This is a genomic window from Serratia sp. JSRIV001, from assembly GCF_019968745.1.
Lineage (GTDB): Bacteria > Pseudomonadota > Gammaproteobacteria > Enterobacterales > Enterobacteriaceae > Chania > Chania fonticola_B.
In genome coordinates this window covers 2,073,878-2,304,563 of record NZ_CP074147.1, presented here as the reverse complement: position 1 = coordinate 2,304,563, position 230,686 = coordinate 2,073,878, and the positions used below count along the sequence as shown (strand labels likewise).

The window sequence follows — 230,686 nt, the reverse complement described above, 5'->3', positions numbered from 1 at the left end:
TGAATACCGGCGTCTGCATGCAGCATTGGCAGGGGGTCATCACTGCCCGGCGGAAAATATCATGGCAGGCAACGGGGCCACCGAGCTGATTTACGCCATCGTGAACCGGCTACGCCCCCGCACGGCGCTGCTCCTAACGCCTGGGTTTGCCGAATACCGCCGGGCATTGCAGCGGATTGACTGCCAGATCGAGGACTTCCCGCTGGATGAAGCCGGTGGATTTCAGCCCGATGAGCGGTTGCTACAGGTGCTGGCCGAGCGCCAACCGGACTGCCTGTTCCTGGCTACCCCCAACAATCCGACCGGGCTGATGCCAGACCCCGCGCTATTGCAGGCCATTGTCGCCTGTTGTCGCCAGCACAATATTGCGTTGATCGTTGATGAAGCCTTTATCGACTTTCTGCCAGATGCGCCGGGGCTGATCCCACAAATGGCGGACTATTCACGCCTCTACATTCTGCGTTCATTAACCAAATTCTTCGCCATTCCCGGGCTGCGGCTCGGCTATCTGGTCAGCAGCGATCGCGCTGGCCTGCAACAGATGAAACAGCAGCGCGAGCCCTGGACCATCAATGCCTATGCAGCACTGGCAGGCGAAGTGATCCTTGACGATCTCGATTACATCCAGCAAACCCACCAATGGCTGGCCGAGCAGCGTGCCTGGTTGTTTGACGCGCTGATAGCCTTGCCGCACTTGCGTATCTGGCCAGGGGCAGCGAACTATATTTTCCTACGCTGCCTGCGCCCCGGCTACGATCTCCAACAGGCGTTGTTGCAGCACCGCATCTTGATCCGCCACTGTGCCAACTACCCTGGCCTTTCCACCGACTATTATCGGGTGGCGATCAAGAGCGAAGCGGCCAACCGCAGGCTGATAGCCGCGCTGCAACAGGTACTGGAGGAAGGCTAAGGCGCAGGAGTTTTTAGGCATCAAACGTTAATCTTTGATTATCGGAACGGATGCAGTATGGCAATTACGGCGGAGTGGTTGTCTCATACACCAGGCCGTCGCTATTGCCCAACTTAGGGTAATCGAAATCATGGGCTGGAAAGCGGAACAGGCGGTTACGCCAGCGATCAAACTGCACGCGATAGTTATAGCTATCAGGCAGTTTTTTCATTCTGAACCAGTGCTGGCCGCCATCGGTAGAGACTGTCATATGCAGCGGGTCGTTGAACGCTTTCTCCATCATCAGCAGATCATTACCCGCATAAAGCGTGCCTAAGGCTTTTTTACCGGTTTCCAGCAGCGGTTGCAGCGCGCCATTCTCCCGCAACCGGTTCAGGCTATAAAGCCACCGTGGCCGCTGGCGTAAGACAAAATCAAAATCCCCTTGCGGGCTGATATCGGCCGCAACGATATCTCCGCCCACCCACTGGCTGGACTGGATTTGAGCTGATTTCAGATTGAAATCAAGCAGCAATGAAGCAGTTAACCGATCCTGTTCCCCGGTATTATGGGGCTGATTACTGACTATCACCCGATCGCCGCCGTTATAGTACCAACTGGCCGCATAGAGAGCAGGGTCGATCCCGCGTTCCGTTAACAACCTGACCAGATCGAATACCTGTTGCCAATGCTGGCCGAGATCGTCCGACCGGTAGAGTTTACCCTGTTGAACCAGCAGCACGCTCTGCGCTCCAGAGAGCCCCAAAAGCTGATAAGTCTGGTTACCACCGGGGGCTTGCCACTGGGGTAACCAACACCAGTTACGCCCACCATCGGCAGAATAAAATACGGCATCTTTACTATAAGAACGGGCGCCGAACACCACCAGGCAATGCCCCTGAGCATCACACTGTTGCTCAGCCACGTAGCCCAAAAAACGGGCGCTGACGCGCAGCTTGCCATTCTCTTCGATGATGAGTTGGCTGACCGGGATCGTGGCGCTGTCATCATAGCTCCGGTGCCGGATTGTTCCACGGCCAACCTTAGCCTCCAGCATCAAACGTAACATGGTGGTATCAGGGGATATCTGCAGGTTTAACAAAGGGGGAGCAATGTCTGCCAGCACATCGATCTGCACCGAATTTTCATAGTGATAGATCAGCGTATTCTGGTCACGCTCAATATTCGTGATCCGTGTATTTATTACATCGCTGATACCCGTCAACAGCATCCCTTGTTGAAAACTGCTCAGGCGTTCCCCACTCATAACTACCGCAGGACGTTCTGCCTGATAATTTCGCTGCCACTGCCAGTCGGGGGCAAACCCGGCAAAGCTGTCGATATAAAACAGCATCCAGGAAATGATAAGCCCCAGTGCCAGCAGGATGATGCGCGTTAGGCTATTGCTGAACATCAGGGGACTTCCTGAATATAGGCTTTGCCACCGTTGCGTTTTTTAAACAATACCAACAGTTGGCGGGCAAAGACAAAGCGCGCCGCACTGAGCGAGTTCCTGCGCGTTATCCAAGTGCAGACCTCCACCAACAGCATGAACACGCAGAAAATCATGATGCTCATCAGAGCAAAGTCATAAAACATGACTGCGGCGTCCAGCCAGTCCCACTTATCCGGCACACTGCCCTGCTCCCACCAATCATGCAGGGTGAAAAACACCAGCATCACCAGTAAAAAACAGCAGCAGCCAAACATCACTTTATACATCAGCTTGAGCTGGTGAAAAGAAACGGCAATCCCGCCGAGCTTGAGATAGGCGCTGCCATCCCTTTCATTACACAGGCCCAGCACCGCATTATCTTGCTGATTGACCACCAACATCAGCGGATCTTCGGCCGCCAGGAAGAACGGATGTTGCCGATAGAACAGCGGATTAAGGTCTTCCATCAGCGAGTTAATTCCGCTACGAAATGAGAACCGCTCTCCATTGCAGCTAAATTGGTACTCGATAAAATCCCGGCGGCTTTTGCCTCCGCCGGTAAAATCGCGGCGGGCGCTAACATCGGCAGCCTCTCCGCTCACGCTGGTCAAGGTGACTTTATCGGCCAATAGCAAATCATTCGGCAGCAGCGCATCCAGATCGTTAGCCAATTCTTTGCTGGCCTGTAGTGAAGGCGCACCGCCTCCCGGCTCGGTTAATGATTCGGTGGTGGTAATGCAAAGGGAAGTGTCGCCTTGTTTGACGCTCTCCAGCCCTTTTAACAACCTACGCGTGTGACGGCTGGTTCCCACCATCAGCGTATGAAACGAAGCCACGAACCACCAGCAACCAAAGATGAAAACAAAAAGCAGTAGCACCATCACCCAGATATTCAGCAACTGGAAATAACCCACTGCTGAGAGCGTCATCACTATGATCGCGCCCACCAGCTTCATCAACGCAGCCGGTTTGCTAAGGTCGGCCAGCTTCGGTTGTAGCTCCCCCTTTTCAGGCGAAACCAGCCAATGCAGCCAGTAGCTGCCATCAGCCAACTGATGGGCACCGATATACACACGATCCCCCGATACCAAACGGTATAACACTTTGGCATCAACAAACTGTTTGCTGTAGGTATAGAACACCTTGTCCCCGGCCAAAATGCGCCGTAGCTTACTTTCGCTGGGCGCGTTGAGATTGTGGCGGATAAAGGACAGCTCATAGAAGCAGATTTTTTTCATGGTTGCTAACGACCAGGCACGGATTAAAAACGATGTTCGAGCAACTTATCCTGCTCTACGGGATAGGCTTTACCATCGAACTTGAGCTCGACGCGAGTCTTGGCAACGATGCTGTTGCTTTCCACGCAGTCCTCCCCTTTTTTGCTGGCTTCCTTATGCGTCGCCATCGTCTGTAGTTGCAGATCCTGGAAGCCGTTGTGTGCGTTCTTGCCAAGCGCCAATGCGCGATGAGTCGTGGCAAAATCCCCGGCACACTGGCCATCCCACTCACCGCTATATTCATTCATGGTGAGATTGTTGAGCACCAGATTGACTTGCCGATCCTGCAGGGTATAGAGGTTAAGGCGTTCGATGCTAAGGGGATTGACCGAGGAGGAGCCCCGGTGGATAAAACGCACCCCGAAGGCGCGTATCGCCGGAGATAATTGATAGCGCGCGGTGTCGATGGTCACGCTACTGGTGTAGATGGCATCATCCATAATCGCCCTTGGATGATATTTGCTAGCCAGCACCTTGCCGGTCTGGCTATCAACCACCAAAACGGCGACGTCAAAGTCGGTAAAATCGAGTTGGGCCTCTTCCTTGGGTTCCAGCATCAGTACCGCAATGGTTTTATCCGGGGCATAGGGCCACACCTTACAGGTGGACAGCTCGGTATTCATGCTCACTTTGGCGGCGAAGGGTTTAGCCAGATCGGCTAGGAGGGGCTGGCAATCGGCCAGAGAAGAAAAAGAAACCAGGCATAACGCCAGTACGCCTATCACCCTGTTCATAGCAATATTCCCTGTAATTTTTTAATTAACTCATGTGGTTAAAAGTTGTGCGACAGCACAGTATCAAGCGCACATAGCTAGCAGGGAATCTAACGATAAAATTGGCACAAATCCAGCCGCTTGTTATTTTTTGAGATCAACAGGGGAGACTGCTGGCAGCTATCGCAAAGTCACTGCCAGCAAACTAGGGTTAATAGATTGATAGACTCAGATCACACCGCTGAGCAGGCCGAGCCCCAGCAGCGATGAGCCGCCGCCAATCACCCGCGCCCAGCCACTGTGCGTAGACGAAGATGCCATCAGATAGCCGATACCCAACCCCGCCACGTGCAGCAGCGCCGTTGCCATCACCATACCGGAAAGCGCCGCCACCGAATGGGAAAGCTCCGCACCGTGGGCCAGGCCGTGGAAAATGGCAAAAGCGCCAATAATCAACGCGCCCGTTATCGCCGACAGTTTCAGCTGTAAGGCAACCATCACACCTATGCCCAGCAGCGAGGCGGCAACGATAAATTCAGTGCCAGGTACGGTGACGCCCGCCATGCCAACCAACGCGCCGGTCAGCAGCAAACAAGCAAATGCCAGCGGCGCCAGCCACCACTGCTTGGTATTCATGGCGCTCCAGATACCCACCAGAACCATGGCGACCAGATGATCCATCCCGGTCAGCGGATGGATAAAGCCTTCGGTAAAGCTTAATACGTGATGCGCGCCGCCGTCATGGCCCACATGAGCAAAGGCCAGCATGGGGAACAGCGCCAGTAGGGATACAGCCACAGCTTTGACATTAATACGCATAATGAATACCTAAGTTTTCCTGTGAATGAAGGTGGTGGTTTTACTCATAAAAACAGTTAATTACGTTATAAATTCATCCTTATGCCTGCCTTGAAAGTCGGTTGGCGGCAATCAGCGCCTGCCCCAGAGCCAGACCGCCATCGCCAGCTGGTAAACGGGATGGCAGCAAGACTTGTAATCCGTCTAACTGCTGGATCAATAGTTGCCGCAGCAGCGCGTTATGCATCACTCCACCGGACAGCACGACGGTATTGATGCCGTATTGCTTTGTCGCGTGGCTAGCCAGTGCGGCAAAACCCTGGGCCAAGGCAACATGGAACGCATAAGCACGCTGCGCCGGGGGAGCTTCATAGGCCAGCCATTGCCGCCAGAAGGTGGCCAGATCCAGCTGATTGCCAAGCAGCGGCAGCGAAACCGGCGGCTGATGAGGCGGGCTTTGCCATGCCAAGGCCTCCAACTGGCAGGCAGCCTCCCCCTCCCAGGAAATTTGTGGCGGCACGATCTGCAATGCTGCTGCCACCGCATCAAACAAGCGCCCGGCGGAAGAGGCCAACGGCGAGTTGATTTGCCGTTCTACCGCCCGCAGTAAGATCGTCGCCTGCGGTTGAGGGATTGCGGCGGCCTCTGGCAACGTCTGCCAATCGGGGACAAAACGCTGTAACTGGGCCAACAGGTTGCGCCACGGCTGGCGAGCGGCCACATCGCCCCCGGGCAATGCCACTGCGGGCAACCCGCCTAAATACTCACAATGCTGATAATCCACCAGCAGGCATTCACCGCCCCACAGTTGCCCGCCAAGACCATATCCCAGCCCATCCAACGCCAGACCAATCACCTTACCGCCGTCGCGCGGCCAGCCATGTTCCACCAGGCAGGCAACCAGATGGGCATGATGATGCAGCGTGGTGACACAAGGGATCGCCCGCTCATTGGCCAACGCCTGGCCCTGCTGGTGGCTGAGATAGCCGGGGTGAGCATCGATGGCGATCGCCTGCGGCACCACACCGTAGATTTCGCCAAAAAGCGTCAGCAATCGTTGTTGCTGTTGCCGGGTGGTTTCATCTCCTAGCGAGCCTAGATGCTGGCTGACTACCGCCCGGTCATCCCACAGCAGGCAGAAGGTATTCTTGCTGTCGGCTCCCAGTGCCAGAATGGCCGGTTGGGTGGTAAAGCCAGGGGGTAAGGGCATCGCATCGGGAACATAGCCACGTGCCCGGCGCAACATCTCGCTCCCCTGCCCGGTCAAGCGAACTAGAGAGTCATCGGCTCGCTGGACGATCTCACGGTTATGCAGCAGCCAGACGTCGGCCACACCAGCGAGTTCTTCCAGTGCCTGTTGATTGCTCAGAGCTGGTGGTTTACCTGCCGGGTTGCCGGAGGTCATCACCAATGGCCGCGCTACCTGTTGCAATAGCAGATGTTGCAGTGGATTAGCCGGTAACATCACCCCTACCTCATTGAGCCCCGGCGCAATCTCCCCGCACAAGGGACTTTGCGGGTGAGCCATTACCAGCACTATCGGGGCTGGTGGGCTACGCAACAGCTTTAACAGTGCCGTCGGCTCCGCGACCTGAGCACATTGTTGCAGCCAGTGAGTATCCGGCATCATCACCGCCAGGGGCTTGGCAGGGCGATGTTTGCGCGCGCGCAGGCGCTGTACCGCAGCAGAATTGGTAGCATCACAGGCAAGATGAAAACCGCCGATCCCCTTCACCGCGACGATCTGCCCGGCAATCAGCGCCTCAGCGGCCAGTTGCAGCGCATCGTCGGCGCTGGCAGTAGTTTTGCCTGCGGCATCGCTGAGCCATAGCTGCGGGCCACACTCCGGGCAGGCGGTAGGTTGTGCATGAAAACGACGGTCGGCAGGATCCTGATACTCCGCCAGGCACTGCGGGCACAGCGGGAAAGGCTGCATCGAGGTATTGGGCCGATCGTAGGGCATCCGGCGAATGATGGTAAATCGCGGGCCGCAGTGGGTGCAGTTGATAAACGGATAGTGATAGCGCCGGTTATGCGGTGAGTTCAGCTCTGCCAGGCAGGCATCGCAGGTGGCCGCATCCGCCACGATATGGGTATCCACTTGCCCTGCACCGCTAGTGGCAATGATGAAACTCGCTGGCCGTTGCGGCCAGTTAAAAGGTGAAGAAATGACGCTATCGATCCGCGCCAGAGGCGGGCACTCTTGCGGCAGTACCCGCAAAAATTCCGTTATGGCGGGCGATTGCCATAGCTGGACGATCACCCCGGCGCCATCATTGCTGACCTCGCCGCACAGGTTAAAGCGCCGCGCCAGCAGCCAAACGTAGGGACGAAATCCGACCCCTTGCACCTTGCCCTTAATCCGCAGGCGAAGGCCGTTGCTGCTGGCGATATTCTCCGGCTCAAAATCTGCCATGTTGTCTCGACTCTCCTGTTAGTCCAGCGATCAATCTGTATCTCCCTCACCCCAACCCTCTCCCCAAGGAGAGGAAGCTGATTCGGTGCCGTGGTTGAGTACCGCGACCGACCTGTTGTCCTCAGCCATGATCAGGTGACTCTCTGCAACTGAAGCAAACTCGGTCGGTCCCCTCTCCCTGCGAGAGAGAGCTGATTCGGTGCCGTGGTTAAGTACCGCGACCGACCTGTTGTCCTCAGCCACGATCAGGTGACTCTCTGCAACTGAAGCAAACTCGGTCGGTCCCCTCTCCCTGTGGGAGAGGGTTAGGGTGAGGGGCAATCCCCACGGCCAAACACCTAACAGATCCGTGGCAAAGGCTCATCCAGCGGCAGATCCAGCCGGCGGGAAACCCCGAACAGCCCGGTGAGGCTCACCTGCTGGCGCTCGGTGGTATGGCCAATCACCGCCGCATCGCGCCCCAGCGGATGCCGATGCAGAGCAGCCAATACTTCCGCCTCAGCCTCGGGCGCCACCACCAACACCAGCTTGCCTTCGTTGGCAAAGTTGAGCGCATCCAGCCCCAGCAGTTCGCAAATTCCCCGCACCGCCGGTTTCAACGGCAGTGCCGCCTCGGAAATCGCCATGCCACAACCGCTAGCGGCGGCAAACTCATGCAGCACCGCCGTTACGCCGCCACGAGTCGCGTCACGTAAAGCTCGCACTCCGGCAATCGGTAACAAGGGAGCAATCAGCGGAGCCAGCAGCGCGCAATCGCTGCTTAATTCACTCTCCAGGCCCAGCCCTTCACGCAGGTTCAGGATGGTTGCGCCATGATCGCCCAAGGTGCCGCTGACAATAATGCTGTCCCCAAGGCGGATGTTCGCAGCCCCCCAATTGACGCCAGCCGGGATGGTTCCCAAACCGGTAGTATTAATAAAGATTTTGTCTGCCGCGCCACGGGGCACCACTTTGGTATCGCCGGTCACAATCTGGATCCCGGCCTGCTGCGCCGTGCTGGCCATCGACTGGACGATGCGTTCCAGCGTGGCATACGGCAACCCTTCCTCCAGGATCATGGCGCAGCTCAGATAACGCGGCTGGGCACCACTGACGGCCACGTCGTTAGCGGTGCCGCAGACCGCCAGTTTGCCGATATCACCACCGGGGAAGAAAATGGGGTCGATAACATAACTGTCGGTCGATACGGCCAGACGATCGCCCGAGGTGGCAAGCTCATCCAGTGAAATTCGGGCCTGATCTTCCCGAGCATTTAATGCCGGATTGGCAAAGGCGGGCAGCATGAGTTCTTCAATCAGGGATTGCATGGCGCGGCCACCGCTACCATGGGCAAGAGTAATTTCCCGCCCGTTGTTCTCTTCACGCATTATGCGGTCTCCCTGCGATACTGATAGTAAGCCGAGCAGGCCCCTTCCGAGGACACCATCAAGGCACCAAAGGCATTCTCTGGCGTACATTGCTTGCCAAACAGCGGGCAGGCATCCGGTTTGCAGCGCCCGGTCAACACTTCGCCACAACGTGAACTCGGATCGTCCGCTACCCGCTGCGCCTGCGGTTTAAACCGCAGCTCTGCATCAAAATCCGCATACTCAGGTTTGATTTGCACGCCAGAGTGGGCAATCTCACCCAGCCCGCGCCATTCGCTACTGTCTTTCAGGCCAAATACCTCTGCCATTGCCCGCTGGGCCAGAAGATTGCCCTGTTCCGGTACGATGCGCCGGTATTGGTTTTCTACCGCACGGCGGCCATCACGCAACTGTTCCAGCAACATCACCAAACCCTGCAGAATGTCTAACGGTTCAAAGCCGGTCACCACCAGCGGCTTATGATAATCCGCAGCAATGAACTGATAGGGCGCGTTGCCGATCACCATGCTGACGTGGCCCGGTGCCAGGAAGCCATCGATGCGCACATCGGGCTGCTGCAACAGGCTGCGTAAGGTGGGGATCAGAGTGATATGTTGGCAAAACAGGGTGAAATTGCGCAGCTGACGCTGGCTGGCTTGCTGCAAGGTCAAGGCGCTGGCGGGCATGGTGGTTTCAAAGCCCAGGCCAAAAAACACCACTTCGCGCTGTGGGTTATCCGCCGCCAGCTGTAGCGCATCCAGCGGCGAGTACACCACCCGGATATCGGCACCACGGCGGCGGGCATCCAGCAACGACCCATTGCGGCCAGGAACCCGCATCGCATCACCGTAGGTGCAAAAAATCACCTCCGGATGGGCGGCAATCTCCAGGCAGCTATCAATGCGCCCCATCGGTAATACGCAAACCGGGCAGCCGGGGCCGTGGACAAATTCCAGGCTGTCCGGCAACAGTTGGTCAAGACCGAACTTGAAGATCGCGTGGGTGTGACCGCCGCAGACTTCCATCACCTGTAGCGGCAGGCGCTGCGACTGGGGGATGGCTAACATCAGCGTTTCGATGCGCCGTAACAGCGCCTGGCATAACGCCGGATCGCGGAATTCATCAACGTAGCGCATTGGCATCCTCGTCATCCCGTGCCAGCCCGACGGCGCGCATATGCTGCAATGCTGCCAGCGTTTCCAGCGCTTCCTGTTCGTCTAGCAGGCTCATGGCAAAGCCGACGTGCACCAGCACCCACTGGCCGATCAGATCCTGCGGTGAGCCTTCACAGACCAGCGCGATATTGATCCTGACCGCCACGCCGCACACGTCGGCCCAGGCCAGTTGGTGGATATCCTCCCCCACTGCGGTCACCTTGCCGGGCACACCGAGGCACATTATTGTTCCCCCAGCCAGTTCAGCCAGAGATCCATCCCCTCGCCGCTGGTCGCCGACAGTGCGATCACCTGGATGGACGGATTAACCTGGCGGGCAAACTCGATGCATTTCTCTACAGAGAAATTAACGTAAGGCAGCAAATCGATCTTGTTGATAATCATCAGCGTTGCGGCAGCAAACATATGAGGATACTTCAGCGGCTTGTCTTCCCCTTCCGTCACCGACAGCACTGCGACCTTATGCCGTTCGCCCAGATCGAAGCTGGCCGGGCAGACCAGGTTGCCGACGTTCTCGATAAACAGCAGGCTGTGATCCTGCAAATCCAGGCGGTGTGCCGCGTCGTGTACCATTTGCGCGTCCAGATGACAGCCCTTGCCGGTATTAACCTGAATGGCCGGTACGCCCGTGGCGCGAATACGCTCGGCATCGTTACTGGTTTGCTGGTCGCCCTCAATCACCGCGCAGGGCAATTTGCCCGCCAAACGTTCCAGCGTGGCCGTCAGCAAGGTCGTTTTGCCCGACCCGGGGCTGGAAACCAGGTTCAGCACCAGAATATGCTGCGCGGAAAAGTGTTCGCGGTTGTGGGCCGCCAGATGGTTGTTCTTGCTCAGTACGTCCTGTTCAATCTGCACCAGACGGCGCTGCCCGATACCCGGTGCATGGCTGCCCGCCTCGCCGTGTCCATAGTGCAGGTCTTGCGAATGTGGTTGCACCTCTGGCGTAAAGCGTTCCGCCGCAGCGACACCTGCGTAATGGTGATGCACATCGCCCTGGTGGTAATAGTGATGGTGATGATGGATCACCACGCCTGCCGGTGCTTGATGTTCCCCGTCGTGGTGGTGATGGTGATGATGATCAGGATGATGGTGGTGAGCATCATGATGGTCGTGATGATGGTGGTCGTCATGGTGATGATGTTCATCACCTTCGATGGTTTTTTCGCCACTGGCGCAACCGCAAGTCGTACACATCGTTATTCACTCCTCAAAATTATTCCACTTCCAGCTGCTTTAACCGCAGGCTGTCACCGCTCTCAACGCGCAGTTGGTGGCCGCCGCACTGAGGGCAACCTTCATCATGTTGTTCAATCTGCACGCTCATGCTGCAACTCCAGCACCAGGCGCGGGCCGGCTGGTAGTCCAGCAATAGCTGGCACCCCTCTGCCAGCGTATGGCGGGATGCCGAGGCGAAACTGAAACGCAGAGCGTGCTCTTCAATACAGGAGAGCGCCCCAATTTCCAGCCACACCGCCGTCACCCGTTTAGCTCCGTGCTGCCGAGCCTGCTGCTCTATCAATTCCATCGTGCTCAGGCACAGGCTGATTTCATGCATCTACGCCGTTCTCTGTGACAGACCAAATAGCGCCCTGCGCCCAGGATTACTGGGGATGTTGCCATCCACCACCGGTAGCGAAAGCGCCATCCGCGCACTCTGTTGTGCCAACGCCAGCGCCTGCTCGGCCCCCAGATGGCGATCCAACGGAGACATCAGTGAACAGGCCAGGTATTGCCCGCAGCCCGCAATCTCACCGACGATAAACCTCACGCTGCCGCAAGGCAGATTCAGCGCCAGCTTGTCCCCTACCGCATAGGGTTGCCAAGCCTGCTCAGGGCCGGGCAACACCAGCAGGCTAAGCATCCACGGCGTGAGAATGGTGCCAACCCACTGCTGTTCAAACAGTTGAAAACCACAGGCACACACCGGGATTTGCGGTTGGAAAAACGGCAAATCCTGCATCTCACCGTCGGCGATCGCCTGAAAGGCGGTTTCCAACAGCGCGCTGGGGTTGAGCTGAAAACCGTTAGTCACAGTCTGCATTCGCCACCTCTTTTGGCTCCGCCACCACGCCGCTCTCTTGCAGCGCCAGCAACACCTGGGCCAACGCTGGCTCAATCGCCTGGCTGACCACGGCGCTCAGACCAATTCCGGGCTCCAGCGACTCTGGCACCACGCCCACCAGGGTGAGCCGACGCGGAAACTCATCCGTCAGCCGCAGCGCCATCAGCACGTCGGAAAGCCCCAGTTGATGGGGCGAAACCTTACAGGTAAACAGCGCCGGGATCTCTTCGTCATACAGCACCGCGACGCTGCCGGGTTTGGCACCGGTCAACACCGCATCCGCCACAATCAGATGATCGCGATCGGCCATCATTTCCATCAGTTCCATCCCCGAGGTGCCGCCGTCCAGCACTTCAACATGGGCAGGTAAGCGATAGCGCTGCTCAAGCGCTTCGACGATGCGCACGCCCACTGCTTCATCGCCCAACAACAAATTACCTATGCCTAATACCAAGATTCTCATTACAACACCTTGACCCTGGTCACTTCATTGCCGGTGGTGTCTACAATATGTACCGCACAGGACATGCACGGGTCGAACGAGTGGATAGTTCGCACCACCTCCAGCGGTTTGCTCGGATCGGCCACCGGCGTGCCAACCAGTGAACGTTCGTAAGGACCGGGCTCATCGTTAAAGTTGCGGGGTCCGGCGTTCCAGGTTGAGGGCACTACCGCCTGATAGTTGGCGATCTTGCCGTCCTTGATCACCACCCAGTGCGACAATGCACCGCGCGGAGCTTCGATAAAGCCCACGCCCCGGATCTCACCGGTCAATGGAATATTCGGTGGGATAAAGGTTTCATGGTCGCCACTGCCGATATTGCTCACCAATGCCTGCCACTGCTGACCCAGGGTTTCATGCAGCACGCAGGCATGCACCGTACGCCCTACAATGCGGCCCAGGGTCGACGGCAGTTGATCGGCGGTTAGCGCTTTGCCGGTCAGGGCCTGGTAGTGACTGTTGACCTTGGCAAAATATTTCTGGGTTGGTGGATGCTCGGCTTGCAGGGTACACATCAGCCACGCCAACGGCCCCATCTCTACCGCCTTGCCGTAGAAGGTTGGCGCTTTTACCCAGGAGTATTTGCCATCTTCCTGCCAGCCGGTGTAGTTAGGCCGGGTCAGCCCTTCCCACGGTGCCAGCGGTTCATCGTCCTGATACCAGGCGTGTTTACCGCTCTCCTGAATGCCCTTGATCAGATACTCATCGCGCTGGTTGGCGATCGGACGGAACTTGCCGTTCTCCAGATAGCCACCCGGCATCAGGAACTGGTCGCCTTTACGATCGATCGGCAGCTCCGGCACGCAGAGATAGCAGTCTGAGCCTTTGCCGAGGGTTAGCCACTCAGGGTAATGCGCCGCGATCACCGCGCTGTCCACCAGATAAACCTGCTCGATAAAGTCGCCCAGGCGATCGATAAAGGTTTTCAGGTACATCAGCCGCTCGAGGTTCAACACGCTAGGGGCATCGAGGTTGATCGGGTTAGCCACCCCGCCCACCGCCAGGTTCTGAATGTGCGGCGTTTTACCGCCCAGTATTGCTACCACGCGGTTGGCATCACGCTGGCATTCCAGCGCCTGCAAATAGTGGGCAACGGCGATCAGGTTAATCTCCGGCGGTAACGCCATGGCCGGGTGCCCCCAGTAGCCATTGGCAAAGATGCCAAGCTGGCCGCTGGCGACCAGATCCTTGATCTTCTGCTGCACCCGGGTGAACTCTGCAGCGCTGTTCAACGGCCAGCTGGACAGGCCACTGAGCAAATCGGCAGCCTTCTGCGGATCGGCCTTCAGCGCGGAGGTCACGTCCACCCAGTCCAGCGCCGAGAGCTGGTAGAAATGCACGATATGGTCGTGAATGCTGTGGGCGGCCGCAATGATATTGCGGATGTATTGGGCATTGACCGGGATCTCCATCCCCAGCGCATTTTCCACCGTCCGCACGGAGGCTAACGCGTGAATGGTGGTGCACACGCCGCAGATCCGTTGGACGATCATCCACGCGTCACGCGGGTCGTTACCTTGCAGGATCTCTTCCATTCCGCGCCACATGGTGCCTGAGGACCATGCTTTAACCACCTTGCCGTCTTCGATTTCACAGTCGATGCGCAGGTGGCCCTCAATACGGGTGACGGGATCAATGGTGATGCGTTGGCTCATGCTCTACCTCTAACTGGTTGTTTTCATTCTTGTGTTGATGCGCAGGCAGCACCGGTAACAACCGGATCAACAGGATGTACGCACAAACTTCAATTGCCACAAAGCCGATGGAGATCAGCAGTTCGCTGGCCGTCGGGAAATAGTGGTAGCCATTGCCAGGGTCGTAGGCCAGCAACGCGTAATTCAGTCGCCAGAACGACGCCCCGCAGACCATGCTCAGCGCGCCGAGAAACAGCAGGCGTGAGTTGCGGCGGTTACGTTTCCAGCGGAACATCACCAGTGGCACCAGCATCAACAGCGTTTCCACCCAGAACGAGATGGCAAAGCGATCGAGATGCCACAGATAGTCCGTTTTGCCGCGCCAGATCAGTTCCCCAAAGCGCAGCACAATAAACAGCAGTAAGAACCCATCGATGATGTAGGTCATGCGGGCAAACAGCGGCGTTTCCTCCGGCCCTTTCCCCCGCAGCCCGGCCTGCACCAGCGAGCCTTCAAATATCACTATCGAGAAGCCCAGGATCCCCGCCGTCAACAGCGAGAACAGCGGCAGCATTTCGTAGCTTTGCCACAGCGGGTGGATTTTGATCCCCGCTGCAATCATTAGCGATCCCATGGAGGACTGGTGCATGGTTGGCAACAATGCGCCAAGGGCGATCACCAGGAACATCACCTTGTTGAGCCGTTTGAGCGACACCTTCCAGCCCAACCGCTCCAGCAGCGCAGGGGCGAACTCCAGCGCGACAATACCCACGTAGATCGTCATACAGACTGCGGTTTCAAACAGCACCGACGAGGTGTTGAAATGGCCGGGAATATAAAAGTAAGGCAGGTTCCAGTAACGGCCCACATCGATGGTGATCGACAGCCCGCCCAGCGAATAGCCGAACAGGCTGGCTAACAGCGCAGGCCGCACCAGTGGGTGATATTCCCCCCGGTTGAACACATACACCGCCCAGGCCAACGCCCAGCCGCCGCAGGCCAAACCGGTGCCCACCAGCAGATCGAACGCGATCCAGATCCCCCAGGGATAGCCGCCGTTCAGATCGGAAACATCGCCCAACCCCAACACCAGACGTTTGAGGATCAGCAACAGGCACAGCACCACAAAGGGTGCCAGCATCATCACCGGCCAGCTCACCAGCCGCCCGCCGAGTGGCTGCGTTTTATGCGTCGTCATGTTTATCGTCCTTCTTGTCCTGACGCTCGTTTCGCTGGTTGCGCTGCACCAGGAAGGTGATCCCGGCCAGAGCGGCAAACGGCAACACCATGCCTTTGTACAGCGTGTGCTGGATATGCTCGGAACGCGCACCGGTTGACAACTCCTCTAGCGCTGGCAAACCGAGATCCTCGAAAGGCACACCGGTCAGCACCAGCACCTGCGTTCCGCCGCCCTCATGCTCGCCATACAGATGCGGTTGGTAATGCGGCAGCGGATGTTCGTAATGGTCGTTGCCCTGTAGGGTTTGGCGCGGGTAACGGTAATTCTCACCGGGCTTGCTGGCCAGACGCTGCTTGGCTTCGGCCATTAACTGCTCGCGGGTGCCAAAGATCACCGCCCCGGTTGGGCAAACCTCGACACAGCCTGGCAGCCCGCCCTGATCCAGCCGGGCCACGCCTTTCTGGTTACAGAGTTCGCATTTATGGATCTTGCCGAACGGGTTGTCGTAGTCGTATTTCGGCACGTTGAACGGGCAGCCCACCATGCAGTAGCGGCAGCCGGTACAGACATCCGGGTTGTAATGCACGATGCCGGTTTTGGCATCTTTATGCAGCGCCTGAACCGGGCAGACAGAAACGCAGTTGGGATCGACACAGTGCATGCACTGCTTTTTGATATAGGCGTAGCCGTTGTCCACCTGATCTTTGTGCTTGCCGTCTCCGCTGGTCCACACCTGAATAATGTTATTGGTGTAAGGGCTGAGCTTGTCGTTGTTCGACCAGGTCGCTTCGGTACCCGCGTAGGCATAGGTTTCGCCATGCGGTTCATCGGTATGGTTGATACGTTGGCATTTGCTGACACAGGCCTGGCAACCCACACACAAGGTCGAGTCATACAGCATGCCCAGCGAGTTGGGGATGGGCGGCTTGTTCTCCGGCCCGGCCTGCGCCGCAGGGGCAACCCCTGCCAGCATCGCGCCACCGCAGGTCAGTTTTAGAAAGTTACGTCGATTCACGGCTTACTCCTTGCTTGGCGGCTGCTCGTCGTCTTTACGCTGCGTTTTCTGCTGCCGCCCCAGCTCTTTCACCGCCATCAGGCTGACACCGGCAACCAGGCCGACCACGCCGCCAAGCAATCCCATCGCCGTTGGGCTGACGTGGCCCCCTTCCGGACTGAGCACCTCGGGTTTGGCGTTGCGGGGGGTAGGATTTTCGACGCTGGCCAACTGGGCGATCCCTTTGGTAAAACCGATCCCCTCCTCGTTACAGCCGTAGCATGGGTGGCCGATCCCGACCGGCCAGATGCCACCGCCCACGTCGCAGAACTCCAGCGTTGAGCAGTTACCGTAGGTTTCTGGCCCCTTGCAACCGAGGTGATACAGGCACCAGCCCTGCCGATGACCGTCATCACCAAACTGTTTGGCAAAACGCCCGGCGTCAAAGTGCGGACGACGCTCGCAGTTTTCATGGATCAGGCGGGCATAGGCGAACTCGGGGCGATTTTTCGCATCCAGCGCCGGTGGCCGTTGGTAGGTGATGATATGGGCCACCGTCGCCAGGAAGTTGTGCGGGTTGGGCGGGCAGCCGGGGATGTTGATCACGGTTTTGCCGGGTAAAATCTCCTGCAGGCTGACTGCGCCGGTCGGGTTAGGACCGCTGGCCGCGACGCCGCCCCAGGCGGCACAGGAGCCGATGGCGATCACCGCAGCGGCATGTTCTGCCGCATTACGGATATGCTCAACAATTGGCTTACCGGCCACCATGCAGTAGACGCCGCCATCCTTCATCGGAATTGAGCCGTCGACCACCAGCACGTATTTCCCTTTGTATTGCTCAATCGCGCGGTGCTTGTTTTCTTCCGCCTGTTCACCGAATGCAGCAGAGAGGACTTCGTGGTATTCCATGGAAACCACGTCAAGCAACAGGTTCTCGATCGTTGGGTGAGTGGCCCGTAACAAGGACTCCGTACAGCCGGTACATTCCTGAGCCCCGATCCAGATAACCGGTGGCCGCTGTGGCGAACCTACCGAGTCGGCTATTTCGGCGGCGGCTTTGGTACTGAGCCCCATGGTGGCGGCCAGTGCCGCACATAACTTCATAAAATCGCGGCGATTCACGCCATCCCGGAAAAATGTTTGATTTTCCCTTATCATTATTATCTATCCCCTGTTGATGACCGACATGCAAGCCCGTAAACACAGTATGCGGGTGGTTAATATATTGTTATTTTCTGGCTACCCTGAGTTGATCTTTATCAACCTTTGCTGAGGTAACAGTTAATATTTGCGTAACATGAGAAAAATCGCTTCAGCAAAAAATATTTTTCTTGCATATTTATCTGGCTGGATTTATTCGCGCACGTATTTAAATAACAATAACTCTCATTACCTTTTAAATTAAAAATCCTAACCCCGCTAAATAAGTCACCAAGCAAACAACAAGAATAATAATGTATTCACATGCGTCGTTTTGTAACAATTAATACCTCCCTGCTTCAGCATAAGTTTTACGACACAATCAAGCGTGATGAGTATAGGAAAGGCCGGAGCAGGAAAACACGTAATATGCCGTTTTACTTTATAATTTTATTGCAGAATCATCAGCGGGGCCTAGCTTGGTAACGGTGTTGCGGGATGTCGACCTTTTACCGGGTTTTTCCTACTACTGCGACGGCTGGCGGGGATTGGTCATCATGCAATCCATCGTGAATTAGTCAATGAATGACTTTGCTAATCCCTCTGACTCGCGCGTACAGGGGGGCTTATGTTGCACGAGGCCATAACAATATTGTATCGACGCTGGATTTAAATCACCAACCTCCCCTAATCCTGCCAACCAAATATGCTATAGATTGAGTCCTTGGACTGAACATAGCGCTTGCTGTTTTGAAAAAAAGCAACCCACCCGTTTTATTCGCTTGCGAAAAGCCAAAACTTGACCTCAAGCAAACTTCATCTGCCCCGCGCACGAGTATACTTATTAAGAGGTGATCTAATTATCAAGCTGAGAGATAACTTTGCATAGCTAATATTACCAATGCAACTTCATTAATGCAGACGGCTTTATTCGCTACAGGTTAGCACTTTTAATATATCACACCACGGTTGCCTGGCTTAAAACGTCTTGCCAAGAGACATCATGGGTTAATAGCAAACCAGACATCAGGCGTTATCGGCAGCGAAATAGGCCAGCACAGGGAGCACTATCATGAACGATAACCACAACCCGGACCTGCTTCATCACCCGTTCAGCCGTCGTAAGCTAATCAAAACCGGCTCGGCTACCGGCTGTTTACTGGCCGCCACTTCGGGGCTGGTGCTGCCCTTCCGTAAAACCGCTGCCGCCGAGCCGTTGCCAAATGCCCAACAGCCGGAAGACAAGGTGGTCTGGAGTTCTTGCACCGTAAACTGCGGCAGCCGCTGTGCGCTGCGCCTGCACGTGCGGGATGACGAAGTTTACTGGGTGGAAACCGACAACACCGGCAACGACCAATATGGCAACCATCAGGTGCGGGCCTGCCTGCGCGGGCGCTCTATCCGCCGCCGTATGAACCATCCGGACCGGCTGAAATACCCAATGAAACGCGTCGGTAAACGCGGTGAAGGCAAGTTCAAACGCATCAGTTGGGAAGAAGCGCTGGATACCATCAGCGGCCAGTTGAAGCACACCCTGGCGCAATACGGTAATGAAGCGGTGCACGTGCTGTACGGTACCGGGGTCGACGGCGGCAATATCACCAACTCCAACGTGCCTTATCGCCTGATGAACTCCTGTGGCGGCTTCCTCAGCCGCTATGGCAGCTACAGCACCGCGCAGATCACCGCCGCCATGCCCTATCTGTACGGTGCACAGCAGGGCAACAGCCCGGATGATATCGCCAACAGCAAGCTGGTGGTGCTGTTTGGCAATAACCCGGCGGAAACCCGCATGAGCGGTGGCGGTGTGACCTACTATCTGGAGCAAGCCAGAGCAATCTCTAACGCCAAGATGATTGTCATCGATCCGCGCTATACCGATACCGCCGGTGGCCGTGAAGATCAATGGGTGCCGATCCGCCCAGGCACCGATGCTGCGTTGGTTGCGGGCATCGCACACGTGTTGATCAGCGAAAACCTGGTGGACCAGCCGTTCCTGGATAAATACTGCGTAGGGTATGATGAAACCACCCTACCCAGCAGCGCGCCAAAAAACGGCCATTACAAAGCCTATATCCTCGGCCAGGGTGACGATGGTATCGCCAAAACGCCAGAGTGGGCGGCTCGTATCACCGGGATACCGGCCAACACCATTATCCAACTGGCGCGCGAAATCGGCATGACCAAACCGGCCTATATCTGCCAGGGCTGGGGGCCACAGCGTCACGCCAACGGTGAACAAACCGCCAGGGCCATTGCCATGTTACCGATCCTGACCGGTAACGTCGGTATCAACGGCGGTAATACCGGCTGCCGCGAAGGCAGCTTCGATCTGGGCGTCGAATGGTTCGACATGCTGACCAACCCGGTACAAACCAAGATTTCAGTGTTTACCTGGACCGACGCCATCCTGCGCGGCCCGGAAATGACCGCCAAGCGTGACGGCATCCGTGGCAAAGACAAGCTGGACGTGCCGATCAAGTTTATCTGGTGCTACGCCAGTAATACGCTGATCAACCAGCATGGCGATATCAGCCGTACCCACCAGATCCTGCAAGACGACAGCAAGTGTGAAATGATCGTCGGCATCGAACACTTTATGACGTCGTCGGCCAAATACTGCGACATCCTGCTGCCCGATCTGATGCCAACCGAGCAGGAAGACCTGATCTCTCATGAGTCCGCAGGCAATATGGGCTACGTGATCCTGGGCCAGCCCGCCACCACGCGCAAGTTTGAACGCCGCCCGATTTACGAGATCCTTTCCGAGGTGGCCAAACGGGTTGGGCCACAGGCCGAAGCGACCTTCACCGAAGGACGCAACCAACAGCAGTGGATTGAATACCTGTGCGAGAAAACCCGCGAACGCAACCCGGAGATGCCAAGCTATCAAGAGATGAAAAGCGCCGGTATTTATAAGCGCAAAAGCCCGGAAGAGCACGTGGTGGCCTTCAAGGAGTTCAGAGAAGATCCGCAGGCCAATCCACTGAAAACGCCATCGGGCAAAATTGAAATTTATTCCGAACGGCTGGCGGAGATCGCTGCTACCTGGGAGCTCGCACCAGAAGATGTGATCCACCCGTTACCTGTCTATGCCGCCGGGTTCGAAGGTTGGGAAGATCCGCTGAGCAGCCAATATCCGCTACAGCTGTTTGGTTACCACTACAAGGCCAGAACCCACTCCAGCTACGGTAACATTGACGTGTTGCAGCAGGCTTGCCCGCAGGAGGTGTGGATCAACACGCTGGATGCGCAGGCGCGCGGCATCAACAACGGCGATCGGGTGAAGGTCTTTAACGGCCGGGGCGAAACGCAGATCCAGGCGAAGGTAACGCCACGCATTATGCCCGGCGTCACGGCGATGGGCCAAGGTGCCTGGCTGGCGGCGGATATGTTTGGCGATAAGGTCGATCACGGCGGCAGCGTAAATATTTTGACCCATCATCGCCCTTCCCCGCTGGCTAAGGGCAACCCGCAACACACCAATCTGGTGCAGATTGTGAAGCTGTAGGTGGTTTGGGGCTGGCTGAACTCGGCCAACCCCTTCAATACCGTTGTGGCTACATAGCGATGCTGTGGCAAGGCTATGCATCGGTCAACCCGGCAGCGACCGATCTAAGTTATCTGACATTGCGCAGCCATCAGCCACAGGCGGCGCTTATTGACGTAGGAGATTTTGACGATCGGTAACCAATAACCGATATGCATGTCTGCCGGGACAACGGTGGTCTGCGTATTCAACTGCGGCGCGGAGAATTAATGCTGACGGTGGAGGTGAGCGACGGTAGCGACTCGCTACCGTACTGGCATACAACGCAAGGTGCGGTATGACTGCGATTTAACCATCAAAACCACGACAAGATTGGCCCCAAACTGATATAGCTTGTATCAACTTGATAATCTTATGCTTATCAATATGATAAATTATCGTCGCACAGCGTCTTTGCCATACCGACCTTGGTGCGGCCTCCCCCTCTTAGACCACCAAATACTCTCCCCTTACGCCATAAACCAGATTCACTTCACAAATCCCACATCCGGCTGATTTCTCAAGCCATTATGGCCTGTAAGTTGCTGCTGTTGGCTATCGCGACTTTTTCTCTCACCGAGGAGAGCAGGATGCCTGTAGGAACCTCGCCCGAACGCGTCGATGCGCAAGCCAAAGTCACCGGCCGGGCACGTTATACCGACGATATGACCATGCCGGGTATGCGTCATGCCAAATATGTTCGTAGCCCGATTGCCCATGGTCTGGTTACGCGTATCGACACCAGCAAAGCCCTGCAACTGCCAGGGGTGGAAGCCATATTCACTTATCAGGATGTGCCGCAGCATGGTTTTCCGACGGCAGGCCATGCGTGGTCATTGGATGCCAATAAGCGTGACGTAGCGGATAAACAGTTGCTGACCCAGCATGTACGTCATCACGGCGATGGAGTGGCGATCGTGGTCGCCTGCGACGCGTTAACGGCAGAGAAAGCCGCCATGCTGGTTGAAGTGGAATATCAGGCACTGCCAGTGATGACCACAGCAAAAACCGCGCTGGCAGCCGATGCGCCGCTGTTACACGGCGGTAAAAGCAATCTACTGAAACAGCACCAGCTCAACGGCGGCGATCCCGTGGCAGCATTGGCTGCGTCAGAGATCGTGATCGAAGGCAACTACAGCACGCAGGTAGTGCAACATTGTCATCTGGAAGGGGTGATTTCCTACGCTTACATGGACGAGATGGATCGCATCGTGATCGTCTCAAGCACCCAAATTCCCCATCTGGTACGCCGTGTGGTAGGCCAGGCGCTAGATCGGCCATGGTCATCCATCAGGGTGATCAAACCCTATATCGGCGGCGGGTTCGGCAATAAGCAGGACGTATTGGAAGAGCCGATGGCCGCATTCCTGACTTGGAAACTCGGCGGCGTGCCGGTCAAGGTTGAACTGAGCCGCGAAGAGTGCTTTTTGGCATCTCGTACCCGTCACTCGTTCTCCATCAGCGGTAAGATGGGCATTAACCGCGACGGCATCCTGCAAACCTATAGCCTGGATGTGCTCTCCAATACCGGGGGATATGCTTCTCACGGCCATTCGATTGCCTCCGCCGGGGCCAATAAAATCGCCTATTTGTATCCGCGTATCGCCTTCGGCTACCAAGCCACCACCTTTTACTCCAACCTGCCGAACGCCGGTGCCATGCGCGGCTACGGTGCACCTCAGGTGACCTTTGCCCTGGAATGCATGATTGACGAAGCCGCCGCCCAACTGGGGATGGATCCACTGGAAATGCGGCTCAAAAACGTCGCCCGCCTGGGGGATGTCAACCCGCTCAATCACAAGGAGATCAAGAGCGCCGGGATTATCGAGTGCCTGCAAAAAGGCCGGGAACTGTTTGAGTGGGATGCCCGTCGTGCCGCCTGCCTGAACCAAAGTGGCCCCATCCGCCGCGGCGTTGGCGTGGCCTGCCTGAGCTATGCGTCCAATACCTATCCAGTTGGCGTCGAGATTGCCAGCGCCCGGCTGTTACTGAACCAGGATGGCACCGTCCATCTGCAAGTCGGCGCGACGGAAATTGGCCAGGGATCGGATACCGTGTTTGCACAAATGGCGGCGCAAACCATCGGCGTGCCCTTCTCTTCCCTCTACGTTATCTCCACCCAAGACACCGATATTACCGCCTACGATCCCGGTGCCTTCGCCTCGCGGCAAAGCTATGTTGCAGCCCCTGCCATCCGCCAGGCCGCTACAGAGTTGCGCGCCAAGATCCTGACCCATGCAGCCTTTATGTGCAGCCAACCCGAATGGGCGTTGGATGTGATCAACGGCGAGGTGGTGCTGAAGGAGATGCCGGAAAAAGTGTTGTGCTCGGTGCAAGAAGTTTCCATGAGCGCCCATTACGATCAGGAGGTCGGTGGGCAGATTATGGCCGAGGTGTCCTGCAAAACCCGCAGCAATCCGCCCGCCTTTGGCTGTACCTTTGTTGACCTCACCGTCGATATTGAGCTGTGTAAGGTCACCATCAACAAGATCATTAACCTGCACGATTCCGGCCAGATCCTTAACCCACTGCTGGCCGAGGGCCAGGTGCATGGCGGCATGGGGATGGGCATCGGCTGGACGCTGTTCGAAGAGATGATCATCGACGAGCAAAGCGGCATCGTGCGCAATAACAATCTGCTGGATTACAAGTTCCCTACCATTCTCGATCTGCCAGAGTTGGACTGTGCGTTTGTCGAAACCTATGAGCCGCAATCTGCCTATGGGCACAAGGCGCTGGGTGAGCCGCCGCTGATCTCTCCCGCCCCGGCGATCCGCAACGCCATCTGGATGGCAACTGGCGTGAAGATAGATGAGTTACCACTAACGCCCAAAACGCTCTATCGCTATTTTTCGCAAGCGGGCCTGATCGAGTAACTGGAGAAAATTATGTACGATATTGCGCACTATTATCGGGCGACCTGCATAGACGATGCCGTGCGGCAATTAGCCGCCGATCCGCAGGCCCGGTTGATTGCTGGAGGTACCGACGTGCTGATCCAGCTCCATCATATGAACGGTAAATATCGCCATCTGGTGGATATCCATGGCCTGAACGAGCTGAACGGTATCGAGCTGCTGCCGGATGACACGCTGCGCATCGGCAGTGGCACCACCTTTAGCCAGATTATCGATTCACCGTTGGTGCAACGCCATATCCCGATCCTGGCAGAGGCAGCCGCGACGATCGCCGGGCCCCAGGTGCGGAATATGGCCACGCTGGGCGGGAATATCTGCAACGGTGCCACCAGTGCCGATTCCGCCTCACCCTGTGTGGTGATGGAAGCCGAGCTGGAAATCGCTACCCCCACAGGGCTACGCCGCACGCCGATCCAAGGTTTCCACACCGGTCCAGGCAAAGTCGCGTTAGGGCAAAATGAGGTCGCCGTAGCATTGCTGTTTAGGCCACAGCACTATCAGCACTTTGGTGCCAGCTATTACAAATACGCCATGCGTGGTGCGATGGATATTGCCACCATCGGCTGCGCGGCGGCCTGCAAAATTGAAAATGGCCACTTTAGCGCGGTGAAAATCGCCTTTGGCGTAGCGGCCCCAACACCGATCCGTGCCCCAAATGCCGAGGCCGCAGCTCTGGGTCAGCCATTCAATGCGCAAACGCTCGCCGCCGTGCGTGAGGCGGTCATACGTGACGTGCTGCCACGTTCATCCTGGCGTGCCAGTAAAGAGTTCCGTATGCAAATCATCCGTACGCTGGCAGAGCGCGTGCTGGCCCAGGCGGCCCAACGTGCTGGAGGAGAGTTATCATGTTGATCAATTGCACCATCAATGGCCGCCCCTATCAGTTCGAGGTCGATCCCCGCCTGTCGCTAATGGAGTTACTGCGCCAGCAAGGGCTTAACAGCGTCAAACAAGGGTGCAGCGTGGGCGAGTGTGGTGCCTGTACCGTACTGATCGACGATGTCGCTACGGACACCTGTATTTATCTGGCGCTCTGGGCCGATGGCAAAACCATCCGCACCACCGAGGGCGAGGTGAAACAGGGCAAACTGTCTGCCGTACAGCAGGCTTATGTGAATGTGGGGGCGGTGCAGTGTGGTTTTTGTACGCCGGGACTGGTGATGACCAGTACCTCGATGGTGGAACGTTTTCGCGGCCACCGCCTTACCGAGCAGGAGATCCGCCGCGGCCTGGCTGGGAATTTATGCCGCTGCACCGGCTATACCTCGATCGTCAAGGCAGTGGAGCAGGCGCAGCAGCTGGATGAGGAGATACCGCGTTGAGAAACGCGGGTAAACGCTAGTGGCGGATTTGCGCCAGCTCTTCTTCTGAAAGACCGGTCAGCTGTATGACCATAGCGTGATCGAAGCCCTTAGCCAGCATGGAGAGCGCTATCTTCAAGATGGCTTCTCGCCCTTCCTTTCGCCCTTCCTTTCGCCCTTCCTTTCGCCCTTCCTCAATACCTTTCTCTATACCTTTATCGAAACCTTTCTGCTCGAGATATTCTGCAATAGTCATCAATTCCTCCTCATGCTGCGGCGCGCGTCTGGCCAATTCACGGAGCAGTCTCTCCGGTTTGGTCGTACTCCCCATCTGCAGCATATAGTTAATCAACGATATCAGTTGTTCTTTAGTAGTGTATCCGGCCAACAATAATGTGACCAGTCGTTCCTGTAGTTCGAACAGATCGCGATGGCGCACATGTTTTTGTAACAGCTCCAGAATGGCCATACGGCGGTGTTGCATGATCTCATCGTCGGGAATGACGGTAACGTCAACTAAAGGAAAATGTCCCGCGTAAAGTTGCCTAGCCAATTCTGGGTCACTGAACTCCTCAAGCCAACTCATCGAATACGGGTAAGGTGTGGTCTGCCCGTGGTAAAAGAGCATCGGGATAACTAATGGTAGCCGATCGTGACCCGCCTGAAGATGGCGTTGCATTGCGGCAATGGCGTAACGTACCAAACGGAATGCCATATGCTTGTCGGGCGAACTTTGGTGCTCAATCAGAGCATAGACATAGCCGTCATCCTTACCGGTTTTCAGCGAGTAAAGCACATCGGAGTAATAAGCACGCAGGTCGCGCTCGATAAAACTACCTGGCTCTAGCTTTAACGTATTCAGATCGCAACTTTGCAGCAAATCTGGCGGCAAATGCATTTCCAGAAAGTCGCGGGCGGTGGCGGGATGGGTGAGGAACTGCTTAAAAACCGCATCATGTGGAGTGGGGGTAGGCTTTTTCATGTCGGTCATCCTGGACAAAACATGAGCAAAACCTACTACAAGCTGAACGTGGTTAAAATTACCTACGTGCAACCTCTGGAGTCAACTCGCAAAACGAGGTTGAACGCTGATAGTGGGCGCAGCATGCAGCGCCCCTACCTTTAGCATCGAGTGCAAGTTGGTCAGCAATCTGCTCGGTTACTTCATTAAATCGCCCAGCCACCGGCATAGAATACCACCAGCGCCACCGCGATAATCACCGTGCCAATATTCAGTTTGCGCCACTCGTTAGAAAACACGCGGCCAATCACCAGCGTGCTGAAGCCCAGCATAATGCCGGTGACAATGTTACAGGTCAGCACGATAAATACCGCGCACACCAGGCCAGACATGGCATCGACAAAGTCGTCAAAGTCCAGCTTGGCCACGTTGCTCAGCATCAGCAGGCCCACATACATCAGCGCCGGTGCCGTCGCATAGCCGGGGACCAGATAAGACAGCGGTGACAAGAACAGGATCAGCAAGAACAGTACGCCCACCACCGCCGCCGTCATGCCGGTTTTACCGCCAGCAGCCGTTCCCGCAGCAGACTCGATATACACCGCAGCCGGTGAGGCCCCAACCAACGCAGAGAACATGCTGCTCATGGAGTCGGCGGTTAATGCCCGGCCACCGTTGATAATCTGCCCATCCTTGTCCAGCAGGTTAGCCTGCCCGGCGACCGCCCGGATGGTGCCCGTGGCGTCAAAAACAGCAGTCATTACTAATGCCAATACGCTGGGCAGTATCGCCGGATTCAACGCCCCTTTGATATCCAGGCTGAAAATCAGCGAGCTACCGTCCGGCCCGGAGAGGCTGGGCAACGCAAACAGCCCCTGATATTTCACATTAGGATCAAAAATTAGACCGATAACGGAAATACCGATGATCACCAATAAGATCCCGCCCGGCACACGTAATTTCTCCAGCCCGAGGATCATCGCCAGGCCGAGCAGCGACATCATCACCGGGAAAGACACAAACGACCCCAGCGCCACTGGCAAGCCGTCCAGCGGGTTCTTGATCACCATGCCGACGCCGTTGGCAGCGATCAGCAGCAGGAACAGACCGATACCAATCCCGGTGCCATGCGCTATGCCCATCGGCAGGTTACGCAGGATCCATGAGCGCACCCCGGTTACCGAAATGGCGGTGAATATCAGCCCCATCAGGAAGATCGCCCCCAGGGCAACGGGGATGCTGATATGCTGGCCAAGCACCAGGCTGAAAGCGGTAAACGCCGTCAACGAGATGGCGCAGCCAATAGCCATCGGCAAGTTTGCCCACAGGCCCATCACCAGTGACCCCACACCGGCAACCAGGCAGGTAGCGACAAACACCGCCGCAGGAGGGAAGCCCGCCTTGCCCAACATGCCGGGCACCACGATCACCGAATAGACCATCGCCAAAAAGGTGGTCAACCCTGCCAATACTTCCTGCCGTACGCTGCTACCCCGCTCGCTAATCTTGAAATAGCTGTCTAGCGAGCTGGCCGCTTTTTCTGTCGTCGCCTGCGATAAATTATTAGACATATCAATGGCCTCTGAAAGTTTACACTCACCTACCCTGCGGGCTTGACGTTACGGCACTCGCTGGGGTAACACCAATCCTGGCAAATTGCAGTGCGGTGGTTTTAAGTACGTTCATACACCAGCCAGCCATCGACATAGGTGCGATAGATCGACCGGTCATCCCCTAGCGTCATCATGACAAACAGCTTATCCATCAAGGTTTTTGAGTTGTCGTAGCGCAGCTGTTGCAGCGGCGTGGCCGTCGGCTCCAGCACCACAAAGTCCGCCTCTTTCCCCAGGTTGAAGTTACCAATGGTGTCCGCCAGCCCCAGAGCATCGGCCCCGCCCAACGTCGCCAGATAAAACGCCTCATACGCTGAGAGCCGGTAGCCCTGCAGCTGCATGATTTTGTATGCCTCGTTCAACGTTTGCAGCATGTTGAAGGTGGTGCCCGCGCCGATGTCGGTGCCCATCCCCACCCGCACCTTTTTCCGCCAGGCGTTGGGCAAATTAAACAGGCCGCTGCCGAGATACAGGTTGGAGGTCGGGCAAAAGGCGATGGATGATTGGGTTTGGTGCAGACAATCCCACTCGGCGTCTTCCAGATGCACACAGTGGGCAAATACGCTTTTTCTGCCGGTCATGCCGTAGTGATGGTAAACATCGAGATAACTTTTACGCTCTGGGAACAAGGCTTTCACCCAAGCCACTTCATCCTTGTTTTCCGACAGGTGGGTATGCAGGTAAACATCCGGGTATTCCTGGCGCAAGCGTTTCACCATCTCCAGTTGTGCCGGTGAGGAGGTTGGCGCAAAACGCGGGGTGATGGCGTATAACAGGCGGCCATTGTTATGCCAGCGCTCAATCAGCGCCTTGGTTTGGCTATAGCTGCTTTCTGGGGTATCCAGCAGGTAATCGGGCGCGTTGCGATCCATCATCACCTTACCGGCGATCATCCGCATATTGATATGGCGCGCCGACTCAAACAGCGCCTCTACCGATTCGGGATGCACGGTGCCGAACACCAGCGCAGTGGTGGTGCCATTACGCAGCAGCTGCTTGATGAAAAACGCCGACATCTCGCGGGCGTATTCCAGATCGTTATAGCGCTTCTCCGCCGGGAAGGTGTGCTTGTTCAGCCAGTCCAGCAGTTGTTCGCCATAGGCTCCTACCATTTCACACTGCGGATAGTGAATATGGGTGTCGACAAACCCTGGCACGATCATTTTACCGCTGTAGTCGCGTACCCGGATGCTGTCGGGGATCTGGTGGTGCCCCTCTTCCCAGTCGCCAAACCACTCCACTCGCCCATCACGAATGATCAGTAGTCCGTCTTTAATAAAGCGCAGATGGCCCTCGATTTCTTCCGGATGCTGTACGGTGCGGGTGATATCGAGAAAACTGCCCCGCACGGCCTTGATTGATTGTTCACGCTCCATACTGAAATTCCTTGTCGCCATAAAACGGATGTTGCCAGGCGGGCGCCGCATACAGCGCCCCTAAGTAACCTTTGTCAGCAATCTCAATCGGTGTTTTTTTCCGCTGTAACCACCTCGAACTCGGCCTCCTCGGCGTCAGGTTTTTCACGCGGGTTCTGCGGTATCAGCAAATTGAGGAAAATGGCCGTGAGCCCACCGGCGCAGATCGGGTTTTCCACCAGCACATAAATCGACTCGGGCAAAATACGAAACACTTCCGGATCGTAAGAGACGCCAAGGCCCAGCCCCAGCGAGGTGGCAACGATGATGGTTTCGCGACGGTTTAAACCGTCAGAGATAATGATGCGTATCCCGGCGATGGCGATCATCGAGAACATCAGTGTCATGGCGCCCCCCAGCACTGGTGCGGGGATAGTGGTAAAGAAGCGGCCAATGACGGGAAACAGCCCCAGCACCACCAGGATCACGGCGATATATTTGCCGATATGGCGCGAGGCGACGCCGGTCATCTGGATCACGCCGTTATTCTGGGAAAATGTCGTCAGTGGCAACGAGCCCAGCATGGCGGCAATCACCGAGACCAGCCCATCGGCCAGCACTCCACCGCTCAGGCGTGCGGTATATTCATCCCCCTTGATGGGCTGCTCGGACACTATTGCGGTAGCGGTGATACTGCCGACCGCCTCCAACACGCTGAGCAGATAGATGATGCCAGCTACCAGGAAGGCATGCAGATCGAAAGAGAAACCGTATTTAAAGGGAACGGGAACGGTCATTACCGGCAGGTTTTGCATCACCGAGAAATCCACCATGCCCAGGCACAAGGCCACGACATACCCGACAATCAAGCCGATGGCGATGCCCCCCATGCGTAATAATGCGTTCTGGCAACAGTTAAACCCGATCACCACCAGCAACACCAACAGGCCGATACCGATATTTTCATAGTTGCCAAAAGTGCCGCTGCTTTTCGCTGAATAACCGCCGCCAAAATCGATAATGCCCACCTTGATCAGGCTCAAGCCAATCATCAGCACCACAATGCCGCTCACGGTGGGCGTGATCACCCGTTTCAGATAGGGCAAAATAAACGAGGAGCCCACCACCAGGAATGCACCAACAAAAGAGATGCCCAGCAGCGTGGACATGATCGCTTCCACATGCAGGCCATCGGCTTTCATTGTGCTACCCAAGGCGATCATTACCGTCACAAAGGAAAAGTTGACCGATTGAATGGACAATAAGCCGGAGCCTACGCGGCCATAGCGATTCACCTGCAACCAGGTGCCAATCCCTGAGGCTATCATTGCCATCGATACCAGATAGGCCGTGACGTCCGGCGGCAACCCCAGCGCGGTGCCGACGATCAGTGCAGGTGCCACCATCGGCACAAAAATAGCCAGTAAATGGGTGATTGCCCCCACGATGCATTGGTCGAAAGGTGGTTTATCTTCCACCCGATAAATAAGGTCGTTATTTGAAGTAGGCATATCAGACATCTCTTTACTCCATTCCAGTAAATTTGATCATCTGATTCAATAAGCTCCACGCCCTGCACTTTCGCCATGTTGATCCCACGGGCTAGCCTGAGCGATGAGCTCATATATGGCGGCAATAACAGATTAGCCTTTGGCTAATATATTGAATCGTTTATACCCGCCACCGGTTTAACTCGGCAGGTATAGCGGGATAATGACCGTAATTGGCCACTATCCCGGTACGACTTATTACAGAGTCTACGCTGACAGCTTATTTAACCCCCTCAAAATCTTCTCAGGGGTGAAATGCCATTCGCGCAGCCAAACGCCACAGGCATCGTGGATTGCCATAGCGATGGCCGGGGCCGCTCCGTTGACGCCAATCTCGGAGATCGACTTGGCCCCATATGGCCCCACCCGATCGTCGCTGGGCACCAGGAACGCCTGGAAATCCAACGGGATATCACCAATCTTCGGTGCGCCATAGCTTTGCAAATCACGAGTGATCGGCGAGCCTTGGCTGTCATAGATAATCTCTTCCGTCATGCTGTGGCCGATGGCGCGCATTGAAGCCCCGTAGATTTGCCCCAGCGCCAGCTCCGGGTTAACCGGGGTGCCGCAATCGAGCAAGGCATAAAACTTATCCAACCGGATCTCCCCGCTGCGCACGTTGACTGCCACCTCGGCAAAGTTGGCGCCAAACGGGAAGGCAAAGTTAGAAGAGATATAGCTGGCGGTGGCCACCAGGGTGCCAAAGCCGGTGCCCGTTTCTGCCTTATGGGCAATCTGGGCGAACGTCACTTCGCCCTGTTTACCGCGCACCACGCCTGGAACCACCAGCGTGACGTCGCTTTCTGGCTCACCCAGCATCTGCGCGCCGTGGAACAGGATTTTTTTCCTGAGATTTTCCGCCGCATTCTTCGCCGCATTGCCGGAGAAGCAGGTTCCGGAAGAAGCGTAGGCCCCTTTATCAAACAGGGCATGGTCGGTATCGCCGGAGATCACATGTACGTCTGCGAACGGGCAGCACAACACTTCCGCCGCCAGTTTGCCCACGACCGTATCCAGCCCGGTGCCGATGTCCGCCCCGCCGGAATGCACGATAAAGGTGCCGTCCGACTCAAGCTTGATCATGCAGTTGGCCTGATCGATATCCGGAATACCGGATTTTTGCATGATAATCGCCACGCCACGGCCAATCTGCCAGTCTCCCTGACTGACTTTCGGTGAGCGCCACTGGATCAGCTCACGCCCTTTGCGCAAGATCGGCTCCAGCGCACAGCTGGCGGCACTTGGCACCGAAGTCGGCATTTTTCCTTCGCCAATCGCCCCGAGGATTTTCAACTCTTGCCCTTCAACTACCCGATTACGCTCGATGATATCCAGCGGATCCATCTGCAGTTTTTCCGCCATTTCCGCCAGGATCATGGTCAGGGCGAAGTTGCCTTTTGGCGCACCGTAACCCTGATAAGCCCCGTTTGGGCAGATGTTGCTGTAATAGGTGGTCACCTGGAAATTGACGTTATCGCAGGGATAGAGCGGCAGCGACAGCGCCGGGCCGTTGCTGGGCACCGTCAGCGCATGGTTGCCATAAGGGCCGGTATTGGCCAGGAAGTTCATATCGATTGCCGTCAGGCGGCCATCTTTTTTCGCACCAATCTTCACCCGCACCTTGGCCACGTGGCGTGAGGTGTTGCTGATGAACTCTTCTTCGCGGGTGTAGTGGAAATAAACCGCACGGCCGGTTACGCAGGTTGCCCAGGCACACACTTCTTCCAACAGGATATCCTGCTTGGAGCCAAAACCGCCGCCGACCCGCTCTTTGATCACGTGCACTTTATGCTGCTTGAGCCCGACGATCCTGGCGACCTGGCGGCGCAGGTGCCAAGGCACCTGGGTTGACGCGTGGATCACCAGCCGATCGCCGTCCATGTAGGTGTAACAGACGTGCATTTCCGCCGGGCACTGCTGCACCTGTTTGGATTCGTAGGTGCGCTCCAGCACCACGTCCGCCTCGGCAAAACCTTGATCCACGTTGCCAATGCGTCCATGTACCGCGGCGGCAATATTGCTGTGGGGTTTGGCACCAATCGGGAAATTGATCGTCACATGCTCGGTGCCACGCTCTGCGCTACCCTGGTTCTGCTCGGCCAGGTCCTCCGGTGCGCCGTGGACGTAAACAATCGGCTCGTCGTGTACCAGCGGTGCCCCTTCCGCCATCGCCTCATCGATCGACATCACCGGTTTAAGCACTTGATATTCGACATCGATCAACGCCAGCGCGGCCAACGCAATCTCTTCGCTCTCGGCCACAACCGCCGCCACCCGGTCACCCACGTGGCGCAGCTTTTGGCCAAACATCCGGCGATCCAGCGGTGAAGGTTCTGGCGCGCTTTGCCCACCGGGGGTGTAATAGATATCCGGGCAGTTGCGATGGGTGATCACATGCACCACCCCAGGCAACGCCTCGGCTTTGCTGACGTCCAGATGTGTGATCAAGGCATGAGGATGCGGGCTGCGCAGCATCTTGATGATGCAGGCATTGCGGGCCACGCGGTCCTCCACATAGCAAGGCTTGGCCTGTACCATTTTCGCCGCGTCCACCTTAGGACACAGCTTACCGACCACGTTCAGATCGCTGCGGAATTCGGGAGCCGCGAGCGACTGGAATTCAGGATCGTTACGGCGAGCCACCGCCAGCGCTACGACCTGATAGAACTGCTGATAACCGGCATCACGGCTGAACAAGCCTGACAGCGCATCGTCTATTTGCGCGCGCGTTGGTTCCTCAATGCGGGCCAACAGATCCGTCAGGATCAGCGCCGCCGCCGCATCGTTATAGCCGGACTGGACGATCCCCACGTCCACCATTGCCTGTTGCACCAGGCTGAGCTGGTTCCAGCTCCCCAGCGCTTCGGCCGTGGTCACCGCGCTATTATCCAACTGGGCGGCGATCAGCAACGAGGCGTTGACCACCACACCGTTGAGCAGGATCGCGTCCGAACCGGCAAAGCCGAAGCCGTCATCGCTATTGCGGACCGAATGCATTCCCAACGTAAACAGCAGTTGCTGGACGTTTTCGCCGGGTTGGCACTGCATTTCCTGCGGGATGCCGTTAAGCGTAAAGCGAATATTCATCATGCTTTCTCCCCTGATGCCTGGCAAGCCGCCAACAGGTCTGCCACCACCACACCGGTGATATAGCGCTTATAGGCGCGGCTGCCACAGATGTCGTCTGGCGGAGATATCATCTGCGCCACTGCCTGCTCCAATGCCGGGCCACTCAGACCACTGTTCTCTGCATCTCGCAGGCGGCCAGGAGCCATCACACCGCTCAGGGCGATACGAATTTTCGCCTGCGCATCGCGGGATACCGCCGCAGTCACCACCGGCAACCCCGCCGCTGAACGGGCAATTTTACGGGTAGCGCAGGTACGGTAAGGCTCCGGCAGTATCACCGCCAGCAGTAATTCACTGCCGCCGCACAGCGGATAGTCTTCCAGCGCCATCGTCTTGCCGCTGCCCACCACCACCTGGGCACTCAATGCCAGCAGCACCGGCAGCAGCACCGAATCTTTCGTTGCCGAAACGACTTCACCACCCAGCGTGGCCTGATTGCGAATATGGCGGGAATAGACAAAACCCAGCGCCTCACGCAGGGCCTGCGGGATAAGCTGGGTATCCATTAAACGCTGTAAGGTAATGGTGGCACCGATATGCAATGCCCCCTGCTGCCAGCTCACCTGATCCAGCCCCAGCTGCGACAGCCCGATGGCAATCTTTTGCCGTGTTTTAGTGGGTGTGGCGTTTAGTTTGCTGCCGCCAGCGAAATAGACGGCATCCTGCTGGTACTGGCGTTTTAGCTCTAGCGCCTGCTGTACCGATCCTGGCCGATAGAATTGCTCAATCATGTTGCACCCTCATCAATGTCAGCCGCCCCGGTGTTCGCAGGGCGGCGACCGGTTTACTTCAAGGTATCCATACGCTGCCACAGCTTGGCCGCTACCTTGCGCGCCTCGGCGTAGATCGGTTCCACATCGAACGGGAACTGGCGATCCTGATAGACCATGCGGCCTTCCACCATCACGCTGTTGACGCTGCCAGCCCCCATGCCGAAGGCCAGATGCCCGCCGATATTCTGCGCCGCCAGCGGCGTGGGTGACGGGTAGTCGCAGATGGTCAGATCCGCTTTGTAACCGGCGGCCAGGCAGCCGAAGTTGGCGCCAAAGTTGCGCGCCAGCAGTTGATTCCCTTTGGCCAGGAAGCGGGCAAAGCTATCCGGCCACAACGGCCCGCCCGCATCACGGTGTTTAAAGAAGGCAAACTTCAGCTCTTCAAACATGTCTGAGCCGATGCCGTCGGTGCCGAGCGCCAGGTTGCGGTACTGCGCCAGCTGATGGTTATAGCCCACGTGGTTGTTCATATTGGAGCGGGCGTTGTGCACCAGGAAGGCATCCTGCTGGTTGATCAGTTCGATGTCCGCTGCAGACAGATACAGACCGTGGGCGACCAACGTTTTTGACCCGATCAGGTCGTATTGCGCCAGGCGCTCGATCAGATCCTTGCCATATTTGTCGTGGCTATGGGATACGTCATAGCTGTCCTCGGCGGCGTGGATATGCAGACCACGGCCGGTACTTTTAACCGCCGCTTGCAGCATCTCCAACCCGGCATCAGAAACCGTGAACGGTGCGTGAGCGCCAATATGCGCCTCCACCAGGTAAGGCTCCTTACCGGCTTTTTTGGCGACGTCGATCAACTGGGCAAAAGCAATATTCTCCTCCACGCCAGCCCGCAGTTCGCGCTCCCCGCCGTTGCGATCGGTGGTTTCAAAACAGGTCATGCCGCGCAGCCCGGTCTCGATAAAGCCTGCGCGCAGGGTTTTCAGCGAACCGGCGATAAAGTTGGGCGAGGCGTGGTGATCGATCACCGCCGTACAGCCGCTCTTGATGGCTTCCAACGAGCAGATCAGACCGCTGTAATACAGCGATTCCTCATCCAGCGCCCGATCCAACCGCCACCACAGGTTCTTCAGCGTGGAGATAAAGTCCGGGCTGGGCGCGATGTTGGCCATAATCCCGCGTGATAACCCGGAGTAGAAATGGTTGTGGGCGCACACAATCCCTGGCATCACCCATTTGCCGTGCATATTGCGCACTTCCGCCTGGGGATATTTGGCCGCCAACCCTTGCCCCACCTCTTTGATCAACGCCCCTTCAATGGCGATATCGATACCGTGCTGTACGCTGGCGGGGTCGAGCTGCACGCCGGTTGCATTGGTTAATATCAGCATGACTACACCTCCACCTGGCCAAGGAGATAATGATGATGAGTGTGCACATGGCTGATAATGCGGCACATCTCCTCTAGTTCCGGCGGCACTTGCTCAAGCTGGCCGTCGCTATCGATCTGCAGTTGGTAAAGCTTGCCGTCCTGCCGTACGCTGACCTGCGCCCCATCCACCAGGAACCCTGGATTGGTGCTGTTGGCAAAGTCCTGCGGCAGGCTGTAGATCGTTACTTTGTCTTGGTATGGCTTACCCTGCCACGGGCAGAACTGGGCGCAGTTGCCGCATTCATTGCAGTAGGCGTCCAGATGCAGGGTCTGGAAACGATCCTGGAAGCCCGGTATGGCAATCGACACGTTGGCGCGGTTCGGGCAAACGTCGACGCATTTGCTGCACACGTAGTTACATTCCAGGCAGCGCTGGGCCTCTTGGGCCACGAAGGCCTCGCGCTCGGTTTTATCCACCAGCGCTACCGAAATAGCGCCTTTGCGGCGATAGATTTCCGCCGGATCGACGTTCGACCAGTATTTGTCGGCGTGATGGGTTTTGACGTTCTCCCGCGCCAGCACCGTTTCAGCGGCGTTGCGGGCGCTACCGATGGCAGCAACAATGGATGACGGGCCACGCTGCACGTCGCCGATCAAGAAGACGTTCGGCCGGGTAGTTTCGCCGGTGGCGGTGTTGACCTGCGGATAGCCTGCGTCATCCAGCGGTACGCCCAGCTTATGCAGCACTTCCTCGTCAGCCTGCTCGCCAATGGCGGTGATCAAGGTATCCATTTGCAGCGTCAGGGTCTGTTCGGTGGCGACCGGGCGGCGGCGCCCCTTCTCGTCCGGCTCTCCCAGCGCCATCACTCTGGCCGTCAAGGTACCGTTGGCATCAAAGTGTTCCGGATTGGTGAGGAACATAAACTGCACGTTGTCCTCTACCGCCTCCTGATACTCTTCACGGTAGGCTGGCATCTCATTGAGCGTGCGGCGATACAGCACGGTGACGTCCTGCACGCCAGGCGCCTTCAACGCGGCCCTGGCACAGTCCATTGCCGTGTTACCGGCACCGACCACGGCCACGTGTTTGCCCAGGTTCATCGGCTTACCGAGGTTGAAATCGCGCAGGAACGGCAAAGATTTGTGGACGTTGCGGTTATTGCCCGCCAGCTTCACGCCGCTGTTTTTATCGGTGCCGATACCGATAAACACGTAGTCAAAGCCCTGCTGTTGCAGTTTGTCGACGGTCAGATCGGGATCGCAGCCATAAACCATCTTCACGCCGTGGGCGGCCACAAAGTCGATATCGTGCTCGATAAGCTCCGCCGGGATGCGGAACTGTGGAATGATGTTTTTCACCACCCCACCCGCATTCGCCTCACGCTCAAACAGCGTAACCTGATACCCGGCCCGCGCCAGGAAGTACCCGGCTGACAGACCCGCCGGGCCAGCTCCCAAAATGGCAACTGGGCGTTTGCTGCCAGAGCCAGCCGGTTTATGCCAGCGGCGCTGATACTCATCCCAGCCCTTCTCCAACGCCACCTTTTTCAGTTCGCGGATGTTCAGCGCGCTGTCGTAATCAAGACGGGTGCAGTTGTACTGGCACTGGTGATCGCAAATATGCCCGGTAATAGCTGGCAAGGCGTTGCGTTGATAAATCAGCTCCAGCGCATCGGCATAGCGTTGCTCACCCAGCAGCCGGATATATTCCGGGATATCCTGTTTGATGGCGCAGGCGGTGACGCAAGGAGCCACATAGCAGTCAATCATCGGTAATGGGCCACCCGCGTCGATGCGATCCGTTGATTTCCAGTGTTTCTGGGTGTATTCCATGCTGACGGCCTTGTCTGCCAGCACTTGCAGCTTATCGACATCGATGCGCGTCATCTGCCAGCTATCGGAAGCGTCCAGCTCTTGCATGCACTCCGTCAGGCGTAAATAGCCACCGGGCTTGAGCAGGTCGGTGGCCATGGTGATTGGCCGGATGCCGGTGTCAAAAATCTCGCGGACGTTAAACTTGCTTGCCCCGCCGGAATAGGAAATCGGCAGTTCCCCGTTGAACTCGCGGGAGAGAACCGCCGCTACGTTGATGGAAAGCGGGAACAGCGCGCGCCCGGACATATACATCTCTTCACCCGGCAAGGCGCCTTTATGGTTGATCGCCCCCAGGGTATTGGTCAGTTTGACCCCGAAACCCAACTTCTGCTGTTTCCCCAGGGCGGTCAGGCGGTGCAACATCGCGATCGCCTGCTCCAGTTTGAGATCGTGCTCGAAAGATTCTTCTTTCAGCCCGACATAATCAAACCCGCAGCTATCCAGAATGGCACGCACGCGCGGATAACCCAGCAGCGTCGGGTTTAATTTGACAAAGGTATTGAGCCGTTTCTCTGCCAGCATATAGCGGCAGATGGCTTCAATTTCATCTGGCGGACAACCATGCATGGTCGAAAGGGTAATACCGCTGACCAGTTGCGCTGGAATATGCTCTGGCAACTGTGCCAATGCCCCGCGTTGGGCGGATAAGGCGAACTGGCTAATAAAGCCCTCATCCTTAACCCATGCGGCAAGAATATGTTGATACTCGGCATATTTCGGGTGCTGTGCAGAGTCCATCATGTTATGGATAAAGTCCTGCATCGGCGGCTGTTTAATCCCGTCGAGGTTATAACCCACGCTCATATTGAAAATGAAGGATTTACTTTCCCCCTTGGCCCGTGGATCAAACATCTCTTCCAGCAGGTGCAGGGCAAACCAGGCTTTTAAATATTCATCATAGGCTTTGAGCAGCGTGAACTCTGTTGACCATTCGGTGTTGAAGCATTCGTCTTCGGCATCGATACAGGGCTTTTCCAGCTCCAACCTATCGAGGATCTGCACGGTTTTCAATTCGATAAAGCGTCCGCCGGTCAACCAGGAAACGATGATATTCTGCGCCAACTGAGTATGCGGGCCTGCGGCCGGGCCAAGTGGCGTTTCACAACTTTCATTGAAGACGTTAATCCGCCGATCGTCATGTTTGCGATAAAACTGCTTTTCTGGAATACCAAAAATAGACCGGCTCTCATGATATTCATCAAAAATCCGGGTTAACAGCGCCTTGAACGGAACGGGACGCATTAAATCTCCCATAGCTTTATCTCCTTGCGGCGAAATGCCTGAATGATGAGTCTGTAAAAACCTGAGGACGGTTTTCCACAGCGGATAGGCATAACGCAGCAACAATCAGGCCAAATCTCCCTACGGGGTTGGGCAGCAGTTAAATTCGTGAGGTAGTTCTAATTGTTAATTTTATTTGTGAACGGGCTCACTATCGCAACTGAGAATAACAATCAGTGCAGGTAGTCGCTTAATCATCACGGCTACGCTAATAGAATCAATTATCAAAAAAACATCGCCAGCTATCACTTTGATACGGCCAAATAGCACTTCGCTTAAAAACGAGACCGCAATCGATAAAGTATGAATGTTTGCCAAATATCGATTACATCAAGGTTGTTTGCGATTAAATCGGCACTCTATCCTGAAAAAACTGCATATTGGTTATCGGTTAAATCACCGTTATTTACCCCGTTTTCTGACTCACAAAATAGGCTATTTATGACGCCCAGCTTCAGAGAATTATTCAGTGAGGAATATCACCGCCTCGATCGGGGCCAGCCGCTGCTGATCGCCCTGATTGGCGCCGGGGGGAAAACCAGTACCCTGCACTGGCTGGCGCAGGCCTTTTATCACCAGGGCAAACGCGTGCTGTTCACTACCACCACCAAGATGTACTTGCCCAACGCTGCCGACTACCACCACCTATTGATAGGCCAACCGCCCACCGCCAGCAGCACCCCGGCCATTACCGCCTGCTTTAGTCATTATCAGCCGCAGGATAACAAGGTTATCGGGTTAACCCCCGAGCAAATCGACGCAATCAAACAGCATGGATCCTTCGATGTGATCCTGGCCGAGGCGGACGGCTCCCGAGGGTTACCCCTGAAAGCCCCGGCAAGGCATGAACCTTGCATCCCCTCCCGCAGTGATTGTGTTATCGCGCTAACCGGAGGCCAGGTGATCGATCGTCCCGCAGACCCACAGCAAATTCACCGTTGGGCGATTTTCTCCGCGCTGACGGGGGTCGAGGCCGGTGAAATACTGGATCACCGGGTATTCGACACTCTGATCTCGCACCCCGAAGGGATGTTCAAAGGTACGCCCTCTCAGGCGCGGCGGGTCTGGCTGATCAATCAGGTTTCTCATTGTGATAATCAACTGGCAGCCAGGTGGCAAACCCTGCTGCGGCCAGAGCTGACGCTCAGCGCCATCTGGTTTGGCGCAGTGCAGGAGACCCCGGCGATCCACCACCTGATACGGCGCTTAACACGATAATATTTCTGAGGTTATTGACGAGGTCATCATGAATATCTTCGCCGAAGCTGCACGTTTAGAAGAACAAAACCGGCCCTTTGCGCTCGCCCAGATTATCGAAAGCCGTGGATCTACACCGCGCCATTCGGGACAGATGTTGGTGATGGCCGATGGTGGCTGTATTGGCACCATCGGTGGCGGCATGATCGAACGCCTGGTGATTGAACAGGCAATTGCCGCCATTTCGGAGCGCAAGGCCAGGGTGTTTCATGGCCGTATGGCACGAACCGGGCAGGACGCGGTAGGCTCGGACTGCGGAGGCGCGATGTCGGTATATATCGACGTGCATGGTCTACGCCCGCGCCTGATATTGATCGGGGCCGGGCACGTCAACCGCGCCATCGCAAGCGCCGCCAAGCCGTTGGGCTTTGATATTCACGTTGCCGATATCTACCCGGCCAGCCTCGACCCGGCGCTATTTCCGGTGGGCACTACCCTGGTTCATGGCGAGACCTTCTCAGAGGCCATCGACAAGATGAATATTGATCCGGCCAACTTTGTGATCATCGCCACCAACAATCAGGATTGCGAGGCACTCAACGTGCTGATCGAGCAGCCGTTGCGCTATCTGGGATTGCTGGCCAGCCGCCGCAAGGTGCAAACCTTTACCCAACAATTGCGCCAGCGCGGCGTAGATGATGAGAAGCTTGCCAAACTCCATGCCCCGGTCGGCTACAACATCGGCGCAGAAACGCCGGAAGAAATCGCCATTAGCGTGCTGGCTGAACTGCTGCAAGTGCGCAACCAATCTGCTGGCGGGCTGATGAAAAATGACATCCGCTTAACGCGCGACAAACTGGTGGTGATCCGTGGCGCAGGCGATATCGCCACCGGCGTGGCGCTGCGGCTGTATCATGCCGGTTTTCAGGTCATCATGCTGGACATTGCCCAACCGACCGCCATTCGCCGGACGGTGGCATTTGCTCAGGCGATGTTTGACGGCAAAACCTGCGTAGAGGGCGTCACCGCCTGCCTGGCCAACGACGTCAACGAAGCTTTCGACATCATCAACCGTGGCGAGATCCCGCTGCTGGTTGATCCAGAGACCCGCAGCCTGGAGCAGCTCAAACCCCGTTTTCTGGTGGATGCCATCCTGGCCAAGCAAAACCTGGGGACCCATCGCAATATGGCCCCGATTACCGTGGCTCTTGGCCCTGGCTTCAACGCCGGACAGGATTGCGATGCGGTGATCGAAACCAATCGCGGCCATGCGCTGGGGCGGGTGATTTATCAAGGCTACACCCATCCCAATACCGGCATTCCCGGTAATATCGCTGGCCACACCACCCGTCGGGTGATCCGTGCACCCGCCGATGGCATTATGCAATGTCGTGTCGCTTTGGGGGATTTGGTGCAGGAGGGGGATGTGGTGGCCCACTGCGGCGAGGTGCCGGTGATTGCGCCGCTTTCCGGTATGGTACGCGGTTTGCTGCATGATGGGCTAGAGGTCAAAACCGGCACTAAAATCGGTGATATCGATCCGCGCGGTACGCTAGCAGATTACACCACGGTGTCAGATAAGGCGCGGGCCGTCGCCGGGGCGGTGCTTGAAGCCATTATGAAACTTGGCCGCAGATAACGATTGTTGACTCACAAGGGGTGCAGTATGCAGCGCCTCTTGTGAGTCTGGTGTCTGTGATTAATGGCTAATCACCGTACCGGTTTTGCCTTCAATGCCCTGCTGAGCCTTGCTCAAGACCGTGATCAACGCCTGACGCCCTGGCTTGGATTCGGCAAACGCCACCGCCGCTTCTACCTTCGGCAGCATTGAGCCTTTGGCAAAGTGCCCTTCTTCGATAAAGCGCTGGGCATCGGCAATGCTCAACTGCTCCAGCCATTGCTCATTCGGTTTGCCAAAGTTGATCGCCACCTTTTCCACTGCGGTGAGGATGATCAGCATATCGGCATCGATCATCTCTGCCAGTTTGGCACTGGCCCAGTCTTTGTCGATCACCGCGCTGGCTCCCCGCAGATGGTTACCTTCGCGGATCACCGCAATACCCCCGCCTCCCGCGGTGATCACCACCTGCCCGGCCTCCATCATGGCGCGTACCGTTTCTTTCTCAACGATGTCGATCGGCTTGGGCGAGGCAACAACCCGGCGGTAGCCACGGCCCGCATCCTCTACCATGTTGTAACCATTCTTGGTCAGTTGGCTGGCTTCGGCCTTGGTAAAGAACGAACCAATCGGCTTGGTGGGATTGAGAAACGCCGGATCGCTGCCGTTGACGATCACCTGAGTGATCAGCGTGGCTACCGGTTTGACGATATTGCGATCGAGCAACTCTTCACGCAGGGCGTTTTGCAGGTCGTAACCTATATATCCCTGGCTCAACGCGACGCACACCGACATCGGCAGCATCGGCGTATGGGCTTCACTTTTTGCCGCCGCCTCAAACGCCAGGTTGATCATGCCCACCTGCGGGCCATTGCCGTGGGTGACCACTACCTGGTGACCGTGCTCGATTAAATCGACAATCGCCCGCGCGGTGGTTTTGACCGCCTGCATCTGTTCCGCCAGGCCCTCACCCAATGCGTTACCGCCCAATGCCAGCACTATTTTCTTGTTCATGTTGATCCTTGTTGTTTAGTGAGGTGTTACCCCATTTTTGCCGCGATCTGGGCATTGAAAGGCCGACGACGCAAGAACTGCCCGTACCCTTGCCGCCCGGTAAATTCGCCATTACGCGCCACGACCTCGCCCCGGCACATCGTCAGCACCGGCAAGCCCTGGCACTGAAAACCTTCATAAGGGGAATAGTCCGCCTTGTCATGAAGCCGAGCATGGCTGATAGCCGTGGATTGGCGCGGATCAAAGATCACCACGTCAGCATCTGCACCGGGGTTTAGATTGCCTTTACGCGGCCACAGGCCGAACAACCGCGCCGGGTTGCTGCTGGTGAGCGCCACAAAGCGTGAAGGGGAAATCCGCCCGCTCATCACTCCGTGAGAGAACAGCAGCATCATGCGATTCTCGACCCCAGGCAGGCCGTTCGGGCAGCGGGTAAAGTCCCCTGCCGCCATTGCCTGCCGTTGGTGGTAAGGGAAAGTACAGTGATCGGTAGCGACGGTATCGATCGAACCGTCGGCAATGCCCACCCATAGGCGATCCAATTCCCGTTGGTCACGCAGCGGCGGGCTGAGGATGTATTTCGCCCCATCTTCACGCAGGTAACATTGTTCGTTGAGCAGCAGATACTGCGGGCAGGTTTCTACCCACACCGGTTGGCGCTGTTGGCGTGCCAGACGTAAATAATCCAGCCCCAGCCCATTGGATAAATGGACGATATACAGCGGCGCGTTGTCTGCCAGATGGGCCAGATTGATCATCCGGCCAATTGCTTCAGCCTCACATTCCAACGGGCGACTTAATGCGTGGTGGATCGGTGCTGTTTTACCTGCGGCCACTAGATCAGCGCGGCGCAGAGCAATCGCGGCATCGTTTTCTGGGTGAACGGTAGTCAATGCCCCAACCTGCCGCAACTGCCTCAAGGCTCGCAGCACGTCGGTATCATTGATCTTGTAGAGATAGGTCAGATACAGCTTAAAGCTGCTGATCCCTTCGTCATGCACCATGCTGGCCATCTCTTCGAGAATGCCGTCGTCAATATGCTGGATCACGCCGTGAAAGCCGTAATCGATCGCCGCATTGCTGGCCGCATACTGGTGGTAGACGTTGAGCTGATGATGGAGATTGCAGCCCGCCGGACCAAATCCCATATGATCGATAATGGTGGTAGTGCCGCCACAGGCCGCCGCGCGGGTGCCGCTGAAAAAATCGTCGCAGCTGCGGGCGATGCCGACATCAATATTGAAATGGGTATGGACATCGATGCCGCCGGGCATGACATAACAGCCGGAAGCATCAATCACCTCACAATGGCTATCAACTTCGATCGCCGTGTCGCGCTGGCAGATCACCCCGTTTTCAATCAACAAATCCTGAGGATACTGCCCGTCGCTATCAACCAGAATGCCGTTCTTAATCAACTGCTTCATTGCTGGCACTCCATAAAAAAAGCCGGCGGAGGGTGCCGGGTATTTAACCGTGTGATGCTTGCTGGATAAGGTGCTATTTGGGCTTCTCACCCTCTCCCGCTGGGAGAGGGTGAGGGGTCGCTTATTTCTGCAACTCTCCCAGGTAAGCCAAAGGCACCGCGGCATACATAGCCGCGCAGGTCACCAGATGGTCTTTCCAGGTTTTCTCGTTCGGCGCGTGGGCTTCAGGCTCCTTGCCCGGACCGAAACCGATCACCGGAATACCGTGGCGCCCCATGATGGAAACCCCGTTGGTTGAGAAGGTCCACTTATCCACCACCGGCTGCTTCTTGAACAGGCCCTGATAGGCCTTGCTCAGGGTTTTCACCGTGATGTGATCTTCTTCGACCTTCCAGGTTGGGAAGTAGCATTCGGTTGGGTACACCAGACCGGTGTAGGACGGACGGCTATAGTCATACATCGACACGACTGCCTTGGCGGCCTGTACCGCTGGTAACGCACGGATCTCGTCCAACGCCCCCTCCCAGGTTTCGCCCCAGGTCAGGCGGCGGTCGATAGATACCGCACAGCTGTCTGCTACCGCGCAGCGGCTAGGTGAGGTAAAGAAAATCTCTGAAACGGTGAGTGTGCCTTTGCCCAGGAAATCGTCATTGCCCAAGTTGCCGGACAGCTGTTGCAATTCGTTGAGGATTGGGCCCATTTTGAAAATGGCGTTGTCGCCACGCTCCGGCGCCGAGCCGTGGCAGCTGATGCCTTGCACATCCACGCGGATTTCCATACGACCACGCTGGCCGCGGTAGATCTGACAGTCGGTCGGTTCGGTGCTGATCACAAACTCTGGGCGGATGTTGGATTGCTCAATAATGTACTGCCAGCACAGGCCATCGCAGTCTTCTTCCTGCACGGTGCCGGTCACCAGCAGCGTATACTGATCTTCCAGCCCCAGATCCTTGATGATTTTGCCCGCGTAGACCATGGAAGCCATGCCACCTTCCTGATCCGATGCGCCACGGCCACCGATGATCTCGTCGTTTTCCATGCCCTGATACGGGTCAAAGGTCCAGTTCTTGATGTTGCCAATGCCGACGGTATCAATATGCGCGTCCATCGCAATCAGGTGTGGGCCGTGGCCAATATAGCCCAGGATGTTGCCCATCGGGTCAATCTCGACCTTGTCGAACCCGACCTTCTCCATCTCTTTCTTGATACACAGCACCACCAGCTTCTCGTCACAGCTTTCACTCGGGATGGCGATCATGTCCCGCAGGAAGCGCGTCATCTCATCTTTGTATTGGTAGGCTTTCTCTAACACCAATTCGAAAGGAATTTGCTTTGCCATTGTGTTCTTTCTCCAATTTTTTATAACCCCTCGCTGCTGCGAGAGGTTGAGTAATCTGACGGCGGTGGTTAAACCGGAAGCTTCCCTTCCCACACCACTTCGCGATAGTGCTTCACGTCGGTATCGCCTTCGGAGCTGATTAACAGCACTACCGACTGGCTATTCAGACCGAGTTTTTGCATCAGCTGCGCACGTTGCGGGCTGTGATGTACCGCAGCCAACACGCCCAACCCGACGGCACCAGACTCGCCGGAGATAATTCGCGGATCGTTACCCAACGGATTACCCAACACCCGCATCCCTAACGCCGCCACGCTGTCCTGGCAGGAAATAAATTGCGTGGCGCAGTTACGCAGCAACGGCCAGCCCAAGGGGTTAGGTTCACCACAAGCCAGACCGGCCATGATGGTGGCCATATCGCCGCCCACGTTGACGATTTCCCCTTTTACCCCGGAGCGATAAACGCAGTCGGCCAGCTCGGGTTCGACAATCACCGAATGCAGCTTATCCGCACCAAACACGTCTACCAGATAGCCCAGCACGCCCGCGGCCATCGCGCCGACACCGGCCTGTAACAGCACATGGGTTGGCCGCTCGATCTGCATCTGCCGCATCTGTTCGGCCGCTTCGTCTGCCAGCGTGGCGTAACCCTGCATGATCCAGGTTGGGATCTTGGTGTAGCCTTCCCAGGCGGTGTCCTGCACCACTTGCCAGCCACGTTCCTGGGCCGTTTTCATGGTCAGGCGCACGGTATCGTCGTAGTTCATATCGGTGACGATGCACTCGGCACCCAGGTTGAGAATGTGATCCACCCTCTCCTGCGCCGAGCCTTTAGGCATATACACCACCGCATGCTGGCCTAGCTGTTGCGCCGCCCAGGCAACCCCCCTGCCATGGTTGCCGTCGGTGGTGGTGGCGAAGGTCATCTTCTCGGTCGCCATGGCTTTGAACTTTTCAAAAGAAAACGCATTGATATCAATCTGGTACTTTTCACACAGCAGCTGGGCAATGGCGTAAGCACCGCCGAGCATCTTGAAGGCGTTTAAGCCAAATCGTTTGGATTCGTCTTTGACCAGGATTTTCCGCACGCCAAATAGCTGAGCGAGATCGTCCAACGCGCATAACGGCGTTGGCTGATAACCCGCAATCTTTTTATGAAACTCGCGCGCTTTCTGCGCTTGCGCCTTAGAGAACAGAGGGGAGGTTTCGCCGTTAAAATAACGGTTATCCTCTATCGCCACTTTCAATGAAAAAACCGACATAACCGCTACCTCTTCTGGTCGCATTAACTTTCACCGCGCAGGGACACCGCCCGGTATCCCTGACCAGGTAAATTTATTTAATGCGTTTTTCTGCTTCTTTCAGTAATTGATCCAACACCAGACCCGGGTTGGAGAATTTGCGCGCCATGATCATCGCCGCGATGATATAAGGCTTCCAGCTGGCTTCCTTATAGGTGGCAATACGGTACTTCTCGAATACGCTGGCACAGACTTCCCCTTCACTGCAGGAGACATCGGTGATGTCCGCTGGCAGGCAGTGCATATAGAGCGCTTCGCCGCCTTTGGTCAGCTTCATCATCTCTTCGGTGCAGTGCCAGTTTTTGTAGTAGGCGTTTTGCGCCAGGCACTGTTGCTCCAGCGCCTTGAGGCCCGCGTGATCGTTGGCACGCAACAGATCGGTACGCTGCTCCATGACCTTGTACGGCGCCCAGGATTTCGGATAAACGATGTCCGCGCCCTGGAAGGCTTCGGCCATCGAGGTCACCTGCTGGAAGCTGCCGCCGGAAGCAGCGGCGTTGTTCTTCGCCACCTCGATCACGTCTGGGATCAGGTCGTAACCTTCCGGATGGGCCAGCGTCACCTTCATGCCAAAACGGGTCATCAAACCAATGATGCCCTGCGGCACCGACAGCGGTTTGCCATAGCTGGGCGAATAGGCCCAGGTCATGGCGATCTTCTTGCCTTTCAGGTTTTCCAGGCTGCCGAAGTGCTCCTGCAACCAGGCCAGATCCGCCATGGCCTGGGTGGGGTGATCGATATCACACTGCAAGTTGACCAGTGCTGGGCGCTGTGGCAGCACACCCTTCTCAAATCCTTCATCCAGCGCGGCCCCCACCTCACGCATATAGGCGTTGCCTGCCCCCAGATACATGTCGTCACGGATACCGATGGCATCCGCGCAGAAGGAGATCATATTGGCCGTTTCACGCACCGTTTCCCCGTGGGCGATCTGCGATTTACCTTCATCCAGATCTTGCTGCGCCAACCCCAGCAGGTTGAGCGCCGAGGCATAAGAAAAACGGGTACGCGTGGAGTTATCACGGAAGATGGAGATGCCTAAGCCACTGTTGAAAATCTTGGTGGCAATGTTTTCTGAGCGCATGGTTTTCAGCGATTCCGCCAGCTTGAGCACCAGTTCCAGCTCGTCACGGCTCTGTTCCCACGTCAGTAAAAAGTCCTTTTGATGTAAATTGGACTTTAACGCGCTTATTTCCTTAATTAACTGGTTAACTGTTCTCATCTTTGCCCCTAAATAGAGAGTGTGGTGGTGATCCGTTAAAACAAGTGCCTAACCTTGGAATAACCAATACGCTTTTTCAGCGTCTGGCTACAGGACAATCAATAAGCGTGCCAACAAGGGAAAAGTTAAGCTGCGTAACATAAAACTGCGGAGTATTATGATGGCGATCACATAAAATGGGGTTTTCTGGGCGGTTAACGTGAAATTTACAGTCAGGGTGTTACTGGCAAGGGATAATTCCCTACGGCGTAAATCTGCCATTTATAATTATCAGCCTTTCTCGCAACCCAAAATGATAGCAATTAGCGCGCAGTATCATTTTGATAATAAAATGTGATGCTAACAGCAGAATCTCTATTCTCTGTGGGATTAGCTTGATGACTATCAAATTATAGCTGACCGTAGTGTATTATCGTTTCTTTTTCAATGACGATAGCGGGAGACGCGTGATGATAGCACCGGCCACTGCCCAGTCGGCTCTTATGCAGATCCAACCGACAATTTTGCGCTTTACCAAAATGCTCTCCAGCGTGTTGCTGCTGGAGGTAGAGATTGTCGATGCCAACCTGGTACGCGTGGCAGGCACAGGCCCGTATGGCAAACAATTTGGCATCAAGCTCGGCAGCAACTCCTGGTTGTTGAAATATGTGCTTGATACCAAAAACGAAAAAATAGTCACCCACTCCCGTTACGACCCGGTGTGCGAAGGCTGCACCAGCAAAGATGAGTGCCAGGAAAAGGCCTTCCTCGGCATTCCTATCCTGTTCCAGGATGCCTGCATCGGCGTGATCAGCCTGGTGGCCTTCACCCTCGAACAGCAGCAAAGGTTACGGGATAACCTGCAAGAGTTCTCGGGCTACGTGCGCAATATTTCCAACGTTTTCGTTTCCAACTTATTGGAGACGCAAGGCGGCAGCAGTGGCTTAAATAAAGTGCTTTTCAGCCTGATTGAAAATATGGATCAGGGGGTGTTAATACTCAATGAAAAGAGCCAGGTGAAGTTCGCCAATATGATGGCCTTAAAACAGCTCAATATGCCGCAGGAAAATATTATCGGCAAAACATTTACTATTCGCGCCCTCACCTTCCAGCAAAATTACACCAGTGGACATCTGCAACATATTCTCTCCTTCGACGATAACCAGGAGATTATGATTGGCCAGCTGCATCAGGTTCAGGATCATCAATTATTTTTAATGGCCTTCCATCAATCCCATTCCTCATTTAACGAAACGCTGACCCTGCAAGACCCGCGCATTGAGCAGTTGGCAGGGGAAAGCAAACCGATGCGTCTGCTGAAGAGCTTAATCACCCGTATTGCCCCCAGCCCCTCCAGCGTATTGGTGGTTGGCGAAAGCGGCACCGGCAAAGAGGTGGTGGCGCGGGCGATCCACCGGCTGAGCAACCGCAGCAATAAACCCTTTATCGCCATTAACTGCGCCGCCATTCCGGATCAGCTGTTGGAGAGTGAACTGTTTGGTTACCTGAAGGGCGCATTTACCGGCGCTTCGGCCAATGGCAAGGTGGGGCTGATCCAGGCGGCCAATCAGGGAACGCTATTCCTGGATGAGATCGGTGATATGCCGTTAATGTTGCAGGCCAAGCTGCTGCGCACGGTGGAATCCCGTGAAGTGTTGCCGATCGGCTCCAGCAAGCCGATCCCGGTCGATATCCGCATTATCTCCGCCACCAACCAGAATCTCGAACAGTACATCGCCGAAGGCAAGTTCCGTGAAGACCTCTATTACCGCCTGAACGTTATCCCCATCACCCTGCCACCGCTGCGTGAGCGCGAAGGCGATATCGAACTGCTGGTGCACTACTTCCTCAGTTTGCACACCAAGCGGATCGGCATTATCTACCCCGGCATCTCGGCAGAGGTACTCGAGCTGCTACGCCGACACCGCTGGCCAGGCAACGTGCGTGAACTGAGTAATTTGATGGAGTATCTGGTTAACGTGGTGCCGAGCGGTGAGATCATCGATACCTATCTGCTGCCGCCCAATCTGACTCGTGGGCAACATCTGGAGGCTCGCGCCAGCGTATCTACGTATAAGGCCACAGAGAGTTGCGAAAACCACGATATGGCGGGGCTGGAGAGTATGGAGAAGCTGATGATTGAGGAGGCGCTGAGCCAACATGCGAACAAGAAGGTGGTGGCGGAGAAGCTGGGGATTGGCATCGCGACGCTGTATCGCAAGATAAAGAAGTATGAGCTGTCTTCTCATTGAGGGGGGAGATTAATCGTGTGCCGGGCTGGCGCGTTTAGCTGGCTAGCCCAAGACTGTCCTTGTTCCTGCTATCAATATCTCTTTTCAAGGCGTATAGCGCTCTTATATCAATCTGCGAAATGCATCGCATTATTCTTGCTTCAAAGAACCTCAATTTACATATGAAAAAAACTGGACCCAATAAAACTACATATTGTAGTATTTACATCACATCGTAGTAAAATGTTCGGTATGTTATGGTTGTCTTGTGACATTCAGGAACCAAGACGACTATGGCGATCAGTAGCGAAGAACGTGATTTTTTCATTGCGTTGGGAAAACGCATTACCAGACTGCGCAAAGAACGCACCATTACTCAGACCGAATTGGCTGAGCAGTTGGGCGTTTCTCAACAGACAGTGCAAGCATGGGAGGCTGGCCGCCGTCGCATCAAGGTGTCTTCACTCCCAGACGTAGCAAACATTTTTTCGGTTTCGCTAGAGGAATTGTTTGGAGCAACGGCGGAGTCTTCCCTCCACGAGAGTGTCCCGACTCCGAAGTGGCAGCAGCAGATAGAAGCGATTGCTAATTTGCCGCAGGAAAAACAGCAGATAATTTCAGAGATGTTAAGCGCAATGATTGCACAGGCGCGTAACTAACTGATAAGTAACGCGGCGATAACGGGTTGCAGCCCACTATCGCCGCTCACCACAAGCAACTAAGCAGGAGTTGATTATGGCTAAGAGCGATTCTAAGTCAGGCACCACTGTAAATAAAGCACCCAAGACAACACGCCATTACACCGTGGGCTATTCACCCAACCGAGGCATCAAGAAGCCCGCGCCACAGCTGCTTATCAAGGGCTATTGGCTGGAACAACACGGCTTTTTAACCGGACAGCCGGTGACGGTTAATATTGAACAAGGAAGATTGATTATCCAAGCGGAGGGCAATGTATGAACGGAACACATATTTTACAGGCAACCACGGGCGGAGTTATTCCTGAGCTGATTATTGATGGCGAGGAGATTACCAAGGCGGGATTTGTGGCGGGGACTGTATTTAAGATAGAACCGTACCAAGACGGGCTGGTAATAACATTGATTTCTGATGAGGGGGAGATTGAGCGGTTATTATTTGAGGTAGACGCTCATCCCCATATTGGTGCGGACTGGATACGGGATAACGGTGAGCTGTATCTGGCAGGAGACTGGCTGACACAGTGTGGCCTGACCGGGCAACCACTGGCGATCAGCGTAATGCCCGGCAAGGTGGTTATTCAGACTCAGTAAAGTAATATTTAATTATGACAGTAACCAAAAGCAAAGCCGTTTATCCGGCTTTGCTTTCTTTACTAACTTTGTGGTAAATCATTTGGAGCCCAAACAGACCTGCTCCACTTTATTTTATTCTTATCCAAAAAACCCTTGATCTTACACTCGAACTCATATGTGAAAAAATCGTCATTAGTTATAATAAACTCAATGACATGGTTGTCATCGCACAACATTTCATCAAGGCGATCGATTCGATCAATCACTCGCACATCATAATCAGTCAGTTTAGCTTTTGCTATATCACGCCCCTTATCATCCTTGTAAGGAAGAGATATACCGAACGCCTGTTCTAGCTTCAAAATCAACTCACTGAACGGAACATCTTCCTCTAATACAAAGATCAACCATCGCTTGGTATTCAACATATTCTTAGCACCCCGACTTCCCAAGTCTTCTCTGAACATCACCTTTTCGGGCCATTCCATCTAGCTCATGCGTATAAAAAATCCTAAAGCCAAAAGGTTCCTTTCTTAAACCTGGAATAGCTTGTCTTAACTTCGCATCGATAGATGCTTCTATTGACTTCATACCATCTAACAGAGCTGCATCGCGTCGCCTGTTCGTAAATTTACTATTACTTGCCAAGTAATCCGATTTAATAAACCCATCCACATCAAAGTCTTTTAGATTAATAGGTCTAGCAAGAGTCGGATCATGGGATTTACTTATTCCGCTTGCGGCACTACCTCGGTATCCAACAGTTGCGTTTGGATCTATTTTCTGTATCGCAGGGAGATGCTCTAGCAGGATCGCATCTATTTGCTGTTGGATACTACTTAAGCTGCTAAGTCCTAGCGGATCGATCCACCCCAGCGGGTTCGGCGCGTACCGGTATAAATTCAGCCCCCCCATTAGCCCTATCGGGTCAGGCTGCGTAAACCGGCTGACCTCTGGGTCGTACTACCTATTCGGATTGTAATCGGTCATAGATTTTACATCGTAGTTCATATGCTACCGCCATACTGTGATAGTCTTTATCTGTACAAAATTATTTTAAATCAATTGGTAATCTTAATATAGATTATTGAGATTCAAGAATATCTTAAGATCAACGCGATGCTCGACCAAGCGAGCATTAGAGTTCAATAGAGCCATAATCAGCGTAATACCCTGCAAGGTGATGATTCAGGTTAAGCAGGGTAATATACTAGCGTAGCAACAGGATAATATATAGGCACTGCAATCAATAAAAATATTTAGCTGGGATAGCTTAATCCCCCTCCCAGCTTTAAATATATTAAAAATTAGAACTAGTTTCCTTTTAATATAATTTCACTTCTGTAATCCATTCCATTTCTGATCCAAAACATTTCATGATCTGGAAGTGTACCATTTTTACAAAAGTCCACTAACTCACCGCCCCATCCATCTGGAACATATTGTTCGTAATGTATACTCTCTACATATTCAGAATACAGCCTCCTAGAATCAAAATCAATGAATAGATCTGGAAGCAAATCGTATATATCCCACCATGTGGTTTCTAAAGAAAGACGCTTATAAAATTCATTAGCTATATCTTCCTTATCAAAAAGATATCCATCATTCCTTAAAAGATGAATAAAACCACCCACATTAGTTTCATCTACTATGGCTATATCATACCTTTCCTTATGATCATCAAGGTTAACGCTTTCTATTCCATGCTTTATAAAATCACTAATCCACTTTATTCTATCCAACACCCACATTTCTTTAAAAGCAGCAAACCAGTAAAATTCCCCTTTATTTTTTATTATAACAAGAGCGTCTTCATCTTTATTAATATTCATATACCACCTCAAAACTATTTAATCGCCCCAGAACCAGGTATGGCAACCTCTTCCAGCCACTCCGCCCATATCGGAGGCAATTCATAAGATCGGCCGGGCGTTGTCGGATCAACTCGTTTTGGCGCCAATCCTCCTTGGTTCAATGGGTTAGTACGATAACCAGCCTGTGGTATAGCGCTCTCTTCGATAAAATCCGCCATCCACTTTGGTACTTTGAAACTAACTACTTGCGCACCACCACCTCTTATATCAAGGAAATGTTGGGCATGGGAACTATCTCCAAGGCTGATATTTAATGTTCCACGCTGAATTTTAGGACTGTTAGCAGCATTCAAAGTTATTCTGTTACGGCTAGCATTCGGTGGAATTCCCCCCTGAACCCTGAATACTGACTCAGTCGTACTACCACAACTCAACCCCAGTGGATCGATCCAAGAGAGAGGATTCTGGGCATACTGGTAAAGATTCAGCCCACCTTTTAGCCCTATCGGGTCAGGTTGGGTGAAACGCCCCATCGCCGGATCATAGTACCTGAACGTGTTGTAATGCAGCCCCGTTTCTCTGTCAAGGTATTGGCCCTGTAATTTCAGGTTCTGTGGCACTACCGCGTATTGCTTATTCTCCTCCTTGAGCGCTTCCCCCCACAGGCTGGCATGCCCACGCCAGACGATCCTACCCGCTTCATCGGTGAGTTCTTCCGGCATTCCGTTCAGATGGTTATGGTAGTAATACACATCCACTGAATGGTGCGTCTTCTCTGTCTCCACATCTTTATAGTGGAACGTGTCGATCCTAGCCAACGGTTCATAGCTAAAGTTGTTATAGGTATACAGGACGTTGTTTTTCGGTTTGTCACTGGTGTGCTCGCCACTGAGCACCATCCCATTCCAGTAGAACGTCGTAATTTCTGGTTCAGAGACCGGAGTATTTTCTATGGCTCGACGATGCAGGACCTTGTGCGTCCGACGTCCCAATGCGTCATAGCGATATTCCGCATGGGTAAGGTCGGGATGATTATCGAACCGCACACCTACCAGGCGATGCTCACTGTTGTAATCGAAGTGCTGCCTTATCCGCTTGCGTTCGTTGATGCGCACAGCAAGGCGGCCAAAGGCATCATAGCGATAAGTATACCCCTCGAACTTCATGACCCGGTTATGAACCACCATCGGTGACGTACGATCCAGGAGGTTAGCCGCTGCGTCATACAGATAATCGGCAGAGTCATAGCCTTTCGCTTTTCCGACGATCTGGCCTACCGGATCGTAGTGATATTGCTCATCCTCACGTGGCCCATACTGGAACGGCCGATCGCTATTCCCGTAATTAACAATCCGTTCGACCAAATTGTCGCGGGCATCATAGCCATAACGCTTATCGATAACCGGAGCAAAGACGGTGGCACGGGCACCCAGGCGAGTGATATTCGCCACAATACGACCACTAGCGTCATACTCCGTCTGCTGCTGGAGATCGCCCTGGGTACGACGAACCTCCCGGTGGAGTCGGTCACGATCGTACTCAGCTAGCACCCAGGTCTGGTCATCCTCAACCAGATTCGTTTGCTGCAAGTGTCCACTACCGTAATAGAGATGACGTAGCGCGCGGCCATCCGGTAGCACCGTGCTTAACAGATTACCCAAAGGATCATAGTGATGCTGATACTGACCGCCATGATTCTTCTCGCCGGTAAGTTGCCCCTGATTGTCGTAGCTAAACACCAGCGAATCCATGGCATCAGGTTCACGCTGTTCAACAGCGGCCTGCGCCCATTCGGCTCGGGTAAAACGAGTGATCGTGAGCCCCAACTTTTCGTAACGGTATTCTGTACGACTGTCATGGGTCATCTTGACGCGTAGCCGACCAATAGCATCGCGTTCAAAGTGAGTAAAGATAGGCGAATACCGTAACGCAACCGCTTCACTGTCCGGGAAATGTGCCAGCGCAACCAACTCGCTTAACGCGTTATACTGGTATTGCTTGCATTGGCCACTCAAATCATATTCGGCCGTTAAGCGGTGCAGCGCATCATACTCAAACCGATATGCCTCCCCCTTTTCATTCGACAAACGGATCAGTCGACCTAGAGTATCGTACTGGAAACGTACACTCTGCTGTTTGGGATCCCAACGTTCGGTCACCTGTCCACGACGGTTACGGGCAAAACGGGTAATATCCCCCGCCGGGCTGATGACTTTTTCCAATTGCCCTGAAGAGTCATACTCGAATTGAGGTTCGCGCCCATCTGGCAGTTTCTGCTTCTCCAACAATCCGCCAGCGGTAAAATGATACTGGGTTGCAGCCCCACTTGCGTCGGTAATACGCTGCAACCGTCCCCACTCGTCATATTCCACACGCGTCATGTAGCCGGAGCAATCCGTTTGGCGGATCACCTGCCCGCGTGAGTTGTACACGTAGTGATTTTCGTTACCCTTGGCATCCACCAGACGTATCAGGTTACCCAAGTCATCGTAATCATAACGGGTGATCTGTTCGGCAGGGTCAATGGTAGAGATCAGATCGCCACGTGCGCCATATTGGTAATACCAGGCGCCACCGTTAGGCAATATTCGCGAACGAGGGAAAGCAAAATCCTCATCCCACTCGGTGAAGAGCTTTTCATTTTCAGGGTTGATACTGGCAGTGAGGTTGCCACGGTCATCATAGTCAAAACGGTAAATACCGCCTTGCGGGTCCGTCGCGGAACGCAATTGTCGCTTTTCATTCCATTCAAACTGCCAGCAGTGACCATAAACATCGGTATACTCGGTGATCTGGTGCTGAACGTCCCAGCGCCGTATGCTTGTTCCGACTCCGGTTTGATTGACGCGCAAAGTCCGTTGCGGCAAATCATATTCCAGTTGATAGGCTTCCAGGCACTGCTCACCATCCATTAGCCAGTGCTCTGCAATATAACCCTGCTGTTCAGGGTCGCCCTCATCCCGAAGCTCGTCCGGTACAGTCAACCATTGCCAGCGGTATCTCGCCTGTAATCCGGTAACGAACTGGTGCATGATCATCAGATGGTGTTCAAGATCATAGGCAAAACGACGGGTAATTCGGCCATCCGCATCCTGAACGGTCACTAATTCTCCGGCGTCATTGTAGCCATATTCCACCAGAACACGTTCGTTATGCTCATCGCTCTGCTGGCAGACTTTATGTAATCGCTGCGGATGATCTGGGTGATAAAGGAGCTGAACCGATACCGCCTGCACCTCGTCATAAATATGCGTCAGTTGCCCATCTGGATTATAGCGATAGGTCAGGCTGTTCTCATGGCGATCGAGGGATTTTGCCAGTCGCAGCCGGTTGATATGATGAGGATCGGCTTCAAACAGTTGATAATCACCGTCAGGGGTTTCACGCAGGAAGATGTTATTGAGGCTGCGGTACATCCGGAAGCCTTCATCAACATAATAGAACGTGCTACCCAGCGCCATGATCCCCAGCGGCAGATCACGTCCAGAACGGTCGGTATAGATAACCTCCTCTTCACCCGGAAAACGGGTCGAAGGTTCCAGGCGTAGTGAAACCTCAAACGGCAGCGACCAGCCACGTCCCAAAATACTCGAGTTCGCATTACGGCTGTTATAAATGCGTTGCCAATACAGCGGATATTGCCCTTGTAGTACGAAGTCACGATCTTCTTCGCCGTACAAAACCTTGGCTCCAGTGGCCGCATTCACCGGGTTCGAGACAGCGGAGGCCGCCTGACCAAGCGCGCCCCCCAAAGTACTGCTCACTCCAACGCCGATCGCCGATCCAATCGCCTCCGATGCGAGGGTACAACCTACTTTCTTAAGGCAATTGCGCAGCCCTCCACTGAGCAATGCACGTAATCCCCCGGCCAGCAGGCCCACCCCGGCAGAGCCAATAATCTGCCCTAGAAAATCTGCTATCGGGTTTTTGCCGCTTCTGATATCACGCACTACCACACTACCACCGCCAATACGCACCCGTGGCGCACCGTGGGTATGTTGGATCACGGCTTCACAAGTACTGCGATCACCATTACGGCTGGCGGGTTGGCTGTTGATAAGAACTTTTTTTGACCCTTCCGCCAGATATAATGGCCCGCCAAAGGCATGCCATTTGGTGCATACAATCAGGTCTTGATCTTTGGGGGTTGCTGCAGGATCTTTGGCGGCGGCCACCGGGGCTACAATGCCATCCCAAACTCCCTCCCAAAACCCTTTTTTGGGTTCTCCATTATCGGGTGGCGGCGGCGCAGTGGGTTCCGCTTTATTCTCGCTGAACAGAGACTTAGCCATTGACCCCGCAGCCATTAACATCCCTGGTGGCGTCAACATAAACGCTTTTTTCGCCACGCCTTCGGCGATCGCCAATGCTTTGTTTTTCGGTGGATTCTGCCGTTCGTCTTCTATCAGAGCGTAAAGACGTTCATGCGGAATGCTCCCTGCGGCACGGGCCGCTGGCAGGCTTTTGGTCTTTACGTTTGGCGAGCCGGTCGTAATGGTCGCATCCAGTGAGGTCCCCCCAAAGAATTCACCAATGCCGTCAGAAACGGCATCAATCGCCTCCCCCAAGACAAACCCACCGGCAACGCCCGCTGCCAGCCCGACCGCCAGCGCAGCACCTCCCGTCGCCGCCGTCGCCGCCACCGCGGCTAAACCAATGGCGGTATAAATGGCCCCTTTGACGACGCCACTAATAACATCAGCCAAAAACGAAGTATGCGCTAATGTGTCATCTTTTTTTGCTGCCAGAAAATCCCCAGCCATGATGCTATCCTTTGCAAATCAGTGAAGAACGAGGCTATCGATAATTCCCTGCCAATGGGCAAAATCAGCTTTAGAAAAAGCCCTGGGTTGTGAATAGGCCATCACCAATAGTCGGCCTTGCGCTTCGGTGAATAGCAGGCACTGGTACATCCGCTGCCCCTTCTGATCGAACTCACAGTGCGCCTGGTAGGACTGGCGTTGTTCGTCAGGGCTGTTGACCGTGACCTTTTTCCGCTCATCCAGCAAAAAGTTTTTCATGGCGTGTTTCAATTGCGCCATCTGCTGGTCGTAATATCCTTCCAGCGATTGCCCTTCCATCAGACAGGCACGAGTAACCACTAATGCAGCCTGTAGTTCCTTGAATTTTATTATGTTAATGCTTTCATCTTCGAAGCCATTTGTCAGGCTAAAACAACCTTCCTGGATCTGATATTTCATTTTTCGTCCCTTTCAATGCTTATTATTTTTTAGGTGGTGAGAAAATGGCTTTAACGGCAGCTTTAATCGCCGCAGCGTCAGGGCCAGCTTCAGTACCCGGCCCACCACCATCCATATTCAGATCCAGCACACCACCCGTCGTAAGCTGGCCATTGGCAGAACCGTAAAAATTAAAACTTTTACAAATCAAACTGATATTACCGCCGGTATCCAGTTCAATCACCGCATCACCACAGACCAATCGTATACCTGTCGCGGAAGAGAGCAGCAGAGGACCTTGTACCGCTTCCTCTCGCTTGCCTCCAATTATCGTGGTCTGATCCCCTTGTACTGCCACACTGTGATTGGCACTCACCGTTAAGTTATGATTCTGAATGACGGCAATAGTCTGATCTTTCAAAACCGTTTCGGTATGGTTAGCCATGACGGTTGTACTGCGATCATTCAACACAATCGTACTCATATCCTTCTGGGCATGCAGAAACAGCCCCTCGCCCCCCTTGGCATCCTCGAACCGCAATTCGTTGAAGCCCTCGCCCTTATGGGTCTTGGAGCGGAACGCCATCTGGGTCTTGCTGGCAGGCAGCGATCCCGGTGGGATATTGTTGGCGTGATAGGTACGCCCGGTGACGATCGGTTGGTCCGGATCCCCATGCAGGAAATCAACTACCACTTCCTGGCCGATACGTGGGATGGCCAACATCCCCCAGCCCTGCCCGGCCCACGGTTGGGTCACGCGGATCCAGCATGAGCTGTTGTCGTTGCTTTTACCGTAGCGGTCCCACAGGAATTGCAGGCGGATACGGCCGAACTCATCACAGTAGATTTCTTCCCCGGCGGGCCCCACCACCATCGCGATCTGTGGGCCGTCCATGCTCGGTTTCGGCATCGGCGTCGGCCGCCAGGTCTGGGTGTGCGGCAGGAAGACGAACTGGTTGCTCAGCGTGGTGCCTTGCCCACCAGACTCCTGCTCTAGCGCTTGAGGCTGGCTGCCACTGTGCTGAATGCTCAGCAGTTGCCACTGGTGGTTCAAATCGCTACGCGGGTGGCTGGTCAACGTAAACAGCAGCCCCGGCTGCAGGGTAAAGTCGTTACTCTGCCCATTCCCCAGGTTGGCATCGTTGCGCAGGGCTTCCAGGCGGTAATGGGTAAAGGCCTTGCCGTGCTGTTCATCTTTGAAACGCCCAGGGAAATCGAAGTGTTCGTAGTCTGGCCGCTGATTTTGCAGTTCGCTGGCCTGTTCATTAAAGGCCGCCGACCACTGCGGGTTTTTAAAGGTGTAATCCTTCAGTTCCACCACGGCGGTACGCACCTGTGCGCTACGGGTGAAGGTGGTGACACACAACTCCAGCGCCTGAGAGGCTACGCCTGGGTTATACGGCAGCACAGCGCCCTGCGGCAGGGTGCCCACGTCATCGGTGTACACCACGATGTTTTTGCCTTCGGGGTATTCGAAGTAGTAGAACATCCCCTCTTCGGCGGCCAGCCGCTGGATGAAGTCAAAATCCGATTCCTGATACTGCACGCAGAACTCACGGGCCGGATGGGGGTTACGCAAGCCAAAGGCAAAATCGGTGATGCCGTTCTCTTTCAGCAAGGTGGTGATGATGCTTTCGATGCTCTGCTGCTGGAAGATGCGCGAGTTGCGCCGCAGCGTGGTGCGCCACAGTGCCGGGCGGATCACCATGCTATAACGAGTCTGATGCAGGCCGGTATCGCCCTGTTCAAAACTCGCCACCATGCCGGTGATGCTGCGTTGCACTACCCCTTCACGCTTGATCACCAGCGTCGCATCTTCATCCAGCACCGCGGCAAAGTCGATGGCCGGATCGGCACTGGCCAGGCCCACGTTCAGCACGAACGGTGAAGAGAGCATCTCGGTCAGGCTGAAATCCACCACCACAAAGGTCTGCGGAGGCAGGTTCGCCGTGGAGAGCGTGAACTGCAACCCACTCGGTTCCGCGCCGCCCATCAAGGCACTGGCAGCCGAGGACGCCATCGCCGTGGCGCTGCCGCCGCTGGCAAAGCTCATCGGCTTGACGCCCGCAGATAAGGCCATGCCCGCGGCACCACCACTGCTGACAATGTTCATCGGCTTCACGCCCGCGGATGAGGCTATGCCCGCTGCGCTCCCCCCGCTGACAATGTTCTTAGGATTGATGCCTACGGATGAGGCTATCGAACCGGCCTTTTTAGCAATATCCGCCGCCTGCGATACCACCTTGCCCGCCTTGCCGCCTACAGCGCCAGCCGCGGCTCCCACCATATCCACCACCTGATCGCCACTGACTGACGGCGTCTCCGTGGCCACAATGTTCTTCGGCTGTACGCCCCCCTTGGGGGCGTTTTTCTTGTCATCAGCAAACATATCTTTTCCTTCCTGGAGGTTAGCGGGCAGATGCTGCCTGCTGCGTGAGTTGGTGATAGCGACTGAGCAGTGCATTCCAGCGCTCGTCTATCTGCTTGAGCAGCACCGGTGAAGCCGGTTGTTGTTGTTCGACCGAAACCGCCAACTGCCGCAGCAACTCTTCCAGCGGCGTTTCACGGTTCAGTTCATTTTGCATCTGATAAACCTGCGTTTTCAGATAGGAAAGCGTCAGGCTGCCGCGCGTTTGTTCCTGTTCAAGCAGCTTGTCCGACAGCGCCTGCAAGCGCTGCTGCACCTGGAAATAGCTGCTGTCGGCCCGCTCGCTGCCGAGCCGCGCCTGTAGCAGCCGTTGCCAACGCTGGCTTTGGGCAATCTGCTCCGGATCGGTCGGCCACAGCTGGTTGGCCAGCGCCACCGAGGCATCGGCGGTACGCAACCCGGCCAACGGAGAAAGGTTCTCCAGAGTGTTCAGTTGCTGGCCGTAGCCGTCCAGAGTCGGTTGGGCCAGCCACAGCTGCACCGAACCTTCTGGGGTGGCGGCCAGCCCCGCCAGCCGCTCCTGCATTGGTTTGACCTGCATCAGATAAGCCGCACCGGCAACCACCAGGCTGCACAGCACACCGCCGCCAAAGCCCCAAGCCGTTGCAGCGCGTTTGGCCGCTTTGGGGATGACCGGTGGTGGCGGTGCAAAACGCACTTCCACATTGGGCAACGGTTGTTCTATTGGCTGTGGCGCGGGCTCTTCGTAGGCCGGAGGGGGTTCATTCGCGGCCGGTTTTGCCCCCGAGAACAAGGTGTGGATCGGCTCCGCTTCGGGCACCGAGAGATACACCATCGAGGGCATCTTCAGCGGTTGCGCCGGTGGCTGTTTGGCCGCTTCATGAGCGGCTTCCAGCCGTTTGGCGGTGTTCTGCATCAGGTACAACAGGTTTTCAATGCGTGGCACGCGTTTGAGCTCAACCTGCTGCAGTTTGTCGCACAGCAGTTGCAGCGCCCGCTCGGCGCGGTATACCAGGCGCAGGTCGTCAATGCCGAACTCGTGCTGGCGCAGTTGGCTACCGACGCGGGCGTTGAACCACTCCAGTATTTCCGAGCGGGCCTGCGGCTGCTCTGGCCACAGTCGTTCCCATTGGCTGACCACCATGCCCGCCAACAGCTCGCAGCTCTCGGTAAACCCGGCCAGCCCGTGCCTTTGGGTACGCGCCAGGGCGTAGTACACCGTGGTTTGCAGATCGACTCCGTTGGTGCGGAACAGCGTCAACGCCAGCGACTCAATCAGGCGCCAGTTAACCTCTGGCCGCGCCGGGTGGTTGATCTTGTTGATCTCTTCACGAATGGCGCTGAATTCCGGCCAATGGCGCGGATCGCCGCCGGTTTGAATGATGATATTTTCTGAGGCTTCGCTCATGCGGACTCATCCTTAAAGCGTCTCTCTGCCAAGCGCGGCAGAGAGACGGGATAACAACGATTAATACAGCGTGTCTGGCAGAGTGAACTTGCTGAACAGACCGCCAGCGAACGGGTTGTCGGACTCATCCACATGGATGCGGTAGGTCATCTCGCCGCCGTCCACTTTGAAGCGGACGTCGAACGAGTTGGTGCCGACGTTGGTCAACTCACCGGCGTTGATCAGCCGCAGCTGTGCCCAAGGGCCGCTGAAGGTGATGCTGCGCGGGGACTTGCCGTTTTCATCCGGAACCAGCGTTACCTTGCTTTCTACCCCGGCCCGCATGGAGTTAGGCCAAACCAGATGCACCATATTGCTGCGGCCATGGGCGTAATCCAGCAGTTGCCCATCCAGGTTCAGCACGCTGCGGCGTTTGTTGCCGCTCAGCACCACCGGTTCGATGGCGAACTGGGTGCCCAGGCCGTTTTGTGCCGAGAAGAAGGTTTCGCGGATCTTCTGCGCCTGAGCCAGCTGTTGCAGCACGTCTGGGCGGATTAACAGTTGCCCGTCGCTGCCGCTGCTCAGGTTGTTATCCACGAACGGCTTCAGGTTCTGCTGGTAGAAGCTGTCCAGGGTGCCTTTCGGGCCGAAGAAGCGTTCAAACTCGCTCAGCGGCACGTCCTGCTGCGACTTAGGATCGAACGGATAACGGCCAGCCAGGTAGGTGTGATACTGCTTCACCACCGTCTCGTTCCACTCGACCTCCAACGATTGGATGGCTTCCATCATCACGACGCGCCAGGCTTGCTCGGCCAAATCCCCGACCCAACGGTTCAGCGGTTCCGGCAGGTTTTTCGCCAACTGCTGAACTTCGAAGATCGGGTCGCTGCTGTTTTGATCCAGGCGCAGCTGTACCGCCTTCATGGCCGCTTTACCCGGTGCCGGTGAGTTTTGGATCGCCAGCAGGTAACGGTGCAGTTCGGTCAGCTTTTGGTAGACGCTTTGCAGCACGCTGCCTTTGTCACCGTTCTCCAACAGCACGGCGGTTTCCGGCGCGAACTCGCGATTGATGCGGCCCAGCAGTTGATAATCGGATTTTTGCATCAGCTCCTGGCGTTCTTTACCCTGCAACGCGTCAGGCACCGCAGGCAGCCGGGTGTTATCACTCAGCGTCTGCAAGGCACGGCGGAAAGGCTGTTCGCCGCTGATCACCTGTTCGATGGCGCTGATCGCCTGCGGCAGATCTTCAAACTCACCGACCGACAGGTTATTCATCGCCGCACGCCAGGTGGCGGTATAGTCACCGATATACTGCTCGGTCACCTGCCGCTGGATCTCTTTGCGATCCGCCTCGCTATACTCGACGTTTTTGCTGAGATCCAGCACCCAGCTGTCCATCACCGTCAGATCCACCAGTTGGTCATTCTGCTTGGTGAAGTAGTTCTGCAAACCGTTGCGCGTCAGGAACTGCGGCACCACCAGCAGGCGATCGTTGTTGGAGATAAAGATGTCATCAAAGCTGGCACCGATCTGATCGCGCAGGTTCAGGGCCGGAGGCAGTGCTTCCTGTGCCTTGATGCGCAGGTTCTGGTACACCCGCTGATAAATCGACAGCTTGCTCAACTCGCGCTGTGCCAGCTGGATCGGCTGGCGATAAGGGATAAAGTTCTTGATGGCAACCTGATCGCCACTTTCCCGCGCGGCACGCCAATCGGTGTGCTTGAGCGCATAGTCCAGATGGCCCATCAACTGCTGTTGCACTTCGCGCTGGCCGTTAAACTGCTGGCTCCAGCGGTCGCCCATAAATTGTTCCACCAGCGCCACGTTGCGGCCGCTGCCGTCTTCCAGCATGCGCATCACACGCAGGATCTCGAGTTTCTCTTCGCTGCCTGAAGGCGCAGCATTCAACTGCTCCAACAGGCCACTCATCAACGCCGGAACAAAGCGCTGCTGCAACAGCTGCAGATAGGTGCTTTCCACATAAGGGCCGATGTTGTTGCCTTGATACAGGCCCATGTCCGCCAAAAGGCTGTTGCGCTCATGGTAGTTGCCATAAGCCAGCGTGGCGTCACGGATCGGGTTCAGCAACGGCAGCTGCAGGTTGCCATAGCGATCGTCACCCTTCGGCGTCGGGATGGAGAGGAAGGTTTTGGCCTGGGCAAGAACCTCTTGTCCGGCACGGTAGTTGCTCTGATAGTAGTATTGCCAGCAACCCCACAGCGTCAACGCCACCACGGCGCCCACGCAGGAGAACACCATCAGGCGTTTTCTGGAGTTACGCAGCCACAGGCCGTTTTCCCCCGCCAAATTCGGTTCCGCCAGCAACACCTGATTAAACAGCTCTTTGGTGAAGTATGGGGTCGTTTCGGCGACCGGCCAGGTTGGGAAGGCCTGCGGCGACAGGTGATACTGCACGGCGGCAGACTGGGTAAACACGTCATCCATCTGTCCGCGCTGTTGGGCAGAAGTCAGGTAGATACCGCGCAGCAGCGGCTGTTGATGATCGCCGCTGTAGAGGATCCCCTCCAGCAGTTGCACCACATATTCTTGCAGGCCCTGCATCTGGCGGGTAAAGCTGAACAGCTGGCTACGCTGCCCGGCATCAACGCCGTTGAGCATCATGTCTGGCATCGCGCCGTTCAACTGGGCGATCCATTGTTGCCAGAACTGCTGCAACTCTTTGCGCCACACCTCCGGCTCGGCGGCGTTCAGGCTGAATGTCACCCCCAGCACCGCTTCGCGTTGCGCCTTATCCAGCGTCTGGTACATCGCTTCAAACCCGTACAGCAGGTCCAGTTTGGTAAACACCACGTACAGCGGCAGTTGGCTATGCAGCGCCTGGCGCACATCCTGCAAACGCTGATGGAGGCTGGCAACCATGTTTTCGCGCTGAGCCTTGTTCGCCGTCAGCAGTTGATGCAGATCGACGGTGAGGATCAGGCCGTTCAGCGGCTGGCGTTTACGGTGTTCAACCAGCCAGTTCAGCAGGCTTTGCCATAGGCGGCTATTGAGCGCCGCTTTGCCCACAATGGACAGCGTTGGCTGCTCGATCAGTTCACCTGCCGGATCGATCAGTACGGCCTGTTCACCCAGCCAGCAGCGCACGCGCAGCTCACCGGCGTCTTCCACGCTGGTCAGTTCCGGGCTGGCGATTTCGGTCAGCTTGTAGCCTTCTTTAATCAGGGTGCTTTTGCCGCTGTTGCGTGTGCCAATCACCATGTACCAAGGCAGGCGATAGAGATAAGCCGGGGTATTCAGCCGCCGTTGCAGCTGCTGCTTCCAGACGCCCAGATACTGGTCCTGCTGTTCGATATCGGCCAGGATCGGATCGTCGACCTGCGTTTTGGCCTGCAGCTGCAGCTTTTCCAACTGCTGTAAACGCCGCACCATTTTGAAGGTGAGCCAACATACCGCCAGTAACACCACCAATGCAGTCACTAACCAGCGGCTCAGCAAAGGTTCGAACGGTTGGTAATCCTTCAGCTTCCATTCCGGCCCGTAAATCCAGACCCAAATCAAGCCGATACAGACCAACAGCGCCAGCACCACCGGCACCGAGGCTTTGATGCGCGGAACGGCCGGTCTGGCAAAATGAATAAATGAGGGCAATTTCATGCGTTAACGCTCCTGTTCCCTTCCCTGGCCATCACGGCTTGAGCTGCCGCTGCTTGTCTGTGAGCAAGGCGATCAACGCCGGTTCCCATTCGCTTAGCTGCACTTGCTGCCCCACCTGCAACAGGTTGTGGTAGTGCTGCTGTGCCAGCGCCGTCATCCCCGCTTTTTCCAGTAACTGGGCGCTGAGCAATTGCAGGTAAAAACGGTCCCTGGGTTCGGCTTGCTGCGATTGCCGATCGATCATCTGTAACGCGGCTTCCAGTCCTTGCTGTTGATAGCATTGCCAAATTTCATCCTGTTCAATAGTGTTACCTCCCCCTTTGGCACCCGTATCCTGCTGTAACCAGCTGGCAGATTCAGGGGAGAGGAAGGGCGTCATATCGGTAAAGTAAAGGGTGGTTAACGCCGGCATGCGCTCGATAAAGGCGCTCAGTTCGTCGCGTATGGCCTGCGCAACCCCTGCGTATCCCAGCCGAATAGCGATCTGTGCCGAAAGCGCGTGGCCATCCAACCAGTAAGGGGCCAGCGCCAGGCTCTGTTCTACCTGTTGCCACAGGGCCAGATCCGCAGTGGCCACGCGCCCCAGATAATCGGCCATGCGATCGACAGAAACGGCTGCCAGCGGCGTGCGTCCATCGGCCTGCGCTATCGGTGGCGCGGTCAAACTGCCCCACAGGGCATGACGACGCAGGCGGAAACCAATGGCGGCCTCGGGGTGCAGTTCACACAGCAAATCCGCCATTTTCAGCAGCGTTTGCCGCCAGGCTTTATCGCTGGAGCTATCAATGCTCAGGCTGGGGCTGATCGTTCTGCTGGCAGTGGTTGATGTCGATGCCGCACCAGACTGAGGGCGTTCTTCCTCCTCAACCACCGGTTCAACGGTGCGAGTAGGCAACCGCGCATAGCTGGTTCGCAGGCTATCCACCTCTTTCGCCAGGGCCGCTTCATCGCTGTGCCACACCTGGGCCAGATGTGCCAGCAAACCTTGCACATCCTGGCGTTGGGCATCCGTCGCCCGTTGGCTAAAGCTGCCGCTGGCGCTGTCAAAACGCTTGAGGATCTGCTGGGCAAAGCGGCGCTTATGCAGCGGGTTCAACGGCCAGGCGCTGGTCCAGAAGTTCTGCACGTAGGCGGTCAGCAAGGAGATCGCCAGCATCAGGTCGCCCGGTTCGCCGCCGTGCTGCAAGGTACGCAGCAGGTGCACCACCAAACGGAAGTCTTTGCTTTTTTGCGACAGCAGAGCCATCGCCTGCTGCTGAAGGTCATCGATATTCAGCGAGCTGTGGGTCAGTGAACCCACTTTGACCATCTGGCTGTCGATATGCTCCCATTGCGGATCGTCATCGGCCAACGCCTTGGCGGTCTGCTCGGGCGTCAGCGGCGTCAGCAATAATGCATGCCAGGGATGTTGTGACGTGCTATCCATAGTCCTCACCAGTGGCAGGCGTTACGCAGCGGTTTCAGCGCTGGCGTTAACTGCGAAATATTAAATGTCAGACGGGGTAACCCGCCGTTGGTACCGTCGATCGTCAGCGTCTGCGCCGACATCAACCGCTTGATTTCATCAATACCGGCCAGGCCCCGGCTGGATTCCAGCAGATAGCCGTTTTCACGCAGGAACCACTGCACGTTAAACCGGTCGCTATCCGCCGTTAGCGTCACCGCACCGTCTTTTTGCGGACCGACCAAGGCGATCTGCAAACGGGTAATGTTGTCGATGCAGCTCAGCATCAGCACTGGCCGCGGTGGTGGCACACCAATCGCTGGCGTGGTCAGCACCACCTGCCGGTTGTTGCCCTGCCCTTCGCTTATCAGGAATGCCGTCGAGTGATCGCGGCGGCCTTTTTCCTGCGCCATGGCTCGCTGCCAGGCTGGCCCGGCCTGTACCTGACCAGGATTGTCGCCGCTGGCCGCTGACAACGCGTTGTCGTAACAGTCCAGACGCACCAGCGGCGAGCTTTCACTGCGGCAGTTCATCAGCAGCGCCAACTGATGCGCATCCCCTTCAGGCTGCGACAGCGACAGGCCACTTAGCCACTCGGTGGCTGAATGGCTGCCGGAAAGCAGTAACGAACCGATCAATAACCACGTATTCATAGCTAACACCTGTATTTCGCCAACTTGTAACCCAGGGTGCGCGGCGTGATCCCCAGGCTGTCGGCGATGCGGTTTTTGTCATTGCCGTACAGACGCTGGCGCTGCGTCAGTACCGCGGCTTCAAACGCCTCCACCGCGCTAGACAGGTCATCTATCTTGCTGTAATCGCGTGATAGCTCTGGCGAGGTGGAAACGTCGGAGGTGCTCAGCGAGACCATCAGCTCATCCAACTGTTTTTCACGCACCTTGAACATCGATCGCAGCTGGACCAGTTGCGATCGCAGATGCTCTACCTCTTGCAGCTTGTTGAGGCGGTGCTGAAAAATCTGGCAATAGATAGAGAACATGCCCCGGCTGTCCACAAATCGATCGATATCCTCGGCAAACACCGCAATCACCCCGCAGGCCCGCCCCTGAAAATCAAACAGCGGTACGCCATACATGCTGCAACCGTTGGGCAACGCCTCAATAAAGCCGCGAAAACCGTCATCTTCAATGCGCACCCCGCGATTGAGCGCGTACCAGACTTCGGGCGCGCCATTACGCAGCACCCGCACCAAAGGGTGGTTGGTGTCTTCGATATCGGCTTCCAGCTTCACCGTAGCGCGCCGGTTGGCATCAGACAGGCGGAGGCATTCCAACTGCCCCTCACTGGCGTTGAACATCGCCACCATCAAGCCGTCGAACCCGTGACGGTGGTGATCCAGCGTCAAAAAGCCATGGACCAAATGCTCGACCGAATCGTTTTCCAGCAGCGCCAGTAAGCATTTCAGCCGTTGCCTCATAGCGCCTCCTCGACCTGTGCGGTAAACGCATTTCCCTCCGTGGCAATGCGGATATGGCTGATTGCCGTACCTGCCGCCATTTTTTGCAATAGCAGTAGGGAAACCGGTGGTAACAACGCCCCGTCGATAATCGACTCCAGCATGCGCGCCCCGTTCTCGGCACGGGTGGCGCGCAGCAGGATCTCTTCGATCACCTCAGGCTCAATCACCACTTCGGCGTTAAAGCGCTGGCGCAGCAGGTTATCCAGGCGTTTGAGCTTGCCGTGGATGATGGTTTGCAGCGTGTCCTTGCCCAGCGGCAGGTAAGGCACCACTTCCATACGCGCCAGCAGGGCCGGTTTGAAGAAGGCCGCCAGCTCGGGATAAAGCAGTTCGCCCAGCAGTTCCGGCTGTTCGGCGTGATCGACAATGGTCTGATAGCCCAGGTTGGAGGTCAGGAAGAACACCACGTTTTTACAGTCGATGATGCGGCCTTCGCCGTCGGCCAGTTCACCCTTGTCGAACGCCTGATAGAACAGGTTGAGCACGTCGGGGTGGGCTTTTTCGACTTCATCGAGCAGCACCACCGAATAGGGTTTCTGGCGGATGGCTTCAGTCAACACGCCGCCTTCGCCATAGCCCACATAGCCCGGCGGTGAACCGATCAGGCGCGAAACGGTGTGTTTCTCCTGGAACTCGGACATGTTGATGGTGGTGAGATAGTGGCGCCCGCCGTACAACAGCTCGGAGATCTGCAATACGGTCTCGGTTTTACCCACGCCGCTTGGCCCCACCAGCAGGAAAGCACCCATTGGGCGACCCGGACGGCGCAAATCGGCCCTGGCGGTCAGCAGATGCTGATGCAGGCAGTGGATCGCGGTTTCCTGGCCTTTGATCTGTTCGCCAAGATACGTTGGCAGCTCGGTGACCACCGACAGTTCACTCTGCGACAGGCGGTTTAACGGCACGCCGGTCCACTCGGCGATCACTGCCGCGATCTGATGTTTATCCACGTGTGGAGAAACCAGGGTCTGATGCTGTTGCAGTTGTTCCAGCTCGGCACCCAGCGCAGCCAGATTAATAACCTGTTCTTCCGTCGCGTTTTCTTCCTGCGTCAGCAGCTCTGCCCGCAGGGCGATGATCTGCTGCACCAACTGCTGCTGGGTTTGCCAACTGGCATTCAGGTCCGCCAGTTGCTGTTCGATCTCAGCGCGCTGTTGTTGTAACACCGATAAACGCTCATCCGGCTGGCTCAGGTTGAGGCGCTGTTCACGCTCCAACATCTGGATTTCCATCGCCTGCTGGTGCAGCTGCGTTTTCAGTGCCGATACCTGACGCGGTGCCGAAGTCAGGTTGATCGCCACCCGCGCGGCGGCGGTATCGAGCACGTCGATGGCCTTGTCCGGCAGTTGGCGGCCAGAGAGATAGCGATCGCTGAGCACCGCCGACGCCTGTAGAGCCTCGTCGTCGATCAGCACGCCATGCGCCTTCTCATAGATAGTGCGCAGGCCGCGCATGATCACCGTGGCCTCTTCGGCACTCGGCTCAGAGACTTTCACCAGTTGGAAACGGCGCGACAGCGCGGCATCCTTCTCAAAATACTTTTTGTATTCGCTCCAGGTGGTGGCGGCGATGGTTTTCAGCTCACCGCGCGCCAACGCCGGTTTCAGCAGGTTAGAGATATCCAGGCCACCCTGCTGATTACCCGCGCCGATCAGCGTATGGGCTTCATCAATAAACAGGATGATCGGCGTGGCCGACTGGGCAACTTCCGCCATGATCCCTTTGAAGCGCTTTTCGAACTCGCCTTTTACCGCCGCACCGGCCTGCAACGCGCCGAGATCCAGCGTCATCAGTTCGCTGTTGCGCAGCTTTTCCGGCACCTGGCCGTCCACGATACGCAGCGCCAGGCCTTCGATCAGAGCGCTTTTACCCACGCCTGCCTCACCCACCACGATCGGGTTGTTCTTGCGGCGGCGGCACAGGATATCGATCATCAGGTCGATTTCTTCGTCGCGGCACAGCACCGGATCTAGCGTACCTTTACGGGCCTGCTCGGTCATGTTGCTGGCATAGCGCGCCAGTAGGCTTTCGCCATTGGCGGCGGCAGTTGCGGTTTTATCGCCCGCTTTCGCTACCCGGGGGGCTTCTGCGGAATCGGCGGTCCAGTCAGCAAAGTTCTGGCGCAATAGCTCGCGATTCACCGGGGATAACAACCGGCTGGCCGCCGGTGTTAAATAACGCATAGGGCTCAGCAGTAAGGTCAGTAACATCACCCCGCCGCGCAGCTGGCTGTGATCCATTTCGGCCGACGCCAATAGCCAACTGTCCTGCAACCACTCCACCAGCAAAGGGGAGAAGCTGGGATAAGCCTGAGTGACCGACTGATAACCTGAAATACGTTGATCGAGTGACTCACGCAATGCGTCAGTGTCCACGCCAGCATGATTAAGGATCACCCTGACGTCGCTTAAGGGGCTGGCGACCATCTGCATTAATACCTGCGAGACCGTCACTTCCGCTTCCTGCAGGCTGACGCAGTGCGCCGCCGCGGCCTCCAGGGCATGGCGGGCGATGGGATTAAGGCGGTTTACCAGCGTGGGCAAGTCAATTTGAATCATCTGTGCTTCCTAGCTCAATAAATTGTTTAGCTGCTGCAAAATATCCTGAGTCTGTCCATGTAACTGGATGGCATAGAACAGGTAAATCACCGTCAACAGGCCTAAGCCACCCCATAGCAGGTGCTTGATGGTCAACCGTTTACTCAGGTAATAACGCCCGCCGGTGCGGCTTTGTTTCTGGTGCAAGACGGTCGCAGGCGCTTCACCGCGCAGCTGTTGCAGTTGGTGATGCAGCCGACGGAACAGCCGTTCAAAGTCATCGCTGTTTTGCAATGTCACCTTGTAGCGGCCGCGATAACCCAGGCAGAAACACAGGTAGATGAACTCCAGCAGATCCTGATAACGTTTGGGTTCGCCCATCAGGCGTTCCAGCAGGACGTACACCTTCTCGCCGCCCCAGGTTTCGTTATGGAAATGCACCAGCAAGGACTGCTGCAACCAGCCATTTTGCGTATTCCAACCGTGCCCCAACGCCGTCTCATCGATAAAGGTACAAAGCACGTAGCGGAACGAAACGATCGCCCCTGGCTCGTAGCCTTTGGTTTGCAGGAACTGCTCAATGGCGCGGATATCCGTTACCACCTGCTGATAAAGCTGGTCTGGCAGCGGCTGGTTTTCCATATCTTTCAAGCGCAGCACCATGCCGAGTAACGGCGTGGCGGCGTCCACCATCGCATTCAGGCTCTCGCCGCGCAGCGGGAGCTGATATTGCCGATACGAAGTAACGGTTTCCGTTTCGGGCAGCGCGGGGTTATCCGTGACGGCATGCATTTTCATTAGCTGCTCCTAATCGCCCAGAACTGCATATCCAGTTCAGGGAAGTCACCCGAAACGTGGAAGGCAATCGCATTGCTTTGCAGGACCTCTTTCCAGGTCGGGCTTTGCCGATCCAACATGAAGTAGGTATAGCCGGAATGGTAAGGCAGTTGACGCGGGGCGGCAGAGAGCGCCACCAGCGGTACACCAGGCAGTTGCAGGCTAACCAGCTCACGGATTTTCTCCAGCGAGGTGATCTTGGTTTGCTGCACGAATTGTCGACGCAGCTGTTCCTGCGGGATCTGCGCCCGAACGGCCAGCACAAAGTCAGCGCTGCGCAACAGATCGCTATCGTTGATCGTCCCCACACGAATGCCGTTAGGCTGTGGATGCAGCTGTACCGAGATAGCACGCGGTGTCAGCACCGTGCTGAGCGTTTGGCGCATCGCCAGGAACAGCGGCTGGAAGCAATCGGTCAGGTTGTCATGGTTATAAACGATGAAGCTGCCTGCCAGACGTGATTCGTCGGTAAAGGTGCGCAATTCGCCGCAGGTTTGCACCAGGTGGCTATAAAAATCCTGTGGGTGCAGCACCGCCTGATGAGACAGATGGGTGAACAAAGGCTGCATGCGGTTAAACACCTGCAGCATCATGAATTCGGCCACGTCGGCAATCCCCTGCTGGCCCGGCGAACCGATACGTTTGGCCAACAGCCGGGCGCGCTCCACCAAGGTACCCTCCACTTCATCCATAAAGTCTTTCAACTGTACGGAGGCGTGCAGAGTGGTGCAGGTAGGAATAAATTCTTCATCCAGGATCAGCGAGCCGTCCGGGTGCTTCTCTTTAATGCGGCAGACCGGCAGCACGGAATAGGCGCTGAGATCTTCGGAGCCCTGCATCAAACGCGGTGCCAACTGGGCCAGCAGCAGCTGGCTGACATCGCCGCCGTCGGTATGCAAATCGCGCACGTCATCGGTATGTTCGGCGTAGCGGATCGCCCCAGGCAGTGGGCTGTGCGGGCTGGCAACCTCATTGATGGTGTCGTTGAGCATCGGCAACGCCAGATAGATATCGCGGCTGGCGGCATCGTTGCAGTTCAGTACGTCCAGCGGCTTGGGCGCGCAATCCTGATAAGGAATATCAAACACCGTGCCATCGGCCATGCTGCCGCTGGCGTTGGTCAAGCCGATACGCCCCAGCTTGAGCAGTTCCTGATTGATCTGCAGCGAGTGGAAGCCATAGGTGTAATTGGTCAGCGCGGTGATACGGCGCTGCAGCTGGTAATCGTTATGTCTTTGTTGCTGTTGAAAGTGTTGTGGCTTAATGAACAGGCCTTCGCGCCAGATCACCCGATTCTTGGTCGGCATGGTTATTCTTCCTCTTTCCTTAAGTCGATTTCATCCGCTTTAACGTGGATCAGCACGCCGTAGTTATGACCAACATCTTTGATCTTGATGATTTTTTTCCATTCAGCGCGATCAACGTCGGCATAGTAGGCAATCACCCCCAGATAGTGGGTCTTCTCTTCCAGCTCAATAGCGGGTAACGGTTTATATTGGCTCGGCAGCAGGGTGTATTCCTGATGGTCGATGTAGTTCTTACTGAGCGTTTTCTTCAGTATTTCCGTGTCGAGCTGGTCGTAGTCGGCGGCCAGCAGTTTGGAATCATCGCTCAGGTACACCACCGCAATCTCGGTCGGCGCGGCCTCGCCTTTCTCATTGGGGTTGATATTCGCGTCCGCCAGCAGCGTCAACCGCAGCGTAGAAGGCTGCTCGGTAGCGCGCTCCGGCTTCTTGTTTTTCCATATCGTGCAGCCTGACAGCATCAGCACCAGGCATAGCGCAGTCGTCAGAAAGTATCCTCTGCCACCTTTCATCGTTCGCTGTCCTTCATCCCCTGGCGCAGCGCCTGGTCGTAAGCCTGTTCATACACTTCGCCAAACAGCTTTTCGAAGCCCTGCTGGCGGCTGGAGGCCAATTCCTGGTAGTAGTTTTTGTACATTTCCCAGGCCCAGGCGGAGTCTTGTTCCTGGCGCTCGTTGCTGCGCATGTAATGGCTAAAGCGCGTCAGCAGTCGCTCTGGGGAGAAGGCTTCCAGCATGGTGCTCAACGCCTGGGCAATCGCCTGTTGGTTGGCCTGATGGTGCAGGCGCAGGTTATGCAGGCTCTCGGCCACCGCCGCCGGGGCGGAAAGGTGGACCGGGCTTTTTTGATCGGCAAACAGCAGGCTGAGCGTGGTGTCGTAGTCCATATTCAGACGCAGCGGGTTATCTTCGATTGGGCGCAGATGTTTGTCCCGCAGGCCGTGTTGGCTGCGCTGCAAAGCCAATAACCCTTCAATGGCAGCCCTGAGCGTTTTACCGGCTTCTTCGAGGAAGTCATTGGCCTCCTGGCTGTTGCGGATTGGCAGTTGCGCGCCAAAACCCCGCATCAGCGGCGTGATCGCCACGTGCTGCTGTTCCATCTTGCTGTCTGACGGTGCCTGCTGGCCGGAAAGAAAACTGCTGATTTGCGGCAGATCGATAAACTCCTGATCCATGGCACTGTCCTTGGTGATATCAGAAAGTGGAGAAGAGAACAGCGGATCGCGGTAGCGATCCTGTTGTAATGATTGATCGGCACCGGTGAGGGTGCTCAGAGGTTCGTGCATCGTCAGGCTTTCGGTTTCCAATACCCGCAGCGGGTCGTGGCTGAAACCGTTAGCGACCGTGGCGGCCAGGCGGTTGTCCTGCTCATGATGGGAAGGCTGCGCATTGCCTCCTTCCATCATCGCTTCCAGCGGGTTGCTGTAGCTGGAGACCAGCGATTCCGGCGAAACCATCAGCGGATCGATCATATCGGCGTTCGAGCGGCTGATATGGCTCTTGATGGCCAGGTTGCCTACGCTGATCTCGTCACCTTGCTGGATGCGCACCAAACCGGAGTTTGCCGTCAGCATCGACTGATTAATACTCACCGCACCGTTGAGCACCCGCAGGCAAAAGGACCCATCTCGCCATTCAATGGCAAACTGTGAAGGGCTGATATTGCCGCCCTGATCCTGAATAGACCAATGATGGCTGCCGTCACTGCCCACCACCCCACCCTGTGCATTAAACAGGCTGCTGGCCGGTTTGCCACTTTCCAATCTGTCGCTATTGACGACTCGCAATGATAGCGTCGGTTGCTGTTTATCCATGATCTCTCTTCCTGAATCTTGATTGTCATTCCATAACGCTAATGGTTACGTGGGGCTGTTGCTCGGGTTCCCCGAGGAAGCTGGTCCAGCCCAGCAGGTTGTTTTGTTCTGTCCCCAGGATCATGCCGCCCACCTGCTGCTCTGCCAGACCCAGGCGTAAATCCCACGAAAACTGGTCGCGCATAATGAAAGCCACAAACATCTCTAACGGCTCGTAATTCTCCCCGTTAGGTAAAAATGACAAGAACTGTTCACGCGTCAGTTGGTTAAGGCACAACTGATATTTGCCGCTGCGATCCGCCACCTGCGATCCCAGCGAGAAATTGACGCCCAGCACCGATTTCCCCTGGTATTTCTGGCCGCTGACCTTCACCCTGCCGCCCAGGCGGTTCTGCTGCTCCGGGGCGATTTTGACCTTGCGCAGCTGCCAACTTTGCAGCGTCACATCCGCCAGGTTGAAACAGTGTGCCACCAGGCTGCAAATCACTTCCGGTGCCCGCCCAGGGCTGGCCAGCAAGCCGGCATAGGCCAGCATTTTGCCGTGGTGGATACGCAGTTTTTTGCGGATCGCCTCGTTACTTAATCCCACTAGCGCAAACATGCGCTGCGAGACATCATCGTTACCGCCCTCGTCAAAGCAGATGTAGTAGCGGTATTTGCGCCAAATCTGATGCAGCAGCGTTAACAGCCGGTGGTTGAACACGTTGAGAAAATCCGTCAGGCGGTTTTCGTTCTGGGCATCTTCCCAGGCCAACGAGTCCAGGTAATAACCGGGCAACGGCGACTGGCTGCCATGCAACCCAAGGAAAGAAACTTCCAGCTCAAACTGGCCGCGAGCGGAAGTCTCCAACGCGATCACGTCACGGGTTGGAAAAGCCAGGCTGGCGGTCGATTTAAAGCGGATTGCCTCATCGGCTGGCCTGGATGAACCCGGGGATTTTTGCCACGCTACCGCCATTTGGTTGAGCAGCTCGACCAATTGGTAAAAGTTATAGCGTGACACGTCCAGCACTGGCTCAGGCGGTACGCCTTCACCCGCGCTTACATCAATGCATGTTGACCCGTCTGTACCGGCCATTGGTAACATTCCTGATTATCAAGATTGATGACTTTCAAAAGGTGGAACGAGTTGACGCTGGCATACAGGGAGAAGAAGCGTGCCAACACCGTACCAAACAGGTAGAGCTCACCTTCAGAACCAAAAGCGCTTTGCTCCAGCCAGAGGGTGGTTTGCAGACCTCTGACCGGTAAACCCCGGAACAACCTGTCGATCGGCTGGGTTTCGATACGCGAAATCGCGTCCAGTTTTTTTTGCGACGACCGAGCGGATTGCCGGTTGTGTACGCTGGGGAAATCATAGGTTTGCAGGATCTGTTTTAACGAATCCTTGTCCAATAATGACATGTAGTTCAATGACATATTGGACAATAAAGACCATTGCAGGCTGCCATCCAACACCGGATACAACGGTACCGAAGGCCGGGTAATATTACGGAAGGTGGCAAAGGACGGGCCTGCTTGCGTCCGTTGGCAGATATCACCCACGCGTAGCGCCAGCGGTAATTCGCGGTTGGTACAGGTCATGCTGACCGACACGTTTTCTTGCGACAGCGCTACCTCCGTCTCATCACTGCGCACAAAGGAGATGTAATGCTCAAAGCCCTTACGGAACAGCGAGTTTTTCACCCGCAGGCGGTAATAGAGCATGTTGCGTTCCTGCGCAGGTTCCACCTGATGATGGAAACTTTCGAACGCCGGATAGCTTCTGGCCTGCCCCCGCCCGCTGCCTTTGGGATCTTTACTTAACCAGCTCTCTACGCGATCGATCGAGAAAATCTCGTAGCGTTCAGGATGATGGTAACTGGCGCACAGCGGATATTCGGTTTGTGTGCCATCCAGGGCTATCGCCTCGCTATCGCGTTTGAACAGGTTCACCGCAGGGGTGCAGTTCAGGCGCAGGGTGGTTGGCCGTATCTTGACCTCAGGAGGCAATGGCTGGGAGAAATGCAGATTGAGGGTGAACTCGCTGGCTTTCAGATGCGCGGGGAAATCCACCACCCCAGCCACGTCAAAGAACAGGAAGCCTTCCGGGAAACAGAAATACTCCTGCAGGATACGGTAGCCGACATAGGCGTTTTTCGGGTAAGGCAATAGCGCATCTTCGCGCTCAAAGCCCACCGGGTTGAAATCAAAGTCCGGCATCGGAATAGTAATGCCGTTGACCACCAGGTCGGCCCGTTCGAAATAGTGACTGATCCAGAAATAGAGCTGGGTACTGGTGTAACCGTCCTCACCCAGATAGAAACGCAGTTTATCGAGCCGCATTTCCTGCACGTTCAACTCCGCCTTGGCGCCGAAGTGAATGCTCAATATCCCCTGTTCGTTGCTGTTGTTGACGGCGATATCCTGGATACCCATCGGGAACAGCCAGACATCCCGGCACAGCGTGAAGCTGCACTGGGGGCCGTGTGTTTCGCTGTCGTTTTGCAACGCGCCACGTTCCGCCCTTTGCGCAATCGGGACGCTCTCGATCTGGCTACCGCGCTCGATCAACGTCGCTTCAGTGAGTGCACTGCTGTTCGGCGTGTATTCGACGATGGTCATGCTGGGCACTGGCCGCAAATAGTTCGGCCACAGCATATTCAGCAGGCCGTGTGTCAACTCCGGAAACTGGTCATCGATCTTTTCGCGCAGGTTGCCGGTCAGAAAGGCGAAGCCTTCCAACAGGCGCTCAACGTCCGGATCGGAACCCTGTTCGGATAAAAAGGCAGCAAGATGCGGCCGTTCGATTGCGGCATCCCGCCCTAATTGCCGGAGGTAATCCAGCTCATCCCTGAAGTACTTTTCGAACGACATTATGCTTCCTGGTTTAGGCAGTAACGGCGGTTGCTGTCCAATTGGATATTGAACTCAACCACATCGCCGATATTGTCGAAATCAACTTGAGCACTGATATGGAAACTCAATAACAGTGGGTCCCCCTGATCCACCAGGGATTGAACGGCAACCTCGGAAATTCTTGGCTCGTAGCGTTCAATACACTCCTTGATGGCCTGCTCAATACTCTTACGGAAATCAGACGTGGTTGCCGTGGCATCATTGAGATCAATAACCCCCAGGCCTGCAGCACTTTGGCAGGCTCCGGGGCGCGAATTGAGGACTTCGTTCAAATGCTGCTTGATTGAGATTAATAGCTCTTGAACACGGCTATGTGAGGAAGGGCCTAAGCCCTTCCCCTGGATACGCTCAAACAAGCTGGCAGAACTTCCTCGCTCCCAATTAAGAAGCGCAGCCATGGCCTGTTATTCCTTATCCAAACGACCAACCAGCGAGAGCTCGAAACTGGCTCCCATGTATTTGAAGTGTGGACGCACCTGCATCGCCACCTGGTACCAGCCCGGATCCCCTTCGACATCCAGAACCTGGATCTGAGCAGAACGCAGAGGGCGGCGGCTGCGGACATCGGTCGGTGGGTTTTCCTGATCGGCAATGTATTGCTTGAGCCAGATGTTCAGCTCACGCTCCAGATCCTGACGCTCTTTCCACGAACCAATCTGCTCACGCTGCAGCACTTTGATGTAGTGAGCCAGACGGTTGATGATGAACATGTACGGCAGTTGGGTACCCAACTTGTAGTTGGTTTCCGCCATCCGGCCTTCATGGGTATTCGGGAAGACCTTCGGCTTTTGGACCGAGTTGGCCGAGAAGAACGCCGCGTTGTCGGTGCCTTTGCGCATGGTCAGGGTAATAAAGCCCTCTTCCGCCAGCTCAAATTCACGACGATCGGTGATCAGTACTTCGGTCGGGATCTTCGCCTGTACCTGGCCCATCGCCTCATAGAGGTGAACCGGCAGGTTGTGCACTGCACCACCGCTTTGTGGCCCGATGATGTTCGGACACCAGCGATACTTGGCGAAGCTGTCTGTCAGGCAGGCGGCCAGCAGGAATGCGGTGTTGCCCCACAGGAAGTGTTCGTGATCCTTGCTGACGTCTTCGTAGTAGTTGAAATTCTTGATCGGATTTTCAACGGTGGAATACGGTAAACGCAGCAGGAAACGTGGCGTGGTCAGGCCCAGATAGCGGGAGTCTTCCGACTCGCGCAGCGCACGCCATTTGGTGTGTGCTGGCCCTTCGAACACCGACTTCATGTCTTTGATGGCTGGCAGCTCGGTAAAGCTGTTGATACCAAAGAAGTCCGGCGCAACGCTGGAAAGGAACGGCGCATGTGCCATGGCCCCAACGGCGCTGACGTATTGCAGCAGCTTCATATCCGGGGTGCTGTTGCTGAACGCATAGTTACCGATGATGGCTGCGGTAGGTTCGCCGCCAAACTGGCCGTAACCGGATGAGTACACGTGCTTGTAGAAACCAGACTGGATAATTTCCGGCGAGAACTCAAAATCTTCCAGCAGCTCTTCTTTCGTCGCGTGCATGATGTTGATTTTGATGTTTTCACGGAAATCGGTGCGATCCACCAGCAGCTTCAGTGAACGCCAGGAGGATTCGATTTCGCGGAATTCTTTGGCATGCAGAATTTCGTCCATCTGAGCACTGAGCTTTTTATCCAGCTCGATGATCATTCTGTCGACCAACAGCTTGTTGATCGGCTCTTCGTTGGTGCCGGTGTCCAGAATGCTGCTGATAAATGCAGCAACGCCCTGTTTGGCGACGTCATAGCCATCATTACCCGGCATCATGCGGGTCTGAGACATGATCTCGTCTAGCAGGAAAGTGGTACTGGTAGGCTCGGCAGCTAAAACCGCATTTTCTTCATGTAAAGACATACGTTAAATTCCCTCTTTCCGTCTCAATTATTTCTGATTAAGAATGTCCAATTCCTTTAGCAACTGCTCACGCATTTCTTCATTGCCTAGGAGATCTTGCAGACGAGAACGGAAGGCAGGAATGTTACCCAGAGGCCCTTTCAGGGCGACCAGCGCTTCCCGCAGTTCCAGAATTTTTTTCAGTTCGGGGACGTTTTTCGCCACGTTGTCCGGTGAGAAATCGTCGAGGGAATTGATCGCCAATGCGACCGGCATCTCTTCTTTCCCCTCACCTTCCAGGTGATTGGGTACAGTGAACGAAAGGTTGATATTGGCTTCGTTCATCACCGCGTTGAAGTTGTTCTTGCTGACGGAAACGACCTGACGTTCTTCAATCGGGGTGTCTTCACGAACCCCCTTGAGGTCGCCAACCACCATCAGGTTCAGTGGCAGTTCAATTTCAGAGGTTTGATCGCCCGTATTAGGAACGTACTTAATGTTGATCCTTTCCTTGGGGGCAACACTGCTTTGATTATTCTTACTCATCACTCGTCCTTTTAGTCACAATAAGGGAATACCAGCTAATGTTTGTTGAATGAGCACCGGAAAATGACATTCAGATATCATCCATGCTAATAGAGTTAGCACCATCCATTCAGATAGCAAATCTATCACCGTAAAACTAAATACCTTCGTTTATGTCGCACTAAGGTCCAGGAGTAATCCTATTTCGCACGTAAATATGGGAATTTTCCCATATTCCGCAAAAGCCTGCGAATTATCCTAAATAATATCAAAAAGCCCGAAAAATCAGTTTACGGCTTCCGACGAAGCTGGACATTTCCTGCATTAGCATAGCTTCACTGAATGTATCGTCCTCGATCTGACAGGTAAAAGTCCATAAATTTTTCTTTACTAAGCTTCCTAATAATTTATCACCTGGCAAGAGCAACTTTCGGCTTATGATCATAAAAAATAATTTCACAAAAATTTATAAACTCATTTAAAACAACAAGTTAAAAAACAATGTAATTATTTTAATTATGGTAACGACACAAACCATAACTATCATCAATATTTAAACCAGCATAAAACACCAATAATGCAAATATTATAATTTTTTATCCCATTAACGATACCAATAAACATTGCAAATTTGTGAGTGGCTTGGCACTAGGGAAAGTCCCGATTATAGTGATGGCCGAAGTGAGAAGTGGGGCAAGTGACATTCGAGGTCGATTAATATCGGCTAGTCGGTGTGACTAGCATTGAGTTAATACCAAGCTAACTGACAAGGATCTTTAAGATGCCAACTCCAGCTTATATCTCTATCACAGGGAAAACCCAAGGTAATATTACCGCCAGCGCATTTACCGCTGAATCTGTCGGTAACATCTTTGTTCAAGGCCACGAAGACCAGATGCTGGTTCAGGAATTTGAACATATCGTTACCGTACCAACCGATCCGCAGTCTGGCCAGCCATCAGGGCAGCGTGCACATAAGCCATTCCGCTTCACTGTGGCTTATAACAAAGCTGTTCCATTGCTGTATAACGCATTGGCCTCTGGCGAAATGCTGCCAACGGTTGAATTGAAATGGTACCGCACCTCGATCGAAGGTAAACAAGAGCACTTCTTTACCACCAAACTGGAAGATGCCACCATCATCGATATCGACTGCAAAATGCCACACTGCCAGGATCCAACCAAGGCTGAGTTCACTCAACTGGTTCGCGTTTCACTGGCATACCGTAAAATCACTTGGGAACACACCACCGCCGGGACTTCGGGTTCTGACGACTGGCGTGCCCCAATCGAAGCCTAAGGCCAGCCTTAGCTTCACCCAAGCAGCCAATCGAAAGATTGGCTGTTTTTATTTCCGCCTACCACCAAGCTCGATGGCCAGCTGCTAGCCGCCAATCAGCTTGCCTCTGACAATGACTTTACCCGGTTTAATATGGTGATCGACGGCCCGGCGGATAGCCAACCCCAACGCCTGCCAGGCGATTTCATGCAGATCGTGGGAAATACAGGGGAAATTAAAACCGTAAATTGCCGCATTAGAGACTTCATCAATACCGAACAGCGAGACGTCTTTCATCAGCGCCAAACGGTGATCGACGCAGGATTTGATGATACCTAGCGAGATCTGGTTATTGCAGCCGACAAAATAGTCCGGCGGCGGCTGGCGATCGAGATACTCGTTGGTCACGCGCAGGGCGGCATCCATATAGAAATCCGCATGGATAATCTCCAGGCTCGCCACCTTGCCTTGCAGCGCAGCAATCAGCCCGGTAACCCGCTCTTTGGCCACGTTGGAATCCTCTGGCCCGGAAACCACCACCACCTTTTGGCTGTTCTGCTCCAGCAGATAACGCCCCGCCTGTAAACCACAGTCCAGATTGTCGATATACACGCCGCTGCAAAACGCCCCATCCAGTTCCCGATCGACCAGCACCACCGGGATGCCGAGTCTTTCCAGGTTTTTCAGGTAGCCGGGCGTGTAGTTTCGGTCCGATGAAATCACCGATAAAATGATGGCGTCCACGTTGTAGCCAATCAGTTTATCGATAATGCGGTTTTCATTCTCCTGCGACTCATAAGAGTCAAACACCAGCGTATCGTAGCCCGCTTTCTGCGCCTCCAGCGTCATCAGCCGGGTGAGTGCGCCAAAAAACGGGTTGGCCATATCAGGGTTGACGATGCCGATCGTTTTGCTTGCTTTAGCCCGCAGATTGCGTGCGGCGGTGTTCATCACATACCCCAGACTCTCCGCCGTCTTGAGGATGCGATCGAGCGTATCGGGGTGGACTTTGTCCGGCTGGGAGAAGGCGCGGGATACGGTAATTTTGCTGACATTTGCAAGCGCTGCGACGCTCTCTAGCGTCGCTTTCAGTGGTCGATCGGCCGCCAAGTGTGACTCCTGGTTGGAACATCTCATTTTGTATCATGACAAGGTGATCAAGGATTATCACCTCTTATGTAAATACTCTCATCACCGCAGCATCAGCCGACGCGCCGGACGTTGGGATCGGTAAAAACATCTAGATCATCACGGCTTTGCGATGAGAACTCAGAAACCACCGCACCAAGCTTACCTGCCTGGAACCAGTGTCTGGTATTAGGCTTGATTGTATATTGTTCTCCCGCGCGCAACAAAATATAACGCTGGCAGGTATACCACTGTTCGAACCCGGCTGGAGGTTGACAGGCTGGGGTCCCCCGCTCGGTGTTCAAGGTCAGGGCATCATCATCTACAAACAGATAGACCTCCCCCCAGCGGCAGCGGAACGTTTCCTGTTTGCCCGGCGTATCATCAAACGGCGGATGGAGATGCTCCGGACAGGTCTGGTGTGGGAATAGCACCAACTCCTTGGCGCAGTAGCGCGGGGTGTTAATGTAAGTCAGTAGCTGTAACCCCGAGCGCGGGTAATCGGCCAGGCCGAAATCCGTCAGCTCGATCTCCCGTTTTTCCACGTCGGTCAACCGTATGCCACAGCCTGCAAGCAAGGTTTGGGTTCTTTCTAGCGCATCGATAGGTCGCTGCATGATGTCCTCGTTAACGTTAATGATATCGATACCATCATAGTTAACATCGCACGCCAATAAATGTGATCTTCACGACTATTTGACATCATTAAACCAACAACTTTTAACACAAAAGCAAAAAACACAACCAACATCACACATTTTTAGCCCGTCCGCGCTTACTATCCTGCTCATTGAAAATGATATCGATACCATAAAAATGATACGAAAGGATGATAACCATGCAAGCATTAGTGCTAGAAAAACCCGGTAAAATCAGCATCCAGGATTGTCAGTTTGATGAAGTCCTTGGCGAAAACGATGTACAGGTCAAGATCCATTCCGTCGGTATTTGCGGCAGCGATGTGCATTACTATCAGCATGGCCGTATCGGGCCGTTCGTGGTTAACGCCCCGATGGTGCTCGGCCATGAGGCTGCCGGCGTCGTCATGGCGATTGGCAAAAACGTTCGCCATCTACAGGTTGGCGATCGGGTTTGCATGGAGCCTGGCATTCCCGATCTGCAATCACAGCAATCCCGTGCAGGGATATACAATCTGGATCCAGCCGTTCGCTTCTGGGCCACGCCGCCGATCCACGGCTGCCTGAGAGAGAGCGTCATCCACCCTGCCGCCTTCACCTTCAAACTGCCGGACAACGTCAGCTTTGCCGAAGGTGCCATGGTGGAACCCCTGGCCATCGGGATGCACGCCGCCACCAAGGCTGCGATCAAGCCGGGTGATATCGCGCTGGTGATTGGTGCTGGCCCCATCGGCGTGGTGACCGCTCTGGCGGCGTTGGCCGGTGGCTGCTCAGATGTGATCATCTGCGATCTGTTTGCAGAGAAGTTGCAGGTGGCCGCCAATTATGAGGGGCTGCACGCGGTCAATATCAAAACCGGCAACCTGGCGCAAAAGGTCGCCGAGTTGACCAGCGGCAACGGCGTCGACATCGTGTTCGAATGCAGCGGAGCCAAACCGGCCATCGGCGGCGTCAGCGAGCATATTGCTCCCGGCGGCACTGCGGTACTGGTCGGCATGCCAATTGATGCCGCACCAATGGACATCGTGGCCGCCCAGGCCAAAGAGGTCACCTTCAAGACCATTTTCCGCTATGCCAACATGTATCCGCGCACCCTGCGTTTGCTCAGCTCCGGCAAGTTGCGGGTACAGCCGCTGATCTCGCAAAGCTTCAAGTTCAAGGACAGCGTGGCCGCCTTTGAACGCGCTGCGGCGGGTCATCCAACCGACATCAAAATCATGTTGGAAATGGAGTAACTCATGGCGCTCTATGCAGGCATCGACTGTGGCACACAAGGCACCAAGGTGGTGATTGTCGATGGCACATCCGGCACCATCGTGGGCGAAGGCAGTGCGCCGCATGAGATGATCAGCGACTCTTCCGGGCGCCGCGAGCAGTTGGCCGAGTGGTGGATTGAGGCATTGCTGCTGGCGTTTCGTCAGGCAATCGACAGCGCCAGCATTGATCCAGCGGCGATTGTCGCCCTGTCGGTTTCCGGCCAGCAGCACGGCTTCGTTGCTCTGGATGAGCAAGGCGAAGTGCTGCACGCGGTAAAACTATGGTGTGACACCGCTACCAAGCGGGAAAACGACGTTCTGCTGGCAGGCCTGGGTGGCATCAAAGGTTCCCTGCAGAAGCTGGGGCTGATGGTAGCGGCGGGCTATACCGCGTCCAAGATCCTGTGGTTCAAGCAGCAACATCCACAGCTGTGGGCACGGTTGAAAACGGTGCTGTTACCGCATGACTATCTCAACTTCTGGCTGACCGGGGAACGGGTGGCGGAATTTGGCGATGCCTCCGGCAGCGGGCTGTTTGACATTCGTCAGCGCGGCTGGGATCGCGATGCCGTAGCGCTGATCGACGATAGCGGCCTGCTGTGGAATGCCCTGCCTCGCCTGATCAACGCCGAGCAAAGCGTTGGCTATCTGCGCCCGGAAGTGGCGGCGATGCTGGGTCTGCAACCTAATGTCCGGGTGGCCAGCGGCGGCGGCGACAACATGATGGCGGCAATCGGCACCGGTAATATTCGCCCCGGCATCGTGACGATGAGCCTCGGCACCTCCGGAACGCTGTTTGCCTATGCCGATCGGCCGGTGGTCAGCCATTCTGAAGCGATTGCCGGTTTCTGCTCCAGCAGCAACGGCTGGCTGCCGCTGATTTGTACTATGAACGTCACCTCTGCCAGCACCTCGGTACAGCGTCTGTTGCACCAGGACATAGCCGGATTTAATCAGGCCCTTGCCGCCACCGAACCCGGAGCGGCAGGCGTGATGATGCTGCCGTTTTTCAACGGCGAACGCGTTCCGCAACTGCCCGCAGCCAAGGCCAGCCTGCATAACCTGGACAGTGACAACTTTACCGGGGCCAACCTGTGCCGGGCCGTGGTAGAAAGCGCTACCTATGGCCTACGCTACGGCCTCGACCTGTTCCAGCAGCAGGGAATTTCCACCAGCGAAATTCGCCTCACCGGCGGCGGCGCTCGCAGCGCTTGCTGGCGGCAGATCGTCGCCGACGTGATGAACTGCCCGGTGGTGTGTCTGGCAGAAAAGGAAACCGCTGCGCTGGGTGCTGCCATTCAGGCCATGTGGTGTGACAGTCTGGCGACCCAACCCGAGCTGTTGGCCTCAGAAGAGTTAACCAGGCTATGCCAGCGCTTTGTCCGGCTGGATGAAGAGACCCGCGTGATGCCGGATCCGCAGCGCCAGCGGCAATATGCCGATCTGTATGCCGGTTACCTGAACCTACTGCAAAAAGAGTATCCCGAGGTGAAGCTATGACACGCGATCCCCAGACCAAAGCCCCGGCCTACTTGCTGGAGGTCACCGGCGTGAGGAAGTCGTTTGGCTCCGTCGTCGCGCTGAAAAATGCCGAATTCTGCCTGCGCAAAGGGTCGATTCACGCGCTGTGCGGCGGCAACGGTGCCGGGAAGTCTACCTTTCTCAGCATCCTGATGGGCTTTATCCAGCCCGACAGCGGCGATATTTTCGTCAATGGCCAACGCTGTGAATTTGCTCATCCGAAAGAGGCGCTGGCGGCTGGCATCGCTATCGTGCAACAAGAGCTGAGCGCCATCCCCGATCTGACGGTAGCCGAAAACATCTGGCTGGGGCGCGAACCCCGCCGCCTGGGCTTTGTCGATTTCAAAACCATGAACCAGCAGACCGCTGCGCTGTTGCAGGACCTGCATTTTGCCCTGTCGCCGACGGAAAAAATGCGCAACCTCAGCGTGGCGGAACAGCAGTTGGTGGAGATCGCCAAGGCCCTCTCCCACTCCGATGCCGACATCATCATCATGGATGAGCCTACGTCGGCCATCGGCGAGGAGGACGTGCAGAAAATCTTCCAGGCGATCACCCGGCTGGCCGCCAAGGGCAAAGGCATCATTTACGTCTCGCACCGTCTGTCCGAGATCTTCCAGATTGCCGACAGCTACACCATTTTCCGTGACGGCAGCTATATCCATGAAGGTTTGTTGCAAGATATCACCCGCGAGCAGCTGATTGAGCACATCATTGGCGGCGAGTTCGAAAGCGAGTTTGCCAAATTCAATCAGCCCGGTGATGAAGTGATGATGGAGGTGCAACACCTGTGCTGGGGCAACAAGATCCGCGACATCAGCCTGACGTTAAAACGCGGCGAGATCCTGGGGATTTACGGGCTGGTGGGGTCCGGGCGCAGTGAGTTCCTCGATCTGATCTTTGGCATTCAGCACGCGGACAGCGGCACCATCCAGATCGGCGATCGTCAGCTCGCCAAGCATTCACCACAAGAATCAATCAACAGCGGTCTGGCCTATGTGACGGAAGACCGCAAGGATACCGGCCTGGTGCTGTGCCGCTCGGTGAAAGAAAATATCAACGTGGCTTCGCTGGGTGCCATCAGCCAACTGGGAATGATTAACCCGAGCCAGGAACAGCAGCGCGCCAACGACATGATCCAGCGCTTCAACATCAAAACCCCCGATGCCGACCATATCGTCGGCAACCTGAGCGGCGGCAACCAGCAGAAGGTGGTATTGGGGCGTTGGGCCTTGCTCGATCCGCAAATCATGCTGCTCGATGAGCCGACACGCGGCATTGACGTGGGGGCCAAAAAAGAGATCTACCGCTTTATGTCCGAATTCGCGCTGAAGGATAAAGCGATCATCATGGTGTCTTCCGAGCTGTCAGAAATTATCGGTATGAGTGACCGCATTCTGGTGTTTCGTAACGGCATGCTCGCCGGTGAATTATCGACTAAAAACGCCACGCAGGCGGAACTAATGAAACTGGCCGTATAGCCAGGCAATCAACTCATTATTTTAAAGAGAACTTACTATGAATGGCACCCACTCATTAACGCCCGGGTTGGCTTTTTTTACGCAAAATAAACGGCATCTGCACAAATACGGCATTATTATCGCCTTCTTCGTGTTGTGTCTGATCGTCACGGTGATTGGCGAAGTTCAGGTGGCGCAAGATGCCTGGAGCAGCAATTACTTCTTGAGCGATGAGAACATGCTGATCGTTCTGCGCCAGATCTCGATTAACGGCATTCTGGCCATCGGCATGACCTTTGTGATTATTACCGCCGGGGTCGATCTTTCCGTAGGCTCGGTCTTGGCGCTGAGCGGCATCGTCGCCGCCCGCTTTGCCACCACCAACAGCGGGCTGTCTATCGGCGATACCGCGCATGCCGTGATGGTGCCGCTGATTGTCGCCTTGGGCATCGGCATCGTCTGCGGGCTGATCAACGGCACCATTCTGGCCCGCTACCGCTTGCAGCCTTTCATCGTCACCATGGGGATGCTTTCCGCCGCCCGTGGCCTGGCGCTGCTGACCACCGACGGTAACCCGGTTTCGCAACTCAACAGCGATTTCCGCTGGTTAGGTAATGGCTATGTGCTGGGCATTCCGGTGCCGGTGATTATTTTTACCGCCCTGTTTGTGCTCGCCTGGATCCTGCTCAATAAAACCATCTTCGGCCGCCATGTGTATGCCGTGGGGGGCAACCAGAAGAGCGCCCGCACCTCGGGCATCAGCGTGATACAAATCAAGGTGTTGGTCTACACCCTGTGTGCTGCCCTGGCGGGGATCGCCGGTTTGATCCTGACGGCCCGTACCGGTTCCGCGCAAACCAATGCCGGTAGCGCCTACGAACTTGACGCCATTGCCGCCGTGGTCATTGGCGGCACCAGTATGGCCGGCGGCGTCGGCACCTTGGTTGGCACCCTGTTCGGCGTATTGATTATCGGCGTGATGAATAACGGCCTCGATTTGCTCGGTGTGCAGTCCTATTACCAGCAGATCATCAAGGGCGCATTGATTGTTGTCGCCGTGTTGCTCGACCCGTCACGCAAACAACAGCGTGACTAACTTACCTCATAACAACAAAACCCCTATAACCAGGAGTCACCATGAACAAGATGACCAAAATTGCGTTGCTCACCTCCGGCCTGCTGCTGGGGACCTCAACGCTGGCCCAGGCCGCCCCGGTGAAAATCGCCGTGTTGATGTACGGCATGAAGGCCGAATTTGTCCAACTGATGGAGAAGGCGGCGAAAGAGCATCCTGAGGTTAAAAATGGCAACGTACAGCTCACTGTTTACGACGGCCGCTACGACCCGATGGTGCAGAACAATCAGGCTGAAACCGCCCTTCAGACCAAAACTGACGCCATCATCATTAACCCGATGGACTACGAGGCCAACATCGACGTGGTGACCATGGCCAACAAGGCCAAGATCCCGGTGGTGGTCACCAACGCCCGTTTGAATACCGATCAGATGACCTCTGAAGTGGTCTCTGACGACGTGCTGGGCGGGTATCTGGAAGCCAAAGCGGTACTGCAGAAAATGAACTGCCAGGGCAACGTGGTGATTATCGAAGGGCCAAAAGGCGGCAGCGGTGAGATCCAGCGCGGGCAAGGCAACGACAAGGCCATTGCCGAATGTGGCCCAGGCAAAATCAAGGTGCTGGAGCGCAAGACGGCCAACTGGTCACGCGCCGAGGCGCTGCCGCTGATGGAAAACTGGTTGCAGAAACACCGTGGCCAGATTAACGGCGTCATCGCACAAAATGACGAAATGGCCTTGGGGGCAATTGAAGCTATCAAGGGTGCCAATCTGAACGTGAAAGACTTTGCGATTGCCGGGGTCGACGGCGTCTCTGATGCCATTCGTGCCGTACAGGCCGGTGAGATGGTGTCGATTCTGCAAGATGCTCATGCCCAGATGCAGGGTTCTATCGATGTAGCGCTGCGCGCGGTAAAAGGCGACAGCTATCAGCCACAGTCGGATATCTGGAAGCAGTATGCAGGCCAGATGCAGTGGGATAACGGCACGGCTAAACGCTATTCGGTGCCATGGACCGTGGTGACCACCGAGAACGCCGCTCAACTGCTGGATGCGCGTAAGTAATCATTCGTCAACCCACCCCAGGGTTTTGAGCCTGGGGTTAATAGGATTAAAACGGGCGCAGCATGCGGCGCCCCCTTCACCATCAATTCACCGAAATGCCCCACTTCTTCATCCGCGATAGCAGCGTAGTGCGTTTCAGCCCAAGACGCTGTGCAGCCCCGCGTGGCCCGGCAACCACGCCGTTGGTTTCTCTCAGCACGCGGAGCACCCGTTGGCGCTCATCCTCCTCCGGCGATACCTTTTCCATGGCAGCGACAGGCGGCCCCCCTGAGGATTGCGAATACTGCAATTCGGGTAGCGGCAGCTCAAGCACCGAGCCGCGCGTCAACAATACCGCCCGCTCAATCACGTTCTCCAGTTCACGCACGTTGCCCGGCCACGACATCTGGCTTAATAACCGCAGCGTTTGCGCCGGGATACTGTCGATGGTGCGCTTCATGCGGCGAGCAATTTTATGGGTCAGGAACTTCACCAACTGGGGGATATCTTCAGGCCGTTCGCGCAGCGGTGGAATAACGATCGGAAACACGTTCAGACGATAGAACAGATCGCTGCGAAATTCACGATCGGCCACCATCTGCTGCAAATCCCGGTTGGTGGCGGCAATCAGACGGATATCAACGGAGATCGGTTTATTGCCACCGACCCGTTCAAACTCCCGCTCCTGTAACACCCGCAGCAGCTTGGGTTGCAACTCAATGGGGATCTCCCCCACTTCATCGAGGAATAGCGTCCCCTTTTCCGCCAGTTCAAAGCGGCCCATACGTTGGGTCGAGGCCCCGGTAAACGAGCCTTTTTCATGGCCAAACAGGTCGCTCTCCAACAGGCCCGCAGGCATCACCGCACAGTTCATTTTCACCATGCGCTGGTCACGTCGTTCGCTCAGATTATGGATCGCTCGCGCAATCAGCTCCTTGCCGGTGCCCGTTTCCCCGAGGATCAGCACCGAACAGTCGCTTTTAGCCACGATTTCGACCTGTTTGAGCACCGCAGACATCCCCGCGCTGCGCCCGACAATCTCGCTCAGATCGGGATGATTGACGTTGATCTGCTCGGTCAGATACAGGTTTTCATGCACCAGGCTCTCTTTAAGCCGGTTGATCTCCTGGCAGGCCAGCGCATTATCCACCGCGATGGCAATACGCTCGGCAATCTGTTGTAGCACCCGTAAGTTGGCCGCGTTAAAACCATCGGCCTGGCATTGCGCCAGCTTCAGCACCCCCAGCTTCTTTTGGCCGAATATCAGTGGCAATACGCACAATGCCTCGATCCTGCCCTGTGAGAGTTCAAACAGCCGACGTTCATAGCCAGAAAGCTGCTCGGCATTTTTCAGGTTCAACAGCAGCATTTCGCCGCTGCGCATCACCCGTTCGGTTAAGGTGCCAGCCAATGCCACGTTGTACTGTTGGCGTTCGGCAGTATTGTTGTTCAGATAGTGGGTGGAGTAGATGGTGAGCTGATCGGCGTGGTTACTGCGTAATACGATACTGATGGCGTCACTGTTGAAAAAGTGGTGAATTTTCTCCGAGATCTCCCCCATGACATCATCCAGATCCAGCTTTGACAGCACCGCATTGGTGACATCCACCAAGATACGATAGTCATCCAGCTCATGACGCAGCTGGTGCTGTTGCCGTTGCGCGTTTTCCAACAAAACGATCTGCTGCGTGGCCAGCGCCACCACTTCCATCAGCGTTTGCAACTGCACCAGGCTGGCATCGCTGAATGGCTCGCTTCCGCTACGCAGTAATTCACAGCCACCGAGCGGCCGCCCGCCCGCATGTAGCGGCATCAAACAGTATTGGTTGAAGGGAGGATGCAACTTCAGGGCGCGGATTTGCGGATAGCGATCGTGTAGCTCATCAGCCTGCCAGCGTTGGGGTAACGAGCTGTGTTGAAAGCGGCTCACCGGGCCATTCGCCAGCAACGTTTCGTCCTGATAGTTTACCGACTGCAGCGCTTGATCCAGCCCGTGAAAACTCACCCGTTCACTGTGCGGATCAAATAGCACCAACGCGACGCTGTCGGCCAATTGCATGCGCTGCAATACCTGACGCAATTGCAGTAACAGATCGATGAAATTATGCTGCCCGAGCAGCATGCGTGTAATTTCGAGCAGGTCTTGTTGTTCTAAGCGTACAGTCGACATGGTTTATCACTTGTCTGAGTCACGAAGATTATTGCCAGCGAACATCCTCACAAAGAATAAGGTTTGTTAATGGTAATTTCTCCCGACCGGATCAACAAAACACCGCAACAGGAATATCATTTGCCGGGGATAGCACAATTTATCGCCGTTCCTGCTCGGTCTCACCTGCCAGGAACAACGCAACATCCTGCTCCACTTCCCCCATAGCCTGGAGTGCCGACAAGGTTTCCTGCGCTTCGTGCTCGTCCAGGCGGCTCATGGCAAAGCCAACATGGATCAACACCCAGCTACCGATTAGCGCTTCTGGCGGTTCATCGTCCTGGCACACCAGGGCAATATTCACTTCTCGTTGCACACCGCAGACGTCAACCCAGGCGTGCTGGGGTTGGTTTGCGTCCAGCGCCACAACCTTACCGGGAATGCCTATACACATGCCTTTTCCTCTTGGTTATTCAATTTCCAGGCGCTTGAGTTGCAAGCCGTCATCCGCCTGCACCCGCAGGTTGCGCCCGCCGCATTGCGGGCAGACCAGGACCTGGGGAACCAGCAACTGGACATCCGCCCGGCAGTCGTGACACCAGCACTGTGCCTGTTGTTCGAGCAGATATAACTCGCAGCCTTCGGCCAAGGTGCCGCGACAAACCATGTCGAAGCAGAACCTCAGCGACTCCGCCTCCACGCAGGAGAATGCGCCGATCTCAAACCAGACGGCGGTAATGCGCCGGGCCTGATGTTGCCGGGCATGTTGCTGCATCATTTCCATCGCATGATGGCACAGGGTTATTTCATGCATCTGGGCTCCGTTGTTCGGCGATTAATCACCGATGCTTCAGCTAGTGCAATTACGGTGCCAAGGTGATCCCATGGCCCCTCACCCTAACCCTCTCCCACAGGGAGAGGGAACCGATCGAGTTGGGCTGAAAGTATAGTGATCCTTCATAAGCACCGGCTGACTCACCTTCGCTAAAGGGGGCGACCGAGGTTGCTGATATGACAGCCCTTCTCCCAACAGAGTAGGGGTTATCAGCTCTCTCTCCCCTAAGAGAGGGGACAGTCCGAGACGCAAATTAAGTCCCGTGATCGACCACAGCGCCAATTTAACTCCCCCTCCACAGGAAAATTGACTTAACAAGCCGCAACTTTATTCCCGCACTTATCGACAACGCCGATCGGCTCCCTCTCCCCGTGGGAGAGGGTTGGGGTGAGGGGCAAACCGTCATTTTTGCTACCGATTTCGACAAAAATGACGAAGTGACGACGCCAACCCTGGCGGAACGTGACGAATATCCCCTCCCGCTTCGTCGTTTATGCCCATCCGCCGTTCATGCGCGACACATAAAATCACAACCAACTGTTTTATATCAATTTATTAGGCTTGGCACGTTTTGTGTATAGCTAACGGCAGCACAGACCTACAGGCTCGCCGCCTGGGGTTTAACGATGGAAGGTAATCAGGAGTGACTGATGAACAGGTTTATCATGGCCGATCCGCAAAAATGCATCGGCTGCCGTACTTGTGAGATCGCCTGCGTAGTGGCCCATAGCCAAAACCAGGATGTCTCGGCGCTGGATGCCGCCAACTTCACGCCTCGCCTGCATCTGCTGAAAGGCGGCAATGTCAGCACCGTGGTGCTGTGTCGTCAGTGTGATGATGCCCCCTGCGCCAGCGTTTGTCCCAACGGGGCCATCAGCCAGAGCGACGGCATGGTCAAGGTCACGCAGGAGCGTTGCATCGGCTGTAAAGCCTGCGTCATGGCTTGCCCATACGGAGTGATGGAAGTGGTCACCCGCCCGATGGCCCATCAGGGTAATGCCTTGATGTTCCCCGCCGCCGAGAAGGCGGAAGCGCACAAGTGCGATCTCTGCACCGGACGTGCCAATGGCCCGGCCTGTATGGAGTTTTGCCCCACCGATGCGTTGCTCTGTGTGGACCAACAGCTACTGCAAAAAATGAACGCAGAGAAACGCCGCCGCGCCGCCCTCAATCCACTGTCGTTGGCGATATAAGCATGAACCGCTTTCTGTCGGAGGAACGGCCATGAACCGCTTTGTTATTGCGGAGCCTCAACACTGTATCGGATGCAATACCTGCATGGCTGCCTGTACCGAGGTGCATAAGGCCGAAGGGCTACAGTCGCATTCCAGGCTGACGGTGACCCGGGTCGGAGAGCAAACGGCGCCGATACTTTGCCGCCAATGTGAAGACGCCCCTTGTGCGCGCGTTTGCCCGGTCAATGCCATCACGCACGGCGAGCATGCCATTGAGCTGAATGAGACCCTGTGCATTGGCTGCAAGCTATGTGGCCTGGCCTGCCCGTTCGGTGCAATTACGCCGGCGGGCAGCGGGCCAGTCAATATCCCGTCGATGTTTGAGCAGTACGTCCCGGCAGAACTGCTGCCCGACGTGCCAACCAGCCCCGCAAACCAATCGCCCTATCTGTCCTGGAATGCCGGGATCAAAACGGTAGCGGTGAAGTGCGATCTCTGCGCCTTCCTCGCCGATGGGCCAGAATGCGTGCGCATCTGCCCAACCAATGCCCTGCATATCATCGATGAGCAGCAGCTTGAGCAGGAAGCGCAGGCCCGGCGTTTGGCGCGAGCCGGCCAGGTCGCGATCGGCTGGCCATCCTCTCCTTCTCTCGTCAGGGGGCAGAAATAAACATGGACTCTCTCACTCTACTGTTTTGGGCCTTGGTGATGTATGTCGCCGGTGGCGTGTTATCACTGCTGCTGTTTCGCCGGGAGCGCCTCGCCATTTTGCTGGCGGGCATCAGCGCGATAATGGGTGGCCTGTTAGGGTTGTGCAGCGCCGTCCCGGTCCTGTTAAGCGGGCAACCCCTCACCTTCTCTACCCCTGGCCTGTTCTCGTTTGCCGCCTTTGTGGTGCGCATGGACTCGCTGGCGGCCTTTATGCTGGTAGTGATTTCGCTGTTGGTCACCGTTTGCGCGTTGTATTCCATCGCCTACGTGCAGGAGTATCGCGGCAAAGGCGCCGCGAGCATGGGGTTCTTTATGAACCTGTTTATCGCCTCGATGGTCGGGTTGGTGGTGATGGATAACGCCTTCTACTTCATTATTCTGTTCGAAATGATGTCGCTGGCCTCCTGGTTCCTGGTGATCGCCGATCAGGATGACGAATCCATCAGCGCCGGTTTGCTGTACTTCTTTATCGCCCACGCCGGTTCGGTGCTGATCATGATCGCCTTCTTCCTGATGTGGCGGCAGAGCGGCAGCCTGGACTTTGATTCCTTCCGCACTCTGTCGCTTTCCCCTTGGATGGCGTCGGTGGTGTTCCTGCTGGCCTTCTTTGGCTTTGGGGCCAAGGCAGGGATGCTGCCGCTGCACAGCTGGTTACCGCGCGCCCACCCGGCAGCTCCTTCTCATGCTTCAGCGCTGATGTCCGGCGTGATGGTGAAGATCGGCATCTTCGGCATCATCAAGGTCGGGATCGATCTGCTGGGTGCCACCGAAATGTGGTGGGGCATCGTGGTGCTGGCCTTCGGCGCGGTGTCTGCGGTGTTGGGAGTGCTGTATGCGTTGGCCGAGCACGATATCAAGCGCCTGCTGGCCTGGCACACGGTGGAGAACATCGGCATCATTTTAATGGGCGTGGGCGTGGCGATGGTCGGTATGGCTAGCGGACACCCGGTGATGGCGGCGTTGGGCCTACTCGGCGCGCTGTATCACCTGCTCAACCATGCGGTGTTTAAAGGTTTGCTGTTCCTGGGTGCTGGTGCCGTGATTTGGCGTGTACATACCCGCGATATGGAACAAATGGGCGGCCTGGCGAAGCTGATGCCGCTCACCGGGCTGGCGTTCCTGATCGGCTGTATGTCGATCTCCGCCCTGCCGCCACTGAACGGTTTTATCAGCGAGTGGTATACCTACCAATCGCTGTTTTCCATGAGCCACGACGGCAACTTTGTGATGCGCCTCAGCGGCCCGATTGCCATGGTGATGCTGGCGATCACCGGGGCTCTGGCGGCGATGTGCTTCGTCAAGGTCTACGGCGTCAGCTTCTGCGGCGGGCCGCGCAGTGAAAAAGCGGTGCAGGCTCGCGAAGTGCCATGGCAGATGACGGTCTCCATGCTGTTACTGGCCCTGCTGTGCGTATTGCTCGGCGTAGGGGCCAGCGCGGTCGCTCCCGTTCTGGCCCAAGTTGCCATGACGCTGGTCGGCACTCATGACGTCACCGTGGTGCAAGGCTCAATGCTGGTGCCGCAACTGGCCAGCCAGGCCATGTTGTCACCGGCGCTGACCTTTATCCTGCTGATCGCCCTGCCGCTGATCCCAGCGGCGGTGTATCTGCTGCTGAAAAGCAATCAGTCCAGCTTCCGTCGCCGTGGCGACCCGTGGGCCTGCGGCTACAACTGGGAGCAAGCGATGGCGGTATCTGCCGGGGGCTTTACCCAGCCACTGCGCGCCATGTTTGCCTCGCTATACCGTCTGCGCAAGCAGCTCGATCCAACTCCGGCATTAGCGCGAGCACTGGAACAGACCACCGCAGGGGCAACCCGCGCCGAGCCGTTCTGGGATGACTGGATCATCAATCCGCTGGTCAAGGCCTCTCAACGCCTGGGGGTGCGGTTGCAGGGCATGCAGAGCGGTGACTTCCGCTTCTATTGCCTGTATGTGGTGATCGCCTTGGTGATCCTGCTGTTGCTTGTCGCGGTTTAAGGGAGAAATAGCATGTCGATGCAGGAAACACCGTCGTTAATGATGGGACTCTTCGCGCTGATGCAGGCGCTGATAATGCTGGCGCTCGCGCCGCTGTTCACCGGGATCTCCCGCCAAATCCGCGCCCGGATGCACTCGCGCCGTGGCCCTGGCATTTGGCAGGACTACCGCGATATGGGCAAGCTGTTCAAGCGCCAGGAGGTGGCTCCTGCGCAGTCGGGCGCCATCTTCCGCGTGATGCCTTATGTACTGCTGAGCAGCATGTTGCTGGTGGCGATGACGCTGCCCATCGTCACGCGGACGTCGCCGTTTGCCGGTGCGGGAGACTTGATCACCCTGCTCTATCTGTTCGCACTGTTTCGCTTCTTCTTCTCGCTGTCTGGTCTGGATACCGGTAGCCCGTTTGCCGGGATCGGGGCCAGCCGCGAACTGACGCTGGGCGTATTGGTAGAACCTACGCTGATCCTGGCGTTATTGGTGGTGGCGTTGATTGCCGGTTCCACCAATATCGGCACCATCAGCGTCACCCTGACCGAAGGATGGAGTTCTCCAACGGCCACCCTGCTGGCCATGCTGGCCTGCGGTTTCGCCGCGTTTATCGAAATGGGCAAAATCCCCTTCGACGTGGCAGAGGCGGAACAGGAACTTCAGGAAGGGCCGCTGACCGAATACTCCGGCTCCGGCCTGGCGCTGGTGAAATGGGGGATAGGTCTCAAGCAGGTGGTAGTGGCCGAGCTGTTCCTGGCGGTGTTTATTCCCTTTGGCAAGGCGGTGGAACTGACGGTGCCCGCGCTGGCGCTGGCGGCAGTCATCATGCTGGCCAAACTGCTGGCGGTGTTTGTCATCGCCTCCATTGTTGAAAATACCTTGGCGCGTGGGCGGTTCTTGTTGACGCATCACGTTACCTGGCTCGGTTTTGGCGTAGCGGCGCTGGCCTTTGTCTTTTATCTAACCGGTCTGTAGCCGCCAGGAAACCCATTATGGAAAATACGCTCTGTTTGCAATATACCGCCCTCGCCACGCTGTTGCTGCCGTTTATCGGCGCGCTGCTGACGGCCTGTGTGCCGCAACGGATGGCCAAGTGGATCTGTACCCTGTTTGCGCTGCTGGCCACGCTGGGGACGGTAATTATCGGTTGGTTATTCCTGGCCCATGGCAAGGCGGATACGACCATCACGCTGCTGCAATACGGCAACGTGGCGCTGTTCGGTTTTATCATCGACCGCATCAGCACGCTGATTGTCTTCGCGGTGGTGTTTCTTGGCCTGCTGGTCAGCCTGTATTCCACCGGTTACCTCACCACGGCCAACCGCGAACATCCCCATGAGGGCAGCAACCGCTATTACGCTTTTCTGCTGATCTTTATCGGCGCGATGGCCGGGCTGGTAATGTCCTCCACCATTCTGGGGCAGTTGCTGTTCTTCGAGATCACCGGCGGCTGTTCCTGGGGGCTGATTAGCTACTACCAGACGCCGAAAGCACAGCGCTCGGCCATGAAGGCCCTGCTAATCACCCATATTGCCTCAATCGGTTTATACCTAGCGGCGGCAACGCTGTTCCTTAATACCGGCACCTTCGCTCTGAGCGCCATTGCGCAGCTCAACGGTACGGCCAGCCTGGTCGTATTTGGTGGCATCCTGTTCGCGGCCTGGGGGAAATCGGCCCAGCTTCCGTTGCAGGCCTGGCTACCCGATGCCATGGAAGCCCCTACCCCGGTGAGCGCCTATCTGCACGCCGCCTCTATGGTGAAAGTGGGCGTCTACATCTATGCCCGCGCCATCCTTTCTGCGGACTCTGTGCCGCATATTATCGGCTGGGTCGGCATCGTCATGGCGACTATCACCCTGATTTACGGTTTCCTGATGTACCTACCGCAAAAGGATATGAAGCGCCTGCTGGCCTGGTCCACCATCACCCAGCTCTCCTATATCTTCCTGGCGTTATCCATTTCCATCTTTGGCTCTAAAACCGCCTTTCTTGGCGGCGTGGCCTACATCTTTAACCACGCGTTTGCCAAGAGCCTGTTCTTCCTGGTGGCCGGAGCACTGAGCTACAGCTGCGGCACCCGGATGCTGCCCCGCTTGCAGGGCGTGATGAACAAGATGCCGCTGCTGGGCGTAGGATTCTGCGTGGCCGCGCTGGCGATCACCGGGGTGCCGCCGTTTAACGGCTTCTTCAGCAAGTTCCCGATTTTTGCCGCCGGTTTTGCACTGTCGCGCGAGTTCTGGCTGATGACGCCGCTGATGGTACTGGTGCTGATCGAGTCGGTCGCCAGCTTTGCCTGGTTCATCTATTGGTTTGGGCGCGTTATTCCCGGCAAACCCAGTGATGAGGTGGCACAGGCCGCTCCGCTGCCGCTGGTGATGAGCGTGGTGCTAGTGATTCTGATCGCGATGTCGGTAGGTTCCAGCGTGATTGCCGTCGCCTGGCTTGGATAAGGGAGTTGATTATGACTGGTTCACTGATCGTCAATAACCTCGCGGGGCTGATGATGGTCACCTCGCTGCTGGTGATTGGCGCCAAACGGCCCGTGGCCTCGTGCTGGCTCTATGCCTTGCAGTCGCTGCTACTGGTGCTGATCTTCTTTACGCTAGGGCAAACCCTGGGCGCCCACCAGCTCACGCTGTGGGCGATCAGCGCCTTTATCACCAAGGTGGTGCTGGTGCCGGTGATCATGGCCTATGCCTTTCGCAAAATGGACGATCCCTCGGCGAACGGCAGCCTGATCGGCCCGGTGATGCTGATGCTGGCTGCGGCGGTGATCGTGCTGCTGTGCTGGTTTGTGGTGGAGCCGGTGCAGGTGCCATTGTTGGCCTCGCTGAAACCGGCGCTGGCGGTATCGCTGGGGCATTTTATGCTCGGCCTGCTGTGTATCGTCACCCAACGCAACATCCTCAAACAGGTGTTTGGCTACTGCCTGATGGAAAACGGATCGCACCTGACGCTGGCGCTGCTGGCGAATCGCGCGCCGGAGCTGGTGGAGATTGGCATCGCCACCGATGCCATTTTTGCGGTGATCGTGATGGCCGTGCTGGCGCGCAAAATCTACCGCACGCTCAACACGCTGAATGTTGAACAACTGACGGCGTTGAAGGGGTGAGATGATGAATAATTCCACCATGCTGTTTCTATTACTGCTGACGCCGCTGGCCTTCTCGCTGTTGACCTTTGCTTGTCGGTTGCTGGGCAATGCGGCACGGGCCTGCGTTACGCTGCTGCACTTTGTCGGTATCATGCTGCTGCTGGCGATTTCCCTGTGGGTGGTGATGCAAGTGTACCAGCAAGGCGATATTCTGGCTGCCGGGCGCTGGCTGCACCTGGATAGCCTCAGCGCCCTGTTCCTGGCGATCCTCGGCATCATCGGCTGCCTTACCGGGCTTTACTCTATTGGCTATATGCGCCATGAGGTCGATGAAGGCGAGATATCGGTAGCGACGCTGTGCCACTACTACGGCTTCTTCCATCTGTTCCTGTTCACCATGCTGCTGGTGATCACCAGCAATAACCTGATCCTGATGTGGGCGGCCATCGAAGCCACCACGCTCAGCTCGGCGTTTCTGGTGGGGTTGTACGGGCAGAGTTCCTCGCTGGAGGCGGCCTGGAAGTACATCATTATCTGTACCGTCGGGGTGGCCTTCGGACTGTTCGGTACCATTCTGGTATACGCCAACGCGGCCAGCTTTATGCCCGATCCCAACGACGCCATCTTCTGGACGGAAGTGCTCAAGCACGCCACGCAGTTGGATCCGATGCTGATGCATCTGGCGTTTGTGTTCATCCTGATTGGCTTTGGCACCAAAACCGGGCTGTTCCCGATGCATGCCTGGCTACCGGACGCCCACAGTGAGGCACCAAGCCCCACCAGCGCCCTGCTCTCTGCCGTGCTGCTCAACTGCGCGCTGCTGATCATTATCCGTTACTACATCATTATCAGCACCACGCTGGGCCATGACTTTACCGGCACGCTGTTGATGGTGTTTGGCTTCCTCTCCGTCGCGGTGGCGGCCTTCTTTATTCTGGTGCAGCGCGATATCAAACGGCTGCTAGCCTACTCCAGCGTAGAGAACATGGGGCTGATCGCCGTGGCGATCGGCATCGGTGGTCCGCTGGGTATTCTGGCGGCGCTGCTGCATACCCTGAACCACAGCCTGGCAAAAACCCTGCTGTTCTGCGGCTCCGGCAACGTACTGCTGAAGTACGGCACCCGCGATATTACCGTGGTGAAAGGGATGCTGAAATGCATGCCGTTCAGTGCCGTGCTGCTGGCCGGGGGGGCCTTGGCGCTGGGCGGTATGCCGCCGTTCAACATTTTCCTCAGTGAGTTTATGACGGTCACCGCCGGGCTGGCGGCTGGCCATATTACGTTGACCATCGTCTTGTTGCTGCTGCTGACGGTGGTGTTGGCCGGTTTGGTCCGCATGGTGGCCAGCGTGCTGTTCGGCGACAAGCCAGAAGAGGTCAACAAAGGCGAACTGGGGATACTGACGACCTTACCGATGCTGATCCTGCTGGTATTGATGCTGGTAATGGGCACCCATATCCCGCAACCGGTCAGCCGACTGCTGGAAAACGCGGTCCACATCGTGATGAACAACAAGCCTGGCACTCATGCCCAGCCACTGAGCTGGCCATGGGCCGTTCAGAATCATTCCTCTGCGGCCGAACCTCAGGCAGGAGAAGTAAAGTGAGCTACGAAACCCACGTATTGACCCTCAACAACGACGAGAAACTCGGCAAAGGCTACCTGGCCAAAGTGCGCGAGAAGTTCCCCTCCGCCCTGCTGGATGCCGAGTGGCAAACCGCCAACCAGGTCACCATCACGGTCAAGCTGAACTCATTACCCGAGATTGTGGAATACCTCTATTATCAGCTAGGCGGTTGGTTGCCGGTGCTGTTTGGCAATGACGAACGTACCTTGACCGGGGACTTCGCCGTCTACTACGTGCTGTCGATGGAGGAAGGAGAAAAGTGTTTTATCACCGTCAAGGCTCAGGTTAGCGCCATCACGCTGGAGTTTCCGTCGGTTACCCCACGCGTTCCCGCCGCCGTGTGGGGCGAGCGTGAAATCCGCGATATGTACGGTTTGATCCCAGTAGGGTTGCCGGACGAGCGCCGTCTGGTGCTGCCGGACGACTGGCCAGACGATCTGTACCCGCTGCGTAAAGACACCATGGATTACCGCCAGCGCCCTGAGCCAACCACCGATGTGGAAACCTACCCGTTTGAAAATGCGGCCACCGGCGAGTCGCGCGTGGTGCCGATCGGGCCAATGCACATTACCTCCGACGAGCCAGGGCATTTTCGCCTGTTTGTTGACGGCGAGCGCATTGTCGATGCCGACTATCGGCTGTTCTACGTGCACCGAGGCATGGAGAAGCTGGCCGAAACCCGTATGGGCTATCAGGAGGTCACCTTCCTTTCCGACCGGGTCTGCGGGATCTGCGGCTTTACCCACAGCGTGGCCTACACCACCTCGGTGGAAAATGCGTTGGGGATCTATGTACCACCCCGCGCCCATGCCATCCGCAGCATTCTGCTGGAGGTCGAACGGCTGCACAGCCACCTGCTGAACATCGGGCTATCCAGCCACTTTGTCGGTTTCGATACCGGCTTTATGCAGTTCTTCCGCGTGCGTGAAAAGTCGATGACCATGGCGGAGCTATTGACCGGATCGCGTAAAACCTATGGGCTCAACCTGATCGGCGGCGTGCGCCGCGATATCCTCAAAGAACAGCGAGTTAAAACCATCAAGCTGATCCATGAGATGCGCGCAGACGTGACGCAACTGGTTGAGATGCTGCTCGCCACGCCGAATATCGAGCAGCGCACCAAAGGCATTGGCCTGTTGGATCGGCAGATCGCTCGCGACTACAGCCCGGTGGGGCCGATGATCCGCGCCAGCGGCTTCAAACGCGATATGCGCTTTGACCATCCTTATGCCAACTACGGTTCGTTGCCGAAAACGCTGTTCACCTTCGACGGCTGCGACGTGTATTCACGAGTGATGGTACGCGTGCAGGAAGTGCTGGATTCGCTGGCGATGATCGAATACGGCCTGGATAACCTGCCGGGCGGCCCGCTGCTCACCGAAGGTTTCCGCTACCAGCCGCACAAGTTTGCCTTGGGCTATGCCGAAGCCCCGCGCGGTGAAGATATCCACTGGAGCATGCTGGGGGATAACCAGAAACTGTTCCGCTGGCGCTGCCGGGCGGCCACCTACGCCAACTGGCCGGTGCTGCGTTATATGCTGCGCGGTAATACGGTTTCCGATGCCCCGCTGATTATCGGCAGCCTCGATCCCTGCTACTCCTGTACCGACCGCGTCACGCTGATCGATATCAACAAGCGCAAAGCGAAGACCGTACCGTACAAGGAGATTGAACGCTACGGGATCGAACGCACCCATTCACCGTGCAAGTGAGGGAGGCAGCATGCTGAAACTGTTTAAAACCATCCTGAAGGCCGGTGAAGTCACGGTGAAATACCCGTTTAAGCCGCTGGAAGTGTGCCCGGGGTTTCGTGGCAAGCCAGAGTACGATCCTGAGCAGTGTATCGCCTGTGGTGCCTGTACCGTGGCCTGCCCGGCCAATGCATTAACCATGGAAACTCATGAGGCCAGCGGCGAACGAGTCTGGCAGTTGTTCATTGGCCGTTGCATCTTCTGCGCACGCTGTGAAGAAGTTTGCCCGACGCGAGCGATCCAGCTGTCGGAAGAGTTTGAAATGGCGGTGATGCACAAACCCGATCTGTATATCCGCGCCACCTTTACCCTACTCAACTGCCGCAGTTGCCAGCAGCCCTTTACGCCAACCAAATCGGTGGATTACGCCCTGGCGTTACTGGCCCACGCGGGTATGGGCACCGACGGCATTGAGGCCTTACGGCCCCAGTTCGAGACCTGCCCCGCCTGCAAACGTAAACAGGCCCTGAGCCAGCATCGGCCGATGAAACTGAGCCAGCCGGCGGGAGCGAAATAATATGACGATGCCCGATATCAAGGTCAATCATCACCGCAGTACGCCGATCACCGTTGATGAGCAGACCGCCAAACTCAAAAGCAAGCTGCTGAAGGATATCAAACGCTCGGCCTACGTTTATCGCGTGGACTGCGGCGGCTGCAACGGCTGTGAGATCGAGATCTTCTCCGCCATCACGCCGGTATTTGATGCCGAGCGTTTTGGCATCAAGGTGGTCCCCTCACCGCGCCATGCCGATATTCTGCTGTTTACCGGCGCAGTCACCCGGGCCATGCGCGTACCAGCACTCCGAGCTTACGAGTCGGCACCCGACCCGAAAATCTGTATTTCTTACGGGGCCTGCGGCTGTGGCGGCGGGATTTTCCACGATCTGTACTGCGTCTGGGGCGGCAGCGAATCTATCGTGCCGATTGATGTGTGGATCCCCGGTTGCCCACCGACGCCTGCCGCTACCCTCTACGGCTTTGCCGTGGCCCTGGGCCTGCTGGAGCAAAAGCTGAAGGGCGAAAACCACCTTGAGCAGGTAGACGAAAAGGCAGCATTGCTGCTGCCAGGCATCCCACTGCATACCCGCGTACTGATTGAACGCGAGGCACGCCGTCTGGCGGGCTACTACCAAGGCCGTATGATCAGTGACCGCTTTCTCTCCCTGTTGGCCGGTGCCAGCATGGATGCGGCCACTTTGCGCCTGGAAGAATGGTTGAAACAGGAAAACGACCCTCGTCTGCGCGAGATTGTCGCTTGCCTGGTTGACTGCCTGCAACAGGAGCTGACCCATGCAAAATGAAGGTAAGGCGGTGTTCTGGTCGTTACGCCAGAAGTTTCTTGATAGCGATGACGACATGCCTGCCCAGGCGCAGCAGGTGATGTATTACTCGCTGGCGATTGGCCATCACGTGGGGGTAATTGACTGCCTGAACACCGAGTTGAGCTGCCCATTGCCGCAATATCAAGCCTGGGTTGAGCTGTTCCCGGAAGGTGAGGCCCAACGCAAGATGCGTGGCCTGCTGACCTTTGGCGAAATCACCATCGACTCCACCCACACCAGCCTACTGGCCAATGCCTTGGCCCCGTTGATTGATAGCCAACCAGCGCCCTTTAGCGAATGGAGTACCAAGCTGCTCGGCCTGCTCGCCGAGATTGAGCGCGAGCCTGCTATCTATCTGATTGTGAAAAAGGTGACGACCCCATGAATGTCGTCCTTACCGTAGGCAATAGCATGATGGGTGACGACGGTGCCGGGCCATTGCTGGCCGAAATGATGGCTGACGCGCCAATCGAGGGTTGGATCGCCGTCAACGGCGGTTCCACCCCCGAAAACGTCACGCATCAGATCCGCGATCTTAAGCCCAGCCGGTTGGTGATTGTCGATGCCACCGATATGGAGCTGGCTCCTGGCGAAATCCGTATCGTCAATCCTGACGATATTGCCGAGATGTTCTTTATGAGCACCCACAATATGCCGCTCAATTTCCTGATCGACCAGCTACGTGAGGATATTGAGGAAGTGATATTTCTCGGCGTTCAGCCAGACGTGGTGATGTTTTATTTCCCGATGACGGAGAAAGTGACACAGGCGGTACGGGCGATTTATCAGCGGTTATCAATATGGGATACGGGAGAAGGTTTTGAGCAGTTGTAAACCTCTGCCAATGATTATCGAGTAATACAGGCGTGCCATTAATCCACATCAAGTCAGCGTGGCACAATTTATGCTTCAAATAAGTGAGACACATTTTTCGTCACCGGGGAGATTTTCAGGCCCAGTGGCGTGTTGAGCAATGTCGAACAGGTTTAAACAAGGAGTGCTGGAGATGAAAACAGTCATCACGGTCTGCCCCTATTGCGCTTCAGGTTGCAAAATCAACCTGATAGTCGACAACGGCAGGATCGTTAAGGCCGAAGGCGCTAACGGCGTGACCAATCAGGGCGAGCTATGCCTGAAAGGGTATTACGGCTGGGATTTCGTTCACGATACCAAGATCCTGACGCCACGGCTGAAAACGCCGATGATCAGGCGGGAACGAGGTGGCAAACTGGAGTCGGTGTCCTGGGAAGAGGCCATTGAGTTCGCCAGTTCACGCCTGCTGGCCGTTAAAGAGAAATACGGCCCGAATGCGATTATGACGACCGGTTCCTCACGTGGGCCCGGTAACGAAGCCAACTATGTGATGCAGAAATTTGCTCGCGCCACCGTCGGTACCAACAATATCGACTGTTGCGCACGCGTCTGACACGGCCCCTCGGTTGCAGGTCTGCAGCGATCGGTCGGTAACGGCGCCATGAGTAACTCAATCTGCGAGATTGAGGATACCCAGTGTATTTTTGTCTTCGGCTATAACGCCGCGGACTCACATCCTATTGTCGCCCGCCGCATTCTCAAGGCGAAGGAGAAAGGAGCCAAAGTCATTGTTTGCGATCCGCGCTATATCGAAACGGCGCGTATTGCGGATATCCATTTACCGTTGAAAAACGGTTCCAACATCGCCCTGATCAACGCGCTCGCTCATGTGATGATTGAGGAGAACCTATACGATCAGGCGTTTGTTGAGCAGCATACCGAGCAGTTCGATGAGTATCGCGCCATCGTGGCGGACTACCCACCGGAGTCGGTTGAAAAAACCACGGGCCTCACCGCCCAGCAAATCCGTGAAACGGCACGCATGTATGCCAGCGCGCCGACGGCCACCATCCTGTGGGGCATGGGCGTCACCCAGTTCTATCAGGGCGTGGAAACCGTGCGAGCGCTGACCAGCCTGGCGATGCTGACCGGTAACCTGGGCAAGCCGAACGTCGGGGTTAACCCGGTGCGCGGGCAGAATAACGTTCAGGGTGCCTGTGATATGGGCGCGTTGCCAAACACCCTGCCCGGCTATTTCCAGGTCACGGATGCCGAGGCACGGGAAAGGTTTGCCAACGCATGGGGGATCGACGCGATGCCAGCCGAGATCGGCTATGCGTTGAGCGAAGTGCCGCACAATATCGACCATGGCAAACTCAAAGCGCACTACATCATGGGGGAAGATCCGCTGCAAACGGAGCCGGATTTAGCCACCATCCGTAGAACCTTTGAGAAGCTGGATTTGCTGATTGTGCAGGATATCTTCATGACCAAAACCGCCGCAATTGCCGACGTTGTTTTCCCGGCAACCTCCTGGGGCGAGCATGAAGGGGTGTATACCGCGGCAGACCGCGGCTTCCAACGCTTCTATAAGGCGGTGGAGCCGGTGGGCGATGTGAAGACGGACTGGCAGATCATCAGCCTGATGTCGACGGCCATGGGTTACCCGATGCACTACAACAACACGCAGGAAATCTGGGACGAACTGCGCGAGCTGTGCCCACTCTACTATGGCGCTACCTACGAGAAGATGGTGGATCTGGCCTACATTCAGTGGCCATGCCCAACGTTGGATCACCCAGGTACCCCTTATCTGTACGAAGGCGGGGAATTCTCTCGGCCCGGTGGCAAAGCAGAGTTCTTTACCTGTGAATGGGCTCCGCCGATCGATCAGCTCAGCGATGAGTTCCCGTTCGTGCTGTCGACGGTACGCGAAGTGGGCCATTACTCCTGCCGTTCGATGACCGGCAACTGTAAGGCACTGGTCGCGTTGGCCGATGAACCAGGCTATGTACAGGTCAACTCGGAAGACGCCGCACGGCTAGGGATTGAGGATCAGGCCTTGGTGTGGGTACGTTCACGTCAGGGCAAAGTCATTACCCGTGCCAACGTCAGCGAACGTCCTAACCGGGGTGCGATCTACATGACCTACCAATGGTGGATCGGTGCCTGTAACGAGCTGGTGGCGGAAAACCTCAGCCCGATAACCAAAACGCCGGAATACAAATACTGTGCCGTGCAGATTGAGCCAATTAAGGATCAAGGGCAGGCAGAACACTATGTTCAGCAGGAGTACAGCAAGATCAAACAGCGCCTCCGCGAGGCCGCTGCGGGCTAATCTGTAAAAGCCGAACCCCAGGGACGAGGTTCGGCTTTCCACGCATCTCTCACCACCCGCTATTCATCCTCACACTTCTGCCAGTGGCTGCCATACTAAAATTCCCAATAGACGATTTATCCCGTGGCTCACACCCCCGCACAATACCCCCTTACTTTATAAAGGATTGATCGTTTTCAACGATCGGTCTGATCTTATTGATCTGTACAACCAATTATCTTTGTCTTTCCGCCACCTATAAGATCGCCTTTTATCGTTCTCTGGGATATATCAGCAAAATATGACGTTCGCGATGAGTGCTGGCAAGGCCGTGTTACCTGACCGTCGCTTGCCCAACGGACTACTGCACCGCGATCGGGTACAGCGCATCCTGGTGATCAAGCTGCGTCACTTTGGTGATGTCCTGCTAACTACCCCGTTGCTCAGTACGCTGCGCGCCAATTACCCCAACGCCCTGATTGACGTGCTGGTGTATGACGGTACCGAGGCGATGCTGGCGGGCAATCGGGATGTCTATCTGACCTATACCGTCGATCGCAGCCTAAAACGGCAGAGCTGCAAGGCACAGTATCGCGGTGAGCAAGCCCTGTGGAACAGTCTCAACACTGGCCACTACGACCTGGTGATTAATCTGTCCGACCAGTGGCGGGCGGCGTTGTATTGTCGCTTTCTCAAACCGACGTTCAGCCTGGGGTTTGCTTACCCCAAGCGTAATAACCGGCTGTGGCGGGCTTGTCATTCGTTGTTGGTGCCGGTGGACGGACATAACCAACGGCACACCGTGCTCAATAACCTCTCGATTCTGTCCCCATTGGCCTTACCCACCTTGGAAACCAAGGTGACCCAGGCTTACCGGCAGCGCGATGTCGATGAGATTGACCGCCTCAGCCAACATCATCACCTGACGGATTTCGTGCTGATCCAGCCTACTGCGCGCTGGGCGTTCAAAACCTGGTCGGTGGCGGGATTCACACGGGTTATCGATCATCTCACCGCCAGCGGAGAAACCGTGGTGCTGACCTGCGGGCGTTCTGCCGATGAGATCGCCCTGATAGCCACTATTCTGGCCCACTGCGCCATGCCACAACGGGTGGTCAATCTGGCCGGTCGCCTGGACCTGCCGGAGCTTGCCGTCTTGATCGATCGGGCGAAGCTGTTTATCGGGGTGGATTCGGTAGCGATGCATATGGCCGCCGCCCTGCAGACGCCTTCCGTCGTGCTGTTCGGCCCCAGCAATCTGCAACAGTGGTCGCCCTGGCAGGCTCCGCACATCCTGTTATGGGCAGGCAACTACCGCTCATTACCCCACCCCGACGAGGTGAACACCGCTACCCCGGAACGTTATCTGGACGCCATTCCCGCCAGTGAGGTTATCCGGGCCATAAACCGCCAGCTCACCTGCTTGGAAATCCCAACTTCCCGCACGGTGAATGACACCGTGTTTAATTAACCCTGATTTGAGCCACTCCATGCCATCCACCGAACCCTATTCCGTATCGTTACTCTCCCCTGCCCGCTTTCGGCTATTTGGCTTCACGGCATTTTTGCTCGGCGTATCCCTGCCGACCTCCAATGCGCTGATGAATGCTTCGCTGGTGTTAGCGGCGCTATGTCTGCTGTGGCAGCGTGACTTTCGCCACCTGATGCCTTTGCTCAAACAACCGCTGGTATGGCTGCCCGCATTGATGTTTGCACTGCTGGCCGCCTCGTTATTGACCCAGCACCACGAATACGGCCCGAAGATGGTCGGCAAGTATCAAAAGCTACTGTTTGTGTTGCCCTTGGCACTGTTCTTTATCACCGACTCCAGGCTTATCACCCGCTTTATCAGCGGTTTTCTGATCGCCAATGCCGTGATACTGGCGATCAGCCTGATTTCGGGGGTCGGGCATGTAACGCTGGGTGGCCTCGATCCACAGAATCCAACGGTGTTTAAACTGCAGATAACCCAGAACGTGTTTATGGCGTTTGCTGCATTGATATGGCTAACCCGTGCTTTTGCGCAATCAGGTGTGCTGCGTTGGTGCTATGGGGCATTGGTTCTACTGGCAACGGCGAACGTACTGCTGATGGTACAGGGGCGTACCGGCTATGTGGCGCTATTGGTCGGCGTGGGGCTTTGGTTACTGCTGACGCTACCCCGCTGGCAGCGGCTGGGGGTACTAGCCTGTGGTTTGCTGCTGGCCATTATGCTGATTTTTATCCCCAATAGAGCGACGGAGCGCCTGACGCTCGGCCTTGCTGAGGTACGCAATTGCGTGTTGGCCCCGGCAGAGCAGGCCTATCAGGCTTGCGACAACTCGATGGGACAGCGCACCGCCTTTGCCCGCGAATCGCTGCGCCTGATAAAACAGGCCCCACTGCTGGGTAACGGGGCCGGGAGTTTCTGGTATGGTAATGCGCAGACCGGTTACGGCGTGCATAACCCGCACAATGAATACCTGCTGGAAACGGTACAAAATGGCTTGCTGGGGCTGGCGCTGTTTCTGGGGTGGATGTGGTGCTGCTTCCGAGCAGCCTGGCGGCAACCAACAGCCTGCCGCAACCTGCTGGTTGCCGTGCTCGGTAGTTATCTGGCCTGCCACCTGTTCAACTCGTTCCTGCTCGATTCCGCCGAGGGGCATCTGTTTATGGTGTTGGCTGCCGTGCTGGCAGGCTACCGAGTTGCTTCGTCCCAGCCAGATCCTGCTCGACGTTAAGGTCTGTGGAAATGCCGTCACTGGCTGACCGGTACTGCAATGCAGGACCGGTCAGCGATGCTTAGGTTATTTCCTTTTCGCTGACAATGACTTTTGACACCAGGCCATAGTCGATCGCTTCTGCCGCTGGCATCCAAAAATCGCGCTCAATATCGTGCAAAACCTTTTCCAGCTTCTGCCCGGTTTGGCTGGCGATCAAGGCCGCGATCCTTTCCCTGATGCGGATAATTTCTCTGGCCTGAAGTGCCACATCGGTAGCCTGACCGCCAATACCGCCGCTAGGCTGGTGGATCAGAAAACGGGTATTGGTCAAACAGAAGCGGCGTTCCTTGGGGACCGCCAAGAACACATTAACTGCGGCGCTCCCTACCCAACCGCTGCCGATCATATTGACAGGGGCACTAATAAAGCGGACGACATCGTGGATCACATCACCCGACTCTACATGGCCGCCTGGTGAACAAATCAGGAAATTAATCGGCTCGCAAGCCTCGTCGGACAGCGCCACCAGTTGCTTGACGACATTGTAGGCCACCGTGTCGTTGATTTCCCCAAACAACAAGATAGTTCGCGACTTGAAGGTTCTCTCGTCCAAAAAGCCATCGCGCTGAGGGGGACTTATTGCCGTTTTTTCTGCCATCTTATACCTCGTCTGTTTTATGGATCGTCCCCGCCATCAAGCTCGGGGTCCGTGGTTAGTGCAGCACTTTACTCAACCGGATGACTAATGACTGGTGAGCGAGTAGCCCTGAATTCTGGCGCCAGAGTCGCCAGGGCCAATATCGCCAAGCCGGCACCAATCCATAATGCTCCCGGTAAGCCCAGTCCTGCGCTGATACCTACTCCGCCAATCCAGGAACCAACCATAACACCCAGCATAATGCAGGCCGTATGTACCGAATTAACCAACATGTTGTTCCGGCCAACCCGCGCGCCACGCGTCACCAAAGCTGGATTCATCGACACCCCCGTCAGGCCAATCACCACCAGCGCCGCCACGGCAACCGCTTTGATTTGGCCGAACATGGCAAAGATAACCATAGCAGCAATCGTTGCCACCAGGCCGACAACAATCACCGCGATGGTATGCGCATCAGCCAGCCGGCCCACGATAGTGTTCCCTACCAGCGTTGCAAGGCCGTAGATGACGAGCAGGAGTGGCACCTTTGCCGGTGAGAAGCCGCTGATATCGGTCAGGATCGGTACGAAGTAGGTGAAGCCAGCGAAAGTCGCGCCAATAAGCAGCAGGCTGGTTGCGTAGATCCCCCACAGTTTACCGCTTTTGAACGCGGCCAATTCCGATCTCAGCGATGACGTACCTGATGGCGCTGGCATCGCTGGCATCACCTTCATGACCAGCAGCCCAACCAGTAAGGCAATGACGGCCACGGCCATGAAGCTCACGCGCCAGCCGAACCATTCCCCCAGCAAAGTCGCGCCTGGCAGACCGAACACGGTCCCCACCATTAAACCGCCGAGGACTACTGACGCCGCCCGGGCAAACAGCTTCTGGTCAACAAGTTCAGCGCAGGTTGTCAGTGCCACACCGAAGAACGCCGCAGCGGCAATACCGGTGATGACCCGTGCAACAACCATGATGTTATAACCTTGCGCCATAGAACCAATGACTTGGCCAACGATGAACAAGGCAATTAACCCGAGCAACGCATTTTTCCGGGAGACTTTGAGTAGACCCACCGTCAGCAGTGGTCCACCAATAGCCATCGTGCCAGCATAGATCGTCACCAGATAGCCAATGGCCGAAAATGACACGTTAAACTCCGCCGATAATTCAGGCATTAATCCTGAAACCATATATTCGCTGGTCGTGAGCGCGAAAATGCCAGCACTGAGCAGATAAACTATAAAAGACATGGTAATTAACCCTCCCGTAATTCAGTGATGGAAAAAATGAGAGATATCGCCATGCATAAGAGGATGCCAATACTGGTTACATAGGTCATAAGGACTTCCTTGTCATTGTTATCTTACCAATTAATAACGAAATTAATTCACAACAAAACATTAACAATCTATACGCCTGAATATTCCCCCTGTCAAATTAAGTGATAATCCGCTGTACGCTTGATCGGCTGGTTCAAAAGTCACTTAATTAATTGAACGAGAAAATATAATTCAGAATAATATTCATTATTTTTATATTTCTTTTCCAGGCTTGATCCGCCCTATATAGCCAGGAATTTCTTTTGCAGGTTTGCGAGAGCTGGCGAATGGAGCCCTCAATAAGCAAATGTGTAAGGTTGATAGCCGCTGTACGAGGCCTAATCCAATGCCGGAAAAACGCCGATGATGTGGTGCCCCCTTTTTCTCCAAAGATTTAAGAGGAAGATGTAAAATGCCCTCTTAAATCCCGGAAGAAGATACGGCTTGTCTTGGGTTAATTCAGTTTGGCTTTGGAAAAATCACTGCCCATCAAGCTGACGCTATAGCCACTAACGTTGCTGCGCGTGGCATAGAAGGTTTTGCCATTCGCCAGCGCTATCCACGGAGCCTGCTGGTAGAAGATTTCCTGCGCCTGACCGTAGAGTTTTGCACGTTCGGCAGGGACGCTAGTCAACCTGGCCTGCTGTACCAGACCATCATAGGTTTTATCGCACCAGCGCGCGGCATTCGAGCCGGTTTTGATGCTGTTGCAACCCAGCAGCACCTCGGCAAAGTTATCCGGATCGCCATTATCAGACATCCAGCCAAACAGCGCGGTGTCATGCTCGCCCTTACGCATACCGGCGAGATACTCTCCCCACTCGTAAGAGACGATTTTCGCCTTCACGCCAACCTTTTCCCAGTCGCTTTGCAGCATTTCCGCAATACGCTTGGAGTTCGGGTTATACGGGCGCTGCACCGGCATTGACCACAGCGTGATCTCAAAGCCTTTTTCCAGCCCGGCCTGTTTCAGCAACGCCTTGGCTTTTTGCGGATCGTAGCCGTAATCCTGCAGGTCTTTATCAAAGCCCAGCATATTTGGCGGCAACGGCGATTTCGCCACCGTGGCAGAACCTAAAAATACCGCGTTAACTATCGCCTTTTTGTCAGTCGCGTAGTTTAGGGCTTGGCGTACCAACACGTTATCTAGCGGTTTTTTCTCGGTGTTAAACGCCAGGTAACCGACGTTCAGTGCATCCACCTTATGTAGGGTCAGGTCTTTGTTTTTATTGATTTCATCAAACTGTACCGGAGCCGGCGCGGGGATAATCTGGCACTCGTTGGTCTGGAGTTTCGCCAGGCGCGTCTGTACGTTCGGCGTTATGGAGAAGATCAGATGCTTGGTCGGCACCTCTCCATCCCAGTAATTAGGGTTGGCAGCATAGCGGATCAGTGAATCGACTTTATACTGCTGCAAAACGTAAGGGCCGGTGCCGATTGGCCAGGTATCCACGTATTCTGGCGTGCCTTTTTTCAGCATCGCATCGGCGTATTCGGCAGAAAGGATCGACGCAAAGTCCATCCCCCAATCTGCCAGAAACGCGGCGTTCGGCTCGCTGAGAACAAACTGAACGTGGTAATCGTCCAGCTTTTTCACTTCCTTAATCAGCGTATCCAGACCTACGTCGTGGAAATATTCGTAATTGCCCTGCGAAACCTTATGGTATGGGTGATTGGCATCTTTCTGGCGTAACACCGAAAACACTACGTCGTCAGCATTAAAATCGCGGGTCGGCTTGAAGTTTTTGTTGCTGTTGAATTTCACCCCTTGGCGCAGGGTAAAGGTGTAGGTTTTGCCGTCTGGGGAAATTTTCCATTCGGTTGCCAATGACGGCGTTGGCGTGTTGTTAACCGGATCGAAATTGATTAAACGGTTATACAGCACCTGCGAGCTGGCAACGAACGTTGGGCCAGAGCTGGCAATCTGCGGGTTGAACGACTCCGGTGACGCCTCGGAGCAATAAATCAGCGTATCGTTGGCTGCCGCCATGGCAGCACTTGCCGGTAAGAGTGTGCTCAGCGCCAGCGCGAGCAGCGTTTTCCCTGTAGACATGGTCATCGCCTTGTTTGACTTTTTTCAGGCGACAATCTCAGCACGGACGGGGAACCCAGGCAAATAACCAATTGCTCTCAGGTTATGCCAAAACCGTTGTTTTTGCTGTTTTATTCAGCTAAACGGGCGCAGCAATGCCACGCCCCAACAAAGTGAACACCCTTAGCTCAGCAGTAGCCCATCATCATCCAGCTTTTCGCCACGAGTTTTCTCAAACATCGCCAACAGATCGGTAACCTGCATGTTCGCCCGTTGCTCACCGACAACATCCAGCACCACCCGCCCCTGGTGCAACATCACGGTTCGATGGCCATGATCCAAAGCCTGGCGCATGGAGTGCGTCACCATCAGTACCGTCAATTGCTGCTCGGCGACAATGCGGTCGGTCAGCGCCAGCACAAAAGCCGCCGTTTTAGGATCGAGCGCGGCGGTATGCTCATCCAGCAAGAGCAAACGAGAAGGCTGTAGCGACGCCATCAACAGACTGACCGCCTGACGCTGCCCGCCAGACAGCAGGCCCATGTGATCCCCTAAACGATTCTCCAGCCCCAGTTCCAACGTGGCCAACTTGTCTCGGAATAGCTGCCGCTGTTTGCTCTTGACCGCTCGCTGAAATCCTCGCGTTTGACCGCGCTGCAGAGCCAGTGCCAGATTCTCCTCAATGCTCAGCCCCTCACAGGTTCCCGCCAGTGGATCCTGGAATACACGGGCAACCATACCGGCACGACGCCAGGCGGGCATCAGGGTAACGTCCTGTTCATCAATAAACACTTGGCCGCGATCGGGGGTAATATCACCGCTGACCGCATTGAGCAGCGTAGACTTCCCTGCCCCGTTACTGCCAATGACCGTCACAAACTGCCCTGCCTCAATGTTCAAAGACAGGCCACGTAATACCGGGTTCTCCAGCGGGGTTCCAGGGTTAAAGGTTTTAAACAACTGCTCGGCACGCATCATGATGGCTGCCTCCCCCGCTTGCTTTTCAATTTTTGTTTCAACTTCGGCAGGACCAGCGCCAACGTAACCAGTAGCGCGGTGATCAGATTCAGATCCTGCGCCTGCAAGCCGATAAAGTCTGCATTCAGGGCCAGTGCGATCATCAGGCGGTACAGCAACGCCCCTAACAGGGTTGCCATAGTGATCAGGAACAGGCTACGGGCAGGCAACAGTGTCTCACCAATGATCACCGCCGCCAGCCCGACGACGATGGTGCCGATCCCCATGGAGATATCCGCGCCCCCCTGAGTCTGTACGTACAGCGCCCCCGCCAGCGCTATCAGCGCATTGGACACCGCCATGCCGATCACCGTCAGCCGACTGGTCGCAATCCCCTGAGCGCGCGCCATGCGCGGATTCGCTCCGGTAGCCCGCAGCGCAAGGCCGACTTCTGAGGTCAGGAACGCGTCGAGCGCCAGTTTGACGACGACGACCACCACCAACAGCAATAACGGCTGGATCAGCCAGGCGTTGTCCTCAACCTGGCTGATGAAAGGAGTGAAAACGCTGGGTAAGCCGATCAGGGCCAGGTTTGGCGCGCCCATAATGCGCAGGTTGATGGAATACAGGGCAATCATCACCAAAATGCTGGCCAGCAGTTGCAAAATACCGAGCCGCACGTGCAGCCAGGCCGTCAAACAGCCGGCACCGGCACCCGCGATAGCCGCCAGCAAACACGCCAGCCAGGGATTATAACCGCTGACAATCATCACCGCGGCAACCGCGCCCCCTAAAGGGAAGCTGCCATCGGCCGTCAGATCGGGAAAATTGAGCAAGCGAAAGGAGATCAATACGCCCAACGCGACCAGCGCAAAGATCAGGCCGATCTCCAAAGCGCCCATCAGGGAAATTAACGACATGCGTACCTCATAAACAGCTTGGCCCGCCACCTGCGGCAGGCCATTTACACCCGATGTAAACCATCATTCAACGCAGATCGTTATTTGATGACTTCTTGTGCTGATTGCACCAGTTCCGCTGGCAGAGTGACACCCTGCTTCTGGGCGGCGGCAGGGTTCACGCTCAGGCTGAGCTTATTGCCTACCTCAGGAGCTATTGCACCTGGCTTCTCGCCCTCTAACAGACGGACGACGATTTTACCGGTCTGGCGGCCCAGATCGTAATAACTCATCCCCAACGCCGCAGCTGCACCACGTTTGGCAACGCTATTGTCACCGGCGATCAACGGGATTTTAGCCTGATTGGCAATGCCGACCAGCGACTCGTAGGTGGAGATAACGTTGTTATCGGTATTGGTGTAGATCACGTCGACTTTGCCTACCAGGCTTTTGGCCGCTGGGGCTACGTCGATGGTACGTGCGGCAGGGACCTCAACCAGCGTCATCCCGCGTTTGGTTAATTCATCTTTCAGCTCTTTGACCACCACCGTCGAGTTGACTTCCCCTGGGCTGTAGACCATACCGACCCGCTTGGCATCGGGTTTAACCTGCAAGATCAGATCGACCTGCGGGCCAATGGCGACGCTGTCTGAAACGCCGGTAACGTTGGTGCCACTCGGCTGCCAGCTACTGACCAGCTTGGCCGCTACCGGGTCGGTTACCGTGGTAAACACCACCGGAATGGTCTTGGTAGCCGCCACCACGGACTGCGCCGCAGGCGTTGAAATCGCCACTATCGCATCGGGCTTGTCACCGATAAATTTACGCGCAATCTGCCCAGCGGTGGCCGTATTTCCCTGCGCGCTTTGGAACTGGACCTTGACCTTATCCTTGTCATACCCCGCAGCCTTTAGCTCATCAATCACCCCATCACGGGTGGCATCCAATGCCGGATGGTCAACGATAGAGAGGATCGCCACGGATTTCGGCGCAGCCGCGTAACTGCTGACAGCAAATAAAGCGGCGGCGAGAGCTACAAAAATATTTTTATTATTCAAAGGCATGGTCATATCCTTTTCAAGTTGGCGTGGGTGCCAGAGGGGGTGATTAATCATCCTAGCACAGTGTTTTACCGCCATCTATCGGATAACGTTTTGTTATCATGTGGTTAACATACAGAATGAGAAGAAAACACTCGGGCCGGTTACATGGGGCAGTGATTCGGGTCACAATCCGCCACTGTTGGCCTCTCGTTGTTCGATGCGTAGGCCATTAAACAGCGCCCACAACCCGCGTAGCGAGCGGGTAATGGGCACCGATAAGAACACATTAACCGCGGCGCTCCCTACCCAACCGCTGCCGATCATATTCACCGGAGCGCTAATAAATCGGATGACATCGTGGATCACATCACCCGATTCTACATGGCCGCCAGGTGAACAAATCAGGAAATTAATCGGCGCGGAGGACTCGTCAGACAACCCCAGCAGCCTTGCAACAGTCACCAGCCAGCCGGTAAATAACCAAACAGTGACGCAATTGCATAGACCGCACTTCCCAGATACAGCAGTACAATACTCACCTGCAACAGCGGATGCGTGATCCAGTTACATTGCCAGAGCGGTACCCGGTCGCCATTTTTGCGGGCGCCCCGCAAAATCAGTATCGGCATGATCGACAAGATCACGCCACTGAAGACACCGGCGAAATACAACGCATTGACGAAAGAAACCAGACCACTGTAAGCCAGCGCGAACGGTGGCAAAACGACCACCATCAACACGCCGAAGCGTCGCAACGGCCGTTCGTCGTCCCCCAACCTGAACTTATCGAAAACATTACTCACGAAGCTGCCGCCCAACCCCCAGTAGGATGTCAGCATGGCACATAGCGCAAAGATATTGGCAGAGAAGAAAGCCCATTGGCCGAGCGCCTGCCCCCACGAGATCGTCGCCACGTCAGAAATATTACCCAACCCACTGAGCGCGATCACCGACATCGGCACCACTGCCAACAGCACAAAAGTCGTTACCATCCCGACAATAATGGCCTTGGGAAGTTGTTCTGGCTTATTCGCAAAACCACGCGCCATCTCAGGCACAATATATTGGGCAGAAAAACAGAACACCACCACACTGAACACGGGCACCATAAAGAGCCAATCACCGTCAAGCAGGTTGCGCATCTGGGTGGTCTCTTTCAATAGCGTCGCGATAACCAGAGCGCTCAACATGACAACCATGCCGATACTGATAAACTTTTCGCCACGACCAATGGCCTTCAAGCCGAGATACAGAACCAACGCCGCTGGGATAAAAAACAGCAGGCTGCCGAGCGCAGGCGAAATGCCGAGCAGGGATTGCAATAATTTGCCGCTACCAGACATGTAAGCGGTAAGCGCGCCGATACTATTGACACATACTGAAGCGAACATGACCCATGAAGCAAAACCGCCGACATAGCGCTGGGCCAAGCCGCTTAGCTGCAGATGTTCTCGGGTACGAAGGGTGGATTCAGCGACATACAGCATAGAGATGGTGGTTACACAGCCAACCAGTACCAACCAGAATAGCAAAGGTAAATAACCTGCTTTACTGGAAGCGTACGCGATAGAAAGCACGCCTGCACCGATATTAGTGCCGACGATCATTGCGACCCCTTCAAGAAAAGTCAGTGATTTGACGGGTGCAAGAGTCCGTTCCCCTGCGGCTAATGCCGGGGAAATGCCGATGTTTTCGCAAGACACATATCATCCTTTGATACCCGGTAGCGTTAATGACCAGGAAAAGTTAGCGTCTAGAGGGTTGGCTGTTACTTTTCATTCACAAAAATGAAACAACCTCACTTGGTTATACAGTGTACGGCCCTATAAACGAGTGCCAATCACGATTACTTGAGGGATCCAATTGTGTTCTTTAAGGGGGAATTATTATTGCAGCGATTCAGCGAACAGCATGATGGCAAGCGGCATCGCGGCTTTATGAGGCGAGCCGCACCAGCGATCTTTGTGCTTCGGGCGATTATTGTCTGGCTGGTGTGTACGAGGATTTTTGCAGGACGTGATCAGAGGGCATAAAAAAGTGTGGGAAAGTCGTCAAATGGTTCGCCTGCTGAGGTTAGGATAACCAGCATCATTTCATAACAATCCCATTATATCAGCCCTATTCCGTCACTACCCGTCAGCCCTCTGATTTTACAGGCTCATCGTTTTTGCCGTCAGCTTTTGTGCTCAATGGATAAAAACGCCATGAGTTTTTAAACAGCAAATTGCCATGAATTAGAATGACATTTTGTTCAATAAATCTCAGGAATATGTTTCAAAGGATAGTCTGGTGACTGATATTTTCCGATTTCGCGTTTAGGCAGTTTAATCTTCATTTTTGGCAACCGCTTGTAGGGAATATGCTGCAAAAAATGGTGGATAACATTTAGTCGAACCCGTTTTTTGTCTTCTGAATTAGCAACAAACCAGGGAGCCCAAAGGCTGTCTGTGGCAGCAAACATGTCGTCCCTGGCTCGGGAATAGTCGTCCCAGAGTTCGAAAGAACGGATATCTATCTCTGAAAGCTTCCATGTCTTGCGGCCATCATCAATACGTGCACGCAGTCGACGCTCTTGTTCCTTTGGGCTTACATCCAGCCAGTATTTGATGAGAATTATGCCAGACTCCACCATTAATCGTTCCACCATCGGAACCGTCTCCAAAAATTGATGCGTCTGCTCTGGCGTACAAAAACCCATAACTCGCTCGACGCCAGCTCGGTTATACCAACTACGATCGAAGATAACGACCTCTCCTGCTGCTGGCATGTAAGGCATGTAGCGTTGCAGGTACATTTGGGTTTTTTCACGTTCGGTTGGGGCAGGAAGGGCAACAACACGGAACACTCGTGGACTGACTCTTTCGGTCAGTGCTTTTATCGTACCGCCCTTGCCAGCCCCATCGCGTCCCTCAAACACGATGCAAACTTTCAGCCCCTTGGCAATCACCCAGCTTTGTAAATGGACAAGTTCTTCGTGTAACAACCTGAGCTCTTGCTGATATTTTTTTTCCGGGATTTTTACCGTGCCTTTTCCTTGTGGCACACGTTTGCCTGATATGCGCTTGGGGTTCTTTTCTTTTGCAAGACTGGCATCGGGTACGATTTTGTTTTTCTTTCCGTTAGTCATGAAGTTACCCCACAATATCATCAATATGACGCTAGCCAGACGTTGAACGTCCCCTCACAGCGCTTGGAGGGCTGCGTATGCAGGACGGATAAGGAGTCAGGAGCCGATGAGCAACCACGTGGTCTCATCTCATACCATATCGTAGTTGTTATTTCTTCATGCTGCGAACGGAAGGCCGCTTCATTATGTCTACTGTTGTTGGAAAAGTTGCATTGGTCACGGAGAGAAACAAGCTGTTGATGGAGGAACAAATAGCTAAATAACTTGCATACCGTCCTATCCCTACCTTTGGCCGATATGGAGCGGATGGTATATTTACTGGATAGCATAAAACGAAAAACCCCAAGCCTTTTGAGCTTGGGGTCATTCATAATATGGCGGAGGAGCAGAGATTCGAACTCTGGAACGGTTTCCCGTCGACGGTTTTCAAGACCGTTGCCTTCAGCCACTCGGCCACCCCTCCGTAATGCAGCGAACTATAAACACAGCCGATCCCGTTGTAAAGCCTGAAACCGTTCAACCGAACGAAAAAACGGCACCTGCAAGCTGACCGATGAAGAAATCAACAATCAGGGGGCAGCAATACCCTAGTAGTCACGTAGGGTAAAGAATGGTAAACAAACTTTAATCAATGGCTTGCACTGCACTATCATCATGATCAATTTTGTGATGACCTGATAAGAGAGATCATATGGACCGCATTGTCGTCTCATCCTCCTCGCGCGACTCTTTGCTAAGCACGCATAAAGTCCTGCGTAACACCTATTTTCTGCTGTCGTTAACGCTGGCCTTTTCCGCACTGACCGCAACCGCCAGCACCATGCTGGGCTTACCGGCTCCTGGGCTGCTGTTAATGCTGGTCGGCTTTTATGGTTTGATGTTCCTGACCCATAAGCTGGCCAATAGCCCTGCCGGTATTCTGGCAGCCTTCGCCTTCACTGGCTTTATGGGCTACGCCCTTGGCCCGATCCTGAGCTCGTTCCTGAACGCTGGCGCGGGTGACCTGATCATGTTGGCGCTGGGTGGTACCGCAGTGGTGTTCTTCTGCTGCTCGGCCTATGTGCTGACCACCCGTAAAGACATGTCGTTCCTGTCTGGCATGATGATGGCGGGCTTCGTAGTGCTGCTGGTGGCGGTTATCGCCAACCTGTTCTTGCAGATCCCTGCCCTGCACCTGGCCATTAGCGCACTGTTTATTCTGTTCTCTGCCGGTGCCATGTTGTGGGAAACCAGCAACATCATTCATGGCGGTGAAACCAACTATATCCGTGCCACCGTCAGCCTGTATGTTTCGCTGTACAACATGTTTATCAGCCTGCTGAGCATTCTGGGCTTCGCCCGCAGCAACTGATACAGCACTTTGTTTTGACCTGAGCCCCGCAATGCGGGGCTTTATTTTTGCCGGAGCAAAAGTTTGCTAGACTGTGGCCCGCAATGAATTACCGATCACCGAGGCTGTATGTTGGAGTTTGAAGGTCAGACGATTGAAACTGACGCCCAGGGCTACCTGAAAAACAGCGCCGACTGGCACGAAGGGCTGGCCCCACTGTTAGCGGCACAGGAAGAGATTGAACTGAGCGAAGCGCATTGGGAAGTCGTACGCTTTGTGCGTAGCTTCTATCAGGAATTTAATACCTCTCCGGCCATTCGCATGCTGGTCAAGGCGATGGCGCAAAAATACGGCGAAGAGAAAGGCAGCAGCCGCTACCTGTATCGCCTGTTCCCGAAAGGCCCGGCCAAACAGGCGACCAAGATCGCCGGGTTGCCAAAACCGGTGAAGTGTATCTAGCTACGGGTTAATAGCGAATACTGAAGCCCTTATATTCGGCAACCCCACGCGGTTCCACCAGCACGCGGTCAACGCGGGCGCTACGTGGGCCGCCGCTTTTCAGCCACGCCATCAGTTGGTCAACGGCCTGTTGTTCGCCACAGGCCAGCACTTCCACGCTACCATCATCCAGATTACGCGCATAGCCAGTTAACCCCAAAGCCGTAGCCTGGTGTTGAGTGTTATAGCGAAATCCTACCCCCTGCACCACACCATAGACATACGCGGCAATACAAACTTGTGTCATAATCGGCTCCTGATCGATTTCATTACAGGCATTCTCTGCGCTGATGCCCAGAGTGTGTCACTCTTTTTTCTCTATCTGGCAGCATACTTAATTATGACCGCACGCTTGATCCTTGCCAAAGGACGTGAAAAGTCCTTACTCCGTCGCCATCCGTGGATTTTCTCTGGCGCTGTTCTCCGTGTCGAAGGTAAAGCCCAGTCCGGCGAAACCATCGATATCCATGACAGCCAGGGCAAATGGCTGGCACGCGGTGCCTATTCACCAGAATCGCAGATTCGCGCACGCGTCTGGACCTTCAAGCAGGACGAAGAAATTGATATCGCTTTCTTTATCAGCCGCTTGCAGCAGGCACAGAGCTGGCGTGATTGGGTCGCAAAGCGTGACGGGCTGAACGGTTATCGCCTGATCGCCGGTGAATCTGACGGTATGCCGGGGATCACCATCGATCGCTTCCAGAACTTCCTGGTTTTACAGTTACTGTCCGCCGGTGCCGAATATCAGCGCGCCCCGCTGCTTTCTGCTCTCCAGCACTGCTACCCAGAATGCGCGATCTACGATCGTTCAGACGTTGCCGTACGTAAGAAAGAGGGCTTGCCGCTTACCCAAGGCCCGGTGCTGGGCGATCTTCCCCCGGCCCTGCTACCGATCACCGAGCACGGTATGAAACTGCTGGTGGACATTCAACAAGGCCACAAGACCGGTTTTTATCTCGATCAGCGTGATAGCCGCCTGGCTGCGCGTAACTATTCCGCAGGCCGACGCGTGCTCAACTGCTTCTCGTACACCGGCGCTTTCGCGGTGTCTGCCTTGATGGGCGGGTGTGAGCAGGTCATTAGCGTAGATACATCGCAGGCCGCGCTGGATATCGCCAAGCAGAACGTCGAACTGAACCAGTTGGATTTGAGCAAGGCCGAGTTTGTACGTGATGACGTATTCCAACTGCTGCGCAACTACCGCACGCAGGGTGAGAAATTCGACCTGATCATCATGGATCCACCGAAGTTTGTCGAAAACAAAAATCAGTTGGCCAGCGCCTGTCGCGGTTATAAAGACATCAATATGTTAGCCTTCCAGTTGCTGAACCCGGGTGGCATTCTGCTCAGCTTCTCCTGCTCTGGCCTGATGCCGACCGATCTGTTCCAGAAAATTTTGGCCGATGCTGCCGTAGATGCCGGGCGTGATGTACAATTTGTAGAGCAGTTCCGACAGGCTGCCGACCACCCGGTGATTGCGACTTATCCTGAAGGCTTGTATCTGAAAGGGTTTGCCTGCCGGGTGATGTAACTTGAAATGCGCTGTTTTTGTCCTCATATAGAGTTCAATGCACTGTTTCTCAGGAGGTCATATGATAGCCAGCAAATTCGGTATCGGTCAGCAGGTTCGTCACCGGCTGCTGGGGTATTTGGGGGTAGTGATTGATGTCGATCCAGAATACTCTCTGGAGCACCCAAAAGCAGACGAGATTGCAGCCAATGACGAGTTGCGCCTCGCCCCGTGGTATCACGTAGTGATGGAAGACGATGAAGGCCAGCCTGTTCACACTTATCTGGCCGAAGCGCAGTTGGCGGGGGAAGCGCAGGATGCACATCCTGAACAGCCTTCTCTGGATGAACTGGCGGAATCCATTCGCAGCCAGTTGCAGGCCCCCCGGCTGCGTAACTAAGCGTCAAGCCTGAGAAACCAGCGCCTCTACGTAGAGTAACGGGTTGAAGTCTATCAGCAGTCTCAAACGCCAGGGCCAATCCTGGCGTTTTCATTCAATCAGCGTGCCAGCCCCAGTCGCGGGATCTCAATCTTCGGGCAACGATCCATAATCACCGTTAACCCGGCCTGTTTGGCCAATGCTTCCGCCTGTTCGTTGATCACCCCGATTTGTAACCACAACACCTTGGCGCCTATCGCAATGGCCTCTTGTGCCACCCCATACGCCGCCTCCGAGTTACGAAACACGTCCACCATATCGACAGGATGAGGAATATCCTCCAATGAGGCATAAACCACCTGCCCAAGCAGCGTCTGCCCGGCCAGCTTCGGGCTCACCGGAATGACCTGATAGCCTTGCGCCAGCAAATAAGCCATTACGCCATAGCTGGGCCGCGCCGATTTATCACTGGCCCCCACTAGCGCAATGGTTTTGACCTGCTTGAGTACCTCTGCAATTGCTAGGTCTTGCATTTTTCGCTCCTGATGTTTTCCGAAAAGCATTTTCATCAGTGTAACCGAAACGCCAACATCGGTTAAAATTTGTTATCAGTCTGCATCTATACTGCCCGCAGGCTGGTTTGAGCCAGATCATATTTCAAATATCATCAAAATGTGTGTAAATGTAAATTAAACGGCATTCTGAAAAGATTTGACATAACTAGTGGCGTATCCAACACTAGTCATACTGTTTCACGAAAAGGAAGTAACAATGAAATTTGGTCTGGTGGTTGCGGGGCTGCTTGGATTATCGCTAAGCGTTTCGGCCGCAGCTACGACCCTGAAGCTTTCCCCGGACATCGAGCTGATGGTGGTCGACGGCAAGCAAATGACGGGCTCGTTGTTAAAAGGAGCCGATAGTCTGGAATTAAATGACGGGCAGCATCAGCTGTTGTTCAAAGTCACCAAATCCGTACGTAAAGAACCACGGTCTCAGATGTTTTACACTTCATCCGCGCAGATTGTGGTGTTCAATAGTCAAAACGTCAGCGCCGTCACCATTGAGCTACCGCGTATCGAGAATGAGCAGGATGCCCAGCGGTTTGATAAAGCGCCGAATTATAAAATTCTAGGTAACCACGGCAAGCCGTTGGCAATCAAACACGATGTATTACCACTAACAACCCCCCCCAATGGGAATGACCTGGAGAAGATCGTTGCCGATTATAACGCTCAAAATCGCCCGGCCTCCGTTCCGGCGTTAGCCCATCTGCGTGCCAGCGTGATCTCGGCGACACAGGGTAGCCCAGCGGTTATCGCCCTGAACGGCGACAACGTTGCCGAGGAAATGCTGCAATACTGGTTCCTGCGCGCCGATCCCGAGACGCAAAAACGGTTTATCGCCTGGGCCGGCCAATCTCGCAACCGTTAAATGCTGCCAACCACGCCTTTATGCCGCAAAGGCGTGGTTTGGTCGCAATTTCCCGCGTTAGCACTAGGCAGTGAAATCCAGTTTCAGTAATCTGTGGCGAATCATTCGATTTTCCAAGGACAGCGACATGGAACAAACCACCCGCACCATCGCAGCACGCAAGCATATTGCGCTCGTTGCTCACGACCATCGCAAGCAGGCCTTGCTGAAATGGGTTGAAGACAATAAGGAAGTACTTGCCCAGCATCAGCTGTATGCCACGGGCACCACCGGCAATTTGATCCAGCGAGCCAGCGGTATCCCGGTGCAGAGCATGCTGAGTGGCCCGATGGGCGGCGATCAGCAAGTCGGTGCACTGATCTCCGAAGGCAAGATCGATATGCTGATCTTCTTCTGGGATCCGCTAAACGCCGTCCCTCACGACCCCGATGTCAAAGCCTTGCTGCGCCTGGCCACGGTCTGGAACATCCCGGTGGCGACCAACCGCTCCACCGCCGATTTCCTGATCGACTCCTCGCTGTTCAAGAGCGAAGTAGTGATCGCCATTCCTGATTACGAAAAGTACCTCGCCGAACGCCTGAAATAATACCAAGGCCTGGTGTAGTGCCAGGCCTGTGGTTTACGGCTTTCTTTGCGACGGCACGCCAATCTCTTGCAACTGCTCGATAAATACCGACGGGCGTTCGCGATCTTGTAATAACCAAACCTGATGCCTGGCCCGCGTGAGGGCGACATAGAGCAAACGCCGCTCCTCCGCATCCGGGAAATCCTCAGGCTGAGGCAATAAAACCTCTTCAAGCACGGATTCACGGACCTCCGCCGGGAATCCATCCTTGCCTTCATACAGCCCGGCAATGATCACGTAGTCAGCCTGCTGGCCTTTGCTGGCATGAATGGTCATAAACTCGATATTCAACTTCGGCCAACGCGTTGCCGCCTTTTGCAACACCTCAGGCTTGAGATGGTGGTAGCGCGCCAGCACCAAGATCCGTTCTTGCGGCTTCGCATAGCCACTTAGCTTGTCCAGCAACGCTTCCAACTGCTCCTGCGGCAGGATAACCACCGACTTCTTGTTGCCCTTGGTCAGGCTATTAAGCGGTTTTTTCAACTGGTGCGGGTTCTGTTGTATAAAGCCGTTGGCCACCTCACCGATCCGATCGTTAAAGCGGTAGGTGGTATCCAGCGCACACTGCTCGCCTACGCCAAAGTTCTCGGCAAAGGCGGTGGTCAGCGACAGCTCTGCCCCGCTGAAACGGTAAATTGCCTGCCAATCATCGCCGACGGCAAACAGGCTGGTCTGCTTGTTTTGCTTACGCAATGCCGCCAGCAGTTGCGCACGCTGTGGTGAGATATCCTGGAACTCGTCCACCAGAATATGCTTCCACGGGCTGATAAAGCGCCCCTTTTCCAGCAGATTAACGGCTTGATGGAGCAGCCCGGCAAAATCGACCGCTCCCTCATCCTTCAGCGCGGTTTTCCACGCTTTTAGCAACGGTGCCATCAGGCGAATGCGTTTGCTGAACAGGTCGCGGATCTCTTCATCGGCCTGCTCTATCATTTCGGCCTGGCTACCTCCGTGGGTGCGCATCAAGCCAAGCCAGCGCTCCAGGCGCCCACTCAAACGCTCTGCCAGACGCCGGTCATGCCAGAAATCGCCCTCAGGCAATTCCCACTCCAGCTCTTCCGTTAACCATTGCCGCCAGCCTTTGGCCTGTGCTTTCTTCTCGCTGCACTGCTGTTGCCAGTGGGTAATTAGTAACGTCCTGCGCGCTTTACTGTCACTTTCCAGCTTGCTGATCACCGGCGCTTTCCGGCTACCCTGCTGGATAATCTGTAGCGCCAGCGCATGGAACGTTTTCGCCTGGATCGCCACGCTGCCCAAACGTTCCTGGATACGTTCGTTCATCTCTTCGGCGGCTTTGCGCCCAAATGCCAACAACAGGATCTGCTCAGGCTCGGCCTCTTGACGCAGTAGCAGCCACCCCGCCCGCGCCACTAGCACCGAGGTCTTGCCACTACCGGCTCCTGCGAGAACCAGCACGGCATCCTCGCCGTTCACCACGGCCCGGCTTTGCGATTCATTCAACGGTGACGTTTCAACGGTCTGGAAGAAATCCTGGTGGGTTTCCAGCATCCGGTCGCACCACCGCTGATTGCGTTGCGCCACGCTGCGCATACCAGATTTGAGCCACTGCAGGCACAAGTGATAACTTTCACGGCAGTTTTCAAACTCTTCCAGCCGCGCCACCGGCATGGGCAATGCGCCAAACGACTGGTGGATCTGCTGCTGCAAGCTGCTCAATTCGGCACGCTTGAACCACTTGTCCTGTTGCTCAATTTGGCGAATATGATCGACCTGCTGTTGCAATACCTCAGCGCTCACTTCACTCATCTCGCTGCTCCACTGCTGCCAGGACTGCTGCAGATAGTGGTAAAAGCGCTGGGTTTCCTGCCACTCGGTACCGTGCAGACGCACAACCTTTTCATCCGGCAGTTCGAACTCAAGCTCCCCCCAGACGATCCCGCGTTTACAACGCACCTGAATCAACTGGTTGAAAGGGATCAGGTATTCATGCTTCTCACCGCTCACCTCAACCCCGGCATGCAACAACCGTACGCGGTTGTAAGGATGCTGTGCCAGGTGCTTGCCCAGCGATGTCGCTTTAAGTTCCATATGCCCACGCCATAATCATGTTCAGAGTTGCCGCCAGTTTACCCGCGTTAAGCAATGGCACTCTAGCGTTAAAAAAAGGGTAGAATAGTTTTTGCGTTATGCTGATGAATACTTCCCCCGTGCCGTTTGGCCATCATTAGAGCAGAATGACGACTATGCGTACTGTATTGAACGTTCTTAATTTCGTATTGGGTGGTTTTTTCACCACACTTGGCTGGCTGATTGCCACCTTCTTCAGCGTCGTGCTGATTTTCACCCTGCCATTGACCCGTTCCTGCTGGGAAATCACCAAAATCTCCTTGTTGCCATTTGGCAACGAAGCGATCCATGTCAATGAATTATACCCAGAGAAAAGCAATGCCCTGCTGGCTGCCGGCGGTTCTTTACTGAATATCGTCTGGCTGGTCCTGTTCGGCTGGTGGCTGTGCCTGTCACACATTATTGCGGGTATCGCCCAGTGCATCACCATTATTGGTATTCCGGTAGGCATCGCCAATTTCAAGATAGCCGCTATCGCCCTGTGGCCAGTCGGCCGCCGCGTCGTGCCGGTTGAGGTGGCCCAACAGGCGCGGATCGAGAACGCCCGCCGCCGCTTTTAATCGCGTTAACCTTTCTCCCATTTAGGAGCTTGTCGTGCTCTCTTTAGCACCCAAAATTCGGCGTTATACCTATAACAGCAACCTGCTTTATAACCTGCGTATTTTTATCGCGCTGGCTGGAGCCTCTGCGGTACCCTGGTGGTTGGGCGTCCCTAAACTGACCATTCCGTTAACGCTGGGTGTCGTTGCCGCCGCGCTAGCGGATCTGGACGACCGGCTGGCAGGAAGATTGCGAAATCTGCTCATTACACTAGTTTGCTTTTTTGTGGCCTCGACATCGATTGAACTGCTGTTTCCTTACCCCTGGCTGTTTGCCCTCGGGCTGACGACCTCAACCTGCGGCTTTATCCTGCTGGGGGCATTAGGGCAGCGTTACGCCACTATCGCCTTCGGTGCCTTGCTGATCGCCGTCTACACCATGCTTGGCACCTCCATGTACGACGCCTGGTACCAGCAACCGGTTCTGTTGATTATCGGTGCTATTTGGTACAACTTGCTGACGCTGATCGGCCATCTGCTATTTCCTATCAAGCCCCTGCAGGAAAACCTGGCCCGCTGCTATGAACAGTTGGCCAACTACCTGGATGCCAAGGCCAATCTGTTCGATCCAGATGCCGAATCGGACGCCGACCTGCCATGGGTTGACGTGGCGATGGCCAACAGCACCTTGGTCAGCACGCTGAACCTGACCAAGGCTTCACTGCTGACCCGCTTGAAAGGCGACCGTGGCCAGCGCGGCACCCGCAGAACGCTGCACTACTATTTTGTCGCTCAGGATATCCATGAACGCGCCAGTTCTTCTCACGTACAGTATCAGGCGCTAAGCCAACAGTTCCGCCACAGCGATATTCTGTTCCGGTTTCAGCGGCTGCTGGCCAAGCAGGCCCGTGCCTGCCAGCAACTGGCGCAGTCGATACTGCTACGGCAGAAATATCTGCATAGCCCGCGTTTTGAGCCCGCTTTTTCACGCCTGGAAGAGGCGCTAACCCGGATTACCATTACCCCAGAAAATCGCGAACTGACCAGAGCGCTATCCCATCTGCTGAAGAATTTACGGGCAATTGACGCTCAGTTGGCCAATATCGAGTCTGAGCAGTCCTTGGCGAGTGGCCAGACCGAGGAAAACAACCTGTCAGACGACCGGCTCACCGGTTGGAGCGATATTCGCCTGCGTATCAGCCGCCACCTGACACCACAATCCGCCCTATTCCGCCACGCCATCCGTATGTCGGTGGTGTTGTGCGTGGGCTATGCGTTTATTCAACTGACCGGGATGCAGCACGGTTATTGGATCCTGCTGACCAGCCTGTTTGTCTGCCAGCCTAACTACAACGCCACACGCAGGCGCTTGGCGTTAAGGATCATCGGCACTCTGGCGGGCATTTTGATCGGGCTGCCGATCCTGTATTTTGTGCCCTCACTGGAAGGGCAATTGATCCTGATCGTGATCTCCGGAGTATTGTTCTTCGCCTTCCGAACCGTGCAATATGCCCACGCCACGATGTTTATCACCCTGTTGGTCTTGCTATGCTTTAACCTGCTGGGCGAAGGGTTCGAAGTGGCTGCCCCGCGCGTCTACGATACCCTGCTGGGTTGTGCCATCGCCTGGGCAGCGGTGAGTTTTATCTGGCCAGACTGGAAGTTCCGTCAGTTACCGGCCATGGTGCGCAAGACACTGAATGCCGACTGCCGTTATCTGGATGCCATTCTGGTGCAGTACCATCAGGGCAAGGATAACGGCCTGCCTTATCGTATTGCCCGCCGCGATGCCCATAATAGCGATGCAGAATTGGCGTCGGTGATCTCTAACATGTCTGCTGACCCTAAAGCCGATAAAACCATTCAGGAAGCGGCATTCCGCCTGCTGTGCCTGAACCATACCTTGCTGAGCTATATTTCCGCCCTGGGCGCCCACCGTGAGCGCCTGGAAAGTGCCGCCGTGCTGGACTTGCTCAACGATGCGGTTTGCTATGTTGATGGTGCATTACACCACGACGCTCATGATCGTCAGCGTATCACGCAGGCACTAGAAGCCCTCTCCGAGCGTATTACTGCGCTGGTTCCGGAGCCGGAAAGCAAAGAACAGCTGGTGTTGCAGCAAATTGGCCTGGTGCTCGAATTGCTACCCGAGTTGACGGCACTCAATACACAAATTACTCAAGCCGGTTGATAGTTCAAGGATGTGGGCCGCAGGCGCGGTCTTCTGACCGCGCCTCAAAGGTGGGAAAGAGCGCGTTGTTTTCGAACCATTCGGTCAACGCCTCCCTTTGTAGATTAGGCAAGGCGGCATGGTGGTAGCCCGCCATGGCCCCCGCCAGTGACATCAGCACTTTCATGCCCAGATTTTTTTGCTGTTGCAGCAACTTCAGATAGCTATCTCTGGCCCCCAACAGGCGAAAATCATAAATATTGCATATGCCTGCTCGCCACAGCTGGCGCTCTAATGAGGCATCAATATTCGGTAAATCTTTCAATCTGCCATTGCAGCGTTTTTTTACCTTTATCTCTTTACGCGTCTCACAGATAGCCTGCCAAGCAAGCGCACACAGTTCGCGACGCTGCCGCCACAACTCTTCATTCACCCAGTAATAGCGCATGACCATGGGGACCCCTCGCTTTAAATAGGTCATATTCACCATGCCACGCTCACGAAAAGCGGTTTCCAGACTTTCCGTTGCACGCAAATACAGCTCACCTTCGGTAATGACCGCAAACATTGTGCCGTCCGCCAGCAGGCCATAGCCGCCAAACTGCGAGCGTAGGGCAATATTTCCCAGGGCGGCAAAGCAGGACTTTGCCTGTTCGATCCTCCTTAACGATCCTCCATTCATTTAACTCTCCTTATATGAAGCCACAGCCATTAGGCATGTTTTGGTTGGAATAAACGTAACGGGAACAACTAATTAAAAAAAATACGCATTATCCCTAGTCGTGCCAATCATAAATTCAAGACGTACAATAAATAATCTCAATTATGCGAAGCGTTACGAAAATTTGGGTTGATCTTCTGTTTCGATGGCTATACTGTATATACATACAGTAACACTACGGGCGGGAGACGACATGCGAACTCAATCACTTTATCAACCTCATTTTAGCCAATCCCCAATGCCGGCAAAGCAAGCGGTGATCCCTGCGCAAGAGGGCAACGAAAATGGCCTAATCAGTGAGCTTGTTTACAATGAGCGGCAACCCGCCGTAGCTCAGTTATTGGTGCCTTTGTTGCAGCAGTTGGGCAAGCAATCACGCTGGTTACTGTGGTTGACCCCGCAGCAGAAACTGAGCAAAACCTGGCTGCAGCAGGCCAGCCTGCCGGTTGATAAGGTCGTACAGCTTAATCAGATCAATCCACTGGCTACCGTAGATGCCATGGAGAAGGCTTTACTGACAGGAAATTACAGTGTGGTGCTAGGCTGGTTACCAGAATTGACACAAGAGGATCGTCTAAGGCTGAGTCGAGCGGCAGAATTGGGCAATGCCTATGGGTTCATTATGCGACCCCAACGTGACATCGTTGCTGCCGACAGACACTGTTCAACCTTAAAAATTCACTCTTCTTTGTATCATTAAGTAAATTTAGGACTTTTCCCATCACTTTTATCGCTTGGTCTGGCAATCGCAGGCAGATCGGGCGAAAAGCGAGGTTGGCTGCGGTTCGGCGCCACCTTCCATGTTAAAAAAAGACTCGTTTAGCCCCCCGATATGTTAGAGGATATGTCTAATTCCATGTTTTTTTTTAGAGCTTTATCACATCACACTTGTAACTTTCGCGCCACGTTGTAGACTTTACATCGCCAAGGTTGCTCTATAACGCCAGAAAAACTGGCAGAGTAACAAACGAGGGCTCAAACCTTGGCGAAGGAATTTAAACCAAGGGCTTAAAGCAGCTTTAAAGCTCATTGCCTATTTGGATGATAACGAGGCGCAAAATGAAAAAGACAGCTATCGCATTAGCAGTGGCACTGGCAGGTTTCGCTACAGTAGCGCAAGCCGCACCAAAAGACGACACTTGGTACACTGGTGCCAAACTGGGTTGGTCCCAGTATCATGACACCGGTTTCTACGGTAACGGCTATGAGAATGGTATCGGCAACGGTCCTACTCATAAAAGCCAACTGGGTGCAGGCGCGTTCTTGGGTTACCAAGCGAACCAATACCTGGGCTTCGAAATGGGCTACGACTGGCTTGGCCGTATGCCTTACAAAGGCAGCGTGAACAACGGTGCTTTTAAAGCTCAAGGCGTTCAATTGGCAGCTAAACTGAGCTACCCAATCATGGACGATCTGGACATCTACACCCGTCTGGGTGGTATGGTTTGGCGTGCAGACTCGAACGCTCACTACGGTGCAACCGATCAGCGCCTGAGCAACCATGACACTGGCGTTTCTCCACTGGCAGCAGTGGGTGTTGAATACGCACTGACTCGTGACTGGGCTACCCGCCTGGACTACCAGTGGGTTAACAACATCGGTGACGCAGGTACCGTTGGTGCACGTCCAGACAACGGCATGCTGAGCGTAGGTGTTTCCTACCGCTTTGGCCAGGAAGTTGCTGCTCCAGTAGTAGCTCCAGCTCCAGCCCCAGCTCCAGTTGTTGAGACCAAGAAGTTCACTCTGACTTCTGACGTTCTGTTCGCGTTCAACAAAGCGACCCTGAAGCCAGAAGGCCAACAAGCTCTGGATCAGCTGTACACCCAACTGAGCTCACTGGATCCGAAAGACGGTTCTGTTGTCGTTCTGGGCTTCACTGATGCAGTAGGTTCAGCAGAATACAACCTGCGCCTGTCTGAGCAACGTGCACAAAGCGTTGTGGATTACCTCGTGTCTAAAGGTATCCCTTCAGACAAGATCTCTGCACGTGGCATGGGTAAAGCTAACCCAGTTACCGGTGACTCTTGTGGCTACCGTTCAGGCCGCGCAACTGCAGCTCAGATCGCATGTCTGGCTCCAGATCGTCGCGTAGAGATCGAAGTTAAAGGCATCAAAGAAGTTGTTTCTCAGCCTCAGGGCTAAGTAAGCGCTTCTTAGTAAAAAACCCCGCATTGCGGGGTTTTTTTTGGCCTTAACATTGGGTAATGCTATTTATCATCCTTACCCAGGATCGCCTGTAGATCCTGTTTCAGCGATGACATCTGAGTGGCATACTTCTCTTTGCGCTCGGCATCTTCGATCAGTTGTACGATGGTTTCCGATAGCGTGACGCCACGGCGATGCGCCAGCGCAGCTAAACGTTGCCAGACCAGGAACTCCAGATCGATCGATTTCTTGCGCGTATGCTGATGTTCTGAGTTAAAATGACGCTTACGCCGGGCGCGGATGGTTTGCTTCATCCGGTTATCCAGCGTCGGATTCATGTGCTCATCGATCCACGCCAGCACTTTGACCGGTTCATTTTCCAGCTTCAGCAGTTGATCAATAACCTCCTGAGCAAGGCTGTTTTCAATGTAGCGGGTGATCGCTTCACCTTCCCGGTGCTTTTTCACCAGGTACTTCCATTTCCAACCGCTCTCCAGATTTTCCAGTTGCTGATATTTCATCATGAACTCTGCTGTGACCGTGTAACTTTAATAAGCATAACAGCTTTAGCCAACTTTTCCTCGGCAATTACCCGCCGTTTTTGACTGTTTTTTGCACTGTCATCGAGCAATGTCAAACTCCGATGCTCAACAATGACTCTGGAGGTATCAAGCTGGCGTTATTCTTGTATAATCGCGCTTTCCCTTTTTGACGATTGCATCTAACACTTTGACCAATAACCGACTTGAATGGCAATCTCTGTTGCCTGCTGCTACGCCTTATCAGGCGATTTTCGATTCCGCTGCTCAATTGGCACCCGTAGCCTTTTCTGCAATCCAGCCCCGTTTGGAGAATGCGCTGACGCTGTTTTTGCATCCGCTGTCTCTGCCACGTTTTATGCTGTTGAAAGCACAGGAAACACGTGAGTATCTGGCGTTGATCGCCCGAGCGGCAGAAGAGTTGCAACCGCAGAATACCGTTAAAGGCAGTCACTACGTGATTGAAGGCGACACCGTCAGCATTAAGAATGCCATGCGCGGCGATGAGCCTTTTGCCGCAGGCGGTGCTTGCGTATACCAGGAATGGGTTGAGCCAGAACAGTTATTTGGCTGCGTCAGAATGCATAATGGTGCGATCACCTTGCAGCCGGGCCTGGTCCATCAGGCTAACGGCGGCGTGCTGATCCTGTCGGCGCGTGCCCTATTGGCACAGCCGCTATTGTGGCTGCGTCTCAAGCAGATGATTACCCAGCGCCAGTTCCAGTGGCTGACGCCAGATGAAACCCGGCCACTGCCGATTTCCATCCCGCCGATGCCGTTGGAGTTACGCCTGATTGTGGTGGGCGATCGCCATGGCCTGGCTGATTTCCATGATATGGAGCCTGAAGTCTGCGGGCAGGCCGTCTACGGTGAATATGAAGACGATCTGCAGCTCACCGAGCCAAACGATATGGTGCAATGGTGTGGCTATATCAATAGCGTGGTCGCCGAGCAGCAATTACCACCGCTGGCAGCCGACGCCTGGCAGCCTCTGATGGTCCAGGCGGTGCGCCATACCGGTGACCAGGGTAGCCTACCGCTATCACCACTGTGGGTCAGTCAGCAGCTTTCTGAGGCCGCTCTGTATGCCGAAGATGATCAGATCACCGCTAAAGCGTTAGAAGCGGCGCTGAATGCCCGCGAATGGCGTGAAAGCTATCTGGCAGAACGCATGCAGGACGAGATTGAGCTGGGCCAGATCATGATCGAAACCGAAGGTGAGGTGATTGGTCAGATTAACGGCCTGTCGGTGCTGGATTATCCAGGGCATCCGCGCAGTTTTGGCGAACCTTCGCGCATCAGCTGTGTGGTCCACCTGGGCGATGGCGAATTCACCGATGTGGAGCGCAAGGCCGAGCTGGGCGGCAATCTGCACGCCAAAGGTATGATGATCATGCAGGCGTTCCTGATCTCCGAATTGGATCTCGATCAGCAGCTCCCCTTCTCCGCCTCGATCGTCTTTGAGCAATCCTACGGCGAAGTTGACGGGGACAGCGCCTCACTGGCCGAACTCTGCGCCCTGATCAGCGCATTGTCACAGCAGCCGATCACCCAGCAAATCGCCGTGACCGGTTCCGTTGACCAGTTTGGTAATGTGCAACCGATCGGTGGCGCAAACGAAAAAATCGAAGGTTTCTTCGAGGTTTGTCAACGCCGTGGCCTGACGGGCAAACAGGGGGTGATCCTGCCAGCCAGCAACGTACGGCACCTTTGCCTACGCCCAGACGTCGTCGAAGCGGTGCGTGTTGGGCAATTCCATCTGTGGGCGGTAGATAGCGTTGCAGAAGCCTTGCCGTTATTGACCGGCTATCCGTTCGCCGAGGAGCAGCAGCCTAGCTTGCTGGCCGCTATCCAGGAGCGAATTGCACAGGCCATGTTGCCAGAACGGCGTCCGTTGCCGTGGCCATTGCGCTGGCTTAACTGGTTCAGCCGTGGCTGATCGGACTTGTTCAGCGTACACGTGTAAGTTAAGCTGCGTCCTTCATCAAAAAAAGGTTTACTGAGAACATGGTAGATAAACGCGAATCCTATACGAAACAAGATCTCGAAGCATCGGGCCGTGGCGAACTGTTTGGCGCCGGTGGCCCACCGTTGCCATCAGGCAACATGTTAATGATGGACCGCGTGGTCAAGATGACCGAAGACGGTGGTAGCTACAATAAAGGCTACGTAGAAGCTGAGCTAGATATCAATCCGGATCTGTGGTTCTTCGATTGTCATTTTATTGGCGATCCGGTTATGCCAGGCTGTCTGGGTCTGGATGCCATGTGGCAGTTGGTAGGGTTCTACCTAGGCTGGATGGGCGGTGAAGGCAAAGGCCGTGCTCTGGGCGTCGGCGAAGTGAAATTCACCGGACAGGTGCTGCCAACCGCCAAAAAAGTCACCTACCGCATCAACTTCAAACGCGTGATCATCCGCAAGCTGATTATGGGCGTGGCTGATGGCGAAGTGCTGTGCGATGGCAAAGTGATCTATACCGCCAGCGATCTGAAAGTGGGCCTGTTCAAGGACGCTGCGGCGTTCTAACGCCTTACGGCGGCCTCTCTCGGTCGCCGTTTATTTCTCCCCTCCTTTGTTATTACTGTTCTGGTCGTTTTATCGCCACACAGTGACTACAATAAATGTATCCACTAAGAGGGCAGCATGAAAAAAACCAGTTTTGCAACGACCCCCTGCCCAATCGCCCGTTCGTTGGGGCGCGTGGGGGAATGGTGGAGCATCCTGATCCTGCGCGATGCCTTTCATGGCCTGAGCAAATTTGACGAGTTTCAGCAAAGCCTGGGACTCTCCCCCACGCTGCTGACCCGCAGGCTTAAATTTCTGGTGGAAAGCGGCATTCTGTATAAGCAACGCTACCAGACTCGCCCGGTACGCTACCAGTATCTGCTCACCGAGCGCGGCAAGGATTTCTTCCCGGTGTTGGTGACGTTGTTCCAGTGGGGCAATACTCATCTGACTGAAGGGGCACACAGCGCGGAACTGGTCGATCGGCGCAGCGGTCAACCAATACAGCCTCTATTAATCGATGCGCTAACCCAGCAGCCTATCGCCCTACAGCACATCACGTTGGCGGCAGGCCCTGCGGCCGGAGAGGCCATGTCACGCCGTGCTTCTCTGATGCAGCATCACTACACCTTACTTAATGAATCATCCAAGGAGTCACTATGAGCAGTCGTCGTATAGTTATCACCGGTATGGGGGCCGTCTCTCCTTTGGGTTGCGGCGTAGAGCCGATCTGGCAACGCCTGTTGGCGGGTCAGTCAGGGATCAGCCCGCTACCCGAAGAGATGGTGGCAGATTTGCAGGTCAAGATCGGCGGCCAGGTGCCCACGCTGGAGCAGGATGCCGCTGCCGGTTTTGATCCCGACCTGAGCGTGGCACCGAAAGACCAAAAGAAAATGGACCGCTTTATACTGCTGGCGATGGCCGCCGCTGACGAAGCCATTAAGCAGGCTGGCTGGAGCGCCGATAGTGAGGAGAAACAGGAACGGACGGCCACCGTGATCGCCTCTGGTATTGGTGGTTTCCCAGCTATCGCCCACGCGGTGCGCACCACAGATAGCCGCGGGCCGAAGCGCCTCTCTCCTTTCACCATTCCCTCCTTTTTGGTTAACCTGGCCGCGGGCCATGTCTCCATCAAGCATCAATTCAAAGGGCCGATTGGCGCACCGGTCACCGCCTGTGCGGCAGGCGTGCAGGCCATTGGCGATGCAGTGCGGATGATCCGCAACGATGAAGCCGATATCGCCTTATGCGGCGGAACGGAAGCCGCTATCGATACCGTCAGCCTGGGGGGCTTTGCCGCTGCCCGAGCCATGTCAACCACGCCAGCGGATGCCGCTAGCAAAGCGTCACGCCCGTTTGACAGCGCCCGCGACGGCTTTGTGATGGGTGAAGGTGCCGGGATGTTGGTGATCGAGACGTTGGAACATGCGTTGGCACGTGGTGCCAAGCCGTTAGCAGAGATTGTCGGTTACGGCACCAGTGCGGATGCCTACCATATGACCTCCGGGGCCGAAGATGGCGACGGCGCCTATCGGGCGATGAAGATTGCGCTGAAACAGGCTGGTGTCACGCCCGATCAGGTTCAGCATCTGAATGCGCACGCCACCTCAACCCCGGTTGGCGATCTGGGTGAAATCAACGCCATCAAACACCTGTTCGGCACCGATGGGCATATCGCCATCACCTCCACCAAATCGGCCACTGGCCATCTGCTGGGAGCCGCAGGCGGACTGGAAACCATTTTCACCGCGCTGGCACTGCGCGATCAAATCGCTCCGGCCACCCTGAATCTGGATAATCCAGACCCTGCCGCCGCCGGTCTGCATCTGGTGGCCAATAAGGCGGAACCGATGGCAATGACCTATGCCCTGTCGAACGGATTTGGTTTTGGGGGAGTCAACGCGAGTATTTTGCTGAAACGCTGGCAGGAATAATTTTACGCTTAAAACGAAAACCTCCGCTTGTTTGGCGGAGGTCGTTCCTTAATTCATGACAGAGAGCCGCTTAAGCGGTCACAGCCCTGTCCTCCATGGCTTTTCGCCACCCTCCCAGCCAGTTAGCCCGGGCATCTAAAGATTGGTAGGGACAAAGTTCCCTCGAACGCCCTGCAATACCTGCTTGGTAACCGCGTGATTCAGCCCGCTCCAGACGATCTCTTTTCTGTCTCTTCATGCCTCGTTTCCCTCGTTGTTACTCTGTGGAAAGAAAACAATGGCCGCACGAAATACAGCCACATTTAAGGAATAGCCCTAAATGGCGAGAAGATCAACGTTCAAATTTCATACCGTTGTCATATTTGTGAGCTATGCACGGCGCATAAGCTAAGTGGCTGATATTGCTGGTCTGGATTTAATTTCATGATAATAAAAGAAAAAAATCCCGGCAAGGCTTTTACTTTGCCTTACCGGGATGGCTTTAGAACGAATTATTACAAGCTATGATTAAAGGCGAGCTGCCTGTGCGGCAATCTCCTGCGCTTCCTGCAACCAACCCTGGGCCAAGGTGCGGACCAAAGCGTCATAGCCATCTTCACTCTGTTTCAATTCCAGGTTGAATGGCCGTTTGATCAGCCTGCCCTGATGGCTCAACACCCATTCACCACGGACGATCGCTTTACCGTCGTAGCGGCCATGGAAGCCGCTGATGGTGACGTTAAGCACATCCTGATCGCTGCTCATCGGCTGTGATGACACCACCCAACCCGGCAAAGCGCTGCCCAGGTTGGTTACCAATGTCTGTTGCAGTTGCTGATCCAACGGGCTGGCCCACAGGTTGTTTTGCCCAATCACAAACTGCACGTCGTTGGTCTGGTAGACCACCCCACTCTGCGCCAGGAAATCCGCCACGCTGACGTGCTCCAACCACAGCTGGCGTGACGCCTGGGTGCCACTCACCTGAGTCGGGGTTCCCAACGCCGGTAACTGATAGTAAGTCTTGTTGGGCGTACTGCTACAGGCGCTCAGCAACAGCGCCAGAACTACCGGGATCCATTTTTTCATTTTTTGGCCTTCTTCGGCTGAGGGTCATTACTGCCCGCGGCTTCAAATACCAGGGCGTTGCTCTTATCGTTCAGGGTACGCAGCACCGGTTGCAGCTCACGCAGCACCTGATCGAGACGTTGCATATCGCCAACCATTTTGTTGTAGGCTGGTGAGCCTGGCTGGAACCCCTTCATGCTGCGATTGAGTTCTTGCAGGGTTTTCTGCATATCTTCAGGCAATGCCTTCATCTCTTTACTGCTGATGATGTCATTGAGCGACTGCAGGGTTTTCTGCGTTTCTTTCATGGTCTTCTGGCTTTCGGCCAGCGTTTTGGTCGCTTCGTTGATCATTGGATTGATCGGCATCGAATTGATCTTGTCCAGCGTCTGCATCAACTTCTGCTGGATCTGCGCCAGGCCACCGCTGGTGGTTGGCAACAGCGGATAGCCGAACAACTCACGCGGCCCCTTCCACGCTTTCTCCTGTGGATAGAAGTCCAGATCGATATACAACGCGCCAGTCAGCAAGTTGGCTGACTTCAGCGCGGCACGCAGGCCACGCGACTCTGCATCTTTCAAATGCTGCGCGATATCGAAGTTCTTGCCCAACTGTTGATTAAAGCGCTCAGGCTCAATACGGATCAGCACCGGAATACGGTAGTCGTTATCCAACCGCTGGCGCATACCCTCTTTGTAGAATGGCACTTGCCCCACGGTACCCAAGCGAATACCCCGGAACTCAACCGGAGCCCCCGGTTGCAGCCCACGGATTGATTCGGAGAAGAACACCAGATAATCGGTATGCTCGGTATACAGCGAATCCTGAATATTGCGCTGGCTATCGAACAGAGCAAACTCGGCCTTTTCTTTCACCGCTGGGCCACGCTCCCAACCTTCTGGCACGTCAAAGCTGACGCCACCGCTAAACAGCGTCGCCAAGGATCCCATTTCCACACGCATGCCTTGTGCGGACATATCGAAGGCAACGCCGCTGTCTTTCCAGAACCGGACGTTGGTAGTGATCAACTGATCGTAAGGCGCGGTAATAAACAGCTGATAGCGCATGGAGCGCAGCTTGGGATCGAAATAGCTGGTTTCCACCGAGCCAACGCGGTAGCCACGGAACAGTACCGGATCGCCAGCGTTCAACTGGCCGGATTTGTCACTGTCCAGTATCACGCGCAACCCTTTGGCATCGGGAGAGGCCAGCGGCGGAGCATCCAGCAGCTGATAATCCGCTTTTCCAACCTTGCCCTTGTTGCCCGGTTGCAATTCAATGTAGGCACCGGAGAACAAGGTCCCCAGCCCGGAGACGCCTTCACGGCCAATCTGCGGTTTCACCACCCAGAAGGCCGAATCGTCACGCAGTAGCTTTTCCATGCCGGAGTTCAGGCGAGCCTGCACCAGCACTTTACTCAAATCTTCGCTCAGGGTGACGCTTTCCACCGTACCGACATCCACACTGCGGCTTTTGATCTTGGTTTTTCCCGCTTCCAAACCTTCGGCGGAGGTCGTGACCAACGTCACTTGCGGCCCTTGATGGCTGAAGTGATAAAACAGGATCCACGCACCGATCAACGCGGTGACAATGGGAATGATCCACACCGGCGACCAGCGCTTGATCTTCTCAACATCCGCGACGCCATGATTACTTTCCGTCACCTTGCGGCTCCTTTTTTATTGTTTCATTTGCGCGATCCCAGGTTAAACGGGGATCAAACGCCATAGCAGCAAACATGGTGAGAATGACCACCATGGCGAACAGTAGCGCCCCAATGTCTGGATAAATACTCATCAACTGTCCCATACGTACCAACGCCGAAAGCACGGCGATCACAAACACGTCGATCATTGACCAACGGCCAACAAACTCCACCACTTCATAAATCAGATGCATACGCTCGCTATCGGCATTGGCCTTGCCTTTGCCATTGGCATCCAGGCATAGCCAGCCAATCGCCAACATCTTGAGCGAGGGCACCATAATACTGGCAATGAAAATCACCATCGCCACCGGATAGGACCCTTCTCCCCATAGCAGCACCACCCCGGCCATGACCGTTGATGGCATTTTATTGCCCAACGCCTCGGTGATCATAATCGGCATCAGCATCGCCGGAATATACAATATGATCGAGGTGACCAATAACGCCATCGTCCATTGCAGGCTGTGGCGGCGGCGTAAATAGCCCACTGTGTGACAACGCGGGCATTTGGACTGCTGGGCGGGCAGGATGGCCGTACAGCAGGAGCAGGAACGAACTCCCTGACGCAGACCGGTACGCCCAACCTGCAACGGGCGATCAATCAACGGGGCGGGTTCAATATCCTGCCACAGCCAGCGGCGATCGACGCATTGGAAGGCTCGCACCTGCAGCAGGCAAAACAGACAGTAAGGGACGAAACTGGAACCAATGCCGATATCACCATAAGCCATCAGTTTGACAAAGCTAACCAGCACGCCAGCCAGGAAGATCTCGACCATACACCAGGTCTTCAACTGGAACAGCACTTTGGCCATCCAGATCTTCCATTGTCGTGGTAGCCGCACCCTGGCACACAGCAGAATAATCGCCAACATGCAAAACGCCGGGATCAGTTGCACAAACACCATAAACAGGGTGGCCATGCTGGCATAGTCTTCTGCCACCATCACCTGAGGAATTTGGATCAGTTTGATTTCATTGCCCAGACCGGCAACGCGCATATTGATAAACGGGAAGATATTGGCTAACACCAGCATGAATAACGCGCTGAGGGCAAAACCAATCGGTTGTTTGCGCGGTTCTGCCCAGCGGGCGCTGAGTGTCGTTTTACAACGGGGACAAACGGCCTTGGAGCCTGATTGCAAAGGCGGCAACGCCACCAGCATATCGCATTGTGGGCACAGTATCAGGTTATCCTGTTGAGGCTCGCCATGCATCGCATGACTCTGCTGCTTATGACTTTCGTGGGAACACACCATTATCCTCCTTAACCGTGTCGCTCATCGGTACAGCCTGGGTTGCCCACAGCAGCAGCGTGCGGGCAACCCGTTTCCGATCAGCCGTTTTTCATTGCTTCCAGCTCTTCCCAACGGGCAAAGGCTTGTTCCAGTGCCTGCTCCGCAGTGGCAAGATCGGCCAGCACCTGCTGGGTTTCGCTGTGCGGGCGTGAGAAGAATCCCGCATCACTCACCTGTGCCTGCAAGGCTTCAATATCCACTTCCAGCTGTTCAAGGCGCTGCGGCAACTGCTCCAGTTCGCGCAGCAGGTTATAACTCAGTTTGGCTGCTGATTTCTTGGGCTGCTCGGTTTTTTTCTCCGCCGCAGCCTTGGTTTGGCTGGTGGCTACCGTGCGGATCGGCTTGGCGGTGGCACGCTGATGGTGTGCATCGTAGTAGCCCCCGACGTAAGTGTCGATCACGCCATTGCCTTCGAAAATCCAGCACTCGGTCACGGAGTTATCAACAAACTGACGATCGTGGCTCACCAGCAATACGGTGCCCTGGTAGCTATCGATCATCTCTTCCAACAGTTCCAGCGTTTCGACGTCCAGATCGTTGGTTGGTTCATCGAGGATCAGTAAATTACTCGGCTTAAGGAATAATTTTGCCAGCAGTAGGCGGTTACGCTCCCCGCCCGACAACGCTTTGACCGGCGTCATTGCCCGTTTAGGGTGGAACAGGAAGTCCTGCAGATAGCCCAGCACATGGCGCGAACGACCATTGACCATCACTTCCTGCTTACCTTCCGCCAGGTTATCCATTACGGTACGTTCTGGATCCAGCTCGGCGCGGTGCTGGTCAAAGTAAGCCACTTCCAGCTTGGTGCCACAGTGCACTCGCCCGCTGTCGGCTTTCAGTTGACCGAGCATCAATTTCAGCAAGGTGGTTTTACCACAGCCGTTTGGCCCCACCAATGCGATTTTGTCACCGCGCTGCACCTGAGCACTGAAGCCCCGGACCAGCACTTTGTCGGCGACCTGATAATTGACGTCTTCCATTTCGAACACAATCTTGCCCGAACGCACGGCCTCTTCCACCTGAATCTTGGCGGTGCCCATCACTTCACGACGTTGTGAACGCTCGTTACGTAACGCTTTCAGAGCGCGCACCCGGCCTTCGTTACGCGTGCGGCGTGCCTTGATGCCCTGGCGGATCCAAACTTCTTCCTGCGCCAGTTTGCGGTCAAATTCGGCGTTCTGCAGCTCTTCCACCCGCAGCGCTTCTTCTTTGCTTTCCAGGTACAGCTCGTAGTTGCCCGGCCATGACACCAGCTTGCCGCGATCGAGATCGACAATGCGCGTGGCCATATTGCGGATAAACGAACGGTCGTGCGAGATGAAGACGATGCTGCCCTGAAACTCTTTCAGGAACCCTTCCAGCCAGTCGATGGTGGTGATATCCAGGTGGTTGGTAGGTTCATCAAGCAGCAACACGCGCGGTGAACTGACCAACGCCCGGCCCAGTGCCGCTTTGCGCAGCCAACCACCGGACAGGGAGGACAGCTCCGCATCGCCGTTCAGCCCCAGTTGCAACAGGACTTCACTGATACGGCTGTCTAGCTGCCATAAGCCCTGATGATCGAGGATCTCCATAACCTGCGCCATACGCGTCAGGTTCTTTTCGCTCGGATCCAGCTCCACCTGATGTGAGATAGCATGATACGCCTTCAGGTGTTCCGCTTGCTCGGCCACGCCTTCGGCCACAAAGTCGAACACCGTGCCGCCGATATTGCGCGGAGGATCCTGCTGCAAACGCGCCACAATCAGATCCTGCTCGTAAATGATGCGCCCATCGTCCAAGGGGATCTCTTTACCCAGGATCTTCAGCAGGGTCGATTTACCGGCCCCGTTGCGCCCAACCAGGCAGACGCGTTCATTGTCTTCAATATGAATTTCGGTGTTGTCTAACAAAGGTGCATCGCTGAAAGAGAGCCAGGCACCGGACATGCTGATTAACGACATAGTAATTATTTTCCTTCGCCGGCGTGGGTGACCAGCCAGCAGTTGTGGATCTGACGGTTACGGGCAAAGTCTTCTGACTGTGTCTTGGCGGTAATTTCTTTCGCCTCCAGACCCAGTGCGTTCAGACCTGCCAGATCCATCTGGAAACCGCGTTTGTTGTTGGAGAACATGATGGTCCCGTTACGGCGCAGTATCCGTTGTAAATCTTTCATCAGCGCCAGATGGTCGCGCTGTACGTCAAAGGTGTTCTCCATCCGCTTGGAGTTGGAGAACGTCGGCGGATCGATAAAGATCACATCGAACTGTTCGTCGGCATTGTGTAGCCAGGACAGGCAATCTGCCTGGATCAGGCGGTGCTGTCTACCGGTCAGGCCGTTAACCCGCAGGTTCTTCTCCGCCCATTCCAGATAGGTACGCGACATATCCACCGTGGTGGTGCTACGTGCGCCCCCCAACCCGGCATGTACGCTTGCGGTGCCGGTGTAGGCAAACAGGTTGAGGAAGTCTTTGCCTTTGCTCATCTCACCCAGCATACGGCGAGCGATGCGGTGATCGAGGAATAACCCGGTATCGAGATAATCCGTCAGGTTGACCCACAGCTTGGCATTGAACTCTTCTACCAGCAGGAACTCCCCCTTCTGCGCCAGCTTCTCATACTGATTTTTGCCCTTCTGACGTTCGCGGGTTTTCAGGATCAGCTGATTCGAAGGCAGCTCCAGTACCGCTAACGTGGCGTTAATCACGTCAAACAGGCGCTGGCGGGCTTTCTGCGCGTCGATGGTTTTCGGCGGCGCGTACTCCTGCACCACCACCTTACTGCCATAGCGATCCACCGCCACGTTATAGTCAGGCAGATCGGCATCATACAGGCGATAGCACTCGATCCCCTGCTGCTTCGCCCATTTGTCCAATTTCTTCAGATTCTTGCGCAGACGGTTGGCAAAGTCTTCTGCCACCTGCACACCACCAGCACCCTGCGGGTTTTCTGCCAGTTGGTAGTTTTTCTGTACGCAGTCCAACGGGCCGTTTTTCGCTTTGAACTGGCGCTCTGCGCGCAACTGCAGGCAACTGAGCAGTTCCGGTGAGGCGCTGAACAACGAAAGCTGCCAGCCACCAAAGTGGCTCTTCATGATGCGCCCTAACATATTGTGCAGCGCAATCAGGGCTGGTTCGCTCTCAAGGCGTTCACCGTATGGCGGGTTGCTGACCACCGTGCCTACCGGGCCTTCCGGCAGTGGGTTGGTCAGTTTGCTGACGTCATTAACGTTAAAGGTGATCAATTCGGCCACGCCAGCGCGGCGGGCGTTCCCCTTCGCCATTTCAATGACGCGGCGATCGATATCGGAACCAAAGAAGCGTGACGGGGTTTCTTGCAGGCCACGTTTCGCCCGCACCTGCGCTTCAGTGATCACTTCACGCCACAGTTCGGCATTGTGGCCGTTCCAGGCGGTAAAGCCCCAATGTTGACGATGCAGGCCAGGCGCGCGATCGGAGGCGATCATCGCCGCTTCGATCAACAGCGTGCCAGAACCGCACATCGGGTCCAGCATCGGCGCCCCTGGTTGCCAACCGGAACGTTGGACAATCGCTGCCGCCAGGTTTTCCTTCAACGGAGCCTGGCCGGTAAGATCGCGATAGCCGCGCTGGTGCAAACCTTCTCCGCTCAGATCGAGCGCTACGCTGGCCATATCACGCTGCAGGAAAACGTTCACCCGAATGTCCGGCTGCTGTTTCTCTACCATTGGCCGATCGTTGAGCTTGCGGGTAAAGCTGTCCACAATGGCGTCTTTGACCTTCAGTGCACCATATTGGCTATTGCGGATCTCTTCATTGAGGCCGCTGAAGTGCACCGCAAAGGTTTTATCCAGGCCAAATATCGATGGCCAGTCAATGGCCTGCACACCGAGGTACAGATCCAAATCGCTGTGCACGCGAAATTCATTCAGCGGCAACAGAATACGCGAAGCCAGGCGGCTCCAGAGCAGGCTTTGGTACAGAAGACGATCGTCACCCTGAAAATGTACTCCCCCCTGCACCACTTTGCAGGAGTGAGCGCCAAGCCGCTCCAGTTCGCTTTTTAACAGTTCTTCCAGTCCACGCGCCGTGCTGGCAAACAGAGTGTTCATATCGTGCTTATCACCAAAAAGAAAATTGTTGCGCATTATAGCTAATCCAGACCGCTTGTCATAAAGTTGCTCCCTTCTATTTCATTTATCGCACGGAGGCAGGGGTGATCACGCTCTCCCGACTTTACGTTCATCCGGTCAAATCACTACGGGGTTTGCAGCTTTCTCACGCTCAGGTGGCCAGCAACGGCCTGGCTTTTGATCGCTCTTTCATGATCACCGAGCCAGACGGTACCTTCATCACCGCCCGCCAATACCCGCAGATGGTGCTGTTTACCCCGGCGTTGTTGGCGGATGGTCTGTTTCTGACCGCACCGGACGGTGAAAGCGCGGCGATCCGCTTCATTGATTTCGCCCCCGATGCGCAGCCGACCGAGGTGTGGGGCAACCATTTCACCGCGTTGATCGCCCCGGTGGCCATCAACAGTTGGCTAAGCGGTTATTTTCAGCGCGAGGTCCAGCTGCGCTGGGTTGGGCCTGAATTAACCCGCAGGGTAAAGAAGCACCCGGAAATTCCGCTCTCCTTTGCCGACGGTTACCCTTATCTGCTGATTAATGAAGCCTCGTTCCAGGATCTGCAGCAACGTTGCCCAAGTAGCATCAGGCTGGAGCAGTTTCGCCCAAACCTGGTGGTGACCGGTAGCCCGGCCTGGGCAGAAGATGGTTGGCAGGTGATCCGCGTCGGCGACGTGATGTTCGATCTGGTAAAACCCTGCAGCCGCTGCGTATTGACCACGGTCAGCGTCGAACGTGGCCGCAAACATCCGAGCGGCGAGCCGTTGAGTACGCTACAACAGTTCCGCACTGCCGATAATGGCGACGTCGACTTTGGCCAAAACATGATTGCCCGTAACAGCGGTATTATCCGCGTCGGCGATAGCGTTGAAGTGTTGTCAACCAAACCGCCGCGGCCTTATGGGGCAGGTAAGGTCGTCGAAAGCCTGCAGGCACCGCAGGACAGCACCACCAGCGTGAGCATTGAGTATCAAGGAAAGGTGTTTGCCGGTAATAACCAGCAGATCTTGTTAGAGCAGTTGGAGCAGCAAGGCATTCGCATCCCTTACTCCTGCCGGGCTGGCCTGTGCGGCAGTTGCAAGATAACGCTGGTGGAGGGCGAGGTTGCGCCGCTAAAGAAAAGCGCAGTGGCTGCCAACGGCACCATCCTCTGTTGCAGCTGTATTCCTAAAAGCGATGTGAAGCTGGCGTAACGCTTATTACACTGCCCTGTCGTAAGCCGGGGCAGACTGTTCATCCGGGATGCAAGGTTTCAAGCGATCGTGCATCACTTTTATCGCATCCCCCAACACCATGGTGCGCCCAGCCAACGCCAGCTGATTTTGTGCCAGCAAGCACAGGCTGGCATTATCCCCGGCTTCCACCACCAGCAGACGCGCCTCGACACCGCTATCCATCACCTTCACCGCCGCCAACTCGCCATTTTTTGGGCGTAGCGGATAGTGTTGCTGAGCAAAATGCCAGCTCTTGGGCATCAGGGGTTTGAGAAAACGGAAGGCCACCAGCGCATTTAATACCAACTCGGCACGTTGTTCATGGCTGAGCTTTATCTGTTTGCACTGTTCTTCATAATCAAAATAAAGCGCTGCATCATCGACGCAGAATGCACATTCAGCGAAGGCGTCCGGGGTTAGCATTTTTGCCGGAAAGCGTGAACGGAAGATCATACCATTGGCTAAATCGAGCATCAGTCGATCGTGCTCAGCGTCAAAATACCAACGCCAATTGTCGTCAGGTTTTATCTTCATTGCTTATCCTTCTCACCACATGCCAACGCGTATTACGCAAAAGGCGATTTTATCACCAGAAAGGTTGCTTAAACATCGGATAATTCCGCTACCGAACAAAATATAGACGAGCCGGGGGCAGAAATAAACCCCCGGTCGAAAATGAAAGGTAAAATATTAGATATGGGTAACGATATCTTTAATCAAACGCGGTCCGTGGAAGATAAAACCGGAATAAATTTGTACCAACGTTGCCCCGGCCTCCATTTTTTCCCGCGCCGCCGTCAGGGAATCAATTCCACCAACGCCGATAATCGGCAAGCGCCCTTGCAACTCTTGCGACAAACGGCGGATCACTTCAGTGCTGCGTAACTGTACCGGACGGCCACTTAATCCCCCTGCCTGATCGCAGTAATTCAACCCCTGAACCAGTTTACGATCGAGAGTGGTATTGGTGGCAATGACCCCATCTATATTATGACGCACTAAACTGTCCGCTATTTGGATCAGTTCTTCCTCTGAAAGATCCGGCGCGATCTTTACCGCAACCGGCACATATTTGTGATGGCGAGCCTGCAATTGGGCCTGCTTATTTTTTATCGCCGCTAGCAGATCGTCCAGCGCTTCACCATACTGTAAGGATCGTAATCCCGGGGTATTGGGTGATGAGATATTAATCGCGATATAGCCGGCATACGGATAAACCTTATCCATACAGATCAGATAATCGTCTTTGCCCTGCTCGACCGGCGTGTCTTTATTCTTGCCGATATTGATCCCAAGCACGCCACCAAAATGGGATTTCTTAACGTTTTCAACCAGATTGTCTACGCCGTGGTTATTGAACCCCATGCGGTTGATCAACCCTTCGGCCGGGACCAGGCGGAACAGACGCGGTTTATCATTACCCGCTTGCGGACGCGGCGTAACGGTACCGACCTCAACAAAGCCAAAGCCCATCGCGCCAAAGGCATCAATGCACTCGCCGTCTTTATCCAGACCGGCGGCCAAACCTAATGGGTTGCTAAAAGAGAGCCCCATGCAGCTCACCGGCTTGCTCGGCACCGACTGACGGATAAGAAACTCTAGTGGGGTGCCAGTAATACGGCGCAGTTGACTGAAGGTCAATTCGTGAGCGCGCTCGGGATCGAGCTGGAACAAGGCTTTCCTGACGATGGGGTAGTACATGTACTCTCCTGATTTCCCGGTGATATCCTGCTGACTTGAGGTCGCAAGTCAATCGCTGTGCCTGATGGGGATACAGGTGGGGATCATGCAGAACGCCGACACGCCGTAAACCCATCCCTGGGGGCTCGCAATCGCGCATCCTTACGCTCAACGGTCGGCTAACCTGCATGATCCCCACCTGCTTCAGGCTTTCGGTGTTGCGGTTATTTAGCGACAACCTCAAGTCAGCAGGATAGGCCTGTCGACCGGGGGCGTATTATCCGGTATCCCCTCGCCAATTGGAATTGATTAAAGGCAAAAAAAGCGCGTTTAGCGCAATCGTTTCCCTTGTATGGTGCTACTTCCCCGCTTTTCCCCCTTTACGCATATCAAAATCAAAAAATGAGATTTAAAAATCACCCCCTTTTGCTGTTAGCTTTAAAACACTTTACGAACATTAATTTAACATTGATAACTTTTTGATATAAGGAGTGGCGATGCGCGTTTTATCTCTAGCTGGCAGCCCAAGGCTCCCCTCACGCTCGGCGGCGCTGTTACAACTGAGCCAACGCTGGCTACAACAGCAGCAGGTGGAAGTGATCCCCTATACCCTGCACGATTTTCAGGCGGAAGACCTGCTGCGCGCCAATTTTAACAGCCCTGATATTAAAGCCTTCGCCGCGCAACTTGCCGCTGCGGATGGCCTCTTGATCGCCACGCCGGTTTATAAGGCATCGTTTTCTGGCGCGCTGAAAACCTTACTCGATCTGCTTCCTGAACGCGCGCTGGAACACAAAGTGGTTTTGCCGCTGGCCACCGGCGGCTCCATCGGCCACATGCTGGCGGTGGACTATGCGTTGAAGCCAGTGTTGACGGCGCTGAAAGCCCAGGAAGTGCTGCACGGCGTGTTTGCCGATGACGGCCAGATAGTACTTAACGGTGAACAGGCCCAGCTGTCCGATGGGGTGGCCGCACGCCTGCACGAAGCGTTGGACAGTTTTTATCTGGCGCTCAACCGCCGTAAACCGCCGGTGCCAAACACCGCCGCCTCTCTGTTAACCCGGCAAACTGCCTAACCGCCTAAGGAAATCATCATGCCCCTCTCTTTCCGCCGTTGGCTTAACACCGGTGCGCTGGCCGCCATCATGGCGCTGGCGCTGACCAATACCGCCGTCGCACAAGATAACGCGCCTGCTCAGTTTCGTATTGGCTATCAAAAAGGCTCGGTGAGTCTGGTGTTGGCCAAAACCCACCAGTTGCTGGAACAACGCTTTCCTGCCACCAACATCAGTTGGATCGAATTCCCGGCGGGCCCGCAGATGCTCGAGGCGCTGAACGTCGGCAGCATCGATCTGGGCAGCACCGGCGATATCCCTCCAATCTTTGCCCAAGCGGCCGGTGCCGACCTGCTGTACGTCGGCGTAGAGCCGCCGAAACCCAAGGCGGAAGTGATCCTGGTGCCGGAAAATAGCCCGATCCACAGCGTCGCCGAGTTGAAAGGCCATAAAGTGGCCTTCCAGAAAGGCTCCAGTTCACACAACCTGCTACTGCAGGCACTGCAAAGGGACGGCCTGAGGTTTACCGATATCCAACCGGTTTATCTGACGCCCGCCGATGCCAGAGCGGCCTTCCAACAGGGCAACGTCGATGCCTGGGTGATCTGGGATCCCTACTATTCTGCCGCGTTGCTGCAAGGCGGAGTGCGGGTATTGACCGATGGCAGCGAACTGAACCAGACCGGCTCCTTCTACCTGGCCGCTCGCCCTTATACCGAAGCCAACGGCCCGTTCATCCAGCAGGTGCTGGCGGTGCTGACCCAGGCCGATGCGCTGACGCATAGCGATCGGGCGCAGAGCATTACCTTGCTGGCCAAGGCGATGGGCTTACCGGAGGCGGTGATTGCCAGCTATCTGGATCATCGCCCGCCAACGGCCATCAAACCCTTAGGGGACGCGACCATTGCTGCCCAGCAAAAAACCGCCGATCTCTTTTTCGCCAACCGGTTGGTTCCGGTGCAGGTCGATATTTCTCAACGCGTCTGGCATCCAGCCGCACAATAATCAGGAGAGAACTCTATGAGCATTAACGTATTCTGGTTTTTACCGACTCACGGCGATGGCCACTATCTGGGGAGTTCAGAAGGGGCACGGGCGGTCGATTACGGTTATCTTCAGCAGATCGCCCAGGCCGCTGACCGGCTCGGTTTCGGCGGTGTGCTGATCCCAACGGGGCGCTCTTGCGAAGACTCTTGGCTGGTTGCCGCTTCATTAATTCCGGTCACGCAGCGGCTGAAATTCCTGGTGGCCCTGCGCCCCGGCATCATCTCCCCGACCTTGGCAGCCAGGCAGGCCGCCACGCTGGATCGGCTTTCCAACGGCCGCGCCCTATTCAATCTGGTGACCGGTGGCGATCCGGAAGAGCTGGCAGCGGAAGGTTTGCACCTTAACCACACCGAACGCTATGAAGCCTCCGCCGAGTTTACCCACGTATGGCGCAAAGTGCTGGAAGGTGAAACTGTCGATTTCGCCGGTAAGCATCTTCAGGTAAAAGGTGCCAAGCTGTTGTTCCCGCCGGTGCAGCAACCTCGCCCACCGCTGTATTTTGGCGGCTCCTCTGAGGCGGCACAGGATCTGGCAGCCGAGCAGGTCGAGCTGTATCTGACCTGGGGAGAACCCCCTGCCCAGGTAAAAGAAAAAATAGAGGAAGTACGAGCCAAAGCAGCGGCCCTGGGGCGCAAAGTCCGCTTCGGTATTCGCCTGCACGTTATCGTGCGCGAAACCACCGCAGAAGCCTGGCAGGCGGCCGACCGTTTGATCGCCAACCTCGATGATCAAACCATTGCGGATGCACAGAAAGCTTTTGCCCGCTTCGACTCCGTTGGCCAACAGCGTATGGCGGCCTTACACGGCGGCAAGAAAGACAATCTGGAAATCAGCCCTAACCTGTGGGCCGGTGTCGGATTGGTGCGTGGCGGTGCAGGCACGGCGTTGGTGGGCGATGGTCCGACGGTCGCTGAGCGCATTCAGGAATATGCCGATCTGGGCATCGACACCTTTATTCTTTCCGGTTACCCGCATCTGGAAGAGGCCTATCGCGTAGGTGAACTGCTGTTCCCACATCTCGATCTGGCGACCAGCGAACAACCGACCCAGTTGCGTGCGATCAAGCCACAGGGCGAAGCGGTCGCCAATATCTATATCCCACAAAAAGTGTCACAAAGCTGAGGAGAACAGTGATGGCGATCGGTGCACAACAAATTCTGCACCGGCTGGCCCCCTGGGCTTTGCCGGTAGCGCTGGTGATTGGCTGGCAGACCGCCGTTGAGGCGGGTTGGTTGTCTAACCGTATCTTGCCCGCGCCGAGTGCCGTGGTGGCAGCCTTTTGGGCCTTGACCAAAAGTGGCGAGCTGTGGCAACACCTGACCATCAGCAGTTGGCGTGCGCTGATTGGCTTCAGTATCGGTGGCAGCATTGGCTTGGTATTAGGGTTCATTACCGGCCTGTCCCGTTGGGGAGAGCGTTTGCTCGACAGCTCGGTACAGATGATCCGTAACGTGCCGCATCTGGCGCTAATCCCGCTGGTGATCTTGTGGTTCGGCATCGACGAGTCCGCCAAAATCTTTCTGGTGGCGCTGGGGACGCTATTCCCGATCTATCTGAACACCTATCACGGCATCAAGAATATCGACCGTGGCCTGCTGGAAATGGCGCGCAGCTACGGCCTGAGCGGCTTTAGCCTGTTTACGCAGGTGGTGTTACCCGGCGCGTTGCCTTCGATCATGGTCGGCGTGCGTTTTGCGCTCGGGTTTATGTGGTTAACGCTGATCGTCGCCGAAACCATCTCCGCCAACTCTGGCATCGGTTATCTGGCAATGAACGCCCGTGAATTTCTACAGACCGATGTAGTGGTGGTCGCCATTATTCTGTATGCCCTGCTCGGCAAACTGGCCGATGCCTGCGCACAACTGCTCGAACGTGTCTGGTTACGCTGGCACCCGGCCTATCAACTGAAATCAGGAGAAGCATAATGACGGCCCCGACTCGTATTCCGCAAGGCACCCCCATTACGCTGGAAGGCATCGCCAAGCGTTATGGCAACCGCACCGTGTTGGACGATTTGCAACTCCGCATCACCGCGGGCCAGTTTGTGGCCGTGGTTGGCCGCAGCGGCTGTGGTAAAAGCACCTTATTACGCCTGCTCGCAGGGCTGGAAACGGCCAACAGTGGGACCCTGGTGAGCGGTAATGCCCCACTCAGCCACGCCAAAGACGATACACGTCTGATGTTTCAGGATGCTCGCCTGCTGCCATGGAAAAAGGTGATCGACAACGTGGGGCTTGGCCTGAGCGGCAACTGGCGTGATGCTGCATTGCAGGCGTTAACCACCGTTGGGCTGGCCGACCGTGCCAATGAATGGCCAGCCGCGCTGTCTGGCGGGCAGAAACAGCGTGTCGCCCTGGCCCGTGCGTTGATCCATCGCCCACGTTTGTTGCTGTTGGATGAACCCTTGGGGGCACTGGATGCGTTAACGCGTATTGAAATGCAGGGGCTGATCGAAACGCTTTGGCAACAGCATGGCTTCACCGTACTGCTGGTCACGCATGACGTTAGCGAGGCGATCGCACTGGCCGATCGGGTGCTGTTAATCGAAGAAGGACGTATCGGGCTGGATCTGACTGTTGATTTGCCACGGCCGCGCCGAAAAGGTTCGGTAAAGCTGGCAGAGTTGGAAGCAGAAGTGTTGGCAAGAGTGTTGGCGCCACCGCAAACTGTTGGGACTTCCCGCCGGGTGGCAAATTAATCAGGGGACGGCAAATGCCGCCCCCTTGCTTTTACGCGTCTAACGCCTTGGTGATCTTCTCAAACAGATCGCCAGACAGGTTCTCCAGCCCTTTCAACTGCTCCAGCGCCTGACGCATCAACGCCTGACGAGAGGCATCGTAACGCTTCAGGCGGATCAGTGGTTCAATCAGCCGCGCAGCAACCTGTGGGTTACGCTTGTTCAGATCGCTGAGGATCTCCACCAGGAACTGATAGCCGCTGCCGTCTGCCGCATGGAACGCCGCCGGGTTAGCCGAAGCGAACCCACCAATCAACGAGCGGGTGCGGTTTGGATTACTCAGGCTGAATGAACGGTGTTGCAACAGCGAACGTACCTTACCGAGTACGTCTGCCGCCGGGCTGGTGGCCTGGAGGATGAACCACTTGTCCATCACCAGACCATCGTGATGCCAGCGCTCATCAAACTCGGCCATCAAGGCATCACGGCAAGGCAACTGTGCCCCCATCGCCGCAGCCAGTGCCGCCAGCGAATCGGTCATGTTGTCAGCCTGCTGGAACTGTTGCACCACCAGCTTGTCAGCCTGCTCTACATCGCCGAAAGCCAGATAGTGCAGACAAATGTTACGCAGCGAACGCTTGGCAATATCGCCGTGCTCAACCCTGTACCCTTCAGTTTTGTTAGCGTGATACACCGCCAGCCACTCATCGGCCAGCTCTTTAGCCAGGCAACGGGTGATCGCTTCATGCACCGCAGAGATGGCTTGCGGATCGATGATGGCGAACAGCTCGGCAATTTCGTTTTCCGATGGCAGCGTAAGGATCTGCGCGGCCAGGGCCGGATCCAGCTTCTCATCCAGCAGCACCGCCCGGAAGGCATCTGCCACGTGCAGCGGCAGCGACAACGGCTGTTTCTGCTGATATTTGGCCACGTTCAGCTTGATGTAAATGGCCAGCAGGCTCTGGGCGGCATCCCAGCGGGAAAACTCATTACGCGCATGCTGCATCAGGAACGTCAGTTGCTGATCGCTGTACGGATAATCCAGCTTGACCGGTGCCGAGAACTCACGCAGCAGCGAAGGAACCGGCTTATGCGCGACGCCATCAAACACAAAAGTCTGTTCGGAGGCGGTGACGTTCAACACGTTATTGACCGGGGAACCGTCTTTCTGCAAGGCAATAACGTTGCCTTCGCTGTCGTAAAGCTCAATATCCAGCGGAATATGCAACGGCAGTTTTTCTGGCTGATCGGCCGTCGGCGCGGTTTTCTGGCTGACGTGCAAGCGGTATTGCTGATCCTCGGCGCTATAGTCATCACGCACCGTCAGCAGCGGCGTGCCAGACTGGCTATACCAGCGGCGGAACAGCGACAGATCGACGTTGGAAGCGTCTTCCATTGCCTGCACAAAATCATCGCAGGTGGCCGCACTGCCGTCGTGGCGTTCGAAATAGAGCTGCATCCCCGCCTGGAACTGTTGTTCCCCCAGCAGCGTGTGCAGCATGCGGATCACTTCGGATCCTTTCTCATACACCGTCAAGGTGTAGAAGTTGTTCATCTCGATCACTTTATCCGGCCGGATCGCGTGCGCCATCGGGCTGGCGTCTTCGGCAAACTGCGCCCCACGCATAACCCGCACGTTATCGATGCGGTTGACTGAACGGGAACCCAGGTCGGAGCTGAACTCCTGATCGCGGAACACGGTCAGCCCTTCTTTCAGACTAAGCTGGAACCAGTCGCGGCAGGTCACGCGGTTGCCGGTCCAGTTATGGAAATATTCGTGGCCGATCACCGCTTCAATATTCAGGTAATCCTTGTCGGTGGCGGTTTCTGCCTTGGCCAACACATACTTCGAGTTAAAGATATTTAACCCTTTGTTCTCCATCGCCCCCATGTTGAAGAAATCCACGGCGACGATCATGTAGATATCCAGATCGTATTCCAGGCCAAAGCGGGTTTCATCCCACTTCATCGAATTTTTCAGCGAGGTCATGGCCCAATCGGCACGATCCAGGTTGCCACGATCGACAAACAGCTCCAAGGCCACCTTACGACCAGAACGGGTGGTGAAGCTATCGCGCAACACGTCGAAATCCCCCGCCACCAGCGCAAACAGATAGCTAGGTTTCGGGAACGGATCCTGCCATTGCACCCAGTGACGGCCGTCTGCCAGGTCACCTTCAGCCACCCGGTTGCCGTTCGACAGCAGGAACGGATAACGTGCTTTATCGGCGACGATGCGGGTAGTAAAACGGGCCAGCACGTCTGGGCGATCCAGATAGAAGGTGATATGGCGGAAGCCTTCGGCCTCGCATTGGGTGCACAGCGCTTCACCAGACAGGTATAGCCCTTCCAACGCGCTATTTTTCGCCGGATGGATGTCGTTGACGATCGTCAGGGTAAACTGAGCCGGTAGTTGTTCAATCACCAGTTGGTTTTCCTGCTGGCGATAGGCGCTCCACGGCTGCCCATCAACTTGAATACTCACCAGAGTCAGGTCTTCGCCATTCAACGTTAATGGGGCACCGGCGGCACCCTGCCGTTTGATCTGGCTGACGGCGGTAACGCGCGTGGTGTCTGCATCCAGTTCAAAATCCAGGTCGATATCGGTGATGGTATAATCTGGGGCGCGATAATCGTGGCGATACTTCGCCTGTGGCTGTTGTGTCATAAAAACCCTTTGACGTCTCAGTGAGTTACAGATCCCGGACTCGAAGCGCACCGCCGTGCAGGACGACGCGGTACCTCAATGGCCCGATTGTGAATAAACTGTATCACAGCTATAAAAAAACCCAGAAATGGCAGCAAATCGCACCAAGAAATCACACGACTCACGCAGACATTCGCTGTTGTTTGCTATGCTCCAGCTACCCTGGCGCTTCACTTAACGTCAAACTCAGCATTTTATGCTTAAGCAGGCGCAGTTCCGTCCCCGTTGGCAACCGAATTGCGGAGGAAAACCAGCGGTAGCAATGATATAATCATCCAAGAACCAGTAGGAGAAACAGATTGGCATGAAAGTAAAATACCTGATCTATTTCTTCACCTTTGCCATCATGCTGTCCTTTGCGGTTTTTATCGCCAATGGGCTGATAAAGGCCCGTGCCAGCCATGAGCAAAGCTTGGAAAATCTGTACAAAATCAGCAGGACCAAAGAGGTGGCCGAGGCCTTTCAGGCTACACTGCTGGCACACCGGTTAAAACGATTAGGTCTGGCGGATAAATCCGTCACCCAAGCTGAATGGCAACAGGCCGATCAACAGGCACGTGAAAAAATCGCGATTGTTAAATCCAATGTCGACGCCGACCTCGCTCTGCGCTTGGGCATTCGGCAAAAGATTGCCATACTTTCCATGCTCGATTGGATGGAAAGGCTGCTGGATAACGATTCGCGTCAGGTCACGCAAGTCGATACTGCCAACAGCAATCTGTTCAATATCAACAGCGCCTATTATATCGTCCAGACCACCAAAGCCTTCTACCGTTATACCTACGACACTCGGCTGATCAATGCGGACTCATTTCTATTTTTGGAGGCCGTTCGCCTTAATAACCGGCTGAATATGTCGCTGACCGAACTGATCGATCAGATTATCGACGTCAATCTCAGCAGCCAGGAACGCAAGAATGCTTATCTGAAGGCCATCCAGTTGACCGGGGTGTTCACCCCGCTCGGTACTCGTTTGGCGTTCTTAAAGCTAGCCTATAACGATCCGCAGATTGCTGAGCTGGTGGATGAGATACTCCGAAATATCTCCAGTCATCGGATCAGCAACATTTCAGACGGGTTATATCAAGCCATTACCCATAATACCGTCTATGACATCAACCTGATCGCCGGCTATATCGAGGAGATGGACAGACTTTCCCAAAGGCTCTATGAGCGTAGCTTTGAGCTGGAGATGGCCGCTTCCGAAGCCAAAATGTATGATAGCCAGACAGCCATCTACGGCATGATTTCTCTGAGTGGGCTGATTGCCCTGTTCATCCTGCTGCCTTCCATGATCTTCTGTTCCAACATCACCCGCTGGCTGACCAAAACGCATAAAAATATTCTGCGCCTGTCACAAGGCGATATGAATATTGATGACAACGACGCGTTTTACAGCAAAGAGCTGATCGCCATCAGTGACGCCATCACCCAGCTCAAACAATACAATCAGGTCAAGATCGCGCTGGAAAACGAAAAGCAGCAGCTAATCAAAGAGCTGGAAGTCTCGTCATTCTTCGATCCCTTAACCAACATTTATAACCGCCGCAAATTTTTCCTCGAGTGTGAGATGCTTGCGCAGAGTAGCTATCCGCTGGCGTTCTGTCTCATCGATATCGATAACTTCAAGCGTCTTAACGATACCTATGGCCACGATGTCGGCGACCGAGTGCTGGTAATGTTCGCCCAGTCGTTAAGTAACACCTTCCGTTCCAGCGATATCTTTTGCCGCTATGGCGGTGAGGAGTTTGCCCTGCTGCTCGGCCACTGTTCCCTGGAAAATGCCCGCAGCATGATGGAAGCGCTGCGTGAACAAACCCAACAAATGTGCCTGGAGTTGCTCAACGGAAAACGGGTGCGCTTTACCATCAGCTGTGGTATCGCTGCCGTAGGCGACCTGTCACAACTGCATCCAGCCATCAAACAGGCCGACGAAGCGCTCTATTTTTGTAAGAAGAGCGGGCGCAATCGGGTCAGTATTTATACGCCAACCGGTTTTATCTGAATCTGTGTTTAAAATAATTAACCTCATAATTTTTATGAGTAAATCAACTAAGCCATTCAGTTTATTGGATTAAATGGCTTTTTCTGGCTGAGGTTATGCCGCCGGTAAAATAAAGGCACGTTTTATCCTCGACCCGTTCCGGCCATTTGTGGTGTGATGAGGCTTCAATAACAGGATAATCCGGGTATACTCCCCCCACTTTTTTGATTATCCGGATTTGGACACGCGCCTGACGAGGATGCTGTAACGCGATATGACTCTATACGCTTCCCCGATTTTGACTTCACTGCTTGATACTGACGCCTACAAGCTTCATATGCAGCAAGCAGTGTTCCATCGCTACCCCGCAATTACCGTTGCGGCGGAGTTTCGTTGCCGTGGCGACGAACTGCTGGGCGAATATGCCGACGAGATCCGCGCGCAGGTTGCCATGATGAGCGAGTTGGCGCTAACCGAAGCCGAACACCGCTATCTCTCCAGCCTGCCTTTCTTCCATCAGGATTACCTGAGCTGGCTGCGGGAGTTTCGATACGATCCGCAACAGGTCAGCATTAGCAATCACGACGGCAAATTGCATATCCGTATCGCTGGCCCCTGGCGCGAAGTGATTATGTGGGAAGTGCCGTTATTGGCAGTGATCAGCGAAGTCGTGCACCGCCAGCGCTCGCCACAGGCCACGCCAGAGATGGCCATTAGCCAGTTGCGCCAGAACCTGGCGCAGTTCAAGCAACTGAGCGGGGATATTGATATTTCACGCTTCAAGCTGATGGACTTTGGCACCCGTCGCCGCTTCTCCCGCGAGGTGCAACAGGCCATTGTCAGCACGCTGAAAACCGAATTCCCCTATCTGGCTGGCACCAGTAACTACGATTTGGCGCATCGGCTGGATCTGATCCCGGTTGGCACGCAAGCCCATGAGTGGTTCCAGGCTCATCAACAGATTAGCCCGGTACTGGCCAACAGCCAACGTGCCGCCTTGCAGGCCTGGCTGGATGAATATCCCGCTCAGCTCGGCATTGCACTGACCGACTGTATCACCATGGATGCGTTCCTGCGTGATTTCGGCAAGCAGTTTGCCCAGAGCTATCAAGGTCTGCGCCACGACTCTGGCGATCCGATCGAATGGGGTGAAAAAGCCATTGCCCATTACCAGCAATTGGGGATCGATCCCATGAGCAAGACGCTGGTGTTTTCAGACAATCTGGATCTGGATAAGGCTTTGGCGTTGTATCGCCACTTTGATCGGCGCATCAACCTGGCGTTCGGTATCGGCACGCGTCTGACCTGCAATATCCCCGGCGTCAAGCCGCTAAATATTGTGATCAAGCTGGTCGAGTGTAAAGGCAAGCCGGTAGCCAAACTGTCCGATAGCCCAGGCAAAACCATCTGCCAGGACCCCGCGTTTGTCAAAGCGCTGCGCAAAGCCTTCGATCTGCCGCTGGTGAAGAAAGCCAGTTAAGGTGCCCCCTCTCTCCAACCCTCTCCCACTGGGAGAGGGAACTGTACGGCGCTGCATTAAAGAACAAGAGTCAGCCGGGGATACAAACCGTGTGGGCATTTCTCACCGGCGTTCCCCCTCTTCCTTTATATACCTCCTGTTTTTTTATCCCACTGCAATAAATGTTGTCTCATTCTGATGATTTCTGCTTGTGCTCTGCAACGCGGCAAGTAACATAGCAACATCCCCAAATTCTTGGGTTGTTAGCCTATTTCTGAAAAACTTATAAGAGAGAAATCTATGAGCGTAGTGCCTGTAGTCGACGTACTGCAAGGTCGTGCTGCGGTTGACAGTGAAGTCACCGTGCGCGGTTGGGTACGTACCCGGAGAGATTCTAAAGCTGGTATCTCCTTCCTCGCCGTTTATGACGGCTCCTGCTTTAATCCGTTACAGGCCGTCGTTAATGATTCTCTGCCGAATTATCAGGACGAAGTGTTACGCCTGACCACCGGCTGTTCCATTGAAGTGACCGGTACCGTGGTAACTTCGCCGGGTGAAGGCCAGAGCTTCGAACTGCAAGCCACAGCCATCAAGGTGGTGGGTTGGGTTGACGATCCTGACACCTATCCAATGGCGGCCAAACGCCACAGCATCGAATACCTGCGCGAAGTTGCCCACCTGCGCCCACGCACCAACCTGATTGGCGCAGTTGCCCGCGTTCGCCACACCTTGGCACAGGCAATCCACCGCTACTTCCATGAGAACGGTTATTTCTGGGTTTCCACCCCACTGATCACCGCCTCTGATACCGAAGGTGCCGGTGAAATGTTCCGCGTCTCCACGCTGGATATGGAAAACCTGCCACGCACTGATAAAGGTGCCGTCGATTTCAGCCAGGATTTCTTCGGTAAAGAAGCCTTCCTGACCGTATCCGGCCAGTTGAACGGCGAAACCTACGCCTGTGCGCTGTCAAAAATTTATACCTTTGGCCCCACCTTCCGTGCCGAGAACTCGAACACCAGCCGTCACCTGGCTGAATTCTGGATGATCGAACCGGAAGTTGCCTTTGCTACCCTGGACGACGTTGCCGGGCTGGCCGAAAGCATGCTGAAATATGTCTTCCAGGCGGTGCTGGATGAACGTGCCGACGATCTGCAATTCTTTGCTGAGCGGGTAGATAAAGACGCCATCGACCGTCTGAAGCGCTTTGTCTCTTCCGATTTCGCCCAGGTGGACTACACCGAGGCGGTCGAGATCCTGCTCGCTTCCGGCCAGACCTTCGAGAACCCGGTTTCCTGGGGTATCGACCTGTCGTCTGAACACGAACGCTATCTGGCCGAGCAACACTTCAAGGCTCCGGTAGTGGTGAAAAACTACCCGAAAGATATCAAAGCCTTCTACATGCGCATGAACGAAGATGGCAAAACCGTTGCGGCGATGGATGTGCTAGCACCGGGCATTGGTGAAATCATCGGTGGTTCTCAGCGTGAAGAACGTCTGGATGTGCTGGATCAGCGTCTGGCAGAGATGGGCCTCAATAAAGAAGATTATTGGTGGTATCGTGACCTGCGCCGCTATGGCACCGTGCCACATTCTGGTTTTGGCTTAGGTTTTGAGCGTTTAATCGCCTATGTGACCGGGGTGCAGAACGTCCGTGACGTGATCCCGTTCCCAAGAACGCCACGTAACGCCAGCTTCTAAGTCATAAAACCCAGCATAATTTAAACATTTTCTTTACATAATAAAGGCCAGCTTAGCTGGCCTTTCGCATTTTTGATTATTGACCTGCATCACAAAGTTCCCCAAAATACACAAATTGTTACACATCGTTTCTTCCTGAAACCTGATTACGACATTGGTAGCATTTTCGTTCTAGATAAACCTGCCCGTGAATGGAACACTGCGTGCAGACACAGGACGACACCAATCTATCAACAATAGTTCCAAAAGAATTATTGGCGGCAGTGGCAAGGTGTCCGAATAAAACCAATGAGGGTAATAATGATGATGAAGCGCAACATTCTTGCAGTAGTGATCCCAGCTCTGTTAGCAGCTGGTGCAGCCAACGCAGCTGAAATCTACAACAAAGACGGCAACAAACTGGATCTGTACGGTAAAGTTGACGGCCTGCACTACTTCTCTAAAGACAAAAGCGAAGATGGCGACAAGTCATACGTGCGCTTTGGCTTCAAAGGTGAAACCCAGATTACTGACCAACTGACCGGTTACGGCCAGTGGGAATACAACGTGCAAGCTAACCACGCTGAGTCACAAGGTACCGAAGGTACTAAGACTCGTCTGGGCTTCGCAGGTCTGAAATTTGCTGAATTCGGTTCATTCGATTACGGCCGTAACTACGGCGTAGTGTATGACGTTGAAGGCTGGACAGATATGCTGCCAGAGTTCGGTGGCGATACTTACACCACTACCGACAACTTCATGACCGGTCGTACCAACGGTGTTGCTACTTACCGTAACAACAACTTCTTCGGTATGGTTGATGGTTGGAACTTCGCTCTGCAGTATCAAGGCAAGAACGAAAACGACAAGCGTGAGCTGAAGAAACAAAACGGTGACGGTGTTGGTGTTTCTACCACCTACGCAATTTTGGATACCGGTGTCAGCTTAGGTGCAGCATACTCTTCATCTAACCGTACCATTGACCAGAAAGATAACAGCACTGCTGGCGGTAACGTAGCTGATGCATGGACCGTTGGTGCTAAATACGATGCCAACAACGTCTACCTGGCAACCATGTATGCGGAAACCCGCAACATGACTCCATACGGTAGCGCGTCTAACACCATCGCTAACAAAACTCAGAACTTTGAAGTGGTAGCACAGTACCAGTTCGATTTCGGCCTGCGTCCATCTATCGCTTACCTGCAGTCTAAAGGTAAGAACCTGGCTGGCCCTAACGGCACTGACAACGATCTGGTTAAATACATTGATGTAGGTACTACTTACTACTTCAACAAAAACATGTCTACCTACGTTGATTACAAAATCAACCTGCTGGACGAAAACGACTTCACTCGTGCTAACGGCATCGCTACTGACAACATCGTAGCTACCGGCCTGGTTTACCAGTTCTAAGTTGTTGCACTTGATGACGGCTCGCCGTCAGCTAAGTTAAAAAACAGGGCTTCGGCCCTGTTTTTGTTTTTAGCGCTTCCGCCAATTTTTTATTCTGCCAATCCGCCCTTCCCCGTCATTTTTTGTGCTGAATCTGCCGCCGTCACAAGATCGAGGTGTTTTTCTCGCAAACGGTTGGCAAAGCCGATAACTGGCGCTACCCTGATGTTTCTGTCTGCTTAACTCTAGGCCATGGAAGCATCTGACATGTTTGAAAAAATCACCGCTGCACCTGCCGATCCAATTCTGGGTCTGACCGACATTTTCCGCGCGGACAAGCGTGAGAATAAAATCAACTTAGGCATTGGCGTCTATAAAGACGAAACCGGCAAAACGCCGGTGCTGACCAGCGTTAAAAAAGCTGAACAGTATCTGCTGGAAAATGAGACCACCAAAAACTACCTGGGTATTGAAGGTATTCCTGAATTTGCTAGCTGCACGCAAGAGCTATTGTTCGGCAAGCAGAGCCCAATCATTGCCGACAAGCGTGCACGTACCGCGCAAACCCCTGGTGGTACCGGTGCCCTGCGCGTAGCGGCCGACTTTATTGCCAACCAGACCAACGCCAAGCGTATCTGGGTCAGCAATCCAAGCTGGCCAAACCATAAAAACGTCTTTGGTGCCGTTGGCCTGGAAGTGTTGGAATACAACTATTACGACGCCGCCAACCATGCGCTGGACTTCGACGGTCTGCTCACCAGCCTGAACCAGGCTCAAGCAGGCGACGTAGTGCTGTTCCATGGTTGCTGCCATAACCCTACCGGTATCGATCCAACCGAAGCACAATGGGCTCAGTTGGCTGAACTGTCCGTAGCCAAGGGTTGGTTGCCGCTGTTCGACTTCGCTTACCAAGGCTTCGCCAAGGGCCTGGAAGAAGATGCCCAGGGTCTGCGTATCTTTGCTGCCAAACATCAGGAACTGATCGTTGCCAGCTCCTACTCGAAGAACTTTGGCCTGTATAACGAGCGTGTCGGTGCCTGCACCGTGGTAGCTGCCGATGCAGAAACCGCCGAGCGTGCCTTCAGCCAGGTGAAAGCCGCGATCCGTGCCAACTACTCGAACCCGCCGTCACACGGTGCGGCCGTAGTTGCCACCATCTTGGGTAACCCAGCGCTGCGCGCCATTTGGGAACAAGAGCTGACCGACATGCGTCAGCGCATTCACCGTATGCGCCAGCTGTTCGTTAATACCCTGCAGGAGAAAGGGGCGCAGCAGGATTTCAGCTTTATCATCAACCAGAACGGCATGTTCTCCTTCAGCGGCCTGACCAAAGAGCAGGTTCTGCGTCTGCGTGATGAATTTGGCGTGTATGCCGTTAACTCCGGCCGCGTTAACGTGGCAGGGATGACGCCGGACAATATGGCGCCGCTGTGCGAAGCCATCGTTGCCGTGCTGTAAGTTGATTTTGCATTGAAAAAGGGGCGCATTTGCGCCCCTTTGTTCTTTTGCGAGAGGTGTCTTTACCAGATAGCCGGTTCTTCGCGCAGGAACGGGTTGGTTTGACGTTCATGGCCAAAGGTAGACATCGGGCCATGTCCTGGAATAAACGCCATATCGTCGCCCTGAGGCAGTAATTTGTTGCGGATTGAAGCGATTAGCGCCTGATGGTCACCGCGCGGGAAATCGCTGCGGCCAACGCCACCGTTGAACAACACGTCACCCACTAATGCCAAACGTGCCTGTTCGTTGATAAAAACGATATGACCAGGTGTATGGCCAGGGCAATGCAGTACATTCAGCGACATTTCGCCCACCTGCACTTTATCCCCCTCTTCCAGCCATTTGGTCGGCGTTAGAGCGGCGCATTCATCCAGGCCAAACATACGGCTCTGTGCTGGCAAACCTTCAAGCCAGAAGGCATCTTCCTTATCTGGCCCATAGATCGGTACCTGATAATGCTCGGCCATTTCTGCCGCCGCGCCTACGTGATCGAGATGGCCGTGCGTCAGCAAAATCTGGCTGACCTGCACGCCCTTTTCGGCAATGGCAGCCTTCAGTTTTTCCGGATCGCCACCAGGATCGACCAGCGCCGCCTGTTTGGTGACGTCGCACCAGATGAGCGTGCAGTTCTGACTGAACGCCGTAACGGGGATAATATGGTATTTCATAAAGCTCCAACGACAACGGCACCACGCCCAAGGGGCGGGTGCCATTCAGCGATCATGATGCACAATGATTACCAGGTCCGCACCGGGCCGGTATCGATGTGCACAAAGTTACTACGTGGATAATAGCCTACCCCGCCGGCGCGCATTTTTAACGCCGCCTTACGGATATTACTCAGTTGGATCCCTTCGATATGGAAATCCATCGCCTGGCCTTTGGTGTGGTAGCTCTGCTTGGCCACGCCACGGCTGTGCTCACGCATTTCGGTATTGGTCGCCATTGAACGGTAGCCGGAAATCAGCTGTACCGGTTTGCTGGTACCCAGCATTACCTGTAGGCGATAGAGATGATCAAACAGAGCCGGATCGATGCTCTTGACCTTATTGGCCCGATAGTCACGGAAGATATGGTTCAGGCGTGCCAACTCTTCTTTATTGTAACCTTTACCGTTGAAGAACTCGGCCTTGATGGATTCGCCGGTATTAAGATTATTCAACAACAGAATACGTGGGCGAGAGGTAGAAAGACTGGCAAACGCCTGCCCTGGAAGCAGTGCGATACCCACGGCGGCGCTACCTAACGCCAGCCATTTACGGCGATGATGATCAATTTTGTCCATGACTCTTTAAACTCGGCAAGAATGTCAAAATATATGCACAAAACTGCGCACTGCCCGAACCATAACCGCCAGCGTATGCGGAGTCAACCCGCGATACGCTGTGGTTTACCCGTGCTCACAAAAAACAGAGCCTGTTACTGGCCAGACATTCAGACCGTTATTTATCTAGAATTACTGCATTTATTGCATCAATTTTTCGGCCTGAGCCAAAATTTGTGCACCCGATCTCACTGTCGCATCATAATTGTAAATATCTGTACGGAACTGTGGCTTGCCATCATCAGAGACCCAGGCCGTCAGGTAATACAGTTGCACCGGGATGTTCTGGCGGATGTTTACATACGTCGTATTGCCGCCTTTCAGCGTGGAGGAAACACGCGCGTTGTTCCAACCGGCATCCTGTAACAACATATTGGCCAAATCGGAAGCCTTGTTAACGCGCACACAGCCAGAGCTTAACGCCCGGATATCCTTCTGGAACAGGCCGTGGTTCGGGGTATCATGCAGATAGATGGCATCCGAGCTCGGCATGTTGAACTTGAAACGCCCTAACGAGTTGCTGGTCCCCGGCGCCTGCTGGATGCGGTAAGGGAAATTGCGTGGTGAAACCACACTCCAGTCAATCATTGCCGGATCGATCACTTGCGCATCGTTGCTCCAGCCAGAGAATACCCGATAGCCGTGTTTCTGGAAGTAGCTCGCATCATGCATGGCCTTGGGCACGATATCTTCACGGATCAGCTTGGTTGGCACGTTCCACGGCGGGTTGACCACCACGTTATTCAGCGCACTGCTCATCAGTGGCGTTTTGCGGCTCGGGCGGCCAACAATCACCCGCGAAGATAACACTTCATTACCATTCAGATAGTAGGTGAGCGAGTAGTTCGGGATGTTGACCATAATGCCGGTATCAACGTGCCCAGGCAGAATGCGCAGGCGCTGGATGTTCAACGCCAGCAGTGAAGCTCGAGTTTGTGGCGAAACGTTCAGCCATTCACGCGTCCGGGCACCGATAACGCCATCAGGCGTCAGCCCTTGCCAGGTTTGGAAGCGTTTGACCCCTTCCACCAGATCTTCGGTGTAACGATTATCCGTTACCGAAACCGGACTGGCAGGTTGTACCTGCGCGGTCGCTTCTGGAGAGGGAGCAAGATCTTTGATCGATGCCGCGCCCGGGCTTACGACAGCCGCTGCGGTAGCACGATCCTTCTCTTCATCCACCGACAGATCGTCATCCGCCGCCGGGGTCGTCGCGCTGGCGTTGTTGACCTGAGGCTCAGGCGAAGCAGATGCTACCGCCGGAGTGGCGATTAGCATTCCGGTACGCGCCAGAATATCGCGCAGTGCGGGAATATCGTCGCTGAGCTGACCTGGACGCAGGCTTGCACCATTGGTCATTTGTGGCCACGGGCGCCCAGCCGCCAGCATTTCGCGCAGCGCCAAATGCATTTTGGCGTACTGAGGATGCTGCGGGGCCAACGAGTTGATATACGCCAGCGTTTTGCCCTGATGTATCGAGAGCTGCCACTGGTTGATCACCGTATTCGCTGGCACCTTCAGCTTGTAAGGAACATTGCTGTACAACCAGTTGTTGCCGTTAGCCCCGATTGAGGAGACAAACTGCAAATAACCCAGCATCGCATCCGACAGCACAATATCACGTGCCATATCGGTGATGAGCGGATCGGTCAGCAGTTTTACCCATTGAGTAAACTGCGGCTGTACGCCAGAAATGGCCAACTCAGCCAGTTGCTGCTGAAATTGCTGTACCGCTTCCCGATCTTGCCACATAGGCTGCATCTGATTGGCAGCGTACAGCGGTGCCAAAGTGGAGAGATAATAAGGCACAACGCTTTTCGGCAATGCCGCCAGCAGTTCGGCACGACTTTGTGCCACGGACATTCCCGATGACGATGACGCCACCGGTAACGCCGGAACGGTTGCCCATGCGGAAAACGACACGGCAAAACCACACGCTATTGCGCAACTCAATGCCAGACGTCGTACTGAGTTTCCATTTTTAAGCAACATCCCTTGCCCCCTGTAGGCTCACAAAAATACCGCACGGACTATTATTAGTTTCAGTATACAAACAGAACGGCGCTTTTGCTCTCAGCGCCGTAAATAACCGTTTCATTCCAGCTTACCACTGGCAAAAAAAACACGCCTATCATCCTCGTCATACAAAAAAATAGCCACCTTCAGGCGGCTATTTTCAGATTTATAGTGCACTTTTTTAGCTTTGTGGCGTTTATTCCGACACCGAATCTAAAGCTGGTTGTTCACTGGCGAACCCACGCAGGCCAACCACGTGCACATGCTCATGGTTCTGGAACACCTTACGCACCAGTTTATAGGTAGTCCCTTTTTCCGGGCTGATGTTTTCTGGCGCGGCGATAATCAACTGCATCTCCAGACGATCGCACAGCTCAAACAGCGTGGCGATGGATTTGGCATCCAGACGCGCGGCTTCATCGAGGAACAGCAGGCGGCAAGGCGAAATATCTTTACCCCGCAGGCGGCGTGATTCCTCTTCCCAGCTCTGCACCACCATGACCAGAATTGACATGCCGGTACCAATCGCTTCCCCGGTAGACAACGCGCCACTTTCCGCACGCAGCCAGCCGTCGGAGCCACGGAACACTTCCACTTCCAGCTCCAGATAGTTACGGTAATCCAGCAGCTCTTCACCGATGGTTTGTGGCGTGCGCTGGCCCATATCGATCTGCGGGTTCAGGCGCTGATACAGCTTGGCTAACGCTTCCGAGAAGGTCAGACGGTTGCTGTTAAACAGATCCTGATGCTGTTCCTGCTGCTCGGAGAGCACATCCAGCAAGGTGGCATGCGCTTCCCGTACGTTGACGTTCAACCGCACGCTCTTCACCTGACCGAAGGAAACCGCTTGCAGCCCCTGGTTAAGCATTCGGATACGGTTCTGCTCGCGCTGAATGGTCTTGCGGATAATGTTCGCCACGCTCTTCGAACTGATCGCCAGTTTCTGTTCGCGGGCGGTCAGCTCTTCGGTCAGACGGCCCAGTTCGATCTCCATCTGTTCGATAGCTTCGACCGGATCGTCGGTGCGGATAATATCCTGACGGATACGCTCGCGCAGATGCTGATAGACCGCGATAAAGAACTGGATCTTGCGCTCTGGCCGTTTCGGATCTTCCGACAGGCGCAGCACGTCACGCAGATGTTCGTTATCCGCCACCGCCAGACGCAGCGCACCCAATGCCTTATCCGACATCGAACGCAGCTCGTCACCGTCCATATAGGCCAGTTCACGACGGTGCAGACGGCGTTCAACCCCGTTGTCTTTCACCAGACGCATCACGGCACACCAGCCCGCCTTGGCGGTCACCACCTGCTCACGCAGTTGGTAATAATCACGCTCCAGCTTGCGCAGTCTCTTTTGCAGGCTGTCCATTTCCGCTTCGCAGAAGGTCAGCTGTTTCTCCAACTGGTTACGGCGGTTACGGTTATTACTCAGCGAGGCATGTAATTCGTCCCGGCGCTGCCGCGCGCGGGCTTCGGCATTAGCATCGGCCTGCACGCCAATGTCTACCAGTTCCTGGCTCAGCTCTTTAAGCATGTCGCGTTTGGCGTCATAAGAGCTTTTCAGCGAGGCCAGTACCTGGCTGTATTGCGTAAACTGGGTCTGATACTGGCGCAGTTGCTCGCGGGCGCGGGTACGTTCCGCTTCCGCATGTTCCAGGCGTTGACGCAGTTTATCGTTGAGATCGTTATCGGCATTCTGCATGCCAGCAGAATCGGTATAGCTGAAGTGAGCGCGGCGCTGTACCACTTCCGTCAGGGCAAAGGCTTGTTGTTTGGCCTGGCGTTGGGTGGCCTGGGCCTGTGCATAGTCCTGCTGAAGCTGCTCATGTTGCTCCGGATCGCTTTGCAGCACCGATAACATAGGCTCCAGCTTGGCCAAGGAAACGCCGTGCTGTTGGATATAGCGCGCAGCATCCTGCGCCTCTTCCATTTCCTCGCGGATCTCTTCGACACGATCCTGCAAGGTTTCATCATTCAGCAGTGAGACCAGCGGCATCAGGCGGTTGAGTGCGGAAATGCCCTCTTTGGCCTGATCGTATTGCTGACGCTGCTGTTGGTTCTGCGCTTCGTGGTTATTGAGCGCACGCTCAATTTCACCACGGCGGCTGTTCAGAGCACGGATATCCGCTTCAGGATCCGCGTCAAACGCCACGGCGAGGTGCGAACCGATAAAGCGGCTGAACGCCTGGTGAGAACGCTGGGTTTTCTGCACGTCAAATGACAAGGTGGCGTAGCGTTCGGCCAAGGAGTCACGTTCTGCGTACAGCACTTCCAGGCGATTTTCCCGGGCAGCACGGCCAAACAGCGGCACCTCAGGGTAGCGCGAGTAACGCCACTGGCGATCGGCGATTTTCACCACCACCGCTTTTTCTTGCTCTTCGACGGCGAACACGCTGTCGTCAAACGACTGCGGATCCCCTTCGATCAGGTAGAGATCTTCCGGGCAGTCTTCCAACCCTTCCAGCATCTCGCGCACCAGCGACAGATCCGGCACCACAATCGCGTGGCGCGACGGGCCGTACAACGCAGAGAAGTACGGGGCATCGTCAATGGTGACATCGTCATAGATTTCAGACAACAGCACACCGCCAAAGCGCTCCGCCAGCGTTACCAGACGCTGATCTTCTGCCCCGCTCGGCTGGCTGAGACGTTCAATCTGCGCTTCGATTTCACGCTTGCGGCTGGCCACTTCATCACGTTCAACCGTGGTTTCGCGTTCGCGCTCCAGCAGTTGCTGCATGTATTCGGTAACCTGCTGACCATCTTCGAAGGCTTCACCGCTCTGCTCGCTGAGCTGGGTCAGTGAATCCTGCGCGGCCAACCAAATCGGTGCCCTGGCAGTCAGCTCCTTGATGCGCTGCTGGATCTGCTCCAGCTCCTGGCGCATTTCCATCCGGCGCTCACCGGCCTCGCTGACGCTTTGGGACAACGATTCCAAACGCTCTTCCAGCTCTTGCTGCAAGGCATCAAGTTCATCCGGCTGATAACTCTGCCCGTGACGTTTGCAGAACTCCTGCAACAGACGTTCGGCATCCTGCTGCGAGCGCAGACGTTGCTCCAACTCGCTCAAACGCATCCGCAACGGCTGCACACGCTCGGCCTGATGCTGCTGCGAAGGCCAGTCACGCAATAGTTCACGCGCGGTTTGCCAGGCTTCACTACGGCTGACTTCGCCCGCAATTTTACCCACCAGCTGATAGGCCTGCTCGAACTGGCTGTGAGCGGCATCCGCCACGCTTAACTTTTGTTCCAACTGCAACAGGGACTCTGTCGCTTCCTGCTCACGCGCCTGGAAGGTATCCAGCCACTCTTCGGCATTTTCGGCGGTGAGTTCCGGCACCTGACACAGCGCACGGGCGCGCTCAAGAGCCTGAAGTGCCTGCTGATATTGAATGGCACGGGTTTGCTGCACGTCCAACGCCTGCTGGTAATCGGCGAGCTGGCTTTTCAGCTCATCCACCTCCAGCTCTGCGGCTTCGGCACGCGCTTCGTTTTCCGCCTGCTGCTCGCTCGCTTCGGCGACAACCTCATTCTGTTCTTCCAGACGGTAGGTCAGCTCTTCCAGATCGCCTTCATAGCGTTCGATCTTTTCCTGCTGGCGCATTGCGGTCTGCACCAGATTGAGGTGATCGCTGGCGGCCTGATAATCGGTTTCCAGATCGGATTCGGCACCGCTTTGCTCAGCCAGCTCACGCGCCATTTCAACGTGGCGGAACTGCTCGGCGGCCAGTTGTTTGCGGCTGCTCAGTAACTCGTTGCGCAATACCAGCGCCCCATCCAGATGGATACGCCGTTCATTGGCATGGCGCATGTAGTCTGCGGCAACGTACGAGGTCGCTTCGGAAATCAGATGCTTGAACAGGTCGCGGTCCGACTGGGTGACGCGGATCGCTTCCAGCGTCATGCGGTTCTCGCGCAGAGCGGCTTCCATATCCTGGAACGCTTTACGCACGCCGCCGTTTTCCGGCAGCAGGTAATCACGCAGAGAACGGGTAATGGCACTGGAAATCCCGCCGTACAGCGAGGCTTCGATCAGACGATAGAACTTGCTACGGTCGGAGGAAGTGCGCAGACGCTTGGGCAGCACCCCCAGATCAAACATCAAGGCGTGGTAATCGGTGATGGAGTTGAACTGCTTGAACTGCACCCCTTCCATCTCTTCAACACGCTCTTTCAGTTCCTGCAACGAAAGAACCCGAGCCTGACGCTCACCGACGGTCTCGGTCAGCAGTTCGGTCGGTTGCACTGCCGTTGGCAGCCCCTGAATGGTGAAAGGTTTGATATCGACCTTACGATCGCGCCCCGCAACCTGTTGCAGACGAACCCCGACCACCACACGCTGGTGGCGTGAGTTGACTACGTCCAGGGTTGAGTAGCAGACACCGGCACGCAATTTACCGTGCAGGCCTTTGTCGCGTGAACCGCTGGTGGCGCCGGCTTCGGTGGTGTTACGAAAGTGCAGCAGCGTCAGATCCGGGATTAGCGCCGTGACGAAGGCCGCCATGGTGGTGGACTTACCGGCCCCGTTACCGCCCGAAAGCGTGGTGACCAGCTCATCGAGATCAAAGGTTCGGGCAAAGAAACCGTTCCAGTTAACCAGCGTCAGTGAGCGAAATTTACCGCGTTCAATCATTCCTGTTCATCCTCTGCACTGTCCTGGGTAGCTTCTGCCTGCGCATCTTCCGCATCAACGTCATCGTTCAGTGACAGGCTGTTTTCTACCGGCATCGCCTCACCGTCGCGGATCATCCGCAACTGGGCTTCGCGCGGATCGTCACCGCTACGCACATCGGCACCGAAGCGGAACACCGCCTCGGTAATGCGGAATTTGCTGTTGTCATTGCCCATGAAATACACCATGCCCAGACGGCGCAGGCGATTGAGCGAGGAGCGCACTTTTTCATGCAGCTTCTGACGGTCAAGATCCGAACCGGTGGAGCGCTGGTTGACGAACTTCAGCAGCTTGCTCTCATCCGCCAGGCTCAGCAGCTCATCGTACAGCTCCTGCTGGCTGAAAATACCTTCATGCGCCAGGCGCTCGGGGCTCAGGTAGAGGTAGCACAGGATCTTGCCGACCATCATGTCCAACTCGGAAAGCACCGAGCGTGGAATGAGCGTGGTCGAGCGCGGGCGCAAATAGAAGAACCCTTCCGGCGCCCGGATCAGCTCGACGCTGTAACGGGTATAAAACTCTTCCAGCTCGTCTTGAAAATCCATGAGGAATGCGTGGTTGTCCAACTCATCGATACCGATGTGACGACCTGCGCGCAATTGGCTGTCCAACGCCGGAAACAGCGTGTTAGACAATGCCTTGGCCAGCTTGACTGGCATTACTTGTTCAATATTTGTCGATGACATGGGCCTGTACCTTGGCTCCGTAATCATTGATTGCCTGCCACTGCGCGGGCAACCCTGAAAAATCAGCTTCAGCCACACCAAGGCGCACTGCCTGGTCGACCACTATGCGGGCAACGTCAAAGTGACGCACACGCGGATATTGCGCCAGATAATCGCGCATCACTGCCCCTAAATCGAGCGGCATCTTTTGTTCCTGATAAATCTTCAGTGCCTGTTCGATCATCGCTGCCAGCTGTTCGCGAATTTCGCTGAACTCTTCATATTCCAGATCTGGCGGCAGTTCCCCGGTGACCTCTTCACTGCGCAACGCCAGCTCTTCGTCACGCATATCGAGCAGACGATCGGCGTTGGCATGGGTCAGCGTCCAAGGATTATCGAAGTAGTTTTGTACCGATTGGCGCAGGCGTTGGGCAAACACGCGGTTTTTATCCATATCGATGGCGGTACGGATAAACTTGTGCACGTGGCGATCATAGCCGATCCACAGGTCAATCGCCTGTTGGCCCCAACTGATGATGCGATCCAGCTTGCTTTGCAAATCAAACACCAGCTTATCGACAAAGCCCAGCTCCATCTCACCCAGCGTGGCGTCCTGAATACGCAGCAGATTGGCCTGGAGTTTATCACCTGCGGCCTCCAGCGTATCCTGCAGTTCACGCAAGGTACCGGAGGTTTCCGACAGCAGCATCTCACAGCTGGAGATCGCCGCACGCCAATCCTGGTTGAGCAGCGCCGCGATATCGGTTTTCACGCTCTGTTGCTGTTCATCCATCAGGCGCTGGGTCAGATCGATACTGTCGAAGATTTCCGCTACCGAGTATTTCAGCGGAGCAAAGACGTTGCGGTGCCAATGGAAATCATCGCCACCCTCTTCGGCAGCGTCTGCGGCACGCTTCAACTCTTCCGCCACGATCGACAGCTGCATGGAAAGACGCAGGGTCGAAAACTCACGCTGGCGGATATAGTAATCGGTAATACCAATACCCAGCGGCGTCAGGCGATAGATGGCATTGCCGTCCGCCAACTCGCTGGTAAAACGGTTCAACAGGCGCTGGCGCACCATGTCGTTAATCGCATTGTTGGCGCGTATCGCCACCGTTTCATGCGTCTGTTCAAACCCTTTGCTGACATGGCGAAATGCATCAACCAGCTCACCTTCGCTCATCTCGCCGTCCAGCCGCTCACCATTTAACGTGGCGATAGCCAGCAAAAACGCAAGACGCTCAGTGGGGAGCGAAATAGAGAAATCATTTTTCCGTGCCCAGGCGACCAGTTCGGGTACTGTCTGGGAAAATTCACTCATAGTTCGTCCTTCAGGTTCGGTTTATGCGCCGAGACGTGAATATAGCGCCCCAAACTCACGTAAGGCTCTTGCCGACAATAAAGCTGTTCAAGCGCCAGTAACTCTTCAAATTTTTGGGTCTGTAGCTGCCTGCTTTGCAGATAATCATGGAAAACCCTCACGCCGGTTTTGCCTGAAATCTGCATGCCCATCTGCTCCAACCAGCCGTAGACCAGCGGTGGGCTGTGTGGATACTGCGGCGACAGCGAGCGCTTGCGACGCCGCCTGACCTCGGGATCCACCAGTTGGAAGTTGCCCAACACCACATTACGCATCAACAAACCGTTGGCATTAAAGAACATCAGTGACAGTGCGCCCCCGGGCACCAGGCAGTCATACAACGCCTGCAAGGCCACCTGCGGTTCGGCGATCCACTCCAAAACCGCATGGAACAATATCAGATCGACCGGTTGTGCCAAATGCTGACCAATCTCTTGCGCCGAACTTTGTATGAATTGCATGTTCTGGCTCACACCTTTCTGCTCGGCCAGCAACGCAGCGCGTTGGATCATCTCACCAGAAAGATCGCACAACAAGACCTGATGTCCTAATTCTGCCAGTTGGCAGGCCATGTGGCCTTCGCCCCCACCAGCATCCAGAATGCGCAGCGGCCGCTGTGGCAACTGAGCCAGCAGCGTGGTCAGATCCTGCCAGACTACCGCCTGACGGATTTTCCCCTTGGTGGTGCCGTAAATATTACGCGCAAACTTCTCGGCAATATCGTCAAAATTGCGATCCTGCATGGACAACGGCTCCGCTGATTCTATCTTGGCCGACGGCAAAGCGCCTGCCCATTCAAACCTGCTATTTTGGCACAGACTGGCTTAGAATAAATCTTCTTGCAGCATGAATGCGGCCAGATGTCGTTTTTTCGCCCAAAAGGACCTGATTTTTGATGTTATTTCACTTAAAAAAATTTATTGGCGGCCTGATGATGCCTCTACCCGCCCTGCTGTTGTTAATGGGGCTGGCATTATTGCTGCTGTGGTTTACCCGTTGGCAGAAATGCGGCAAAGTCATATTAAGCCTGAGTTGGCTGCTGTTGCTGTTGCTCAGCCTGCAACCGGTCGCCGATCGCCTGTTGAAGCCGTTAGAATCCAGTTACCCGACCTATAGAGGCAACGGCCAGATTGACTATATCGTGGTGCTTGGCGGCGGTTATACCTATAACCCGGACTGGGCCCCCAGCTCTAACCTGCTCAACAACAGCCTGCCACGGGTGACCGAAGGCGTCAGGCTATACCTGTCGCACCCGGGTAGCAAGATGGTCTTTACCGGTGGAAAAGGCGCGAAAACGCAAAGCAGCGCGGCCACCGCAGCACTGGTGGCGGAAAGCCTGGGTGTGCCTGCCAACGACATCGTGCTGGTGGACCGCCCGCGGGATACCGAACAGGAAGCCGCAGAGGTCGCCAAATTGGTAGGGAAACAGCCGTTTGCGCTGGTGACATCTGCCAATCACTTGCCGCGTGCCATGCGCTTCTTTGAGGCTCAGGGCCTGCACCCAATCCCGGCTCCGGCCAATCAACTGGCCATTACCTCACCGCTGAATATCTGGGATCGGGTGATGCCTTCCGCGATGTTCCTTGGGCACAGCGAACGGGCGGCATATGAAACGCTGGGCAGCCTGTGGCAGCAGCTAAAAGGGGATGGTGAAGTCAGCAGCAATTAGTGAGCCAGCCAGGGCCGTAGCTGTTGTGCGGCCTGATCGAACGCCGGGCGATCCAGCTTGCCGGTATGGATCATCCTGGCTACCGCCTCCCACACCACATAAAGCCAACGACGAGACAGGAAAGACTCCGCCACTGGCGCACGCTGTAGGTAGTGGAACAGCAATTGATCCGGCATCCCCGCCTCGCAAAGCCTGAACAGCTCATATTCCCGTGGCGCCCACAGCATCATGCCTGGGTTGAGCATCGCCAGCAGTTGGTCGGTTTTGGCATCTTTCAGCATGCTGCGTAACCCCAGATTACCGTGCACCAGCACGCAAGGGTCATCAAAATCGGCAAAGAAGTCGATCAGCATTTCGCGCGTGCGGTACAGCAGGCGGCGGTCTGCCATGCTTAACAGCGGCGAGTTCATATTACCCAGAGTTGACCAAAGTACTTCGATACGCTGCTGGTACCAACTGCACCAGTCATTCTCCTGCGTGCTGTCAACCGTGCCCACGCAGCCGTGGCTATCGATACGGTGCCAGGCCAGCATGCCGTCGACAATCTGGTCCATCAAGGCTTCCCAACGGGCCAAAGTCCGGGTTGGAGCCTCGACCGAGACGCCACGCAGGCGTTCGATCAGCAATATCTCTTTGTAGGGCGCTTGCCGGGTGTAGACCACGCCAAACACTGTTGGCAGACGAATGTCCCCTTCACGCGCCAGCATGGATAACTTGTAAGCTTCCTGCTGGGCAATGCCCTCACAGACGAAGCTTTTCGCCATCAGCGGGATCGCATGATCCTGGCGATCGTACAGTGAATACAGATGGGCATAAGGCTGTTCGCTGACGCGTTCCAGACGACCGACGGACTCTCCCAGCACAATACTCAATTCGGCACGCAGCTGCTCCATGGAACGACCCCCTCCACATTAAGGATAAGCAACTGTCATCATTGAACGGTGAGCGGAGAAATTCTTCAATGCAGATCAATAAAAAGGGTAAATCAGGGAATTGAGATGGCCGGGGTCTCCGGCCAATAGATGACTCAACGCTTGATGCTGTCCCGCACTCGTTGCAAGTCTTCCGGGGTATCGACACCGACGCTCGGAATGGCCTGCGCCACCGCGACGTGGATCTTTTCGCCGTACCACAGCACACGCAACTGCTCCAGCAGTTCAATCTGTTCCAGCTGGCTTGGTTGCCAGTTGACGTAGCGGCGGACAAAACCGGCGCGGTAAGCATAAATCCCGATATGCCGCAGCAGGCTATTGCCAATAGTCTCTTTTGATTGAGCAAAACGCTCACGATCCCAAGGGATGGTGGCACGTGAGAAATAGAGCGCATAGCCTTGCGCATCCATCACCACCTTGACCGCATTCGGGTTGAAGGCTTCTTCTGCGGTTTCGATCGGTACCGCCAGCGTGGCCATCCCTGCGCTACTGGCCGCCAGGTTTTCTGCCACCTGACGCACGATAACCGGCGGGATCATCGGCTCATCGCCTTGCACATTGACAATGATTTCATCATCGGCAAAGCCACATTTTTCGATCACTTCCGCCAGGCGTTCAGTGCCGGAATGGTGGTCCGGGCTGGTCATGCAAACTTCACCGCCGGCAGCCTCGACCGCTTTGGCCACTTCTGGGTGGTCGGTGGCGACAATCACGCGGGAAGCCCCTGATTCACGGGCTCGTTCCATCACATGCACCACCATCGGCTTACCGTGGATATCCGCCAACGGTTTACCCGGCAAGCGGGTGGACGCATAACGCGCCGGGATGATAGCGATAAAACTCATGCGTGTTTCTCGTCCAGTGGGATGGTGCGCGCTTCGTTTTCCAGCAATACCGGAATACCATCACGTAATGGGTAGGCCAGGCCGTCCAGTTTGCAGACCAGTTCCTGATGTTCTTTGTTGAAATAGAGCTTACCGTTGCAAACCGGGCAGGCAATGATTTCGAGTAAACGGTGATCCATGCTTCCTCCAGGGGAAGATATGCTAACAGGGAAAGTGCGTGAGGATAGCATAACGCCATAGGACCGGTTAATCACCGCCTGATTTGCTCAGACGGTTGCCGAACGGGAAATTTTTCTGCGGGGGTTGAATCACTCCATTAGCAGGCGTAGAATTTTTTGTGATTTACATCACAAAAAAATGAGAACCTGCAAATGATCAAACGTCTTCATAAAATCATCGCGCTGTTTGCCAACTACAGCAACTAACAAAGCTTAGGGCGAAGGGCGTTAGTTATTCTACTTCCCAGCCCTGCCCCCACTCTGCGGCCAACAGCGCCGGAACATCGCCCAGCGAAATCTGCTGCGCCCCGTGCCATTTCGCCGTACGGGTGATTGCCTGACGAATATCCTGACAACGCTGCTTACCCAGCTTGACCCCAGATTCAAGATGGAAACTGATCGCTTCAAACACGCCCTGTTTGCGGTGCATTTTCGCATCTACCCGGCCAATCAGTTCACCCCGTTGCAACAACGGCAAAGTGAAATAGCCGTACTGGCGTTTTTCTTTTGGCGTGTAGCATTCCAACCGATAGTCAAAGTTGAACAGTTCCAGCGCGCGCCGCCGATCCCACACTACCGGATCAAAAGGAGACAGCAGGCAAGTTACCGTAGATTTCAACTTCCCTTGTACCGCCAGCGCCAACTCGGCTGCCAGCGACTGATGGACATAAAATTCCCCTTCCAGCCCGTCGATAGCGATCTGGGAGATCTCTCCCTGCTGTAATAGCATTGCCAACAACGGTCTGGGGGCGACGCGTTTCAAGCGGTAATAATCCGCCAGCCATTCGGCTTTAAACACGCCGAGATAGCGGCAACTGCGGGTGAGCATCTGTTGCTGCGCCGTCGCCTGAGGTAAGGCATGTACATCATCATCCCACTGCGGCAATAAACGTTCGGTGAGATCGTAGACACGGTGAAAATTACGGCGTTCAGCCACCATCAACTTGCCAGAGGTAAACAGAATTTCCAGATGACGCTTTTCCGGCTTCCAATCCCACCAGCCGTTAGCGCCTTTCTTTTCGGCGCTAAAATCGGCCGAACGCACCGGCCCATTTACCGCGATATGCTGTAGCAGTTCATCGAGAGCCTGTTGGTGCTGTTGCACCCATTCCTGCGAGTATTTCCACCCCATCCCCTGAGGTTGCAGCATGCGGTGGCGTAACAGACCAAAGTCATCGATAGGGAGAAAACAGGCTTCGTGCGCCCAGTACTCAAACAGTTTGCGGCTAGCCAAGGCCTGTTCCAGCCATTCTGGCCGATAATCACCCAAGCGACTGAACAGCACCAGGTAAGGGCTGCGGGCCACCACGCTGATGGTGTCAATTTGCAGCAACCCCATACGATCGATGGCGGTAATCACATCATCGGGGCAAGCCTGGCGTTTGATCGGGGATAGCAGCCCTTGAGCGGCAAGATGAAGCGCGCGGGCAGAGGAAAGCGAAATAACGGGGATTGGCATCCTGATATCCAAGGGTCATTGAGCAATGGCCTGATGATAGAGGATCCTGGAGAAATTTTCTTCGCCAGTGCATGGGGTGGCGGCACCGGCACTGGCGAGGAAAGTTTGGGTCAGAACGCGATAACGTCTGCCGCTGACAGCCCGTGAGAGCTACGATAAATCGAGAACTCGACGTTCTGACCTTCGTTTAATGACTTGTTCTTGGTATTGGCGATAGCACGGCGGCTAACATAAATTTCGTCACTACCATCGACCGGTGAAATAACACCATAGCCTTGAGCCTGATCAAACCATTTCACTTGGCCCATTTTTAGCATTGTATTCTTAAACATATTTTATATCCTTTCACTTGAGCATCCTTCACAACGTTATTTTTGTTATTGTGTGGACGCTACCAGCCCATCCTAAAGTTTCTCGTAACAAACCTCTCGTGAGCAAAAATTAAAAAACCCGCACTACGGCGGGCTGTTTGAGCTTAATATCTTCCGCATAACTCAGCATAAACGCGTCATTATGGTTGTATTAAGCTCTCTATACGCTATTCCCTGTAAACTTACAGAGCAACAACGTTGGCGGCAGCCGGCCCGCGCGGGCTGTCCTGAATGGTATACTCAACACGCTGGCCTTCTGCCAGAGTCTTGAAACCTTCGGTCATGATTGCAGAGAAGTGTACGAATACATCTTTGCCGCCATCTTGTTGTTCAATGAAACCAAAACCTTTACTTTCGTTGAACCACTTAACCTGACCAGTCTTCTTAGACATTACTATTACCTTTTAAATATTTACAAAAACCTGCCCTATGGCAATTTGGCCGTTTTTCAGAATCATTACTTATGGGAGGTACTTAGAAGGTTCGTCTTTGAAGCGGAATCAGATGATAACGTCTTGGGAGGAACTACTTAATCTATACTCGTACATAAATAGCGCTGCATCACAGGCCGGTATGCATTAACTCATAAACTCATCATCAAGACAAGAGGTTTATCACACTTTTTAGCTATATCCGCCAAAAATATTCCTATCACACTGATTTTCAAAATTTAAACCCCTCTTTTTTTTAGCTCACCGAAAGAGCATTTCGCTCATCACTCACCACTTGGGGTGATACCTGCAAATGAGAGCCAACGCATAAAACACTAATATCGTTAGCCAATCGATAACAAATCACGAACCAACTGACTAGACTTGAGTCAAAAACACGGTGAGGTGTCATCTGGCCAGCACTATTGGCGGCCTAAACCGCATTTTTCAGATTTTATTGAGCTAAGGAGCTAGCAGTATGATCGACCAGCACTTCGTCTCGCCGAATGACATTCGCGCCAAATTTTCCCTGGCAATGTCGGCCATGTATCAACAAGAGGTGCCACTGTATGGTGACTTGATCGAACTGGTCGCTGAAACCAATCGGGAGGTGCTGAGTAAAGATTCAGCCTTGGCACATGGGTTGCAGATTACCGGTGAAATCGGTCGATTATCGATGGAGCGCCACGGCGCTATCCGCGTCGGCACGGCAGCTGAATTGCAGACTTTACGACGACTGTTTGCCGTCATGGGCATGTCTCCTGTGGGTTATTACGATCTCACCGCTGCTGGTGTCCCCGTCCACTCCACCGCCTTTCGTGCCGTACATGAAGCCGATCTGCAAGTCAGCCCGTTTCGCATCTTTACTTCGTTGCTACGGCTGGAACTGATTGAGAATGTGGCGCTACGCGAGCTGGCACAACGGCTGCTGGATCGCCGCTGCATTTTTACCGAGCGGGCTTTGGAGCTGATAGCGTTACATGAAGTTCAGGGCGGGCTGGATGCTGAACAGGCGCAAGAATTCGTTGCCCAGGCGCTCGAAACCTTCCGTTGGCACCGTTTGGCCACCGTCAGCGCCAGCGAGTATCAACAGTTGCACAATCAACATCGCCTGATCGCCGATATCGTCGCCTTCAAAGGGCCGCATATCAACCACCTGACACCAAGAACGCTGGATATCGATCGAGTACAGGCGGCAATGCCAGAACGCGGGATCCCGCCTAAAGCGGTGATCGAAGGCCCACCTACACGCAACTGCCCTATTCTGCTACGCCAGACCAGTTTCAAAGCGTTAGAGGAACAAGTCCTGTTTATCGAACCCGACGGTCATCAGGTTGTGGGCCATCATACCGCGCGTTTCGGTGAAATTGAGCAACGGGGCGTAGCCCTGACCGCCAAAGGGCGAGCGCTTTACGATCGCCTGCTGCAGGCCGCCCAGGATGCATTACAGGTTCCGGCTACGGAAGATAATGCTCCACGCTATTACCAACTGCTGGCTGAGCATTTCCAAGCCTTCCCGGATGATTACAATACACTGCGCGTGCAGCAATTAGCCTGGTTCCGCTATTTCCCTACCGAATGCGGGCTGGCGGCTAAAGAGACCGTTGAGCAGCACAGCACGCTTGAACAGCTCATCGCACTGGACTACATCCGCTTCCAGCCGTTGGTGTATGAGGATTTCCTGCCGGTCAGCGCCGCCGGAATTTTTCAGTCTAATCTGGGGGGGAGCCGCCATGCGCAATACGCGGCGTCATCAAGCCGTGCGGCGTTTGAACAGGCATTAGGGGCAGGCGTGATTGATGAGTTAGCGCTTTATCAGCAAACGCAGCAGCGCTCACTGCAAGCTTGCGCGCAAGCCTTGGGCTTGCACGCTTTGGAAGCTTAGATTATTTGATTAACTTCTGAATTCCTTGCAACAGTTGCTCGGCCTGCTCGGTGGGAAGTACCGCTTCAACCGGTAAATACCACCAGTCAGGCTGGGCAAATGCACGGCATTTCACCGCATCCTTCTCGGTCATCAGCAGCGTTTGGCCTTGGCTCGCCAATGCGGCTAACTGCCCGTGGTTGTATTCCTGGTGATCGGCAAAAGCAACCTCGCGCTCGACTTCAACCCCCAACTTTTCTAGCGTGGCGAAAAATCTTGGAGGATGACCGATCCCTGCCATCGCCACCACGTGGGGTAATTCGATCGCCGGGCGGCGCTCACCGCTGGCGATATTCACCGCATCCTGCGCCTGGAGCTTCATGGCGATTTCCCCCGGCTGGGCAACACCGCCATTTGCCACACAGGCATCCACCGTCTTTAAGCGGGATACACGCTCACGCATTGGGCCAGCGGGTAGCCACCAGCCGTTGCCGAAGCGACGAACGCCATCGATCACCACCAGCTCAAAATCACGCTGTAAAGCATAGTGCTGGAGGCCATCGTCGGTGATGATCAAATCAAGCTTGCCCTGGTTCAACAAGGCTTGCACCGCTTCGGCGCGCTTTGGCGAAATAGCCACCGGTGCCCCGGTGCGCTGAAAGATCAACACGGGTTCATCACCGGCTTGCCGGGTGGTAGTCTGAGCATCCAGCACCAGCGGATAGACCGCCGACTTGCCGCCGTAACCTCTGGAAACCACGCCGACCCGGTAGCCACGCTGTTGCAGCTGTTCAACCAACCAGATCACCATCGGTGTTTTACCGTTGCCACCCGCAGTAAGGTTCCCCACGATAACCACCGGCACCGGCGCACGCCAACTCTTGCGCAAGCCACAGCGGTAGCTAAGGCGGATCAGGCCGCTCACCAGGCCATACAGCCAGGAGAGCGGCAACAGCAGCAGGTAAACCAGTGAACTACCTGACCAGATGCGCTCTATCATTACTGACCAAACTGCATGCGGTGAAGTTGTGCGTAAGCCCCTTTCTGCTCGATCAACTCGGCATGCTGGCCACGTTCAACGATACGCCCATCTTCAACCACCAGGATCTCATCGGCTTTCTCGATAGTCGACAGACGGTGGGCAATCACCAATGAGGTACGGTTTTTCTGCAGTTCGTCCAAGGCCGCCTGGATCGCACGCTCGGATTCGGTATCCAGCGCGGAGGTGGCTTCATCCAGGATCAGGATTGGGCAATCTCGCAGCAAGGCACGAGCGATGGCAATACGCTGACGCTGACCACCGGAAAGCATCACGCCGTTCTCACCGATCACCGTATCCAGACCCTGCTCCATTTTATCAATGAAGTCGGTGGCATAGGCCATACGCGCCGCTTTCTCAATCTCTTCACGGCTGTAGCGCTCTTCACGAGCATAGGCAATGTTGTTGGCAATGGTGTCATTGAACAGGTGGACGTTCTGTGAGACCAGGGCAACCTGATCGCGCAGCGAGGCCAGGGTATATTCCCTCAGGTCGTGGCCATCCATCAGGATCTGCCCTTCCTGCACGTCGTAGAACCGCGTCAGCAGGTTGGCAATCGTCGATTTACCCGAACCAGAACGACCAACCAACGCCACCGTTTTACCTTCTGAAATGCTCAGATTGATATCACGCAGCGCTGGGATCTCGCGCCCAGGATAGGCGAAGGTCACATTACGGAATTCGATATCGCCTTTGGCACGCTCAACCTGGCGAGTACCGGTATCCTTTTCCTGTTCCAAATCCAGGATCGAGAACAACGTCTGGCAGGCCGCCATGCCGCGCTGGAACTGGGCATTCACGTTGGTCAAGGATTTCAGTGGGCGCATCAAGGCAATCATGGCGGAGAACACCACGGTAATGGTACCGGCGGTCAGCGTATCCATCACGCTAGGGAAGCTTGCTGCAAACAGCACAAACGCCAATGCCAATGAGGCGATCAACTGAATAATAGGATCGGCAATAGAAGAAGCCGAAACCAGCTTCATCCCCTGCTGACGCATGCGGTTACTGACGGTGTTGAAGCGCTCGGTTTCCACCTGTTGGCCACCAAAGATCAGCACTTCTTTATGCCCTTTCAGCATCTGTTCTGCACTGGTCGTCACCTGCCCCATGGTGTTTTGCATATTTTTACTGATATTGCGGAAACGTTTGGAGACCAGGCGGATCGCGAAGGAAACGATCGGTGCCAGCACGATCAGGATCAGTGAGAGCTGCCAGCTGTAATAAAACATCATGATGAACAGGCCGATGATCGAGGCCCCTTCACGCACCACGGTAACCAACGCGCTGGAAGAGGATGAAGCTACCTGTTCCGAGTCGTAGGTAATACGTGAAAGCAGAGTTCCTGTTGATTGCTGGTCAAAAAAGGCCACCGGCATTCGCATCATATGGCCGAACAGGCGGCGGCGCATCTGCATTACCACCATGCCAGACACCCAGGAAATACAGTAGCTGGAGACATAGCTGGTGATGCCACGCATCAGCATCAGGCCAATCACGACCAACGGCATCCAATGCAAGACTCGGCTATCGGCTTTACCAAAGTCGTCTAATAACGGTTTGAGCAGGGACAGCATCAACGTATCCCCCGCGGCGTTTAAAACCAGCGCAATGGCGGCGACCACCAACCCGGTTTTAAACGGTGTGATCATCGGCCAGAGGCGGCGGAACGTCTGCCAGGTGGACAGATCTTTATCATTCATCATGCAAATACCAGCATCGGAAGAAATAGCGGCCCATTCTACTCATTATCCCCCTCAACGCCAAACCACTGATGATACCAACGTGGATTTAGTTGTTCGCGAAAGCCTTTAACTTGCCAATCATGACGATAAAAAAACACGCTGAGCTGCCCTGAGCGGGCCGTATCACGCCAGGGAATGTGATTTTCCCGATAGCGTTTGACTATTTTTGCTGCCGGTAACCGCCAGGCGTTATAGCGGGATGCCGAGGCAAACGCCAGCTTGGGGGCAACGGCACGCAAAAATGGCGGCGTTGAAGATGTCTTGCTGCCGTGATGAGGCACCTGAAGGATAGTGCTGGGTAAATTCGCACGTTGTTTCAGCAATGCCTGCTCAGCTCGGCGTTCAATATCACCCGTCAGCAACAGGCTGAACTTGCCGTCATCGACACGCACTACGCAGGAATCATCGTTAGCGGCATAATCCACCCTTGCAGGAGGCCACAACACCTGAAAGTTTAGCTCTCGCCACACCCATCGCTGCCCTTGTACGCAAGGCAGGTGGCCAACGTTAACGATCGGCGTACGCACGCTGGCCTGTGGAAACGCCGCTTCGAGTACCGGCAAGCCGCCGATATGATCCAGATGGCTATGGCTGATCACGATTTGCTCCAGCGAGATCTGCCGCCAACGCAGGAATGGCAAAATGTTGCGCTCTGCCGCGCTGGAGGCTTGCCAGCGGTTGCCCGTATCAAAGATGACGGCCTTACCTTCTCGCTCGATCACCACCGCCAGGCCGTGCCCTACGTCGAGCATATCTACCCGCCAGCGATAATCTGGCGATCTTTCCCGCCCGAATAGGCAACCTAGCACCACAACGGCACAACCAACAGGAAAGTGATACCACCAGCGAAAACGCCAGCAAACCACGGCTAACCACCCAAGGGCGCTAAATTGCAGCAAGGCAGCCCCAACCTCTAGCCACCCTTGCTCGAGCCCGGGAAGCGGCCATAAGGCCCAACTGACGGTAAGATCGGCCAATTGCCAACACCAGTGGCTTACCGGCGGAATAAAAAATAGCATCAATGCCAACAATATCAACGGAACCGACAGCAGAGAAACGATCGGTACCGCCCAAAGGTTGGCGGGTAACGATGTCCAGCTCAAGCCATGAAACAGGCCAAATTGTAACGGCATCAGCAATAGCGTCATACCTAGTTGCATGTGTAACCAACGCAGAGGTGCCCAACCCCAAGAAGTGCTGAAGCGCCTGGGCAACGGTGCCCATTCGAACCAAAAGATTAAGGCCGCAACCGCCAGGGCGGAGAGCCAGAAGCTGTCCGAAAGCACCGACATAGGATCGCACAGCAACAGCAGGCTGATACACCACAGCCAGATTTGCCAGGAAGTGCAGGAAACTCCTTTAAGGCGCAGCCAAAGCCACAGAGACAAGGCAATAAAGGCCCTCATTGCCGGAGGTTGCCCACCTGCCAACCACACATAGCACAGCGCCATCAACCAACTGACGACCAGCGGCAAACGGTAGCCGATGTAACGCGCGGGCAATAAAAACTGCACGCCACGCGCCAGCCCCCAGGCAAAGGCAGCGGCCAGGGAAATATGCAGGCCAGAAATGGCCATCAGGTGAGCCACGCCGGTTTTCATCAGTTGCCCACGCAGTTCATTACTCATCAGCGAGCGTTCGCCAAACGCCAGCGCCAGCAACACCGGGCGTTGCGTCAGTGGAATGAACGATTGATCCATTTGTTTGACGATCAGTTGGCGCCAGTTGCAGCCCTTATCCAGTGCCGTTGCGGAACGTACAAAGCCACGCAACGGTTGCCGATTAGCAATGGCCCAACGCTGCCCGTCAAAGCCCCCTTCATTCAGGCTGCTATGTACCGGACGGAAGCGAATCTTCATTGCCCAACGTTGCCCCGCACAGGGCTTTTCGCCACGCCAGTTTGCCGTAAAGGACAATGCAGGAACCAGCCATCGCCCGCCAACCTGCTCAATACGCAGTTGCACCTGTGGCGTTTCAGCCCCGTTCAGCCAAATGCTACGCACGGAAGCAATCACGGCTTTATCGCCGTTGGTCGTCAACGTTGCGACTTGCTGCATCAACAGGCTGGCACTGCCGGTGGCGTAGATAAAGCCCAGCAGGCAGCAGCATAGTGCCTGGCGCCATGGATTCGGCTTATATCGCCAGAGCCACAAAGCCGCAACGGCTAGCCCCATCAATAAAGGCCACGATGGTAAGTGGGGCAAAAACAGTATCGGCAGCATCCCCATCACCAAAGCGATGGCGGCCCTATCCAGTGAGATCCTGATTTCCGCGCTCCTTGCCAAGTTTATCCTGCAACAAATGTGACTTCTCAGACGAATAACCGCCAGTTGCAGGTTGCTACTCAGGAAAGGAGGTCGTAAACAATCGGTTGGCTATTTGGCATTTGCAGGAAAGGTTGCGGAGCGCAGCGCAAATTTTGGCAGGTATGGGAGGGTTTTCAGGCGAAAAAAAACGGCACCCTAAGGCACCGTTTTATATTCTTTACAAGCAACAACACTATGGGTGGTCAGCGACTAGCCATAGATATTGGCACGGTCACGTAACTCTTTACCTGGCTTGAAGTGAGGGACGTACTTGCCGTCCAACTCAACTTTGTCACCCGTTTTAGGGTTACGGCCGACGCGCGGAGCACGGTAGTGAAGAGAAAAACTGCCGAATCCGCGGATCTCGATGCGCTCACCTTCGGCTAGCGTAGCTGCCATGTGTTCGAGCATCTCTTTCACTGCATCCTCAACGGCCTTCGCCGGAATATGAGATTGCTGGCCAGCAAGTCTTTCAATAAGTTCAGACTTGGTCATAGTTCCTCCAAGCTTTGCAGCTAAACTACCGTATCGGGGCGGTCAGAAACCGCCCCCCGTCATTACTCGCCTTTAGCCGCTTTGAAGGCTTCAGCCATAGCGTTAGAGAAGTTGCTTTCTTCCGGTTTGGTGTTGTTAACCGTAGCGATTGCATCTTTCTCGTCAGCTTCGTCCTTCGCACGGACGGACAGGCTTACAACGCGGTTCTTACGGTCAACGCCAGTGAATTTAGCTTCAACTTCGTCACCAACGTTCAGAACCAGAGTTGCGTCTTCAATACGGTCGCGAGAGGCTTCAGAAGCACGCAGGTAACCTTCTACGCCGCCTGCTAATTCAACTGTAGCACCTTTGGCGTCAACTGCAGTGACTTTACCAGTAACAATAGTACCTTTCTTGTTCATAGACAGGTAGTTATTGAACGGATCTTCAGCCAGTTGCTTCACGCCCAGGGAGATACGCTCGCGCTCTGCGTCAACTTGCAGAACCACAGCTGCGATTTCGTCGCCTTTCTTGTATTCACGAACTGCTTCTTCGCCTGCAACGTTCCAGGAGATGTCAGACAGGTGAACCAGGCCGTCGATGCCGCCGTCCAGGCCGATGAAGATACCGAAGTCAGTGATAGACTTGATTTTACCTTCAACGCGGTCGCCCTTGTTGTGGGTTTCTGCGAACTGCTGCCATGGGTTGTTTTTGCACTGCTTCAGGCCCAGGGAGATACGACGACGTTCTTCATCGATGTCCAGAACCATCACTTCCACTACATCGCCCACGTTAACAACTTTGGACGGATGGATGTTTTTGTTGGTCCAATCCATTTCAGAAACGTGTACCAGACCTTCAACACCTTCTTCGATTTCCACGAAGCAGCCGTAATCAGTCAGGTTGGTAACACGACCAGTCAGCTTGGTGCCTTCTGGGTAACGTTTAGCGATAGCAACCCATGGATCTTCGCCCAGTTGCTTCAGGCCCAGAGATACACGAGTACGCTCGCGGTCGAACTTCAGCACCTTGACAGTGATTTCGTCGCCCACGTTGACAATTTCGCTTGGGTGCTTAACGCGTTTCCAAGCCATGTCAGTGATGTGCAGCAGGCCGTCAACGCCGCCCAGATCCACGAATGCACCGTAGTCAGTGAGGTTCTTAACGATACCTTTAACTTCCATGCCTTCCTGCAGGTTTTCCAGCAGTTGATCGCGCTCTGCGCTGTTTTCGGATTCGATTACTGCACGACGAGAAACAACAACGTTGTTGCGCTTCTGATCCAGCTTGATGACTTTGAACTCAAGCTCTTTGCCTTCCAGGTGCAGAGTGTCGCGAACTGGACGCACGTCAACCAGGGAACCTGGCAGGAACGCACGAATACCGTTCAGCTCTACAGTGAAGCCACCCTTAACTTTGCCGTTGATAACACCGACGACAGTTTCAGCTTCTTCGTAAGCTTTTTCCAGCGTGATCCAAGCTTCGTGACGCTTAGCTTTCTCACGGGACAGCAGAGTTTCACCGAAGCCATCTTCAACAGCGTCCAGCGCAACGTCAACTTCGTCACCAACCTGGATTTCCAGCTCGCCCTGGGCGTTTTTGAATTGCTCAGCCGGGATGGCAGATTCAGATTTCAGACCGGCGTCAACCAGTACGACATCTTTATCGATAGCAACAACAACACCACGAACGATGGAACCCGGACGGGTTTCGATTGTTTTCAGGGATTCTTCAAAGAGTTGAGCGAAAGATTCAGTCATGTTTAATCTTCAGGGTTCTATAGTTTAACGTCCATTTAGCGTCCCGCCGAATGGGGTTGTTTCACATACCTTGCCATTGGCTTCCTGCCGACAAGGTTTAGGTTACAGGGGTAAAATTTTACCCGATATATTCAGTTACTGCTATGCAGTACGATGACAAATATGACAAAAAGCTAAAAACGCCGCCGCGCTTATTGCTGCGGCAACGCCAAAACTTCATGTGCATATGCCAACGCCCGCTGGATCACTTCCTCGATCGACATGCTGGTAGAATCCAACACGAGGGCATCGAGAGCCGGTACCAGTGGCGCAATAGCCCGATTACGGTCACGGTCATCCCGTTCCTTTATCTCGGCTAAAAGACGTTCAAAGTTAACATTAAAGCCCTTTTCCTGCAACTGTAGCATGCGACGATGCGCACGCTCTTCGGAACTGGCGTCAAGGAAAATTTTAACCGGCGCATCCGGGAACACCACCGTGCCCATGTCACGGCCATCGGCGATCAGGCCCGGTGCCTCGCGAAAAGCGCGTTGGCGGCGCAGCAGCGCCTCACGAACTCGTGGGAATGCGGCCGTTTGCGAAGCCGTATTGCCAACGGTTTCGGTGCGGATCTCATTACTGACGTCCTCACCTTCCAAAATAACCTGCAGCTTGCCGTCCTGAGCAACAAAGCGGACGTCGAGATGGGCGGCCAAGGGGACTAACGCCTCTTCAGAGGTGATATCCACCTGATGGTGCAACGCTGCCAGGGCCAGTACGCGATAAATCGCGCCGGAATCCAGCAAACGCCAACCAAGGGATTCTGCCAGCGCCTTGCACAGCGTGCCTTTGCCTGCACCACTTGGTCCATCAACGGTTATCACCGGAACTGTAGCCGTCATTTCTCTCTCCTTCAGGTAGGAACCTCACAGGAACACGCCCTGCTGTCTGCCCAAGTAGGAGCAGATTCGGGGGCGTATTATACGCGCCTGTGGAGTTTACTGTTACCGCGAACTGTCTGATTGCCGAAAAGATGGGCACTAATCGCAAAAAAGGCCTCAAACGAGGCCCATTGATAACGGATATAGAGAAGATTAGGCCAACTGGCTGATACGCGCCAACTGCTCAAAATAGTCCGGGAAGGTCTTGGCGGTGCACTTCGGATCAAGAATGGTCACCGGCGTATCGGACAGCGCCACCAGCGAGAAGCACATCGCCATACGGTGATCGTTGTAAGTGCCGATCTCGGCAAACTGCAGCTTGCTTGGCGGCACAACGTGGATGTAATCCTCACCTTCATCCACCTCGGCGCCAACTTTGCGTAGTTCTGTTGCCATCGCCGCCAGACGGTCGGTTTCTTTTACCCGCCAGTTGTAGATATTGCGGATGGTGGTCGGCCCGGCCGCGAACAGCGCGGTGGTGGCAATGGTCATCGCCGCATCTGGAATGTGGTTCATGTCCATATCGATGCCTTTGAGCTCACCGCGGCTGCACTCGATAAAGTCATCGCCCCAGGTGATGCGCGCGCCCATTTTTTCCAGCACGTCGGCAAATTTGGTATCGCCCTGCACGCTTTTCTTACCGATACCGGTAACACGCACTGTGCCGCCCTTAATCGCCGCAGCGGCCAGGAAATAGGATGCTGAAGAGGCATCGCCTTCTACCAGATAGTCGCCTGGTGAACGGTAAGTCTGCTGCCCACGGATATGGAACACGCGATAGTTGTCGTGCGTGACTTCCACGCCGAAAGTCCTCATCAGGTGCAGGGTAATATCGATATAAGGTTTGGAAACCAGCTCACCCAAAATATGGATAGCGGTGTCTTGGGCCGCCAACGGTGCCATCATCAGCAAGGCGGTCAGAAACTGGCTGGATACGCTGCCGTCAACGCTTACGTCGCCGCCGCGGAAACCGCCACGCAGGCGCACAGGTGGATAATCGGTTTGTTCAAGGTAATCGATTTGCGCCCCGCCCTGGCGTAAGGCATCCACCAGATGGCCGATCGGGCGCTCTTTCATGCGCGGTTCGCCGGTCAACACCACGTCGCCCTCTCCCAGACACAGTGCTGCCGCTAATGGACGCATTGCCGTACCGGCATTACCGAGGAACAGCTCCAGCGGCTGCGCGGCAACCAACGGGCCAGCATTACCCTCAACGGAACAGGTGGTGCGATCGTCGGAGAGCTGGTAACTCACTCCCAGCGCCTGCAAGGCATTCAACATATGACGCACGTCGTCGCTGTCCAGCAGGTTGGTCAGCCGGGTCGTTCCCCGCGCCAGTGCAGCCAGTAGCAAAGCCCGATTGGATACGCTCTTGGAGCCGGGTAAGTTGACGGTGCCATCGACCAAAGCAACCGGTTGTAACGTCAGGGAATCCACCATGTGAACACAACTCTCCAGAATCTGATAAACGAAACGGCCCCGGGATAATGCCGGAGCCGCTTTAATGCAAAAGGACAACAGCGGTACGACCGCCCGTTCAATGCGGGCGGTGGCAATCAACCATGGCGGCGTTCAAAGTCGACCATAAAGTCGGTCAGGGTCTTCACGCCGGCCAGCGGCATCGCATTATAGATGGAAGCACGCATGCCGCCTACTACGCGGTGGCCCTTCAGCGCCTGCAGGCCAATGGCTTCTGCTTCGCTCAGGAACACTTTATCCAGCGCAGGATCGGCAAGCTGGAACGGCACGTTCATCCAGGAGCGGTTGGCAACGGCCACACGGCTACGGTAGAAGTCCGACTGATCGATAGTGCTATACAGCAACTCGGCCTTGGCCTGGTTACGCTTTTGCATTTCCACCAGGCCGCCCTGCTCTTTCAGCCATTTGAATACCAGGCCAGACAGATACCAGGCGAAGGTTGGCGGCGTGTTGAACATCGAGTCGTTTTCTGCCAACACGGTGTAATCCAGGATCGACGGGACTTCACGGCGTGCTTTACCCAGCAGGTCATCACGCACAATCACCAGCGTCAGGCCAGCGGGGCCAATGTTTTTCTGTGCGCCCGCATAGATAACGCCGAAACGGCTGACGTCCAACGGACGGGAAAGGATGGTCGAAGAGTAATCGCCAATCACCACTTTATCGCCAAAGTCTGGCGTTTCATCAATGGCCACACCGTCAATGGTTTCGTTCGGACAATAGTGGACGTATGCCGCGTTATCGCTCAGTTGCCACTCTTTCATCGGCTTGATGCCGCTTAAGCCGTCAACGGTGGTTTTGACGTCGATCACGTTGGGTTGGCAGTATTTTTCCGCTTCGGTGATCGCGCTGTGCGCCCAGTAGCCACCATCGATATAGTCGGCGGTGGTGTTATCACCCAACAGGTTCAGTGGCAACGCGGCAAATTGGGCACGGGCACCGCCGTGGCAGAACAGCACTTTATAGTTGGCGGGGACTTTCAGCAGATCGCGCAGATCCTGTTCGGCCTGTTCGGCGACGGCGATAAATTCTTTACTGCGATGGCTGATTTCCATCACCGACGTGCCAAGACCGTGCCAGTTGCACAGCTCTTGTTCCGCACGACGCAACACTTCAACCGGCAGCATCGCCGGGCCTGAGCTAAAATTATAAACCTGAGTCATTTCCCCTCACCACATTCACTGTGCGCCGTAAAAATCGGCTTTCGACATATGCCCGAAGTTAACGCTGATGTTAACCAACTCTATCGGTTTTATCACTCACGTAACCCGGCTGCAATGCTTATTGTTCCAAGGGTGAGAAACTGGCGAGACCGCAAATAACAGGCTCTGCGGCCTCAGGGTTTATTTATGCCATAAAACGCTGTGACACTGGCGTATTCAGCGGGTTAACGCGGTTTTTTGTGCTGTATTCAGCTTACCCGGCTATGGGACAAGGCTGCGATCCATTTACGGTTACCACAGCGTGGGCAGTCGTGTTCGGGTGATGGCGTCAAGGTGGAGATCAGGCTACACATCCCGCAGGCATAGTCACCCTCCACATCAATCTCAACCACGCTTTTGACGCATTGTGCCGGTAACACTGGTAATCCTGGCCGTACCTGCTCATCCGGGTAGAAATACACCGATATGGTGCCGTTCACCTCCAGGATGGCCAATCTCACCTGCCCAAGGTGCTCAACACCGGCCTGACGGAGTTCCATAAAGAACTCATCATGGGTGATATTTTCCCGGCACAGGATATCCCAATCGAACAGCCCCTCACTGACCAGAATCAGCGGCTCGCCCTCCATCCAGGTCTGGAGTTTTTGAAAGCGATCCATCAACCAGGTGGAAAAGCGGTACATCACCATCATACAAACGAAAACCATCAGCACCGGTAGCAAAGGAACATCGTGATAAAACGCGACGTCACCCGCGGCGGACCCCAGAGTCAGGATGATCAGCACTTCAAACAGCGACATTTGGCGTACGCCACGGCGCCCGGTCATTTTTAAGAAGATAAACACCAGCAGAAAAGTGAACAGGCAGCGTAGCGCCACCTCGGCCAGGAACTCTGGCGTGGTCTCGTCAAATGCCATTCTTTGGATATCAAATGCCTGCATGAAATCGTTCCTGCGAAAAGAGATTTCCTACAGCATAGTCGGAGCGGGGAAAATGGGGGCATTACGCCCCCACTTGAGTCAGGGATCAATACTGATTAAACATCGCCTGGATCTGTTTGGCGTCTTTGGTTTGAGTTAATGCCAGTTGCAGCAGAATTCTCGCTTTTTGCGGATTCAGCGTTCCGGCTGCCACAAAACCGAGTTTAGTATCATCCACTTCCGCATCTTCAGTAGTGGAGCCAGTAGGCACACGGGAGGAACGCACTACCGCTACGCCGTTATGGGCCGCCGTGGCCAGCGTATCAAATACGGTTTTATACAGGTTGCCATTACCCACCCCGGCGCTGACGATCCCTTGATAACCTTCGGCGATCAGCGCCTTGGCTGGCGCGTCGGACGCGTTGGCATAGTTATAGATAATACCAACCGTCGGCAGCGTACTCATCTGGTCGACGTTAAACGGCGTTTCGCTGGTGTGCTTGCGCTGTGGCGAACGTTGGTAGTCGATTTTGCCGTTGTGGATGTATCCCAACGGGCCAAAATTAGGTGACTGGAAAGTCTGTACGCCGGTGGTATTGGTTTTGGTCACGTCGCGGCCATCGAGCACCGTATCATTCATCACCACCAGCACGCCACGCTTGGCCGATTGAGGGTCAGCGGCTGTGACAACTGCGTTATACAAGTTAAATGGACCATCGGCACTCATGGCCGTTGCCGGGCGCATCGCCCCCACGATCACGACCGGCTTATCGCACTTGACGGTGAGATCCAGGAAATAAGCGGTCTCCTCCAGCGTGTCGGTACCGTGGGTGATCACGAAGCCATCGGTTTTGGCACAGTCCGCATTGATTTTCTTGACCAGTTTGAGCCAAACTTCGTCATTCATATCCTGCGAACCGATGTTGACCACCTGCTCGCCCTGCACGTTGGCAACCTTTTTCAACTCCGGCACGGCATCTACCAGCGCTTCAACACCCAGTTTACCTGCGGTGTAGTTAGACTTGGTGGCCGAGTCGCCGCCACCAGCGATAGTCCCGCCGGTGGCCAGCAAGGTGATGTTAGGTAACGCCAGAGCCGAGCCGCATGCTCCGGCCAACAGTAGTGCCAACACGCTGAGTTTCACTGATTTCATTACGTTTCTCCATTATTGTTAACCCGCTGAATTATCGTCTTTATCCCTAGAAAAACTGTGACTTCTGATCGGCTTTAGGAATACGTGGAGCTTGAGAACAAAACCCCGTATCATTGCGCGTTTTTAGTACGCCACATAAGTGAAGACAATGACGCAAACTTTTATTCCTGGCAAAGACGCGGCACTGGAAGACTCCATCGCACGTTTTCAGCAGAAATTAACCGATCTGGGTTTCAATATCGAAGAAGCCTCCTGGCTGAATCCGGTGCCACACGTCTGGTCAGTGCATATCCGCGATCGCGATTGCCCGCTGTGCTTCACCAACGGTAAAGGTGCCAGCAAAAAGGCCGCGCTGGCTTCCGCGCTGGGCGAGTATTTCGAGCGCCTGTCGACCAACTATTTCTTCGCCGATTTCTATTTGGGCCAACAGATTGCCGAAGGCGATTTCGTTCACTATCCCAATGAGAAATGGTTCCCGATCCCGGCTGACAACTCACTGCCACAAGGCATCCTGGATGAGCGCACGCACGCTTTCTACGATCCGGAGCAGGAACTGACTGCCAGCGATCTGATCGATCTGCAGTCTGGCAATAGCGATCGTGGCATCTGCGCCCTGCCATTCACCCGCCAGTCGGATCAGCAGACCGTTTATATTCCGATGAACATCATCGGCAACCTGTACGTGTCCAACGGCATGTCCGCTGGCAATACCGCCAACGAAGCGCGGGTTCAGGGCCTCTCCGAGGTGTTCGAGCGTTATGTGAAAAACCGCATCATCGCCGAGTCCATCAGCCTGCCGGAAATCCCGAGCGAAGTGCTGAACCGCTATCCTGACGTGGTTGAGGCGATCGCCAAGCTGGAAGCCGAAGGTTTCCCGATCCTCTCTTATGATGCTTCGTTAGGCGGCAACTACCCGGTGATCTGCGTGGTGTTGTTCAACCCTGCCAACGGCACCTGCTTTGCCTCCTTTGGGGCTCACCCTGATTTCGGGGTCGCGCTGGAGCGTACGGTTACCGAGCTGTTGCAAGGCCGCGGCTTGAAAGATCTGGATGTGTTTACCGCCCCAACCTTCGACGACGAGGAAGTCGCCGAGCACGCCAACCTGGAAACTCACTTCATCGATTCCAGCGGTTTGATCTCCTGGGATCTGTTCAAACAGGATGCCGACTATCCGTTTGTCGACTGGAGTTTCAGCGGCAGCACGCAGGAAGAGTTCGCCACCCTGATGAGCATCTTTAATAAAGAAGATGCCGAAGTGTACATCGCCGATTACGAGCACCTGGACGTGTACGCCTGCCGTATCATCGTACCGGGGATGTCCGACATCTATCCGGCAGAGGATCTGCTGCTGGCAAACAACAGCATGGGCGCGCACCTGCGTGAAACCCTGCTGCAACTGCCGGGCAGCGAGTGGGAGCCGGAAGAGTACCTGGCTCTGATCCAGCAGTTGGATGATGAAGGGTTGGACGATTTCACCCGCGTACGTGAATTGCTGGGCATTGCCTCTGGTAAAGACAACGCCTGGTACACCCTGCGCGTTGGCGAACTGAAATCCATGCTGGCATTGGCCGGTGGCGATCTCGAGCAGGCACTGATCTGGGCCGAGTGGACGCAGGAGTTCAACGCCTCACTGTTTACCCCAGAGCGCAGTAACTACTATCGTTGCCTGCAGACACTGCTGCTGTTGGCGTTGGAGCCAGAACGCGATCCTGCTCAATATCACACGGCCTTCGTGAAGATGTATGGTCAGGATGCGGTTGACGCTGCCTCTGCGGCCATGAGCGGTGAAGAGCGCTTCAACGGCCTGTTTGCCATCGACAGTGAATTGAAAGCCCTGCCGGCCCACCAAGCGCTGTTGGCGGCTTACGAAAAGCTGCAAACTGCCAAACGCCGTCACTGGGCGCAGGCATAAGCCAGATTGATACGCCGGTAGAACCTTACCGGCGTTACTCCCAAAGAAGCAGCCTTGACCCGATTGCCGATCAAAAAACAGGCAAACCCTGACGTTGAATGTTTTTATCAAAAGCGCACTTATCAGCCAACAGGATAATTAAATCGCCAATTGTTACGTCAGCGTGAAATATTAATTAACCATCAATTAATGCTTATTCATCAAAAAGCGACAATAAGTACAAAAATTTAACCCTTCCCAGTCCAAAACGGCGTTAACTTCAAAATTTTTTGTAAACATTAAAAAATATTTTTTACATTAAAATCAATAATATAACTCAATAAACCCTACTAAATTTGCGGTTTTAAGCCGTTTTACTTCCGCGCGTTATGATCCAAGTCAATTTTTACCCTATACTGCTTTGCTAGTATCTCAGTGTGTTGTAATAACCCTTAAGAGCGAGAGTTAGTGTGAGAGCTGACAACCCCTTCGATATGCTGTTACCTGCCGCGATGGCGAAAGTTGCCGAGGATGCGGGGGTGTATAAAGCCACCAAGCATCCGCTGACGACTTTTTATTTAGCGATCACCGCAGGTGTGTTCATTTCTATCGCCTTTGTTTTTTATATCACAGCGACCACCGGCACCGCCGCCATTCCTTTCGGCCTCGCCAAGCTGGTGGGTGGTATCTGCTTTTCCATGGGGTTAATGCTGGTCGTCGTCTGCGGGGCGGACCTGTTTACCTCCACCGTACTGACCGTGATTGCCAAAGCCAGCGGGCGTATTACCTGGGGGCAATTGGCTCTTAACTGGTTAAACGTCTATATTGGCAACCTGATTGGTGCCCTGTTCTTCGTTGCTCTGATCTGGTTCTCAGGCGAGTATATGGCGGCCAATGGCCTGTGGGGTTTGAACGTATTGCAAACCGCCGACCATAAACTGCACCACACCTTTATCGAAGCCGTCTGTCTGGGCATTCTGGCTAACCTGATGGTTTGCCTGGCCGTCTGGATGAGCTACTCCGGCCGCAGCCTGATGGACAAGATGTTCGCCATGATCCTGCCGGTAGCCATGTTCGTTGCCAGCGGCTTTGAGCACAGTATCGCCAACATGTTTATGATCCCTATGGGTATAGTGGTTAAGCACTTTGCCACGCCAGAGTTTTGGCAAGCCGTGGGGGCAGCACCCGAGCAATTCGCTCATCTGACCGTAAGCAACTTTATCATCGACAACCTGATCCCCGTCACCATCGGTAACATCATTGGCGGTGGTCTACTGGTTGGGTTGACTTACTGGGTAATTTATCTGCGTGGCGGCAAACAGAATCACTAATCTGTTGGCTGGCACGGCGCCGGGTTTACAAAGAAATCCACATTAGAAGGTAGGTGTATAATGACCGAACTTAACGAGAAGTTAGCGACCGCTTGGCAAGGTTTCAGCGAAGGTGACTGGCAGAAAGAAGTCAACGTACGTGACTTCATCCAGAAAAACTACACTCCTTACGAGGGTGATGAATCCTTCCTGGCTGGCGCAAGTCAAGCCACTACCACTCTGTGGGACAAGGTTATGGAAGGGATCAAACTGGAAAACCGCACCCATGCGCCAGTTGATTTCGATACCAACGTCGTCTCCACCGTGACTTCTCATGATGCGGGCTATATCAACAAAGATCTGGAGACCATCGTTGGTTTGCAGACTGATGCTCCTCTGAAGCGCGCGCTGATCCCATTCGGCGGCATCAAGATGGTTGAAGGTTCATGCAAGGTTTATGGCCGTGAACTGGATCCACAAGTGAAGAAAGTGTTCACCGAATACCGCAAAACCCACAACCAGGGCGTATTCGATGTTTACACCAAAGACATCCTGAACTGCCGTAAGTCTGGCGTGCTGACCGGTCTGCCAGATGCGTATGGCCGTGGCCGTATCATCGGTGACTACCGTCGCGTTGCTTTGTACGGTATCGACTTCCTGATGGCCGACAAGCTGAACCAGTTCAAGTCTCTGCAGACCCGTCTGGAAAATGGCGAAGATCTGGAAATGACCATCCAGCTGCGCGAAGAAATTGCTGAACAGCACCGCGCCCTGGGGCAGATTAAAGAAATGGCCGCCAAATACGGCTACGACATTTCCGGCCCAGCCAGCACCGCTCAAGAAGCCGTGCAGTGGACCTACTTCGGCTACCTGGCCGCGGTGAAATCCCAGAACGGTGCAGCCATGTCCTTCGGCCGCGTATCTACCTTCCTGGACGTGTTCATTGAGCGCGATATCAAGGCCGGTAAACTGACCGAACTGCAGGCGCAGGAACTGATCGACCACCTGGTCATGAAACTGCGTATGGTTCGCTTCCTGCGTACTCCTGAATATGATGAGCTGTTCTCTGGTGACCCAATCTGGGCAACAGAATCCCTGGCCGGTATGGGTGTTGATGGTCGTACGCTGGTAACCAAAAACAGCTTCCGCTTCCTGAACACGCTGTACACCATGGGGCCATCTCCAGAGCCAAACATGACCATCCTGTGGTCTGAAAAACTGCCGTTGAACTTCAAAAAATACGCCGCGAAAGTGTCTATCGACACCTCCTCCGTACAGTATGAAAACGACGACCTGATGCGCCCAGACTTCAACAACGATGACTATGCCATCGCCTGTTGCGTCAGCCCGATGATTGTCGGTAAGCAAATGCAGTTCTTCGGTGCGCGTGCCAACCTGGCGAAAACCATGTTGTACGCAATCAACGGCGGCGTTGATGAAAAACTGAAAATGCAGGTTGGCCCGAAAGAAGCCCCAATGATGGACACCGTACTGGACTATGACAAAGTCATGGAACGTATGGACCACTTCATGGACTGGCTGGCCAAGCAGTATGTGACCTCGTTGAACATCATTCACTACATGCACGACAAGTACAGCTATGAAGCTGCGCTGATGGCTCTGCATGACCGTGATGTTTATCGCACCATGGCTTGTGGTATCGCGGGTCTGTCCGTAGCAGCCGACTCCCTGTCTGCCATCAAGTACGCCAAAGTATCCACCATCCGTGATGAAGACGGCCTGGCTGTCGACTTCAAAATCGAAGGTGAATACCCGCAGTTCGGTAACAACGATTCTCGCGTAGATGACATCGCTTGCGACCTGGTAGAACGTTTCATGAAGAAAATTCAGAAACTGCGTACCTACCGTAATGCGGTACCAACTCAGTCCGTGCTGACCATCACCTCTAACGTGGTTTATGGTAAGAAAACCGGTAACACCCCAGATGGCCGTCGTGCTGGCGCTCCATTTGGTCCAGGTGCCAACCCAATGCACGGCCGCGATCAGAAAGGTGCTGTAGCCTCTCTGACCTCCGTAGCCAAACTGCCGTTTGCCTATGCGAAAGATGGTATCTCTTACACCTTCTCCATCGTGCCTAACGCGTTGGGTAAAGATGACGACGTGCGTAAAGCCAACCTGGCGGGTCTGATGGATGGTTACTTCCACCACGAAGCGTCCATCGAAGGCGGTCAGCACCTGAACGTGAACGTGATGAACCGTGAAATGCTGCTGGACGCGATGGAAAACCCTGAGAAATATCCTCAGCTGACCATCCGCGTATCGGGTTACGCAGTGCGCTTCAACTCGTTGACTAAAGAACAGCAACAAGACGTGATTACTCGTACTTTCACCCAGTCGATCTAATCGCGGTTTCTCCGGGGCGGATCACTCTGCCCCACTGAACAAGTGTTACCAAGGCCGGATATTCCGGCCTTTTTACTAAGTCCCCCCTGACTCTGGTCTTGAGTCTGTTTTGCCAGGTATCTACGCTGCTGATTAGCCTGTGATGGGTATATACTGCATGGATATCTGGCAAAACAGTGAACCGGTACGTAACCGGCCAACAGGAATCGTTTTACCTGGCGCCTTTTTTCGCCACATCGTTGATCCCTGCCTGGCGGTTACCAGCCTATTGTAGACTGCGTTTGACAGTCGATTTTGGAGAAACCCGCAATGTCCTTGAAAGGCCGCATCCACTCTTTCGAATCCTGTGGCACCGTTGATGGCCCTGGTATCCGCTTTATCGTGTTCTTCCAGGGTTGCCTGATGCGCTGCCTGTACTGCCATAACCGCGATACCTGGGACACCCACGGCGGCAAGGAGGTCACGGTTGAAGAGCTGATGACTGATACCGTGGCCTACCGTCACTTTATGAACGCTTCCGGCGGCGGCGTAACGGCGTCCGGCGGCGAAGCGATCCTGCAGGCCGAATTTGTTCGCGACTGGTTCCGCGCCTGTCACAAGGAAGGGATCAGCACCTGTCTGGACACCAACGGTTTTGTCCGCCGTTACGACCCGGTGATCGATGAGCTGCTGGATACCACCGATCTGGTGATGCTCGATCTGAAACAGATGAATGACGATATTCACCAGAACCTGGTGGGAGTTTCCAACCATCGCACGCTGGAGTTTGCCCGTTATCTTGCCAAGCGTAATCAACGCACCTGGATCCGCTACGTGGTGGTGCCGGGCTGGTCTGATGATGATAAATCGACGCATCTGCTCGGTGAGTTCACCAAGGATATGACCAATATCGAGAAGATCGAGCTGTTGCCTTACCACGAACTGGGCAAGCACAAATGGATCGCGATGGGTGAAGAGTACAAGTTGGACGGCGTTCATCCGCCTAAGGCCGACACCATGGATCGCGTGAAGGGGATCCTGGAAAGCTACGGCCACAAAGTGATCTATTAAGCTCCCCAGATGCCCCTCACCCTAACCCTCTCCCACAGGGAGAGGGGACCGAACGTGCCACAGCTTAACTCATATACCTAACTTCAACACCGAGTCGCCCCTCTCTCTCATTTGGGGGATGGAAACGGGCCACAGACTGACTTCTGCACCTGACTGCAGCGCCGAATCAGCTCCCTATTCCTTCGGGTGAAATCCCATACATTTACTCTCGCACCAAACTCCGGCTCTAATGACCTTAGTCTGTCACAGAATGACTCAGGCCCCAAAACGGCGCCGAATCAGCTCCCTCTCCCTGTGGGAGAGGGTTGGGGTGAGGGGTCAGGCCGCAGCCAACGGGGTGTGGTGATGGTCAGGTTTCTTCAGCAGCATCATCAAATAAACCAACGCCACCCCCGCAATCATCACAAACAGCAGCCGATCGGAGTAGCTCTGCATCAGCATCGACGTCATCGCGGGCCCTAGCAAGCTGCCGACGGTATAGCTCATCAACAATGTCTGGTTCATCGCCACCAACTGATGCGGCAGCACCTTTTCGCAGGCCCAGGACATCGCCACCGGGTATAAGGTAAAACCAGCACAGCCCAGAATAAACAGCGCCGGAGCCATTGCATAGTTACCCAGCATCGCGATGCTGGCAAGGATCACCACGAACACCTGAATGCGCAGCACCAACAGGCGGCCATAGCGATCGGCCAAACGCCCTATAGGCCACTGACCCACGATGCCGGAACTGACCAGCAGCGCCATCCAGTAACCCACGTTGGCATCACTCATCCCCTGATGGTTTAAATACAGCGGCATCAGGCCGTACAGCGAGCCCAGCACGATCCCCGAGATAATACAGCCGTTGATGCCCAACCGGGCGTCACGACGTTTAAACATCTGCCAGATTGAGGCCTGCTGTGGCTCGTCATCTTGGTTATTAACCCGCGCAAACAGCATCGGCAACATAGCGGCCATAACAACGGCGGTCACCCACGGCACCACATCCAGCAGCTCGGTTGAAACACTGCTTAGCAGCAACTGCCCCGCAACCGTACCGAGGTAGTAAACTATCATATACGCCGCCAACAGTTGGCCACGGTTACTCAAATTACCGCTGCGCAACAGCGCGCTTTCAACGATCACCCAAATCCAGGCACACCCTACCCCGGCAAAGAAGCGCCAGCCGATCCAGCTCCAGAAGTCCAGCGACAGCACCATACCCACGGTAGCGAAGGCAAAGACCAGACAGGCAAGATGATAGCTGCGGGTAAAGCCAATCCGCTTGATCAGTTTGCCCGCCACCAGCGTTCCCATCAGGTTCCCGGTAAAGTAAGACGAACTGACCACTCCCACTTGCCAGGTTGGCAATTGAGCATGGGTTAACCAGAGGGGAACCAAAGTGTTCAAAACGGCGATGGAAACCGTAAGCAGCAATAGGCCGCAGAGCAACATAAGCACTGGGCGAGAATATGCGGACATAGTGAAATTGAAACCGAACAGACAGAGTAGAGTGCGCGCATCATGCCACTGGCGATAAAAAAGTCAATCGGCGGTTAACGGGCGATCGCACAATATGTTTAACAACGGGTTAAAACTGGCTTTATAGCTGTTCCGGCAACGATTTTTCACCCGAAGCTGCCAGGGAAATATGCCCGTGAAAGCAGGATAGCTTGCACAGCCCGCAGCCATTACACAGCGTATCGTCACACTGCAATTGGCGGGCACCGTTTTCAGAAAGCTGGAAGGATAAAGCCTGTTGCGGGCAGTTGATGGTACACATCCGGCAACTGTCCTGGCGCCCCAGGCAGCTATGGCTGATTTGCGGGCGCAGCAGCGTGTCGCAGGGCATTTTGTCACGCAGCGCCCCGGTTTGGCAGGCGGCGGTGCATTTGCGGCAGACATCACACTCGGTGAAATCGATGCTCAATACCGGCTTGCCTTGCTCGAGGTTCAATAAACCGTACGGGCAACTGCTCACGCAACCGCCACAGCCGTTGCACAACGCGCTGAACAACGCCTCCGGCAAAGCCTGAGGTGGACGAGCCACCGCAGGCAATGTCACAGAAGGCGTATCCTGTTCCGGCAAGGCTTTACTACGATCCAGCCAACCAGTCAGCAACCGGCGGCGGCTATTGCCTTGCGCAGATAACTGCTGGTCGTTGTTCATTAGAAATACAGCTCCAGGCTCGGCACCGGTGACGGGCACTCTTCCGCCCAGGCTGCCAGCGTGATTTGTGCCAGCTGAGCCACACCTTGATAGAACGGATGTCCGGCATGTTGCTGCAGCAGCTCCAGATAACGCGGAGCCCACGGAAGAATGTGCAGCGCAATCAGCCCGGAAATCATTTTGTGCTGCTTTTCTTCGGCCAACCAGGCCGCCATCATCAGCAAAGTGCCAATATGGTCTTCCGGTTCATTCTGGTCGCGCTGGGCTTCGATACCGTTCACCCGCAGCCATTGGCGCAGGCGCAGCGTCGAATCACCAAACAGCACGCTCTCTCTATCCAGATAGACCGAGCCCCAAGGCGGAGCAACCAGCGTATGCGGGCCAACAAACAGGCGTTGATAAGCTTCTGACAGCGTCTCTGGCTGGTTTCCAGTCAAACCTTCCGCAATCAGGGCTGCTGCCTCTTGAGCGCCTTCATAAGGCCATTCGGTCAACCACTGCGGGTCGGCCAGGGAGTCCAGTAAAGGCTGGCACTCTTTGCTCTCCGGTGGGGCATACAATAAAACACCTAGCACACGGCCAGTCAGGGCAATTTTTTCAAGCATCATAACTTGGGGCTTCTCCAGGGGCGCAGCTAGGCCGCGCCCAGATTAACGTTAGCCAGCCACGGCCATGCCAACGGTCATATGCAGGCCGTAGAACACGCCACGGCCAATCAACTCACCGGCAAAGACTAACACAAAGCCCAAGATCAACCCCATGACACTGGCGTTACCACGGCGCAACTGCGGGCAAATCCAGCAACCCAGGCCGAGAACCAGCAATACCAGCCGCCATACCATCAGTTGACCGTATTCCGGGATCAGCGCCGACGCCTGCTGTACCGAGCTGCTGATGGTCGCCAACTCACTGCCCTGCAACAGCGCCGAGCACAGGCTAAGCAGCAGCGCCAGCACGCTGATCATCATCAGTTGACCACGACCAGCCACTTGCAGACCGGCGGCCCGCAGCAGCAACACGCCCAACAGCGGCCCGCCGATAAACACCGACAGGAAGAAGTTCAGCGTGGTGTAACCGTTGTGCCAAGTCGGTACGGTATCAATCTGGTAGACACGCGTCATGGCGTAGACAAACAGCAGGCCTAGCACCATGGTAAGCACCAGCCAGGCTTTACCCAGCGCCGGCGGCATTTTTTTCAACACGGCCAGCAGCCAATAGAGGCCACCAACCGCAAAGAATACCGAACCGCTGGCGATTTCATTACTCAACGCCGACTCACCGATGCGATTGAGCGAGTTAAAGGCCCTGATCGGCGTCCCCAGGTGCATCACGGAGGCGATAAAGGCGATCCCCATCAGCAACCACAGGAAAAACATAGAACCGTGTACCGCCTTGCTCTGGCGATCGGTCAGATTACCGGCGATCAACGCCAGCCCCATTACGATGACGCCGCCCACCACAAACTGCCCTAATACGGTGAACACCATCAGCGGCCATTCATGCCATCCCGTTCCCATTTTAAACCTCCTTCGGATTAGCCAGATGGCCGGTAGTGTCACCACTCGGGCGGCTGTTGGCGTTAGGTTTCAGTACGATGCACGGTTTGGTGAAATGCGCGGCCGGTAACGGTGCCACTTGCGCCAGGGTGCCATGTTGTTTACGCAGTTCGTCGATCGGACCAAAGTCCAGGGCACGCAGCGGGCAGGACTCGACACAAATCGGCTTTTGGCCAACGGCGACGCGTTCGTAGCAGCCATCGCACTTGGTCATGTGGCCTTTCGCTTCGTTGTACTGCGGTGCGCCGTATGGGCAAGCCATATGGCAGTAGCGGCAACCGATACATATCTCTTCGTTCACCACCACAAAGCCGTCTTCCCGCTTGTGCATGGCGCCACTTGGGCACACTTTGGTACAGGCCGGGTCTTCGCAGTGGTTACAGGCGATCGACAGGTAATAGGCAAACACGTTCTGGTGCCAGCTATCGCCGTCCTGCTGCCAGTCGCCCCCGGCATACTCGTAGATGCGGCGGAAGCTGACGTCCGGGGTCAGGTTTTTATAGTCTTTGCAGGCCAGCTCGCAGGTTTTGCAGCCGGTGCAACGACTTGAATCAATGTAGAATCCATATTGCGTAGTCATCAGCTACTCCTTAAAGTTTGGCGACCTGGACCAGATTGGTGTGAGAAGGATTGCCCTTGGCCAGCGGCGACGGCCGCTGGGTGGTCAAGACGTTGATACTGCCAGCATGATCGATACGGCTACCATCTGGCGCATACCATGCTCCTTCGCCCATTGCTACCACGCCCGGCAACATGCGCGGCGTCACCTTGGCATTAATACGTACCTCACCCCGATCGTTGTAAATACGGATCAGGTCTCCGTTGGCTATGCCGCGGGATTGCGCATCAATCGGGTTGATCCACATCTCCTGGCGGCAAGCGGCCTTCAGCACGTCGACGTTGCCATAGGTAGAGTGGGTTCTGGCCTTGTAGTGGAAACCGGTCATCTGCAATGGATACTTGCCGCTTAACGGATCGTCGAGGCTTTCGAAACCGGCCGCATACACTGGCAGCGGATCGATAACGTCGTCCTTGGATAATTCCCAAGTCGCTGCCAGCTCTGCCAATTGGGCAGAATAGATCTCGATCTTGCCTGAAGGCGTTTTCAGTGGATTAGCTTGCGGATCGGCCCGGAATGCTTTGTAAGCCACATGGTGACCATCGGGATCGCGCTGCTTGAAGATCCCTTGCTTGAGGAACTGTTCAAACTCCGGTAGCGCCGGAATGGCTTCGCGGGATTGCTGATAAAGGTGACGCAGCCACTCTTCCTGAGTCCGCCCCTCGGTGAAGGCCTGCTCAACCCCCATACGCCGGGCGATCTCGCTGGTCATTTCATAAATGTTCTTACATTCAAACTGCGGCTTGATCGCCTGATCGGCGAAGATGACGTAGCCCATATTGCCGCTTGAGGCATCCAGGCAAAAGTCCATCTGCTCAGAGGCGGTGCAATCTGGCAGCACCAGATCGGCATATTTCGCCGACGAGGTCATGTGGTTATCGATTACCACGATCATCTCGCACTTCTTCTCGTCTTGCAGAATGTCATGGGTACGGTTGATTTCTGAGTGCTGGTTGATCAGACAGTTACTGGCATAGTTCCAGATAAACTTGATCGGCACGTCCAACTTGTCCTTGCCCTGCACGCCGTCACGCTTGGCGGTCATTTCCGGCCCACGCAGAATGGCATCGGTCCACATAAACATGGAGATGCTGGTTTTAACCGGATTCTCCAAGGTCGGCATCCGAACAAACGGCAGGCCGTAGGAGCCTTCGCGCGCCCCCGTGTTACCGCCATGGATCCCGACGTTACCGGTGAGGATCGGCAACATGGCGATGGCGCGTGAGGTCAATTCACCGTTGGCATGGCGTTGCGGCCCCCAACCTTGGGAAATGAACGCCGGTTTGGTACTGCCAATTTCGCGCGCCAGTTTGACGATGCGATCGGCCGGGATACCGGTAATTTTTGAGGCCCAGGCAGGCGTTTTCTCAATGCCGTCTTCACCTTGGCCCAGGATATAGGCCTTATAGTGCCCATTAGCTGGAGCCCCCGCAGGTAAGGTTTTTTCGTCGTAACCCACGCAGTATTTATCCAGGAACGGCTGATCGACCAAGTTCTCGCTGATTAACACATGCGCCAACCCGGCAACCAGTGCCGCATCGGTGCCAGGACGAATCGGGATCCACTCGTCTTCCCTACCGGCAGCGGTATCGGTGTAGCGCGGATCGATCACAATCATGCGCGCATTCGAACGCTCACGCGCCTGCTCCAGCAGGTAGGTGACCCCACCGCCGCTCATGCGGGTTTCGCCTGGGTTATTGCCGAACAGCACCACCAGCTTGCTGTTTTCGATGTCCGTCGGGCTGTTACCGTCCGCCCAACCGCCATAGGTATAATTCAGCCCCATGGCGATCTGCGCGGTGCTGTAGTCACCATAGTGGTTCAGATAGCCGCCGCAACAGTTCATCAGACGCGCGATCAACGTAGAGCCCGGTGGCCAAGAGCGGGTTATTGTGCCCCCCAAGGTGCCGGTGCCGTAGTTCAAATAGATGGCTTCATTGCCATAGTCTTTGATGATGCGCTTCATGTTGTCAGCGATAAGCTGGTAGGCTTCATCCCAGCTTATCTGCTTGAATTTTCCTTCGCCCCGCTTGCCCACGCGGAGCATGGGGTACTTCAGGCGGTCCGGGTTATACACGCGGCGGCGCATTGAGCGCCCACGCAGGCAGGCACGAACCTGATGCAACTCTTGGTACTCATCGTTGCCAGTATTATCAGTTTCGACATATTTGATCATACCGTCGACCACATGCATCCGCAGGGGACAACGGCTACCGCAGTTTACCGTACAAGCACTCCACACCACTTTTTCTTCGGGTTTGGCAAGGGCGGATGTCGGAGAGGTTTCAGCGTTGGCACGACGGCTGAAAGGCAGGGAAACGCCACCAACGGCAAGGGCAAGCCCGCCAATGGCACTATTTTTGACCAGCTTTCGTCTGGAACACTGAAAGCCGGTTAGAGGTTTTTTGGGGGACTCGCTCATAATATTTCGCTCTGGGTTGCTTCAATCAGCCAGGGGTATGGCTACAGGAAAATCTGCAATCAACTACGCAGATCGGTTTTAAAATGGCAGGTAATGGTTTTTTTATTTTGACCTGCTCTAGGTGGAACTATCCTCCTAAATAGGTAGTTCCACCTTGTTCACAATCAATAAATAGTTGATATCACTGCCATTGTTGATAATGATTATTATTTCATACCTTTTCGATCTCGATCAGATTGGTATGCTGCGGGTTACCTTTCGCCAGCGGCGATGGCCGGTGGGTGGTGAGCGTATTCATGCAGGCACCGTGATCGATACGATCGCCGTTCATGTTGGCCTGATGCCAGGCTCCTTGCCCCATAGCTACCACGCCTGGCATGATGCGCGGTGTCACCTTGGCGGCCACGCGAACTTCGCCACGGCCATTGAATACCCGCACCGTTTCGCCGCTGGCAATGCCGCGCTGGCTGGCATCCAGCGGGTTAATCCAGACTTCCTGCGGGCAAGCCGCCTGCAGCACATCGATATTGCCGTAGCTGGAGTGGGTCCGGGCCTTATAGTGGAAACCGAACATTTGCAGCGGGTAGGTGTTACGCAACGGATCATCCCAACCTTCAAAGGTTGAGGCGTAGACCGGCAGCGGGCTGATGGTCTCGTCCTTCTCCAGCTCCCAACTGTTGGCGATCTCTGCCAACTTGGCAGAATAGATCTCGATCTTGCCTGAAGGCGTTTTCAACGGGTTAGCTACGGGATCGTCACGGAATTTTTTATAGGCCACAAAGTGCCCATTCGGGTCTTTACGCTTGTAAATCCCCATGCTGCGCAAGGCTTCATAGGAAGGTAGCTGCGGGTCCTTCGCCAGCATTTTGGCGTACAGGTATTGCAGCCACTGCTCCTGGGTGCGCCCTTCGGTAAATTTTTGGTGTACCTCAGGCCCAAGGCGACGCGCCACCTCGCTCATCACTTCATAGATAGGTTTACGCTCAAACTTGGCAGAAGTGGCCGGCTGGATAAAAATCAGGTAGCCCATATTGCCGGCATAATCGTTCGGGATGATGTCCTCCTGCTCGACCGTCATCAGATCCGGCAGCAAAATATCGGCGTATTTCGCCGAAGAGGTCATAAAGTTTTCCAGCACCACGATCATTTCACACTGGGAGTCATCCTGCAGAATGTCGTGGGTTTTGTTGATATCGGAGTGCTGGTTGGTAATGGTGTTACCGGCATAGTTCCAGATGAACTTGATCGGCACGTCCAACTTGTCTTTGCCGCGTACCCCATCACGTTTGGCGGTCATTTCCGGGCCACGGGCGATGGCATCGGTCCAACTGAAGCAGGAAATCTGCGTTTTTACCGGATTTTCCAGCACCGGCATCCGCTCTATGGTGATGGTATAGGTTGATTCACGCGCACCGCTGTTACCGCCGTTAATCCCTACGTTGCCGGTCAGGATAGGTAGCATGGCAATGGCCCGCGAGGTGAGCTCACCATTTGCCTGGCGCTGTGGCCCCCAACCTTGAGAGATATAGGCCGGTTTGGCACTGCCAATCTCACGTGCCAGCTTGATGATGCGCTCGGCCGGAATGCCGGTGATTTGCGATGCCCACTGGGGAGTTTTCTCAACACCGTCCTCGCCCTGCCCCAGAATATAGGCCTTGTAATGACCGTTGGCAGGTGCACCGGCGGGTAAGGTTTTTTCATCGTAACCCACGCAGTAATTATCCAGGAACGGTTGGTCGACCAAATCCTCGCTGATCAACACATGCGCCAATCCGGCGACCAATGCGGCATCAGTGCCTGGCCGGATCGGGATCCACTCATCTTCTCGCCCAGCAGCCGTATCCGTATAACGCGGATCGATGACGATCATGCGCGCGTTTGAACGTTCCCGTGCCTGCTCCAGAAAGTAGGTGATACCACCGCCACTCATGCGGGTTTCCGCCGGATTGTTGCCGAACAGCACCACCAGCTTACTGTTTTCGATATCAGAGGTACTGTTACCTTCATTGCTGCCGTAGGTATAAGGCATGGCGCAGGCGATCTGGGCAGTACTGTAGGTGCCATAGTGGCTGAGAAAACCGCCGTAACAGTTCATCAGGCGGGCGACCAGCGAGGCATAGGGTGAAGAACGGGTAATATTGCCGCCGACAATGCCGGAGGTGTAGTTGATATAAACCGCTTCATTGCCGTATTTGGCGACGATACGTTGCAGGTTGGCGGCAATTTCGCTGTAAGCCTCTTCCCAACTGATGCGTTTGAATTTGCCTTCGCCACGTTTGCCGACGCGTTTCATCGGGTAATTCAGTCGTTCCGGATGGTTCATGCGCCGCCGCATGGAGCGGCCACGCAGACAGGCACGCACCTGGTGGTTGCCGTAAACATCATCGCCCGTGTTGTCGGTTTCCACCCAGTAAACTTCATCATCGCGCACGTGCAGCCGCAAGGCGCATCGACTGCCACAGTTAACCGAGCAAGCTCCCCACACCACTTTATCCTGCGGCACGGGTTGTACCGCGGTGCCGACCGTTTCTGCCACGGCATGACGGCTAAAAGGCAACGAAAAACCGCCAGCAGCCAGGGTCAAACCCGCTACCGTGCCGGATTTCATTAGCGTACGGCGGCTGATACCGTTGGATGATGTTGCAGATTTTTGCTTCGACATAGCTCACTCCAGGTCTTGCCCGAACAACGGGAAAAGTCATGCCTTGGTCGGCAGAGACAGGAGGAAGCTGAATTAGTGCTGGGTGGTTTGATGTGGAAAAATAATTCCCCCTCCATAGATAAGGATATTACTCACAAGGAGGTAAGAAACTTTGTCTGCTATCAATAAATGGTGCTTTCATTCGTAAATAAAAAACATTCATACAAAAAAAGCGCCCGTAGGCGCTTTCGATACACTATTTCGTTACCACCGTGAGGTGGGTTAACCGATATATTCCAGGCCGCCCATGTAAGGGCGCAATGCTTCTGGCACCTGAATACGGCCATCTGCCTGCTGGTAGTTTTCCAGCACGGCAACCAGAGTACGGCCTACGGCCAAACCAGAGCCGTTCAGCGTGTGCACCAGGCGTGGCTTCTTCTCGGTCTTGCTGCGGCAACGAGCCTGCATACGACGAGCCTGGAAATCTCCCATATTGGAGCAGGAAGAGATCTCGCGATAGGTGTTCTGCGCAGGCAGCCACACTTCCAGATCGTAGGTTTTACAGGAACCAAAACCGATATCACCGGTGCACAGCAGCACTTTACGATATGGCAGGTTCAGCAGCTGCAGCACTTTCTCCGCATGGCCGGTCAACTCTTCCAGCGCATTCATCGAGTCTTCTGGGCGCACGATCTGGACCATTTCGACCTTGTCGAACTGGTGCATACGGATCAGGCCACGGGTGTCACGCCCGTAAGAACCGGCTTCTGAACGGAAGCATGGTGTATGCGCGGTCATCTTCAGTGGCAGATCTTCTTCATCGAGGATCTCGTCACGCACCAGGTTGGTGACTGGCACTTCCGCAGTTGGGATCAGCGCATAGTTGCTGCTTTCAGATTCTTCTTCCAGCGGTTTGGTATGGAACAGATCTTCACCAAACTTCGGTAACTGGCCAGTCCCGTACAGCGTGGCATGGTTCACCAGATAGGGCACGTAGGTTTCCAGATAGCCGTGTTGTTGCGTGTGCAGATCCAGCATGAACTGGGCCAACGCACGGTGCATACGAGCCATTTGACCTTTCATTACCACAAAGCGCGCACCGGTCAGTTTCACCGCTGCGGCAAAGTCCAGCCCACCGGCCATTTCGCCCAGCTCAACGTGATCGCGTACCGGGAAATCGTACTGACGCGGTTCGCCCCAGCGGCAGATTTCCAGGTTTTCGCTATCGTCTTTGCCATCCGGCACCGCATCGTCCGGCACGTTCGGCATCACCAACGCGTAATCACGGATCTCGTTCTGCAGCTTATCCAGTGCGGCCTTGGCAGCATCCAGCTTGTCACCCAGTTCGTTCACTTCGCGACGCAGTGGCTCGATATCTTCACCGCGCGCTTTGGCCGCGCCGATGGATTTCGATCGGGAGTTACGTTCTGCCTGCAGTGTTTCAGTTTCTACCTGCAGAACCTTACGGCGCTCTTCTTGCGAACGCAGCAGATCCAGATCGAGTTTAAAGCCTCTGCGAGCCAGTTTTACGGCGACTGCGTCTAGCTCATTACGCAGCAGATTGGGATCGAGCATGCTAATCCTGTGCTTGTTGTTATTGAAAGAGAAATTGTGTTTTATGCCGCAACGGTATAGCCGCATAAAAGAAGTGTGATACCCGCTAACCTTACCGCAACGGCAACGCTAGCGGTAGCGTTTTGTCTGGCTATTTTGATCCTGCTCAGCCAGCCATGCCAACTTTTCACCGATTTTGCCTTCCAGCCCGCGCGAGGTTGGATGATAGTAGCGCGTGGTGGCCATTTCCGCCGGGAAATAGCTCTCTCCGGCCGCGTAGGCGTTGGGTTCGTCATGGGCATAGCGGTATTCTGCGCCCAGACCCATTTCTTTCATCAGCTTGGTCGGTGCGTTACGCAGATGCTCCGGCACGTCATAGTCCGCCATCTCTTTGGCATCACGCATGGCGGCTTTAAAGGCGGTATAGACGGCGTTGCTTTTTGGCGCACAGGCCAGATAAACGATCGCCTGTGCAATAGCGCGTTCCCCTTCCGCAGGGCCAACGCGGGTGAAGCAATCCCAGGCGGCAATGGCCACCTGCATTCCGCGTGGATCGGCGTTGCCAACGTCTTCAGAGGCAATGGCCAACAGGCGGCGCGCCACATATAGAGGATCGCCACCAGCAGTAATAATACGTGCATACCAGTACAAGGCGGCATCCGGTGCCGAGCCACGCACGGATTTATGCAGCGCTGAAATCAGATCGTAATAGCGATCGCCTTTGTTATCGAAGCGCGCGCTGCGTTCACCGGAGACCTCTTTGAGCAGCTCCGGGGTTAATACCCGCATGCCTTTGCCGTCGATTTCCGCCATATCGGCCATCATCTCCAGGCTGTTCAAGGCGCGGCGGGCATCGCCACCCACCAGTTCTGACAGCATGCGCTTGGTTTCCGGCGGCAGCGCGATGTTTTGATCGCCAAAACCTCGTGCCTTGTCTTCCATGGCCTGATCCAGCACTTGGCCGATGTCGTCCGCCGTCAGCGCTTTGAGCAGATAGACCCGCGCGCGGGACAGCAACGCCGAGTTCAGCTCAAAGGAGGGGTTTTCCGTGGTGGCGCCGATGAAGGTAATGGTGCCGTCTTCGATATGTGGCAGGAAGGCATCCTGCTGGCTTTTATTGAAGCGGTGGACTTCGTCAACAAACAGGATGGTGCGGCGGCCTGCATCGCGGTTTTGCCGGGCGCGCTCGATAGCTTCGCGGATCTCCTTGATGCCGGAGGTTACCGCTGAGATGCGCTCAACATCGGCCCGGCCATAGCGGCCAATCAACTCTGCCAGCGTCGTTTTCCCGGTTCCCGGCGGCCCCCACAGGATCATAGAGTGCAACTGCCCAGCCTCGATGGCGCGTGGCAACGGCTTGCCCGGGGCCAGCAAATGCTGCTGGCCAATGTATTGTGCCAACGTGGTTGGCCGCATACGCGCGGCCAGTGGCTGGAACTCATTATGGGAAAAATCGAGTGACATGTTGCTCACGTAGACCTCACTGGCGCTGGTCGTCCAGCGTCACCCCCTTCGGTGGGGTAAATTTGAATTTGGCAGCATCAACGCTGCTGCTCTGCTGGCTCTTCAACTGATAAGCGCTGCGCTGGCCATCTTGCTCAACCGCAGCAAAGCTCTTGATGGTGCCGCTATTGGTCACGGTGATGGCAAACTGCTTCAGATTACCGCTGCTGGCCTTTGGCGTCAGTTCAAAATCATCGCCCTTCTGCTTCACGTTGTATTTTTTCCAGTCGTTAGCATCGTTACGGGTGATCAGCATAAAGGGCGTATTGCCAGTGGCGTTCTTCAGCCAGGTGGCCGTCACCTGCTCGACGAACGGGTTGTAGAACCACAGGGTCTCGCCGTCCGAAACCAGCACGCTCTCATCCGGCGAGGTCATGTGCCAGTTAAACAGATTGGGGCGTTTTACCCATAATTCGCCTTCCCCTTGCTGCACAGCAGCGCCGTCACTACTGGTGACAGATTGGGAGAAGCTGGCATGGAAACTGTTTACTTTCGCCAGACGACTTTGCAAATCTTGCGCAGCATCCGCCAACACGGAAGTAGACGCGAATCCCGAAAGCAGACAACAGGCCATCAACAGTTTTTTCATTATTTCAGCTACCTTATGAAATGCGTTTACCGCAAGCTGGGTCAATATAACCCTGAACACCTCCACTCTACCCGAAGCGCTCGGCCGACAGCCAGAGCACGATTCCGATAAAGCAGGGGTTTACGCTTCTTTGCACAAGGGCCGCAAAGCGGCCCTTTTATGATGGTTACAGCGCCTGAAGGCAATCAATCATGCCGTGGCGGGGCAAGTACCTCACGGTTCCCGTTATGCCCCTGCTCGCTGACAATGCCCTGCGCTTCCATCTGTTCGATGATACGCGCGGCGCGGTTGTAGCCGATGCGGAACTGACGCTGTACACCGGAAATCGAAGCGCGGCGTTTATCCACCACAAACTCGACCGCCTGATCGAACAGCGGATCCAGCTCTTCGTCACCGTCCAGACCACCGCCTGCGCCACCCTCACCGTCTTCACCGGCGCTGAGAATACCCTCTTTATACTGCGGCCGCTCACGCGCTTTCCAGTCTTTGACCACGGCATGAACTTCCTGATCGCGGACAAACGCCCCGTGCACACGCACCGGTATTGAAGAATTCGGCGCCAGATACAGCATGTCACCCATCCCCAGCAAGGATTCCGCTCCGCCCTGATCGAGAATGGTGCGGGAGTCGATCTTGCTCGATACGGTAAAGGCGATACGCGTCGGGATGTTGGCCTTGATCAAACCGGTGATAACGTCCACCGAAGGACGCTGGGTTGCCAGCACCAGGTGGATCCCCGCAGCACGCGCTTTCTGCGCCAGGCGGGCGATCAGCTCTTCAACCTTTTTGCCCACCGTCATGATCAGATCGGCAAATTCATCCACCATCACCACGATGTACGGCTCTTTTTCCAACACCGGCGGCGTGATATCCATGCTGTCGCTTGGCTTCCAGAACGGATCCGGGATTGGCCGCCCCATCGCCTCGGCCTGATCGACTCGCTCGTTGTAGCCTGCCAGGTTACGAACTCCCAGGGCAGACATCAGCTTATAGCGGCGCTCCATCTCTGCCACGCACCAACGCAATGCATTGGCGGCGTCTTTCATGTCGGTAACCACATCGGTCAGCAGGTGTGGGATGCCTTCGTAGACCGACAGTTCCAGCATTTTCGGGTCGATCATGATAAAGCGCACTTCTTTCGGCGTGGCCTTATACAGGATGCTGAGGATCATGGCGTTGACCCCAACCGACTTACCGGAACCGGTGGTACCGGCCACCAGCAGATGCGGCATTTTACCCAGATCGGCGACCACCGGCTGACCCGCGATATCTTTACCCAATACGATCGCCAGAGGCGATGGGTTGTCGCGGAAGGCTGGGCAATCCAGCACTTCGCGCAGATACACGGTTTGCCGTTTGACGTTCGGCAGTTCCAGGCCGACGTATGGCTTACCCGGGATCACCTCCACCACACGCACGGCGGAAGTTGACAATGAGCGGGCCAGATCGCGCGACAGGTTGGAGATACGCGCGGCCTTGACGCCAGGAGCCAAATCCAGTTCGAAGCGGGTAATGACCGGGCCAGGCAGAATATCGACCACGTCGGCCTTGACGCGGTAATCCGCCAGGCTGGCTTCCACCAGCCGCGCTTTCTGTTCCAGCGCAAAGGTATCGACCGGTTCGACCTCTTTCGGGGCCTCGGTCAACAGATCCAGCGTTGGCAGTGGCGTAGTCGGTTTCTGCAGCGGCATATCATTACGCATCAGGAATGGATGGATCAGGCTGTCCATCGCTGGTGCTGGCGGTTGCTGCTGAACGGGTGGCTGATAAGTCTGTTGCGGCTGGTAACCAGGCGCAGGGTTAGTTTGCGGACGCGGCGCCTGATAAGCGGGCACCTCAGGCTCAAACTGCCCGAACGGCACATCGTCTTCCAACTCGCTTTCCAGCTCGATGCTATCTTCAAGCTGTGGCGACAAGGTAAACAGCGGCTCGGTTGGGCCGTCATCCACCAGATCCGCCATCGGTGAGAAACTGTAGGCCTGGCGGGTATCCACCGGGCGAGTTACCGGAGCCGGTTCTGGTTGAGGCTGCGGTTCTTCTACGCCATAGCGAGCCTGTTGCTGCGCGGCAAATGCCTGACCGAGTTCGGCCTCACGCTGCGCATCTTCGTCATCTTGTTGTTCTTGCGAATACTCTTCGCCATAGCGCTGGCTTTGCTGTTCGGCAAAGGCTTGACGCAATGCAGCTTCTTGCAGGACTTCATCTTCTTCCTGCGGGTTGCTGAACGGTTCTGGCTGAGGTTCATCCCCACGGTTGCGCTGCTCCTGCTCCGCGATCCGCTGCGAAGGCAGCTTGATGCCGTAGGAGGCCAGCTCACGCCGGGTTGGAATACGCACCGGATTTGGCCGTGGCAGTTCCGGGCCGATGCCCTGCTTGATCTGCGAGCTCGCATCACTGGTGGCTGTAAACGCAGGCATGAAGGTGTTGTTCACCGCGCCAGCGGTTGCTGTGGCTGCGGCAACCGCCGCTGGCTTCACTACCTCTCTGGCGCTGAAACCCGTTGAGCCAATAACATCGTCGCTATCGCGCTGAGCCGCAGAGAAATCAAACGGTGACGGCTCTGGTTTTGGCGTAACGGGGGTCTGCCAGTCACCCAGGCGCGGCTCATGTTCCTCACGATAAGGCTCAGTTACGCGCGTCGTTCTCGGTGCCGGTGTCTCTTCAGGCAGTTCAAACGAATACAGCGGCGGCGTGTCTTGTGGCTGCGCAGGGGTTAATGGATGCTGATTGATGGAAGCAGGCGCTGTCGGGGCAACGGTGACCGGAGCCTGAACGGCCGCTTTCGGCATTACCGGGATATCAGTAACGACCGGCGCTGGCTCGGCAAGCGGGAGGTCATCATCGCTGGCACGCAACCCACTTAATAAAGGATCTGCGGCATCTTGCGCTGCTTCTTCGGCGGTTTCGGTCACGGAAGAGGCAGAGAACAACGCGTCGTCCTCATCTACTGCCAGAGCAGCAGGTGCCACAGGTTGGCCGCTTTCTTCGCGATCGTCGAACACGACATCGTCATCGTCGTGATAGCGGTCTTCACGGCGTGAACGGTTAGTCATAAAGGTAGCGGCGCCCAGCACGACACCACCAATTTTTTCCGCAATCACCAGCCATGACCAACCGGTGAACAGCGTTAGCCCCACTGCCCAAATGCCGAGCAGCGCCAAAGTGGCGCCAATGCCGTTAAACCACGGCAACATGGCATTGCTTAGCAGGCTGCCAATCACCCCGCCGGAAGCGAAGTAATAGAGATCGTCAACGTTCAACGCCGCCAGGCCACACGAGGTAAGCACCAGCGCCAATGTGCCGATCAAACGTAACGAGAGCCCAAAGAAATCGACGTAATCGCCGTTATCGCGCCGACGGTAACCAGACAGGCACAACACCAGCATAATCGGTGGGATCGCATAGGCAAGGACCCCAAAGGTGAAGAACAACGTGTCGGCCAACCATGCGCCTACCCCGCCGCCCAGATTGTGGATAGGCTCATGCCAGGCAGTTTGCGACCAACTAGGATCGGAAGGATTGAAACTGACCAATGCAGCCATAAGGTAAACGGCAAAAATTGCCACCACGATCAACACAGCCTCGAGCAAACGTCGCCCACTGCTGAGTTTTTTCAGGGTAACTTCTTTATCTTCTGTGTATTCCTGGCTCAAGAAAGGCACTCCAGGTTCCTGTTGACGGATAGAGTAACGGCGCCGAGAAGTTTCCCCGGCGCCAAAACTGTATGAATAAACAGGAGTGTAACGAATTTAATCAGGTTTTGCACCTGCACCTTACCGTGTTTTGATAACCAGACGGTTACTCTGTTTGACTTCTTCCATCACGACGTAAGTACGGGTGTCATTCACCCCCGGTAAACGCAACAGAGTTTCGCCCAACAGCTTACGATAAGCTGACATATCTGGTACACGGGTTTTCAACAGGTAGTCGAAATCACCGGAAACCAGATGACACTCCTGAATTTCTTCAAGTTTTTGTACCGCAGAGTTGAATTGCTCAAACACATCCGGCGCACCGCGGTTCAACGTGATTTCCACGAAGACCAGCAGGGAAGCGTCCAGATAATGCGGGTTAAGCAATGCGGTATACCCATGAATGAAGCCTTGACGCTCAAGACGGCGCACACGCTCCAAACAAGGGGTTGGGGATAACCCCACGCGCTTTGAAAGTTCGACGTTCGAAATGCGCCCATCCTTCTGCAACTCATTAAGGATGTTGCGATCGATACGGTCGAGATCTTTACCCGGGCGTTTTTTAGTATCTACCATTATTATTGTCTCTCTTATGTTCTTCCCTGCACTTGCCACACCCTAGCCAACGTCAATGTGCAAGGATTTGTTCCAAGCGAAGACCCGATGCCAGTGTTTAGCGGTTCATCCCCCTGAGGGAACAGGATACGTAATACCAACCGCCCTTGTGCTTCGTCACTCTTTGTCACTACCATCTTCCGCCGTTGCCCAGCCTGTCTGTCACCTCTGGGCAACGAATTCAAATGATTTACGTTCAGAAATCCATCAACCCCGTCAGGGCAAACCCTCCCTCACCCGTCGCGCCCCGACAATATTCTGCCTGGGTGGCGAAAATGCCTACGATTTGCAGCTGACACGGGGTTAATTTCTTCTTCCAATGATGTTTTCGCAAATGCGCAGCGGATTGTCAAAGTAAAAGAACTAAAATCAGTAGAACGTACCGCCAGCAAAACTGAGCACCTGATTTTTTATTAGGAATTTCCCCTACCCGAAACCGGGTAGTTGCCCACATAAACCCGACAAAAAACGCATTTTTAACCCATTGCTGTACAAAATTATTGCTGCTGTTACCTCTCCCAGCCCAAGGATAAAATCGCGGCTAATAGGCGCTGATTATCAAACAAATCGGTAACAACATCCCCTGGCGCTTTTTTTACTGCCGTATTTTCCCTACAATCGGTTTCATTGTCCGCCATTGTGGGAAACGAGGTTATTCATGGGCACGGCTAAACATAGCAAATTATTGATCCTGGGCTCTGGCCCGGCTGGCTACACCGCAGCGGTTTATGCAGCACGCGCGAACCTGAACCCGGTATTGATCACCGGTATGGAGCAAGGCGGTCAGCTGACCACCACCACCGAAGTCGAGAACTGGCCAGGCGATGCCGAAGGCTTGACCGGCCCGGCGCTGATGGAGCGGATGCGTGAGCACGCAGAAAAGTTCGACACCCAGATCGTGTTTGACCATATCAACAGTGTCGATCTGCAGAACCGTCCTTTCCGCCTGTTGGGTGATAGCGGCGAATATACCTGCGATGCCTTGATTATCGCTACTGGCGCATCGGCCCGTTATTTAGGCCTGCCATCGGAAGAAGCTTTCAAGGGCAAAGGGGTCTCCGCCTGTGCCACCTGCGATGGTTTCTTCTATCGCAACCAGAAGGTCGCCGTAGTCGGTGGTGGCAACACCGCCGTGGAAGAAGCGCTGTATCTGTCAAACATCGCCTCTGAGGTTCACCTGGTGCACCGCCGCGACACTTTCCGCAGCGAAAAGATCCTGATCAATCGCCTGATGGAAAAAGTGAAGAACGGCAACATCATCCTGCATACGAACTGCACGCTGGACGAAGTGTTGGGCGATCAGATGGGCGTCACCGGGATGCGCTTACGCAGCACCAAAGACGCTGAGCAAACCAAAGAGTTAGAGCTTGCCGGCGTATTTATCGCGATCGGTCACAGCCCGAACACCGCGATCTTTGGCGGGCAGCTTGAGCTGGAAAACGGCTATATCAAGGTGCAGTCCGGTATTCACGGCAACGCGACCCAGACCTCCATTCCTGGCGTATTTGCCGCAGGTGACGTCATGGATCACATTTACCGCCAGGCGATCACCTCAGCCGGAACCGGCTGTATGGCCGCACTGGATGCCGAACGCTATCTCGACGGTATCGCACAGGCCGAAGTTAAGTAAGCCCCCATCAGCAATGATAGCGAGGCGGCCTGTTGGCCGCCTTATTTCTATCCCCCCGCCCCTCAAAGTTCAAAACAACCCCATCCGCGCTAAAAACGTGACTGTTACCCAAGTGATGAAAGGGATATTTAGTTCACGTCTACCGAGTGACGAGGTAACATTAGCGTTCACTTGTCTTATTTTCCGCTGAGACAAACACTTTTTTAACAGTACGTTAACCAAGCCTGCTACAACAGGCATCGGCGACGCAGACACCTGATGAAAAAAACCAGACAGCACCAGTTAACCCGTTGGCTCAAAACACAGAGTACGTTGGCGCAGCGTTGGCTACGTTTATCCATGCTGTTAGGCCTGGCAAGCGGCATTTTGATCGTCGCCCAGGCCTGGCTGTTGGCCTCACTGCTCCATGCGCTGATTATTGAACATCAGCCCCGTGGCGAACTGGTTTCGTCGTTTATCTGGTTGGCCGCCACCTTTGCCCTGCGCGCCTTCCTGAGCTGGCTGCGCGAACGGGTTGGCTTCATCTGCGGGCAGGTCATTCGCCAGCGTATGCGTTCGCAGGTGCTGGATAAGCTGCAACAGCTTGGCCCCGCCTGGATCCAGGGCAAGCCCGCCGGGAGCTGGGCCAGCATCATCGTTGAGCAGATTGAGGATATGCAGGATTACTATTCCCGCTATCTGCCGCAAATGTATTTGGCCGTGTTTATCCCAGTGCTGATCCTGATCACCGTCTTCCCGATCAACTGGGCGGCCGGGTTTATCCTGCTGGCTACCGCCCCACTGATCCCGCTGTTTATGGCACTGGTCGGTATGGGTGCGGCCGATGCCAACCGCCGTAACTTTGTCGCGCTGGCAAGGCTCAGCGGCAATTTCCTCGATCGCCTGCGCGGCCTGGATACTCTGCGTCTGTTTAATCGCGGCCAGGCGGAAACCGATCACATTGCCAAATCCTCAGAAGATTTTCGCCAGCGCACCATGGAAGTGCTGCGTCTGGCCTTCCTCTCCTCCGCCGTGCTGGAGTTCTTCGCCTCGATTTCCATCGCCGTGGTGGCGGTCTATTTTGGCTTCTCCTACCTCGGTGAACTGGACTTTGGCAGCTATGGCATGGGCGTAACGCTGTTTGCCGGTTTTCTGGTGCTGATCCTGGCACCGGAGTTTTTCCAACCGCTGCGCGATCTGGGCGCCTTTTACCATGCCAAAGCCCAGGCCGTGGGCGCTGCCGAAGCGCTGGAAACCTTCCTGGCCGCCGAGGGCGAGCAGGTTGGCAATGGCTCTCAAACGCTAAATAGCGAAGAACCACTGACCATACGGGCACAGCAGTTGGAAATCCTCTCGCCCAATGGGGTAGTGCTTGCAGGCCCCCTTGATTTTACCTTGCCTGCCAACCGGCGCATTGCCTTAGTCGGGCTTAGCGGTGCGGGGAAAAGTTCGTTGTTGAATCTGCTGCTGGGCTTCCTGCCCTATCGTGGCTCGTTGCTGATCAACGGCATCGAACTGCGCGAGCTGGATGCGGTTAACTGGCGTCAGCAACTGGGCTGGGTGGGGCAAAACCCCCATCTGCCAGCCCAAACTCTGCGGGACAATATTCTGCTCGGCTACCCACAGGCCAGCGAAACCCAATTGCAGCAGGCCGTCGAACAGGCTTACGTCAGTGAATTCCTGCCGCATTTACCGAAGGGATTGGCAACCGATCTGGGCGATGGCGCTGCCCGCCTTTCCGTTGGGCAAGCTCAGCGTGTGGCCGTGGCGCGAGCACTGCTCAGCCCCCGCCGCTTGCTGTTACTGGATGAACCTGCGGCCAGCCTGGACGCCCACAGCGAACGTTTGGTGATGCAGGCGCTGAATGCCGCCTCCCATCAGCAGACCACGCTGTTGGTCACGCACCAGTTGGAAGATACCGAAGATTATGACCAGATTTGGGTGATGGACAGCGGCAAAATCGTGCAGCAGGGCAACTACGCCACGCTGAGCGCCCAGCCCGGTCTGTTTGCCAAACTGATTGCACACCGCAGCGGGGAGCTATAATCATGCGCGTTTTGCTGCCATTCCTGGCGTTGTATCGCCGCCACACGTTTCTGATTTTACTGGGTATCGTGCTGGCTATCGTCACCCTGCTGGCCAGTATCGGCCTGCTGGCGCTGTCCGGCTGGTTCCTGGCCGCCTCTTCGCTCGCCGGGTTGGCGGGGTTGTATACCTTCAACTACATGCTACCGGCCGCTGGCGTACGGGGCGCGGCAATCTTCCGTACCGCCGGGCGTTATGCAGAACGGGTCGTCAGCCATGACGCCACTTTCCGCGTGTTGTCCCATCTGCGGGTATTTACCTTCCGCAAGATCCTGCCGCTGTCACCGGGTGGTATTGCCCGCTTCCGTCAGGCTGAGCTGCTTAACCGCCTGGTTGCCGACGTTGATACGCTAGATCACCTCTACCTACGCGTTATCTCGCCAATGGTCAGCGCTGCGGTGGTGATTGTGGTAGTCACCTTCGGCCTCAGTTGGCTGGATGTTCCGTTAGCCCTGACGCTGGGCGGAATATTGTTATTGCTGTTGCTGGCCGTTCCGCCGGTCTTCTATCGCGCAGGTAAGCCCATCGGGGGAGAGTTGACCCTGTTACGCAGCCAGTACCGCACCGACCTGACCGCCTGGCTCCAGGGGCAGGCCGAACTGGTGGTGTTTGGTGCGCTGGACAGTTTCCGGCATAAGCTCAACGCAACCGAACAGCGCTGGCAGAGCCGTCAGTGGCAACAGGCTTCACTTGGGGGGATTGCCCAGGCGCTGATGATCCTGGCAAGTGGCCTCACCGTTACGCTATTGATGTGGCTTGCCGCTGCGGGGATCGGTGGCGATACCCAACCCGGGGCCCTGATTGCCCTGTTTGCCTTTGCCGCCCTGGCCTCTTTTGAAGCCATGATGCCCGTCGCCGCCGCGTTCCAACATCTGGGCCAGGTGATCGCTTCGGCGACCCGGGTCAAGCAGATCATCGATCAGCAACCGGAAGTCACCTTCCCTGCCAGTGGCCCAGCCTCACAGCCGGGCGCAGAACTGCAACTGAGCGAGGTGTCCTTCACCTATCCCGACCAGCCGCTGCCGGTGTTGAACAACGTGACGCTGAACATCGCCGCTGGTGAGCACATCGCGCTGTTGGGCCGTACCGGCTGTGGTAAATCGACCCTATTGCAATTGCTGACCCGCGCCTGGAATGCCGACGGCGGCCAAATCCTGCTCAACGGCCAACCATTGGCCAGCTATGATGAAGCTACGCTGCGCGCCATGACTACGGTAGTGAGCCAGCGGGTGCATATCTTCAGCAGCACGCTGCGTGAAAACCTGCGTATCGCCGCACCTGCGGCCAGCGATGAGGACTTAAACCTCGCACTGCAACAAGTTGGTCTGGATAAGCTGCTGGAAAATGAGGGGCTGAATGCCTGGCTGGGTGAAGGTGGCCGCCAGCTTTCCGGCGGTGAGCAACGCCGTCTGGGCATTGCCCGTGCCCTGCTGCATCAAGCCCCGCTATTGCTGCTTGATGAGCCAACCGAAGGGCTGGATGCCGAAACCGAACAACAGATCCTGGCCCTGCTCCGCCAGCATTGTCGCGGCAAGACATTAATTCTGGTGACTCACAGACTCTATGGGCTGGAGCATTTCGATCGCATCTGCGTGATGGACGGTGGCAGTATCGTGGAACAAGGCAGCCACGCGGCGCTAATGCGCCAGCCTGGCCGTTACGCCCAATTCCACCAACGTATCAGTAATCTATCGCTGTAGAACCGCCTGTGGGCGACGCTAAGAGGTTTTATGCGCATTGTTAAGCTGTCATCGCAGTCTGTAGCGTTTCCCTCACCAGAGGCCGCCCTGCACGATCCTAACGGACTGCTGGCCATCGGTGGCGATTTGACGCCTGCGCGGCTGCTGGCAGCCTATGAGCGCGGGATCTTCCCCTGGTATTCGCCTGGGGAAGCCATCCTATGGTGGTCACCGGACCCTCGAGCGGTGCTGTTCCCAACGGATTACCATGTCAGCCGCAGCTTCAAGCGATTCCTGCGCAACCCGCCGTTCCGCATTACCCTCAATCATGATTTTGCCGCCGTGATCGCCGCCTGTGCATACCGCCCCGATGAAGGCACCTGGATCGGCGAGGAGGTACAGCGTGCCTATTTACAACTGCATCACCTTGGGCACGCCCATTCCATTGAGGTGTGGCAGGGGGAAGAGCTGGTCGGCGGCCTGTACGGTGTCGCCCAGGGAGCGCTGTTCTGCGGTGAATCGATGTTTAGCCGCACCACCAACGCATCAAAGTGTGCTTTATGGGCGTTTTGCCGCCATTTTGCCGGTTATGGAGGAGAATTGGTTGACTGTCAGGTGCTTAACGCTCACACTGCCCGGCTTGGAGCGAGAGAAATTCCCCGCCGCCAATTTTTGCAGCAGTTGAGCAACCTTCAGCGCAGGGTGTTAGCGCCGGAATGCTGGACAGCGCAAGTCATACCCCCACAGCTGGTTGAACTGCCCTCCCAAACTGACTAATTTTGTGGAATCGGTGCATTGTTCACCGACACTCCTTTACATAATGTGGGTTTTTCGGCATTATCTTGCCGGTTAAAAACTAAGGTAGTTACACCTAGAGGATTCGATGGCCAAAGAAGACAATATTGAAATGCAGGGCACCGTTCTTGATACGCTGCCGAACACCATGTTCCGTGTTGAATTGGAAAACGGGCACGTGGTTACCGCTCATATCTCCGGTAAAATGCGCAAAAACTATATCCGCATCCTGACGGGTGACAAAGTCACTGTAGAGCTGACCCCGTACGACCTGAGCAAAGGCCGCATTGTCTTCCGTAGCCGTTAATCGGCTCACCCGTCGCCAGCCACTGGCGACACCGAGGATGTGATCCCTCAAAAGAGCCCTTTCCGTTTACCCCCGCAGCAACGTTCTCCACCGAGTTGTGTTGGCGCAGGTAAACTGAGAGGGCTCACTCATTTTGTTGAGGCGAATCTGTTCGCCCCGACCTGGTTCAATTTCGTAGGCCGTGAAATTCACGTATAAAAAAAGCGATGCCAAGGCATCGCTTCAGACTGCTGACGAACCCCACATTTTCAGGTGGGGTTCTTCTTTTTTAGCGACCGCAGGTCGCGATCGCGATATTTTTCCATAACCACCTCATTTGCGACGTCTGTTCGCCCAAGGCATCTTGCTGGCCTTCCCAAGAGGCTTTCCACCACCGGTAAAGACAATAAAGTAGCGCCAGTAGCGCTATCTTCTTCATATTCTGCGCCGTGGCCGCAAGCAGGCACTGCATTTGTACTTTCGACAGCCCACGGAACCGCGCATATCGATGACCATGGTGCTGTTTCGCATCCGCGAAGCTTCTCTCCACCGTTTCCTTGCGCCGGGCGTATATCTTTTTGCCCCATTTCGTCAGCCGCAACCTGTTGGCCTCTTCTTTTGACGCCTCCCAGACGTGCCGGGTTATCGTTTTCTGCGCCTTGCTGTTCTGCGTGCACTGTCCTCTCTGCTCGCACCGCTGGCACACTGCCGGGTCTGAACGGTAATGCCGATAACCGTTGCGGTCTGTCGTGCCGTATATCAGCAACTCGTCTGCCGGGCACACATACACATCACGCGCCTCGTCATATCTGAAGTGTTTTTTCTGGAAGTCATTCTGACCTTTGTGCGGTCTGCGATAGCCAGGAACCAACGTGATACCCATTTCCTGCGTCAGATGGCACACCGCTGCGGTGAAGTAACCCGCATCCACACCCACGGCGACCGTATCAAGGTTGAACCGCTCCACCTGCCGTGCCAGCCTGCCGATGAACGGCTGGCTGTCGTGCACATTGCCCGGTGTCACATGCGTATCCATGATGATGCCGTGCTTGCCGTCCACCGTGCGGTGGTCCAGATAGAAGAAGCCCTTTGGCTTGTTGTCCCGGTGCATAAAGCCGCTTTCCGGGTCGGTGGTGCTGACTTTGGTGTTCTTAACGGCGTCGTTTTTGGTTGTTTTTCTTGCGGCGGGTAGCGGCTTTTTTTCGCGTTTCTTCCTGTCGGCCTCCACGGCGTCATTCAACTGTGTGAAGTATTCACTGACCCCTTCAGGGCGCAGTTCATTCACGGCCTTGCGCGGGTTGGCATCGGCTTTCAGGTGGGTACTGTCGGTGTAAAGCACACGCCCGTTGGCCATGCCCTGACCCAGAGCCTGTAACACGATATGGTCAAAAATCTGCTGGAAGACATCGCTGTTGTTGAAGCGACGGATACGGTTCTGGCTGAGAGTTGAGGCGTCCGGGACCTTCTCGGTCAACCCCATACGCAGGAACCAGCGGTAAGCGACATTGACCTGGATTTCCTTGACCAGACGGCGTTCGGAGGGGACCCCGAAGAGGTAGCCCAGCAGCATCATTTTAATCAGGCGAACGGGGTCGATAGCAGGCCTGCCGTTATCGGGGCAATAGAGATGAGCAACGGCATCGCGGATAAATTCAAAGTCGATGGCGGCATCGATTTGACGAACCAGATGGTCTTCGGGAACCAGTTCATCAAGGGTAATGGTTTCAAACTGGTACTGATGGGGAGAAGGTTCTTTGAGCATGGCAGTCAGTCCGTTTTTTGCACTGACCTTATTAGATCAAAGTCCTGGCCTCACGGCCAGGACTTTGTCATCAATCAGAAGCGATGCCAAGGCATCGCTTTTTCGTTACCAGCCTACCGCTTAGTGCACCGCACCTTCATCCGCTTTACGCTTCTGCGCGCTGAGGAAGTGGTAAGTCAGCTGTTTCTTGTCTGCGTCCAGCTCGACTTTCACCGAGCCGCCGTCCACCAGTGAGCCAAACAGCAGTTCGTTGGCCAGCGGTTTTTTCAGGCTTTCCTGCATCACACGCGCCATTGGACGAGCGCCCATCGCACGGTCATAGCCTTTCACCGACAGCCAGTCACGCGCTTCGTCGCTCACTTCCATCGACACGCCCTTCGCATCCAGCTGCGCCTGCAGTTCGACGATAAACTTGTCGACCACCTGCTGGATCACCGCAGGAGACAGATGGTTGAACCAGATGACGTTGTCCAGACGGTTACGGAATTCTGGCGTAAACACCTTCTTGATCTCGTCCATCGCGTCGATGCTGTTGTCCTGTTCGATCAGGCCAATCGATTTGCGTTCGGTTTCACGTACCCCGGCGTTGGTGGTCATCACCAGGATCACGTTACGGAAGTCTGCTTTACGGCCGTTGTTATCGGTCAGCGTCCCGTTGTCCATCACCTGCAACAGCAGGTTGAACACGTCCGGGTGCGCTTTCTCGATTTCATCCAGCAGGACCACCGCGTGCGGATGTTTGATCACCGCATCGGTCAGCAGGCCGCCCTGGTCGTAACCGACGTAGCCCGGAGGTGCGCCAATCAGACGGCTGACGGTATGACGTTCCATATATTCGGACATATCAAACCGCAACAATTCGATATCCAGCGCCTTCGCCAGCTGCACGGTAACCTCGGTTTTCCCTACCCCGGTCGGCCCGGCGAACAGGAAGGACCCCACCGGCTTGCGATCCTGGCCCAGACCGGCACGGCTCATCTTGATCGCTTCGGTCAGCGCCTCGATGGCCGGATCCTGGCCAAACACCAGCATTTTCAGGCGGTCGCTCAGGCTTCTCAGCACGTCGCGATCGCTGGCAGAGACGGTCTTTTCCGGGATACGCGCAATACGTGCGACCACGGATTCAATATCCGCCACGTTGACCGTTTTCTTACGCTTGTTCACCGGCAGCAACCGGCTACGCGCACCAGCCTCATCGATCACGTCGATTGCCTTGTCCGGCAGATGACGGTCGTTGATGTATTTCACCGACAGCTCTACCGCAGCACGAACCGCTTTAGCGGTGTAACGCACATCATGGTGCGCTTCGTACTTGGTTTTCAGACCGTTGATGATCTGAATGGTCTCTTCCGGCGTCGGCTCGGTAATGTCTATTTTCTGGAAGCGACGCGCCAGCGCACGGTCTTTTTCGAAAATATTGCTGAACTCCTGATAGGTGGTGGAACCAATCACCCGGATCTTGCCGCTCGACAGCAGCGGTTTGATCAGGTTGGCGGCATCCACTTGCCCACCGGAAGCCGCACCGGCACCGATGATGGTGTGAATTTCGTCGATAAACAGGATGCTGTTCTTATCCTGCTCCAGCTGTTTGAGCAGCGCCTTGAAGCGCTTCTCGAAATCGCCACGGTATTTGGTGCCCGCCAGCAATGAGCCAATATCCAGCGAATAGAGGGTGCAGTCTGCCATCACCTCTGGCACGTCGCCCTGCACGATCCGCCAGGCCAGCCCTTCGGCAATGGCGGTTTTACCTACGCCGGATTCCCCCACCAGCAGCGGGTTGTTTTTACGGCGGCGGCACAGCACCTGAATGGCGCGCTCCAGTTCACGGTCACGGCCAATCAGCGGATCGATACCGCCGACGCGGGCCAGTTGGTTGAGGTTGGTGGTGAAGTTTTCCATACGGTCTTCCCCTCCAGGCTGCTCTTCGTTTACCGGGTTTTCCGCATTAGGTGCCTGGCCCGGCTCATCTTTACGTGTACCATGTGAAATGAAGTTCACCACGTCCAGACGGCTGACGTCGTGTTTACGCAG

General features: G+C 55.2%; 183 protein-coding genes, 1 tRNA gene and 1 pseudogene (2 of these 185 cut by a window edge). 69 read left to right on the top strand and 116 right to left on the bottom strand.

Annotated features, from left to right (window positions below; translation table 11 throughout):
* Positions 1 to 910: the 3' portion of a threonine-phosphate decarboxylase CobD gene (cobD, locus tag KGP17_RS10375; protein ID WP_223499266.1), read on the top strand. It extends 164 nt beyond the left edge of the window; only the last 910 of its 1,074 coding nucleotides appear in the window; the start codon falls outside the window, past its left edge; the stop codon is at positions 908 to 910.
* A 64-nt stretch (positions 911 to 974) separates the two neighbouring features.
* Here cobD and KGP17_RS10370 read toward each other — a convergent pair whose 3' ends face one another.
* The 16 genes from KGP17_RS10370 to hybO all read right to left on the bottom strand — a co-directional run bounded on the left by KGP17_RS10370 (position 975) and on the right by hybO (position 17,579).
* Entirely contained in the window at positions 975 to 2,303 is a 1,329-nt protein-coding gene (locus tag KGP17_RS10370) for a hypothetical protein (RefSeq protein ID WP_059200488.1), read from the bottom strand.
* A complete protein-coding gene (locus KGP17_RS10365; RefSeq protein WP_218519471.1) occupies positions 2,303 to 3,562 on the bottom strand; it encodes a hypothetical protein in 1,260 nt (419 codons plus the stop codon). Before KGP17_RS10365 ends, KGP17_RS10370 begins: the two co-directional genes overlap by 1 nt.
* 23 nt (positions 3,563 to 3,585) lie before the next feature.
* A complete protein-coding gene (locus KGP17_RS10360) occupies positions 3,586 to 4,335 on the bottom strand; it encodes a hypothetical protein (RefSeq protein WP_223499265.1) in 750 nt (249 codons plus the stop codon).
* 207 nt (positions 4,336 to 4,542) lie between these two features.
* Positions 4,543 to 5,133: a HupE/UreJ family protein gene (locus KGP17_RS10355; protein ID WP_223499264.1), complete on the bottom strand. Its 591-nt coding sequence runs from the start codon at positions 5,131 to 5,133 to the stop codon at positions 4,543 to 4,545.
* Between the two features lie 79 nt (positions 5,134 to 5,212).
* Entirely contained in the window at positions 5,213 to 7,528 is a 2,316-nt protein-coding gene (gene hypF / locus KGP17_RS10350; RefSeq protein ID WP_223499263.1) for a carbamoyltransferase HypF, read from the bottom strand.
* A 338-nt stretch (positions 7,529 to 7,866) separates the two neighbouring features.
* Positions 7,867 to 8,835 (bottom strand): hydrogenase expression/formation protein HypE, encoded by a 969-nt coding sequence (gene hypE / locus KGP17_RS10345; protein ID WP_051363677.1) that lies wholly within the window; start codon positions 8,833 to 8,835, stop codon positions 7,867 to 7,869.
* 59 nt (positions 8,836 to 8,894) lie between these two features.
* A complete protein-coding gene (hypD, locus tag KGP17_RS10340) occupies positions 8,895 to 10,010 on the bottom strand; it encodes a hydrogenase formation protein HypD (RefSeq protein WP_166734742.1) in 1,116 nt (371 codons plus the stop codon).
* Positions 9,997 to 10,272: a hydrogenase maturation factor HybG gene (gene hybG / locus KGP17_RS10335; protein ID WP_021804776.1), complete on the bottom strand. Its 276-nt coding sequence runs from the start codon at positions 10,270 to 10,272 to the stop codon at positions 9,997 to 9,999. The genes hypD and hybG overlap by 14 nt, the downstream gene beginning before the upstream one ends.
* The gene (gene hypB, locus KGP17_RS10330; RefSeq protein WP_094982311.1) at positions 10,272 to 11,243 is read right to left on the bottom strand and encodes a hydrogenase nickel incorporation protein HypB; all 972 of its coding nucleotides are present in this window, start codon (positions 11,241 to 11,243) and stop codon (positions 10,272 to 10,274) included. Before hypB ends, hybG begins: the two co-directional genes overlap by 1 nt.
* A 19-nt stretch (positions 11,244 to 11,262) precedes the next feature.
* A complete protein-coding gene (gene hypA, locus KGP17_RS10325) occupies positions 11,263 to 11,604 on the bottom strand; it encodes a hydrogenase maturation nickel metallochaperone HypA (protein ID WP_021804778.1) in 342 nt (113 codons plus the stop codon).
* Positions 11,605 to 12,090 carry a hydrogenase-2 assembly chaperone gene (hybE, locus tag KGP17_RS10320; protein WP_223499262.1) on the bottom strand — a complete coding sequence of 162 codons (486 nt, stop codon included), beginning with the start codon at positions 12,088 to 12,090 and terminating at the stop codon, positions 11,605 to 11,607. It abuts the gene before it with no gap.
* The gene (locus KGP17_RS10315; RefSeq protein WP_223499261.1) at positions 12,074 to 12,574 is read right to left on the bottom strand and encodes a HyaD/HybD family hydrogenase maturation endopeptidase; all 501 of its coding nucleotides are present in this window, start codon (positions 12,572 to 12,574) and stop codon (positions 12,074 to 12,076) included. Before KGP17_RS10315 ends, hybE begins: the two co-directional genes overlap by 17 nt.
* Positions 12,574 to 14,268 carry a hydrogenase 2 large subunit gene (hybC, locus tag KGP17_RS10310; RefSeq protein ID WP_059200480.1) on the bottom strand — a complete coding sequence of 565 codons (1,695 nt, stop codon included), beginning with the start codon at positions 14,266 to 14,268 and terminating at the stop codon, positions 12,574 to 12,576. The genes KGP17_RS10315 and hybC overlap by 1 nt, the downstream gene beginning before the upstream one ends.
* Entirely contained in the window at positions 14,246 to 15,445 is a 1,200-nt protein-coding gene (gene hybB, locus KGP17_RS10305; RefSeq protein WP_021804782.1) for a Ni/Fe-hydrogenase cytochrome b subunit, read from the bottom strand. The genes hybC and hybB overlap by 23 nt, the downstream gene beginning before the upstream one ends.
* The gene (hybA, locus tag KGP17_RS10300; RefSeq protein WP_094982313.1) at positions 15,432 to 16,442 is read right to left on the bottom strand and encodes a hydrogenase 2 operon protein HybA; all 1,011 of its coding nucleotides are present in this window, start codon (positions 16,440 to 16,442) and stop codon (positions 15,432 to 15,434) included. The genes hybB and hybA overlap by 14 nt, the downstream gene beginning before the upstream one ends.
* A 3-nt stretch (positions 16,443 to 16,445) precedes the next feature.
* Positions 16,446 to 17,579 carry a hydrogenase 2 small subunit gene (hybO, locus tag KGP17_RS10295; protein ID WP_223499260.1) on the bottom strand — a complete coding sequence of 378 codons (1,134 nt, stop codon included), beginning with the start codon at positions 17,577 to 17,579 and terminating at the stop codon, positions 16,446 to 16,448.
* A 1,054-nt stretch (positions 17,580 to 18,633) separates the two neighbouring features.
* Here hybO and ynfF point away from each other — a divergent pair.
* From ynfF to xdhC, 5 genes are all read left to right on the top strand, one after another.
* The gene (gene ynfF, locus KGP17_RS10290; protein WP_179247969.1) at positions 18,634 to 21,072 is read left to right on the top strand and encodes a selenate/tellurate reductase subunit YnfF; all 2,439 of its coding nucleotides are present in this window, start codon (positions 18,634 to 18,636) and stop codon (positions 21,070 to 21,072) included.
* 5 nt (positions 21,073 to 21,077) lie between these two features.
* Positions 21,078 to 21,251: a hypothetical protein gene (locus KGP17_RS10285; RefSeq protein ID WP_166734737.1), complete on the top strand. Its 174-nt coding sequence runs from the start codon at positions 21,078 to 21,080 to the stop codon at positions 21,249 to 21,251.
* 429 nt (positions 21,252 to 21,680) lie between these two features.
* Positions 21,681 to 23,966: a xanthine dehydrogenase molybdenum-binding subunit XdhA gene (gene xdhA / locus KGP17_RS10280; RefSeq protein ID WP_223499259.1), complete on the top strand. Its 2,286-nt coding sequence runs from the start codon at positions 21,681 to 21,683 to the stop codon at positions 23,964 to 23,966.
* A gap of 12 nt (positions 23,967 to 23,978) precedes the next feature.
* Positions 23,979 to 24,860: a xanthine dehydrogenase FAD-binding subunit XdhB gene (gene xdhB / locus KGP17_RS10275; RefSeq protein ID WP_179252993.1), complete on the top strand. Its 882-nt coding sequence runs from the start codon at positions 23,979 to 23,981 to the stop codon at positions 24,858 to 24,860.
* Entirely contained in the window at positions 24,854 to 25,330 is a 477-nt protein-coding gene (xdhC, locus tag KGP17_RS10270) for a xanthine dehydrogenase iron sulfur-binding subunit XdhC (protein WP_021804789.1), read from the top strand. The genes xdhB and xdhC overlap by 7 nt, the downstream gene beginning before the upstream one ends.
* 16 nt (positions 25,331 to 25,346) lie before the next feature.
* On the opposite strand, the gene KGP17_RS10265 is transcribed toward xdhC, so the two are convergent.
* From KGP17_RS10265 to ygfK, 8 genes are all read right to left on the bottom strand, one after another.
* The gene (locus KGP17_RS10265) at positions 25,347 to 26,291 is read right to left on the bottom strand and encodes an Rpn family recombination-promoting nuclease/putative transposase (RefSeq protein ID WP_223499258.1); all 945 of its coding nucleotides are present in this window, start codon (positions 26,289 to 26,291) and stop codon (positions 25,347 to 25,349) included.
* 185 nt (positions 26,292 to 26,476) lie between these two features.
* Positions 26,477 to 27,841: an NCS2 family permease gene (locus KGP17_RS10260; RefSeq protein ID WP_223499257.1), complete on the bottom strand. Its 1,365-nt coding sequence runs from the start codon at positions 27,839 to 27,841 to the stop codon at positions 26,477 to 26,479.
* A 101-nt stretch (positions 27,842 to 27,942) separates the two neighbouring features.
* Positions 27,943 to 29,259, bottom strand: a complete 1,317-nt coding sequence (gene guaD, locus KGP17_RS10255) for a guanine deaminase (protein ID WP_223499256.1) — start codon at positions 29,257 to 29,259, stop codon at positions 27,943 to 27,945.
* Positions 29,260 to 29,342: 83 nt separating this feature from the next.
* Positions 29,343 to 30,758 carry a nucleobase:cation symporter-2 family protein gene (locus KGP17_RS10250; RefSeq protein WP_021804795.1) on the bottom strand — a complete coding sequence of 472 codons (1,416 nt, stop codon included), beginning with the start codon at positions 30,756 to 30,758 and terminating at the stop codon, positions 29,343 to 29,345.
* Positions 30,759 to 30,995: 237 nt separating this feature from the next.
* Positions 30,996 to 33,875: a molybdopterin-dependent oxidoreductase Mo/Fe-S-binding subunit gene (locus KGP17_RS10245; protein ID WP_223499632.1), complete on the bottom strand. Its 2,880-nt coding sequence runs from the start codon at positions 33,873 to 33,875 to the stop codon at positions 30,996 to 30,998.
* Complete coding sequence (ygfM, locus tag KGP17_RS10240) at positions 33,875 to 34,648, bottom strand: molybdopterin-dependent oxidoreductase FAD-binding subunit (RefSeq protein WP_223499255.1); 774 nt, start codon at positions 34,646 to 34,648, stop codon at positions 33,875 to 33,877. Before ygfM ends, KGP17_RS10245 begins: the two co-directional genes overlap by 1 nt.
* Before the next feature lie 53 nt (positions 34,649 to 34,701).
* Complete coding sequence (ssnA, locus tag KGP17_RS10235) at positions 34,702 to 36,030, bottom strand: putative aminohydrolase SsnA (protein WP_209527637.1); 1,329 nt, start codon at positions 36,028 to 36,030, stop codon at positions 34,702 to 34,704.
* A 2-nt stretch (positions 36,031 to 36,032) separates the two neighbouring features.
* On the bottom strand, positions 36,033 to 39,140 hold the full coding sequence (gene ygfK / locus KGP17_RS10230; protein WP_223499254.1) for a putative selenate reductase subunit YgfK: 3,108 nt from the start codon (positions 39,138 to 39,140) through the stop codon (positions 36,033 to 36,035).
* 468 nt (positions 39,141 to 39,608) lie between these two features.
* On the opposite strand from ygfK, the gene yqeC reads away from it, so the two are divergent.
* Both yqeC and yqeB read left to right on the top strand, forming a co-directional pair.
* A complete protein-coding gene (yqeC, locus tag KGP17_RS10225) occupies positions 39,609 to 40,385 on the top strand; it encodes a selenium cofactor biosynthesis protein YqeC (protein WP_223499253.1) in 777 nt (258 codons plus the stop codon).
* Between the two features lie 28 nt (positions 40,386 to 40,413).
* Positions 40,414 to 42,003, top strand: coding sequence for a selenium-dependent molybdenum cofactor biosynthesis protein YqeB (yqeB, locus tag KGP17_RS10220; protein ID WP_223499252.1), 1,590 nt, complete (start codon positions 40,414 to 40,416; stop codon positions 42,001 to 42,003).
* A gap of 60 nt (positions 42,004 to 42,063) precedes the next feature.
* Here yqeB and arcC read toward each other — a convergent pair whose 3' ends face one another.
* The 5 genes from arcC to ygeW all read right to left on the bottom strand — a co-directional run bounded on the left by arcC (position 42,064) and on the right by ygeW (position 48,285).
* Positions 42,064 to 42,996 carry a carbamate kinase gene (arcC, locus tag KGP17_RS10215; RefSeq protein ID WP_021804803.1) on the bottom strand — a complete coding sequence of 311 codons (933 nt, stop codon included), beginning with the start codon at positions 42,994 to 42,996 and terminating at the stop codon, positions 42,064 to 42,066.
* A 26-nt stretch (positions 42,997 to 43,022) separates the two neighbouring features.
* On the bottom strand, positions 43,023 to 44,423 hold the full coding sequence (hydA, locus tag KGP17_RS10210) for a dihydropyrimidinase (protein ID WP_223499251.1): 1,401 nt from the start codon (positions 44,421 to 44,423) through the stop codon (positions 43,023 to 43,025).
* Between the two features lie 121 nt (positions 44,424 to 44,544).
* Positions 44,545 to 45,762, bottom strand: a complete 1,218-nt coding sequence (locus tag KGP17_RS10205) for a YgeY family selenium metabolism-linked hydrolase (RefSeq protein WP_223499250.1) — start codon at positions 45,760 to 45,762, stop codon at positions 44,545 to 44,547.
* A 68-nt stretch (positions 45,763 to 45,830) separates the two neighbouring features.
* Positions 45,831 to 47,024, bottom strand: a complete 1,194-nt coding sequence (dpaL, locus tag KGP17_RS10200) for a diaminopropionate ammonia-lyase (RefSeq protein WP_223499249.1) — start codon at positions 47,022 to 47,024, stop codon at positions 45,831 to 45,833.
* A gap of 73 nt (positions 47,025 to 47,097) precedes the next feature.
* Complete coding sequence (ygeW, locus tag KGP17_RS10195) at positions 47,098 to 48,285, bottom strand: knotted carbamoyltransferase YgeW (protein ID WP_021804807.1); 1,188 nt, start codon at positions 48,283 to 48,285, stop codon at positions 47,098 to 47,100.
* A gap of 452 nt (positions 48,286 to 48,737) precedes the next feature.
* On the opposite strand from ygeW, the gene KGP17_RS10190 reads away from it, so the two are divergent.
* From KGP17_RS10190 to KGP17_RS10175, 4 genes are all read left to right on the top strand, one after another.
* Positions 48,738 to 50,516: a sigma-54-dependent Fis family transcriptional regulator gene (locus KGP17_RS10190; protein ID WP_223499631.1), complete on the top strand. Its 1,779-nt coding sequence runs from the start codon at positions 48,738 to 48,740 to the stop codon at positions 50,514 to 50,516.
* A 272-nt stretch (positions 50,517 to 50,788) separates the two neighbouring features.
* Complete coding sequence (locus KGP17_RS10185; RefSeq protein WP_223499248.1) at positions 50,789 to 51,154, top strand: helix-turn-helix domain-containing protein; 366 nt, start codon at positions 50,789 to 50,791, stop codon at positions 51,152 to 51,154.
* Between the two features lie 76 nt (positions 51,155 to 51,230).
* A complete protein-coding gene (locus tag KGP17_RS10180; protein ID WP_223499247.1) occupies positions 51,231 to 51,455 on the top strand; it encodes a SymE family type I addiction module toxin in 225 nt (74 codons plus the stop codon).
* Entirely contained in the window at positions 51,452 to 51,787 is a 336-nt protein-coding gene (locus KGP17_RS10175) for a SymE family type I addiction module toxin (RefSeq protein WP_021804810.1), read from the top strand. The genes KGP17_RS10180 and KGP17_RS10175 overlap by 4 nt, the downstream gene beginning before the upstream one ends.
* Positions 51,788 to 51,849: 62 nt before the next feature.
* Here KGP17_RS10175 and KGP17_RS10170 read toward each other — a convergent pair whose 3' ends face one another.
* The 21 genes and pseudogenes from KGP17_RS10170 to tssB all read right to left on the bottom strand — a co-directional run bounded on the left by KGP17_RS10170 (position 51,850) and on the right by tssB (position 80,881).
* Positions 51,850 to 52,197 carry a hypothetical protein gene (locus tag KGP17_RS10170; protein WP_037375168.1) on the bottom strand — a complete coding sequence of 116 codons (348 nt, stop codon included), beginning with the start codon at positions 52,195 to 52,197 and terminating at the stop codon, positions 51,850 to 51,852.
* A gap of 4 nt (positions 52,198 to 52,201) precedes the next feature.
* Positions 52,202 to 52,732 (bottom strand): annotated as a pseudogene (locus KGP17_RS10165) (RHS repeat-associated core domain-containing protein); the annotation flags it as partial.
* Positions 52,733 to 53,082: 350 nt separating this feature from the next.
* Complete coding sequence (locus KGP17_RS10160) at positions 53,083 to 53,604, bottom strand: hypothetical protein (protein ID WP_037374974.1); 522 nt, start codon at positions 53,602 to 53,604, stop codon at positions 53,083 to 53,085.
* Positions 53,605 to 53,618: 14 nt separating this feature from the next.
* Positions 53,619 to 58,349 (bottom strand): RHS repeat-associated core domain-containing protein, encoded by a 4,731-nt coding sequence (locus KGP17_RS10155; RefSeq protein ID WP_223499246.1) that lies wholly within the window; start codon positions 58,347 to 58,349, stop codon positions 53,619 to 53,621.
* An 18-nt stretch (positions 58,350 to 58,367) separates the two neighbouring features.
* Positions 58,368 to 58,787 (bottom strand): DcrB-related protein, encoded by a 420-nt coding sequence (locus KGP17_RS10150; protein ID WP_021804814.1) that lies wholly within the window; start codon positions 58,785 to 58,787, stop codon positions 58,368 to 58,370.
* Positions 58,788 to 58,809: 22 nt separating this feature from the next.
* Positions 58,810 to 60,786, bottom strand: coding sequence for a type VI secretion system tip protein VgrG (locus tag KGP17_RS10145; RefSeq protein ID WP_209522389.1), 1,977 nt, complete (start codon positions 60,784 to 60,786; stop codon positions 58,810 to 58,812).
* Positions 60,787 to 61,174: 388 nt separating this feature from the next.
* Positions 61,175 to 62,563 carry a VasL domain-containing protein gene (locus KGP17_RS10140; RefSeq protein ID WP_209554643.1) on the bottom strand — a complete coding sequence of 463 codons (1,389 nt, stop codon included), beginning with the start codon at positions 62,561 to 62,563 and terminating at the stop codon, positions 61,175 to 61,177.
* Positions 62,564 to 62,623: 60 nt separating this feature from the next.
* On the bottom strand, positions 62,624 to 66,157 hold the full coding sequence (gene tssM / locus KGP17_RS10135; RefSeq protein WP_223499245.1) for a type VI secretion system membrane subunit TssM: 3,534 nt from the start codon (positions 66,155 to 66,157) through the stop codon (positions 62,624 to 62,626).
* Positions 66,158 to 66,188: 31 nt separating this feature from the next.
* Positions 66,189 to 67,583 carry a type VI secretion system protein TssA gene (gene tssA / locus KGP17_RS10130; RefSeq protein WP_223499244.1) on the bottom strand — a complete coding sequence of 465 codons (1,395 nt, stop codon included), beginning with the start codon at positions 67,581 to 67,583 and terminating at the stop codon, positions 66,189 to 66,191.
* Positions 67,584 to 67,588: 5 nt separating this feature from the next.
* Positions 67,589 to 68,254: a type VI secretion system-associated protein VasI gene (gene vasI / locus KGP17_RS10125; RefSeq protein ID WP_223499243.1), complete on the bottom strand. Its 666-nt coding sequence runs from the start codon at positions 68,252 to 68,254 to the stop codon at positions 67,589 to 67,591.
* A gap of 2 nt (positions 68,255 to 68,256) precedes the next feature.
* Positions 68,257 to 69,039 (bottom strand): helix-turn-helix domain-containing protein, encoded by a 783-nt coding sequence (locus tag KGP17_RS10120; RefSeq protein ID WP_021178395.1) that lies wholly within the window; start codon positions 69,037 to 69,039, stop codon positions 68,257 to 68,259.
* Entirely contained in the window at positions 69,036 to 71,639 is a 2,604-nt protein-coding gene (gene tssH / locus KGP17_RS10115; RefSeq protein WP_021178396.1) for a type VI secretion system ATPase TssH, read from the bottom strand. Before tssH ends, KGP17_RS10120 begins: the two co-directional genes overlap by 4 nt.
* Before the next feature lie 9 nt (positions 71,640 to 71,648).
* Positions 71,649 to 72,416, bottom strand: coding sequence for a type IVB secretion system protein IcmH/DotU (gene icmH / locus KGP17_RS10110; RefSeq protein WP_021178397.1), 768 nt, complete (start codon positions 72,414 to 72,416; stop codon positions 71,649 to 71,651).
* Complete coding sequence (gene tssK / locus KGP17_RS10105) at positions 72,416 to 73,762, bottom strand: type VI secretion system baseplate subunit TssK (RefSeq protein WP_021804821.1); 1,347 nt, start codon at positions 73,760 to 73,762, stop codon at positions 72,416 to 72,418. Before tssK ends, icmH begins: the two co-directional genes overlap by 1 nt.
* A 2-nt stretch (positions 73,763 to 73,764) precedes the next feature.
* A complete protein-coding gene (gene tssJ / locus KGP17_RS10100) occupies positions 73,765 to 74,271 on the bottom strand; it encodes a type VI secretion system lipoprotein TssJ (RefSeq protein ID WP_021178399.1) in 507 nt (168 codons plus the stop codon).
* Positions 74,268 to 75,572 carry a type VI secretion system-associated FHA domain protein TagH gene (gene tagH, locus KGP17_RS10095; protein WP_021804823.1) on the bottom strand — a complete coding sequence of 435 codons (1,305 nt, stop codon included), beginning with the start codon at positions 75,570 to 75,572 and terminating at the stop codon, positions 74,268 to 74,270. The genes tssJ and tagH overlap by 4 nt, the downstream gene beginning before the upstream one ends.
* 25 nt (positions 75,573 to 75,597) lie before the next feature.
* Positions 75,598 to 76,650 (bottom strand): type VI secretion system baseplate subunit TssG, encoded by a 1,053-nt coding sequence (gene tssG, locus KGP17_RS10090; protein ID WP_021804824.1) that lies wholly within the window; start codon positions 76,648 to 76,650, stop codon positions 75,598 to 75,600.
* A complete protein-coding gene (gene tssF / locus KGP17_RS10085; RefSeq protein ID WP_021804825.1) occupies positions 76,614 to 78,428 on the bottom strand; it encodes a type VI secretion system baseplate subunit TssF in 1,815 nt (604 codons plus the stop codon). Before tssF ends, tssG begins: the two co-directional genes overlap by 37 nt.
* Positions 78,428 to 78,868 carry a type VI secretion system baseplate subunit TssE gene (gene tssE, locus KGP17_RS10080; RefSeq protein WP_021178403.1) on the bottom strand — a complete coding sequence of 147 codons (441 nt, stop codon included), beginning with the start codon at positions 78,866 to 78,868 and terminating at the stop codon, positions 78,428 to 78,430. Before tssE ends, tssF begins: the two co-directional genes overlap by 1 nt.
* Before the next feature lie 6 nt (positions 78,869 to 78,874).
* Entirely contained in the window at positions 78,875 to 80,356 is a 1,482-nt protein-coding gene (tssC, locus tag KGP17_RS10075) for a type VI secretion system contractile sheath large subunit (protein WP_021804827.1), read from the bottom strand.
* Between the two features lie 27 nt (positions 80,357 to 80,383).
* Positions 80,384 to 80,881: a type VI secretion system contractile sheath small subunit gene (gene tssB, locus KGP17_RS10070; protein ID WP_166734704.1), complete on the bottom strand. Its 498-nt coding sequence runs from the start codon at positions 80,879 to 80,881 to the stop codon at positions 80,384 to 80,386.
* Between the two features lie 760 nt (positions 80,882 to 81,641).
* Here tssB and KGP17_RS10065 point away from each other — a divergent pair.
* Positions 81,642 to 82,160, top strand: coding sequence for an Hcp family type VI secretion system effector (locus KGP17_RS10065; RefSeq protein WP_021178406.1), 519 nt, complete (start codon positions 81,642 to 81,644; stop codon positions 82,158 to 82,160).
* Positions 82,161 to 82,244: 84 nt separating this feature from the next.
* Here KGP17_RS10065 and KGP17_RS10060 read toward each other — a convergent pair whose 3' ends face one another.
* Together KGP17_RS10060 and KGP17_RS10055 are read right to left on the bottom strand one after the other, a co-directional pair.
* A complete protein-coding gene (locus KGP17_RS10060; RefSeq protein ID WP_223499242.1) occupies positions 82,245 to 83,249 on the bottom strand; it encodes a LacI family DNA-binding transcriptional regulator in 1,005 nt (334 codons plus the stop codon).
* 92 nt (positions 83,250 to 83,341) lie between these two features.
* Complete coding sequence (locus KGP17_RS10055; protein WP_223499241.1) at positions 83,342 to 83,884, bottom strand: D-lyxose/D-mannose family sugar isomerase; 543 nt, start codon at positions 83,882 to 83,884, stop codon at positions 83,342 to 83,344.
* Positions 83,885 to 84,105: 221 nt separating this feature from the next.
* On the opposite strand from KGP17_RS10055, the gene KGP17_RS10050 reads away from it, so the two are divergent.
* The 5 genes from KGP17_RS10050 to KGP17_RS10030 are packed head-to-tail and all read left to right on the top strand — an operon-like array spanning position 84,106 to position 90,281.
* Positions 84,106 to 85,140, top strand: coding sequence for an NAD(P)-dependent alcohol dehydrogenase (locus KGP17_RS10050; protein WP_094982347.1), 1,035 nt, complete (start codon positions 84,106 to 84,108; stop codon positions 85,138 to 85,140).
* Positions 85,141 to 85,143: 3 nt separating this feature from the next.
* The gene (xylB, locus tag KGP17_RS10045) at positions 85,144 to 86,661 is read left to right on the top strand and encodes a xylulokinase (RefSeq protein WP_223499240.1); all 1,518 of its coding nucleotides are present in this window, start codon (positions 85,144 to 85,146) and stop codon (positions 86,659 to 86,661) included.
* Positions 86,658 to 88,163, top strand: a complete 1,506-nt coding sequence (locus KGP17_RS10040) for a sugar ABC transporter ATP-binding protein (RefSeq protein ID WP_223499239.1) — start codon at positions 86,658 to 86,660, stop codon at positions 88,161 to 88,163. Before xylB ends, KGP17_RS10040 begins: the two co-directional genes overlap by 4 nt.
* A 37-nt stretch (positions 88,164 to 88,200) precedes the next feature.
* Positions 88,201 to 89,238 carry an ABC transporter permease gene (locus tag KGP17_RS10035; protein ID WP_223499238.1) on the top strand — a complete coding sequence of 346 codons (1,038 nt, stop codon included), beginning with the start codon at positions 88,201 to 88,203 and terminating at the stop codon, positions 89,236 to 89,238.
* A gap of 50 nt (positions 89,239 to 89,288) precedes the next feature.
* Positions 89,289 to 90,281: a substrate-binding domain-containing protein gene (locus tag KGP17_RS10030; protein WP_371822191.1), complete on the top strand. Its 993-nt coding sequence runs from the start codon at positions 89,289 to 89,291 to the stop codon at positions 90,279 to 90,281.
* Between the two features lie 82 nt (positions 90,282 to 90,363).
* Here KGP17_RS10030 and flhA read toward each other — a convergent pair whose 3' ends face one another.
* The 3 genes from flhA to hypA (KGP17_RS10015) all read right to left on the bottom strand — a co-directional run bounded on the left by flhA (position 90,364) and on the right by hypA (KGP17_RS10015) (position 93,223).
* On the bottom strand, positions 90,364 to 92,430 hold the full coding sequence (gene flhA, locus KGP17_RS10025; protein WP_223499237.1) for a formate hydrogenlyase transcriptional activator FlhA: 2,067 nt from the start codon (positions 92,428 to 92,430) through the stop codon (positions 90,364 to 90,366).
* Between the two features lie 139 nt (positions 92,431 to 92,569).
* On the bottom strand, positions 92,570 to 92,863 hold the full coding sequence (locus KGP17_RS10020; RefSeq protein ID WP_059200441.1) for a HypC/HybG/HupF family hydrogenase formation chaperone: 294 nt from the start codon (positions 92,861 to 92,863) through the stop codon (positions 92,570 to 92,572).
* A 15-nt stretch (positions 92,864 to 92,878) separates the two neighbouring features.
* Positions 92,879 to 93,223 (bottom strand): hydrogenase maturation nickel metallochaperone HypA, encoded by a 345-nt coding sequence (hypA, locus tag KGP17_RS10015; RefSeq protein ID WP_021804842.1) that lies wholly within the window; start codon positions 93,221 to 93,223, stop codon positions 92,879 to 92,881.
* A gap of 671 nt (positions 93,224 to 93,894) precedes the next feature.
* On the opposite strand from hypA (KGP17_RS10015), the gene hydN reads away from it, so the two are divergent.
* The 15 genes from hydN to KGP17_RS09940 all read left to right on the top strand — a co-directional run bounded on the left by hydN (position 93,895) and on the right by KGP17_RS09940 (position 110,742).
* Positions 93,895 to 94,437 carry an electron transport protein HydN gene (hydN, locus tag KGP17_RS10010; RefSeq protein ID WP_059200440.1) on the top strand — a complete coding sequence of 181 codons (543 nt, stop codon included), beginning with the start codon at positions 93,895 to 93,897 and terminating at the stop codon, positions 94,435 to 94,437.
* Positions 94,438 to 94,468: 31 nt separating this feature from the next.
* Positions 94,469 to 95,089 carry a 4Fe-4S dicluster domain-containing protein gene (locus KGP17_RS10005; RefSeq protein WP_115158293.1) on the top strand — a complete coding sequence of 207 codons (621 nt, stop codon included), beginning with the start codon at positions 94,469 to 94,471 and terminating at the stop codon, positions 95,087 to 95,089.
* Between the two features lie 2 nt (positions 95,090 to 95,091).
* On the top strand, positions 95,092 to 97,107 hold the full coding sequence (gene hyfB / locus KGP17_RS10000; RefSeq protein WP_223499236.1) for a hydrogenase 4 subunit B: 2,016 nt from the start codon (positions 95,092 to 95,094) through the stop codon (positions 97,105 to 97,107).
* Positions 97,108 to 97,119: 12 nt separating this feature from the next.
* Positions 97,120 to 98,070: a respiratory chain complex I subunit 1 family protein gene (locus tag KGP17_RS09995; RefSeq protein ID WP_021804846.1), complete on the top strand. Its 951-nt coding sequence runs from the start codon at positions 97,120 to 97,122 to the stop codon at positions 98,068 to 98,070.
* 17 nt (positions 98,071 to 98,087) lie between these two features.
* Positions 98,088 to 99,545: a hydrogenase 4 subunit D gene (locus KGP17_RS09990; RefSeq protein WP_305801149.1), complete on the top strand. Its 1,458-nt coding sequence runs from the start codon at positions 98,088 to 98,090 to the stop codon at positions 99,543 to 99,545.
* A gap of 11 nt (positions 99,546 to 99,556) precedes the next feature.
* Positions 99,557 to 100,207 carry a hydrogenase 4 membrane subunit gene (hyfE, locus tag KGP17_RS09985; RefSeq protein WP_024529686.1) on the top strand — a complete coding sequence of 217 codons (651 nt, stop codon included), beginning with the start codon at positions 99,557 to 99,559 and terminating at the stop codon, positions 100,205 to 100,207.
* Between the two features lie 4 nt (positions 100,208 to 100,211).
* Positions 100,212 to 101,795, top strand: a complete 1,584-nt coding sequence (locus KGP17_RS09980; protein ID WP_223499627.1) for a hydrogenase 4 subunit F — start codon at positions 100,212 to 100,214, stop codon at positions 101,793 to 101,795.
* The gene (locus KGP17_RS09975; RefSeq protein ID WP_172413960.1) at positions 101,738 to 103,528 is read left to right on the top strand and encodes an NADH-quinone oxidoreductase subunit C; all 1,791 of its coding nucleotides are present in this window, start codon (positions 101,738 to 101,740) and stop codon (positions 103,526 to 103,528) included. Before KGP17_RS09980 ends, KGP17_RS09975 begins: the two co-directional genes overlap by 58 nt.
* Positions 103,529 to 103,538: 10 nt before the next feature.
* Positions 103,539 to 104,084 carry a hydrogenase 4 subunit H gene (gene hyfH, locus KGP17_RS09970; protein ID WP_223499235.1) on the top strand — a complete coding sequence of 182 codons (546 nt, stop codon included), beginning with the start codon at positions 103,539 to 103,541 and terminating at the stop codon, positions 104,082 to 104,084.
* A gap of 1 nt (position 104,085) precedes the next feature.
* A complete protein-coding gene (locus KGP17_RS09965) occupies positions 104,086 to 104,871 on the top strand; it encodes an NADH-quinone oxidoreductase subunit B family protein (RefSeq protein ID WP_223499234.1) in 786 nt (261 codons plus the stop codon).
* The gene (locus KGP17_RS09960) at positions 104,861 to 105,277 is read left to right on the top strand and encodes a formate hydrogenlyase maturation HycH family protein (protein WP_021804853.1); all 417 of its coding nucleotides are present in this window, start codon (positions 104,861 to 104,863) and stop codon (positions 105,275 to 105,277) included. The genes KGP17_RS09965 and KGP17_RS09960 overlap by 11 nt, the downstream gene beginning before the upstream one ends.
* The gene (hycI, locus tag KGP17_RS09955; RefSeq protein ID WP_179247928.1) at positions 105,274 to 105,726 is read left to right on the top strand and encodes a hydrogenase maturation peptidase HycI; all 453 of its coding nucleotides are present in this window, start codon (positions 105,274 to 105,276) and stop codon (positions 105,724 to 105,726) included. Before KGP17_RS09960 ends, hycI begins: the two co-directional genes overlap by 4 nt.
* A gap of 172 nt (positions 105,727 to 105,898) precedes the next feature.
* Positions 105,899 to 108,043, top strand: coding sequence for a formate dehydrogenase subunit alpha (gene fdhF, locus KGP17_RS09950; RefSeq protein WP_223499233.1), 2,145 nt, complete (start codon positions 105,899 to 105,901; stop codon positions 108,041 to 108,043).
* Positions 108,044 to 108,323: 280 nt separating this feature from the next.
* Positions 108,324 to 109,493: a putative lipopolysaccharide heptosyltransferase III gene (gene rfaQ / locus KGP17_RS09945; RefSeq protein ID WP_209527699.1), complete on the top strand. Its 1,170-nt coding sequence runs from the start codon at positions 108,324 to 108,326 to the stop codon at positions 109,491 to 109,493.
* A gap of 19 nt (positions 109,494 to 109,512) precedes the next feature.
* On the top strand, positions 109,513 to 110,742 hold the full coding sequence (locus KGP17_RS09940; RefSeq protein WP_223499232.1) for an O-antigen ligase: 1,230 nt from the start codon (positions 109,513 to 109,515) through the stop codon (positions 110,740 to 110,742).
* Positions 110,743 to 110,803: 61 nt separating this feature from the next.
* Here the strand turns inward: KGP17_RS09940 and KGP17_RS09935 are convergent, their stop codons facing one another.
* The 10 genes from KGP17_RS09935 to KGP17_RS09890 form a co-directional block, all read right to left on the bottom strand.
* Entirely contained in the window at positions 110,804 to 111,382 is a 579-nt protein-coding gene (locus tag KGP17_RS09935) for an ATP-dependent Clp protease proteolytic subunit (protein ID WP_059200429.1), read from the bottom strand.
* Between the two features lie 68 nt (positions 111,383 to 111,450).
* Positions 111,451 to 112,617, bottom strand: coding sequence for an MFS transporter (locus tag KGP17_RS09930; protein ID WP_223499231.1), 1,167 nt, complete (start codon positions 112,615 to 112,617; stop codon positions 111,451 to 111,453).
* Between the two features lie 523 nt (positions 112,618 to 113,140).
* Positions 113,141 to 114,739 carry an ABC transporter substrate-binding protein gene (locus KGP17_RS09925; RefSeq protein WP_059200427.1) on the bottom strand — a complete coding sequence of 533 codons (1,599 nt, stop codon included), beginning with the start codon at positions 114,737 to 114,739 and terminating at the stop codon, positions 113,141 to 113,143.
* Positions 114,740 to 114,901: 162 nt separating this feature from the next.
* Positions 114,902 to 115,696, bottom strand: a complete 795-nt coding sequence (locus KGP17_RS09920; RefSeq protein ID WP_021178434.1) for an ABC transporter ATP-binding protein — start codon at positions 115,694 to 115,696, stop codon at positions 114,902 to 114,904.
* Positions 115,693 to 116,595 (bottom strand): ABC transporter permease, encoded by a 903-nt coding sequence (locus KGP17_RS09915; protein ID WP_021178435.1) that lies wholly within the window; start codon positions 116,593 to 116,595, stop codon positions 115,693 to 115,695. The genes KGP17_RS09920 and KGP17_RS09915 overlap by 4 nt, the downstream gene beginning before the upstream one ends.
* Before the next feature lie 80 nt (positions 116,596 to 116,675).
* Entirely contained in the window at positions 116,676 to 117,638 is a 963-nt protein-coding gene (locus KGP17_RS09910; RefSeq protein WP_024485282.1) for an ABC transporter substrate-binding protein, read from the bottom strand.
* 162 nt (positions 117,639 to 117,800) lie between these two features.
* Positions 117,801 to 118,079 carry an ATP-dependent Clp protease proteolytic subunit gene (locus KGP17_RS09905; protein ID WP_223499230.1) on the bottom strand — a complete coding sequence of 93 codons (279 nt, stop codon included), beginning with the start codon at positions 118,077 to 118,079 and terminating at the stop codon, positions 117,801 to 117,803.
* Positions 118,076 to 119,224: an aromatic amino acid transport family protein gene (locus KGP17_RS09900; RefSeq protein ID WP_371822189.1), complete on the bottom strand. Its 1,149-nt coding sequence runs from the start codon at positions 119,222 to 119,224 to the stop codon at positions 118,076 to 118,078. The genes KGP17_RS09905 and KGP17_RS09900 overlap by 4 nt, the downstream gene beginning before the upstream one ends.
* Before the next feature lie 644 nt (positions 119,225 to 119,868).
* Positions 119,869 to 120,744 (bottom strand): polyphosphate kinase 2, encoded by an 876-nt coding sequence (gene ppk2 / locus KGP17_RS09895; protein WP_209522261.1) that lies wholly within the window; start codon positions 120,742 to 120,744, stop codon positions 119,869 to 119,871.
* Between the two features lie 375 nt (positions 120,745 to 121,119).
* A tRNA-Ser gene (locus KGP17_RS09890) sits at positions 121,120 to 121,207 on the bottom strand.
* Between the two features lie 228 nt (positions 121,208 to 121,435).
* Between KGP17_RS09890 and yccA the strand changes: the two genes are divergently transcribed.
* Positions 121,436 to 122,095 (top strand): FtsH protease modulator YccA, encoded by a 660-nt coding sequence (yccA, locus tag KGP17_RS09885; protein WP_021181987.1) that lies wholly within the window; start codon positions 121,436 to 121,438, stop codon positions 122,093 to 122,095.
* A 108-nt stretch (positions 122,096 to 122,203) separates the two neighbouring features.
* Positions 122,204 to 122,533: a sulfurtransferase TusE gene (gene tusE / locus KGP17_RS09880; protein ID WP_024485653.1), complete on the top strand. Its 330-nt coding sequence runs from the start codon at positions 122,204 to 122,206 to the stop codon at positions 122,531 to 122,533.
* A gap of 7 nt (positions 122,534 to 122,540) precedes the next feature.
* Here tusE and yccX read toward each other — a convergent pair whose 3' ends face one another.
* Positions 122,541 to 122,819, bottom strand: coding sequence for an acylphosphatase (gene yccX / locus KGP17_RS09875; RefSeq protein ID WP_021181988.1), 279 nt, complete (start codon positions 122,817 to 122,819; stop codon positions 122,541 to 122,543).
* A 93-nt stretch (positions 122,820 to 122,912) separates the two neighbouring features.
* Between yccX and rlmI the strand changes: the two genes are divergently transcribed.
* Both rlmI and hspQ read left to right on the top strand, forming a co-directional pair.
* Entirely contained in the window at positions 122,913 to 124,103 is a 1,191-nt protein-coding gene (rlmI, locus tag KGP17_RS09870; protein ID WP_021804868.1) for a 23S rRNA (cytosine(1962)-C(5))-methyltransferase RlmI, read from the top strand.
* 61 nt (positions 124,104 to 124,164) lie between these two features.
* Positions 124,165 to 124,482, top strand: a complete 318-nt coding sequence (hspQ, locus tag KGP17_RS09865; protein WP_021182046.1) for a heat shock protein HspQ — start codon at positions 124,165 to 124,167, stop codon at positions 124,480 to 124,482.
* A 98-nt stretch (positions 124,483 to 124,580) separates the two neighbouring features.
* Here the strand turns inward: hspQ and KGP17_RS09860 are convergent, their stop codons facing one another.
* Positions 124,581 to 124,994 (bottom strand): CoA-binding protein, encoded by a 414-nt coding sequence (locus KGP17_RS09860; RefSeq protein WP_021182047.1) that lies wholly within the window; start codon positions 124,992 to 124,994, stop codon positions 124,581 to 124,583.
* Between the two features lie 238 nt (positions 124,995 to 125,232).
* Here KGP17_RS09860 and KGP17_RS09855 point away from each other — a divergent pair, with 238 nt between their 5' ends.
* Together KGP17_RS09855 and KGP17_RS09850 are read left to right on the top strand one after the other, a co-directional pair.
* A complete protein-coding gene (locus tag KGP17_RS09855) occupies positions 125,233 to 125,892 on the top strand; it encodes a DUF2057 family protein (protein WP_223499229.1) in 660 nt (219 codons plus the stop codon).
* A gap of 127 nt (positions 125,893 to 126,019) precedes the next feature.
* A complete protein-coding gene (locus KGP17_RS09850; protein ID WP_021804871.1) occupies positions 126,020 to 126,478 on the top strand; it encodes a methylglyoxal synthase in 459 nt (152 codons plus the stop codon).
* 33 nt (positions 126,479 to 126,511) lie between these two features.
* Here KGP17_RS09850 and helD read toward each other — a convergent pair whose 3' ends face one another.
* A complete protein-coding gene (gene helD, locus KGP17_RS09845; protein ID WP_223499228.1) occupies positions 126,512 to 128,566 on the bottom strand; it encodes a DNA helicase IV in 2,055 nt (684 codons plus the stop codon).
* A 155-nt stretch (positions 128,567 to 128,721) separates the two neighbouring features.
* On the opposite strand from helD, the gene KGP17_RS09840 reads away from it, so the two are divergent.
* Both KGP17_RS09840 and yccS read left to right on the top strand, forming a co-directional pair.
* Positions 128,722 to 129,165, top strand: a complete 444-nt coding sequence (locus KGP17_RS09840; protein ID WP_021804873.1) for a YccF domain-containing protein — start codon at positions 128,722 to 128,724, stop codon at positions 129,163 to 129,165.
* 34 nt (positions 129,166 to 129,199) lie between these two features.
* On the top strand, positions 129,200 to 131,335 hold the full coding sequence (gene yccS, locus KGP17_RS09835; RefSeq protein WP_021804874.1) for a YccS family putative transporter: 2,136 nt from the start codon (positions 129,200 to 129,202) through the stop codon (positions 131,333 to 131,335).
* Between the two features lie 4 nt (positions 131,336 to 131,339).
* Here the strand turns inward: yccS and KGP17_RS09830 are convergent, their stop codons facing one another.
* On the bottom strand, positions 131,340 to 131,996 hold the full coding sequence (locus KGP17_RS09830; RefSeq protein WP_115159660.1) for a TfoX/Sxy family DNA transformation protein: 657 nt from the start codon (positions 131,994 to 131,996) through the stop codon (positions 131,340 to 131,342).
* A gap of 277 nt (positions 131,997 to 132,273) precedes the next feature.
* Between KGP17_RS09830 and sulA the strand changes: the two genes are divergently transcribed.
* Positions 132,274 to 132,735, top strand: a complete 462-nt coding sequence (gene sulA / locus KGP17_RS09825) for an SOS-induced cell division inhibitor SulA (RefSeq protein ID WP_235050763.1) — start codon at positions 132,274 to 132,276, stop codon at positions 132,733 to 132,735.
* A gap of 359 nt (positions 132,736 to 133,094) precedes the next feature.
* Entirely contained in the window at positions 133,095 to 134,177 is a 1,083-nt protein-coding gene (gene ompA, locus KGP17_RS09820; protein ID WP_021182055.1) for a porin OmpA, read from the top strand.
* A 65-nt stretch (positions 134,178 to 134,242) separates the two neighbouring features.
* Here the strand turns inward: ompA and matP are convergent, their stop codons facing one another.
* Positions 134,243 to 134,701 carry a macrodomain Ter protein MatP gene (gene matP, locus KGP17_RS09815; protein ID WP_037375184.1) on the bottom strand — a complete coding sequence of 153 codons (459 nt, stop codon included), beginning with the start codon at positions 134,699 to 134,701 and terminating at the stop codon, positions 134,243 to 134,245.
* Positions 134,702 to 134,909: 208 nt separating this feature from the next.
* On the opposite strand from matP, the gene KGP17_RS09810 reads away from it, so the two are divergent.
* The 4 genes from KGP17_RS09810 (at position 134,910) to fabF (ending at position 139,158) form a co-directional block, all read left to right on the top strand.
* Entirely contained in the window at positions 134,910 to 136,658 is a 1,749-nt protein-coding gene (locus KGP17_RS09810; protein WP_223499227.1) for a Lon protease family protein, read from the top strand.
* Positions 136,659 to 136,726: 68 nt separating this feature from the next.
* Complete coding sequence (gene fabA, locus KGP17_RS09805; protein WP_037374999.1) at positions 136,727 to 137,245, top strand: bifunctional 3-hydroxydecanoyl-ACP dehydratase/trans-2-decenoyl-ACP isomerase; 519 nt, start codon at positions 136,727 to 136,729, stop codon at positions 137,243 to 137,245.
* A 117-nt stretch (positions 137,246 to 137,362) separates the two neighbouring features.
* A complete protein-coding gene (locus KGP17_RS09800; protein WP_021804879.1) occupies positions 137,363 to 137,887 on the top strand; it encodes a helix-turn-helix domain-containing protein in 525 nt (174 codons plus the stop codon).
* Entirely contained in the window at positions 137,884 to 139,158 is a 1,275-nt protein-coding gene (fabF, locus tag KGP17_RS09795; protein ID WP_094982367.1) for a beta-ketoacyl-ACP synthase II, read from the top strand. The genes KGP17_RS09800 and fabF overlap by 4 nt, the downstream gene beginning before the upstream one ends.
* A 70-nt stretch (positions 139,159 to 139,228) precedes the next feature.
* Here fabF and rmf read toward each other — a convergent pair whose 3' ends face one another.
* The 6 genes from rmf to rlmKL form a co-directional block, all read right to left on the bottom strand.
* Positions 139,229 to 139,396: a ribosome modulation factor gene (rmf, locus tag KGP17_RS09790; protein WP_071680718.1), complete on the bottom strand. Its 168-nt coding sequence runs from the start codon at positions 139,394 to 139,396 to the stop codon at positions 139,229 to 139,231.
* Positions 139,397 to 139,665: 269 nt separating this feature from the next.
* The gene (gene pqiC, locus KGP17_RS09785) at positions 139,666 to 140,223 is read right to left on the bottom strand and encodes a membrane integrity-associated transporter subunit PqiC (RefSeq protein WP_021804881.1); all 558 of its coding nucleotides are present in this window, start codon (positions 140,221 to 140,223) and stop codon (positions 139,666 to 139,668) included.
* The gene (gene pqiB, locus KGP17_RS09780) at positions 140,220 to 141,866 is read right to left on the bottom strand and encodes an intermembrane transport protein PqiB (RefSeq protein WP_059200412.1); all 1,647 of its coding nucleotides are present in this window, start codon (positions 141,864 to 141,866) and stop codon (positions 140,220 to 140,222) included. The genes pqiC and pqiB overlap by 4 nt, the downstream gene beginning before the upstream one ends.
* Positions 141,853 to 143,127 carry a membrane integrity-associated transporter subunit PqiA gene (pqiA, locus tag KGP17_RS09775; protein WP_223499623.1) on the bottom strand — a complete coding sequence of 425 codons (1,275 nt, stop codon included), beginning with the start codon at positions 143,125 to 143,127 and terminating at the stop codon, positions 141,853 to 141,855. The genes pqiB and pqiA overlap by 14 nt, the downstream gene beginning before the upstream one ends.
* Before the next feature lie 119 nt (positions 143,128 to 143,246).
* Complete coding sequence (locus tag KGP17_RS09770; protein WP_223499226.1) at positions 143,247 to 145,151, bottom strand: ABC transporter ATP-binding protein; 1,905 nt, start codon at positions 145,149 to 145,151, stop codon at positions 143,247 to 143,249.
* 5 nt (positions 145,152 to 145,156) lie between these two features.
* Entirely contained in the window at positions 145,157 to 147,277 is a 2,121-nt protein-coding gene (rlmKL, locus tag KGP17_RS09765) for a bifunctional 23S rRNA (guanine(2069)-N(7))-methyltransferase RlmK/23S rRNA (guanine(2445)-N(2))-methyltransferase RlmL (protein WP_024486046.1), read from the bottom strand.
* Positions 147,278 to 147,381: 104 nt separating this feature from the next.
* Between rlmKL and KGP17_RS09760 the strand changes: the two genes are divergently transcribed.
* Positions 147,382 to 148,485 carry a YcbX family protein gene (locus KGP17_RS09760; protein WP_021804886.1) on the top strand — a complete coding sequence of 368 codons (1,104 nt, stop codon included), beginning with the start codon at positions 147,382 to 147,384 and terminating at the stop codon, positions 148,483 to 148,485.
* Positions 148,486 to 148,491: 6 nt separating this feature from the next.
* Here the strand turns inward: KGP17_RS09760 and KGP17_RS09755 are convergent, their stop codons facing one another.
* Both KGP17_RS09755 and pyrD read right to left on the bottom strand, forming a co-directional pair.
* The gene (locus KGP17_RS09755) at positions 148,492 to 149,040 is read right to left on the bottom strand and encodes a cell division protein ZapC (protein ID WP_021804887.1); all 549 of its coding nucleotides are present in this window, start codon (positions 149,038 to 149,040) and stop codon (positions 148,492 to 148,494) included.
* A gap of 156 nt (positions 149,041 to 149,196) precedes the next feature.
* Complete coding sequence (pyrD, locus tag KGP17_RS09750; RefSeq protein ID WP_021804888.1) at positions 149,197 to 150,207, bottom strand: quinone-dependent dihydroorotate dehydrogenase; 1,011 nt, start codon at positions 150,205 to 150,207, stop codon at positions 149,197 to 149,199.
* Between the two features lie 476 nt (positions 150,208 to 150,683).
* Here pyrD and ssuE point away from each other — a divergent pair, with 476 nt between their 5' ends.
* Genes ssuE through ssuB form a run of 5 tightly spaced genes read left to right on the top strand, consistent with a single transcriptional unit; the run spans position 150,684 to position 154,986 of the window.
* Positions 150,684 to 151,262, top strand: a complete 579-nt coding sequence (ssuE, locus tag KGP17_RS09745; RefSeq protein ID WP_094982370.1) for an NADPH-dependent FMN reductase — start codon at positions 150,684 to 150,686, stop codon at positions 151,260 to 151,262.
* 18 nt (positions 151,263 to 151,280) lie between these two features.
* Positions 151,281 to 152,246 carry a sulfonate ABC transporter substrate-binding protein gene (locus KGP17_RS09740; RefSeq protein ID WP_021804890.1) on the top strand — a complete coding sequence of 322 codons (966 nt, stop codon included), beginning with the start codon at positions 151,281 to 151,283 and terminating at the stop codon, positions 152,244 to 152,246.
* Positions 152,247 to 152,261: 15 nt separating this feature from the next.
* Positions 152,262 to 153,410, top strand: a complete 1,149-nt coding sequence (ssuD, locus tag KGP17_RS09735; RefSeq protein ID WP_094982371.1) for an FMNH2-dependent alkanesulfonate monooxygenase — start codon at positions 152,262 to 152,264, stop codon at positions 153,408 to 153,410.
* Between the two features lie 11 nt (positions 153,411 to 153,421).
* Complete coding sequence (gene ssuC / locus KGP17_RS09730; RefSeq protein ID WP_046808141.1) at positions 153,422 to 154,213, top strand: aliphatic sulfonate ABC transporter permease SsuC; 792 nt, start codon at positions 153,422 to 153,424, stop codon at positions 154,211 to 154,213.
* Entirely contained in the window at positions 154,213 to 154,986 is a 774-nt protein-coding gene (gene ssuB, locus KGP17_RS09725; RefSeq protein ID WP_059200406.1) for an aliphatic sulfonates ABC transporter ATP-binding protein, read from the top strand. The genes ssuC and ssuB overlap by 1 nt, the downstream gene beginning before the upstream one ends.
* A gap of 31 nt (positions 154,987 to 155,017) precedes the next feature.
* Here the strand turns inward: ssuB and pepN are convergent, their stop codons facing one another.
* Positions 155,018 to 157,633 carry an aminopeptidase N gene (pepN, locus tag KGP17_RS09720; protein WP_223499225.1) on the bottom strand — a complete coding sequence of 872 codons (2,616 nt, stop codon included), beginning with the start codon at positions 157,631 to 157,633 and terminating at the stop codon, positions 155,018 to 155,020.
* A gap of 343 nt (positions 157,634 to 157,976) precedes the next feature.
* On the opposite strand from pepN, the gene KGP17_RS09715 reads away from it, so the two are divergent.
* The 5 genes from KGP17_RS09715 to KGP17_RS09695 all read left to right on the top strand — a co-directional run bounded on the left by KGP17_RS09715 (position 157,977) and on the right by KGP17_RS09695 (position 165,648).
* Entirely contained in the window at positions 157,977 to 159,677 is a 1,701-nt protein-coding gene (locus tag KGP17_RS09715) for a GGDEF domain-containing protein (protein WP_059200404.1), read from the top strand.
* A gap of 253 nt (positions 159,678 to 159,930) precedes the next feature.
* Entirely contained in the window at positions 159,931 to 161,136 is a 1,206-nt protein-coding gene (gene pncB / locus KGP17_RS09710) for a nicotinate phosphoribosyltransferase (protein ID WP_037375001.1), read from the top strand.
* A gap of 279 nt (positions 161,137 to 161,415) precedes the next feature.
* Positions 161,416 to 162,816 carry an asparagine--tRNA ligase gene (asnS, locus tag KGP17_RS09705; protein WP_209522274.1) on the top strand — a complete coding sequence of 467 codons (1,401 nt, stop codon included), beginning with the start codon at positions 161,416 to 161,418 and terminating at the stop codon, positions 162,814 to 162,816.
* A 303-nt stretch (positions 162,817 to 163,119) separates the two neighbouring features.
* Positions 163,120 to 164,211, top strand: coding sequence for a porin OmpC (ompC, locus tag KGP17_RS09700; RefSeq protein WP_305801186.1), 1,092 nt, complete (start codon positions 163,120 to 163,122; stop codon positions 164,209 to 164,211).
* 246 nt (positions 164,212 to 164,457) lie between these two features.
* A complete protein-coding gene (locus KGP17_RS09695) occupies positions 164,458 to 165,648 on the top strand; it encodes an amino acid aminotransferase (protein WP_218519524.1) in 1,191 nt (396 codons plus the stop codon).
* Positions 165,649 to 165,710: 62 nt separating this feature from the next.
* On the opposite strand, the gene KGP17_RS09690 is transcribed toward KGP17_RS09695, so the two are convergent.
* From KGP17_RS09690 to cmoM, 7 genes are all read right to left on the bottom strand, one after another.
* Positions 165,711 to 166,358 (bottom strand): MBL fold metallo-hydrolase, encoded by a 648-nt coding sequence (locus KGP17_RS09690; protein WP_021804900.1) that lies wholly within the window; start codon positions 166,356 to 166,358, stop codon positions 165,711 to 165,713.
* Positions 166,359 to 166,426: 68 nt separating this feature from the next.
* On the bottom strand, positions 166,427 to 166,975 hold the full coding sequence (locus KGP17_RS09685; RefSeq protein WP_021804901.1) for a YcbK family protein: 549 nt from the start codon (positions 166,973 to 166,975) through the stop codon (positions 166,427 to 166,429).
* Positions 166,976 to 167,155: 180 nt separating this feature from the next.
* Complete coding sequence (gene ldtD, locus KGP17_RS09680; RefSeq protein WP_021804902.1) at positions 167,156 to 169,006, bottom strand: L,D-transpeptidase; 1,851 nt, start codon at positions 169,004 to 169,006, stop codon at positions 167,156 to 167,158.
* 220 nt (positions 169,007 to 169,226) lie between these two features.
* Positions 169,227 to 173,666 (bottom strand): chromosome partition protein MukB, encoded by a 4,440-nt coding sequence (gene mukB, locus KGP17_RS09675; RefSeq protein ID WP_021804904.1) that lies wholly within the window; start codon positions 173,664 to 173,666, stop codon positions 169,227 to 169,229.
* Positions 173,663 to 174,391, bottom strand: a complete 729-nt coding sequence (gene mukE, locus KGP17_RS09670; RefSeq protein ID WP_223499224.1) for a chromosome partition protein MukE — start codon at positions 174,389 to 174,391, stop codon at positions 173,663 to 173,665. Before mukE ends, mukB begins: the two co-directional genes overlap by 4 nt.
* Positions 174,372 to 175,694: a chromosome partition protein MukF gene (mukF, locus tag KGP17_RS09665; RefSeq protein ID WP_021804906.1), complete on the bottom strand. Its 1,323-nt coding sequence runs from the start codon at positions 175,692 to 175,694 to the stop codon at positions 174,372 to 174,374. Before mukF ends, mukE begins: the two co-directional genes overlap by 20 nt.
* Positions 175,691 to 176,476: a tRNA uridine 5-oxyacetic acid(34) methyltransferase CmoM gene (cmoM, locus tag KGP17_RS09660; protein ID WP_021804907.1), complete on the bottom strand. Its 786-nt coding sequence runs from the start codon at positions 176,474 to 176,476 to the stop codon at positions 175,691 to 175,693. Before cmoM ends, mukF begins: the two co-directional genes overlap by 4 nt.
* Before the next feature lie 152 nt (positions 176,477 to 176,628).
* On the opposite strand from cmoM, the gene elyC reads away from it, so the two are divergent.
* Positions 176,629 to 177,402 carry an envelope biogenesis factor ElyC gene (gene elyC / locus KGP17_RS09655; protein ID WP_021804908.1) on the top strand — a complete coding sequence of 258 codons (774 nt, stop codon included), beginning with the start codon at positions 176,629 to 176,631 and terminating at the stop codon, positions 177,400 to 177,402.
* Here elyC and KGP17_RS09650 read toward each other — a convergent pair.
* The 6 genes from KGP17_RS09650 to KGP17_RS09625 form a co-directional block, all read right to left on the bottom strand.
* A complete protein-coding gene (locus tag KGP17_RS09650) occupies positions 177,399 to 178,295 on the bottom strand; it encodes a YcbJ family phosphotransferase (protein ID WP_059200397.1) in 897 nt (298 codons plus the stop codon). The genes elyC and KGP17_RS09650 overlap by 4 nt on opposite strands.
* A gap of 134 nt (positions 178,296 to 178,429) precedes the next feature.
* The gene (gene kdsB / locus KGP17_RS09645; RefSeq protein WP_021804910.1) at positions 178,430 to 179,179 is read right to left on the bottom strand and encodes a 3-deoxy-manno-octulosonate cytidylyltransferase; all 750 of its coding nucleotides are present in this window, start codon (positions 179,177 to 179,179) and stop codon (positions 178,430 to 178,432) included.
* Positions 179,176 to 179,358 carry a Trm112 family protein gene (locus tag KGP17_RS09640; RefSeq protein WP_021804911.1) on the bottom strand — a complete coding sequence of 61 codons (183 nt, stop codon included), beginning with the start codon at positions 179,356 to 179,358 and terminating at the stop codon, positions 179,176 to 179,178. The genes kdsB and KGP17_RS09640 overlap by 4 nt, the downstream gene beginning before the upstream one ends.
* Before the next feature lie 271 nt (positions 179,359 to 179,629).
* Positions 179,630 to 180,856 (bottom strand): winged helix-turn-helix domain-containing protein, encoded by a 1,227-nt coding sequence (locus KGP17_RS09635; protein ID WP_209527744.1) that lies wholly within the window; start codon positions 180,854 to 180,856, stop codon positions 179,630 to 179,632.
* Positions 180,857 to 180,966: 110 nt separating this feature from the next.
* Positions 180,967 to 181,188 carry a cold-shock protein gene (locus tag KGP17_RS09630; protein ID WP_021804913.1) on the bottom strand — a complete coding sequence of 74 codons (222 nt, stop codon included), beginning with the start codon at positions 181,186 to 181,188 and terminating at the stop codon, positions 180,967 to 180,969.
* Positions 181,189 to 181,409: 221 nt separating this feature from the next.
* Positions 181,410 to 181,619 (bottom strand): cold shock domain-containing protein, encoded by a 210-nt coding sequence (locus tag KGP17_RS09625; protein ID WP_021804914.1) that lies wholly within the window; start codon positions 181,617 to 181,619, stop codon positions 181,410 to 181,412.
* 517 nt (positions 181,620 to 182,136) lie between these two features.
* Between KGP17_RS09625 and KGP17_RS09620 the strand changes: the two genes are divergently transcribed.
* Entirely contained in the window at positions 182,137 to 183,543 is a 1,407-nt protein-coding gene (locus tag KGP17_RS09620) for a VOC family protein (protein ID WP_209522288.1), read from the top strand.
* A gap of 1 nt (position 183,544) precedes the next feature.
* Here the strand turns inward: KGP17_RS09620 and lpxK are convergent, their stop codons facing one another.
* The 10 genes from lpxK to ansB all read right to left on the bottom strand — a co-directional run bounded on the left by lpxK (position 183,545) and on the right by ansB (position 196,481).
* Positions 183,545 to 184,522: a tetraacyldisaccharide 4'-kinase gene (gene lpxK, locus KGP17_RS09615; RefSeq protein WP_059200394.1), complete on the bottom strand. Its 978-nt coding sequence runs from the start codon at positions 184,520 to 184,522 to the stop codon at positions 183,545 to 183,547.
* Entirely contained in the window at positions 184,522 to 186,267 is a 1,746-nt protein-coding gene (gene msbA, locus KGP17_RS09610; RefSeq protein ID WP_021804917.1) for a lipid A ABC transporter ATP-binding protein/permease MsbA, read from the bottom strand. Before msbA ends, lpxK begins: the two co-directional genes overlap by 1 nt.
* Before the next feature lie 35 nt (positions 186,268 to 186,302).
* On the bottom strand, positions 186,303 to 188,591 hold the full coding sequence (locus tag KGP17_RS09605) for a ComEC family protein (protein ID WP_223499223.1): 2,289 nt from the start codon (positions 188,589 to 188,591) through the stop codon (positions 186,303 to 186,305).
* Between the two features lie 231 nt (positions 188,592 to 188,822).
* Positions 188,823 to 189,107 carry an integration host factor subunit beta gene (ihfB, locus tag KGP17_RS09600; RefSeq protein ID WP_004928264.1) on the bottom strand — a complete coding sequence of 95 codons (285 nt, stop codon included), beginning with the start codon at positions 189,105 to 189,107 and terminating at the stop codon, positions 188,823 to 188,825.
* A gap of 62 nt (positions 189,108 to 189,169) precedes the next feature.
* A complete protein-coding gene (gene rpsA / locus KGP17_RS09595; protein WP_021804919.1) occupies positions 189,170 to 190,846 on the bottom strand; it encodes a 30S ribosomal protein S1 in 1,677 nt (558 codons plus the stop codon).
* Positions 190,847 to 191,037: 191 nt separating this feature from the next.
* Positions 191,038 to 191,727, bottom strand: coding sequence for a (d)CMP kinase (cmk, locus tag KGP17_RS09590; RefSeq protein ID WP_021804920.1), 690 nt, complete (start codon positions 191,725 to 191,727; stop codon positions 191,038 to 191,040).
* A gap of 192 nt (positions 191,728 to 191,919) precedes the next feature.
* Positions 191,920 to 193,206 carry a 3-phosphoshikimate 1-carboxyvinyltransferase gene (gene aroA, locus KGP17_RS09585; protein ID WP_021804921.1) on the bottom strand — a complete coding sequence of 429 codons (1,287 nt, stop codon included), beginning with the start codon at positions 193,204 to 193,206 and terminating at the stop codon, positions 191,920 to 191,922.
* A 116-nt stretch (positions 193,207 to 193,322) separates the two neighbouring features.
* On the bottom strand, positions 193,323 to 194,408 hold the full coding sequence (gene serC / locus KGP17_RS09580) for a 3-phosphoserine/phosphohydroxythreonine transaminase (protein ID WP_021804922.1): 1,086 nt from the start codon (positions 194,406 to 194,408) through the stop codon (positions 193,323 to 193,325).
* 248 nt (positions 194,409 to 194,656) lie between these two features.
* Complete coding sequence (locus KGP17_RS09575) at positions 194,657 to 195,349, bottom strand: DUF421 domain-containing protein (RefSeq protein WP_059200392.1); 693 nt, start codon at positions 195,347 to 195,349, stop codon at positions 194,657 to 194,659.
* 85 nt (positions 195,350 to 195,434) lie between these two features.
* The gene (ansB, locus tag KGP17_RS09570; RefSeq protein ID WP_037375004.1) at positions 195,435 to 196,481 is read right to left on the bottom strand and encodes an L-asparaginase 2; all 1,047 of its coding nucleotides are present in this window, start codon (positions 196,479 to 196,481) and stop codon (positions 195,435 to 195,437) included.
* Between the two features lie 148 nt (positions 196,482 to 196,629).
* On the opposite strand from ansB, the gene ycaO reads away from it, so the two are divergent.
* The 4 genes from ycaO (at position 196,630) to pflA (ending at position 203,096) form a co-directional block, all read left to right on the top strand.
* Positions 196,630 to 198,393: a 30S ribosomal protein S12 methylthiotransferase accessory factor YcaO gene (gene ycaO / locus KGP17_RS09565; protein WP_071680745.1), complete on the top strand. Its 1,764-nt coding sequence runs from the start codon at positions 196,630 to 196,632 to the stop codon at positions 198,391 to 198,393.
* Positions 198,394 to 198,842: 449 nt separating this feature from the next.
* Complete coding sequence (gene focA / locus KGP17_RS09560; RefSeq protein ID WP_024484609.1) at positions 198,843 to 199,703, top strand: formate transporter FocA; 861 nt, start codon at positions 198,843 to 198,845, stop codon at positions 199,701 to 199,703.
* A 60-nt stretch (positions 199,704 to 199,763) separates the two neighbouring features.
* Positions 199,764 to 202,046 (top strand): formate C-acetyltransferase, encoded by a 2,283-nt coding sequence (gene pflB / locus KGP17_RS09555; RefSeq protein ID WP_021804926.1) that lies wholly within the window; start codon positions 199,764 to 199,766, stop codon positions 202,044 to 202,046.
* 309 nt (positions 202,047 to 202,355) lie between these two features.
* Entirely contained in the window at positions 202,356 to 203,096 is a 741-nt protein-coding gene (gene pflA / locus KGP17_RS09550; RefSeq protein WP_024484611.1) for a pyruvate formate lyase 1-activating protein, read from the top strand.
* A 318-nt stretch (positions 203,097 to 203,414) separates the two neighbouring features.
* On the opposite strand, the gene KGP17_RS09545 is transcribed toward pflA, so the two are convergent.
* The 12 genes from KGP17_RS09545 to lrp all read right to left on the bottom strand — a co-directional run bounded on the left by KGP17_RS09545 (position 203,415) and on the right by lrp (position 220,400).
* Positions 203,415 to 204,560, bottom strand: coding sequence for an MFS transporter (locus tag KGP17_RS09545; RefSeq protein ID WP_179247828.1), 1,146 nt, complete (start codon positions 204,558 to 204,560; stop codon positions 203,415 to 203,417).
* A 121-nt stretch (positions 204,561 to 204,681) separates the two neighbouring features.
* Positions 204,682 to 205,248: a ferredoxin-type protein NapF gene (napF, locus tag KGP17_RS09540; RefSeq protein ID WP_059200388.1), complete on the bottom strand. Its 567-nt coding sequence runs from the start codon at positions 205,246 to 205,248 to the stop codon at positions 204,682 to 204,684.
* The gene (dmsD, locus tag KGP17_RS09535; RefSeq protein WP_021804934.1) at positions 205,248 to 205,856 is read right to left on the bottom strand and encodes a Tat proofreading chaperone DmsD; all 609 of its coding nucleotides are present in this window, start codon (positions 205,854 to 205,856) and stop codon (positions 205,248 to 205,250) included. Before dmsD ends, napF begins: the two co-directional genes overlap by 1 nt.
* A gap of 48 nt (positions 205,857 to 205,904) precedes the next feature.
* The gene (locus KGP17_RS09530) at positions 205,905 to 206,765 is read right to left on the bottom strand and encodes a DmsC/YnfH family molybdoenzyme membrane anchor subunit (RefSeq protein ID WP_094982381.1); all 861 of its coding nucleotides are present in this window, start codon (positions 206,763 to 206,765) and stop codon (positions 205,905 to 205,907) included.
* 1 nt (position 206,766) lies between these two features.
* Positions 206,767 to 207,384, bottom strand: a complete 618-nt coding sequence (locus KGP17_RS09525) for a DMSO/selenate family reductase complex B subunit (protein ID WP_021804936.1) — start codon at positions 207,382 to 207,384, stop codon at positions 206,767 to 206,769.
* Between the two features lie 10 nt (positions 207,385 to 207,394).
* Entirely contained in the window at positions 207,395 to 209,845 is a 2,451-nt protein-coding gene (dmsA, locus tag KGP17_RS09520) for a dimethylsulfoxide reductase subunit A (RefSeq protein ID WP_223499222.1), read from the bottom strand.
* A 211-nt stretch (positions 209,846 to 210,056) separates the two neighbouring features.
* Positions 210,057 to 212,507, bottom strand: a complete 2,451-nt coding sequence (ynfE, locus tag KGP17_RS09515) for a selenate/tellurate reductase subunit YnfE (protein ID WP_115159638.1) — start codon at positions 212,505 to 212,507, stop codon at positions 210,057 to 210,059.
* A gap of 261 nt (positions 212,508 to 212,768) precedes the next feature.
* Positions 212,769 to 214,061, bottom strand: a complete 1,293-nt coding sequence (serS, locus tag KGP17_RS09510; RefSeq protein WP_115159637.1) for a serine--tRNA ligase — start codon at positions 214,059 to 214,061, stop codon at positions 212,769 to 212,771.
* 108 nt (positions 214,062 to 214,169) lie between these two features.
* A complete protein-coding gene (locus KGP17_RS09505) occupies positions 214,170 to 215,513 on the bottom strand; it encodes a replication-associated recombination protein A (protein ID WP_059200383.1) in 1,344 nt (447 codons plus the stop codon).
* A gap of 7 nt (positions 215,514 to 215,520) precedes the next feature.
* Complete coding sequence (gene lolA, locus KGP17_RS09500) at positions 215,521 to 216,132, bottom strand: outer membrane lipoprotein chaperone LolA (protein WP_024529867.1); 612 nt, start codon at positions 216,130 to 216,132, stop codon at positions 215,521 to 215,523.
* A gap of 185 nt (positions 216,133 to 216,317) precedes the next feature.
* Positions 216,318 to 219,785 (bottom strand): DNA translocase FtsK 4TM domain-containing protein, encoded by a 3,468-nt coding sequence (locus tag KGP17_RS09495; RefSeq protein WP_223499221.1) that lies wholly within the window; start codon positions 219,783 to 219,785, stop codon positions 216,318 to 216,320.
* A 120-nt stretch (positions 219,786 to 219,905) separates the two neighbouring features.
* Positions 219,906 to 220,400: a leucine-responsive transcriptional regulator Lrp gene (gene lrp / locus KGP17_RS09490; protein ID WP_021804943.1), complete on the bottom strand. Its 495-nt coding sequence runs from the start codon at positions 220,398 to 220,400 to the stop codon at positions 219,906 to 219,908.
* Positions 220,401 to 221,097: 697 nt separating this feature from the next.
* Between lrp and trxB the strand changes: the two genes are divergently transcribed.
* The 5 genes from trxB (at position 221,098) to infA (ending at position 226,914) form a co-directional block, all read left to right on the top strand.
* The gene (gene trxB, locus KGP17_RS09485) at positions 221,098 to 222,069 is read left to right on the top strand and encodes a thioredoxin-disulfide reductase (RefSeq protein WP_223499220.1); all 972 of its coding nucleotides are present in this window, start codon (positions 221,098 to 221,100) and stop codon (positions 222,067 to 222,069) included.
* A gap of 258 nt (positions 222,070 to 222,327) precedes the next feature.
* Complete coding sequence (gene cydD / locus KGP17_RS09480; RefSeq protein WP_021804946.1) at positions 222,328 to 224,094, top strand: cysteine/glutathione ABC transporter permease/ATP-binding protein CydD; 1,767 nt, start codon at positions 222,328 to 222,330, stop codon at positions 224,092 to 224,094.
* A 2-nt stretch (positions 224,095 to 224,096) separates the two neighbouring features.
* A complete protein-coding gene (gene cydC / locus KGP17_RS09475) occupies positions 224,097 to 225,833 on the top strand; it encodes a cysteine/glutathione ABC transporter ATP-binding protein/permease CydC (RefSeq protein WP_115159635.1) in 1,737 nt (578 codons plus the stop codon).
* A 30-nt stretch (positions 225,834 to 225,863) separates the two neighbouring features.
* Entirely contained in the window at positions 225,864 to 226,589 is a 726-nt protein-coding gene (aat, locus tag KGP17_RS09470; RefSeq protein WP_223499219.1) for a leucyl/phenylalanyl-tRNA--protein transferase, read from the top strand.
* A gap of 106 nt (positions 226,590 to 226,695) precedes the next feature.
* Complete coding sequence (infA, locus tag KGP17_RS09465; protein ID WP_002211347.1) at positions 226,696 to 226,914, top strand: translation initiation factor IF-1; 219 nt, start codon at positions 226,696 to 226,698, stop codon at positions 226,912 to 226,914.
* A gap of 268 nt (positions 226,915 to 227,182) precedes the next feature.
* On the opposite strand, the gene KGP17_RS09460 is transcribed toward infA, so the two are convergent.
* Both KGP17_RS09460 and clpA read right to left on the bottom strand, forming a co-directional pair.
* Positions 227,183 to 228,655: an IS1182 family transposase gene (locus KGP17_RS09460; RefSeq protein ID WP_223499149.1), complete on the bottom strand. Its 1,473-nt coding sequence runs from the start codon at positions 228,653 to 228,655 to the stop codon at positions 227,183 to 227,185.
* Between the two features lie 120 nt (positions 228,656 to 228,775).
* On the bottom strand, positions 228,776 to 230,686 hold the 3' portion of the coding sequence (clpA, locus tag KGP17_RS09455; protein WP_024529873.1) for an ATP-dependent Clp protease ATP-binding subunit ClpA. The gene runs 369 nt beyond the window's last position; only the last 1,911 of its 2,280 coding nucleotides appear in the window; the start codon falls outside the window, past its right edge — the gene reads right to left on this strand; its stop codon occupies positions 228,776 to 228,778.

Bases quoted from the DNA above. Each gene is read 5' to 3' on its own strand.
- ygfM (WP_223499255.1), bottom strand. From the start codon at position 34,648: ATGATTGAGCAATTCTATCGGCCAGGATCGGTACAGCAGGCGCTAGAG.
- KGP17_RS10180 (WP_223499247.1), top strand. From the start codon at position 51,231: ATGGCTAAGAGCGATTCTAAGTCAGGCACCACTGTAAATAAAGCACCC.
- KGP17_RS09960 (WP_021804853.1), top strand. From the start codon at position 104,861: ATGCAAAATGAAGGTAAGGCGGTGTTCTGGTCGTTACGCCAGAAGTTT.
- ssuC (WP_046808141.1), top strand. From the start codon at position 153,422: ATGGCGATCGGTGCACAACAAATTCTGCACCGGCTGGCCCCCTGGGCT.
- hyfB (WP_223499236.1), top strand. From the start codon at position 95,092: ATGGACTCTCTCACTCTACTGTTTTGGGCCTTGGTGATGTATGTCGCC.
- KGP17_RS09690 (WP_021804900.1), bottom strand. From the start codon at position 166,358: ATGAAATACCATATTATCCCCGTTACGGCGTTCAGTCAGAACTGCACG.
- pqiA (WP_223499623.1), bottom strand. From the start codon at position 143,127: ATGCATGGCGAGCCTCAACAGGATAACCTGATACTGTGCCCACAATGC.
- KGP17_RS10050 (WP_094982347.1), top strand. From the start codon at position 84,106: ATGCAAGCATTAGTGCTAGAAAAACCCGGTAAAATCAGCATCCAGGAT.
- ihfB (WP_004928264.1), bottom strand. From the start codon at position 189,107: ATGACCAAGTCTGAACTTATTGAAAGACTTGCTGGCCAGCAATCTCAT.
- KGP17_RS09930 (WP_223499231.1), bottom strand. From the start codon at position 112,617: ATGTCTTTTATAGTTTATCTGCTCAGTGCTGGCATTTTCGCGCTCACG.
- asnS (WP_209522274.1), top strand. From the start codon at position 161,416: ATGAGCGTAGTGCCTGTAGTCGACGTACTGCAAGGTCGTGCTGCGGTT.
- hypF (WP_223499263.1), bottom strand. From the start codon at position 7,528: ATGGCAGATTTTGAGCCGGAGAATATCGCCAGCAGCAACGGCCTTCGC.
- kdsB (WP_021804910.1), bottom strand. From the start codon at position 179,179: ATGAGTTTTATCGCTATCATCCCGGCGCGTTATGCGTCCACCCGCTTG.
- KGP17_RS09755 (WP_021804887.1), bottom strand. From the start codon at position 149,040: ATGAAGATAAAACCTGACGACAATTGGCGTTGGTATTTTGACGCTGAG.
- ygfK (WP_223499254.1), bottom strand. From the start codon at position 39,140: ATGGGAGATTTAATGCGTCCCGTTCCGTTCAAGGCGCTGTTAACCCGG.
- tssB (WP_166734704.1), bottom strand. From the start codon at position 80,881: ATGAGTAAGAATAATCAAAGCAGTGTTGCCCCCAAGGAAAGGATCAAC.
- sulA (WP_235050763.1), top strand. From the start codon at position 132,274: ATGCCGGCAAAGCAAGCGGTGATCCCTGCGCAAGAGGGCAACGAAAAT.
- flhA (WP_223499237.1), bottom strand. From the start codon at position 92,430: ATGTCGACTGTACGCTTAGAACAACAAGACCTGCTCGAAATTACACGC.
- KGP17_RS10260 (WP_223499257.1), bottom strand. From the start codon at position 27,841: ATGTCTAATAATTTATCGCAGGCGACGACAGAAAAAGCGGCCAGCTCG.
- ansB (WP_037375004.1), bottom strand. From the start codon at position 196,481: ATGAAATCAGTGAAACTCAGCGTGTTGGCACTACTGTTGGCCGGAGCA.
- rmf (WP_071680718.1), bottom strand. From the start codon at position 139,396: ATGAAGAGACAGAAAAGAGATCGTCTGGAGCGGGCTGAATCACGCGGT.
- serC (WP_021804922.1), bottom strand. From the start codon at position 194,408: ATGACTCAGGTTTATAATTTTAGCTCAGGCCCGGCGATGCTGCCGGTT.
- KGP17_RS09975 (WP_172413960.1), top strand. From the start codon at position 101,738: ATGGGCCGTTCAGAATCATTCCTCTGCGGCCGAACCTCAGGCAGGAGA.
- ynfF (WP_179247969.1), top strand. From the start codon at position 18,634: ATGAACGATAACCACAACCCGGACCTGCTTCATCACCCGTTCAGCCGT.
- yqeC (WP_223499253.1), top strand. From the start codon at position 39,609: ATGACGCCCAGCTTCAGAGAATTATTCAGTGAGGAATATCACCGCCTC.
- KGP17_RS09620 (WP_209522288.1), top strand. From the start codon at position 182,137: ATGATCGACCAGCACTTCGTCTCGCCGAATGACATTCGCGCCAAATTT.
- KGP17_RS09900 (WP_371822189.1), bottom strand. From the start codon at position 119,224: ATGATCGTCGGCACTAATATCGGTGCAGGCGTGCTTTCTATCGCGTAC.
- KGP17_RS09460 (WP_223499149.1), bottom strand. From the start codon at position 228,655: ATGCTCAAAGAACCTTCTCCCCATCAGTACCAGTTTGAAACCATTACC.
- KGP17_RS09650 (WP_059200397.1), bottom strand. From the start codon at position 178,295: ATGGAGCAGCTGCGTGCCGAATTGAGTATTGTGCTGGGAGAGTCCGTC.
- ompC (WP_305801186.1), top strand. From the start codon at position 163,120: ATGATGAAGCGCAACATTCTTGCAGTAGTGATCCCAGCTCTGTTAGCA.
- ygeW (WP_021804807.1), bottom strand. From the start codon at position 48,285: ATGAGAACAGTTAACCAGTTAATTAAGGAAATAAGCGCGTTAAAGTCC.
- matP (WP_037375184.1), bottom strand. From the start codon at position 134,701: ATGAAATATCAGCAACTGGAAAATCTGGAGAGCGGTTGGAAATGGAAG.
- pncB (WP_037375001.1), top strand. From the start codon at position 159,931: ATGACTCTATACGCTTCCCCGATTTTGACTTCACTGCTTGATACTGAC.
- tssA (WP_223499244.1), bottom strand. From the start codon at position 67,583: ATGGATAGCACGTCACAACATCCCTGGCATGCATTATTGCTGACGCCG.
- KGP17_RS10370 (WP_059200488.1), bottom strand. From the start codon at position 2,303: ATGTTCAGCAATAGCCTAACGCGCATCATCCTGCTGGCACTGGGGCTT.
- guaD (WP_223499256.1), bottom strand. From the start codon at position 29,259: ATGGAGCGTGAACAATCAATCAAGGCCGTGCGGGGCAGTTTTCTCGAT.
- msbA (WP_021804917.1), bottom strand. From the start codon at position 186,267: ATGATGAATGATAAAGATCTGTCCACCTGGCAGACGTTCCGCCGCCTC.
- arcC (WP_021804803.1), bottom strand. From the start codon at position 42,996: ATGAACAAGAAAATAGTGCTGGCATTGGGCGGTAACGCATTGGGTGAG.
- yccX (WP_021181988.1), bottom strand. From the start codon at position 122,819: ATGACACAAGTTTGTATTGCCGCGTATGTCTATGGTGTGGTGCAGGGG.
- KGP17_RS09525 (WP_021804936.1), bottom strand. From the start codon at position 207,384: ATGACTACGCAATATGGATTCTACATTGATTCAAGTCGTTGCACCGGC.
- mukF (WP_021804906.1), bottom strand. From the start codon at position 175,694: ATGAGTGAATTTTCCCAGACAGTACCCGAACTGGTCGCCTGGGCACGG.
- pqiC (WP_021804881.1), bottom strand. From the start codon at position 140,223: ATGAAAAAATGGATCCCGGTAGTTCTGGCGCTGTTGCTGAGCGCCTGT.
- KGP17_RS10055 (WP_223499241.1), bottom strand. From the start codon at position 83,884: ATGCAGCGACCTATCGATGCGCTAGAAAGAACCCAAACCTTGCTTGCA.
- hydA (WP_223499251.1), bottom strand. From the start codon at position 44,423: ATGAAGCAGTTGATTAAGAACGGCATTCTGGTTGATAGCGACGGGCAG.
- tssG (WP_021804824.1), bottom strand. From the start codon at position 76,650: ATGGCCGGTACAGACGGGTCAACATGCATTGATGTAAGCGCGGGTGAA.
- KGP17_RS09840 (WP_021804873.1), top strand. From the start codon at position 128,722: ATGCGTACTGTATTGAACGTTCTTAATTTCGTATTGGGTGGTTTTTTC.
- KGP17_RS10120 (WP_021178395.1), bottom strand. From the start codon at position 69,039: ATGAGGCAACGGCTGAAATGCTTACTGGCGCTGCTGGAAAACGATTCG.
- KGP17_RS10145 (WP_209522389.1), bottom strand. From the start codon at position 60,786: ATGGCGTCCTCGGCTGCCAGTGCCTTGATGGGCGGCGCGGAACCGAGT.
- lolA (WP_024529867.1), bottom strand. From the start codon at position 216,132: ATGAAAAAACTGTTGATGGCCTGTTGTCTGCTTTCGGGATTCGCGTCT.
- tusE (WP_024485653.1), top strand. From the start codon at position 122,204: ATGTTGGAGTTTGAAGGTCAGACGATTGAAACTGACGCCCAGGGCTAC.
- hyfH (WP_223499235.1), top strand. From the start codon at position 103,539: ATGCTGAAACTGTTTAAAACCATCCTGAAGGCCGGTGAAGTCACGGTG.
- hybG (WP_021804776.1), bottom strand. From the start codon at position 10,272: ATGTGCCTCGGTGTGCCCGGCAAGGTGACCGCAGTGGGGGAGGATATC.
- cydD (WP_021804946.1), top strand. From the start codon at position 222,328: ATGAAAAAAACCAGACAGCACCAGTTAACCCGTTGGCTCAAAACACAG.
- lpxK (WP_059200394.1), bottom strand. From the start codon at position 184,522: ATGATAGAGCGCATCTGGTCAGGTAGTTCACTGGTTTACCTGCTGCTG.
- KGP17_RS09940 (WP_223499232.1), top strand. From the start codon at position 109,513: ATGCCATCCACCGAACCCTATTCCGTATCGTTACTCTCCCCTGCCCGC.
- vasI (WP_223499243.1), bottom strand. From the start codon at position 68,254: ATGAATACGTGGTTATTGATCGGTTCGTTACTGCTTTCCGGCAGCCAT.
- KGP17_RS09980 (WP_223499627.1), top strand. From the start codon at position 100,212: ATGAATAATTCCACCATGCTGTTTCTATTACTGCTGACGCCGCTGGCC.
- ldtD (WP_021804902.1), bottom strand. From the start codon at position 169,006: ATGTTGCTTAAAAATGGAAACTCAGTACGACGTCTGGCATTGAGTTGC.
- xdhC (WP_021804789.1), top strand. From the start codon at position 24,854: ATGTTGATCAATTGCACCATCAATGGCCGCCCCTATCAGTTCGAGGTC.
- elyC (WP_021804908.1), top strand. From the start codon at position 176,629: ATGTTATTTCACTTAAAAAAATTTATTGGCGGCCTGATGATGCCTCTA.
- KGP17_RS09995 (WP_021804846.1), top strand. From the start codon at position 97,120: ATGTCGATGCAGGAAACACCGTCGTTAATGATGGGACTCTTCGCGCTG.
- KGP17_RS09800 (WP_021804879.1), top strand. From the start codon at position 137,363: ATGAAAAAAACCAGTTTTGCAACGACCCCCTGCCCAATCGCCCGTTCG.
- ssuB (WP_059200406.1), top strand. From the start codon at position 154,213: ATGACGGCCCCGACTCGTATTCCGCAAGGCACCCCCATTACGCTGGAA.
- KGP17_RS09990 (WP_305801149.1), top strand. From the start codon at position 98,088: ATGGAAAATACGCTCTGTTTGCAATATACCGCCCTCGCCACGCTGTTG.
- KGP17_RS09630 (WP_021804913.1), bottom strand. From the start codon at position 181,188: ATGTTTAAGAATACAATGCTAAAAATGGGCCAAGTGAAATGGTTTGAT.
- fabA (WP_037374999.1), top strand. From the start codon at position 136,727: ATGGTAGATAAACGCGAATCCTATACGAAACAAGATCTCGAAGCATCG.
- KGP17_RS10035 (WP_223499238.1), top strand. From the start codon at position 88,201: ATGAATGGCACCCACTCATTAACGCCCGGGTTGGCTTTTTTTACGCAA.
- infA (WP_002211347.1), top strand. From the start codon at position 226,696: ATGGCCAAAGAAGACAATATTGAAATGCAGGGCACCGTTCTTGATACG.
- rpsA (WP_021804919.1), bottom strand. From the start codon at position 190,846: ATGACTGAATCTTTCGCTCAACTCTTTGAAGAATCCCTGAAAACAATC.
- xdhA (WP_223499259.1), top strand. From the start codon at position 21,681: ATGCCTGTAGGAACCTCGCCCGAACGCGTCGATGCGCAAGCCAAAGTC.
- mukB (WP_021804904.1), bottom strand. From the start codon at position 173,666: ATGATTGAACGCGGTAAATTTCGCTCACTGACGCTGGTTAACTGGAAC.
- serS (WP_115159637.1), bottom strand. From the start codon at position 214,061: ATGCTCGATCCCAATCTGCTGCGTAATGAGCTAGACGCAGTCGCCGTA.
- cmoM (WP_021804907.1), bottom strand. From the start codon at position 176,476: ATGCAGGATCGCAATTTTGACGATATTGCCGAGAAGTTTGCGCGTAAT.
- KGP17_RS09685 (WP_021804901.1), bottom strand. From the start codon at position 166,975: ATGGACAAAATTGATCATCATCGCCGTAAATGGCTGGCGTTAGGTAGC.
- KGP17_RS09965 (WP_223499234.1), top strand. From the start codon at position 104,086: ATGACGATGCCCGATATCAAGGTCAATCATCACCGCAGTACGCCGATC.
- KGP17_RS10155 (WP_223499246.1), bottom strand. From the start codon at position 58,349: ATGGCTGGGGATTTTCTGGCAGCAAAAAAAGATGACACATTAGCGCAT.
- hybE (WP_223499262.1), bottom strand. From the start codon at position 12,090: ATGCAGACTGTGACTAACGGTTTTCAGCTCAACCCCAGCGCGCTGTTG.
- KGP17_RS10020 (WP_059200441.1), bottom strand. From the start codon at position 92,863: ATGTGTATAGGCATTCCCGGTAAGGTTGTGGCGCTGGACGCAAACCAA.
- tssJ (WP_021178399.1), bottom strand. From the start codon at position 74,271: ATGAAAGGTGGCAGAGGATACTTTCTGACGACTGCGCTATGCCTGGTG.
- KGP17_RS10150 (WP_021804814.1), bottom strand. From the start codon at position 58,787: ATGAAATATCAGATCCAGGAAGGTTGTTTTAGCCTGACAAATGGCTTC.
- hybO (WP_223499260.1), bottom strand. From the start codon at position 17,579: ATGATAAGGGAAAATCAAACATTTTTCCGGGATGGCGTGAATCGCCGC.
- KGP17_RS09625 (WP_021804914.1), bottom strand. From the start codon at position 181,619: ATGTCTAAGAAGACTGGTCAGGTTAAGTGGTTCAACGAAAGTAAAGGT.
- KGP17_RS10265 (WP_223499258.1), bottom strand. From the start codon at position 26,291: ATGAAAAAGCCTACCCCCACTCCACATGATGCGGTTTTTAAGCAGTTC.
- tssC (WP_021804827.1), bottom strand. From the start codon at position 80,356: ATGTCTTTACATGAAGAAAATGCGGTTTTAGCTGCCGAGCCTACCAGT.
- KGP17_RS09830 (WP_115159660.1), bottom strand. From the start codon at position 131,996: ATGAATGGAGGATCGTTAAGGAGGATCGAACAGGCAAAGTCCTGCTTT.
- ompA (WP_021182055.1), top strand. From the start codon at position 133,095: ATGAAAAAGACAGCTATCGCATTAGCAGTGGCACTGGCAGGTTTCGCT.
- ycaO (WP_071680745.1), top strand. From the start codon at position 196,630: ATGACGCAAACTTTTATTCCTGGCAAAGACGCGGCACTGGAAGACTCC.
- KGP17_RS10245 (WP_223499632.1), bottom strand. From the start codon at position 33,875: ATGAATATTCGCTTTACGCTTAACGGCATCCCGCAGGAAATGCAGTGC.
- yccA (WP_021181987.1), top strand. From the start codon at position 121,436: ATGGACCGCATTGTCGTCTCATCCTCCTCGCGCGACTCTTTGCTAAGC.
- rlmI (WP_021804868.1), top strand. From the start codon at position 122,913: ATGACCGCACGCTTGATCCTTGCCAAAGGACGTGAAAAGTCCTTACTC.
- KGP17_RS10030 (WP_371822191.1), top strand. From the start codon at position 89,289: ATGACCAAAATTGCGTTGCTCACCTCCGGCCTGCTGCTGGGGACCTCA.
- hybC (WP_059200480.1), bottom strand. From the start codon at position 14,268: ATGAGCCAACGCATCACCATTGATCCCGTCACCCGTATTGAGGGCCAC.
- KGP17_RS09850 (WP_021804871.1), top strand. From the start codon at position 126,020: ATGGAACAAACCACCCGCACCATCGCAGCACGCAAGCATATTGCGCTC.
- hypE (WP_051363677.1), bottom strand. From the start codon at position 8,835: ATGCAATCCCTGATTGAAGAACTCATGCTGCCCGCCTTTGCCAATCCG.
- KGP17_RS10040 (WP_223499239.1), top strand. From the start codon at position 86,658: ATGACACGCGATCCCCAGACCAAAGCCCCGGCCTACTTGCTGGAGGTC.
- icmH (WP_021178397.1), bottom strand. From the start codon at position 72,416: ATGAAAATGCATGCCGTCACGGATAACCCCGCGCTGCCCGAAACGGAA.
- helD (WP_223499228.1), bottom strand. From the start codon at position 128,566: ATGGAACTTAAAGCGACATCGCTGGGCAAGCACCTGGCACAGCATCCT.
- KGP17_RS10170 (WP_037375168.1), bottom strand. From the start codon at position 52,197: ATGTTGAATACCAAGCGATGGTTGATCTTTGTATTAGAGGAAGATGTT.
- KGP17_RS10355 (WP_223499264.1), bottom strand. From the start codon at position 5,133: ATGCGTATTAATGTCAAAGCTGTGGCTGTATCCCTACTGGCGCTGTTC.
- KGP17_RS09575 (WP_059200392.1), bottom strand. From the start codon at position 195,349: ATGCAGGCATTTGATATCCAAAGAATGGCATTTGACGAGACCACGCCA.
- dmsD (WP_021804934.1), bottom strand. From the start codon at position 205,856: ATGATGCTTGAAAAAATTGCCCTGACTGGCCGTGTGCTAGGTGTTTTA.
- KGP17_RS10140 (WP_209554643.1), bottom strand. From the start codon at position 62,563: ATGAGCGAAGCCTCAGAAAATATCATCATTCAAACCGGCGGCGATCCG.
- pflB (WP_021804926.1), top strand. From the start codon at position 199,764: ATGACCGAACTTAACGAGAAGTTAGCGACCGCTTGGCAAGGTTTCAGC.
- tssH (WP_021178396.1), bottom strand. From the start codon at position 71,639: ATGATTCAAATTGACTTGCCCACGCTGGTAAACCGCCTTAATCCCATC.
- tssF (WP_021804825.1), bottom strand. From the start codon at position 78,428: ATGTCGTTCGAAAAGTACTTCAGGGATGAGCTGGATTACCTCCGGCAA.
- ynfE (WP_115159638.1), bottom strand. From the start codon at position 212,507: ATGTCGAAGCAAAAATCTGCAACATCATCCAACGGTATCAGCCGCCGT.
- pflA (WP_024484611.1), top strand. From the start codon at position 202,356: ATGTCCTTGAAAGGCCGCATCCACTCTTTCGAATCCTGTGGCACCGTT.
- hycI (WP_179247928.1), top strand. From the start codon at position 105,274: ATGAATGTCGTCCTTACCGTAGGCAATAGCATGATGGGTGACGACGGT.
- aroA (WP_021804921.1), bottom strand. From the start codon at position 193,206: ATGGTGGATTCCCTGACGTTACAACCGGTTGCTTTGGTCGATGGCACC.
- dpaL (WP_223499249.1), bottom strand. From the start codon at position 47,024: ATGTCGGTTTTTTCATTGAAAGTGGCGATAGAGGATAACCGTTATTTT.
- hybB (WP_021804782.1), bottom strand. From the start codon at position 15,445: ATGACGACGCATAAAACGCAGCCACTCGGCGGGCGGCTGGTGAGCTGG.
- KGP17_RS09695 (WP_218519524.1), top strand. From the start codon at position 164,458: ATGTTTGAAAAAATCACCGCTGCACCTGCCGATCCAATTCTGGGTCTG.
- KGP17_RS09925 (WP_059200427.1), bottom strand. From the start codon at position 114,739: ATGTCTACAGGGAAAACGCTGCTCGCGCTGGCGCTGAGCACACTCTTA.
- KGP17_RS10160 (WP_037374974.1), bottom strand. From the start codon at position 53,604: ATGAATATTAATAAAGATGAAGACGCTCTTGTTATAATAAAAAATAAA.
- pyrD (WP_021804888.1), bottom strand. From the start codon at position 150,207: ATGTACTACCCCATCGTCAGGAAAGCCTTGTTCCAGCTCGATCCCGAG.
- KGP17_RS09715 (WP_059200404.1), top strand. From the start codon at position 157,977: ATGAAAGTAAAATACCTGATCTATTTCTTCACCTTTGCCATCATGCTG.
- mukE (WP_223499224.1), bottom strand. From the start codon at position 174,391: ATGTCATCGACAAATATTGAACAAGTAATGCCAGTCAAGCTGGCCAAG.
- KGP17_RS09860 (WP_021182047.1), bottom strand. From the start codon at position 124,994: ATGCAAGACCTAGCAATTGCAGAGGTACTCAAGCAGGTCAAAACCATT.
- dmsA (WP_223499222.1), bottom strand. From the start codon at position 209,845: ATGAGCGAGTCCCCCAAAAAACCTCTAACCGGCTTTCAGTGTTCCAGA.
- napF (WP_059200388.1), bottom strand. From the start codon at position 205,248: ATGAACAACGACCAGCAGTTATCTGCGCAAGGCAATAGCCGCCGCCGG.
- xylB (WP_223499240.1), top strand. From the start codon at position 85,144: ATGGCGCTCTATGCAGGCATCGACTGTGGCACACAAGGCACCAAGGTG.
- aat (WP_223499219.1), top strand. From the start codon at position 225,864: ATGCGCATTGTTAAGCTGTCATCGCAGTCTGTAGCGTTTCCCTCACCA.
- KGP17_RS10005 (WP_115158293.1), top strand. From the start codon at position 94,469: ATGAACCGCTTTGTTATTGCGGAGCCTCAACACTGTATCGGATGCAAT.
- rlmKL (WP_024486046.1), bottom strand. From the start codon at position 147,277: ATGAACACTCTGTTTGCCAGCACGGCGCGTGGACTGGAAGAACTGTTA.
- KGP17_RS09910 (WP_024485282.1), bottom strand. From the start codon at position 117,638: ATGCCTTTGAATAATAAAAATATTTTTGTAGCTCTCGCCGCCGCTTTA.
- KGP17_RS09915 (WP_021178435.1), bottom strand. From the start codon at position 116,595: ATGTCGTTAATTTCCCTGATGGGCGCTTTGGAGATCGGCCTGATCTTT.
- tssM (WP_223499245.1), bottom strand. From the start codon at position 66,157: ATGAAATTGCCCTCATTTATTCATTTTGCCAGACCGGCCGTTCCGCGC.
- KGP17_RS09770 (WP_223499226.1), bottom strand. From the start codon at position 145,151: ATGTCGTTAATCAGCATGTCCGGTGCCTGGCTCTCTTTCAGCGATGCA.
- KGP17_RS09545 (WP_179247828.1), bottom strand. From the start codon at position 204,560: ATGTCCGCATATTCTCGCCCAGTGCTTATGTTGCTCTGCGGCCTATTG.
- hypD (WP_166734742.1), bottom strand. From the start codon at position 10,010: ATGCGCTACGTTGATGAATTCCGCGATCCGGCGTTATGCCAGGCGCTG.
- KGP17_RS09530 (WP_094982381.1), bottom strand. From the start codon at position 206,765: ATGGGAACGGGATGGCATGAATGGCCGCTGATGGTGTTCACCGTATTA.
- KGP17_RS10315 (WP_223499261.1), bottom strand. From the start codon at position 12,574: ATGAGAATCTTGGTATTAGGCATAGGTAATTTGTTGTTGGGCGATGAA.
- rfaQ (WP_209527699.1), top strand. From the start codon at position 108,324: ATGACGTTCGCGATGAGTGCTGGCAAGGCCGTGTTACCTGACCGTCGC.
- yqeB (WP_223499252.1), top strand. From the start codon at position 40,414: ATGAATATCTTCGCCGAAGCTGCACGTTTAGAAGAACAAAACCGGCCC.
- KGP17_RS09635 (WP_209527744.1), bottom strand. From the start codon at position 180,856: ATGCCAATCCCCGTTATTTCGCTTTCCTCTGCCCGCGCGCTTCATCTT.
- hspQ (WP_021182046.1), top strand. From the start codon at position 124,165: ATGATAGCCAGCAAATTCGGTATCGGTCAGCAGGTTCGTCACCGGCTG.
- KGP17_RS10250 (WP_021804795.1), bottom strand. From the start codon at position 30,758: ATGTCTGATATGCCTACTTCAAATAACGACCTTATTTATCGGGTGGAA.
- hypA (WP_021804842.1), bottom strand. From the start codon at position 93,223: ATGCATGAAATAACCCTGTGCCATCATGCGATGGAAATGATGCAGCAA.
- KGP17_RS10365 (WP_218519471.1), bottom strand. From the start codon at position 3,562: ATGAAAAAAATCTGCTTCTATGAGCTGTCCTTTATCCGCCACAATCTC.
- hypB (WP_094982311.1), bottom strand. From the start codon at position 11,243: ATGTGTACGACTTGCGGTTGCGCCAGTGGCGAAAAAACCATCGAAGGT.
- KGP17_RS09855 (WP_223499229.1), top strand. From the start codon at position 125,233: ATGAAATTTGGTCTGGTGGTTGCGGGGCTGCTTGGATTATCGCTAAGC.
- KGP17_RS10205 (WP_223499250.1), bottom strand. From the start codon at position 45,762: ATGGCAAAGCAAATTCCTTTCGAATTGGTGTTAGAGAAAGCCTACCAA.
- ssuE (WP_094982370.1), top strand. From the start codon at position 150,684: ATGCGCGTTTTATCTCTAGCTGGCAGCCCAAGGCTCCCCTCACGCTCG.
- KGP17_RS10185 (WP_223499248.1), top strand. From the start codon at position 50,789: ATGGCGATCAGTAGCGAAGAACGTGATTTTTTCATTGCGTTGGGAAAA.
- tagH (WP_021804823.1), bottom strand. From the start codon at position 75,572: ATGGATAAACAGCAACCGACGCTATCATTGCGAGTCGTCAATAGCGAC.
- KGP17_RS10065 (WP_021178406.1), top strand. From the start codon at position 81,642: ATGCCAACTCCAGCTTATATCTCTATCACAGGGAAAACCCAAGGTAAT.
- ppk2 (WP_209522261.1), bottom strand. From the start codon at position 120,744: ATGACTAACGGAAAGAAAAACAAAATCGTACCCGATGCCAGTCTTGCA.
- ssuD (WP_094982371.1), top strand. From the start codon at position 152,262: ATGAGCATTAACGTATTCTGGTTTTTACCGACTCACGGCGATGGCCAC.
- tssK (WP_021804821.1), bottom strand. From the start codon at position 73,762: ATGCCGACCAAGAATCGGGTGATCTGGCGCGAAGGCCTGTTCATTAAG.
- cydC (WP_115159635.1), top strand. From the start codon at position 224,097: ATGCGCGTTTTGCTGCCATTCCTGGCGTTGTATCGCCGCCACACGTTT.
- hyfE (WP_024529686.1), top strand. From the start codon at position 99,557: ATGACTGGTTCACTGATCGTCAATAACCTCGCGGGGCTGATGATGGTC.
- xdhB (WP_179252993.1), top strand. From the start codon at position 23,979: ATGTACGATATTGCGCACTATTATCGGGCGACCTGCATAGACGATGCC.
- fabF (WP_094982367.1), top strand. From the start codon at position 137,884: ATGAGCAGTCGTCGTATAGTTATCACCGGTATGGGGGCCGTCTCTCCT.
- trxB (WP_223499220.1), top strand. From the start codon at position 221,098: ATGGGCACGGCTAAACATAGCAAATTATTGATCCTGGGCTCTGGCCCG.
- cmk (WP_021804920.1), bottom strand. From the start codon at position 191,727: ATGACGGCTACAGTTCCGGTGATAACCGTTGATGGACCAAGTGGTGCA.
- ssnA (WP_209527637.1), bottom strand. From the start codon at position 36,030: ATGCTGATATTAACCAATGCAACCGGCGTGCAGCTCGACCCCGCCAGC.
- KGP17_RS10175 (WP_021804810.1), top strand. From the start codon at position 51,452: ATGAACGGAACACATATTTTACAGGCAACCACGGGCGGAGTTATTCCT.
- KGP17_RS10360 (WP_223499265.1), bottom strand. From the start codon at position 4,335: ATGAACAGGGTGATAGGCGTACTGGCGTTATGCCTGGTTTCTTTTTCT.
- KGP17_RS09740 (WP_021804890.1), top strand. From the start codon at position 151,281: ATGCCCCTCTCTTTCCGCCGTTGGCTTAACACCGGTGCGCTGGCCGCC.
- KGP17_RS09935 (WP_059200429.1), bottom strand. From the start codon at position 111,382: ATGGCAGAAAAAACGGCAATAAGTCCCCCTCAGCGCGATGGCTTTTTG.
- lrp (WP_021804943.1), bottom strand. From the start codon at position 220,400: ATGGTAGATACTAAAAAACGCCCGGGTAAAGATCTCGACCGTATCGAT.
- KGP17_RS09640 (WP_021804911.1), bottom strand. From the start codon at position 179,358: ATGGATCACCGTTTACTCGAAATCATTGCCTGCCCGGTTTGCAACGGT.
- pepN (WP_223499225.1), bottom strand. From the start codon at position 157,633: ATGACACAACAGCCACAGGCGAAGTATCGCCACGATTATCGCGCCCCA.
- hypA (WP_021804778.1), bottom strand. From the start codon at position 11,604: ATGCATGAAATCAGCCTGTGCCTGAGCACGATGGAATTGATAGAGCAG.
- hydN (WP_059200440.1), top strand. From the start codon at position 93,895: ATGAACAGGTTTATCATGGCCGATCCGCAAAAATGCATCGGCTGCCGT.
- tssE (WP_021178403.1), bottom strand. From the start codon at position 78,868: ATGGCTGCGCTTCTTAATTGGGAGCGAGGAAGTTCTGCCAGCTTGTTT.
- KGP17_RS09920 (WP_021178434.1), bottom strand. From the start codon at position 115,696: ATGATGCGTGCCGAGCAGTTGTTTAAAACCTTTAACCCTGGAACCCCG.